The sequence below is a fragment of the Enterobacter sp. kpr-6 genome, assembly GCF_900116015.1.
In the GTDB taxonomy this organism is placed as follows: domain Bacteria; phylum Pseudomonadota; class Gammaproteobacteria; order Enterobacterales; family Enterobacteriaceae; genus Enterobacter_D.
In genome coordinates, this window is record NZ_FOYH01000002.1 from 166,622 (window position 1) to 351,561 (window position 184,940).

Sequence of the window (184,940 nt, forward strand, 5' to 3'; positions counted from 1 at the left end):
TCAATACCCAGTTCGTCTCTGATTGATTGAGTAAAGCCGACCGGCACGGTTGATTTGATAATCATTACCGCCTGTGGGTTAATTGCTAACACGTCGCGGATCACGGCTTCTACACTTGAGGTATTGAAGTAGTTAGTTTTCGGATCATAGTCTGTTGGCGTGGCAATAATTACAAAATCCGCATCACGATAAGCATCCTGCTTATCGGTGGTTGCACGAAAGTTAAGCGGCTTGGTTTGCAGATATTCCTGAATCTCTTTATCAATAATCGGGGAGATTTTCTGATTAAGCATATCGACTTTAGCCTGGATGATATCCAATGCTACTACTTCGTGATGTTGGGCAATCAAAATACCGTTTGAAAGACCAACGTAACCTGTACCGGAGATCGTTATTTTCATTCGCTAAGCAACTTCTTCAAGTTTAAGTGTCTGGTGATGGCAATACCACCACCACTGGAATTTGTTAACTGAGGGGGTTTTACCTCTTACCTTTATCGTCTGTCAAGGCGACCACCGGAACCCGTTTTCGTCCGGAAAAAATCTTTTTAAGAAATTACTCACCCGTTCATAAGGTGCTATGCCCGTAAATGGTGCTTTCATAATAAAAAACGCCCGGTTTTTGTGACCGGGCGTTCGCTAGTATTTATACTAAATCAGATTAATCCAGCCATTCCGTATGGAATACGCCGTCTTTATCTGTGCGCTTATAAGTGTGCGCACCGAAGTAGTCGCGCTGCGCCTGAATCAGGTTGGCAGGCAGGACGGCAGCACGGTAGCTGTCATAGTAAGCGACGGCTGCGCTGAACGTCGGTACCGGAATACCGTTTTGAACGGCGTAAGCAACCACGTCACGCAGTGCTTGCTGATAGTCATCTGCAATCTGCTTGAAGTACGGTGCCAGCAGCAGGTTAGCAATGGCAGGCGTTTCTGCGTAGGCATCAGTGATTTTTTGCAGGAACTGCGCGCGAATGATGCAACCGGCACGGAAAATCTTGGCGATTTCACCGTAGTTAAGATCCCAGTTGTACTCTTCTGATGCCGCACGTAGCTGAGAGAAGCCCTGCGCATAGGAAACGATTTTACCCAGATACAGCGCGCGGCGAACTTTCTCAACGAATTCCGCTTTATCACCAGCAGGTTGAGCCTGCGGACCAGTCAGCACTTTAGACGCGGCAACGCGCTGCTCTTTAAGGGAGGAGATATAACGCGCAAACACAGATTCGGTAATCAACGACAGCGGCTCACCCAGATCCAGAGAGCTCTGGCTGGTCCATTTACCGGTGCCTTTGTTTGCGGCTTCATCCAGAATCACATCAACCAGGTATTTCCCTTCATCGTCTTTCTTGGTGAAGATATCTTTGGTGATGTCGATCAGATAGCTGCTCAGCTCGCCTTCATTCCACTGGGTGAAAGTCTGGGCCAGCTCTTCGTTAGACAGATTCAGACCACCTTTCAGCAGAGAGTACGCTTCTGCAATCAGCTGCATGTCGCCATATTCGATGCCGTTGTGAACCATCTTCACATAATGGCCCGCCCCGTCTGCACCGATATAGGTTACGCACGGCTCCCCATCTTCAGCAACTGCAGCGATTTTAGTCAGAATCGGCGCAACCAGCTCGTAGGCTTCTTTCTGGCCGCCAGGCATGATAGAAGGCCCTTTCAGCGCACCTTCTTCACCACCGGAAACACCCGTTCCGATAAAGTTAAACCCTTCAGCAGAGAGTTCACGGTTACGACGAATAGTGTCGTGGAAGTAGGTGTTACCGCCATCAATGATGATGTCGCCTTTATCCAGATACGGCTTCAGGGAATTGATAGCGGCGTCAGTTCCTGCGCCCGCTTGCACCATTAACAGGATACGACGAGGTGTTTCGAGGGATTCAACGAACTCCTGAACACTGTAATAAGGAACCAGTTTCTTGCCTGGGTTCTCAGCAATTACTTCCTCAGTCTTTTCACGAGAGCGGTTGAAAACGGAAACGGTATAGCCACGGCTTTCGATGTTCAGCGCAAGGTTGCGCCCCATCACGGCCATACCAACAACGCCGATCTGCTGTTTGGACATTACATACTCCTGTCAGGTGTGGTCACCGCGTCATTGGCGCGGCTTGAAATGTGTCTTAGATGTTAACTCAAAAATATTAAAAACAATAGTTCGTGAATTGTCAGGTTGATACGCTCGAAATAAGCATTTTGTGGTGAAATTGCGCCAACCTGAAAAAGAAACTGCTAATTTTTAGAAGCGAATAATTACCAGCAACAGTATTATCGAAGCCGAAAAAAAGCCAATTAAAAGAAATTAAGTGCCAATGCCATTGCTAAAAGAACTCTGTCCCTGGAGCGTCTCCTTAGCCTGCATACATGAAACATAAGTTTCAGATTCCCCATATATCCAGAGCGAATATTTTTGTACAAAAATCTATCATTATGTAGAGGGAACAAGTTGATTATTTTTTCAATTTCAGACCGATACCATTTGTTCTTCACAAGGCTAAGGCGCTTGAATATTGAGCGTAAACTGTTATTGGCACCAACCTGATTACTTGCATGCTGGCGATAAAGCATCCCAGAATTGTTATCTATATACCATTTGTAATTTCTGGAGCGTGCGAAAGCATAAATAAACCAATCATGCAAAGCAATATCACAAACCGAACCTTGATTATTGATAATAAATTTTTGAAGTTCAAGATAGACTGCTTTTTTAATAACATATGTACATCCGGGACCGGCAGCCTCGAAATAATAATCGTACTCAACAAATGGCTGGGATTTAACAATTTCACATTGCATGCCATTTTCCCAGAATGCAGTCACATTGCTGGAATAAAAGTCATTTTTATCCAAATGTGCAACGGCTCGACATAATTTATCATTTTTCCAGATATCATCCTGATCCGACAATGCAATGTATTCATCATCTTTTATATCGGAGTCCATAATGAGACGGTAAAAATTTTTAGCCGCGCCACCGAACTTCTTACCCATTGGCAAAAATTCTATATTGGAGTGCTTTGTCGCCATGGATTGAACGAGCTCTTCAGTGCCATCCGTAGAAGCATCGACACTAATGATAATTCTTACATCGACTTCAGATTGCTTTAATATAGAGTCAACCTGCTCTTCAATCCATTGTTTCCCATTGTAAGCGGCCAATAAGACGAGAACTTTATTTTTCATTGCGATCACCATTCTTCATGCGTAATTTGTATATTCTTGAAATAAATAAACGCCTAAAGAACTTTAATAGCGAAAAAGCCACCAAAAAAAAATACTTTGGCACTGTTATAAGCTTTTTATCCATTAATTCAGTATAGTTACTTAATTCACCAGTTTCCATTTTCCACAACTTTGCCCCAAGTCCTGCGCCAGAGGCATATGGATGTTTATCATCTGCATAACTTATAATATTATCACGTAGTACAGCGCTTTTGAATTGATGAGTGACGTAATAAAAAAAGAGAGCATCCTCACTATATCGCCTACCTTCAGCAAAACCATCAATTACGTTAAAAACTTCTTTACGCATAATCACTGTAGAAGGTTGAAAATATTGCTTCATTAACTGCATTTGATACGTGACATGGATATGGTCGCCACGATCGTCAGCGCTAATAAATCTGTTCTGATACCCACCACCAACAACAAAATAGTCGCTATTTGTCAGAAAAGTCATTTGCTTTTGGGTTTTTTCGTTTCGCCACTCGTCATCAGCATCCAGAAAAGCTATATATTGCCCACAACTGCGTCTAATGCCGTTATTTCTAGCGGTCGCTACGCCTGTATTTGCCTGCCTGATTAGATCAATATTAATATTGTGCTCTTGAGCAAATTTCGTTACTTTCTCGGCGGTGCTATCAGATGAGCCATCATCAATTACAATTATTTGAAAATCAAATGCACCCTCTTGCCGGATAACAGACAGTAAGGCTCGTTCAATAGTATCCTGCGCATTATAAGCCGGAATGATGACGCTGATTTTACTCATAATAATATATTCTTATAATAACTAGGTCATATATAATAGAACTCAGATTTTATAAGTGCATAGAGAACACTTTTTTCCATGAGTTTACTACTGCATCTGGGTAAAACTTTTTACTGCTAGCGACAGCATTTTTTGATATATAATCGCAAAGCTGATGATCATCTAATAACGTCAGACATTTTTCTTTAAGCGCCTGTAAATCTCCGTTTTCAATCAAAAATCCATTTACACCATTATCAATAAGTTCTGCAGGGCCGGTAGGACAATCATAACTCACTACTACACAACCGGCTGCCATGGCCTCGATAATGACCATTGAAAAACTTTCACGTTCAGAGGTTACAATCAAAAATTTTGACTTTTGAAAATCTCTAAAAATATCGCTGGATTTACCGCTTAATACCTCAGCAGCCGATGGAGAAGATGATAATAAGTGCTCATACTCTTCGCCATGGCCAAATAATTTTGACGTAACGCCCCGGTAATTCTTGATATAATCGTGTAACTTTAAGAAATGGGTAAATCTTTTGATTTGATGTAATCTTCCAGCTGCAACGAAGTCAACAGGACGTATAGCAATAGGTTCATTGACCGCATCTGTTGCAAAGTTAACATCTAAAATATTGGGGATTGTATATACCTTACTGAACCATTTACTGTAATATTCATTATCTTTTTTGGTCAGACAGACTATAGCATCACATCCCAAACGGTAAGAATATTTACGTAAAAATCTTACCCGTGGTTTATGCGCATAATAATCAGCATGCTGATGAGCAATTAGCATGAATCTCTTTTTAGTGAATTTCCTTAGTAGCGAAAGGTAAAACGAAATTCGATCATAAGCTGATATTAGTACAGTGTCAGGAGGAAGTGTCTTTAAAAAATCCCATAACTTATGAACTTCATTTTTACCTGGCAATAATCGATATTGTTCATTTGCATCAATATGGATCTCAGCATTTTCATGTAATGAAACAATTTCAGCATCATAGCCAGAATGTTTGAGAGTATTCACTAAGGTAAAAGAACTTCTTTCTATTCCACCTAAATCACAAGCATTAAGTACCAATACATATATTTTCATAGAACGTAGAATCTCTTGGCATACTAAATATTTTAGTGATCATTTTTATGACTAGAACTATAGGATGTTATGGTAGATATAACCTTCCATTGTTGTATAGCCATTAATCTTGTAAGCTGTTACCAGGAGTAACACGCCAAAGAGCACTAATTTCTGCATTAAATTTTTGCAATTATAAAGAATTAACCCATAAAGGATGGCATCGTAAACTAAGAAATACAGGCTCAAACGAACAGCGATATCGGGAAAAGAAGGATAAAGTGCGAGGTAGCAAAACATACCTACCAAATAAAGTTTTAAGAAAATATTATCACGTACTTGTCGCAAAGGGACGACCATTAGCAAAAGTAAAACTGGTAATACCCTTTTTATACATCCCAGGAGATAGTCCATAGTGGAGTATGTTGAGTTATATGCACTATCAGTATAAAGCTCAACATTACGGAAATATCCTAAACTACTTAGATATTCTGATAATGTCAAAAATGAGCCAGCTATGACAAACGAACACAGAGAAGCAATTAATATATTTCTGTATCCAACTTTAAAATAATTAACTATATATGCCAGAGAAAAAACAATCGCAGTTTTATGAAACAAGCAGGCAACAAATATCGTAATAGCAAATAAAAAAAACTGCCTTCTAACCACAAAAAATATTGAAATTAGCGAAATTGACAAAGCTATACTTTGACGCATTCCACTCAAATTTAAATAAAAAAACAAATCTGAAAAGAAAACGAGTAAAGCGACATTTTTATAATGTGAAAACTTATCAAGAAAGAAAATCAATAGAGCAAAGTTGAGAGTGTTAATTATCATTAACACCCAAGGATAACTTAACCCATCTAATAAGCGATAAATACTCGCAAACCCAATTTCAATATTCTGGCTAACAAGTTCATACTGATTGATATACATATTTTCATAAGCATACCAATCAAGACCTACGTTACTGCGTGTTGCTGCAAAAATCACAAGCACCACTACAATAAAGAAGGTCATAAGATCTTGATAGGCTTTTCGGTGATAAAAAGCATCAGAGAAAGCTATTATCGCCAGCAAAAGATATAGTAAAAAATACATTTAACACCTTAATCAGGTTATTCCGCAATATACCAATTGCCGTAGCATTTGTAAAAATTATTTAGAGTTAAAATACTTAGAAATAATTTTCAAATATGAATCACCGTTAACGTTGCAAGGCTCAATATAATTTCCTTCAGCCCATTCATTCCAAGATTTAATCATCAACATCTTTCTTTTCATTTTACAGACTAAGTTTGCGGTATTTTTTACATGCTCTTCAAATAATACAGGGGAATTATTTTTTAAAATCACCCCTTTTTTACCATGTCTAATGCTCGAATCCCATCCCGGGAAAATAACAGGTATTTGCAACGAGCCAGGATCAATGTCCATGTTCATTTTTCTGGCGCATCGTTCATATTGATAGATGCGAGGAATAAAGATATTGAAGCGCTGAAGTTTAACAATGAGTAAATCGAAACATTTTCTTATAAAAGTTCTATGTTTCATAAAATCACAACTATTCAAATACTGGTCTACTAATTTAGTTTCTGGATCACCAGGCAGCATGTTTTCGCCAATAAAATAGATACCATCAAAACCTTCAGCCTGCGCTCTGGCAGTAAAATACTTAATAAGTTCCTTGCCATTTAATGCATTCTTAAGATCGTAGATAAAGAATACAGGCTTATTATCGATCTTAGTGTATCGTTCGTCTTTAAAAAATGGCAGCAAGTAATTAAAATATGATTCCAAAGAAAAATCGTAATGTTGTTTTTTTAAGAGTTTGTTTTCTGTTTTATTCCACCAGGTATGGTTTGCCCACGCAAAACAGAATTTGACATCAATATCACTTTTTAATAACAACTCTGCTGGTTTTTCAAGCAACATATCATGATCGTTAAACCAGTAATGCCAGAAACAAAAAGATGTAATACCATTGTCTTTAGCAATTTTATATTGTTTCTCAATAACCGAAACATCATTTAAATCATAGTAACCCAGAGGCTCAATTGGTTGTGGTATTACATGATCCTTAAAAATTTTCTTAGCACTTTTGAGCTTGACCCATTCCGTAAAACCTTTGCCCCACCACTGATCGTTTTCGGGAATAGCATGGAATTGCGGTAAATAATAAGTAAAAATTTCTTCAACTTCAGTTTTCATAAAAATCCAGGAATAAAATGAATGACTTAGGTGTTTGCCAAAATTATTTTAATTTTTGTATACACGCTGATTAATCGCGGAAAGAATTTCTTCGTCGGGAGATTTATAGAATAAACCTACATCATCATCAGCTATGTTACTTAAATCTAGAGTAGAAAAATCAATTTGGTTAGCATATTCGATTTGTTGAGGCGTTAATCTCATGCTGATTGTCTTTGCGGGATTTCCTCCAACTATCGCATAAGGAGGAACGTCTTTCGTTACTACAGAACCAGCAGCTATTACAGCCCCACGGCCAATCTCGACTCCTGAAAGAATAGTCACATTACATCCTATCCATACGTCATCATTGATTATGATTGGCCCCTTTGTACTTGCATCAATTATTTTATTTAAGTTCTTTTTTGCTGATACAGGAAATGAGGTCATACCCAGCGTAGAATGGTTACCGCCCAGAACAAAAGTTACATTACCCGCAATCGAAACATAATGTCCAATTTCAAGCCGTTCAAGAGGATTCCCCCATTCCAATACATAAAGGGAACCATAGGTCATTTTACCAACCTGAACTTTTTCAAAATCAAAATTGTTTATAATTGCAGTGTCATTGTGTTTATTTCTTTTTCGCCATGCATGCTTACGCATTAATAATTTCAGATTTCTTTTTATAAATGACACTAACATTGGTTTTTCCTGACGTTTAAAATCTTCTCATTAATATTAAGCAGAGTGAGATTTATTGGATACAAGTGACTCAATAGCATTGACCTGGCATTGTGAAGTGCACCTCTGTAAAGCCAATTGACGACTACTTTCTTTAAGAGCCGCTAAACAAGCATCATCCAACTTTAAGAATTCCATGATGGAATTAGCTAAAGCTTGAGTGGTGATATCGTCAGCCAAAAAGCCACTAGTTCTATCGACAATGAGATCTTCAGCGACCCCCACCTTAAAAGCCATAACGGGAATCCCTGACATCAAAGCTTCGTTTATCATCATAGGACCAGCATCTTCAATTGATGGACAAATAAAGCCATCTGCCAGATTATAAAGATAAGGGTACTTATCTTTGTCATGAATAAAGCCTATATTAACAAAAGAAATACCTTCAGGTAGATTGGCCTGTGCTTGATCGCCTACAGTTAAAATAGAGACACCTTTAAGAAGATCTGGAAAATTATCTCTAATAAAATTCAGGGCGTCTAAGACATATTTCACACCTTTTCTTGGGTCGCTTAATGATTGCGCCCCTAAGAAAATAACCCTATTATCAGAAGGAATTTCTACGTTAATAATACTACTTGCTAATAGTTTTGTACGTGGTTTGAAAACCTGTTCATCAATGCCAATTATAGCTTTTTTAATCCCAAGTTTTGCTTTGATACCACTTGCCTCGCAACGATCATCTAACCATTTACTTGCAGACAGAAAAAAACAATCCATCTGCATGTAATATTTCTTCCGTTTATGAAAAATATTTTTCGGAAGTTTAATGAGGTCAGGGTATTTCATAGCTGGGCAATTGTCACAATCTACTTTGTATCCTTCGCAATGCCATGGATAGTGACATCCGCCTGTAAACATAGCGGCATCCATCAAATAGAATGCAACGGGGCATCCGTAATGTTTTTGAATTTTAAAGAGATCATGATCAGAAAGATAATCAGCGACGAAATAGACAATAATAAGATCCGGTTTTTGCGTATACTTTTTGAATATTTCTTTTACGCTGAACGTAGTATTATATATTAAATAAATTTTATCTTCGGGTCCGCCCCGCCGTACGAAAAATCTTCGTATCAATCGTCCTAACAAGCTGAATATCTTACGCTTGCCTTGTGATATCTCAAAAACATCTTTATCTTGTGATGTTTTTTCCAGTACACACATGCTTGATTCGTGTCCGTACTTTTTTAGATTTGTATGTGTACGATATGCCCCAAAGAATGCACCCTTACTATCGCCAGTGGATAAATGTAAAATTTTCATGCTATTTTCACCATTTTTTTATTTTAAAATTATGGATGGCTGTTAGGAATTGATTTTTAAATATGTAGATAAAAGCACTAATAATTGCCAGGTTAATTACTGGAGGGCATAAAATATAAAGAAATTTATATCCTGAGAATAACCCATAGCTTTGCGTTATTTTGAAAGTTGCATAAGAAATCATGAGAATTACAAGCGTCAATAATGGGATGGTTTGGACATATCCAGTCATCTCCTTATATACACAATAACCGCCCCATAACAACATAAACAGCAGTGTTTGAACAAAATAGAATATGCAAGACCAGTGTGGTCCAAAATACTTAGCAATGAGTACTGTCAATGGGATTGTTAAAGCTGAATATAATGCATAGGCGTAAAAGTGGAACTTCAACTGTCCAGTAGAATACAAAAGTATGAAGACAAAATTCATCATCCCTGCAAAAAAGGCAGCGGAAACCAGCCATTTAGCATATTCATTAACTGTAAAGCCTAGCTCTCTGTTTTTGAGCCATAATGAAATTAAATCTCCGCCATATAGATACATATAAGGAACCAATGGAGCGAGAAATACTATATAACCTATCGAGCTCAGGCTAAATAGTTCAACAAATTTGATAGGATTTTTTTCTTTAACAAGCGCGCTCATTCTTGGCAATAGCAATTGTGAAAGAGGCGCAGCTAACGTAAGTACTACTGTACTCAGCTGTGCACCAATCTGATATTGTGTATAGCTTGTAAGATCTGTATAGGTTGACAAGGATATTTTATCTACTTGACTTGCTACAACCCATATCATTGACAGACCCGATAACTGCATTGAAAACTTAATTACACTTCTAAAAGAAATGATCTCATGGACCGTTTTATCATGGGTTTCATGATATTCATTTAAATTTTTTCGCTGCATAATGATAACGTATGCAACACCTCCTGCCGTGGCAACAATATCAACAATTGCTAAACCGAGGAGAGAAGTAAAGAAAGCAATTAATGTGTTAGAGTAATAAACCAGAACGAGATACGAGCCACCATAAAAAAACGTAGTATAAAACATACTCCATATGGCGATTAAATCCTGGCGTTCCATTCCGTTAACAAAACTTTGGAGGTACGAACGGAGATATAATAATGCCAGAATTATGCCAGTGAGTTTTATACATATTATCGTTTCATCATTTGATAAATTGGTTTTTAACCAATCATTAACTATATAGTCTGCATAATAGTTAAAGACGAAAACAAGAATACTTGCTACGACAACAAAACCACAAAAAACCTTAAGAAATAAATTAACGACTCTTGTGAAATTTACAAGCTGATTTTTATTGGTTGCAATTAATTTAATGAATGTACCGCTAATACCTGCATCTAACAGCCCCATTAGCATGATAAGCATAGTAAAGAATGATACTATTCCATAACGTTCCGTTCCCAACATGCCGATAATTAATGGCACTAATAGCAGTGGAAATGCGGCTCTATACAACTGCGAGGCATATAATACTATTACTTTCTTAAACATAACAGCTCACAATAAAAACCAGCCAATTCTGACATTACTTCATATTGAAGAATTCAGATATTTTGGAGCAAATTGAGTCTACTTGTTCCAGACTGAGTTCATAATACATCGGTAGTCTGAGTAAGCAATCTGTGTATCGGTCACTGTATTCAAGATCCACAGCCTCGTTTCTCTCCAGAAAATAATCGCTTTTATTAAGTGATAAATAATGAAATACAGAGTGGATACCATTATCTTTGAGGAAAGCAATAAGCGATGAACGCGTTTCTATATCATTACAAACAATATAAAACATATGAGCATTGTTTGTAGCGTAAGCCGGAACATCTGGTAATTCTATTAGGTTCTCAGCAGCTAATTTAGCAAGATTTGCATTATAACGATTCCACAGCGCCTTACGTTTACTCTGGATATCATCAAGGCTTTCAAGCTGTGCATACAAATAAGCGGCAATTATGTCTGAAGGCAAGAAAGAAGAACCGATATCAACCCAACCGTATTTATTTACTTCACCTCTAAAGAATGAAGCACGGTTAGTACCTTTTTCGCGAATGATTTCCGCACGTTGAATATATTGCTCATCATTTATGACAAGCATTCCGCCTTCACCAGAAATGATGTTTTTTGTTTCGTGAAATGAAAACGTACCAAAAGTGCCAATGCTTCCTAACGGCCGTTCTTTATAGTATGAGTCTATTGCCTGAGCAGCATCTTCCACAACCGGGATATTATGCTCTCTGGATATAGACATAATCTCATCCATATCACAGGCAATACCTGCATAATGCACCACTACGATTGCTCTGGTTTTATCTGTAATGCTGTTACGGATAGCAACTGGATCAATATTTGGATTGTCGCTACAGCTATCAACAAATACTAATTTAGCACCACGTAAAGAAAACGCATTTACAGTAGAGACAAAAGTATAGGACGGCGCAATTACTTCATCTCCTGGCTGGATATCCAATAAAATGGCAGCCATTTCGAGAGCATCGGTACACGATGTTGTCAGCAGAACTTTTTTGAAACCGTATTTTTTCTCAAAGAACTCATGACATTTTTTTGTGAATGCACCATCACCTGAAATCTTACCGTTACTCACTGCCTGAGCAATATAATTTAACTCATTTCCTTGCAGATACGGTTTATTGAACGGAATCATTTTGCTGCCTTATTTAAGATCTTTAAAATAGTTAGCATCTGCATCTTTCGCGGAAAGAATCGCTTTTTCTGCCGATATTGGCCATGAAATGTTCAGCGTGGGATCATTCCAGACGATACTACGCTCAGCTGACGGATTATAATAATTTGTTGTTTTATATAAAAATTCCGCTGTTTCGCTTAATACTACGAAACCGTGAGCAAAACCTTCTGGGATCCATAACTGACGTTTATTTTCAGCGGAAAGCGTGACGCCTACCCATTTACCGAAAGTTGAAGAATCACGTCGTATATCCACTGCAACATCAAATACTTCTCCTACAGCGCAGCGTACTAATTTTCCTTGCGCATAGGGGGCTGCCTGGTAATGTAATCCACGCAATACTCCCTGCGTCGATTTCGAATGATTATCCTGAACAAATGAGAGCGTTGATCCAACGTGTTCTTCAAGCGCTTTTTGGTTAAAGCTCTCGAAGAAAAAACCACGCTCATCGCTGAAAACCTTAGGCTCAATAATTAAGACATCAGGAATTTCAGTTTTAATTATATTCATTATTAATAACCTTTAATCATTTTTAACAAATATTGACCATAAGCATTTTTCGATAGCGGCGCAGCTAATTTTTTTACTTGTTCAGCGTCAATAAAACCTTTACGGAAAGCAATTTCTTCAGGGCAAGATACCTTTAGGCCCTGTCGTTCTTCTATTGTTTCAATAAAATTACTGGCTTCAATTAGGCTCTGATGCGTTCCTGTATCCAGCCATGCATATCCCCGCCCCATCATGGCAACAGAAAGTTTGCCTTTTTCCAGATAAAGTCGGTTTATATCTGTAATCTCAAGCTCACCACGTGCTGATGGCTCAAGATTTTTAGCCATTTCTATAACATCGTTGTCATAGAAATATAATCCGGTGACCGCATAATTACTTTTAGGTTCAGCAGGTTTTTCTTCAAGGCTAATTGCGGTGCCTTGTGAGTCAAATTCTACAACGCCATAACGTTCCGGATCGTTTACGTGATAAGCGAAAACAGTTGCACCGTTTTCTTTGGAAATTGCGCCATCAAGCAGTTTCGGTAAATCATGACCATAGAAAATGTTATCGCCAAGAACCAGCGCGCAGTTATCATCACCAATGAAATCTTCGCCAATAATGAAAGCCTGAGCTAATCCATCAGGGCTTGGCTGCACTTTATATTGCAGATTCAATCCCCATTGGCTACCATCGCCGAGTAACTGCTCGAAGCGCGGGGTATCCTGTGGAGTACTAATAATCAGAATATCTCGGATACCCGCCAGCATTAATGTTGACAATGGATAATAAATCATCGGCTTGTCATAGATTGGTAACAGCTGTTTACTCACAACCATTGTTACGGGATAAAGACGAGTCCCGGAACCGCCAGCTAAAATAATTCCTTTCCGTGTTTTCATTTTACTATCTCAGACAATGAGTTAATGTGCAGTTGTGATAAACAACTCTGCGAGCATGCGCTTAACGCCCTCTTCCCAACTCGGAAGCACCAGACTAAAAGTCAGCTGAAATTTTTCTGTATTTAATCGCGAATTCAAAGGACGTTTTGCAGGTGTAGAGAAACTCTCGGTAGATACTGCCGTCAGTTCATTAAGAGAGAGTTTAATGCCCGCTTTATGCGCCTCTTCAAACACCAGCGCTGCATAGTCATACCAGGTTGTCGTACCGGATGCGACTAAATGATATAGCCCGGCGACTTCCGGCTTCTGTAGCGCCACGCGGATGGCATGCGCGGTGCAATCAGCCAGTAATTCAGCTCCGGTTGGCGCACCAAACTGGTCGTTGATTACCGAGAGCGTTTCACGCTCTTTAGCAAGTCGCAGCATAGTTTTTGCGAAGTTGTTGCCTTTACCGGCATACACCCAACTGGTTCGGAAAATAAGGTGCTTTTCGCAATTATCTGCAACTGCCTTTTCCCCTGCCAGCTTGGTTTCGCCGTAAACATTCAACGGAGCCGTTTCGTCCGTTTCTTTCCACGGCATATCGCCGGTACCAGGGAAAACATAATCAGTTGAGTAATGTACCAACCATGCGCCCAGCGCCTGCGCTTCTTTAGCAATAGCGGCGACGCTGGTAGCATTCAGTAATTCTGCAAAATCGCGCTCGGATTCTGCCTTATCGACGGCAGTATGTGCTGCCGCGTTAACGATGACATCGGGACGCACGCGACGTACGGTTTCAGCCACGCCTTCAGGATTACTAAAATCACCGCAATATTCTTTTGAATGCACATCAACTGCGATGAGTTTGCCCAGCGGTGCCAGCGCGCGCTGCAATTCCCAGCCAACCTGGCCTGTTTTACCGAACAGAAGGATATTCATTGTTAGCGGCTCTCGTAGTTCTGTTCAATCCAGGTTTGATAAGCGCCGCTTTTTACATTCGCCACCCACTGCTGATTATCCAGGTACCATTCAACGGTTTTACGAATCCCGGATTCAAAGGTTTCTTCTGGTTGCCACCCCAGCTCACGGCTGATTTTATCCGCGTCAATAGCATAGCGACGATCGTGACCTGGACGGTCGGCTACATAGGTGATTTGCTCACGGTAGGAATTGGCTTTCGGCACAATTACATCCAGCAAATCGCAAATGTTATGCACCACATCGAGATTTTTCTTCTCGTTATGGCCGCCAATATTATAGGTCTCGCCCGGTTTGCCTTGAGTAACAACCGTATAAAGTGCGCGAGCATGGTCTTCAACGTACAGCCAGTCGCGGATCTGGTCGCCTTTGCCATAAATTGGCAGGGCTTTACCTTCCAGAGCATTGAGAATCACCAGCGGGATCAGTTTTTCCGGGAAGTGATATGGGCCGTAGTTGTTAGAGCAGTTGGTCACGATCGTTGGGAAACCGTAGGTACGAAGCCAGGCGCGGACGAGGTGATCACTGGAGGCTTTCGAAGCAGAGTATGGGCTGCTCGGCGCATAGGCGGTTTTTTCGGTAAACAGCGGCAGTTCAGCGCCGGCAACCACTTCATCCGGGTGTGGCAGGTCGCCATATACTTCGTCGGTAGAAATATGGTGGAAGCGGAACGCTGCTTTCTTGTCCGCCGCTAATTCTGACCAGTATTTACGCGCGGCTTCCAGCAGGACGTAGGTGCCAACGATATTGGTTTCGATAAACGCCGCCGGGCCGGTAATAGAGCGGTCAACATGACTTTCCGCCGCCAGGTGCATCACTGCGTCAGGCTTATGCTCAGCAAAAATGCGCTCCATTGCCTGAGCATCGCAGATATCTGCATGCTCAAAGCAGTAGCGTGGATCATTATCCACATCGATTAAGGATTCCAGGTTTCCGGCATAGGTCAATTTATCAACATTGATGACGGAATCCTGCGTATTTTTAATAATGTGCCTAACAACGGCAGAACCAATAAAGCCTGCACCACCAGTAACCAGAATTTTCACGTGTATTTTCGCTCTTAACTATATTCGGAAAATTAAAGATATAAATTATTGAGATATTGAAACGTAATTCGCTGTGCGCGACACGCTACCGCCCCTGGCTCTACAGCTACCAGTGGACTGAGTACAGGCGAATTGTATGAAACCGGAGGCTTGTAGCTGGCACCGAGTCCGTTTACAAACCTTATATCAAATGCTAATTGTCATCCTTATTCCCACAGGAAACAAGGAAAATTCTGATTGTTTCCCGCGGTTGCGTGTTTTTCAAACCTTTGATCTACAAGAATTTGTAGCTTGAAAATAAAAAAGCAGCAGAATATTCATTGCCGCACATCACTGTGCTGCATGAATCTTCTACTGCTCTGATGCTCAAACTAGCCGAACACGTTCCTGAACATTCATTCAACCATTAGCTTAACAGCTTCCTGATGCTCTCGCGGAACTTCTGCCCTTCTTTATGGTTACGCAAACCATAGTTCACAAATGCCTGCATGTAACCCATTTTTTTACCGCAATCGTAGCTATCGCCTGTCATCAGCATCGCATCAACGGCCTGCTTCTCGGCGAGATTGGCGATTGCATCGGTAAGCTGGATACGGCCCCATGCACCCGGCTCGGTTTTCTCAAGCTCAGCCCAGATGTCACCGGACAGGACATAGCGGCCCACCGCCATCAGATCGGAATTAAGCGTCTGCGGCTGATCCGGTTTTTCGATAAAGTTAACGATACGGCTCACTTTACCTTCGTTATCCAGCGGCTCTTTGGTGGCAATGACGGAGTACTCAGACAGATCGCCCTTCATCCGTTTTGCCAGCACCTGGCTGCGGCCCGTCTCGTTAAAGCGCGCCACCATAGCAGCGAGGTTATAACGCAGCGGATCGGCGCTGGCGTTATCGAGAATAATATCCGGCAGCACAACCACAAAAGGATTATCGCCAACAATTGGGCGGGCACAGAGAATAGAGTGACCCAGACCTAACGGCTGCGCCTGACGCACGTTCATGATGGTCACGCCCGGCGGACAGATGGACTGGACTTCCGCCAGCAACTGGCGCTTCACGCGCTGTTCCAGCAGGGCTTCCAGCTCATAGGAGGTGTCGAAGTGGTTTTCAACCGCGTTTTTTGAAGAATGAGTAACCAGAACGATTTCTTTGATACCAGCAGCTACCACTTCGTCGACAATGTACTGAATCATCGGCTTATCAACGATCGGCAGCATCTCTTTAGGAATGGCCTTCGTGGCGGGGAGCATGTGCATCCCAAGTCCTGCTACCGGAATAACTGCTTTCAAATTAATCATTATCTATTCCACCTGTAAATGGTTGATGAATTATAGCTATTTAGCCTGCTTTAGCCAGCAGGTTTTCGCTGACTCATTGCTGCTAATGATGGTACGCCGGTGGCTGTGGATTTGCAGTAGATGTAATCTGAACTGAGGGCTGTTTACACCAGGAATGTTCGCAAAAGCGCGATTATCCGCGCTTCTCAGGCAGCCTGAAGTTCAATTTTTCTGCGTTTACCACCTGGTGATCCAGCCGGTCGATATCCACTGAACTCTGCCCTTTTTCATTCACCGCTTTTATATTCGCCAGCGACAGCAGCGTGTCCTGTTTTGCCATAAAGCGTCCGCGCACATCCTTACGTAAATCGAAATGCATCTTCAGCGCAGGCCCGCGATCGGCGCGTTGCATAATGTTGATATCACGCAAAAACAGGTGCTGCGGTTTGTTATGCAGCTCCAGTGAAGCATGGGAAAGACGAACACGGGTGATCGCCACAAACGAAGTCGCATTACCGGAGGAAATCTGGATCCCGCGCAGCTTGAGGGTGCTGTCGCTGTTATCGAGCTGAATATCATTGAGCTTAAAGTTTTGCGGAATAGAAAGGTAATTGCCCTTAATGACCCCGTAACCGATCAGCATCCCCGCGCTGTTATGCATTTTCACATTATCAATTACGAAATTATCGCAGCCGTAAATCGCCACCGTTGCGTTATCGATCCCGGCCTTTTTACTGTATTCCGGGGTGATATCCGTGGCCGTGATATTACGAATAATAAAGTGTTTGCCGTTCTCGACGTGCACCAGCTGGCGGCAGTGGCTGCCGGTGATGTTCGCCACCACGAAGTTTTTTACCGCCTGATCTTCCGGGTACGCATTGTCATAGGTACTGCCCGCCAGCCCGATGCCGATGCCCCAGTTGATTTTGCCGTTGGTGCAGTCGATGTGGTCGATGACGTGATCGGAAATAAGAATATCGCGGTCATTGATCGCCACATTCCACTCAATCGCGTCCCCCTGCAAGTAGCTGAAACGGCTGTTGGTAATGCGCGCGCCGACGATCTGGTTATGAAATCCCTGCCGCAAAATCGCGTAGTTGGACTTCGTCACTGTGATGTCATCGATGGTGAGATTGCGCATCACGCGTTTGTTTTTGCCGCCGATATAGATCTGCGTCACCGGCCCAAAACCGCTCATGGCGAGGCCTTTGATCACGCAGTCTGAACCGCGCACATCAAGGGTGATGTTATACAGGCTGCCGCCCTCCTCCCCGATAACCCGGCTGCCATCCTGCAATACAAAACGTCCGCGCCCGTTGCCTTTAAGCCCGCCGCGCACCAGCAGCGTTTTGCCTTCAGGGATAAAAATCCCGGTATTAATGTTTTCGCAGACCAGCCCGGCGGGAACGATCACCGTATTGCCGTCGATAAACGCCTGTTTGAACGCAGCAATCCAGTCATGGTTGGGGTAATCGCGGATATTCACGGTGTCGCTCTTCCCCAGCGCAAAGGCCGGGGATGAGAGCAGAGGAAGGGAAGCAAGCGCGGAACCGGCTTTAATGAAGTGACGGCGAGTAAAACGTTCGATCATAAAACCTCAGCTCAAAGCGTTTGTAAAAGAGTGGCGAGGCGCTGATTGATGATTTGCTGATTAAAATCGGCCTCCACTTTCTGGCGGGCGCGACTGACCACCGGCACCAGTTCCTCACTTTGCATCTGGCTGAACCTGGCAAGCCGGTCAGCCAGCGCCTGCGGATCGTTCTCCGGCACCAGCCAGCCGGACTGGTCAGCCTCGATCAGTTCAGGAATGCCGCTGTGCACGGTGGAAACGACCGGAATGCCCACCGCCATCGCCTCCATCAGCGCCACCGGAATACCCTCCATGTCGCCATCCGCGCCGGTCACCGATGGCAGCAGGAACACATCCGCCTCATCGAGCAGCGCCTTGACCTCATGGCTGGGCTTAAAGCCCGGCATCTCGATCACATCTTCCAGTTCGAACTGTTCAATCAGCGTACGCAGACGGCGCTCCCAGGGGCCAATACCGAGGATGCGGTAATGAAAATTCACCCCGCGCGCTTTAAGCAGACGGCAGGCTTCAATCGCCACGTGGAGCCCTTTTTTCTCGGTGAGTCGCGCCACCGAGATAATTTGCAAAGAGCGGCCCGGTGCTTTTACCGGGCGCTGCGAGAAGCGCGACATATCCACGCCCATGCGGGACACCGCGATTTTTTCCGGCGGGCAGCCCATGGTTTTCAGCCGTCCGGCCCACAGATCGCTAATCGGCAGCATCAAATCGCCGCGGCGGAACAGTGCCTGATACTCCGGCGTATAGTGGTTGAGCACTTCCCGGTGCGAAACGTCAATGCCGTGAAACACGGTCGCAATCTTGCCGTTGATGATCCCCAGTTCCCGCAGTTTGGCCGCGGTAACGCCCGCCGGACCGAAGTGCGCGATAAACACATCGGCGCTGAAGGTGCGCGGCGTCAAACCGCAGATAGCGGCCAGGATCAGGTTGCGCGCCTCGTCCCCGTAGCGCCGGACGTTGAGCGCCTTCCAGGTAGAGATGCGCCCCATTCCTGCGAGGATCGCCTTCGCGCGATAGCGCAGTTTTGCCGCCTTCCCCTCCGGCTCATCCAGCAGCCAGTGGGTTTTCTCCGCCAGCCCATACTCTTTATACGCCGCATGGGTATTGCTCAAATCGCCCTTATGCAGGGCGACGATTTCCACTTCATAGCCCATGTTGATAAAGGCCACGATCTGATTCAGCACAAACGTCTCAGACGAGAGGGGAAACTTCAGCAGAAAGAAACTGACCTTCATTTCACCTCCACGCGATCGAGCACCGATTTCACCATCTGCAAACCGTGCTCGCGCTCGGCGGCAACGGCGGTAGCGAGACGGGTGTTGATCGCCGGAAGCTGTCCGAGCGTATCTGCCACCATTGATGCCAGCGAACCGTCAAGCAGATGGCGAATATCAATGGCCATCTCCGGCATCCCAAGCTGCTGCATAATGCCCGCTGACTTGTGTTCGTAGTTGATGGCGATAGCCGGGGTGCCGAAGTTCATAGAGATAATGGCGGAATGCAGACGGGTACCGACGGTCAGATCGCAGGCGGCAAAAATCTTGCCCATCTCCAGATCGTTCAGTTCGTCCATCACCACATGGAAGCGCGACGGATCGTTCACCAGTCCACGCAGATTGAGGGCGACCATGCGGTCATCCTTGTTGTAACTGTCGATCCCGGTACAGGTTGAGAGCGCCAGCACCTGATAACCCGCATCCAGCACCCGGTTAACGACCTCAGCAAACGCTTTTTCATACGCCTGCTGAGTCGTGCCGAGGCGCTTATCGAACGGGGCCAGTTCGCGCAGGGTAATGGCGACGGTTTTCTGCTTCGCCGCCACGTCCAGCCAGTGCTGCACGGCGTAGCTCGCCTGGAAATCGTCATGGTGATGATCCACCAGCCAGGCGGTATCCACGCCCTGCTCCACTTTGTCGGTGTTGATCTGGCTGTGCTTCATCAGATCGAGGCTGACGCGCTCGCGCAGGATCAGCGCGTCGCAGTGACCAAACACATAGTTCGCCAGTTGGTTAAACTGGGCGTCCTGGAACGGCCCCACGCTGTGACCGATCATATACAGCGGCTTTTTCGCCATGAAGGTGCAGAGCGCATGTTCAAACTGCGGCACGCCATAGAGATCGACAAAGAACGAACCGCCGACCTGAATAATGGCGTCGTAGCCTGCGAGCAGGCGCACGAAATCGGTAAAGCCCTGGGCAATGGCAATATTGCGCAGCCTGCCGCTGTCGGTCACACGCGAAAGCAGCACCTGATGCTGATAGCGACGGCGCAGGACCTTTTTCACCCGCCCGACCAGACCGGCGGCGGTATTGTGCTGTTTCATCTGGCTGAACAGCGGATCGCCCATCACCGGACGGTTCAGCAACCAGGAGGAGCTGACCGGGTAGCGGCTCATGACATCCACTTCGGCATCCGGGCTAAGCGTGGTAATGGCATCCAGTAATCCGCGCAGAATGGCGCTGTCACCCCGGTTCCCGCAGGTGTGGTTGCCCAGAATTAATAATTTCATAGTGACCTCTTAAAGGTTTCTTCATTTGTCAGGTGAGGCAACCCTCACCCCGGCCCTCTCCCTAAGGGAGAGGGAGAAAATCGTGCACCATATTGTCCCCTCTGCCTTAGGGTGAGGGAGAAAATCGTGCACCGTACTGTCCCCTCTCCCTCAGGGAGAGGGTTAGGGTGAGGGTGAGAGGTGATTTACCCCGCCCGCAGCAGCACTCTGACTCTTTCATTACGGCAAAACTGCCGCTTCAGCTCGACCACCAGCGCATTCCGCGACAGCACGATCATCACCGCGAACGCCAGCGCCCCGGCGAGCACTTGCGTAGCCAGCAGTGGCGCAAGCGTCAGATGCCCGGCCAGCGCCACGCCGAGGCCATAACTCACTACCAGCGTCGGCAGCGACAGATAAAACGGCAGCCACAGGCTCAGGATGTACTGCCGGTAGCTGGCCCCCAGCACCGGTTTAATCATCACGAAATAAGTCAGCACGGTGTTGATAATCTGCACCAGCAAAAAGCCGAGCGTCACGCCGAGCGCACCGCCCAGATGACCGCCCGCGATAATGGCCGGTACAAACAAAAACGTTTTAAAAACATTGAATTTAAAGCTGATATCCACGCGGGCTTTCGCCATCAGCAGCGACCCGACCGGGTTCCCCACCGCACGCAGCAGGCCCACAATGCACAGCAGTTGCAGGATCGGAATGATGCTGTTCCACTTCTCGCCAAACACCAGCGGCACAAAGTGATTCGCCACCACCATCAGGCCAAGCAAGATCGGGAAGTTAATAATCCCCACCACCGACAGCAGCTTGTAGAAATTAAGCCGCAGCTTCTCCATGTCGTCCTGAATTTTGGCGAACGCCGGGAACAGCACGCGGGTGATGATCGGGTTGAGCTTCATCGGCGGCACCACGGCGACGTTGTACGCCAGGTTATAGCCGCCCGCGACGCTGGCCCCGAGAATGCGCGCCAGTACAAGCGTAGAGAGGTTGGTATTGACGTAGTTGATGACGCTGTCGGCGGTGAGCCACGCGCCAAACCGCAGGTTAGAACTGACCGACGCCAGCGAAAAATGCAGTCCGGGACGGTAGATTTTGCGGCCAAAAAAGCCGAACAGCAGCGTGCGCACGGTGGTGTTGACCAGATAACCGAGGATCGCAGTTAACGCCAGCGGCCAGTACCAGGCGCTGATCACTGTAAAGCTAAATCCGGCCATCACTGACACCGTTTCAATCATGCCGATCTTGCGAAACTCCAGCTCCTTTTGCATCAGCGCGCGGAACTGCTGCCCGTGCGGGATCAGCACGAACGCCACCGACAGGGTTTTGATCAGCGATTCCAGATCCGGGTTATTCAGCGCATCGGCAATCAGGCCGCTTAACAGGAACATCGCCACGCAGACCACCAGCCCCAGCCCGACGTTCAGCCAGTACAGGGTGGTGAGTTCGAGGTGGCTGATCTCTTTACGCTGGATAATCGAGTTGGCGATACCGAAATCCGACAGCGTATCGGCCAGCGCGATGATCACCAGCGATACGGTCAGCAGGCCAAACTGGTGGTTGTCGATAATGCGGGCAAGCCAGGTCATCTGCACCAGCCCAAGGCCGATGATGATGAGCGTGGCCATGGCTGACCACTTTGCTCCGCTGATGGTTTTCTCTCTCAGGCTCATGATCTGCTCACTCAGTACGCTGCTTTATTCACAAAGCCTTTGAAGATGGTCAGAAAAACGATTTTGATATCAAACCAGAGGCTCCACTCGCGGATGTACTCCAGGTCGAACTCGATGCGTTTTTCCATTTTTTCCAGCGTATCCGTCTCGCCGCGCCAGCCGTTGATTTGTGCCCAGCCGGTAATGCCCGGCTTCACTTTGTGACGCAGCATGTAGCCCTGAATCAGCGTACGGTACTGCTCGTTATGCGCCACGGCATGCGGACGCGGCCCGACAATCGACATCCCGCCGGTTAGCACATTGATAAACTGCGGAAGTTCATCAAGCGATGTGCGGCGCAGGAAGTTGCCGACGCGGGTAACGCGCGGATCGTTTTGCGTCGCCTGTGTCACCACGGCGGCATTTTCCATCACTTTCATAGAACGGAATTTCCACACCATGATCGGCTTGCCGTCCATGCCGTAGCGCGTCTGGCGGAAAATCACCGGGCCTGGCGAGCTGATTTTGACCGCGGCGGCGATGCACAGCAGCACGGGCGAAATCAGCAGCAAAATCATCGACGACAGCACGATATCTTCCACCCGCTTCAGTACGCGGTTCATGCCGGAGAGCGGCGTGTCGTACAGCGGCACCACCGGCACCCCGTTCATCTCCTCAATGCGCGAATGCAGAATATTGAAGGTGAACACGTCCGGGATGAGGATCACCGAACAGGTGGTGTCTGCCAGTTCGCGCACCAGGCGTTTGATGCCCGACTCTTCGCTCATCGGCATGGCAATGTAGACGTTATGAATTTTGGCGGCTTTGGCGTCTTCCAGCAGTTGCTCGTAATTACCCGCCCAGTCAGCGGTCACACCGCCCGCTTTCGGATCGTGATAGACACCGACCACTTCAAACCCCAGCCACGGCTCATTGCGAAAGCTGTCCAGCAGCAGTTGCCCGACCGCCAGATCGCCCGCCACCGCCACCCGCCGGGTGTTGTACCCATGGTTGCGCAGCCAGCCCGCCATAAAACGGATTAACGTGCGGCTGACCACCAGCCCGACGCTGCTCAACACATACCAGGCGAAAAACACGGAAAAGGTGTTATCGAAATCGGCGTTAAAGGCCATCAGTCCGGCGCTGAAAATCAGGCTCAGCGTCCAGTTTTGCAGCAGCAGCACCAGTTCGGTGGAGATTTTCACCCCGCGCCAGGAGCGGTAAAAATCAGTCATCCCGCCGATCATCTGGAACACCACCAGCGTGATCAGGGCCATGAGGAGATGCAGATAGAAAAAAGGGAGCGCGTGGAGCTTACAGACAATCCATAGCCCACCGAACATGATGGTGATGTCTGAGAATCGCTGCACCATTGAGATTAACGATGCATTGGTCTTCGCCCGTTCGCGCTTTTTTAGATTTGTCATCGCTGTTCCTGTTTATTTTTTCCCCTCACCCTAACCCTCTCCCACAGGGAGAGGGCCGGGGTGAGGGGTCACCGCCCTCAATTACTGATTCAACAGCGCCAGAATGGCCTCGGTTCGCGCTTCCATCAGCGCCACATCGCGGCGCGATTCCACATTCAGCCGCACAACCGGCTCGGTATTGGATGAACGCAAATTAAAGCGCCAGTCCGTAAACGCCATGCTGATTCCATCCGTGCGGTCGATCTCCAGTGCGTCCGGCGCAAAGTGCTGCTCGACGCGGGCAATAGCCGTTACCGGATCGGCCAGTTTGCGGTTAATCTCGCCGCTCGCCGGAAATGCCGACATGCGATCGCGGACCAGTTCACTGAGCGACTGTTTTTTCAGGCACAGCAGTTCCGTCACCAGCAGCCAGGGGATCATCCCGCTGTCGCAGTAGGCAAAATCACGGAAATAGTGGTGCGCGCTCATCTCGCCACCGTAGATGGCGTCTTCCTCGCGCATCCGTTCTTTAATGAACGCGTGACCGGTTTTCGACATCACCGGCTCGCCACCGGCTGCCGTGACCACATCAACGGTGTTCCAGGAGAGGCGCGGATCGTGAATGATTTTCGCGCCGGGGTGTTTCTCCAGGAACGCTTCTGCCAGCAGGCCGACGATGTAATAGCCTTCAATAAACTGACCGTCGCCATCAAACAGGAAGCAGCGGTCGAAATCACCGTCAAACGCGATGCCCATATCCGCGCCGTGCTCAATCACCGCGTTGCGGGTATCGGCGCGGCACTCAGGCAGCAGCGGGTTAGGAATGCCGTTCGGGAAGTTGCCGTCCGGGGTGTTGTGCACTTTGATAAAAGTCACCGGCACGCCGCGGGCTTTAAAGCGCGCTTCGATGGCATCCACCACCGGACCAGCCGCGCCGTTACCGGAGTTAATCACCAGTTTCAGCGGCGTGAGGTTATTAAGATCGATGTAGCCAAGCAGGTGATCGATATAGGCGTCACGCAGATCGATTTTTTTGTACGTGCCGCGCGCAGCCTCATTGACCGGCGGGAAGTCGTTGGCTTCGGCAAGGCGCTGCACATCGCGCAGGCCGGTGTCGCCGCTGATTGGCCGTGCGCCTTTGCGCACCAGCTTCATGCCGTTGTAGTCCATCGGGTTATGGCTGGCGGTGACTTCGATGCCGCCATCAACGCCCAAATGGAAAGTGGCAAAATAAATCTCTTCAGTGCCGGACAGCCCAATGTCCAGCACGTCCACGCCCGCGTCCTGCAACCCTTTTGCCAGCGCCAGTTTAAGCTGCTCACTGGTCAGGCGCACATCACCGCCGAGCACAATGGTCTGCGGCTTCAGGTATTCGCCATACGCACGACCGATGCGCCAGGCGATGTCTTCATTAAGCTCTTCGCCGAGTTTGCCGCGAATATCGTAGGCTTTAAAACAGGTTAATTTTTCCATAATGACCTCGTTTTCAGGCAATGCTCAACCTGGGCCTGATAACAGGCCAATTCAGTTTTCATTTTTATTGCCCGGTAATGCTGCGCTTACCGGCAAAAATCAGACTCGCCCGTAGCGATCCTCAAAACGCACAATGTCGTCTTCTTCGAGATAGGAGCCGGAGCGCACTTCAATTAAATCGAGCGGAATTTTCCCTGGGTTTTCCAGGCAGTGGGTCGCACCGAGCGGAATATAAATCGACTCGTTTTCGCCCAGCAGTTTGACTTCATCGTTGATGGTGACTTTCGCGGTGCCCGCCACGATCACCCAGTGCTCGGCGCGGTGATGATGCATCTGCACCGACAGCCCCTCGCCCGGCTTCACGGTGATGCGCTTCACCTGGTAGCGTTCGCCGGTATCGATAGAGTCATATTTCCCCCACGGACGGTAAACTTCCCGGTGGATATGGTGCTCATGGCGGCCATCGGATTTGATCTGCTCAACCACTTTTTTGACGTCCTGCACCGAATTGCGATCGGCGATCAGCACCGCGTCTTTGGTTTGCACCACCACCAGATCCTTTACCCCCACGGTGGTCACCAGCCCCGATTCCGCATAGACATAGCTGTTTTCGGTTTTATGGCTGATAACGTCGCCGTGATGGACGTTTCCCTCCGGCGTATGGGCGCTGATTTCCCACAGTGATGACCAGGAGCCGACATCGCTCCAGCCCGCGTCCATCGGCACCACCACCGCATCGGCGGTTTTTTCCATCACTGCGTAATCCACGGACTCTTCCGGGCATTCGAGGAACGCTTCTTCATCGACGCGGATAAAATCGAGATCCGGATCGACGGTCGCCATCGCCTTCTCGCAGGCCGCGAGGATATCCGGGCGGAACTTCGCCAGCTCCTCCAGATAGCGTCCGGCGCGGAACAGGAACATGCCGCTGTTCCAGTAATATTCCCCGCTGGCGACATAGGCCTGCGCGGTTTCCAGATCCGGTTTTTCAACGAACTGCGCCACGTCAAAGGCCACCGCATCCACTTCACCCGGGCTGACGTCGCCCCGGCGAATATAGCCGTAGCCGGTTTCCGGCAGATCCGGCACGATGCCAAAGGTCACCAGCTTGCCGCTTTCGGCAAACGGCATCGCCGCACGCACCGCGTCGCGGAAAGCTTCTTCATTTTGAATCACATGATCCGCCGCCAGCACCAGCATCAGCGGATCGGCATCCGGGCTGTTGCGTTTTGCCGCCAGCGCCGCCAGCGCAATGGCAGGCGCGGTATTGCGTCCGGCAGGTTCCAGAATGATGTTTTCCGTCAGCTTGTTGAGCTGACGCAGTTGTTCGGCAACGATAAAGCGGTGCTGTTCGTTGCAAATCACCACCGGGCTTTCGCACTCGACACCACTCAGACGGCACACCGTCGTTTGCAGCATCGTCAGTTCGCCCTTCAGGCATAAAAACTGTTTGGGATAGAGCACGCGGGACAGCGGCCACAGACGACTACCGGTACCCCCGGCCATCACCACCGGATAAAGTATGGATTTAGGCATTTTTTTTAATCCCGGATATCTGCAATAAACTGGCTTAACACGCTCTCTTTTTCGAGCGTGCGTTCGGCATATTCACGTGCCACCGTGTTGGTTTTGGGCATCACCATCGCCTGCTCGATGCCGGCGATCAGCGCATCGACCGATTCCGGTTCGACGCACACCGCGATCCCCGTATGGGCGTCGCAAAGCTGGCCAAGTTCGGTCGCGGCTTCTGCGGTGATCACCGCATTGCCGCCGACGGCCAGAATATTGGTAAGTTTTGACGGCAGCACCGCATCGGCGGCACCCCGTTTCTGGATCACCAGATGGCAATCGGCCATTTTCAGCAGCGCAGGCAGCGCGTCATAGGACTGCAACGGGTGGAAAACCACGTTGGTCAGGCCGCGCTCGCGGGCCAGATTTTCCAGCCGCGCCTTGCCACCGCCCTGACCGACAATCACAAACAGCCACGGCTTGTCGTGCAGTCTGGCAGCGGCGTCGATCACCGTTTCCAGGCCCTGCTTCTCACCGATGTTGCCGGAGTAAAGAATGATGTTTTTATCCTGCGGCAGCGCCAGTTGCTGACGAAGTGCCAGCGCATCTTCATCAGTAACGTCGCGAAAACGCGCCACTTCCGACCAGTTCGGGAAGAAAATGATCTTTTCCGCCGCCACGCCCTTTTCTTGTGCTTTGTTCATCATCGAGCGGGAGATGGTCGATACGTTATCGACGTTGTGCAGGCCGTTGCGCTCAAAGGCGCTGGCCAGGCGAGCGATTTTGCCGCCCTTGCCTTTGCCCGCCATTCCCAGACCGAGCATGGCGTCCACTTCATAATCCTGAATATGCAGCAGGGTGCGCGCGCCGGAGAGTCTGGCCAGCAGGCGCATCCCCGGTGTACAAAACAGCGTCGGCACCACGCCGATAATGCGATCCGGCTTCCAGCGGCGCTGCGCCATCAGCGGGAAAAAGCTGCTCAGCGCAAAGCTGCTCAGGTGGATCAGGCGCTTTAACGTTGAGGGTTGTTTCGGCACATAGAGCGGGCAGCGCCAGACGGTCGCCGCGCCCTCTTCCCGGCGGTAGCGCCAGGCAGAATAACGTTCACCCACTTTCCATTCCGGGTAGTAAGGCGGCGCGGTGATCACCCGCACGTCATGGCCCTCGCGGGCCATCCATTCCACCATTTCGCCGGTGTATTTGCCGATCCCGGTCAGCTCCGGCGAGTAGTTAATTCCGTATACCAGGATCTTCATAAGCCCGGTACCCCGGACTTATCCGCCGCAAAATAGGCACGGCTGTTGGCATGCACGTTGTCGCTGGCCAAAATCGCCTCAGGCGACTGCCAGCGCCACGCGCCGTGCTGTTCGGCGGGCAGCGTAAGCGTCGTTTCATCAATCTTCAGGCGAAAGCCGAGCACGATGTAGTGCGTGGAAAAATCCCGGCCTGAAAAGTTGTCGTCATAGAAGTGCTGCCAGACGCCGTAGAACTCCCCTGCCTCAATCGGTAAGGAAACACCCAGTTCGGCTTCGGTCAGACGCTCAAACGCGGCTGCCAGTGGCTCATCCTTTTGCACGCGCCCGCCGGGCACGAACCAGTAGCCCTGCGCCGGGCGGTTGGTGCGCTCACCGAGTAAAAACTCACCGCGCGAGTTCTCCACGATCAAATCGATGGAGATCAGCGGCGTGGCGCGTACCACCGTGGCGAAATCTTCCTGACTTAAAAACATGCTTACCCCCGGAACCGCTGCTGGTTTTCAAGGAACCACTGATAGGTGCTTGCCAGCCCAGCCTCAAGCGAGACCTCGTGATACCAGCCCAGTTGATGCAGACGCGTCACATCTAGCAGCTTGCGCGGCGTGCCGTCGGGTTTGCTGGCGTCAAACACCACGCGCCCTTTAAAGCCCGTCACCTGTGCCAGCGTCTGCGCCAGTTCGCGGATGGTGCAGTCCACCCCGGTGCCGACGTTAATGTGCGACAGCATCGGTTCGGTGTTTTCCGCCCACACCTCGCGATCCAGTTCCATCACATGAATGCTGGCCGCGGCCATATCATCCACGTGCAGGAACTCACGCATCGGCGTGCCGCTGCCCCACACCACCACGTCGGTGGCGTTTTGCTGTGCGGCTTCATGGAAGCGACGCAGCAGCGCCGGGATCACATGGGAATTGCTCGGGTGGAAGTTGTCGTTCGGCCCGTACAGATTGGTCGGCATCACCGAGCGATAATCGCGCCCGTACTGGCGGTTATAGGACTCGCACAGTTTGATCCCGGCAATTTTGGCAATGGCATACGGCTCGTTGGTGGCTTCGAGCGTGCCCTGTAACAGTTCGCTCTCCGCCATCGGTTGCTGGGCCATTTTCGGGTAGATGCAGGACGAGCCGAGAAACAGTAGCTTGTTCACGTTGTGCGTATGCGCGGCGTGAATGATGTTGCTCTCAATCATCAGGTTTTCGAAAATGAACTCCGCCGGATAGGTGTTGTTGGCGACAATGCCGCCCACCTTCGCTGCCGCCAGATAAACCTGATCGATCGACTGAGTGGCAAAAAACTCATCCACCGCGCGTGCATCCAGCAGATTAAGTTCATCGCGGGTGCGCAGAATCAGTTCAACGTCACCGCGCTGCTCAAGCTGGCGTACGATGGCCGATCCCACCATTCCGCGATGACCGGCGACAAAGATACGTTGTTTACTCATTCTCAGGACTCCAGCGCGATAGCCACATCGTACCCGTGCGCTTTCAGCAGGGAGTGTTTCTTCGCGGATTCCAGATCCTTGGCAACCATTTCAGACACCATTTCCTGGAGGGTGATTTCCGGTTTCCAGCCCAGTTTTTCGTGCGCTTTGCTCGGATCGCCAAGCAGGGTTTCCACTTCCGCCGGACGGAAGTAACGCGGGTCAACGGAGATGATCACATCGCCTGGTTTCACACCCGGTGCATCATGACCGGTCACGGATACCACGATGCCTTTTTCGTCAACGCCGGTGCCTTCAAAGCGCAGTTTGATGCCCAGTTGCGCCGCCGCCATTTCCACGAACTGACGCACGGAGTACTGCACGCCGGTGGCGATCACGAAGTCTTCCGGTTGTTCCTGTTGCAGCATCATCCACTGCATTTTCACGTAGTCTTTGGCATGGCCCCAGTCACGCAGGGAATCCATGTTGCCGAGGTACAGGCAGGATTCGAGGCCCTGAGCGATGTTGGCAATCGCACGGGTGATTTTACGGGTCACGAAGGTTTCACCGCGACGCGCGGATTCGTGGTTGAACAGGATGCCGTTGCAGGCATACATGCCGTAGGATTCGCGGTAGTTAACGGTGATCCAGTAGGCATACAGTTTGGCGACCGCATACGGCGAGCGCGGGTAGAACGGGGTGGTTTCTTTCTGCGGGATTTCCTGCACCAGACCGTACAGCTCAGAGGTGGAGGCCTGGTAGAAACGGGTTTTCTTCTCAAGACCGAGGAAGCGAATGGCTTCCAGCAGACGCAGGGTACCGATAGCATCCACGTCAGCGGTGTATTCCGGCGCTTCGAACGATACAGCAACGTGGCTCATCGCACCCAGGTTGTAGACTTCATCCGGCTGCACTTCCTGGAGGATGCGCGTCAGGTTGGAGGTATCGGTCAGATCGCCGTAGTGCAGGTGGAATTTCGGGTTGGTGGTGTGCGGATCCTGATAGATGTGATCCACGCGCTCGGTGTTAAACGAAGAGGCACGACGTTTGATGCCGTGAACTTCATAGCCTTTTTCCAGAAGGAGCTCAGCCAGATAAGAGCCATCCTGCCCTGTTACGCCGGTAATGAGTGCTACTTTAGTCATGTTGGTTTTCCTTTGTTCAGTAGGACGTTGTATTCGTTATTTCCCCTCACCCGGCCCTCTCCCCATGGGAGAGGGAGGATCGATCCCCTCTCCCTCAGGGAGAGGGTTAGGGTGAGGGTGAAAATTCTTCACTACGCTCCCGCACCACTTCTGCCGGATTCCCCCGGCAAATCACATTGCCCGGAAGCGATTTAAATACGCTGCTGCGCGCACCGACCACGGTGCCATCGCCAATCTGCACACCGGGGGCGACAAACACATCGGTCGCCAGCCAGCATTTCTCACCAATCACGATGGGCGTTGCGTTAATATCAAAATACGCGCTCTGATAATCGTGACTACCGGTGCATAAATAACAGTTTTGTGACACCACGGAATTTGCGCCGATAGCGATCTCACCGAGGGTATATAACACTGCGTCATCACCGACCCAGCTATAATCACCGAGGGTTAATTTCCACGGATAGGTAATTTTTACCGAGGGGCGGATAACCACGCCCTTTCCGACTTTCGCGCCAAACAGACGCAATAAAAAAGCCCGCCAGCGATACAATACCTGTGGTGACCAGGCAAATAAGGTTGCCTGTACCGCCCACCAGAGTTGAACTTTAATTGCGCTGGCACCCCGAAACCCCGCAGGCACGGAGAATCCTTGTAAATCTTGCATTGTTTTTCCTTATATTCAGGCTTTGTTATATAAGGCTTTTGTTTTACCGGTGGTGCGCTTACGCAGTAAATAAGATATTTCTGCCCAGAAGCCCGGCACGCGCAATATTTTGCGCTGGACGTTTTTGGCGTCGCGGCATAATTCCAGATTATTCGAGGTAGAGACACCACCCATGGAAAATTCCGAAACTAATCCTTTCAGACGTTTAAAGGAATATCCGGCCTTAAACATACGGGCGGTTAACGCATAATCAGATGAAACTTTATATTGCAAATCGTAAGGCCAGGATTTTAAACCGCTGACCGGGAAAAATATCGCCTGATGGCTGGCCGGTAAACTGTGGTAGATATACCAGCCGGGTTTCGCGCTGCGACGGCGTTTGGTACCGTCGCCAAAATCGAGTAATGCATCGCCAATATACATGGCGTCTTCATTGACATCTTTTAACTGGCGAACCACATCGGCGACGTCCGGGTGGAAAATATCACCGGAATTAAGGAACAAGGCGAAGCGGCCTTCAGCCATCGCAATCCCTTTGTTCATCGCGTCATAAATGCCTTTATCTTTCTCGCTAACAAAACGTAAGTTGTACTGCCCGTTGAGATTTTCGAGAAATTCTGCGGTGCCGTCATTTGAACCGCCGTCCACCACGATCCATTCAAAAGTGATGTCGTGGGCCTCCGCCAGATGCGCCAGGGACGCCTGCGTTTTCACCACGCCGTCATAATTGCGAAACGCGACGGTAATAACACTGAGAAGCATGGAAGCCACCTTTTCATGAATTCGTAATATTTAGCGCTTTGCGCAAAATAAAAGGACAGACGATTAAAAACGCATATTCCGGGCTAAAAATTGAACCGGTAAAAAACAGCGACACCGGGGTAAAAAGATAAAGTTGAACACGATAATTCCGATTATTGCCAAACGCGTTCATTGTCATTTTTACCACTTTAGCCATGTACCAAATCGTCAGTAACACTGCGAACCAGGAAAAATAAATGATTAGCAGATACAAGCCATTGTCTATTGTTTTCCCGACGTCCGCACCGTTAAAGATTCCGAATGATGCAACATATTCGTAAAGAGATCCAAAACGTACCAGGCCATCAACGTTGGTTAATGAATACCCCACCATCGCCAGCGGTCCGATAATGCGATAATAGGATGAAGATCCTTCCGTACCTAAATCACCGAGGCGTTCAGAAATATAGGGGAAAGCAAATACCACACCCACGATAAACGCCGCTAAAGAAATGATTGCCAGAGGCAGCTTTTTCTTAATCGCCTCTTTATTCAGATACTGAAATGCCCACTCCAGTAGATAGAACAGGATAAACGTCATTACACCGGAGAAGGACCCAGAAAGTATTATCCCTGCGAGAATCATAGCATCGGTCTTTGGGGTTTTGATACCAAACTGTTTGATGCTGAGCCAAATTGAGATTAATGCCAGAGCGAAGAAAGCCGGTTCGAAATACATCGCCGTGGTTCGCTTACCGCCAAACTTAATGAAATTCAGAACATAGCTGTTACTGTAAATCAGATATTTCGAAATATTCTCCATCAGGCTACTGCCGCCGGTGAGAATAATCTGCGCCATTTCCATTGCCGCCAGCGTGACGATAAAACCGACGACCAGATAAAAGAAGCGCAAAATCTTGCGGTAGTTATGCGGTGACACCCGCTTAAAGCGGATGCTCCACACCATGCCGATGATGATCACCAGGTAAATGAACAGCAGCGTCGAGGTGACATATTTCCCGGGGTTCAGCGACTGACCGAAAATGTAGTTAAAGAGGGTGAGCCCCGCACCGATGCCCAGTGCAATCATCAGCTTTTTGACGCTGATTTTTTCCACATACAGCAGCAGCAAGACCGGCAAAAAGGTCACGATAGTGATCGGAAAACTTTCGCCAAGCTGGGCAATTTTCACGTTAACCAGCAGGTAGATCAGCGGCAGCAGCAGATAGCTACAGATTCTGATAGAACGAGACATACTCCTCCAGCATCTGTTGTCCACTGTAGGCCTCGCGGCTGCGCGCGCGGAACGCGTCAAGCGTGGTGCCAAATACCGCCTGGGCGATCTCCGCTTTCGGGCGCTGCACCAGCGGGATCACCTCTTCTTCAGCAAAGGTTTTGCCGCCCGATTTTTGCAGCACTTCACGCGCCGCATCGCTGTGGGTGGCGATCACCGGCACGCCAATGGAGAGCGCTTCGCAGAGGATCAGCGGGTAGTTATCCACTCTGGAGCTGAACACCAGCGCATCCATTTCATTAAGCGCGCTCATCAGTTTGCGCTTGTCGGTTTCAAACCCGTGATTAATGACATTTGCCCCTTCGAACGGGGAAAACTTGCCGAACGTGTGCAGTTCGATCTTATCGCCGAGCGCCATCATCTCGCGCACCAGCCGCTGATTGGTTTTGCCGTCGTAGCGCAGATCGTGGGCGACAACGGCAATTTTCGGCGCGCCCTGGGTTTCACGTACCGGGGTGAGATCCGCCAGAATCGCCTCAGTCGCCACGTCGATGCCGTTATTAATAATCCGGCAGCGCCCTGCCCCGTACAGACTGTTGAAGGCGTCCGCCACGTGCTGGCTGGGGGAGATAAACTGGCAGCCGAGCGCCATCATGTCTCTGAACAGACGGCGTTTACCGCTGACGAGTTGATGGGCACGGTCGATTTTTACCGGCGGATAGTTGTTGAGCGTCGGGCATTTCTGACACTCAGTTTTCCAGCCTTCGCAGCCGTCGGTAAAGGCGCAGCGCCCGGTCACGCTCCAGTGATCGTGCAGGGTCCAGATAAAGGTCACGTCCGGCTTGTGGGCTTTGACTTTCTGGCAGAAGGCGACCACCTCCTCCAGATTCAGCCAGTAGCTGTGCAGCACGTGAAAATGCAGTACCACCGGGCCCGGCGTGCGGGTCACGGTGCGGTAAAGCGGGTTAAGATTGCCAAATACATCGCGGTTAAACAGGCGGAACAGCGCCAGGTTAGCGATTGAAGTCAGGCGCGGCGTCTGCTTGATCACCTGCGGAACGCGGTCGTGGCTGACGCTTTTTTTGCCGCCTTTGCCATAGCCATAGACAAAGCGCGAGGCCATGCCTTTTTGCAGCGCGCGCTGGTGTAAATCGAGGGCCACGCCTGCGGCTCCGCCTTCTGCCAGCCGCACGTTAAATTGTAAAATGTTCATTTAATCACCTTCACGCGCGCTTTCTCACCCACCACCAGCGCGTTGTCCGGCACGCTGTCGAGCACCACGCTGCCCGCGCCAACGGTGACGTTGTTGCCAATGGTGATATCACCGATGATCACCACGTTGGCACCCAGCTCCACGTTGTTGCCAATCACCGGACAGGCCAGGCTGTCAGCCCCGCGGTTGCCGATGGTCACGCCATGGCGAATAGTGAAATCGTCCCCGGCCACCACGTTTTTATTGATCACCACCGCGTAGCCGTGATGAATGGTGAACCGGCGTCCGATGGTCGCCGCCGCCTGAATTTCATAGCCAAACAGACATTCCGTCACGAAGCGGTAGAGCAGCAGAACGGGAGCGGCCCAGAGATTGTTAAGCACGTTTTTTTTGCGCCACACCGAGCAAAAATGGGCGATGCGGTAAGCCATCACCATGCAGCACGGACGCAGGCTCCAGTGATTAGCGCGAAAGTCGTCCAGTCGCATCATTTACCCCGTAACCCGTCTGCCAGACGCTTGCCGTTACGCACGGAAAGCAGGGTTAACAGCGTGCGCCAGGTCATGCGCTTATTGCGGATCTGGTAGAGCGTAAACAGCTGGTACTTCTTGCTTGCACGGTCGAATTTGTCTTTGTGCTTGCGATAAAAGTGGAAGTAGCCGGAGAATTTTTTCGGCGAAGCGGTGATCTGCATCTCGCCGTGATTGACGTGCAGGATCTGCGTGGCGTCGTCCACTTTCCACGGCTCGCCGTACTCCACGACCATGCGCAGGAAAATGTCGTAATCCTGAGCCGCCTTCAGCTCGGTATCAAACAGACTCTCTTTAAAGCGCCAGGCCCAGGTAAATACCTGATTGCCAATGATGTTGCGCTTATAAAAGAGTCGGCGGGAATACGGGGACTTCGGGTACAGCGGCAGACTGGCGGGCTGGGCGTAAACCTCCCCCTCGCAGACATAATCATTGGCGTATAAAAACGCGTGCGTCACCAACTGGTGCTTGTGCGCCAGAAATACCGACAGGCGGTTCGGCGTCCATTCGTCGTCATCGTCGATGCCGGTAATGTAGTGCCCCTTCGCCTGCAAAATCGCCTGATTGCGCACCGCACAAGCCCCGGAGTTGAAGGCGTTACGCGTATAGGTGACGCGCGGATCGCCCAGCGATTCGACAAACTGCGCAAGCTGTTCATAAGAGGAGGAACAGTCGTCGACGATGATCATCTCCCAGTGGGGATAATCCTGACGTAAGACGGATTTAATCGCCCGGATCGCTAACTGCTGACGATTCCAGGTCGGCATGTAAATTGAGATCAATGGGTTAGCTGTAGTTGTCATATCCATTCCCCGAATAAGTCTGTTTTAACCCTCACCCCGGCCCTCTCCCTGAGGGAGAGGGAGGTTTCGTCCCCTCTCCCTCAGGGAGAGGGTTAGGGTGAGGGTGAACATAAAAGCGCCCTACTTCGAATCCGACTTATATTCGTACTCGTAGTAGCCATAATCCTGATACCCGGTCGCGCGGCGGAAGATGGAGTTCAGGATCACCCCTTTCACCGTAATGCCGTTCTGCGCGAAGCGGTTGAGGCTGGTTTCGACCTCTTTCAGCGTGTTCACCGCGTAACGGGTCACCATCAGGGTGGTGCCCGCGTGGCGACCGACGACAGCCGCGTCGGTGACGGCGAGGATTGGCGGGGTATCGATCAGCACCAGGTCATACTGGCTGCTGGCCCACTCAATCAGTTGCGTGAAGCGTTCGCTCATTAACAGCTCTGACGGGTTCGGCGGCACCTGGCCGCGCGGTACAAGATCAAAGTGGGTAATGGAGGTCGGTTTGGCGCAGGCGGAAATGTCGCCGTTGCCCGCCAGCACGTCCGACAGACCGTTGATGTTGTCAGTGCCAAGCAGTTCATGGGTGTAGCCTTTACGCATATCGCAGTCGATCAGCAGCACGCGTTTGTTGGTCTGACTGACCACCGCCGCCAGGTTGGCGCAGACAAAGGTTTTACCGATGGACGGGCTTACCCCGGTCATCATCAGCACGTTATTGCTGGCCTGCATCATGGCGAAGTGCAGACTGGTGCGCAGACTACGGATGGCTTCAATCGCCAGATCGGTTGGGTTGCCGACCGCCAGCAACTGGCTCTGTTTATAACGCTTCGAACCTTTAACGGTTTTGGCGTTGTCGCGGGATTTTTGCCACTCGGAAAGCGGGATGCTGGCGTAGACGCTGATCCCCTGCTCTTCCAGAACCTGCGGGCTTTCGATGCCACGGTTAAACAGCGAGCGCAGCAGCACGCCGACAATCGACAGCATCAGGCCGAGAATAATGCTGCCCAGTACGATCAGCGCTTTCTTCGGCTTCAGCACGCCCGGCTGGGTGATGGCCGGATCGACAATCCGCACATCGCCAACGGTGCTGGCTTCGGTGATTTTCAGTTCCTGCTGTTTGTTCAGCAGCGCCATATAAACCTGCTGCCCGGACTCCACATCACGCGTCAGACGCACAATTTCCTGCTGCGTTTTCGGCATGGCGGTGACGCGCCCGTTCAGTTTCTCTTTCTCATCTTCCAGCGCTTTACGTTTTTCCAGCAACGTGCGGTAGGCCGGGTGCGCTTTGGTGTAGAGCTTGGAGATTTCCGCTTCTTTAAAGGTCAGCTCGTTAAGCTGGGCGTCGATGTTGACCATCGAATCGAGCACCGCTTTGGCTTCCAGCGGCAGATCCACCGAGTCTTTATCCTGACGGAACGCGTTGAGTTTGTTCTCAGCGATATCCAGATGGGAACGCACTTCCGGCAGTTGTTTCGCGAGGAACGCCAGGCTCTTGGCCGCTTCTTCCGATTTGCGCGCCACGTTCTGCTCAAGGTAGTTGCGCATAATGCTGTTCAGAATGACGCGGATCTGATCTTTGTCTTCGCCGGTAAAGGTCAGGCTTAATACGCCAGTGTCTTTGCCGTTTTCCGTCACCGTCAGATTGTTTTGCAATGAGTTAATCATGCCCAGCGACGAATATTTGGTGACGGTAAATTCCTGACCGGCGGAGGAAGCAATCGCATCGACCTGTAAGGTCACGCCGTCTTTATCCAGCAGCTTGCCGACTTCGCCTTTGGCGCTGAATCCGGCGTCGCTGGTCAGTTGATACTCTTTAGGCCCGAGCACGCGCAGGGTAAAGATCTGGTCGCCTGCGCCTTTCGGGATGGTAAAGGTGCTGACTTTTACCGTCTCATTCTGGCGGCCCATCAGCCGCTCCCAGCCCGCGCCAAACACCGGGAAGGTGTTCTTGCTGACCGCGATATCCAGGTCCAGCTCGTCCACGGTTTTGCCGAGCACCAGGCGCGATTTAAGCAACTGGATTTCTGCTTCCGAGGCAGGCGGTTTGTTCGAGAGCGCGCTGTTGAGGTTTTGCACCAGCGAGTTGCCGGTATCCTGCTCAATCTGTACCAGCGCGTCGGCGCTATAAATCGGCGTGGCAAACAGGGTGTAAATCACCGCCGCCACCGCGAAGACCGCCGTGATGCCGATGACCCACCAGCGCGCTTCGATCACCGTCCCGACAAGGCGGCCCAGATCAATTTCATCGCTACCCGTCTGAGGGGTCGAAGAATGGTGTATTTTGTCTGTCATTGTTATCCCTGCTGAACGTTCAAGGCCTGCGCCCACTGGCGGGCAGATCTGTCGAGTAAGCTGTAAACTGCCTCAAAGGCTTCAAGGCTTTTACGGTACGGATCGGGAATTTCGCGCTCCGCGTCCCAGTGACCGAACAGCATCACCTTGCCGCGCATCTCCGGTGCGATATCGCACAGAGAATCGATGTGGCGTTTTTCCATCACCAGAATCAGATCGTATTCACGGCACATCCGCGCCGAGATCTGCCGGGCGCTGTGGCCTTCCAGGGAAACATCATGTTTTGCTGCAACAGAAAGGGCATTCGCATCGGCCCCTTTTCCGACCAGCGCCCCCAGCCCTGCCGAGTCGACGGTCAGGTTGGGGTTATACGTCTTCAGTAACCGTTCAGCGGTGGGCGACCGGCAAATGTTGCCCACACAGACCACCAGGATTTTATTAAACATCGCTTATTCCCAGTTCCGTAAGTCGCTGGCCGTGTCGGTCATGTAGCGAACGCCACTGATGGTCGGCAACAACTGATTGATGAGACGGTTCCAGCGGGCAACCGGCGCGGTCGTGACGTACACCACGTCGTAAGGCTGGAGGCGGAATTCGGTCGCCATAACCAGCGAGGTCGCATCGGACATATCGAGCTGGTAGATGTTGGCAATTTTGCCGCCGCGTCCACCCTCGCCTTTCAGCGGACGGATCACGAAGATGCCGCTGGCGTTGGAGGTGTTCATATCCAGACCTTCTGCCTGGCCGAGCGCTTCGGTCAGCGTCATGCCGCTGAAGTCCATTTTGAGGGTGCTCTGTTTTTTCACTTCACCCATCACGAAGACTTTCAGGTCATCGTTACGCGGAACAAAGAGGATGTCGCCCGGATAAAGCAGGCGGTTCTGGCTCAGGTCGCCGTTTTGCATCAGCGCCTGCAAAGAAATGCGTTGTTCGCGGCCTTCGTGGGTTAAGACCACGTTGCGCCAGTCGGCGTTATCGGTTAACCCGCCCGCGGCGTTGATGGCGTCCAGCACCGTCAGCGGGACGTTGGTGATCGCCTGCTGGCCGGATTTATTCACCTGACCTGATACATAGGCTTTTTGCGAGCGGAACCCAGCGATATTAACGTCCACCTGCGGGTCAGCGATGTACTGCGCTAAGCGGCTGGTAATATCACTGCGGATCTCTCCCAGAGTTTTACCGACCACGTGGACTTTGCCGATATAGGGATAAAACATGCTGCCATCCGGCTGCACCCAGTTACCGGCTTCGCTGGAGCTGCGATACTGCCCGGCGGGGGTGGTCAGTTCCGGGTGATCCCAGACGGTGACGTTCAGAACATCACCGGGACCGACGCGGTACTGATAAGCGGCGATCTCCTGATCCAGTGACATATTCGGCTGTGCGACATTAGGACGGGGACGTAACTGTTCCACCAGTCGGGGAGTCAAAGGATAAACATTCACCATGCGGTCGAGATCAAAATCAGCATCTTGCTGCTTAATCACATCCTTTCCCATGGTTGACATATTGCTGCCGGGAAAAACCGTGCAACCACTCATCAAGGTCACAGACACCAATAATGGCATCAATTTCATTTTGGATTTCATCATTGATTATTTATCACTTTGGCAGAGTAATTATCCTGTGCGGCTTTAATAAGCATTAACTTTATTCCTGATTAGCATGCAGATAACTGCCGCCGAATATAACTGGCATCAGTCCTAAAAATGCTTATTTCAACGCAATTTTTTAACAGAATAACCGGGGCTCATTGACGCGTCTCCAGGCACGCTACCGCCCCTGGCTTCCAGATACCAATCCTCTGATAAAACAGATAGTTATAGATATTCTCTACAGATACAAATGTACTGATATAATAACGAACTATTCAGGCCGAACTGGCAGGAAAGACTATCATGACGTGGCAAAGCATAATTAATATTACACCCAGCAAATGCTTTGTTACGCCCGAGGAATTGTTGCAGCTAACCCTATACCAGGCAAGGTAACATCCTCCTGGTCTGCTATTTTTAAGATTAATATTAAGCGCAAATTTTCGGACTTTTAGGAATTACTTTAGGTTGACAAAGTATATATATAGCTTTACGAATGCGAAATATCCTAATTTGCGGGAGTATTCCAGATCGTTAATTAATCACAGTAATATTAAGGATAAGTCATTTTTATGTCATTTTCCGCGAAATAGATTATTCGGATAAATCGCAGGGGAATATTGCAATTGTGGTTTTTATTATCCATGATCTTCAGGTCATTTAACGAAAGGTACAACCCCCTAATGGAATGTAACGAAAGGTATAAACACTAATGGAATGGATTGCCGATCCGTCAATCTGGGCCGGATTGTTCACACTGATCGTGATCGAACTGGTGCTCGGCATTGATAACCTGGTCTTTATTGCCATCCTTGCAGAAAAACTTCCTCCTTCACAGCGTGACCGCGCGCGCGTGACGGGCCTGATTCTGGCAATGCTCATGCGCCTGCTGCTGCTGGCGTCAATCTCCTGGCTTGTGACGCTGACGAACCCACTGTTTACCGTGCGCGGTCTCAGTTTCAGCGCCCGCGATTTAATAATGCTGTTTGGCGGCCTCTTTTTACTGTTCAAAGCGACGGTTGAGTTAAACGAGCGGCTGGAGGGCAAAGACAGCGACAACCCCACGCAGCGCCGGGGGGCAAAATTTTGGGCTGTGGTGACACAAATTGTTATTCTGGACGCGGTTTTCTCTCTCGACTCGGTGATCACCGCCGTCGGGATGGTCGATCACCTCCCGGTGATGATGGCCGCGGTGATTATCGCCATTTCATTAATGCTGCTCGCCAGCAAAGCGTTAACCCGTTTCGTCAATAACCATCCCACTATCGTCATTCTCTGTCTCAGCTTCCTGCTGATGATTGGTTTTAGCCTGATCGCCGATGGCTTTGGATTCCATATACCGAAAGGCTACCTGTACGCCGCGATTGGTTTCTCGGTAATGATTGAAGCGCTCAATCAACTGGCGATCTTCAACCGCCGCCGCTTCCTGTTTGCCGATAACACTTTGCGTCAGCGCACTACGGAAGCGGTGATGCGCCTGCTTAGCGGGCGTAAAGAAGACGCCGAGCTGGATGTAGAAACTGCGTCAATGCTGGCGGATCACGACGACACGCAGATTTTTAATACTCAGGAAAGGCTGATGATTGAGCGGGTGCTGAACCTCAATCAGCGCACCGTAAGCAGCATCATGACCTCCCGCCACGATATCGAATACATCGACCTCACCGCCCCCGAGGAGGAGATCCGCGAGCTGCTGGATAAAAATCAGCATACGCGGGTGGTGGTCACCGGTGGTGACGGCGCGGAAGATCTGCTCGGCGTGGTGCATATTCTGGATCTGCTCCAGCAGGCGATGCGCGGCGAACCGCTGAATTTAGAGGTGCTGATCCGTCAGCCGCTGGTGTTCCCGGAAGGGCTGCCGCTGTTGCAGGCGCTGGAACAGTTCCGCAACGCCCGCACGCACTTTGCCTTTGTGGTGGATGAATTTGGTTCGGTTGAAGGGGTGGTGACGCTCAGCGACGTGATGGAAACTATCGCCGGGAATTTGCCGAATGAAGTGGAAGAGATCGATGCCCGTCATGATATCCAGAAAAACGCAGACGGAAGCTGGACGGCGAACGGTCATATGCCGCTGGAAGACCTGGTGCAGTACGTTCCATTGCCGCTTGATGATAAGCGCGAATACCACACCATTGCCGGGCTGCTGATGGAGCATTTGCAGCGCATCCCGCAGGTGGGTGAGGAAGTGCAGGTCGGGGATTTCCGGCTTAAAACGCTGCAGGTGGAAAGCCACCGGGTGCAGAAGGTGCAGATTGTGCCGCTGAGGGTTGAGGAAGAGATGAATTACGAGGTGTGATGGGGTGTGGGGGGAATACACCCTCACCCCGGCCCTCTCCCTGAGGGAGAGGGAGAAAAGCAAGTCCGTGCTCAGTCTGGACCCTCACCCCGGCCCTCTCCCTTAGGGAGAGGGGGAAAAGCAAGTCCGTGCTCAGTCTGGCCCCCTAAAGGCGAGTCAGCGCTCGATCTGTCCCCTCTCCCATGGGGAGAGGGTTAGGGTGAGGGGTCTTGCCCCCCGCCCCACTCAAAGCTTATCCAGCAGCTTCTTCACATCTTTATTGTACTTACTCTCTTTATTGCGGTCCGCCCAGTCGTTCAGGCGGCGTTTCGCTTCACTTTGCAGATGCTCGCGCAGCACCTGGTCCACTTGCAGATTGTAATTAAGCGTCTGCCATTTGCCGTAAACGTGCAGTGGAATCGGTGTATTTTTCAGGAACTCAATGAGCTTGCTGTCGCCCTCGCCCCAGCCGCTGACAACGCGGACGTTAAAGTGGGTGTCGCACAGTTCGTCGATCAGATCCAGCGTGCCTTTACCGTCGACGGCGAGCAGCGGCGACTGGCCTTCCATATCCTCAAGGGTGATTTTCCCGCGGTCGAGCGCCAGTTCGGTGTTAAACGCGTCGAGACGGGTGGCGTTGTCATAATTCTGCTGCACTTTCACGTCGTTGCTGCTGCGGGCAATCGCCTGCTGGATAAGCTGCTGGAAATTCAGCCCTTCCATGCGGGTGTCGGTCATTTCAACGTGCGCCTGACCCTGCCAGCTACGGCGGAAGGCGTCGGCGTCGATCTGATCGCCTGAGAAATCACCCGCCATCGACAGGTTGCCGGTAAGCGCAATAGGATAATCAAACGCCTTCAGAATGGTGCCGATTTCAACGTTGTCCAGCTTCGGCTGGAACTGGCTTTTGGGCTGATTGCCACGCACATCTAACTCACCGGGCAGCGAGATCTGCCCTTTGCCGAGCGTCCCCTGAAGGGTGGAGAGCGTAAGCAGCCCGGCCTGATTGGTTATCTGACTGCTGACGTTAGTAAAGTCCATGCCACGCCAGCGCACGCTTTTGGCGTTAAGCGCCACCTGAGCGGAAAAACCGCGCAGGCTGTCGTAGGCGGGATCGTCGCTGTCGCGGGCGATCACCGGACGCGGCAATGAAGGCTGGGCTTGCCCCTTTTGTACCGTCGTTCCGCTCGCCGCCAGGCTTTCAGGCGCGCTCAACAGATTTTCCAGATTGAGCTTGTCAAAATTCAGATCCAGCGCCCATTCGGGCTTATCGGCAAGCACAACGCTCCCCTGCCCGCTCATCACGCTGTCATTGGCGGTAATGTGCATGTCGCTGAAAGAGAGACGCTTTTGCGGCTCCTGCCAGCTGGCCTGCAACGTCGCCTGGCCGCTAATCCCCTGCGGCAACAAATCGCCGCCCTTAAGCTGCCAGTCAAACTGTTCGATTGCCGCGCTCAGATTGTGCGGATAATCGCTGGCATCCACGCGGGCTTTCATTGCGAGCGCCAGATCGCGCTGATTACGGTTGATACGCCCGGAAAACTCCACGGCCGCCTGGTAGGTGGGGTTTTGCTCCATATTCAGGCGAATATCCCGCACCGTCACCTGCTCTTCATCTTCATGCTGGAAGACCAGCACGCTGTCGGCGACCTGCAAATGGGAAATGGCAAACGACCAGCCCTTGTCCGTTTCGACATCCGGCAGCGGATTCTCGCCAGGGGCGACGGGGGCATCGGGACGGGAAGCGGCTTCCGATTGCGGGGTAAGCTGGATCACCGCGCCTTTTAACATCACCTGCTTCACATGCAGCTGATGGGAGAGCAACGGCCACAATTCGACGTCAAGGCGCATATTCGCGGCAGTGACCAGCGGGGTGGACGCGCCCGGCGCAGTCAACGACATCCGCCCGGAGAGAATGCTTAACTGCGGCCAGACGTGCCAGCGCAGCGGCTCGTCGAGTTTTAACTGATAACCACTGCGCGCCTCGACCTGCTGCACCATGTAGGCGCGAAAATCGTTAGGGTTGACCAGCAGTACCAACGCAGAAATGCCCGCGACAAGCACGACAAGCAGAATCATCAGCGTGGTTAACACTCTTCTCATGGCATCCTCAGCGAGCGGTTAAGACTCAATCTTTATCAATACGGCTGGCGACAGCGCCCTGCTGGTCGCGGTACTTCGCGTCCTGGCGGCTGTTATACGGACGGTCTGCCGGGCCGGAAAGCGGCTCAAAACTCAGCGCGCCGATAAGCATACCGGGGCGTAATGCCAGCGGCAGTTTGCCGGAGTTGTAGAATTCCAGCACGATGGCCCCTGACCAGCCCGGATCGATACGGTGCGCGGTTACGTGCACCATCAGTCCGAGGCGCGCCAGCGATGAGCGGCCATCCAGCCAGCCCACCAGATCGGCAGGCAGCGTGACAGATTCAAACGTGACCGCCAGCGCCAGTTCGCCCGGATGCAGGAAAAAGGCATCGCCTTCCGGCAGGACGATTTCATCACTCATGACGCGATCAAGGGCGGCGCTGACTTCGGCTTTTGGGCCGCTTAAATCAATAAAGGGTGCGGTGTGGCCGCTAAAAGTACGGAATTTATTGCCCAGACGGACATCCACTGTGGCACCGTTAATGCGTTCAACGGGAGGACGCGGGGTAATCGACAGGCGGCCTTCATCCAGCCAGGCTTCAATATCTCGGTCACACAGACGCATAGGTTTTCTCCTCAGTACAGCCTGACCCGGCGAACCCTCGCCGGGTGGCAGCAGATTATCTTTGAACGGTACACAATTCGGGGGATGAATACAAAACCCGGTTATTCAAAGAACTGGCTGATTTTTGCTTTCAGAATGTCGATCGCAATGCGGTTCTTACCGCCGCGAGGGACGATAATATCCGCGTACTGCTTGGAAGGTTCAATAAATTGCAGGAACATCGGACGAACGGTTTTCTGATACTGCGCCATAACGGAATCCATCGAGCGACCGCGCTCATTGACGTCGCGCTTAATACGGCGCATCAGGCAGATATCGAGCGGGGTATCCACAAAGATGGAGAAATTCATCGCATCGCGCAAGCGCGCATCGGTCAGCAGCAAGATCCCTTCAAGAATAATCACCTTCTTGGGTTCAATCAGAATCGTTTCCTGCGTGCGGGTGTGTTCAACGTAGCTATAGACCGGCAAATCAATGGGGGTGCCGCTTTTCAGCGTCTGGAGATGCTGAAAAAGCAGACTGTGATCCATCGCGCTCGGATGGTCATAGTTGGTTTTCACACGTTCTTCCATGGACAAGTGACTTTGATCTTTGTAATAACTGTCTTCCGGAATAACGCCGATGTGCTCATCACCGACCTGTTCGCGCAGTTCGCGGTAAAGCGTACTTGCGATAAGACTTTTACCTGAAGCCGATGCACCGGCAATGCCGATAATGACGCACTGATGGGACTTATCAGTCATAAATTTTGCGACCTGATTTAACCTGGATGTAAGGAAGGACGACGCCTGCGCGTCAAACGCGGCAATTATAGGGATTTCGCGGACGTGATACCAGTCGAATACGTCAAGGTTGCTTTTCCATGGCGAAATAGCGGTTTATGAACTTTACGCAAATTAAAATGCTTACTTTTAATCCGGCTTTCAGGGAAATAACGTTAAGTAAGTAATTAATATCTCTATGATGTCAAATTATGAGCAGTCACCATAGGAATTGTAAATTGTTTGTACTAGCATAATCCAAATTCCAATTTTAACTCACCAGGTATATACCCTATGGATGTGTTCCTGGCGGCACAGGGCCTGCGGATAAAGCGGTAATGAATAAACAATACCAGCGCGTTTTGGTTTCCACCCCCCAGCCTCTACTGCGCTTGCTCAGTTTGGGACTGGTAACGTTTATCTTTACCCTGTTTTCGCTGGAGTTAACCCGTTTTGGTACCATCCTCTCACCCCTGTGGTTCTCGACCTCGATCATGATGGTCGCGCTTTACCGCCATGCGGGGCGGATGTGGCCGGGGATTGTTGCCACCTGTTCCGCAGGCAGCCTCGTCGCGTCGTTTATGCTGTTCCCCTCCCCGGAACTCAATCTCTGGTACACCGGAATCAACGCGATAGAAGCCCTGACCGGGGCGATACTGCTGCGTAAAATGCTCCCCTGGTACAACCCGCTGCAAAATCTCAGCGACTGGGTCAAACTCACGCTGGGCAGCGCGGTCGTTCCTCCCCTTCTGGGCGGGATACTGGTTTGTCTGTTTACCGAAAACGAAAACCCGGTGCGCCTGTTTATTCTGTGGGTGCTGTCCGAATCCATTGGCGCGTTAGCGCTGGTGCCGCTGGGATTGCTGTTCAAACTGCACTATTTGCTGCGTCACCGTAAACCGCAACTGCTGCTGGAAACCCTGCTGACGCTGGCCGTGACGCTGCTGTTAAGCTGGCTCTCCATGGTCTATCTGCCCTGGCCTTTTACCGCGGTGATCGTGCTTCTGATGTGGAGCGCCATCCGCCTGCCGCGTCTTGAAGCCTTCCTGGTCTTCCTCATCACCGTGATGATGGTGTCGCTGATGATGGCGGCGAATCCCGTTAAACCGAATATTGACCACACGGTTGCCATGCTGAATGCGCCGTGGCTGCCGTTCCTGATGATGCTGCTCCCCGCCAACGTCATGACCATGGTGATGTACGCCTTTCGCGCGGAGCGCAAGCACATCACCGAGAGCGAAGCGCGTTTTCGTAATGCGATGGAATATTCCGCCATTGGTATGGCGCTGGTGGGCACCGACGGGCAGTGGTTACAGGCCAATAAAGCGCTGTGCCGTTTTCTTGGTTACACCCAGGAGGAGCTCCGCTCGCTCACCTTCCAGCAACTGACGTGGCCGGAAGATCTCAACGCCGATATTGAGCAACTGGAAATGCTGGTGCGCGGCGACATCAACAGTTACTCGATGGAAAAACGCTATTACACCCGTCAGGGCGACGTGGTCTGGGCTTTGCTGGCAGTGTCGCTGGTGCGGCACGCCGACGGCACGCCGCTCTATTTCATCTCCCAGGTAGAAGACATCAACGATCTGAAGCAAACCGAATGGGTCAATAAACGGTTGATGGAGCGAATCACGCTGGCTAACGAGGCGGGAGGGATCGGCATCTGGGAGTGGGAAGTGGAGCCGGACATCATCAGCTGGGACAAACGTATGTTCGAGCTGTATGAAGTCCCTCCTCACGTCAAACCGACCTGGCAGTTGTGGTATGACTGCGTGATCCCTGAAGATCGCGAAGCCACCGAGCGCACCGTCCGCGACTCGCTGGTCGCCCGCGTTCCCTTTAAGCTGGAGTTTCGTATTCAGGTTAAAGAGGGGGTACGCCATATCCGCACCCTCGCTAACCGGGTGCTGAACAAAAGCGGCGAAGTGGAACGGCTGCTCGGCGTCAACATGGACATGACCGAAGTTAAAACGCTGAACGAAGCGCTGTTCCAGGAAAAAGAGCGTCTGCACATCACCCTCGATTCCATCGGTGAAGCCGTGCTCTGTACTGACGTCAACATGAACGTCACCTTTATGAACCCGGTGGCCGAGAAAATGAGCGGCTGGTCGCAGGAACATGCGATGGGCCAGGCGCTGCTGAACGTACTGCGCATCACCTTTGGCGATAACGGCCCGGCGCTTGAAAACATTCACAGCGGCGATATGTCCCGCTCGGCCATTGAGCAGGATGTAGTGCTGCATTGTCGCAACGGCGGCACCTACGATATTCACTACAGCATCACCCCGCTCAGCACCCTTGAGGGGCAGAATATCGGCTTCGTGCTGGTGATCCAGGACGTGACAGAATCGCGCAAAATGCTGCGCCAGTTGAGCTACAGCGCCTCGCATGACGCCCTGACGCATCTTGCCAACCGCGTGAGCTTTGAAAATCACCTCAAACGCCTGCTGCAAACCGTGCAGGAAAGCCACCAGCGTCACGCGCTGGTGTATATCGATCTCGACCGTTTTAAAGCAGTAAACGACTCCGCCGGACACGCCGCGGGCGATGCGCTGCTGCGCGAACTCTCTTCCCTGATGCTCAGTATGCTGCGCTCGACCGACATTCTCGCACGTCTCGGCGGCGATGAGTTTGGCCTGCTGCTGCCGGACTGCAATATCGAAAGCGCCCGTTATATTTCCGGTCGCTTAATTCAGACCATTAATGACTACCACTTTATGTGGGAAGGCCGCCTGCATCGCATCGGTGCCAGCGCCGGGATCACACTCATTGACCGCACCAATTATCAGGCGTCGGAAGTGATGTCGCAGGCTGATATCGCCTGCTACGCCTCGAAAAATAATGGCCGTGGCGTGGTCACCGTGTATGAACCTGAGCAGGACGGCATTCACCATGACCGCAACCTGATGTCCAGTGACGAACAGGCGCGGATGATCAACGACAACCACCTGCTGATTATCGCCCGCGGCGTCGCGTCACCACGGATACCGGAAACCAGTAGTTTCTGGCTGCTGTCGCTGCGTCTGTGGACCAGCGATGGCGAGGTGATGGAAGAGCACGCGTTCCGCGCCGGGCTGACCGAGCCGGATCTGATCCGGGCGCTGGATTTACGTGTACTTCACGAGTTCTTCCGCAACAGCGCGGCGGCGGTGGCGCGTAAAGGCTTAAGCGTTGCCCTGCCCCTCTCAGGCCCTGGTCTTTCCAGCGCCAGTCTGATTAACGAACTGCTGGGAATGCTCGACGAAAGCCAGATCCCTGGCCGTCTGATGCATTTTGTGATCCACGCCGACACGCTGCTGCGTGAAGACGCCAGCATCAGCAACGGACTGCAAAAGCTGCGTCATGCCGGGTGCCGGATCATTCTCAGCCACATCGGGCGCGATCTGGAGGTCTTTAATCACCTCCGGCCGCACACGGCGGACTACATCCTGCTGGAGCCGGAACTGGTCAGTAACGTGCACGGTAATCTGATGGATGAAATGATGGTGACCATCATCCAGGGCCACGCCCAGCGCCTCGGCATGAAGACCATTGCCGGGCCGACGCACCAGCCGATGATGATGGACACCCTCTCCGGCATCGGCATCGATTACATCTATGGCGACACCATTTCGCCGCCGCAGCCGTTAGATCTGCTGCTGAATACCAGTTACTTCGCCATCAACTGACGGCTGCCAGTCTGCGGTGTACCAGATGTGCAGCAATGCATAAGAGCGCCAGGGCTGCCAGCGCCCGGCATAGCGGCGGATCTGCGCGGGGGTCATGCCGCGAAAACGCTGTTTGATGGCGTAATCATCCGGCAGAAAAACATCCTTCGCCTGCCAGCCGCGCAGCGCCAGATAGTTCGCCGTCCAGCGCCCGATGCCGGGAAATGTCTGCAAATTCCTCACTCCCTGCTCAATGTCTGCTGGCGGGGAGAGCGGAAACTGCCCTTCAATCGTCGCTTTCGCAAAATGAATTATCGCTTCGGCGCGTTTCAGCGGCATACCGAGGGCTTTCAGCGCCTGCGGATCGGCCTCACGCAGCCGCACGGCGGTGGGGAAGCAGACAAACCCCGGCGCATCTGCCAGCGGCTCGCCAAACGCCTGCGCCACTTTCGCGGTCAGTTTTGCCGCCATCGCCACGCTCACCAGTTGCCCGAGGATCGCCCGGATGCCCTGCTCGAACGCATCCACCGATCCCGGCAGCCGCAGCCCCGGACGCGCTGCGCCCAGACTGCCTAAGGTGCGGGCAATCTCATCAGGATCGCAGGTGAGATCGAACAGGCGGCCCACGCGCTCAAGACAGGTATTCGCCACCGGCACCAGCCCGTCACTGAGCGTCACCTGCAGCGTGTGGCTCTCTTCATCCGGTTCCACGGTGATCAGCCCGCGATGCTCGCCGAGCGCAAGGCTGCGCACGTATTGCCGCTCGCTGACCGTCTCAATGCCCGCCACCGCACGCGCGCCCAGAAAACCCAGCATCCACGCCCAGTCGTAAGGCGGCTGCCAGTGAAGTGTGTACATAGTGTCTCCTGAAAAATTAACCCTCAAATAAGACTAACCGCCCCGCACACTTTTTGCTTTGCTTTCAAATCCCATTCCGCTAAAGTCGCCCCCCTTCTTCACCGGCATGGGGGATTATCATGTTTATTGGTTTTGACTACGGCACCGCCAACTGCTCCGTAGCGGTCATGCGCGACGGCACGCCGCAGCTTCTGAAAATGGAAAACAACAGCTCGCTGCTCCCTTCAATGCTCTGTGCGCCCACGCGCGAGGCGGTCAGTGAATGGCTCTATCGCCACCACAGCGTCGCGGCAACCGATACGGAAACCCAGGCCCTGCTGCGCCGGGCGATGAACTACAACCGCGATGAAGACATCGACGTGCTGCCGGAAAGCGTCAGGTTCGGCCTGAATTCCCTGCATCAGTACGTGCAGGACCCCGAAGAGGTCTACTTCGTCAAATCCCCTAAATCGTTCCTCGGGGCCAGCGGCCTGAAGCCGCAGCAGATTGCGCTGTTTGAAGATCTGGTGTGCGCCATGATGCTGCACATTCGCAAGCAGGCGGAAACCCAGTTGCCGGAAGCTATCGATCAGGCGGTGATTGGTCGCCCGATTAACTTCCAGGGTCTGGGCGGCGATGAGGCCAACGCGCAGGCGCAGGGCATTCTTGAACGTGCCGCCCGACGCGCCGGGTTTAACGACGTGGTATTCCAGTACGAGCCGGTGGCGGCGGGGCTGGATTTTGAAGCGACATTACGCGAAGAAAAACGCGTGCTGGTGGTGGATATCGGCGGGGGTACCACCGACTGCTCGCTGCTGCTGATGGGCCCGCAGTGGCATCAGCGCCGCGATCGCGATGGCAGCCTGCTCGGGCACAGCGGCTGTCGCATCGGCGGGAACGATTTGGATATTGCGCTGGCGTTTAAACACCTGATGCCGCTGCTCGGCATGGGCGGGCAAACGGAAAAAGGCATCGCGCTGCCGGTTCTGCCGTGGTGGAACGCGGTGGCGATCAACGACGTGCCCGCGCAGAGTGATTTTTACAGCAGCGCCAACGGGCGGCTGTTAAACGATCTGGTACGCGACGCCCGCGACGGCGACAAAGTGGCGATGCTGGTGAAAGTGTGGAAGCAACGCCTGAGCTACCGTCTGGTGCGCAGCGCGGAAGAGAGCAAAATCGCGCTTTCCGATTCCTCAGAAGTCCAGGCCAGCCTGCCGTTTATCAGCGACGCGCTTTCCACCGCCATCACCCAGGACGGGCTGGAAGCCGCGCTGAATCAGCCGCTGGCACGTATTCTTGAGCAGGTACAACTGGCGCTGGAAAGCAGCAACGAGACGCCGGATGTGATCTACCTGACCGGCGGCAGCGCCCGCTCCCCGCTGATCAAACGCGCGCTGGCAGAGAAACTGCCGGGCATCCCGATTGCAGGCGGCGATGATTTTGGATCGGTGACCGCGGGCCTTGCGCGCTGGGCGCAGGTGGTGTTCGGGTAGTTTTAGTTCAGTTTACCCCTCACCCTAACCCTCTCCCCAGGGGAGAGGGGACAGATCGAGCGCGAACCCGCCCTTCTCCCTCTCCCCACGAGCACAGGCCCGCCCTTCTCCCTCTCCCTCAGGGAGAGGGTCGGGGTGAGGGTGAAAGCCCCGCTCCGTCATTCAGACAAATCCAGACAGTCTTTCATATTTCCTCCATTTTTCCGCCGGTTCCCGTTACTAAACTAGTATCATTCTGCGAAATGTTTCAGGAAGAGATACGAATAACGATGAAAGGCCGTAACAACACCCGTTGGATCCTCCTTGCCGGTCTGGTGATAGCCGGACTTGCCACCGCCTGGTACTGGCACAGCCAGAGCACCTCAACCGCTGCCCCCGGCGGGCAGCAGCGTCAGGCCGGCGGTGGGCATCCCGGGATGCGCGGCCCTTCCCTTGCGCCGGTTCAGGCTGCCACCGCTACCCATGAAGCCGTTCCCCGCTACCTCAGTGGCCTCGGTACCATCACCGCCGCCAATACCGTGACCGTGCGCAGCCGCGTGGACGGGCAACTGATGGCGATCCACTTCCAGGAAGGCCAGCAGGTTAAAGCCGGTGATTTACTGGCGGAAATCGATCCGAGCCAGTTCAAAGTCGCCCTCGCTCAGGCGCAGGGACAAGTGGCGAAAGACAAAGCCACGCTTGCCAACGCCCGCCGCGATCTGGCGCGCTATCAGCAACTGAGCAAAACCAACCTCGTTTCCCGGCAGGAACTGGACGCCCAGCAGGCGCTGGTGAGTGAAAGCGAAGGCACGCTGAAAGCTGATGAAGCTGCGGTCGCCAGCGCGCAACTGCAACTGGACTGGAGCCGCATCACCGCCCCTGTTGACGGGCGCGTCGGCTTAAAACAGGTTGACGTGGGCAACCAGATTTCCAGCGGTGACACCGCAGGGATTGTGGTACTGACCCAGACGCACCCGATCGATCTGATTTTCACCCTGCCGGAAAGCGATATCGCCACGGTGGTAAAAGCGCAAAAAGCCGGTCAGACGCTGAGCGTGGAAGCCTGGGACCGCACCAACAAACAGAAACTCAGCAGCGGATCGCTGTTAAGCCTGGATAACCAGATCGATGCCACCACCGGCACCATCAAACTGAAAGCCCGCTTTACCAACGATGACGATGCGCTGTTCCCGAATCAGTTCGTTAACGCCCGAATGCTGGTCGATACCCAGCAGGATGCGGTGGTGATACCGGCGGCGGCTCTGCAAATGGGCAATGACGGCCACTTCGTCTGGGTGCTGAACGATAAAAACACCGTCAGCAAACACACCGTGACGCCGGGCCTTCAGGACAGCCAGAAAGTGGTGATCGCCGCCGGGCTTTCCGCAGGCGACCGCGTGGTGACCGATGGCATCGACCGCCTGACCGAAGGGGCGAAAGTGGAAGTGGTGGAAGCGCAGGACGGCAGCACCCCGGCGAAATCCACCCAGACCAGCGAGCGCAAGGCCGCCCGCACGGGGGCGCAATCCTGATGCAGGTTTTACCGCCCCGCGCCACCGGCGGCCCGTCCCGCCTGTTTATTCTCCGCCCGGTTGCCACCACGCTGTTGATGGTGGCGATCCTGATTGCCGGGATCATTGGCTACCGTTTTTTACCCGTCTCCGCGCTGCCGGAAGTCGATTACCCGACCATTCAGGTGGTGACGCTCTACCCCGGTGCCAGCCCGGACGTGATGACCTCGGCGGTCACCGCGCCCCTTGAGCGCCAGTTCGGGCAGATGTCCGGCTTAAAACAGATGTCGTCGCAAAGCTCCGGCGGCGCGTCGGTGGTGACGCTGCAATTCCAGCTTACCCTGCCGCTGGACGTCGCCGAGCAGGAAGTGCAGGCGGCGATCAACGCCGCAACCAATCTGCTGCCGTCGGACCTGCCTAATCCGCCGGTCTATAACAAAGTGAACCCTGCCGATCCACCGATCATGACCCTGGCGGTGACCTCGACCGCGCTGCCGATGACCCAGGTGGAAGACATGGTGGAAACGCGGGTGGCGCAGAAAATCTCCCAGGTTTCCGGCGTCGGGCTGGTGACGCTCTCCGGCGGGCAGCGCCCTGCCGTGCGGGTGAAACTTAACGCCCAGGCAATTGCCGCGCTGGGGCTGACCAGCGAAACCGTCCGCACCGCCATCACCAGCGCCAACGTTAACTCCGCCAAAGGCAGTCTTGATGGCCCTGAACGCGCGGTGACGCTCTCCGCCAACGACCAGATGCAGTCTGCCGAAGAGTATCGCCAGTTGATCATCGCGTACCAGAACGGCGCGCCGATCCGTTTAGGTGATGTCGCCACCATTGAGCAGGGCGCGGAAAACCGCTGGCTCGGCGCGTGGGCCAACAAGCAGCAGGCGATTGTGATGAACGTCCAGCGCCAGCCGGGAGCCAACATTCTTGATACTGCCGACAGCATCCGCGCCATGCTGCCGCAGCTTACCGAAAGCCTGCCGAAATCGGTGGACGTTAAGGTTCTTTCCGACCGCACCACCAACATTCGCGCTTCAGTCACTGACACCCAGTTTGAGCTGATGCTGGCGATTGCGCTGGTGGTGATGATCATTTACGTGTTTCTGCGCAACGTTCCGGCGACCATTATCCCCGGCGTGGCGGTGCCGCTGTCGCTGATCGGCACCTTCGCGGTGATGGTGTTCCTCGATTTCTCGATCAATAACCTCACACTAATGGCCCTGACCATCGCCACTGGCTTCGTGGTGGATGATGCGATTGTGGTGATCGAGAACATCTCGCGCTATATCGAAAAAGGCGAAAAACCGCTGGCGGCGGCACTGCGCGGCGCGGGCGAAATCGGCTTTACCATTATCTCGCTGACCCTGTCGTTGATTGCGGTGCTGATCCCGCTGCTGTTTATGGGCGATATCGTCGGACGCCTGTTCCGCGAATTTGCCGTGACGCTGGCGGTCGCCATATTAATCTCCGCCGTGGTGTCGCTGACGCTGACGCCGATGATGTGCGCGCGAATGTTAAGCGCCGAATCGCTGCGCAAACAGAATCGTTTTTCCCGCGCTGCCGAACGCTTTTTCGAGCGGGTGATCGCCGCTTACGGGCGCGGTCTGGGCCGTGTGCTCAACCATCCGTGGCTGACGCTTGGCGTTACGCTCGGCACTCTGCTGCTGTCGGTGCTGCTGTGGGTGTTGATCCCGAAAGGCTTTTTCCCGGTGCAGGATAACGGCATTATTCAGGGCACCCTCCAGGCTCCCCAGTCGGCCTCGTTCGCCAGCATGGCGCAGCGCCAGCGGCAGGTGAGCGATATCGTGTTAAGCGATCCGGCGGTGGAAAGTCTGACCGCGTTTGTCGGCGTGGACGGCACCAACCCGTCGCTGAACAGCGCCCGTTTGCAGATCAACCTGAAACCGCTGGATGACCGCAATGACCGCGTGCAGCCGGTAATCGAGCGTCTGCAAAATGCGGTGGCGAAGGTGCCGGGCGTGGCGCTCTATCTGCAACCGACCCAGGATCTGACTATCGACACCACCGTCAGCCGCACTCAGTACCAGTTCACGTTGCAGGCCACTTCGCTTGAGGCGCTGAGCACCTGGGTACCTGCGCTGATGAGTAAACTCCAGGCGCAGCCGCAGCTTGCTGATGTCAGTAGCGACTGGCAGGACAAGGGGCTGGCGGCGTACGTCAATGTCGATCGCGACAGCGCCAGCCGTCTGGGGATCAGCATGTCCGATGTCGATAACGCCCTCTATAACGCTTTCGGTCAGCGGCTGATTTCCACGATTTACACCCAGGCGAACCAGTACCGCGTGGTGCTGGAGCACAATACCGATAACGCCGAAGGGCTGGCGGCGCTGGATACCGTGCGCCTGACCAGCAGCGACGGCGGCGTGGTGCCGTTAAGTGCGATTGCCAGGGTGGAGCAGCGCTACACGCCGCTATCGATTAACCACCTCGATCAGTTCCCGGCGACCACCATCTCCTTCAACGTGCAGGACGGTTACTCGCTCGGTCAAGCGGTGCAGGCGATTCTGGATACCGAAAAAACCATCAGCTTCCCGACGGACATTACCACTCAGTTCCAGGGCAGTTCGCTGGCCTTCCAGGATGCGCTCGGCAGCACGGTGTGGCTGATTGTCGCTGCGGTGGTGGCGATGTATATCGTGCTCGGCGTGCTCTATGAGAGCTTTATCCACCCCATCACCATTCTCTCCACCCTGCCGACGGCGGGCGTCGGGGCGTTGCTGGCGTTAATGCTGGCGGGCGCGGAACTGGATGTGATCGCCATCATCGGCATTATTCTGCTCATCGGCATCGTCAAGAAAAACGCCATCATGATGATCGACTTTGCGCTGGCCGCTGAACGCGAACAGGGAATGGCCCCGCGCGAGGCGATTTACCAGGCCTGTTTGCTGCGTTTCCGTCCGATTCTGATGACCACGCTGGCGGCACTGCTCGGCGCGCTGCCGCTGATGTTAAGTACCGGCGTCGGCGCGGAACTGCGTCGCCCGCTGGGGATTGGCATGGTCGGCGGCCTGCTGGTCAGCCAGGTGCTGACGCTGTTTACCACGCCGGTGATTTACCTGCTGTTTGACCGCCTGGGGCTGTCGCTGCGTAAGCGTTTCCCGACGCGGGAAGAGGAAGCGTAAATGAAGTTTTTCGCCCTCTTCATTTATCGCCCGGTGGCCACGATTTTGATTTCGCTGGCGATCACCCTGTGCGGCGTGCTCGGCTTCCGCATGCTGCCCGTCGCCCCGCTGCCGCAGGTGGATTATCCGGTGATCATGGTCAGCGCCTCGCTGCCGGGTGCCTCGCCGGAAACCATGGCCTCGTCGGTGGCTACGCCGCTTGAGCGCGCGCTCGGGCGCATCGCGGGCGTCAATGAGATGACCTCCTCAAGTTCGCTGGGCAGCACGCGGATCATCCTGGAATTTAAATTCGACCGCGACATTAACGGCGCGGCGCGTGACGTGCAGGCGGCGATCAATGCCGCGCAAAGCCTGCTGCCAAGCGGGATGCCGAGCCGCCCGACTTACCGCAAAGCTAACCCATCCGATGCGCCGATCATGATTTTAACGCTCACGTCGGACACCTACTCCCAGGGCCAGCTTTACGATTTCGCCTCCACCAATCTGGCGCAAACCATCGCCCAGATCGACGGCGTGGGCGACGTGGATGTTGGCGGCAGTTCCCTGCCCGCGGTGCGCGTGGGGTTAAACCCGCAGGCGCTGTTTAATCAGGGCGTGTCGCTGGACGACGTGCGCAACGCCATCAGCAGTGCCAACGTGCGCCGCCCGCAGGGGGCGGTGGAAGATGGCACGCACCGCTGGCAGGTGCAGACCAACGACGAGCTAAAAACCGCCGCCGAATACCCGCCGCTGATCGTCCATTACAACAACGGAGCCGCCGTGCGGCTGGGCGATGTCGCCAGTGTTACCGACTCGGTGGAGAACGTGCGTAACGCCGGGATGACCAACGCGAAACCGGCTATTTTGCTGATGATCAGAAAACTGCCGGAAGCCAACATTATTCAGACCGTGGACAGCATCCGCGCCCGGCTACCGGAGTTGCAGAAAAACATCCCGGCGGCGATTGATTTGCAGATTGCTCAGGATCGCTCGCCGACCATTCGCGCTTCGCTGGAAGAGGTGGAAACCACGCTTGTGATCTCCGTGGCGCTGGTGATCCTGGTGGTGTTTTTATTCCTGCGCTCCGGGCGGGCGACGCTGATCCCGGCGGTGGCGGTGCCGGTTTCGCTGATTGGTACTTTTGCCGCCATGTACCTGTGCGGCTTCAGTCTCAATAACCTGTCGCTGATGGCGCTGACCATCGCCACCGGCTTTGTGGTCGATGACGCTATCGTGGTGCTGGAAAATATTTCGCGCCATCTGGAAGCGGGAATGAAACCGCTCCAGGCGGCGCTACAGGGAACGCGTGAAGTCGGCTTTACCGTGCTGTCGATGAGCCTGTCGCTGGTGGCGGTGTTCCTGCCGTTACTGCTGATGGACGGCCTGCCCGGTCGCCTGCTGCGCGAGTTTGCCGTCACCCTGTCGGTGGCGATTGGCATTTCGCTGGCCGTTTCGCTGACGCTGACGCCGATGATGTGCGGCTGGCTGCTGAAAAGCAGTAAACCGCGCGCCCAGACGCGAACGCGCGGCGTGGGCCGCCTGCTTAACGGGCTGCAACAGGGCTACGGGCGCTCGCTGAAATGGGTGCTCAGACACACCCGGCTGGTGGGCGTGGTGCTGCTCGGCACCATCGTGCTGAACGTCTGGCTGTACATCTCCATTCCGAAAACCTTCTTCCCGGAGCAGGACACCGGGGCGCTGATGGGCGGTATTCAGGCGGACCAGAGCATTTCTTTCCAGGCGATGCGCGGCAAGTTGCAGGATTTTATGAAGATTATCCGCGACGATCCGGCGGTGGATAATGTCACCGGGTTTACCGGCGGATCGCGGGTTAACAGCGGGATGATGTTTATCACCCTGAAACCGCGCGACGAACGTAACGAGAGCGCCCAGCAAATCATCGACCGCCTGCGGGTAAAACTGGCGAAAGAGCCAGGCGCGAATCTGTTTTTGATGGCGGTGCAGGATATCCGCGTCGGCGGTCGCCAGTCCAACGCCAGCTATCAGTACGCCCTGCTTTCCGATGATTTAGGCGATCTGCGCGAGTGGGAGCCGAAGATCCGTAAAGCGCTGGCGGCGCTGCCGCAACTCGCCGACGTTAACTCGGATCAGCAGGACAACGGCGCGGAGATGAACCTGATTTATGACCGCGAAACCATGTCGCGCCTGGGCATCAGCGTCTCCGACGCCAACAGCCTGCTGAATAACGCCTTCGGTCAGCGCCAGATTTCCACCATTTACGAGCCACTGAATCAGTACAAAGTGGTGATGGAAGTGGACCCGCGCTACACCCAGGACATCAGCGCGCTGGACAAGATGTTTGTGATAAACAACGACGGCAAGGCGATCCCGCTGTCCTATTTCGCCAAATGGCAACCGGCGAACGCGCCGCTGTCGGTGAACCATCAGGGGTTGTCGGCGGCCTCAACCATCGCCTTTAACCTGCCGACCGGGGTATCGCTGTCGGAAGCCAGCGACGCCATTAACCGCGCCATGACGCAGCTTGGGGTGCCTTCCAGCGTCCGCGGCAGCTTCGCCGGGACCGCGCAGGTGTTCCAGGAAACCATGAGTTCGCAGGTGATCCTGATCCTCGCGGCGATCGCCACGGTCTACATCGTGCTGGGCGTGCTGTATGAGAGCTACGTGCACCCGCTGACCATTCTCTCAACGCTGCCGTCGGCGGGCGTCGGGGCGCTGCTGGCGCTGGAGCTGTTCGGCGCACCGTTCAGCCTGATTGCGCTGATCGGCATTATGCTGCTGATTGGTATCGTGAAGAAAAACGCCATCATGATGGTGGATTTTGCCCTCGACGCCCAGCGCAACGGCAACCTGACGCCGGATGACGCCATTTTCCAGGCCTGTCTGCTGCGTTTCCGGCCCATCATGATGACCACTCTGGCGGCGCTGTTTGGCGCGCTGCCGTTGATCCTCTCCGCCGGGGATGGCTCTGAACTGCGCCAGCCGCTCGGTATTACCATCGTCGGCGGGCTGGTGATGAGCCAGTTGCTGACGCTCTACACTACGCCTGTGGTGTATCTGTTCTTTGACCGTTTGCGCCAGCGCTTTACCCGCCAGCGCCCCGAACCGGTAAGGGAATAAATGACCGATCTGCCCAATCATGTTCGCTGGCAGTTGTGGATCGTCGCCTTCGGCTTTTTTATGCAGGCGCTCGATACCACGATTGTGAACACCGCCCTGCCCTCGATGGCGAAAAGCCTCGGGGAAAGCCCGCTGCATATGCACATGGTGATCGTCAGCTATGTGCTGACGGTGGCGGTGATGCTGCCCGCCAGCGGCTGGCTGGCGGATAAAGTGGGCGTGCGGAATATTTTTTGTACCGCCATTATCCTCTTTACGCTCGGTTCGCTGTTCTGCGCGCTCTCCGGCACGCTCAACGAACTGGTGATGGCGCGTGTTTTGCAGGGCGTCGGCGGCGCAATGATGGTGCCGGTCGGACGGCTGACGGTGATGAAAATCGTCCCGCGCGAGCAGTACATGGCGGCGATGACGTTCGTTACTCTGCCGGGCCAGGTCGGGCCGCTGCTTGGTCCGGCGCTCGGCGGCGTGCTGGTGGAATACGCTTCCTGGCACTGGATTTTTTTGATTAACCTGCCGGTCGGGATCGTCGGCGCGATAGCCACCCTCTGGCTGATGCCCAATTACACCCTGCAAACCCGGCGTTTTGATCTGTGGGGCTTTGTGCTGCTGGCATTCGGCATGGCGGCGCTGACCCTGGCCCTCGACGGGCAAAAAGGCCTCGGCATCTCCACACTGACGCTGGCATTACTGGTGCTGGCGGGCGTGCTTACCCTCGGCCTCTACCTGCTGCACGCCCGCAAAAACGACGCCGCGCTGTTTCGCCTGTCGCTCTTTTCCACGCGCACTTTTTCGTTAGGGCTGCTCGGCAGTTTTGCCGGACGCATCGGCAGCGGCATGTTGCCGTTTATGACGCCGGTGTTTTTGCAGATCGGCATGGGCTTTTCGCCGTTTCATGCCGGGCTGATGATGATCCCGATGGTGCTCGGCAGCATGGGCATGAAACGCATCGTGGTGCAGGTGGTTAACCGCTTCGGCTATCGCCGGGTGCTGGTCATCAGCACGCTGGGGCTGGCGCTGATCAGCCTGGTGTTTATGGCTACCGCCCTTTACGGGGCCTGGTATCTGCTGCCGCTGGTGCTGTTTTTGCAGGGGATGATCAACTCGACGCGTTTTTCTTCCATGAACACCCTGACGCTGAAAGATCTGCCCGACGATCAGGCAGGCAGCGGTAACAGTCTGCTGTCGATGGTGATGCAGCTTTCGATGAGCGTGGGCATCACCGTTGCCGGGCTGCTGCTCGGCGCATTCGGTCAACAACATCTGGCGGCAGACAGCGGCAATGCCCACCAGGTGTTTCTTTATACTTATTTGAGTATGGCGGTGATTATTGCCCTGCCTGCGCTGATCTTCGCGCGCGTACCCAATGACACCCGCCAGAACGTCGTGATATCCCGGCGCAAAAGGAGACAACCATGAAGATGTGGCGGCCCGGCATCACCGGCAAACTGTTCCTGGCGATTTTCGCCACCTGCATCGTGCTGCTCATTACGATGCACTGGGCGGTGCGCATCAGTTTTGAGCGCGGCTTTATTGATTACATCAAGCACGGTAACGAGCAGCGGCTGAAAATGCTCGGCGACGCGCTGGGCGAGCAGTATCAACTGCACGGCAACTGGCGGTTTTTGCGCAATAACGACCGCTTTGTTTTCCAGATCCTGCGTTCGTTTGAGCATGACAACGACGACGACCGCCCCGGCCCCGGTATGCCGCCGCACGGCTGGCGCACCCAGTTCTGGGTGATTGATCAGGATAAACAGGTGCTGGTCGGCCCGCGCTCGCCAGTACCGAAAGAAGGCTCGCGCCGGGCGATCACCGTGAACGGCGAGAACGTCGGCTGGGTGGTGGCCTCCCCGGTTGAGCGGCTGACGCGCAATACCGATATTAATTTTGACCGTCAGCAGCGGCGTACCAGCTGGCTGATTGTGGCGCTCTCGACATTACTGGCGGCGCTGGCGACCTTCCCGCTGGCACGCGGGCTGCTCGCGCCGATGAAACGGCTGGTGGACGGCACCCACAAACTGGCCGCCGGGGATTTCTCCACCCGCGTGACGCCGACCAGCGCCGATGAACTGGGCAAGCTGGCGCAGGACTTCAATCAGCTCGCCAGCACGCTGGAAAAAAACCAGCAGATGCGGCGTGATTTTATGGCCGATATCTCCCACGAACTGCGCACGCCGCTGGCGGTGCTGCGGGGTGAACTGGAGGCGATTCAGGACGGCGTTCGCCAGTTCACGCCGGAGTCGGTGGCCTCGCTGCAGGCGGAGGTCGGCACCCTCACCAAGCTGGTGGACGATTTGCATCAGTTGTCGATGTCCGACGAGGGGGCGCTGGCGTATCAGAAAGCGCCAGTCGATATCATCACCCTGCTGGAGATGGCGGCGGGCATCTTCCGCGAACGCTTCGCCAGCCGCAATCTGGCGATTAACGTCTCGCTGCCGGAATCGGCGGTGGTGTTTGGCGACCGCGACAGGCTGATGCAGCTCTTCAACAATTTGCTGGAAAACAGCCTGCGCTATACCGACGCGGGCGGGCAGCTTTTGATCAGCGCGCAGGCGACGTCAACGAAGATCAGCCTGACCTTTGCCGACAGCGGGCCGGGCGTCAGCGATGAGCAGTTAACGCGCCTGTTCGAGCGTTTTTACCGCACCGAAGGCTCACGTAACCGCGCCAGCGGCGGTTCCGGGCTGGGGCTGTCGATTTGCGTCAATATTGTGGAAGCCCACGGCGGCACGATCCGCGCAACTCATTCGCCATTTGGCGGGGTAAGCATTACAGTTGAACTACCGCTGGAACGCGATTTATCGAGAGATGTATGACTGAGTTACCGATTGACGAGAACACCCCGCGCATTCTGATTGTGGAAGATGAGCCGAAACTTGGGCAGTTACTGATTGATTACCTGCGGGCGGCGGGCTACGCCCCGACGCTGATTAGCCACGGTGATAAAGTGATCCCTTACGTGCGCCAGACGCCGCCGGACCTGATGCTGCTCGATTTGATGCTGCCCGGCACCGATGGCCTGACGCTGTGCCGCGAAATCCGCCGCTTTTCCGATCTGCCGATTGTGATGGTGACCGCCAAAATCGAAGAGATCGACCGCCTGCTGGGGCTTGAGATCGGCGCGGACGATTACATCTGCAAACCCTACAGCCCGCGCGAAGTGGTGGCGCGGGTGAAAACCATTCTGCGCCGCTGCAAACCGCAACGTGAGTTGCAGGTGCTGGACGCGGTCAGCCCACTGATTATCGATGAGGGGCGCTTTCAGGCAAGCTGGCACAATAAAGTGCTGGACCTGACGCCCGCGGAGTTCCGCCTGCTGAAAACCCTCTCCAGCGAGCCGGGGAAAGTCTTCTCCCGCGAACAACTGCTGAACCATCTTTACGATGATTACCGCGTGGTGACCGACCGCACGATTGACAGCCACATTAAAAACCTGCGCCGCAAGCTGGAGGCACTGGATGAGGAGCAGTCGTTTATTCGCGCGGTGTACGGCGTGGGGTACCGCTGGGAAGCGGATAGCTGCCGGGTGGCGTGAACCTTAATTTCACACCCTCACCCCTGCCCTCTCCCTGAGGGAGAGGGAGAAAGGCGGGTCGGTGCTCGCGCTTAGGGAGAGGGAGAAAGGCCAGTCCGTGCTCGATCTGTCCCCTCTCCCTGAGGGAGAGGGTTAGGGTGAGGGTCAAACACACTCCCCGGTTTACTCCCCCGCCCGACAGCGCTACAATTCCCGCCCTAAAATTAAGGGATCTCCCCACCGCTCACCCGGCGTAAGCGGATCTGACCTGTCATCAGAACGAGTAAATCATGTTTAAACCCGAACTCCTTTCCCCGGCGGGAACGCTGAAAAATATGCGTTACGCTTTTGCCTATGGTGCCGATGCAGTGTATGCGGGCCAGCCGCGCTACTCACTGCGCGTGCGCAATAACGAATTCAATCACGAGAACCTCCAGCAGGGCATTAATGAAGCCCATGCGCTTGGGAAAAAATTCTACGTGGTGGTAAACATTGCGCCGCACAACGCCAAGCTGAAAACCTTCATCCGTGATTTACAACCGGTGGTGGAAATGGGGCCGGACGCGCTGATTATGTCCGATCCGGGTTTGATCATGCTGGTGCGCGAGCACTTCCCGCAGATGGATATTCATCTTTCGGTGCAGGCGAATGCGGTGAACTGGGCGACGGTGAAGTTCTGGCAGCAAATGGGCCTGACCCGCGTGATTTTGTCCCGCGAACTGTCGCTTGATGAGATCGCTGAAATCCGCGCCCAGGTGCCGGAGATGGAAATTGAAATCTTCGTACACGGCGCGCTGTGCATGGCCTACTCCGGCCGCTGCCTGCTCTCCGGCTACATCAACAAACGCGACCCGAACCAGGGCACCTGTACCAACGCCTGCCGCTGGGAATACAACGTTCAGGAAGGCAAAGAAGACGCCGTGGGTAACATCGTGCACGTGCATGAGCCGATCCCGGTGAAAAACGTCGAGCCGACCCTCGGCGTCGGCGCGCCGACCGACAAAGTTTTCATGATTGAAGAAGCCAAACGTCCGGGCGAGTACATGACCGCGTTTGAAGATGAGCACGGCACCTACATCATGAACTCGAAAGATCTGCGTGCCATCGCGCACGTGCCGCGTCTGACCGAAATGGGCGTACACTCGCTGAAAATCGAAGGCCGCACCAAGTCTTACTACTACTGCGCGCGCACCGCTCAGGTGTACCGCAAAGCGATTGACGATGCCGCCGCCGGTCGCCCGTTTGATGAAAGCCTGATGGACACCCTCGAAGGGCTGGCGCATCGCGGCTATACCGAAGGCTTCCTGCGCCGCCATACCCATGATGATTACCAGAACTACGAGTACGGTTTTTCCGTCTCTGAGCGCCAGCAGTTTGTCGGGGAATTTACCGGCGAGCGTAACGGTACGCTGGCCGCGGTATTAGTGAAAAACAAATTCACCGTCGGCGACAGCCTGGAATTGATGACGCCGAATGGCAATGTGAATTTCACGCTGGAGCACATGGAAAACGCCAAAGGCGAGGCGATGCCGGTGGCACCGGGTGACGGCTACACCGTCTGGTTGCCGGTGCCGGAAGATATGGCGCTGGAGTATGCGCTGTTGATGCGTAACTTCAACGGGGAGAACACCCGCAACCCGCACTAACTCATTCAATTGGGTTATTTTTCAGAGGATATGAATCTTTAGAAACGGATCACATACCGTTTCGTTCAATATGGGTATTATCCCGCCTGCTGAAAAACATAATCCATAAATGCTAGCTGTACCAGGAACCACCTCCTTAGCCTGCGTAATCTCCCTTACGCAGGCTGATTTTTTTTCCGGCCTTAGATCTTCATTTTTCCGCTCAGCGCCAGATGCTGGATCAGCATGATGGTTTTCGCATCTTCGATTTCACCGCTTCTGACCGCCGCCAGCGCGCGCTCAAATGGCCATTCCAGCACTTCGATATCTTCACCCTCTTCCGCCAGTCCGCCACCCTCGCTTGTACGCTGATGATCTTCATAATGGGCGATGAACAGATAGAGTTTTTCGGTCACGGAACCGGGGCTCATATAAGTTTCGAACACCTTTTCGGCGTCGGTGATGTGGTAGCCGGTTTCTTCCTGGGCTTCCGCCACAATGCGCTCTTCCGGGGAACTGTCATCCAGCAGGCCCGCTGCCGCCTCAATTAAGAAACCGTTGTGACCGTTGATATAAACCGGAAAGCGGAACTGGCGGGTTAACACGACGCTGTTTTTCGTCTGGTTATAGAGTAAAACCGCCGCGCCATTGCCACGGTCATAGGCTTCACGGCTCTGTGGCTGCCAGACGCCATCCCGACGGCGCAGCTCGAAATCAAATTTTTTCAGCACGTACCAGTTATCGGAGAGCAATTTTTCTTTGATGTTGCGAACGACCGGCTCATCTTTGTTCACGCTTCTTTCTCCTTGGATTTTTTAAGAGCAAAAATTATAGCGGCACAACCCGCCGCAAAACAGGCCGCTGTGCTTTAATCAATGAAGCTTTAAGGCTGTTCTTACATTTCTGACCGATGAGTAAGATACACTGGGCTTATCCCCTTAGAAGAGAAAAAAGGATGACAACAATCCCTGCCAGCTTACTGATCCTGAACGGCAAAAGTGCCGATAACGCCCTGCTGCGCGAAGCGGTTTCCCTGCTGCGCACGGAAGGCGTCGAACTTCATGTGCGCGTGACCTGGGAAAAAGGTGATGCAGAGCGCTATGTCAAAGAAGCGGTAAGCCTTGGCGTGGCCACGGTGATCGCCGGTGGCGGCGACGGCACCATTAATGAAGTGGCGACCGCGCTGCATAAGACCGCGGGCGAAAATGCCCCGGCGCTCGGCATTCTGCCGCTCGGTACGGCGAATGATTTTGCCACCAGCACTGCGATCCCGGAGGCGCTGGATAAGGCGCTGCAACTGGCGATTATCGGCAAAGCGGTGCCGGTAGATATCGTCCAGGTGAACGATGAAACCTGTTTTATCAATATGGCGACCGGCGGGTTCGGTACGCGGATCACCACCGAAACGCCGGAAAAACTGAAGGCTGCACTCGGCGGGGTTTCTTACCTTGTTCACGGGTTAATGCGCATGGACACGCTCAAGCCTGACCGCTGTGAAATCCACAGCGATGACTTTCAGTGGGAAGGCGACGCGCTGGTGATTGGCATCGGTAACGGCCGTCAGGCGGGTGGCGGCCAGCAACTGTGCCCGGATGCGCTGATTGATGATGGCCTGCTGGATCTGCGCATTTTTACCGGCGACGAGCTGCTACCCGCGCTGTTCACCACCCTGACAAAACCGGAAGACAGCCCGAATATTGTGGATTCCAGAGCGGCGTGGTTTAAAATCACCGCCCCGCATGAAATTACCTTTAACCTCGACGGCGAGCCGCTGAGCGGCCAGGAATTTCATATCCGCGTGCTGCCCGGCGCGCTGACATGCCGCCTGCCGCCGGACTGCCCGCTGCTGAGTTGATGTGGATTGCCGGGCGGCGCGCATTTGCCCCACCCGGCAACTCCCTTAATACGCCGCCACCTCCCGCGCCATTTCCCGGCTGTACTGCTGGCTGGCATTGACCAGCATCTGCGTGTACTCCGTTTGTGCCGCGCCGCTGACCAGCGCATCCACGGTCAGCGTCTCTAAAATTTTCCCGTACTGCATCACCGCGACTTTCTGGCACAGATGGGCGATCACCCCCAGATCGTGGGTCACCATCAGGTAGGTCAGCTTCGACTCCTGGTGCAGCTCCGCCAGCAGGTTGAGGATCTCCGCCTGCACCGAGACATCCAGCGCCGAAGTCGGTTCATCGAGCAACAGCACCTGCGGTTCAAGGATCAGCGCGCGGGCAATCGCCACGCGCTGACGCTGGCCGCCGGACAACTGGTGCGGGAAGCGGTCACGGAAGGCGCGATTTAACCCCACCCTGTCGAGCAGAGTATTAATCCGCCGATCGCGTTCAGTAATGCCATGAATGTGCAGCGGTTCTTCGAGAATATCGCCGATCGTGTGACGCGGATGCAGCGAGCCATAGGGGTCCTGAAACACCATCTGTACCTGGCGGCAGCGCGCCTGGCTGATGCGGTGTTCAAGCTGCTGGCCGTTGATCGCAAGCTCCCCCTGCCAGTGGGTGAATAACCCCGCCAGGCATTTCAGTACCGTGGTTTTGCCGGAACCGGACTCCCCCACCAGGCCGTAAATCTCGCCCGGTTTAACGTGAAAACTAACGTCATTGAGCACCTGATTGCGCTTTTCGCCTTCGCCGAACTCCAGATTTAACTGTTTAACTTCAATCATGTTGCGCTCCTTAATCCGTCAGCCAGCGGGTATCGCGTTGCAGCACTGGCAGCACGGGACGGCGATGATGAATTTCCGGCAGCGCGTTAATCAGCCCCTGGGTGTAGGGGTGCTGCGCCTTATCCAGATCTTTTGCGGCGATGGATTCCACCACCCGCCCGGCGTACATCACCAGCACCCGGTCGCAAAAACTGCGCACCAGGTTGATGTCGTGACTGATAAAAATCAGCCCGAGGCCACGCGAGGCCACCAGATCGTCGAGCAGGCCGAGCACCTGCAAACGCACCGACACATCCAGCGCCGAGGTGGGTTCATCGGCGATCACCAGTTCTGGATCGGTGATTAACATCATCGCGATCATGATGCGCTGCCCCTGACCGCCGGAAATCTCATGCGGGTAGAGGCTGTAGACGCGCTCCGGCTGGCGGATGCGCACCACGTCGAGCATCTCCAGTACTTTGGCTTTCGCCTCGGCCTTGCGCCCCGGATGGTGCGTCAGCCAGGCTTCGGCAATCTGATCGCCCACGCACACTACCGGGTTCAGGGAGTATTTCGGGTCCTGCATAATCATTGAAATGCGCTTGCCGCGCACGGTGCGCATCTGCGCTTCGCTGACATTACGCAAATCAATGTCGCCAAAGTGCATCCGTTCGGCGGTGATGCGCGCTTTGGCCGGATGCAGACGCATTAACGCCCGGCCAACGGTGGATTTACCGGAACCGGATTCGCCGACAATCGCCAGCTTTTCCCGGCCCAACTGGAAGGAGACGCCGCGCACCGCGTTCGTCACCGTACGCCCGTTAACAAAATCGACGTGGAGATCGCGCACGTCGAGCAGGGGCGCGTTATTCGCTGCGAGGATCGAGGATGTCACGTAGGCCATCTCCTAAGAAGTTGAACGCCAGGCTGTTGATCAGGATCGCCAGCCCCGGAATAGTCACCACCCACCAGCACTCCATCATGTAGGTGCGACCGCTGGAGATCATCGCGCCCCACTCCGGCTCCGGCGGCTGTGCACCGAGGCCGAGGAAGCCGAGTCCGGCGGCGGTCAGGATGATCCCCGCCATGTTCATGGTGATACGGATAATCACCGACGGCAGGCACAGCGGCACAATGTGACGCCACAGTACGCGTACCGGGGACGCCCCCTGCAACCGCACCGCCGAGATAAAATCGGCCTGCCGCAGCGAGAGGGTTTCGGCGCGCGCCAGACGCGCAATGGGCGGCCAGGCGGTGAGGGTAATTGCGATCACCACATGCTCAAGTCCGGGGCCGAGGGCCGCGACAAACGCCAGCGCCAGCACCAGGCTTGGGAAGGAGATGAAAATATCGGTGACGCGCATCAGCACCATATCGACCTTGCCGCCAAAATAGCCTGCGGTAACGCCGAGCAGCAGCCCGAGCGGGCCGACGGTGACCGACACCAGCAGCACGATGTAGAGCGTAATGCGCGAGCCATACACCAGGCGGCTGAAGATATCGCGCCCGAATTCGTCGGTGCCGAACCAGTGCTGCGCGTTGGGAGCCACCAGCGCGCTGTTCAGATCCTGCACCAGCGGATTGTAAGGGGCGATCCACGGCGCAAAGGTCGCCACGATCAGCAGCAGGAAGATAATCCCGCCGCCAATGGCGGTCAGCGGGTTGCGCGACATTTTGCCGAGAAAATGCCCGCTGCGCGTGAGCAGCCGCTTCATGCGCTGGCTTTTTTCGTTCACCGGGCCATTCACCGGCGTATCCAGAGAAACCGTCATGATTTTGTCCTCGGATCAAAGAGTTGATAGAGCATGTCGGAGAGCAGGTTGAGCATCACGAAGATCACCCCCACCAGCAGCACGCAGCCCATCACCGCATTCATGTCGCCCAGCAGCAGGCTACTGGTGAGATAGGAGCCGAAGCCGGGCCAGGAGAAGACGGTTTCGATCAGCACCGCGCCTTCCAGCAGCGAGCCGTAGGCCAGCGCCACCACGGTCAGCAGTTGCACCAGGATGTTGCGAAACGCGTGATTCCAGATCACCTGCCGCTCGGTTAAGCCTTTGACGCGGGCGGTGATGATGAACTCCTGCGACAATTGCGCCAGCATAAAGCTGCGGGTCATACGGCTGATGTAAGCCAGCGAGTGAAAACCAAGCAGCGAGGCGGGCAGCACCAGGTGATTCAGCGCGTTCCAGAACACCTGTGAATTTCCGGCCAGCAGCGCATCGATGGTCATCAGCCCGGTGCGACGCGGCACAAGGCCGTCGAGCCCCAGATCGATGCGCCCTGCGCCACCCACCCAGCCAAGCCAGGCGTAAAACAGCAGCAGGCCCATCATCCCCACCCAGAAAATCGGCGTGGAGTAGCCGGCAAGACTGATAATGCGCACCACGTAATCGGAGAGGCTGTTGCGCCGCGCCGCCGCCAGCACGCCCAGCGGAATGCCGAGGCCCGCGCCGACGATGATCGCCATCGTCGCCAGTTCCAGCGTCGCCGGGAAGACGCGCACGATGTCGTCCATCACCGGTTTCCCGGTCAGCAGCGCGTTGCCTAAATCGCCGTGCAGCAGGTTGGAGAAATAAATGCCGAACTGGGTCAGCAACGATTTATCAAAGCCGAGTTGCTGATAAACCTGGTTATAGGTGCTCTGGTCGGCGTCCGGGCCGACAATCGCCAGCACCGGATCGATGGGCATCACGCGGCCAATAAAAAAGGTCAGCAGCAGCAGGCCGAACAGCGTCACCAGTACCTGCGTCAGCCGCTTCGAGAAGCGCCGGGCGCGGGAGCCTGGGGCTAAAATTGCCATACTCATCATGAACCTCCGGAGTTAAGCGGCGCTTTGTACACCTCGCGCAGGAACGTGGTGGCGGACGGATGCGACTGGAAGTTTTTCACTTCGTTGCGTACCACCACCGAATCCACCATCTGCGAGAGCGGCATCAGCGCGGGGATAAGCGCGTCGTAACGGGTCTGGATCTCCTGATATTCCGCCTTCTGTTTCGCCGGATCGCGCTCCAGCAGCGCCCGGTCGATCATCTCGTTCAGCGGTTTATCGTAGAAGCCGGTGCGCCAGCCCTGGAAGTTGGTCAGCCGCGCCTCGTCGCTGTTGTCCGGGTTGTAGACCAGCGCGCGCAGGCTGGAGTGTGGATGCGGTTCCACCCCGCTGCCGCCGCGCCCGACCAGCATGTCGAATTTACGCTCGCGCATTGCGCCGTAAATCTGGTTGCCGGTTCCGGTGATGATTTTGGCGTTAATCCCCGCCTGCATCAGGGTGGACTGCACCGCGATGGCGATATTCAGGAACGGCTGATCCGCCAGTACCCGCAGCGTGGTGTCAAACCCGTCCGGGTAGCCCGCTTCCGCCAGCAGTTTTTTGGCTTTCGGGATATCAAGCGCATAGCCAGGGTCCGGCAGCGTGGAGGGCATACCGGCTTTGATCGGACGCTGGTGCAGCACGCCGTAGCCCGGCATCAGCGCTTTGTTGATGCCCTGATAATCCACCAGATAGCGCACCGCTTCGCGTACTTTCGGATTGGCAAAATGCGGCTCTTTCATGCTCATCGCCACGTAATAGACCGTGCCCTTTTGCACCGCTTCAACAGTGACATCCGGATCTTTACGCAGCGCGTTGATGTCAGAAACCGCCATGTTGTTGGCGATATCCAGATCGCCTTTGGCAATCATCAGACGCAGGGTTTGCGACTCCTGGAAATGGCGCAGCACCACGCGGTTCATCTTCGGTGGCTCGCGCCAGTAATCGGCGTTGCGCTTCATGCGCAGCACATCTTTCGCCTGCCAGGTTTCCAGCGTGAACGGGCCGGAACCCGCTTCGTTGGTGGTCAGCCAGCGGTTGCCCCAGTCGTTGTTCACTTCGTGCGTCTGCACGGTTTTGCTGTCCAGCACGCCGAGATTGCCGAGCGCGCCGAGGGAGTAAATCACCAGTTGCGGATCGTTGGCCTTCGGCAGGCGGATCTGCACGGTGTAGTCATCGGGGGCGCTGACCTGCTCATCGATGTTTTTCTTGCTAAAGCCATAGGACTTCCACACCGACGCCTGCGCGAGGTTCAGGTGCAGCAGGCGGCGCATCGACCACACCACATCCTGCGCGGTGAGCGGGTTGCCGGAGTGGAACTTCACATTTTTCCGCAGGTGGAACGTGAGCATTTTACCGTCGGGGCTGATATCCCAGGATTCAGCCAGCGCCGGTTTGACGTTGGTGAGCTCGTTAGCATCCAGTTCCACCAATGAATCGTAGAGATTGACCACAATGCCGACCACTTCGTTACCGGTCATCGCCGCCGGATCGAGGGTCAGCAGGTTATTCATATTCATGCCGATGATAAGCTGATCAGGGGGCGTTTTTGCCAGCGCCGCCCCGCTGCCCGTCATCAGCGAGAGCGCCAGCAGGCACGCTCCCGCAAGAGAGGTTATTTTCATGTATACCGCCGTAGGGTAAGAAGTTGTTATGCGTCAGTCGTGGCTGACAGTATTGGCTTCGATATACGCAAAATTAATGTCTTCACCCAGTCCCGGGCCCTGTGGCAGATGAACAAATCCGTCGTCATCCATAGGATCAACAATGCTGTTGAGGTAAGCCGCAGGCTCGTCGTAATCAAGGAACGGGTGCAGCAGGCCACGCTCGTACCAGCGGCAGTTTTTGATCGCGCCGACCACCGCCAGACTTGCCGCGCCGTTGCCGTGCACTTCGCAATCCATGCCAAAGGCTTCTGCGAGGCTGGCGACTTTCATCGTTGGCGAGATGCCGCCGACGCCATTTGAACCGGCACGCAGGATGTCGCACGCGCCCGCTTTCACCCAGTCGGCGCGGCTGTGGTGCTTCCCGCCGAGGCTTTCCGGCCCGATGATCGGAATAGAGAGGTTTTCTGCCAGCCACGCGTAGGAGGACATGCTCTCTTCTTCCATCGGCTCTTCAAACCAGGCGAAGTCGAGTTTTTCCAGCTCTTTGCCGATATACAGCGCTTCGGTGCGGCTGTACCAGTGGTAGCCGTCGATCATCAAATCGATGTCCGGGCCGACCGCTTCACGCACGGCGGCGCAGGCTTTGACGTCCATTTTCGGGTTTGGCGCAAAGGAGACGGGCGGCATCCAGGTGTGCAGTTTGATCGCTTTATAGCCGCGCGCGACCAGTTTTTCGGCAAAGCTGGCATATTCTTCCGGCGTCGACAGGCCGCCTTCCAGATCGTCACCGCACATGGTGCTGCCGTAGGCAGGCACTTTGTCGCGGAATCCGCCGAGCAGTTTATAGACCGGCATGTTGAGTTTGCGGCCAATCAGATCCCACAGCGCTTGTTCAACAAACGACAGCGCGCGCTCGGTAAGCTGGTGTGCGCTCCCGCGCTGCCAGTGCGCCAGATCCTGCCAGATGCGCTCGCGGTTGAACGGGTCCTGACCAATCATCACCTTGCGGAAAAAAGTGTTAACGACAAAGGGGCGCACCACTTCCGGTGGCGCAAAAGAATATCCCTGAGTGCCATCGTCTGCGGTAATGGTCAGCATAGCCATTTTCGCAAGGCTCTCAGGCCCCGGATGCGAATGCCCGGCCGTGTCCGAAACACGCCGCGTGGGATACTGAAAGACGGTGACATTAACTGATTCAATTTTCATGACTAATCCTTGAGGCAGACGTGAATAAACCTTTTGAAAAGCTGTTTCAGTTATCAATGTATGCAGAAATTTCGCACACTGCCTCAGACAAAGTGCGCTAAGAAGCGATGAATTATTGTGCATACGCACGAAGGGGTGTGACATTTTCCACAAAAGCAGGGGGAAGTGTGAGGTGGATCGGAGGGGGTAAAGCACCCTCACCCTGGCCCTCTCCCTCAGGGAGAGGGAAGTAAAGCACCCTCACCCCGGCCCTCTCCCTTAGGGAGAGGGAGAAAGGCGGGTCCGTGCTCGGGCTGTCCCCTCTCCCACGGGGAGAGGGTTAGGGTGAGGGGGAAGCGATGCCGAATCAGGCGATCGTCACCTTCGCATCCATGTACACATCCTGCACCGCATTAATCAACTTCACCCCGTCGGCCATCGATTTCTTAAAGGCTTTGCGCCCCAGAATCAGGCCCATGCCGCCGGCGCGTTTGTTGATCACCGCCGTGCGGACCGCATCGCTCAGGTCGGTGTCACCGCCAGCGGCACCGCCGGAGTTAATCAATCCGGCACGGCCCATGTAGCAGTTCGCCAGTTGGTAGCGCACGAGGTCAATCGGGTTGTCGCTGGTCAGCTTGCTGTACACCCGCTCGTCGGTATAACCGTATTTCACCGCGTTATAGCCGCCGTTATTCTCCGCCATCTTCTGCTTCACAATATCCGCGCCGATGGTCGCTGCGAGATGGTTGGCCTGACCGGTCAGATCCGCCGAAACGTGATAATCCGTGCCGTCTTTTTTAAACGCGGAATTGCGCAGGTAGGCCCACAGCACCGTTACCATTCCCAGTTCATGTGCGCGTTCAAAAGCGGCAGAAATTTCCTCGATCTGACGGCGTGACTCCTCGGAGCCAAAATAGATGGTCGCCCCCACCGCTACCGCGCCCATATTGAACGCCTGCTCGACGCTGGCGTACAGCGTCTGGTCAAAGGTATTCGGGTAGCTCAGGGTTTCGTTGTGATTAAGTTTGACCAGGAACGGAATACGGTGCGCGTAGCGGCGCGATACCGATGCCAGCACGCCGTAGGTCGATGCCACGCAGTTGCAGCCCGCTTCAATCGCCAGCTCAACAATATTCTTCGGGTCGAAATAGAGCGGATTGGCGGCAAAGGATGCGCCCGCCGAGTGCTCAACACCCTGGTCCACCGGCAAAATAGATAAATAGCCCGTGCCGGCCAGTCGTCCGGTGTTATAGAGTGTTTGCATATTGCGCAGCACGGCTGGCGGACGGTTGTTATCCACCATCACGCGGTCTACAAAGTCATGTCCGGGAAGATAAAGCTGGTCGGCTGGAATGGTCATACAACGATGCTGTAAAAGGCTGTCGGCGTCTTTGCCAAGCAACTGCGTAATATCAGTCATAGCGATGCTCCCGTAAGTTAATAAGCAAAATAAGCCTGGTCCCGACCGGAGGTTATTTCAACCAACTGACATTTTTTCCGCACACAAGGCGGGCGAAATAAAAACAGGCTATAACTGTTAGCCCGTTCAAAGAATCGCCTTAATGGTATTGCAAAGGTATTATCCCATGGTAGGGTCAATTTATACCCTGCCTGTCATGAAGGAAGACCGATGAAAACAACTGCTAAGCTGTCGTTCATGATGTTCGTTGAGTGGTTTATCTGGGGAGCCTGGTTTGTTCCGCTATGGCTTTGGTTAAGCAAAAGCGGGTTCACCGCAGGCGAGATCGGCTGGTCTTATGCCTGTACCGCCATTGCTGCCATCCTCTCGCCGATCCTTGTCGGATCGCTGACTGACCGCTTTTTCCCCGCGCAGAAAGTGCTGGCGGTGCTAATGTTCGCCGGCGCAGTGCTGATCTGGTTTGCCGCGCAGCAAACGGAATTCGCCTACTTCTTCCCGCTGCTGCTCGCCTACTCCCTGACCTATATGCCGACCATTGCGCTGACCAACAGCATTGCGTTTGCACATGTGAAAGACGTGGAAGCGGATTTCCCGCGCATCCGCGTGATGGGGACGATTGGCTGGATCGCCTCGGGCCTCGTCTGCGGCTTCCTGCCCCAGATGCTCGGCTATGCGGATATTTCGCCCACCAATATTCCGCTGATTATTACCGCCGCCAGTTCTGCCGTGCTGGGTGTGTTCGCTTTCTTCCTGCCGGATACGCCGCCGAAGAGTACCGGCAAGATGGATCTGAAAGTGATGCTCGGGCTGGACGCGCTGGTGCTGCTGCGCGATCGCAACTTCCTGGTCTTTTTCTGCTGCTCGTTCCTGTTTGCGATGCCGCTGGCGTTTTACTACATCTTCGCCAACGGCTATCTGACCGAAGTGGGTATGAGCAACGCGACCGGCTGGATGACGCTCGGCCAGTTCTCTGAAATCTTCTTTATGCTCGCCCTGCCCTTCTTTACCAAACGCTTTGGTATCAAAAAGGTGCTGCTTCTGGGCCTGCTGACCGCCGCGCTACGCTACGGCTTCTTTGTTTACGGCGGGGCCGATCATTACTTCACGTACGCCCTGCTGTTCCTCGGCATTTTGCTGCACGGCGTCAGCTACGATTTTTACTACGTGACCGCCTATATCTACGTCGATAAAAAAGCGCCGGTACATATGCGCACGGCGGCGCAGGGGCTTATCACCCTCTGCTGCCAGGGCTTCGGCAGCCTGCTCGGTTACCGCCTCGGCGGCGTGATGATGGAAAAAATGTTTGCTTATAAAGAGCCGGTCAACGGCCTGACATTCAACTGGGCAGGCATGTGGGCGTTTGGCGGCATTATGATCGCCGTTATCGCCGTGCTGTTTATGATTTTCTTTCGCGAATCAGACCGGGAAATCACCGCGATTGCGGTGCCGGATCGCGATATTGCGCCCTCACCAGGGGATGTTCCACAAGGAGAAGTTAAATGAAAGCAGATCGAATTCTCGGGGCGCTTTACGGCCAGACGTTAGGGGATGCGATGGGGATGCCGTCAGAGCTGTGGCCGCGTTCGCGGGTGAAGGCGCACTTCGGCTGGATCGACCATTTTCTGCCGGGACCTGCTGAAAATAATGCCGCCTGCTATTTTGACCGGGCGCAGTTTACCGACGATACCTCAATGGCACTGTGCCTCGCGGATGCGATTTTCGAATGTCACGGCGAGATTAACGCCGACGTGATCGGAGCGCATATTTTGCGCTGGGCGGAAGGGTTCGATGCGTTTAACAAAAACGTGCTTGGGCCCACGTCGAAAATTGCGCTGAATGCCATTCGCGACGGCAAACCGGTGAGCGAACTGGAAAACAACGGCGTGACGAACGGGGCGGCAATGCGCGCCTCCCCGCTGGGCTGCCTGCTCCCGGCGCATTCACTGGATGAGTTTATCGACCAGGTGGCGCTGGCTTCCAGCCCGACACACAAATCGGATCTGGCGATTGCCGGGGCGGTGGTGATTGCCTGGTCTATTTCCCGCGCCATCGACGGCGCAGGCTGGCAGGAGATCACCGATGCCCTGCCCGCCGTCGCCCGTCACGCGCAGGAAAAACGCATTACGACGTTCAGCGCCTCACTCGCCGCGCGCATTGAGCTGGCGCTGCACGTGGTGCGTCACGCCACCGGCGTGGAGTCTGCCTGCGAGCAGGTTTATCAGCTAGTCGGCACCGGAACCAGCACGATCGAATCGGTTCCGGCGGCGATTGCAATGGTCGAACTGGCGCAGACCGACCCGAACCGCTGCGCGATTTTATGCGCCAACCTTGGCGGCGACACCGACACCATCGGTGCGATGGCCACCGCCATTTGCGGCGCGCTGCACGGCGTGTCAGCGATTGACACGTCGTTCAAACAACAGCTCGATGCGGTGAATCAGCTCGATTTCACCCGCTACAGCGAGCAGCTTTACACTTACCGGTGCGAGCGGGAGGAAGCATGAAATCAGGCGATATGTCCGTTCTTCTTAATGGCCTCACCGCCACGCGCCCGGTAACGGTGCTGGGGGCGGCGGTCATTGATGTGATTACCGAAGCCAGCACGCTGCCTTTCCGTGGCTGCGATCTGGAGCTTAAACAGCGCAGCGTGAATATCGGCGGCTGTGCGCTGAATATCGCCGTCACCCTGCACCGCCTGGGCATCAAAGCGCAAAATGCGCTGCCGGTGGGCGTGGGGGTGTGGGCCGATATGATTACGACGGCGCTTGCGCAGCGCGGAATTAAAAGCGTGATCAAAACCGACACGGGCGATAACGGCTGGTGTATTGCGCTGGTTGAGCCAGACGGCGAACGGACGTTTATGTCATTTTCCGGCGTGGAACGCGGCTGGTGCGACGCGTGGTTAAACCAGTTGCACGTGCCGCCGGGCAGTCTGATTTCGCTCTCTGGCTACCAGCTTGCCGCCCCCTGCGGCGAACTGCTGGTCACCTGGCTGGAAACGCTGCCAGACGTGACGCCGTTTATCGATTTTGGCCCGCGCATCGAAGACATTCCTGCCCCGCTGATGACGCGCATTCTGCGTCTTAAGCCGATTATTACCCTTAATCGTGCTGAGGCGGAGATCGCCGCGCAGTTGCTGGACGTGGATGTCGATAACCTCGGCCCGGCCTGGCAAGCGCAGATCGGCGCGCCGCTCATTGTGCGTCACGATATCGACGGGGCCTGGTTTTATGACGGCGATGAACAGGGCTATGTGGCGGCGTTTCCGGCAACGGTGGTGGATACCATCGGTGCCGGAGACAGTCATGCAGGCGGCGTGCTGGCAGGGTTAGCGTCAGGCTTTAGTCTGGCTGACGCGATCAAACTCGGCAACGCGGTGGCGGCGATGGTGGTCAGTCAGCGCGGCGGCGACTGCGCCCCAACGCTTGACGCGCTACGCCTCGCATACAAAGACGTATAGATCGCTGCGACAGACGCTAACGCTGTATTCAATGGGCCGGTTCTGCTGATCGAGCGCCACCTGGCTTACCACCAGCACCGGCACGCTGGCGTCGAGCGTGATATGCGCCTGGAAATCAGCGTCCGGCATCCGGGCGCTGACGCGGGACTGGGTGCGTTGCGGGTAGATGTGCTGGCTGCGAAAGTAGTCATACAGCGAGACGCCAATCGCATCCACATCGTGAATGAGTTCCACCGGCACCCAGGATTCTTCAATGGAGACCGCATCCTCATCTACATAGCGGATGCGCTTGAGCAGGAAGACATCCGCCCCCTCCTCAAGCCCCAGGTGTTGCGCCACTTCTGACGGGCAGGCAATCACCCGCTTATTCACCCACAGCGTATTAGGCGTCTTCCCGCGCAGCATCACCTGCTGAGAAAACCCCCGCGCCTCTTTGAGCGAATATTCCAGGGTGTTATTGATTTGCGTGCCGTAACCGCGCGAACGCGTCACCACACCTTCATCTTCCAGCCGTTGCATCGCCTTGCGCACCGTGATGCGCGAAATCCCGGTCAGGCCACTAAAATCGCGCTCGCCGGGCAAAATATTGCCGTGCGCCAGTTGCCCGCTGCGCACCGCATCTTTCACCGTTTCGGCAAACTTCAGATACAGCGGCGTGTTGTCCGCAGCGGCAATGCGCTCTTTGAGCTGGTCAATTAACCGGATATGCGCTTGTTCCATTGATCCTTGTCCTGGCAGGGGATGACGCCAGGTATCTTACCACCATGCGTGGAAATGATGCACCGGGCCAATGCCCTCCCCGACCTCCAGCGTATCCGCCTGTGCCAGCGCCGCGCTAAGCCAGGATTTGGCTTCCTGCACCGTTCCCGCCCAGTCCTGATGGCGTGGACGCAGCGCCGCCAGCGCCGCCGACAGCGTGCAGCCGGTGCCGTGGGTGTTTTTGGTGAGAATACGCGGGGCGGTAAAGCGCTGTTCGCCTTCGCGGGTAAACAGCCAGTCGGGACTTTCGGCATCACTCAGATGACCGCCTTTCATCAGCACCGCCTCGCAGCCCAGTTGCAGCAGGGCGCGGCCCTGCTCCAGCATCTCCTGCTCGTTGCGGGCATGGGGCGTATCCAGCAAAACGGCGGCTTCCGGCAGGTTCGGCGTGATAATCGACACCTGCGGCAAAAGCCGGGTGCGGATCGTCCCGACCGCCGATGGCGACAACAGTGGATCGCCGCTTTTCGCCAGCATCACGGTATCGAGCACCACGTTTTTTACCTGGTAACGTTGCAGCCGTTCCGCCACCGCCTCGACGATATCGGCCTCAGCCAGCATACCGATTTTGGTGGTGTCGATGCGCACATCGCTGAGGACCGAATCCAGTTGCGCGGTGACAAATTCCGGCGTGATGCGGTAAACCGACTGCACGCCACGGGTATTTTGCGCCACCAGCGCGGTGATCACCGAACAGCCGTAGGCCCCGAGCGCGGAGAAAGTTTTCAGATCGGCCTGAATGCCCGCGCCGCCAGAGGGATCGGTGCCGGCAATGGTTAATGCATTGATACGTTTCATGCGAAGTCCTCCCCGTTAAGCGCATACAGCGCATCGAGGAACGCCGGGATAAAGGAGCCCGGCCCCGTGCTCGCCGCCACCGCGCGACTGCCCGCCTGCGCCATGACAGAACAGGCCGCAGCCACGCTGGTCAGCCGATCGCCGGGGAGCGCACAACTGGCGGCCACCACTGCCGAGAGCGCACAGCCGGTGCCGACTACCCGCGTCATCAACGGATCGCCGCCCGTCACCGCCAGCGTGCGCACACCGTCGGTGACGTAATCGACCTCGCCGGTGACGGCCACCACCGCCTGAGTCTGCCGCGCCAGCGCCTGGGCTGCGGGTAACGCTGCCTGCGCATGATCGGTGGTATCCACGCCCCGCCCGCCTGCGCTCATACCCGCCAGCGCGAGGATTTCAGAGGCATTGCCACGGATCGCCGCCGGGCGCAACGCCAGCAGCTCTTTGCAAAAATCGCTACGAAAAGTGAGCGCACCGACGGCAACGGGATCCAGCGTCCACGGCTTGCCCGCAGTATTCGCGCTGTGAATGGCGGCGCGCATGGCACGAGCGCGATCGGCGGTGAGCGTGCCGACGTTAATCAACAGCGCATCGGCGATGGCACTAAACTGCGCGGCTTCCTGCTCGTCAATCACCATCGCCGGGGATGCGCCAAGCGCCAGCAACACATTGGCGGTAAAAGTTTGCACCACATCATTGGTCATGCAGTGAACAAGGGGAGAAAGGGTGCGGAAGTGCTGTAAAGCGTGCGCGGCATCCGCGCGATGTAGCAGGTCAGGTTGCATTTTATGCTCCTGCCAGGCTCGAGAGAAAAGACGCCGGCAGGCATCTGACTTCCCTACGCTGGCATTATCCAGATCAGGTGGTACGGGTATTTCTCAGCCTTCACAAAGAAGGGCACCCCGAGTCATTAAAATCAACGCGTTACGTTTAGTGCCACGTTAATTCTCAACCAGAATAATGCCAGCAATAGCCTGTGTAAATGTAAAAAATTCATACTACCTGTTCATCAAAAAAAGAAGCGTGGTTTGAGCGTACTTTTTTTAGGCTAAATAATTTCACATAACTATTTGTAATTAAATAAAATATAAGGAAACCTATCACCCTTCGAATAATCCCCCACCTTAAGCAATGCGTGCTTTTTGTGATCTGAATCAACATTTATTCTGCCATTCACTGGGATAGTAACGCCGCCAAACCAAAATTGTCTCTATTATAGCTACACATAGTGACTGGTATGAGCAACTAATTTTACAGAGAAAAAAATGAAAATTTCACTTATTGCGATGATGATAGCGAGTGTTGCCGTTAGCGCGATGGCTAACGAAAACATCAACATAATGAATGGTCGACTGACTTCCGCGTTGCAGGATCAGTCGAACAATCATAATGAAGGCACGGCTAAACGTGTGCATGATGCATACAACGGCGTCAAAGAAGCGGCTGGCGGCTCTATGGATACGTCCCGCGCGGGGCCGATTTCCCGGACGCCTCACATACCCGATGCAATACTTAATGCTCCTCAGGCTATTCCGTCTGTCAAAACAAATGGCGTACCGCAGGCTGTACCTCAGCGCTCACCTGTTTTGCAAATGACGCCTAAAGCTGTAGTGCAAAGAACGCCTTCTTTGCAACTGACACCGCAGCCCGTTCCACAAAGAACACCGACGCTGCAACTCACGCCAAAAGCCGTCGTGCAAAGAACGCCTTATTTGCAACTGACACCGCAGCCCGTTCCACAAAGAACACCGACGCTGCAACTCACGCCAAAAGCCGTCGTGCAAAGAACGCCCTATTTGCAACTGACACCGCAGCCCGTTCCACAAAGAACACCGACGCTGCAACTCACGCCAAAAGCCGTCGTGCAAAGAACGCCCTCTTTACAACTGACGCCGCAGGCCATTCCGCAGAAAACGCCGTCGTTGCAAATGCCTACGCAACCTGTGCCAGAAACGATTCCTGCCGCAATAGTGCAGAATGTGCCTGATGTCACTTTACAGGCGCCTGGCACACTGAAACCTACCGCGACATATTCTGAACCCGCGAAGGAAATTCGTTATAGCGGCACGTCCATCCGTCCGGGCACTTATCAGCCTTTTGTCGCGCCGACTGCGGTAAATAAAGTTACGGTGCAATCGCCGGATATTGCGACGGTAAACCGTTACAGTGCCATGCACGTCATCACTCCCGCTAAATATCATCAGGTCGACACTATTAATGTGAGTGCGAATAGCCTGAATCCAAATACCCAGGTCAGTGCCACTCTCAATGGTAAAACCGTCACAACAACAGCGGGAACGATTGCGAAGATAAATCCAGAAGCCCAAATTAGCATTCCGCATCAGCCCGCGCTTATTGCTTCTCGTGCAGGGGGTAATAACGATCGTTCGCAAACCCGATCAGGACATGAAGGAACGGGCAATGGATCGAATAATGCGGCTAACTCTCATTCTGCGCATGGTTTAGGTGGTGGTTCGCATATTGGCGGCGGCTCGGCGCAAAATGGTGGTTTCCACGGCGGCTGGTAATTTTTATTTTAATAAATAACACCCCTGTCTTTTTAAAAATAAATTGAGTTAATGGCAATGAAAAAAGTAATGATGTTAGCTGCTCTGGCGACTGCGGTTTCCTCTTCTGCTTTCGCGGGTTCTGATATATCTGTGGGTTATGCTCACAGTCGCGCTGATGATATTCATCTTAACGGCGTAAACCTGAAATACGCTTATACGCCGGAAGGTGAAAACCTGGGTTTTATTTCCTCTCTGACTATCACCGGTAAAGAAGAAACCGAAAAACAAAACGGTGTTAAAGGCGAAGCTGATTACGCCTATGGCAGTGCGCTGATCGGTGCGCAGTATCGCCTTAATGATTATGTCACCCCATATGCGATGGCGGGTATCGGGCGCGGCGCGGTGAAAGTTAAAGTGAGCGGCTATGGCTATCATTATGAAGATACAGAGCGCAAAAACGGCTTTGCTTATAGCGCGGGTGTAAAAGTGCACGTCACCCCAACGATTTTTCTCGATGCATCTTATGAAGGCACTAAGGTGTTTGATACGCAGGTTAATAGCTTTGTAGTGGGCGGCGGCGTTTCATTTTAAACGCCGGATCAGGTCACTACCTGCTATTTAAAAAATACTATCCAATGATTAAATATATGCTCTGTTATGCATTCCTCTACCTGACCTTCTTAGGCATAGGCTTTATTGGCGGTATGGAATACTCACAGTTAAAATCAAATATCTGCACCATCTTAAAGGTGAATGATGATGAAAAAAGTAATAATGGCAGTCATGCTTTCTGGCCTGATGATCTCCAACGCTTTCGCAATCAGTGAAAGCTACAGAGCGAAATTAGAAAAATCGGGATGTACACAGGTTACAGAAGCGAACGGTACCTGTGATATTAATAAATCCAAAGCCGCGAACAGCCAACATAAAGATACCGTTTATAAACTTGACGATGTGAGCGTGGTGATTAAAAGCGATCAAAGCGTCACGGTGAATGGTAAATATGCGGCAGTGTCTGAAAAAAACGCGAATGCGGCGGTTTATGAGCAGGGAATTTACACCGTCATTGTTTACGCTAAAAAAGTGTCATTAATGAAAAACGGCGTTTACGTCGCAGACATGAAAAAAGTTAAATAATATCGATTTTTGGCCTTTGGCCACCCTCTATTGGTTTCCCCATGATGGATCAATAGAGGGGTTTTTTATTCCCTTCAATGTTGATTTTCACTCCTGGAAGATAAGTCCTGCTGCTTTCAGACGGTTTCTCCTGCCCCGCGCAATGGCTACGCTTAATGGACTCGCAAAAACACTATGGAGCCATGATGAAAGCAATCGCCATTACCCGCGCCGCACAGGGCGGCAGCAACATTGAATTCCTGCAAGAAATTGAAACCGAAAAGCCGCAGGCGCAGGGGCACGATCTGCTGGTGCAGGTCAACGCCATTTCGGTAAACCCGGTGGACACCAAAGTACGCGCGGGCTTTAGCGCCGATGCGCAGCGCATTCTCGGCTGGGACGCGGTGGGCGTGGTCGCGGAAGTGGGTGAGAAAGTGACGCTGTTTAAGCCCGGCGACACCGTGTGGTACGCCGGGGCGCTGACGCGTCCGGGGAGCAACAGCGAGTTTCAACGGGTGGATGAACGCATTGCCGCGCTGAAACCGACGACGCTGGATAATGCCTCTGCCGCGGCGCTGCCGCTCACCGCCATCACCGCCTGGGAAATGCTGTTTGACCGGCTGGGCGTTCAGGAAGGCGGTAACGAGGGCGATGTGCTGTTAATTGTCGGTGCGGCAGGCGGCGTGGGATCGATCATGACGCAGCTTGCCCGCAAGCTCACCAAAATGACGGTAATTGGCACCGCATCACGCCCGGAAAGTCAGCAGTGGGTCAGCGATCGCGGCGCGCATCATGTGATCGATCACAGTAAGCCTTTTACTGACGAACTGGCGCGCATCGGCATTAAGCATGTCACCCATGTCGCCAGTCTTAACAGCACGGAACAGCATTATCAGCAGCTTATTGATGTGTTGATCCCGCAGGGGAAACTGGCGCTGATCGACGATCCTGAAACGCTGGATGCCCGTCCGCTGAAGGCGAAAAGTATTTCGCTGCACTGGGAATTTATGTTCACCCGCTCAATGTTTGAAACCGACGATATGATCGCCCAGCATCATCTGTTGAGCCGGGTCGCACAACTGATTGACAGCGGCGTGATCCAGACCACCCTTGGCGAAAATCTGGGTGCCATCACCGCCGAAAATCTGCGTAAAGCGCATGAACGTCTCGAAACCGGCCGTGCGGTAGGCAAGATTGTGCTGGAAGGCTTTTAAGCCAGGAATCTTCTCAAAAGCCCGGTAAACCCGGCGAGCGGAGCGCTGTTTAGGCGATCCGCTCCTACTGCCCTGCCCCGTTATTGCTTACACTTTTTACCAAAGCGCTGGCTTAATAACATCTTTGCTATTGATTTCAGTCGGAAATCGCAGCAATGATAACGCGCACAAATCTTTGCGGACGCAAAAACCTGTCCGGTAAAAAATGGAGAGACCATGGGTAAAACTAAAATGATGCTTCTCGGCGCGCTGCTGGCGACCTCCAGCGTGGCGTTTGCAGCACCGCAGGGCGGCATTGAGAAATACGAGATTCAGGAATTTGTTGCTGACTTCACCAAATTCAAACCGGGCGATACCGTTCCGCCGATGTACCTCACTGAGGAATACAACATCAAGCAGTGGCAGGCGCGTAATTTGCCCGCACCGGATGCCGGCAGCCACTGGACCTATATGGGCGGCAACTATGTGCTGATCACCGATACCGAAGGCAAAATCCTCAAAATTTACGACGGTGAAATTTTCTACCACCGCTGATGACACGCCAATCCATCACCCTACGCCCCTGGCAGGAAAGCGATCGCCCGTTTTTGCGTACGCTCTATCTTCACGCCCGCAAACAGGGCTGGACCTGGCTGAGCGGGCAGGAGTGGCGGCTGGAAGATTTTGACGCCGCCACGCTCAATGAGCAGATCTGGGTCGCGGAGCAGGACGGCCACCGCGTGGGATTTGCCTCGGTGCAGGGGAACAACAATTTCCTGCACAATTTATTTGTCGATCCGGCCTTTCAGGGTAAAGGCGTTGGCAGCGCCCTGCTGGAAAAGGTGCAGTCGGGATTTACCAGCACAGGTGCGCTGAAATGCCTGGTAGAGAATGAAGCGGCGCTGGGGTTTTATCAGCGCCACGGCTGGCAGATAGAGGCGAAAGGCGCGTCGGCGGAGGGGGAGCACTGGTTGTTGCATTATAAGTTGCGGTGATGATTTTACCCCTCACCCCTGCCCTCTCCCCAGGGGAGAGGGAGAAAGGCAACCCACGCTCGATCTGTCCCCTTCCCCAGAGAGAGAGAAAGGCAAGCCGCGCTCGAACTGTCCCCTCTCCCTCAGGGAGAGGGCCAGGGTGAGGGTGAGAATCTCTTTCATTCGAAATAAATTGTGCATTCGCTCACATTGTTATTAAAATGTTTCTGGTCGCAGTTACATTCAGGAGCGCAATGTATGTCCGTTAAAGTTATCGTCACCGACATGGACGGAACTTTCCTTGATGATGCCAAGAAATACGATCGCGATCGTTTCATGGCGCAATTTGAACACCTTAAAGCCCGCAATATCGAGTTCGTGGTCGCCAGTGGTAACCAGTATTACCAGCTCATCTCCTTCTTCCCGGAAATCAAAGATCAGATCTCATTCGTGTCGGAAAACGGCGCGCTGGTGTATGAGCACGGCAAAGAGCTTTTCCACGGCGAACTGACCCGCCATGAATACCAGATCGTGTTGGGTGAGCTGCTGAAAGACCGCGGACTGAATTTCGTTGCCTGCGGGCTGGAGAGCGCCTATCTGAGCGAAAATGCGCCGCCTGCCTTCGTTGAACTGATGTCGCACCACTACCACCGCTTAAAACCGGTGCGCGATTATCACGATATCGACGACAAAATGTTTAAGTTCTCGCTGAACCTGCCGGACAGCGATATCCCGCAATTGATTGACGCGCTCCATGTTTCCCTCGACGGCATCATGAAGCCGGTGACCAGCGGTTTTGGCTTTGTCGATTTAATTATTCCCGGTCTGCATAAAGCCAACGGGATCACCCGCCTTCTGAAGCGCTGGAATATTTCACCGAGTGAATGTGTCACCATCGGAGACAGCGGCAACGACGCTGAAATGCTGCGCATGACCGATTACTCGTTTGCCATGGGTAACGCTGGCGACGCGATCAAATCCATTGCCCGCCACCAGACAGATAACAATAACCGCCAGGGCGCGCTGAACGTGATTCAGGCCGTGCTCGACGGCACCGCCCCCTTCACTGCCTGACCTTTTTCGCCAGTGCGTCCTGCGCTGGCGTCACATCCTCTCCATTCTGTGTACCGCATCAAGTTTTTAAACTTGCATTAACTTTTTTTTAACTTAAATTAGCATGTGTAAGTTAAATTACTTTCGAATGAAAGAAAAGCGAGGTCTTTATGGCTGTTACCTATGCAAGCGAGACGCTGCCTGCCGATCACAAAGCGGCGATCCGCCAGCTCAAGCAGGAATTGCGTGCCCAAATCGGCGATGTACGCACGGTGTTCGATCAGTTGAGCGAGCGTATTGCCGCGCAGGTGGCGGAGATTAACGCGCTCAAAGCCAGCGGCGATCCGGTCTGGCCGGTTATCCCGTTTGAAGATGTGAAAAATGGTCGCATCACAGAGGATCAGCGCGCGGCGGTGAAGCGTCGCGGCTGTGCGGTGATCAAAGGCCATTTCCCGCGCGAGCAGGCGCTGGGCTGGGATCGTTCGATGCTGGCGTATCTCGATCAGAACAACTTTGACGAGGTGTACAAAGGCCCCGGCGACAGTTTCTTCGGCACGCTTGAAGCGTCACGCCCGGAAATTTACCCGATCTACTGGTCGCAGGCGCAAATGCAGGCCCGTCAGAGCAGCGAAATGGCGCAGGTACAGTCTTTCTTAAACCGCTTATGGACGTTCGAGGCCGACGGTAAACAGTGGTTTAACCCGGATGTGAGCGTGATTTATCCGGACCGCATTCGCCGTCGTCCGCCGGGAACCACCTCGAAAGGGCTGGGGGCGCATACCGATTCCGGCGCGCTGGAGCGCTGGCTGCTGCCCGCTTACCAGCGCGTGTTTGCCTCTATTTTTAGCGGCGACACCACCCGCTACGATCCGTGGAATGCCGCCCACCGCACCGACGTGGAGGAGTACACCGTCGATAACACCACCAAATGCTCGGTGTTCCGCACTTTCCAGGGCTGGACCGCGCTGTCGGATATGCTGCCGGGCCAGGGGTTGCTGCACGTGGTGCCGATCCCGGAAGCAATGGCGTACATTCTGCTGCGTCCGCTGCTGGACGATGTGCCGGACGACGAACTCTGTGGCGTCGCACCAGGCCGCGTGCTGCCGGTTTCCGCTCAGTGGCACCCGCTGCTGATTGAGGCGCTGACCAGTATTCCGGCGCTGGAGGCCGGGGATTCGGTGTGGTGGCACTGCGATGTCATTCACTCGGTCGCGCCTGTGACCGATCAGCAGGGCTGGGGCAATGTGATGTACATTCCCGCCGCGCCAATGTGCGAGAAAAATCTGGCCTACGCGAAACGGGTGAAAGAGGCGCTGGAAAAAGGCGCATCGCCGGGCGACTTCCCGCGCGAGGATTACGAAGCGAGCTGGGAGAATCGCTTTACGCTGGCGGATTTAAACGAGCACGGCAAACGCGCGCTCGGCATGATGCCTTAATCGTCATACAGCCCTTCCCGCTCTACGGCGGTGCGCCTTTTGTCCGGGCGTATCCGCCGCACCGATTCCCGTACCGCCAGCCTGCCGTTCAGTAAAATCGTTCCCGTCGGTGCGCCGGGGCGGATCAGCCGTTGCTGCAATAAATGCACCGCCTCTTCGCCCAGTTCATCGCGCGGAACATGCACAGCGGTGAGCGGAATATCCTGAATCGCCGCCAGGTTAAATGCGTCAATGCTCATCACCGATACATCCTGCGGCACCCGCAGACCGCGCTTTTGCAGGGCGTTAACCGCGCCCGCCGCCAGAAAATCACCGCCCACCAGAAACGCCGTCGGCAGCGCTTTTTCCGGCTGGGCGTCGAGCCACTCCCCCACCCGATCTTCCGCTTCGCGGGCGCTGAAACTCTGCACCAGGATCACATCGCGGCTGTCGCTAAAGCGCACGTTGTGCGTACGCCAGGCTTCGCGGATCCCGGCGAGGCGCAGTTCCATGGTATAGCGACGCAGGCACAGCACGTTCACCACGTTGCGGTGGCCCATTTCGAATAAATAGTTGGCGGCAAACTCGCCAATTAACCGGTGATCGGGGGCGATGGCGGGCAGACGCATACGCGCGTCGCGGCAGTTAATCAGCACGCAGGGTTTGGCGAGATCGGCGGCCAGGTCGTGAATATGGCGATCGTCGATACCCAGCAGGATCGCCGCCTGGGTGTCGGGATCGTTCATTTTGGCAATAAAGAGATTGGCGTCGCTGTCGTTTTCCTCCAGCGCGCAGTAGCGCAGGCGCACTTCATGGGGGGCGAGCGCTTTGCTGATGCTCTGGATCACACGGTAATAGAAGATGTCAGACCGCTCATCAAAGGCGCGCTGCGGCGCGAATACCACCAGGCTGTTGAGCAACATGCGCCCCGCCGCCAGGCCGTCCATGACGCCAAGCTCTTTTGCACAGGCCAGCACTTTTGCGCGCGACTGTTCGCTGGTGTTGGCCTTCCCCGCCAGCACGCGGGAAACGGTGCTGGCTGACAGGTTAGTGCGCGCCGCAATTTCGGCGATTTTGAGCTTTTTATCCATTTTGTGATCCATGCCCATTCGTGAAATGAAAGAAATTTCATGACGCAGAAATCATGTTATCTCTGCACTGGAAGCCATTTTTACAAAACAAAGCGTCGATTAATGAGAAAACTTGCACAAATTCAACTTTTTCCTGCCGATTATTTTTCCTACTCTCGTTTGGTCAGACAACTTCCATACTAGTTATCTGACACCTCGGTACATAAAAGCAATAACTTTCAAAAAGATAGCTAAGTTGTGTGACAGATTCAGGATGAACTGTTCACACCCCTACAATCGTTTGGCGGAGAGTGTTATGAGCCAGGACATTAATGATCAAATCGCGATCGGCAGACCGCGCCGCACTATTAAAAATCTGCGCTGGTGGGTGCTGATCCTGTTTTTACTCGGCGTGACGGTGAACTACATCACCCGTAACTCGCTCGGTATTCTGGCCCCGGAATTAAAAGAGAGTCTGGGGATCACCACGGAACAATATTCCTACATCGTTGGCGCGTTCCAGCTCGCCTACACCATTTTCCAGCCGCTGTGTGGCTGGCTGATTGACGTCATTGGCCTGAAGCTCGGCTTTATGATTTGCGCCGGTCTGTGGGCGCTGGCCTGTATTTTACATGCCGGTGCGGGAAGCTGGCTGCAACTGGCGATCCTGCGCTTCTTTATGGGTGGCGCGGAAGCCGCCGCAACACCGGCTAACGCCAAAACGCTGGGCGAATGGTTCCCGAAATCTGAGCGTCCTGTCGCCGCAGGCTGGGCGGGCGTGGGCTTCTCCATCGGTGCGATGCTGGCCCCGCCGATTATCTATTTTGCCCATGCGTCATTTGGCTGGCAGGGCGCGTTTATGTTTACCGGCGCGCTGGCGCTGCTGTGGGTCATTCTGTGGTGGGCGTTTTATCACAACCCTGAAAAACACCCGAACCTGAGCAAAGAAGAACTGGCGCACATTAAACAGGATAACGAGCCGGTCACAGAGAAACTGCCCTTCTTCACCGCGCTGAAAACCGTCTCCAAAAACAAGCGCTTTTACGGCATCGCGATTCCGGCGTTTATGGCGGAACCAGCGTGGGCGGTGATGAGCTTCTGGGTGCCGCTGTATCTGGCGAAAGAGCACGGCATGGATCTCAAGCAAATCGCCATGTTTGCCTGGCTGCCCTTCCTGGCCGCCGATCTGGGCAGTATCGCCAGCGGCTATCTGACCAAAATCTATACCCGCTGGTTTGGCTGCGCGCGCATCAACTCAATCGTCGCCAGTTCAGTGACCGGCGCGTTCCTGATGATTTCGCTGGCGGTCGTCACCGTGACCCGCGATCCCTACATCATCATCGCGCTGATTTCTATCGGCGGCTTCGGGCACCAGATCATCTCCTGCATGCTGAGCGCCCTGGTGGTGGAATCCTTCGAGAAAGGCCAGATGGCCACCGTCAACGGGATGCGCGGCTCCAGCGCGTGGATCGCCAGCTTCCTGTTCTCACTGCTCATCGGCGTTACCGCCGACAAAATCGGCTTCAACCCGCTGTTCCTCGCCATGGGTTTCTTCGACCTGATTGGCGCTTTTTTCCTCGTGATGTTTATTGCTGAACGTCGCGGCAAACGTGCTTAAGAGTGGATGTATAAGCTATGAAAACGTTAAAGAACTGGACGTTACACACGCAGTCTGCCCACCACCTGGAACTGCTGGTCGACGGGCAGCACACCCTGTGTCTGTATGTGCTGGAAGATGCTTTGTTCCGCGTGCTGCTCAAGCGTAAAGGCGAGCTGGCGCTGGACAGAACCTGGAGCATCGCGCCTGCCGAAGATGTACCGTGGGAAGGCCGCGCGCGTGACGATCTGAGCGGCTTTCGCTGCCCGGCCTGGTCGCTCACCCAAACGGATGACGCGCTCAGTGTGGAAACCGACTCCCTGCGCGTGACCGTTCACCAGCCGCTGTGGCTGGAGTGGCACTACCGCGACGAGGCGGGCGAATGGCAGTGGCTGGCAGGCGATCGTCCCACCAGCGCCTACCTGCTCAACGCCCACGGTGACGGCGTGGCGCACTATCTGCGTCGGCAGAAAAACGAGCGTTACTATGGCCTTGGCGAGAAAGCCGGGGATTTACAGCGCAACGGCAAACGCTATGAGATGCGCAATCTGGACGCGATGGGCTATAACGCGGTCAGCACCGATCCGCTGTACAAACATATTCCGTTCACCATTACCCGCCGCGAAGACGTCAGCTACGGGCTGTTTTACGACAACCTGAGCAGTTGCTGGCTGGATCTGGGCAATGAAATCGACAACTACCACACCGCCTATCGCCGCTGGCAGGCCGAAGCGGGCGACATCGATTACTACATGTTCACCGGCAAGCGGGTGCTGGATGTAACCAAAGCCTTTGTGCGCCTGACCGGGAAAACCCTGTTCGGGCCGAAATGGAGCCTCGGCTACAGCGGTTCGACCATGCATTACACCGACGCACCGGACGCGCAGAATCAGCTGATGAACTTTATCCGCCTGTGCGCGGAGCACGCCATTCCGTGCGATTCGTTCCAGCTCTCCTCCGGCTATACCTCGATCAATAACAAGCGCTACGTTTTCAACTGGAATCACGAAAAGGTGCCGCAGCCGAAGGTGATGTCAAAAGCTTTTGCCGACGCGGGCATTAAACTTGCCGCCAACATCAAGCCGTGCCTGTTGCAGGATCATCCGCGCTATCAGGAAGTGGCGCAAAAGGCGCTGTTTATCCGCGATTCAGAAAGCGACGCGCCAGAACGTTCCAGCTTCTGGGATGATGAAGGTTCGCATCTCGATTTCACCAATCCGCAGACCGTGGCCTGGTGGCAGGAGGGGGTAACCACGCAACTGCTGGAGATGGGCATCGGCTCGACCTGGAACGATAACAACGAGTATGAAGTGTGGGACGGCGAAGCGCGCTGCCACGGCTTTGGGCGTGAGATTGCCATCAAACATATTCGCCCGGTGATGCCGCTGTTGATGATGCGCGCATCCGCAGAAGCACAGCAACGTTTTGCGCCGGATAAACGTCCGTATCTGATCTCCCGCTCCGGCTGCGCCGGGATGCAGCGCTACGTGCAGACCTGGAGCGGCGATAACCGCACCAACTGGGACACGCTGCGCTACAACACCCGCATGGGCGTGGGCATGAGCCTGTCCGGGCTGTTTAACGTCGGGCATGATGTCGGCGGTTTTTCCGGCGATAAACCGGATGCCGAGCTGTTTATCCGCTGGGTGCAGAACGGGGTGATGCACCCGCGCTTTACGATCCACTCGTGGAATGACGATCACACTGTTAACGAGCCATGGATGTATCCGGCAGTGACGCCTGCGATCCGCAGCGCTATTGAACTGCGCTATCGCCTGCTGCCCTATTTCTACACCCTCCTGTGGCAGGCCCATGCCGACGATGAGCCGATGCTGCGCCCGACGTTCCTCGATCACGAGCACGACGAGCAGACGTTTGCCGAATGCGACGATTTCATGCTGGGCCGCGATTTGCTGGTGGCCAGCGTGGTCGAACCCGGCCAGCGCGAGCGCCGCGTGTGGCTGCCGGATAACGAAACCGGCTGGTATGATTTTTACACCAGCGTCTGGCACAGCGGCGGTCAGTGGATCACTCTCGACGCGCCGCTGGAAACCCTGCCGCTGCTGGTGCGCGCCGGTGCAGCCCTGCCGTTAAGCGAGCGCATCACGCATGTGCTGGCAAGCGAAGATACGAGCCGCGAACTGAAATTGTTCCCGGTGAAAGGCGTGGGTAAAAGCCAGGGGATGCTGTTTGAAGATGACGGCGAATCCTGGGGATATAAAGAAGGTAATGCGCTGTGGCTGAACTGGGAGATGGTGTGCGATGCGACGAGCGTGTCGGTGAACATTACCACGACGGGTGATTATCGTCCGGCATGGCAGGCGCTGAAGGTGTCGTTACCGGCGGGGGAACGGCGTGAGCTGCGGGTAAATGGTAAGGCGGTGGATCAGTGGGTGGTGGGGGAGTAATCCCCTCACCACTCGCCCCTCACCCCGACCCTCTCCCACGGGGAGAGGGAGAAAGGCGGGTCCGTGCTCGGGCTGTCCCCTCTCCCTCAAAGAGAGGGAGAAAGGCGGGTTCGCACTCGGGCTGTCCCCTCTCCCTCAGGGAGAGGGTTAGGGTGAGGGTGCCCCCTGACACTAAACCTTAATCAATCCCTTTACTGCGCAGGTAATCTTCGTAGTTACCGCTGAAGTCCACCACGCGTTCCGGCGTGATTTCAATCACGCGGGTTGCCAGCGAACTCACAAACTCACGGTCGTGAGAAACGAAAATCAGGGTGCCCTGATACATTTCCAGCGCCATGTTCAGCGACTCGATCGATTCCATATCCAGGTGGTTGGTTGGTTCGTCCATCACCAGAATATTCGGGCGTTCCATCATCAGCTTGCCGAACAGCATGCGGCCTTTTTCACCACCGGAGAGCACTTTGGCGGGCTTTTTGATGTCGTCCTGGCTAAACAGCAGACGGCCCAGAATGCTGCGCACCGCCTGCTCGTCGTCGCCTTCGCGCTTCCACTGGCTCATCCAGTTGAAGACGGTTAAATCATTTTCGAACTCGTACTCATGATCCTGCGCGTAATAGCCAATCTGTGCGTTTTCAGACCATTTCACCGTACCGTTGTCCGGTTGCAGATCGCCTACCAGCGTTTTTAACAGGGTGGATTTACCCACGCCGTTGGTGCCGAGGATGGCGATTTTCTCACCCACTTCCAGCAGCAGGTTAACGCCTTTAAACAGCGGACCGTTATCGAAGCCTTTGGTGAGTTGCTCCACTTCCAGCGCGTTACGGAACAGTTTCTTATCCTGCTCGAAGCGGATAAACGGGTTCTGACGGCTGGAGGCTTTGACTTCATCCAGTTTGATTTTATCAATCTGACGGGCGCGCGAGGTCGCCTGACGGGATTTGGAGGCGTTGGCGCTAAAGCGGCTGACGAAGGATTGCAGGTCGGCAATCTGCGCTTTTTTCTTGGCGTTGTCGGCCAGCAGACGTTCACGCGCCTGGGTCGCCGCCGTCATGTACTCGTCGTAGTTGCCCGCGTAAACGCGCAGTTCGCCGTAGTCCAGATCAGCCATGTGGGTGCAGACCATGTTCAGGAAGTGACGGTCGTGCGAGATGATGATCATGGTGCTGTTGCGCTCGTTGAGCACGGTTTCCAGCCAGCGAATGGTGTCGATGTCGAGGTTGTTCGTCGGTTCATCGAGCAGCAGGATGTCAGGATTCGCGAACAGCGCCTGCGCCAGCAGCACACGCAGCTTCCAGCCGGGGGCCACTTCGCTCATCGGGCCGTAATGCTGCTCCAGCGGAATACCCACGCCCAGCAGCAGTTCACCGGCGCGGGACTCCGCGGAATAGCCATCCATCTCGCCGTACAGGACTTCCAGATCGGCCACTTTATAGCCGTCTTCTTCGCTCATTTCCGCGAGGGAATAGATGCGGTCGCGCTCCTGTTTCACTTCCCACAGTTCTGCGTGGCCCATAATCACGGTGTCGAGGACGCTGAACTCTTCGAAGGCGAACTGATCCTGACGCAGCTTACCGATGCGCTCGTTGGGATCGAGGGAGACGTTGCCCAGCGTCGGGTCTAAATCGCCGCCGAGGATTTTCATAAAGGTGGATTTGCCGCTACCGTTCGCGCCAATCAGGCCGTAACGGTTGCCGCCGCCAAATTTGACGGAAATGTTTTCAAACAGCGGCTTACTGCCAAACTGCATGGTGACGTTACTGGTAACTAACACGGGGTTATCCTAAAAGTGTGTGACAAACCGTGCATTATGCCACAATTCCGAAATGAAATCGCGTCGGGTAATGAAAGACTACACTTGGCGGGAAGTGAAAAAAATGTGATTTCGTACACATCTGAATTCCATGCGGGGGGGATTGCACCTATAATGCGCACCCATCCTTATTAAGATTTCTTAACTAACCGGCCTGTGGCAAAGACACTTCGCACAACATGACTATGAAATTAAAAACACTTTTAGCGGCGGCTTTCGCTGTAGTTGGATTTTGCAATACCGCCTTCGCTGTGACTTATCCTCTGCCTACCGATGGCAGCCGTCTGATCGGCCAGAACCAGGTCATCACGATCCCTGAAGGCAACACCCAGCCGCTGGAGTACTTTGCCGCTGAGTATCAGATGGGTCTTTCTAACCTGCTGGAAGCTAACCCGGGTGTGGATACCTACCTGCCTAAAGGCGGTAGCGTTCTGAACATTCCTCAACAGCTGATCCTGCCGGACACAGTGCATGAAGGCATCGTGATCAACAGCGCAGAAATGCGTCTGTATTACTACCCGAAAGGCACTAACACTGTGATCGTGCTGCCAATCGGTATTGGCCAGCTGGGTAAAGATACGCCGATCAACTGGACGACCAAAGTTGAACGTAAAAAAGCGGGCCCGACCTGGACCCCGACGGCGAAAATGCACGCGGAATACATCGCGGCAGGCAATCCGCTGCCAGCCGTTGTTCCGGCAGGCCCGGATAACCCGATGGGTCTGTACGCGCTGTACATTGGCCGTCTGTACGCTATCCACGGCACCAACGCTAACTTCGGTATCGGCCTGCGCGTGAGCCACGGCTGTGTGCGTCTGCGTAACGACGACATCAAATTCCTGTTCCAGAATGTGCCGGTTGGCACCCGCGTGCAGTTTATTGATGAGCCGGTAAAAGCCACCACCGAGCCAGATGGCAGCCGTTATGTGGAAGTTCACAACCCGCTGTCTACCACCGAAGCGCAGTTTACTGGCGGCGAAATCGTGCCGATTAAACTGACCCAGGCTGTGCAGACCGTGACGAACGAAGCCGATGTGGAACAGGTGATTGTCGAGCAGGCGATCCAGAACCGCTCCGGGATGCCGGTACGTCTGAACTAAGATCAGCGTGCGGGAGACAGAAAAGCGATGGGAGACCATCGCTTTTTTTTCGTCTTTGTTTTGGGGACACCCTCACCCCGGCCCTCTCCCTGAGGGAGAGGGAGAAAGGCGAGTACGGGCGCGATCTGTCCCCTCTCCCATGGGGAGAGGGTCAGGGTGAGGGGAAATTAAAACTCGTAGCGCGCGCCGAGGTTATAACGCCGTCCTTCCAGCACCGACGCCTGATTGTACGACGTCACATGACGCGGGTTCGCATCGAACAGGTTATAGACCCCGCCCATCAGAGTAATGCTTTTGTTCAGATGGTAGCGTGCGCCCAGATCGACCAGCGTATAGGCTTCCGTTGAAGTGGCATTGCCCAGATTCGGCGTGTTGCTGCGCCAGCTTGCTTTCGTCCACAGTTCCAGATCGTTGGCCGCATTCCAGGTCAGCGAAAGGTTAGCCATGCTGGTCGGGTACTCATTCAGCGCATAGCCTTTGTTCAACCCGCTTTTCTGCTCGCTGTGGGTATAGGTGTAGTTAGCGTTGGCTTTGAGCGCATCGCTCACCTGCCAGTCACCGTTCAGCTCCAGACCGTAAATTTCAGCGTCGCTGACGTTGAAATACTGGAAGACGGTATCGGCGAGATAACCGTTGTACTGGCACTGTTGCGTCGCCGTAGAGGTACAAATGGTGTAGTCGCTGATTTTGTCTTTAAATTTGGTATAGAAAAGCGTGGCATCCGCCACCAGCGCGTCCTGCTGCCAGTAAACGCCCAGCTCGGTGTTGACGCTCTGTTCCGGTTTCAGATCATCGTTACCGATGCCAATCTCAGAATAGGGATAGGCACCGTACACGCTGGTGAAGCCTGAATTATTCTCACGCAGATCCGGCTTTTTATACCCGGCGGAGACGCCGCCTTTCAGCGCCCAGCTTTCGTCAATGGTCCAGTTACCGTAGAGTTTTGGCGTCACGTGATAGCCAAAGTAGCTGTCGTGATCCAGACGGGCTGAGGTGGTGAGCGTGAAGTCCGGCACGATCATCCACGCATCTTCCGCAAACAGCGCCCAGCCATCGCGATCAATTTTGCTGACAGGCGTTACGCCCGGCGCAATTTTGTCTTCAATACCAAAGGTGTCATCCAGCTCATTACGGGTGAAGTTCGCCCCCAGCGTCAGTTTGTGATCGCCAAGGGTAAAGGTGTTCGCGCTGTTGGCTTCAAAATTACGCTGTTCAATAAACTGCGACGACCTGCCGGGTACCCGATATTCGGTCTTCGCTTTTTCATAACTGACGAAATTCTTCACTTCCACCAGATCGTCGCCGTACCAGGCGTGCTGTGAAAGGGATGCCGCATCACGGTCAAAACCCCAGTACCACTGTTTGTCGTTATGGGTTTTCTCCTGGTGCCCTCGTGACGCATTCAGTTCCCAAAGCTGAGTATCGATGGGGGACATCGAAACGGTGGCATCAAAGTTTCCAGCCTGATGTTTAACAAAACGCTCGTCATTCACGCTGTCGTCATCACGGCGATCAAGGTAATCCGCCCCCACGCTAACCCCGAGTTTGCCGGGGATAATCGGCCCCATCAAAAAAGCGTTGGTCTGGTTGGTGTTTCCGTACTCGCTCTTTTCCTGAAGGAAGTAATTGTCCTCCAGCACGCCCGTCCACTCATCGAGATTAAAGGCTTTTTTGGTGATGACGTTGACCACGCCACCGATGGAGTCAGACCCGTAAAGCGAGGACATCGGCCCACGAATGACTTCGACTCTCTCGATAGCAGCTAGCGGCGGCATAAAGTTCGCTTCCGCACCGATGTGGTGACCGTAAGGGCGGGATTCGCGCGTACCCTGTTTGATGCCGTTTACCATGTAGGCGGTGTAGGTTGACCCCATGCCGCGCATCTGCACATCGCCCGAGGCCAGGCTGCCGTTACCGCTGCCGGTCAGTACGCCGGGCATTTCACGCAGTGCTTCGGTGACGTTCTGGTTGGAACGGGTATTCAACCCCTTTTCGTCGACCACAGAGATGGTCGCCGGGGCTTCGCGTCGTTCCTGACTAAAACCGGTGGCGGTCACCACCATCTCATCTTCATTTTTGAGTTCGTTGTCTGCGGCGTAAACGGCGGCAGTAAGCGGGCTGAGGGCAAGCGCAATGGCCACGGCGATGCGTGTTTGGGTAATCACAGAGTTGTCCTTAAAGTTTGGTTAAATCAATTTTGAGCACGTAGTCAGCGCCGCCGCTTTTTTCGTCCTGCTTGACGCTGGCATAAAGCGTGCTGGCATCGGGTGAGAGCACCAGACTGTTGGGCATCGCCGTGGTTTTGATGGTGTGTTTGAGCGCGTAGCTTTTCGCGTCGATCACGCTGATCAACTGGTCATTGCGATGGGTAACGTAGATTTCATCGCGTGCGGCGTTATAGAGCACCGCGACGGAGTTTGGCGTCGGGATGCGGTGGATGAGTTTGCCGGAATCCAGTTCGACCACCAGCACATCGCGGGTGTTGGTATCGGCGATGTAGCCTGTTCCGGCGGCGGCGTTCAGCGCGATATTCAGGAAATAATGTTCAGGATCAGCGGGATCGACTTTTACGCGGGAGAGCAGTTTTGAGGTTTTGCCATCCAGCGTAATCAACTCGCCCAGTCCGCTGACGACATAAACCTTATCGCCCGATGTATCCACCGCGAAGCCAACCGGCTCCAGTTTGGTTAGGGTATCCGCCAGTTGTTGCTTCTGCGTATCAACGACCCACAGCAAGCCCTTGCCCTTGCCTGCCATCCCGGAAACGTAGAGACGGTGATGTTTTTTATCCAGCACCACTTCACGAACGTGCACGGTCTTCTTCGGATCGGCGTCGTGACTGAGTTGAATAGTTTTAATGACGCTGTTGGTGCGGGTATCGAGCAGCGTAATGGAGCCTTCCATTGCATTGCCCAGATACAAAATATGATTTTCCTGATCCAGAGAAACCGCGAAAGTGCGGCGTTCCGTTTTGATGCGTTTGTTAATCTGCAAAGAGTCAGCGGCCAACTGAAAGACCAGGCCGTCTGTTTTGTCCTGATCAAAAGAGGGAGCCGATGCCGCATACAGCGCTTTCTGGCTGCCATCGTAAGCCAGTTCGTAAACGCCGTGACCCAACGGCTGCGACAGAAAATCCTTTTCCGTAAATTCTTTTGCCGACAGAGAGAATGAATGAAGTGCAAATGCCATTGCCAGCGCGCGCAGCGCTGCTTTCGTTGTTGTTGATGTAAGCATGTCATTTTTCTTTACAGTATTTTACGTGAAGAAAAATGATAATCATAATTAATCTCATTTGCAACAAAACGTAAACAACACCGCGCCGGGTGTCCGGTTGGTCTGCAAATATAAGGGAATAAAAAGAAAAAGCCGGACAGAGATCCGGCTATTGTGTTACCCGTTATTGACCATAATGACGCCGCCGTGATCGTAGCGGTAATGGCAATGGGCGTATTCCAGTGGCGTGCCGTCTTCCAGATAAATCACCTGCTCCACTTCCAGCACCGGATCGGTGTCGTCGCAGCTCAGATATTGTTTATCTTCGGCATTCGGTTTTAACGCCCGCACCACGCGGTAAGAGCCCATCAATTTGAGCGCCAGCGTCTCCTGCACGTAGCGAAATACCGAACTTTGCAGATGGCTTTTGTTCAGCCCCGGCACCAGGCTCACCGGCATCAGGGTAAATTCCAGCGACACCGGTTCACCGTTAAGTTTGCGCAGCCGCACGATGTCATACACCGGCGCATCTGCGTCGATCAGCAGCGACGCCTGCTCTTTTTCGCCGGGAAAGCGCAGTTCGAAACGAATAATATCGCTGGTCACCGTGCCGACGTTTTCCCAGGTTTTGGTCGCGCCAAAATAGTCGCTGCCGGGCAAATCCCACTGTGAAAGCTGTAAAAAGTTTTTGCGGATAAAAGTGCCCTGCCCCTGGCGGGTGTACACCAGCCCTTCGACAATCAACTGGCGCATCGCCTGCTGAATAGTCATCCGGCTGGTGTTAAATTCCGCCGCCAGAGCAAACTGATCGGGCAATGGATCGCTGGCTGAATAGTGCTGGCTCATGATCCGCTGTTTAATTTCGCGCGCGATAGATATGTACTTCGCCGACATTGCCCTTCCTTTTTATTATCAGGCTATCTCACTGTTTTTTAAGGCCACTCTCTCGGCTATCTTGAGGAAAGGCAGGTAGAAGAATACACCAAAGACGATGATTATCAACTGAACCACGACTGCCCGCCAGTCGCCCGCCGTGGCCAGCCAGGCGCTTAAAACCGGCGGTGTGGTCCAGGGGATCATCACTACGCAGCGCGACATCAAACCCAGCGTGGTACACGCCCAGGCAAAGAAAATACCGATGGCGGGCAGCAGCACGAAGGGGATCATCAACGGCAGGTTAAACACAATCGGCAGACCGAAAATCACCGGCTCATTGATGTTAAACAGCCCCGGCGAAATCGACAGCCGCGCTACTTGTTTCGCTGACTGCTGGCGTGAGAACAGGAAAATGGCAATCAACAGCGAAATGGTGCTGCCGGTACCGCCGATCATGCCGAAGGTCGGCACAAAAATGTTGTTAATGATATGCGGGATCGGCTGCCCGTTGGCAAAGGCGATCATGTTCTCGTTAGTGTTAATAAGCAGGAACGGCTCCAGCACCACGCTGTTCACCACCGACTGATGGATCCCCAGCGTAAACAGGAAGTTGCCAAAGCTGTAGATAAAAATCGTCCCTGGCAGACTGGTGTTGATGAGTCGCAGCGGCTGCTGGATAAGCGTAGTGATTAAATGGATCAGATCGGTATTGAGCACGTTTGCCAGCAGCGCGGCGATAACCGCAAAGGTGGAAAGCGTCAAAATAGTCGGCAGCAGCGCCGAGAACGATTTACTGACCGCAGGCGGCACGTTTTCGCCGAGTGAAATGTCGAGCTTTTTAATACCTGCGATGCGGATAAACAGCTCGGTGGAAAGCAGGCCGATAATCACCCCGGCAAAAATTCCGGTCGATCCAATATTGGCAAAAGAGAGCACCTGCCCCACGGTCACGCTGGTCTGGCCCCCGACGGGGACCAGATCGAGACGCATCGGCATCATGATAATGAAGCTGGAAAGTGCGATGATCACTGCCGACACCGGATTATCGAAATTTTTGTTGCGCGCCAGCGACCAGCCGATCATCGGCGCAATCAGCAGCGCCGCGATGTTCAGCGTGCCGTTGATGATCACATCGCCCCAGACCTTAAAGCGCACCAGCGTGTCGCCGTCGAGTACCCACGGGAAAACCACGTTGTTCACCAGCACCGCCAGCCCCGCAAGAATAAAAATGGGCATCACGGCGGCAAAGGCGTCACGTAGCGAGCGCAGGTGCACCTGGTTGGCAATACGCGCGGAAATTTCAACAAACCGATCGACAAACGACTGCATCGTCGGTGTTATTTTTGTCTCACTCATCGCAGAAACCTTCCTTCAGTCAGTCAGCAGAACGGTCCGGCAGGGGATCACATCTCGTTGCCGTTGCTTTTTATGGTGCGTCTGAACCAGGCGTAGCTCTTTTTCGGCACCCGTTTAAGGTCTTTCAAATCGTGGTTTTCGCGGTTCACATACACCACGCCGTAGCGTTTACGCATATCGCCCTGCGAACTGAGAATGTCGATAAGCCCCCAGCCGAGGTAACCGATCACCTCCGCGCCATCTTCAAAGATGGCGTCTTTCATCGCCTGTAAATGCTCGCGGTGATAGACAATGCGGTATTCGTCGTCGATGGGGTTAACGCCATCCCAGGACTCGATCACCCCGATGCCGTTTTCAATCGGGAAAACCGGTAGCCGCCAGTCGTTGTAGTAGCGGGTGATGATGGTGCGAAAACCGAGCGGATCGATCTGCCAGTTCCATTCGGTTGCTTCAAGGAACGGGTTATCTTTCTCGCCGTGCAGCAGGTAATAGTTGACCGGCGCATCGGCGGGAATGGCGTCGCTGTCGAGGGTTTTACTGGCATAGTAGCTAAACGCCATAAAATCGTTTTTCATGCGGGCAATGGCCGCCAGATCGTCATCAAGGAAGATATCCTGGAAGCCTTCGCGCGCGACCACCGCCATCACCGCCGGGCTGTAGCCCTGCCCGGCATAAACGCGCAGCAGATTTTGGTTGAGGAATTCGTCGTACTGCTGGGCGTAGAAGATATCGCGCGGTTTGCAGGTCGCCGGGTAAATCAACTGGTGCGCCAGCATACCGCCCATTTGCTGGCCCGGTTTGGTTTCGTGCAGGTAATGGGTGAGCAGGACGTGGCACATCATGACGTGGTGGGAAATCTGGTACAGCTCACGCAGCGTTTTATCGCCTTTCAGATACCCCGCCACTTTGAACGCTTCCGGCATGTGGTAGATATTTTGTTCGTTGAAGGTCAGCCAGTACTTCACCCGGTCGCCAAAGCAGTCGATCATTTTTTTGCCGTAGCGGACAAACGCCTCCATAACGTGGCGATCGGTAAAGCCGTTGTATTTTTCGGCCAGCGCCAGCGGCATATCGAAGTGGTACAGGCAGATCATCGGCTCGATGCCGCGCTCAATCAGGCCATTGATAAAGCGGTCGTAAAAAGCGATGCCTTCTTCGTTGAACTCACCGTCACCCTGCGGGCAGACGCGGCTCCATGCGATCTGGAAGCGGTAGCAGTTCATGCCCAAATCCTGCATGTAATCAAAATCTTCTTCATAACGGTGGTAGGAGTCAGTCGCCACTTTCCAGTCAGAGGCAAATTCGCTGGCTTCCCGAATGTCATACACCGACGGGCCTTTACCCCCTTCGTTCCACGCCCCTTCGGTCTGCATGCTGGATACCGAATTACCCCATAAGAAATTGTCAGGCAGTTTGTTGGTCATCGCGCTTTCTCCGTTTCCATCAATATGACTAGTCATTAAATATTTCATGACTAGTCATATAGTCGATGCGGATAAGGCAGGCAAAATAAAGGCGGTGATTTTGTGAGCGTTCTCGAAAAGATTGGGGGAAGGAAATAAAAAAAGCGACGGGGATCCCATCGCTTTTGGGGGGATCTTTTGGACCCTCACCCCGGCCCTCTCCCTCAGGGAGAGGGAGGTTTTGTCCCCTCTCCCTAAGGGAGAGGGCCGGGGTGAGGGTGAAGGTCAAACATTACAGCCCCTGCAACTTCACCTGGTTCGCCCGGTACTCGCCCTGGCGCTCCAGCATCCAGCCGGGGTATTCGCGGGGCAAGGCGCTCACGGCATTGAGCTGTTTCAGCTCCTCGTCGCTCAGGCGGATCTCCGTCGCGGCGATGTTATCCGCAAGCTGTTCCGCCCGCTTCGCCCCGACGATCACGCTGCTCACGACCGGCTGATGCAGCAGCCACGCCAGCGCGATCTGCGCCACCGACACGCCTTTGCTGTCGGCGATATTGCGCATCACATCCACGCAGTCGAACGCGCGCTCTTTTTCCACCGGCGGGAAGTCGAATTCCAGCCGGCGACCGCCCGCTTCGCCCTGCCCGTCACGGCTATATTTCCCGCTCAGCAGGCCGCCCGCCAGCGGACTCCAGACCATCAGGCCCACGCCTTCGCTTTGCAGCATCGGCACCAGCTCGCGCTCCAGATCGCGCCCGGCGATGGTGTAATACGCCTGTAGCGAGGCAAATCGCGCCAGCCCCAGGCGCTCGGAGATCCCCAGCGCTTTCATGATCTGCCACGCCGCCCAGTTGGAGACGCCGATATAGCGCACATGCCCATGCTGCACCAGATTGTCCAGCGCGTACAACGTCTCTTCAATCGGCGTCGCCGGATCGAAACCGTGCAACTGATAGAGGTCGATATGATCCAGTTGCAGGCGCGTTAAGCTCTCTTTCACGCTGTTGATAATGTGATAGCGCGAACTGCCGCGCGAGTTCACCCCCGCGGTACCGGTTTCGCCAAATACTTTGGTGGCAACCACCACATTCTCGCGAGGAATTTTCAGGTTCTTCAGCGCCTGGCCGGTGATCTCCTCCGAACGCCCTTCCGAATACACGTTCGCGGTATCAATAAAATTGATACCCGCATCCAGCGCGTTACCGACCAGTTGCTCCGCGTCTGACTGGCGGAGCTGACCGATTTTCCCCCACATCCCGCCTTCGCCGCCAAAAGTCATGGTGCCGAGGCATAATTCAGAAACAAACAGTCCGGTATTGCCGAGTTTTTTGTATCGCATGGAACGCTCCTTAAAAGGATGATGCCGTGAATGTTCTGTAGTTATACCCGCCCGGACGGTTTGGCGAATGTGGCGATCCTGCGCGTTTTTTGCCTGATCCTCTGAATATCACCCGCGCGGCGCGTCACCGAACACCGCGTAATCCGGTAATTTCACGTTCTGATACGGCTCCCAGCCGCCGCCGAGGGCTTTATACAGCGCCACCAGATCGAGGCTGCTCTGCACCCGCGCCTGCGCCCGCTGCTGCTCGGCCTGCGCTAACTGGCGCTGGGCGTCCAGCACATCAATAAACGTCGCTATCCCCTGGCGGTAGCTGTCGCTGGCCAGATCGAAGGCGTTTTGCAGCGCCTCAATGGTTTTGCTCAACCCGGCTTCACGCTGCTGATCGGTGCGATAGCTGACCAGCGCATTCTCCACATCGCCCAGCGCCGTCAGCACCGTCTGGCGGTAGTTAAGCACCGCCGCGCCCTGCTGCGCCCGCGCCACTTTCACGCTCGACACCAGCCGTCCGCCCTGGAAGATGGGAATGGAAATCTGCGGCCCAAAGCTGTAGAAATGACTGCTCCAGTCGGTCAGCCAGTCCACTTCGCTGTTGCGCACCCCAAGCTGGCCGCTTAGCGTCAGACTGGGGAAAAGCTGTGCCACCGAAACGCCAATCTGCGCGGTCGCCGCATGGAGATTCGCTTCCGCCTCGCGCACGTCCGGGCGGCGGCGGGCCAGAGTCGAAGGAATACCGGTGGCAATGATGTCCGGCAGTTTCGGTAGCGGCTGCGCGGATCGCAGTTCCGCATCCAGCGCGCCGGGCGGTTTGCCGATCAGGATCGCCAGCGCATTCATCGCCTGACGCTCCTGGGCCTGGTACTGCGGCAGTTGCGCCTCCAGATTGCCTAACTGCGCGCGGGCATTTTCCACATCAAGCTGGGGCGAAAGCCCCCCGCGCTGGCGGTTTTCAGTGAGATCAAAGGTTTCCTGCGCGGTGGCGATCTGGGTGTTAAGGGTGGCGATCACGCTCTGCGCGCCGCGCAGTTGCAGCCAGGCGCGGGCCACTTCCGCTTCCAGCGACACCAGCGCGTCGTTGCGCTGTTCAATTGCTGCCTGCTGCTGCGCGGTGGCGGCTTCCACCTGACGGCGCACTTTGCCCCACAGATCCAGCTCCCACTGGGCGTCAAAACTGCCCTGATAAAGATTGACCGGCTGGGTCAGGGTGCCGAGCGCGCCCTGAAGTTCCGGGTCGAGATCATCAAGCTGGCCGTAAACATCATGGGATTTCAGTTCGCCTTCAATCCCCAGTTGCTGTCGGGTGGCCTGCACATTGCCGTTCACCGCCGGGAGAAACGCCCCGCCTGCCTGATTGATTTGCTCACGCGCGCCGGCAATGCGCAGCACGGTTTGCTGAAGCGAGAGGTTCCCGGCAATCGCCCGCTCAATCAGGCTGTTAAGCTGCGGCGAGTTAAACGTCGTCCACCAGCGCGGATTGACCGCCTGCGAAGTGGTTTGCGACGCCACGCTGCGGTCGCCCGGATCGTTAAAGTGCGACGTCGCAGGCGGTGCGGGCTGCTGATAGTCCGGTCCAACGGCACAGCCCGCCAGCAACAGCGCCAGTAAGGTTAAGGACGGGTAAGATTTCCTGTACATGTTAATGTGCTCCTGCGCTGCCTTCGCTTTTCACCGGCGAAAGCAGTAAACAAAACGGGATCAGCAGCAGGGCCACTGCGCTTAAAAGGGTGAAAACGTCCACATAGGCGAGAAAACGCGACTGTTCGATCATCGTCTGGTACATCTGCCCGGTGGCGATGCTGGTGGGGTCGCCCACCAGCGAGGTAAAGTTGCGCACCGCCTGCGCCGACTCGCGCACCGCAAGCTGAAACTGCTCGTTAAACGGCGTCATATGCTCGCTGAGATAAGCGCTGTGCGCCTGGGATCGCTCAGTAATCGCCGCGGTGGAGAGGGAAATCCCCACCGAGCCCGCCACGTTACGGAACATGGTAAACAGCGCGGCGGCATCGGCATTAAGCTGCCGGGGAATGGTGATAAAGGCGATGGTGGTGAGCGGCACAAACAGGAAGCCAAGCCCGATGGACTGCGCGCTGCGGAACAGCACCAGGGTTTCGAAATCGATATCCGGCGTCAGATTGCGCGACCAGAAAAATGAGGCTGCAAGACAGGTAAAGCCGAACGCGATGATCCAGCGCGTCTGCACGATCGGCATCAGTTTGAGCACCAGCGGAATGGTCAGCACGATCAGCACCGCCCCTGGCGACAGCACCAGCCCCGACCAGGTCGCGGTGTAGCCCAGATCCTGCTGCGCCAGTTGCGGGATCACCACCGAACTGCCGTATAAAATCATCGCCATCCCCGCCATCAGCAGGCTGGAAACGGCAAAGTTTTTGTCTTTCATGACGTGGAGATCGACCACCGGCTTTTTGGCATACATCAGCCAGTAAATCGCGCCAATAATGCCGATAAGTGTCAGTACGGCGAAAGTGCGGATAAACCCGGAGGCGAACCAGTCGTCATCTTCCCCGCGATCGAGCATCACCTGCAAACAGCCGAGGCCGAGCGCGATAAGCCCGATCCCGCTCCAGTCGATAGAGAGTTTTTCTTCTGACTTTTTCTCCCACGGCGGATCTTCCAGCAGCTGATAAATCGCCAGCACCGTGACGATACCGACCGGAATGTTGATGAAAAACACCCAGCGCCAGGAGTAGTTATCGGTGATCCAGCCGCCAAGCGTCGGCCCAAGCACCGGGGCGACGATAATAGCAATCGACGACAACCCAAAAGCCTTACCGCGATCTTCCGGCTTAAAATAATCGAGCAGCACCGACTGCTGCGTCGGTTGCAGGCCGCCGCCGAAAAAGCCCTGCAGGATGCGGAACAGGATGATTTCCCACAGCTCCGTCGCGATGCCGCACAAAAACGAGCATACGGTGAACATCACAATGCAGATCAGGAAGAACTGTTTGCGACCAAACACCCGGCTGAGAAACGCGGAAATCGGCAGTACGATGCCGTTCGCCACCAGATAGCTGGTCAGCACCCAGGTGGATTCGCTGTAGCTTGAGGAGAGCGATCCGGCGACGTGCGGCAGCGCCACGTTAACGATGGTGGTGTCGAGGATCTCCATAAATACCGCCAGCGTGACGACAATCGCCACCGCCCACGGATTGCTGGCCGGACGCCAGCTTTCATGGCTGTGATCGGTCATTCCAGCGTAACCTTCGGCTCAACGGAGAGTCCCAGCGGCAAAGGCTTGCTGCTGTCCAGACCTTTATCAATAACGATTTTCACCGGCACGCGCTGAACGATTTTGACAAAGTTACCGGTGGCGTTTTCCGACGGGAAGGCCGAGAAGCGCGAACCGCTGCCCTGCTGGATACTGTCGATATGCCCTTCCAGTTCCATGTCCGGGTACGCGTCAATTTTCACGCTGACTTTATTGCCCGGGCGCATCCGCTCCAGTTGCGACTCTTTAAAGTTGGCGACCACCCAGATATTGGGCGATACCAGCGAAAACAGCGCGGTTCCCGCCTGTACCAGCGTGCCGGGCTGGACGTTACGCTTGGTCACGTAGCCGTCAAACGGGGCGCGGACTTCGGTATAGGAAAGATTAAGCTCAGCGTTTTCCAGTTGCGCCTTCGCCTGATCGACCTGACGCTCGCGCGCCTCGACGTTGGTTTCCTGCTGGCGGATCTGTAACTGCACCTGATCCGCGACCTCAAGCTGGGCTTTCGCGCTGGCAAGCTGGGCCTGGGCGCTGCGCAACTGGGCGTTAGCGGTATCGATATTTTGCTGGGTGGTGGCGCGGGGATCGACACCGCGCTGACGACGATATCCGGCCTGCGCATTCGCCAGATCCGCCTCGGCCTTCAGCACCTGGGCGCGGGCTTCATCGCGCTGCGCCGGGTACTGCACTTTTGAGATCGCCAGTTGCGCCTGTGCCTGGTGCAGTTGCGCGGTGGCAAGCCCCAGTTGCGCCTGCGCCTGATCGCGCTGGGCGGTGGCATCACGCGCATCAATGGTTACCAGCAAATCGCCCTTCTTCACCCGCTGGTTGTCTTTAACGCGCAGTTCGGTGACGTAACCTGCGGCTTTCGGCGCAATGGTGACCACATCGCCGTCGGTAAACGCGTCGTCGGTAGTTTCTTCGTTACGGGTTAAAAACCACCACACTGACGCCACGATCACCATGATGATGACCACGATGCCGAGAATGATTAAAGGTTTTTTACCGGGGCGTTTGCGCGCGTTTTTGTTGTCGTTATCCTGAGAATTTTCTGTGGTTGGGGTATTTTCAGCCATAGCGTTGCAACAGTCCTGTCAGTAAATAGCGCGATAATTGCGCCGTTTACTAAAGTTAGGACGTAGCTATACATTTGCCAGGAAAAACTGACAAATTCGCACTAACTGAAAAGAATCAGACAATACCCAACCAGCGCCGCCCACAGCAGCAGCGGAACTGACCAGAGATGGAAGCGCCACCAGATGCGGCGGTTATGGGCCATGCGCAGGGCAATGATATTCGCCAGCGAGCCCGGCAGCAGACCGAAGCCGCCGACGTTGACCGCGAAAGCCAGCAGGACGCCGGGCGGCACGTAATTAAGCAGCAGAATGGTCGCCGGAACGTTGCTGATAAACTGCGACAGACCAATGGCGGTAAGCCAGAGTCCCGGTTCTGACAGGCTGCCGACCCCGTTAAGTGCCCCCTGTAACAGCGGCAACTGGATCAGCAAGTGGACGTCAATAAACATCGCCATAAACACCAGCAGCAGCGTCCAGTCCACGCTGATTACTACCCGGCGGGCGAGCAGCAGGAAGCCGATGGCGAGGGCGATAAGTCCCCACAGTTCCTGCTTAAGCTCAAGAGAGGTCAGAAAAATGACGTAGAACCCGAGGCAGATCCACACCAGCCGCGGCTGCCATGTGGGAGTCTGCGTGCCGCTGTGGTAGCTCAACGCTTTTTTCGGAAACGCAAACCAGCACATCACCATAAGCGTCGCCATCATTGCCAGCGCCAGTGGGGCCATCTGCGCACAGAAGGCGGCAAAAGAGAGACCGGAGCGCCCCCATAACAGGATGTTTTGCGGATTACCGATGGGGGTTAACAGTGATCCGGCGTTGACCGCCAGCGCTTCAAAGATGATCAACCGGTTGACCGGGATCTCGCACAGTTTTTTGAGCGTAATGGTCAGCGGCACCACGATAAACAGCGCCACGTCGTTGGTCAGGAAAGTGGAGAGCAGCGCCGCCGCCAGCACCATGAACATCGCCAGCCGACGCTGAGTCGCAAAGCGCCGGACCATACGTCGCCCCAGCACATCAAAATAGCCGGAAAGTTCGACGCCTTTGGTAAGTAGCATCAGGCCGCTGAGGGTAATAATGGTGTGCCAGTCAATGGCGTTAATCCATTTTGCCGGAGCAAAGGGGACGAAAATGCTGAGCGCCGCGCCGACAAGCAGTAACAGATGGAAGAAACGATCGCGCGCCAGGGCGCGCACGAACGGGAGGTTCATTCAGCGGGCTGCCCTTGCTGGAGGGTAAACAGACGAAAGCGTTCCAGCGTCTCCTGACTGACATGGTGCTCCATGCCTTCGGCGTCGCGGCGGGCGATTTCCGGGCTTACGCCCAGCACCAGCAGGAAACTTTCAACAATCTGGTGACGTTCGCGGCTTTCCTGGGCCAGCTTCTCCCCTTCTGCGGTGAGAAATACCCCACGCCAGGGGATTTGTTCAATAAGCCCGACGCTGGCCAGTCGCTTTAACATCTTGGCAACGGTCGGCTGGGAAACGCCCAGTCTTGCAGCCATATCCACCTGTCGCGCTTCGCCCACTTCGCGGATCAGATCGGAAATTAACTCAACATAATCATCAATTAACTCGCGTCGGTGCGCTTCACGTACCTGACGAAATCCCTCGACATGTTCTTCAACATTCACCAGTTGCGTCACTTTTTTTATTGTTGGCTTGCCTTCGCGACGACTCATTGTGCTTCCTCGTTGGCGTGACGCGAAAAACGCATCATAGATAAGTGCGCTCATTGTAAACCATCGTCACACAAGAACAAAAAATTAACGTATTAGCCATAGCTATAGAATATAGCCTGTGCTATATCTGTATGTAATACAGACACCGTCAGGAGGTCTACGATGAACGAATTCAAGAGGTGCATGAGCGTGTTCAGCCACTCCCCGTTTAAAGTCCGTTTGCTGCTGTTGAATATGCTGTGCGATATGTTCAGCACCAAACCGCAGCAGGATGACAAACCTTCCCGTTAATGCGGCGTCGCGGTACGCCGCTTCATTTTTCTGTCACATATCCCTGCCACACTGAGCCTCATATATAAAAAAAACGTATTATTTGTCTGTTTTGCAATCATTCTCGCAAAACATCGTTGTCACGCCTGTTGACCTTCCCCACGCCTCGCTCTATCTTCTCGCAGCCCTGCACAAATGTGGTTCGCGGATAGGATCCCTCCTCATCTTCACACACTATCCCGCAGGTTTTGACCCTTGACGCCAGGGTGAGCACATGGCGTTTTCGCGATAGTGTCCTATGAATGTACTGATAAAAGAAACGCTCGCTGCCCGTGGGTTTAACATTAGCCCGTGGGTTGGTTTTTATTTTTTGCAATCCTTATTAATCAACTTCGCCCTTGGATACCCTTTAAACCCGTTTTATGCGGTGGCTTTTACCTGCGTGCTGCAACTGCTCTGGCGTCATGCCCCGCGCCTGCAAAAAGCACTGATTATTCTCTGCTCGCTGGTCGCCGCCTCCTATTACCCGTTCGGTCAGGCCTACGGCGCGCCGAACTTTAATACGCTGCTGGCGCTGCACTCCACCAACATGGAAGAGTCCACGGAAATCCTGACGATTTTCCCGTGGTACAACTACGTCATCGGCCTGTTCATTTTTGGGCTGGGCGTTATCGCTCTGCGCCGCAAACATCACACTGCCGTCGTCTGGAGCAAATGGGATCATCTGGGCATTGCGTTCTGTTTAGCCGCATTGCTTTCCTCTCCGGCCTACAACTACTATTGTGGCTGGGGATTTCATCTTAAAGACATCGGTTATCCGGTGGTGCGTTTTGTTAAAGATGTGGTGGTGAATAACCGGGAAGTGGTTGAAGAGCAGCAGCGCATGGCGCAACTCTCCGGCATGAAGGACACCTGGACTATTACCGCCGTGAAGCCGAAATATCACACTTACGTGGTGGTAATCGGTGAAAGCGTGCGCCGCGATGCGATGGGCGCATTTGGCGGTTACTGGGATAACACGCCGTTTGCCAGCCAGGTGAAAGGTACCTTCTTTACTGACTATGTAGCGGCCAGCGGTTCGACGCAAAAATCGCTGGGCCTGACGCTCAACCGCGTGGTGGATGACAAGCCCCAGTATCAGGATAACTTCGTCACGCTGGCGAACCGCGCCGGATTTCAGACCTGGTGGTTTTCCAACCAGGGACAGCTCGGCGAATACGACACTGCCATCGCCAGCATTGCAAAGCGTGCCGATGAGGTGCAGTTCCTGAAAGATGGCGATTATCTAGCCAATAAAAACGCCAAAGATGACGCGCTACTGAAAATGACCGCGCAGGTGTTAGCCACGCCGCGCTCGCAGCCGCAGCTTATCGTCCTGCATTTAATGGGTTCACACCCGCAGGCCTGCGACCGTACCGGCGGTAAATACACGGTGTTTGTTCAGTCGAAAGAGACTTCCTGTTATCTCTATTCCATCACCCAGACCGATGAATTACTGGGTAAGCTGTATGCGCAGTTGCAGGATGCGGGGAGCAGTTTCTCAATGGTCTATTTTTCCGATCACGGGCTGGCGTTTAAAGAGCGCGGGAAAGAGGTGCAGTATCTGGCGCACAGCGATACCTTTCAGCAGAACTTCCAGGTGCCGTTTATGGTGCTGTCGAGTGATGATAAAACGCATCGCGTGATTAAAGCCCGCCGCTCGGCGAATGACTTTTTGGACTTTTTCTCGCAGTGGACGGGCATTACTGCCAAAGAGATCGTCAGCCAGTACCGGTTTGTCTCCTCGCAAAAAGCGGGTCCGACCTACGTGACAAACTTTAAATTGCAGAAAGTGGATTATAACCACCTGGGAACGGATATTTTCGAGACCAAAACGCGCTAAATCTGGACAAAAAAAATCCGCCCGGAGGCGGATTTTTTATATCACTTGCGTGATTAGAAACGGTAGCCGACGCCTGCGATCCAGGTACCAACATCAACGTTACGGATGCGGCTCTGCTCGTAGGAAACGTCAAGAGCAACGTTTTCCATCGGGTTGAACTGCATACCTGCGCCGTAGGAGAAACCGTAGTCGCTGGTGTCAGCAGTTTTGAAGCCGTCTTCACGCTGCTGGAATTTACCGTAGCCTACACCCACAACACCGTAGATGCTCGCCCAGTCATTGATACGGAAAGCCGGACCACCGGTGATGCCGTAGTATTGTGCTTTGTTATAAGCGCCGTCTTCGGTACGATCTTTTTCGGTGTAAGTGAAGGAACCGATGTAGCCCAGCGGGGTATCATTTTCGTAGCGGTATTTCAGGTTGAAACCGTTAGCTTTGTTCGCCACGCCCTGTGCATCGCTCTGTGCGTAACCGCCAGAAACGGTAGAAGCTGCTACAGCGGAACCTGCGGAAACGGCCATAACAACAGCCAGTGCTGAAAGACATGCAATTTTTTTCATAACCACCTCAAATGTGCTTCAAGTAAGTCCTAAGTTTTAAATATATCAAAAATAGTGAGGAAACTCTTTGCGCATTACGATGTCTAACGCGCCATTTCCTGTAACAGAACATTTCTGCTACCCACTATCTCTTTCAAAAAAAAGCGCTTTTTTCGCATAAGTCGCTATTTCTACGCGATCGTCACGACATATTCATCCAGATTAATCCTAAAGGATTGCTTAATAATACGTCAGCCTTTTCGGATGGAATGAATTTTATACCCTAAATAATTCGAGTTGCATGAAGGCGGCAACTGAGCAAATCCTCAGGAGCTTACATAAGTAAGCGACTGGGGTGAGCGAAGGCAGCCAACGCACATGCAGCTTGAATTATGACGGGTATAGTCGGCTTTTTTTTCAATGAATAGTAAACCGCTGAACACTATTTCCATTACACTGCGTCTTTTACTTCATTTGACATAAGTTGACAGGAGAAAGGATGCCTGGTTTGTCTCGTAAAACCCCGGTATGGCTACCGGTTTTAGTCATTCTCGTGGCGATGCTCTCTATCCAGAGCGGCGCATCACTCGCCAAAACCCTCTTTCCACTGATTGGCGCGCCCGGCGTGACGGCGCTACGTCTTGCATTGGGTACGCTGATTCTGGTGCTGGTGTTTAAACCCTGGCGGCTGCGCTTTACCCCGGCGCAACGTAAGCCCCTGCTTTTTTATGGGCTGTCACTCGGCGCGATGAACTACCTGTTTTATCTCTCGATCCAGACTGTACCGTTAGGGATTGCCGTCGCTCTGGAATTTACCGGCCCGCTGGCAGTGGCGCTTTTTGCTTCCCGCCGGGCGGTGGATTTTGTCTGGGTAGCCCTGGCGGTGCTGGGGCTGTGGTTCCTGCTGCCGCTCGGGCAGAACGTTTCCCATGTCGATTTAACCGGCGCGGCGCTGGCGCTCGGCGCGGGGGCCTGCTGGGCGATTTATATCGTCACCGGTCAACGCGCCGGGGAAGAACACGGCCCGGCAACGGTCGCGCTCGGTTCATTAATTGCCGCCGTGATCTTTGTACCGATTGGCGCATTGCAGGCAGGTGAAGCCCTGTGGCACTGGTCTATTCTTCCTCTCGGACTTGGCGTGGCGGTGCTCTCCACCGCACTGCCTTATTCGCTGGAGATGATTGCCCTCACCCGCCTGCCCACGCGTACCTTCGGAACGCTGATGAGCATGGAGCCCGGCCTTGCTGCCCTCTCTGGGATGGTATTTCTCGGTGAAACCCTGACGATGACCCAGTGGCTGGCACTGTCAGCGATTATTGCCGCGTCAATGGGTTCCACGCTGACCCTGCGCCGGGAAGCAAAAATCAAAGAAGTTGATATCGGATAAATTATTCAGTCCTGCATGGTAAATATGCCATGCAGACTTTACTTATGCATGAAAAATAAACTTTCGCGCATAAATAACCTGCCCTGTTAATATTTATTCACATTCTCATTCCGCTTATTATAATTAAGAATCATCTCCCTCTCGCCTTTTAACCATTTGAATATAAAGATATTTTATTTCAACACAGATATTACTATTAAATTGATAGGTATCTTCAGAAAAGCAAACTCTTTAGCCGGTGCTATACTTATTTCCAGTAAATTTCTGGAACACTCAACATCAAGAGGATATGAGATTATGAGTACCGCTAAACTGGTTAAAACGAAAGCGTCTAATCTGCTTTATACCCGCAACGATGTCTCTGACAGCGATAAGAAAGCGACCATTGAGTTGCTGAATCGTCAGGTGATCCAGTTCATTGACCTGTCACTGATCACCAAACAAGCCCACTGGAACATGCGCGGCGCTAACTTTATTGGCGTCCATGAGATGCTGGACGGCTTCCGTACTGCGCTGACCGATCACCTGGATACCATGGCTGAACGTGCCGTGCAGCTGGGTGGCGTGGCGTTGGGTACCACTCAGGTAGTGAACAGCAAAACGGCGCTGAAGAGCTATCCGCTGGATATCCATACCGTGCAGGATCACTTAAAAGAGCTGGCTGACCGTTACGCTGTTGTTGCTAACGATGTACGTAAAGCGGTAGCAGAAGCCACTGACGAAGACACCGCGGATATCTTCACCGCTGCGTCCCGTGACCTGGACAAATTCCTGTGGTTTATCGAGTCTAACATCGAGTAAAGCATAACAATTTTTTATGACCCCTCGCCGCCCGGTGAGGGGTTTTGCACTTTTTTAGTGCACTCCTTTTCCGCCTTTCCCCGCCAGACGTAAACCAGATGTAATAATCACATCACACAACCGTTAAGAAAAGATTGTTTCCTGACCGCGTTTTGCGTTAGAAATAAGCACATTGCAACGCGTGTTCGCAATGCACCAAAACAACGCCCCATATTGGTGCAAACAATCTCTTTTGATCGCGTTATTGTGCCATTTCCTTATGGGTCGTCTTTACAAAACAACAGGTTGTAAACCTGGCACGATTTTTTCATACTGCGTACGTTCTCTCAGGGGATCGCCCCGTGGATATAAAAGGAAATACTATGAAGTCTGTATTGAAAGTTTCCCTGGCTGCACTGACCCTGGCATTTGCCGTTTCCTCTCACGCTGCCGACAAATTGGTTGTCGCAACGGATACCGCATTCGTGCCGTTTGAATTCAAACAAGATGGCAAATACGTTGGCTTCGATGTGGATCTGTGGGCGGCTGTCGCAAAAGAACTGAAGCTGGATTATGAACTGAAACCGATGGATTTCAGCGGCATCATCCCGGCCCTGCAAACCAAAAATGTCGATGTGGCGCTGGCAGGCATTACCATTACTGACGAACGTAAAAAAGCGATCGATTTCTCCGATGGCTACTACAAAAGCGGTCTGCTGGTGATGGTGAAAGCCAACAACAACGACGTTAAAAGCGTGAAAGATCTGGACGGTAAAGTGGTCGCGGTAAAAGGCGGTACCGGTTCCGTTGATTACGCGAAAGCCAACATCAAAACCAAAGATCTGCGTCAGTTCCCGAACATCGATAACGCGTACATGGAACTGGGCACCAACCGCGCTGACGCGGTGATTCACGATACCCCTAACATTCTGTACTTCATCAAAACCGCCGGTAACGGTCAGTTCAAAGCGGTGGGCGACTCTTTAGAAGCTCAGCAGTACGGTATCGCCTTCCCGAAAGGCAGCGACGATCTGCGCAACAAAGTTAACGGCGCACTGAAAACGCTGAAAGACAACGGTACTTACAACGAAATCTACAAAAAATGGTTCGGTACCGAGCCTAAATAATAATTATAAATTTTAATCATTTGTAACAGGGGCGTCCTTTCGCCCCTGCTGTTTTTAAACCACGGTATACAGGAATTCATCATGCAGTTTGACTGGAGTGCCATCTGGCCTGCCATTCCGCTTTTGATCGAAGGTGCAAAAATGACCTTGCTGATCTCAGTCCTCGGCCTGGCGGGCGGCCTCATCATCGGCCTCGCTGCCGGTTTCGCCCGCAGTTTCGGCGGCTGGATCTCAAACCACATTGCACTGGTTTTCATCGAAGTGATCCGCGGCACGCCTATCGTTGTGCAGGTCATGTTCATTTACTTCGCGCTGCCAATGGCGTTTAACGATCTGCGCATCGACCCGTTCAGCGCCGCTGTCGTTACCATCATGATTAACTCAGGCGCGTACATCGCTGAAATCACCCGTGGTGCCGTGCTCTCTATCCACAAAGGATTCCGCGAAGCGGGCCTGGCGCTGGGCTTATCGAAGCGTGAGGCGATTCGCCACGTGATCCTGCCGCTGGCGCTGCGCCGTATGCTGCCGCCGCTCGGCAACCAGTGGATCATCAGCATCAAAGATACCTCTCTGTTTATTGTTATCGGCGTCGCCGAGCTGACACGTCAGGGCCAGGAAATCATCGCCGGTAACTTCCGCGCGCTGGAAATCTGGAGCGCCGTTGCGGTGTTCTATCTCATCATTACTCTGGTTCTGAGTTTTATTCTGCGTCGTCTTGAAAGAAGGATGAAAATCCTGTGATTGAATTTAAAAACGTTTCCAAGCACTTTGGCCCAACCCAGGTGCTGCACAATATCGATCTGAACATCACCCAGGGTGAAGTAGTGGTCATTATCGGCCCGTCGGGTTCCGGTAAATCCACCCTGCTGCGCTGCATCAACAAGCTGGAAGAGATCACCAGCGGCGATCTGATCGTCGATGGGCTGAAGGTCAACGACCCGAAAGTGGACGAGCGCCTGATCCGCCAGGAAGCGGGCATGGTGTTCCAGCAGTTTTATCTGTTCCCGCACCTGACGGCGCTGGAGAACGTGATGTTTGGTCCGCTGCGCGTGCGCGGTGCCAGCAAGCAAGAAGCTGAGAAACTGGCGCAGGAGTTGCTGGCGAAAGTGGGCCTGGCCGAGCGCTCGCACCACTATCCGTCTGAGCTTTCCGGCGGTCAGCAGCAGCGCGTCGCCATCGCCCGCGCGCTGGCAGTGAAGCCAAAAATGATGCTGTTTGATGAGCCAACCTCCGCGCTCGATCCGGAACTGCGCCACGAAGTCCTGAAAGTAATGCAGGATCTGGCGGAAGAAGGCATGACCATGGTGATCGTGACCCACGAAATCGGCTTCGCCGAAAAAGTGGCCTCACGCCTGATTTTCATTGATAAAGGCCGTATTGCTGAAGATGGCAATCCGCAGACGTTGATTGAGAATCCGCCAAGCCCGCGTTTGCAGGAATTTTTGCAGCACGTGTCGTAAGAGCACCCTCACCCCGGCCCTCTCCCTCAGGGAGAGGGAGGTTTTAGTCCCCTCTCCCTGAGGGAGAGGGTTAGGGTGAGGGGTAACTATCACCCTCCCCCAGATTTCTCCCATTTCCAGTCGCCTCCCCAGCTTCCTCTATACTTATCTTTTTGCTGAATTTTCTCAGGAGGAGTCTGTGAAGTGGATCTTGCTGCTTTGCCTGTTCATGATGCCGCTTCATGCGGCGACCATTCCTGGCGTCACATCCGGGGCGACCACCACGCAACCAGAACAACCCGTCGCTGAGCCGGACGTAGAACAAAAAAAAGCGGCCTATGCTGCGCTCGCTGACGTGCTGGAGAACAACGCCTCACGCGAAGAGTTAATCGGTCAGTTGCGCAAAGTCGCCGCCACCCCGCCGCCGGAACCGGTGCCGACCATCACTCCGCCGGAATTAGTCGAAGAAAAAACCGTGCTGGAAAGCGTCACCGCCTTTACCCGCCACTTCGGTGATGAACTGGCCACGCGCTTTGCCCAGCTCTACCGCAACATCACCGGATCGCCGCATAAAGCTTTTAATCCCGACACCTTCTACAACGCCGCGACGCACTTTTTAATGCTGGCGGCAGTGGTGTTTATCTTCTTCTGGCTGGTGCGTTTAAGCGTCACGCCGCTGTACCGCAAAATGGGCACCTGGGCGCGGAAAAAGCACGGTGAACGGGCAAGCTGGGTCCAGCTTCCGGCAATGATCATCGGCGCATTCATTATCGATTTAATGCTGCTGGCCTTGACCTTGTTTGTCGGCCAGGTCGTGAGCGACAACTTCAACGGCAACAACCGTACCATCGCCTTCCAGCAGGGGCTGTTCCTGAACGCCTTTGCGTTAATTGAGTTTTTCAAAGCTATCCTGCGCCTGATTTTCTGCCCGCGCTTTCCCGATTTGCGCCCGTTTGCCGTGAGCGATGCGGCAGCAAAATACTGGCATTTGCGCCTGAGCGCACTCAGCAGCCTGATCGGTTACGGCCTGCTGGTAGCGGTGCCGATTATCTCCAACCAGGTCAACATTCAGGTAGGTGCGGTGGCGAACGTGATCATCATGCTCTGCATCACCGCCTGGGCGCTCTATCTCATCTTCAAAAATAAAATCAGCGTTCAGCAAAGCCTGATCCACCTGGCGGATCGCTCGCTGGCCTTTTTCAGCCTGTTTATTCGCGCTTTTGCGCTGGTCTGGCACTGGCTGGCGAGCGCCTACTTTGTGGTGCTGTTTTTCTTCTCGCTGTTCGATCCGGGCAACAGCCTGAAGTTTATGATGAGCGCGTCGCTGCGCAGTCTGGCGATTATCAGCGTTGCGGCCTTTGTTTCCGGCATCCTCTCGCGCTGGCTGGCGAAAAGCATCACCCTGTCGCCGCACGTGCAGCGTAACTATCCCGAACTGCAAAAACGGATCAACGGCTGGTTTTCCACCGCGCTGAAAGTGGCGCGCATCCTGATTGTCTGTGTGGCGATCATGCTGCTGCTCAACGCCTGGAGCCTGTTTGATTTCTGGAACTGGCTTAATAACGGCGCGGGGGAGAAGACGTTGGATATTCTGATCCGCATCGCGCTGATCCTGTTCTTCTCTGCCGTCGGCTGGACGGTGCTGGCGAGTCTGATTGAGAACCGCCTCTCTTCAGACATTCACGGTCGCCCGCTGCCGAGCGCCCGTACGCGCACGTTGTTAACCCTGTTCCGCAATGCGCTGGCGGTGGTCATCAGCACCATTACGGTGATGATTGTGCTGTCGGAAATCGGCGTCAACATCGCCCCGCTGCTGGCAGGTGCCGGGGCGCTTGGGCTGGCCATCTCCTTTGGTTCGCAAACGCTGGTGAAGGACATCATCACCGGGGTGTTTATTCAGTTTGAGAACGGGATGAACACCGGCGATCTGGTGACCATAGGGCCGCTGACCGGCACGGTGGAGCGGATGTCGATTCGCTCGGTTGGCGTGCGCCAGGATACCGGGGCGTATCACATCATTCCGTGGTCATCGATCACCACCTTCGCTAACTTTGTGCGCGGAATTGGATCGGTGGTGGCTAACTACGATGTGGATCGCCATGAAAACGCCGACAAAGCGAACCAGGCGCTGAAAGATGCGGTGGGTGAACTGATGGCGCGGGATGACATTCGCGGGTTAATCATTGGCGAGCCGAACTTTGTGGGCATTGTCGGGCTGACTAATACCGCCTTCACCCTGCGCGTGACCTTCACCACGCAGCCGCTGAAACAGTGGACGGTGCGGTTTGCCCTCGACAGCATGGTGAAAAAGCACTTCGATCTTGCGGATGTGCGCGCCCCGGTGCAGACCTACCAGGTGCTGGCCCAGCCTGCGACGCCGGGATCGTCCGCGCCGCAGGGGTTACAGCCGCCTGCCGAACCTACGCTTTAAAACGCGTTTGCGCCCAGCGGCGACGCTGGGCTTCATCGAGGAAGGTCCAGGCGATAAAGCGACTCTGCTTTTGCCCCTGGGCCATCTCTTTTTTCACCACTTTTACTGCGCCCGCCTCGGTTAGCGCCCGGTAGAGCGGCGGCAGGTTTTCCCCGCGCGATACCAGCGAGCTGAACCACAGTACCTGGCGACCAAAAGCCTTGCTCTCGGCGATCATCTGGCTGATAAACGCCACTTCCCCGCCCTCGCACCACAGCTCCTGCTGCTGACCGCCAAAATTAAGCGCCCCGTCGCGGCTCTGGCCCAGATTACGGCGCTTGCGCTCGTTACCGGCGCGCGCGCTGGCGGCGGAATCATGGAACGGCGGGTTGCACAGCGTGGCGTCATACTGTTCATTTTTATGAATCATGCCCGGCAGAATGGCCGCCGGATCTTTCTGCCGGCGCAGGCGCACCGCGCGCGTCAGGCCGGGATTGCCGTTAATAATCGCCTGGGCGCTGGCAAAGGCTTCGTCATGCACTTCGGTGCCGGTAAAACGCCAGCCGTATTCATGGTTGCCAATCAGCGGATAGATGCAGTTTGCACCCGTACCAATATCCAGCACACTCGCCTGGCGCGGCACGGTGCCGTCGGCACTTTCGGCCAGCAGATCGGCAAGATGGTGGATGTAATCTGCGCGCCCCGGCACTGGCGGGCAGAGAAAGCCTTCCGGGATATCCCAGTGGGCAACGCCATAAAAATGCGCCAGCAGCGCCTTATTCAGCGCCTTCACCGCGTGCGGATCGGCAAAATTCACCGTCGCTTCGCCGGTCGGGGTGGCAATAATAAAGCCACGCAGTTCCGGGCAGTCCTGGCAAAGGGCGTCAAGATCGTAGCGGCTGTGATGGCGGTTTCGCGGGTGTAAACCCGGCTTCTGGGCAGTCATGGCATTCTCCTTTCAACAGCGGCGTAAGATACCCGTTGCGGGCGGCGGGGTAAATAAATGACGCAGGCTTATCGTATTTAAACAGTAAAAATTACCCCGTCAAAAATCACATACTCTTTTGCGGCACGCTCTTTCGCCGATGACATAACCTGTCACGCCCCTCTTTTATTCTTCCCCTTCCCCCCTAATTCCAGGTGTAAGTCGCTGTCAGATCATTTTTTGGCGAATTTTTAGTGCAGTTTTCCTTAAAGCTGCCGTTGTAATTAATGATGAAAAACAGCAACAAGCAGATTTGACGCTAACGACCCGGATGTTTTTAAGGCAAGGACTAATGGACGAACTGAAAGATTTGTTGACCCTGAGCGAACTCAGCATCGCAGGCTGGAACCGTCAATTGCGGCTGCAACCGCCGTTACAGCCCGTACAGTCGCCGGCGATGGCGTGGCGTTTTTACCGCATTGACGAAATGACTGCCGGAAAAGCTGCGGTGCACCGGCTGGCGATGAGCAATGTGATTGCCAACATGAACGATCCCACCGCCGCCCTGATTTACCTGTTAAAGAGCGACGGGGACGGTATCCATTTTTACCTTGGCGTAGGCGGCGATGCCACCAGCAATATCCATGACACCGGGACGCAGGTTGAGCGGGCATTCAGCAGTAATTTCCTCGGGGCCAAAGTCGCACCGCTCACGCGGGATGAGATCGGTCAGCTAACCGACCTCAATGCAATGAAGCGTTTTGGCGTGGTAACGGGCGTGCCGTCCCTCAATGAAGAAGAGTCCCGCCTCGGTGATGAAGAATTTCAGGGCGTTGAGCGACTGGTAAACGCCCTCTCCGGCGAAAGCTGGCGGCTGATTATTGCCTGTCAGCCCGGTCGTCCCGAGGAGGTTGAACAGATTCTGGAGCAGATTTACAGCCTCTCCACGCAAATCTCCTCGCACATCAAATACTCAGTACAGGTCTCGCAAAACCAGAGCGAACAGCACTCGCAAAGCCACACCCTGAGCATCAATAAAACCACCGGGACCAGCGATTCTACTACCGACGGTGAAGCTAACAGCCGGGGCAAAAGTCAGGGTGCCAGCAAAAATCACGGGACCAGCCATCAGGGAACGGGCACCAGCGACGGCACCAGCGTGACCGACTCCACTAACCATTCAAAGACAACGGGCACCAGTAGCTCGGAAAGCGTGGGCAAAAACGACACCTCAGGCGACAGCACCACGCGCGGCGACGGCAAAGCGGTCACGCGGGAAGAGATAAATAAAGGCTATGAGGAACTGCTCAAACATTTAAGCGACACGCAAATCCCGCGTCTGCGCCAGGGCAACAGCAAAGGGATGTTCCGCACGTCGGTGTATCTGGCGGCGCAAAACCGGGCAGTTTATACCCGTTTAAGCGCCAGCCTGCGATCGATTTTCCAGGGTAACCACGCCAGCCTGACGCCGCTGCGCGATCATGAAATCAACCGCTCTTTTGCGACGCTGGATGGGCTTCTCGCCCTCTCCCGGCAAGGTATGGCGGAGGTCTGGCCGTGCGCTGAGGCCATACTCTCGCAGGCCACCAACGCACAGGGCGAGGTGCAGTGTGCGACCTGGCTTAATGGTCAGGAAATCGCGCTGCTGATGGGCCTGCCGGATAAAGAGCTCGCCGGGATTAAGATCCGCAAATGCGTGGATTTTGCCCTCAATCCGCCCACGCCGGATCACGCGCAACGGCTGGCGCTGGGTCATGTCATTCAGCACGGCAAAACCCTTGATTTCAAACCGCTGCTGCTCGATCGGCAGGAGCTGAATAAACATATCTTTATTACCGGCGTGACGGGCGCGGGCAAGACCACCACCTGCATGAAGCTGCTGCTGGAATCGGGCCTGCCGTTTATGGTGATTGAGCCTGCTAAAACCGAATACCGCGAGCTGTACCAGAAAAACCCTGACGTGGAGTATTACTGCCCTGGCCGGGAAGATTTAACCCCATTCCGCCTTAATCCGTTTGAGCTGGTCTCCCCGAAAGAGCACCTCGCCGGGCATATCGACATTCTCAAAAATGCGCTGACGGCGGTGTTTCCGATGGAAGCGGCGATGCCGATGATCGTCGGCGAAGCCATTATCCGCGCCTATGAGCATAAAGGCTGGGACGTTCACGGCAGCCAGAACCTGCTGATTGACGATCCTTTTGCGCTCAACAGCGGCGCATGGCCGAATTTCAGCGACATGATCCGCGAACTGGACGCGGTGATTTTATCCAAAGGCATGGGCCGGGAATTTGAAGAAAAATACCGGGGCTCGCTGGTCGCCAGGCTCACCGATCTGACCATCGGCACTAAAAGCCGGATGCTGAACGCCCGTCATTCGATCAATTTTGATGCGCTGCTGGATAAAAAAGTGGTCATCGAACTGGATGAAATTAAAGACGAAAGCGATAAGTCGCTGCTGATGGCGCTGATCGTCACCCGTCTGGCGGAAACCATCAAGCAGCGCTATCTGCGCCAGCCTGATTATCGTCACCTGACGCTGATTGAAGAGGCGCATCGCCTGCTGGCGAAACCCGAACCCGGCGATGGCGGCAGTAAAAAACTGGGCGTTGAGATGTTCAGTAATTTACTGGCCGAGGTGCGCAAATATGGCGAGGGGCTGATCATTGCCGACCAGATCCCCAACAAGCTGGTGGCGGATGTCATTAAAAACACCAACATCAAAATCGTGCACCGGCTGTTTTCCGCCGACGACCGCGAAGTCATCGGCGACACCATGTCGCTTAACGATGAGCAAAAAGCATTTTTGCCTTCCCTCCAGGCAGGCCAGGCGGTGATTTATGGCGGCGGCTGGCACGGCGCGGTACTGGCACAAATTAAGCCCAATGCCGACACAACCGGCAAACCGATTGACGAAGCGCTGATCGCCGGGCGTGGCGTCAGGCAATGGTGGCCGGAGCGCTATCGCCTGTTCCCGCGTCTTGCAGCCAGCATCCACTTCACCACTGCCGCCGACTTTGTTGCCTTCAGTCAGCAGGTTAATCGTCTGTTCCGGTTGATTGCCTTAAGCGAGCGCATCTCTGGCATGGCGCACCTGACGCGCATTGTGCAGACGCTGCACCCGCTGGCAGAGCTTAACGGTAGCGAGGCGGTGCCGTCGTTAACAGAAGCGATCGTGGCCTGGGCGCACGATAACCTCGATAGCCATCCTGAGATGCTGGAAAACAGAATGCCGCGTCGTCTGGATGGGCTACTGGCGTTCACCGGCGTGCCGGAATCTGACATCGATGAAGCAGCGTTAGCCCGCTGCGTAAAAGACATTTTCAAAAAATAAACGTCGTTAACAGTGATAACTAAGGAGTAGCACATGGGATTCTGGAGTAGCGTGGGATCGATTGTTTCCAGTACCTTTTCCGCCATTGGCGGGCTGGCCGCCAGCGTTGCCAGCACCGTGATCAAAGTTGCCACCTCAGCGGAAGTCTGGCAAAGCCTTGGCAGCGTGGTTAAAGCGGTTGGCAGCGTGCTGGGCGTGATCCCGTCCAACCAGACGGCAGAGAAATATGGCGAGCGCGTACTCTCCGCAGGGGCTGAGGGCATCACATCAGACAGTTTTGATTCTTACCACGAGTACATTGCCGCCATTCGCGATTTCGAACTGAAGCCAGAACTGGCGGATCGCTGGAGCAAAGAAGAAAAAATCGCGGCCAGCGCAGGCGTGGTGGCCGAGGGGCTGACGGAGCTGAAGGGCTTTAGTCTGAATTCCGCTCTCAGCCTGATGATACTGGCGGCGCAGCACCCGACCTTTTTCAACGCCGAACGCGTGCTGACGCTTTTAGGCAAAACCAACGACTTTTCGCTGATTGCCGACTACTTCCGGGACGACCTGGATCTGCACGACGAGAGGAAAGTTGAAGCCCTGCTGGTCGACAGCGAACAGGGTCAGGTGGAGGCCCGCGCCCCGGATGACGTCACAGCGACCCTGCGCCAGTTGCGCGCTGAAGCGGAATAAGGCTGCATCCATGACCCGTGATTACGCCATTATTTTAGACGCGCAGCGCTTCACCTGCTTCTACCGCCAGCATGACGACTGGTTAAACGAACCCTTAAAAGGTGAAGCCTTCCTTGAGTGCGCCACATCACAGCAACTGACCCAGGCCTGCACGGAGCTGGCGGATCGCCTGGCCTATGCCTCGGTCGGGCAGTTATTCATTCTCTATCACTCTGACGTGCAGGCCTGGTTACCCGATGTCATCACGACATTTTCCCGCCAGCCGTTCAGCGTCATGCCGCTGCAACCCTGGCTTACGCGCGCCCGCGCCATGGCCCCAGGCAACGCAGACAGCGCGCTGTACGAACGTCATTTGCTGCCGCTGCTCTGCCGCCAGTTAAATAGCGTGGAGAGCGCCGTTAAAACCCTGCAGCGCGAAGAAGCCAGCGACGATCGGCTATTGCTTGCCCGCCAGCTTGAGCAGGAACAAAAAGAGAATCTGGCGCTGTTGGCCGAGCTTGAGGCCAGCCGGCAGGCACACAACGAGGCGGCGACGGCCTGGAAGCAGGAGCGCGCCCAGTTAGAAGGCCATCTCAGCAGCGTGAGCGATCTGGATCAGGCCGCCATCGCGCAGTTTATGCCGCTCTTTTTCGCCCACTTCTGGCAGAAAGTCAGCCCGGCGGATATGGCAATGCTGCTCGGAAGCCTGACGCTGCCTGATGTGCGCAGCCCCTGGCCTGAGCCGGATAAGAGTGCACTTGCCATTAAGCGCCGCGATTTTAACCAGCTCAGGCACCGCCACCAGCAGCAGATTAAGAGCCTGGCACGCAAATTTATTGACGTTGGCTACCTGTCGGTACGCCCGGACGCGGAACATTTACTGGATTAACCCATGCCTGAACACGAAAACGAACACCATTCCCTGCCTGCATCAGAACAGGCCGGGGATTTACGCGACTGGATTGCGCAGGAAGTGGACCGCCAGTTGACGCTGGCATGGCAAAAACTGGTGACGCCGCACGCCCACGCCATGCCAAAGGAAAATGTACGGGAAGTCATCAAAGAGGTGACTGTGGAAGTGGTGCGCCCCGATCCGCTTCGCGCTGCCCTCACCCCGCTGCTGAGTGCCGTTGCCACCCTCCGTGACGATCGCCCACTTCAGGAAGCCTGGCTGCGCGGCCCGCTCTCCGACGATGAAGCAGAGCAAATCCAGCAGGTACTGGCTATTGCCAGCCACTGGGATCGCATTGAACGGTTGTGGGACGTACTGGCAGTCCGCGCCAAAGAAGGCAGCCTGACGCCTGATGTATTCGCACTGCTGACATTTGCTATCTCGCTGCACAACCGACTGTGGGTTGATCGCTTTGCCCTGCTTGAGAACGTCGAGGCGGGCTGCGCATATAACTTCGAAATGCATAATGGCACCGGTACTGGCGAGCGCATCGCCCGGCAACTGTTGCCCGGCCTAATTAACAATGCCGGAAAACGCTGCCGGAAACCGCTGGTGCTGTTACAGCCTTAATATCAGGAAATTTTTATGATTGATCGGACAAATAATACCGCCGTGGATGTTGCGGATTACTGGTATCAGCAGACGTGGATCACACTGGTTGAACAATTTGGCAGCGAGCTAAAGCAGTATAAAACGTTCGGCCAGTTGAATGACATCAGCAACAGGTCATGGCTTGTTGAATTTCATAATCAAACCTTTTATCTCTGGGCGCATTCGACAAACCTGCATGTACAAGGGTCCACCGAGCACAACAAGCTCTACTGTGACAATATTAACTGGCTGAATTTGAACGAGTGGCGTTTGCCCACGAAAAAGGAGTTGCTTCGTTTCGCGCGTAATGAAAAAAATCCGATGCGCAAAGCGAATAGTCAGCGACTCAATGACAATTGTTTCTTTATCGTCAAAGAAGGCTGCATTGATATTGATTATTCCGATCCGGCTGTGATTCCTTACAAATCGGCAACGTCGATTCCCTTTATTGCCCTGTCTCAAGAGCGCTTTATAGACCTTATTACCGGTCATCAGGTAAAAAAATTGACCACTCTCAGTACGCCTGACAATAACCTGCTGGCGCGACTACAGCAGATAAAAGAAGAGTTGCTTGGCGGGCTGGATTACCGCATTAACCGCCTGCCAAAAATTGATACGCTGACGCTTACCGATATCAACAAAGGCCTGTGGGAATTATGGGGCTCCACGCCTGAAACCTGTGAAAAGCTCGGCATTCGCCCGCGCGATCCGGCGCGCGATATTCGCCCCGGCTGCGTCGCCATCGATTTTGGTACCAGTAGCACCGTCGTGGCCTATGAAAGCGAAAATGGCCGCAAACAGTTAATGCGCGTTGGCGCACGTAATTTTTACGATCGCGTTGAGCCTCACCACCTGGAAAACCCCACGGTGCTTGAAATCCGTGACTTTGAGGCGCTGCAAAACGAATGGAATCACACGGCCTATCGCCCACAGTTGAACTGGGAATGGGTACGCTGCTCGCACGAAGCGCAGGCACAGTTACGCGATAACCGTAACGACATTGACACCATCAGCAGCATCCTCACCCGCCTGAAGCAATGGGCGCTGCGCCAGTCGCAGGATCATCAGGTAGTCTTTACCGACAGATTTGGCGTCGAGCATACGCTGGCCGCCCTTACGCAAAATAATCCAACCCGTGGCGCACCGCTGGTGGTGGATGAAAACACTCCGTTCGATCCCATTGAGCTGTACGCCTGGTTCCTGGGTATGACCATTAACTGGCGCGGGCGCGGTATTTATCTTGAGTATTTTATGACCTTCCCGGTGGAGTATCCGCGCGAGGTCAAAGAGAAAATCCTCGCCAGTTTCAAGCGGGGTTTGCAACGCAGCCTGCCGCCGACGCTGGTGTCGCAGCATGAGTATTTAAATGCGTTTAGCGTCGAGGAGTTAGCCAGCGAACCTGCCGCCTACGCCGTGTCGGCGCTCAGCACCATGGATGTGCAGCCCGGCACAACAGGGACAGCCTACGCGGTGTTTGATTTTGGCGGCGGCACTACCGATTTTGACTTTGGCTACTACCGCCTGCCTTCAGAGGACGAAGAAGACGAAGGGTTCGAGCAGGTGTTTGAGCATTTCTCACCCTCTGGCGACAAATTCCTCGGTGGCGAAAACCTGCTGGAAAACATGGCGTACCGGGTATTCCGGCATAATCTGGATATTTGCCAGAAGTATGAAATCGCCTTTACACGCCCGCTCGACGCCGATGACTTCGCCGGTTCCGAAAGCTATCTGGAAAAAACGCAGGCGGCCTACAGCAATACGCTGTTGCTGATCAGTGAGTTGCGCCCGTTCTGGGAAAGTCAGGAAGAGTCAGGAAGTCGCAGCGATGAAACCCGCACGGTGGATCTCTTCGATCGCGCAGGCAAGAAAGTCAGCGCCGATTTTGTCATCCCGTTTGAGATCCTGAGCGAGTATCTGGATCAGCGCATCTCACTCGGCATCGATAAATTTATCACCGCTCTGGGGCTGGCTTTTACACCGCTTCCGCCCGAAATCCACGTGCTGTTGGCCGGTAACGCCAGCCGTTCGCAGTGGATCGCCCGCCTGTGGGGGCTGGATCGGAAGACGCTTACGGAGGCGGAAAATAACCCGAGCTGGCTGCCGGACTTCAGGGACATCGAGTCTCCGTTGATCGAGCAAAAAATGAGGCAGCGCTTTGGTGACAATGCCCCGGTGCTGCACGTGCATCCTCCCCTCCCCAGCGATCCCGCAAATCCCTGGCAGCCAACGGCGAAAACCGGGGTGGCACTGGGACTTCTGGACCTGCGCCCTGGCGGAGTGATTAAAGTCGTTAACCATACCCGCCAGCAAAGCAAGGGAGAAGCGGGCTTTGCGTGGAACGTGGGACGGGTAAAACAAGGGCTGTTCCATGCGGGACTGACGATTAATGCTGCCTATGAACAGTGGTTTGAGCTGGGGCCCCAGCGCGAAGGCATTTTTGAACTGCTCTATACCCAGTCCCCGATGGCTCAGGGCGGCGAACTGAGCGCGACCGACAGCGAGGTCAAACGACTGCGGCTGCGTCTGGCGGTCAATCAGCGCGGGCATCGTGTGTTCGCAATGGCACTGGCACCGGATCAGATTCGCCTTGTGACAGCGGAAAGCGCGGAGTCGCTGGCGAAGGGGGAGATGGATAATCTTCAGCAGGTGACGTTGAAGTAGCGCATTTCCCCCTCACCCCAACCCTCTCCCCATGGGAGAGGGAGCGACGATGGTTTTCCCCTCACCCCAGCCCTCTCCCTATGGGAGAGGGAGTGACGATGCTTTACTCAGGCTCGGACCGCTTTTCCCCCTCTCCCTCAGGGAGAGGGCCGGGGTGAGGGTATCCCGGCACAACCTCCCACATACGCTAAACTTATAACAGGCACTAACGGAGGTAACGACAATGGCATCAGGTTGGGCAAATGATGGCGCGGTGCAGGATCAAATCGACAGCACGGTTGACGATGCTGTAGCGCGGGCGCGGCGTGAGCTGCCGAAAGGTGAAAGCCTGAAGGAATGCGAAGAGTGCGGCGAGACGATCCCTGAAGCGCGGCGTAAAGCCATTCCGGGCGTGCGGCTTTGCGTTAACTGCCAGCAGAAGAAAGATTCGGCAAACTCTGCTTTTGCAGGATATAATCGCAGAGGATCAAAAGACAGCCAGTTACGTTGACGTTAATTAACATCCATTAGCAGCGCAAGCGGTTGCGGTTTAGCGCACAAATCCTTAACAAAGAAGTAGCAATTAGTGCCGCTTCGCTGCTTTTTCCCCCGCCATTTCAGTAAACCCGAAATATTCACCAGAAAAATCATTACAATTCAATTTATTAACGATCGTTCAATTTTTTAGAACAAGGTCGTCAATTCTCTTCGATTTATTCTTTCGCAGAAAAACGTGATACTCATCACATCGACGGAACAACGTCCCCTTAACAGAATAACCTGCGAGAGATTACCCATGAAAACCATTAAATATGCTGTTGCTGCTATCGCGCTTTCTACCCTTTCCTTTGGTGCCTTTGCTGCGCAGTCTGTGACCGCTGCTCAGGCGCAAAACATGAATAAAATCGGTGTGGTGACCGCTGAAGGCGCGACTACGCTGGATGGTCTGGAAGCACAGCTGGCAGAGAAAGCGTCTGCGGCAGGCGCGAAGGGCTACAGCATCACCTCTGCGAACACCAGCAACAAAATGAGCGGCACCGCAGTTATCTATAACTGATTGCCCGGATGTTTTACCCGCTGCGTTCGCGCGGCGGGCCGCACTACTCTCATTAACCCTTAATTATTGTAAGACTCTGTGTTGTTACCCTTGTTGCCCGTCCGGCCCTGGACGGGCTTTTTTTTGCCTTTAATACCGCTCTGCAATCCGTTGAAGCCCTGCCTCAATGGACTCCACACTCCCCGTCGCATACAAACAGCAGGCCATCTGAATTTTGAGTGATTGCGGCACCGGCTCGCTGCCAGTAATGCAGCGCTCGATCCAGCGGGCGGTGGTGTGCGGATCTTTGGCTTCCGGCAGCGCGACCGTCTGTTCATTAAGCTGGCGTTCGACGATAACCCGCTCGCCCGCGCCGTCAATCAGCGTGATTTGCGGGCAGCGCTGCGGATTGGCATAGACTTCGCCTTCGGTGCCGTGCATCAGCAAGCCGCGTCCGCCGATATCGCTAAAGAACTTCGCCACGCGGGGAACGTACTCGGGGTGCGATACGCTCGACAGGCGCAGCGCGGCATCCTCGGCAAACGGCGTCGCCAGTTTCGCCAGCGTGTGTGCGCTGTTTCGCACGCCCATCCGCCAGCGCATATCGAGTTGCGTCTCAAGCGGCGGGCAAAGGGCGCTCACCGGAATATAGACCGGCTGATGGCCGTCGAGCTTCGCCTGTGCCTGGCCCGCATGACGGGTCGGCTCAATGCCGAGAAGCGTAAAAATGGTTTCAGTCACCACGCGGGTGGGATCTTCACTCACGCCATGTACGACGACCGGGAAACCGAGTTTGTGCAGTAATATCGCGAGTAGCGGTGTGAGGTTGGCCTGTTTGCGCGCGCCGTTATAGCTTGGGATGACAATCGGCATCGGTTTTGCCACAGGCGGCGTCAGGCGCATCGTCTGCAGTTGCATCGCTTCATAGAAGCCCTGCATTTCCGCTTCGCCTTCGCCTTTGATACGCAGCGCAATGAGGATGCCGCCCATCTCCAGATCCGGCACCTCGCCCTTCAGCATGCAGGTGTAAAGCTCGCGCGCGGTGTCAATATCCAGATCGCGGGCGTGATTCTTACCGCGCCCGACCTCTTTAATAATTTTGCGGAAATCCATTGAAGCTCCTTACGTCACATTGCAGTTTGCTAGCGTCGGCGGCGACGGCTCTGTTTTGGTTTACTTTTAACTATAACGTCAGGCACGGCGGGTTGTGAAATAGGAAACACAGGTAGCGCGTTCAGCAGGCGTTTGCCGTAGCTTTTGGTCAGCAGCCGTTTATCGTAAATCACCACTTCGCCCCGGCAGCTATGGCTGCGGATCAGGCGTCCGACCTGCTGGATCAGGTTAAACGAGGCGGCGGGCAAACTCTGTACTTCAAAAGGATAGCGGTTAAGGCTTTTCAGCCACTCGCCTTCGGTGATCACCACCGGGCTGTCGATGGGCGGAAAAGCGATTTTATGGATATGCACCTGGGTGAGGTAATCGCCTTTTAAATCGAGCCCTTCGGCAAAAGATTGCAGTCCGACCAGCACGCTGCGTTCGCCGCCGTCGATGCGCTTGCGGTGCAGTTCCACCAGCCGGTAGCGCGGCTGATCGCCCTGCACCAGCAGCAGTAATCGCAGGTCGGTCACACAGGTCAAAAATTGCTGCATCGCGCGATTGCTGGCGAACAGCACCAGCATTCCGCTGTGGGTTTTGCTTTCGACCTGCTCGCGAAAATAGGCCGCCATCTCCGCGATGTGCTTCTCTTCGTTCTCCATCAGCGGCTCGTACTGCATTTGCGGGATGACGATTTTGCCCTGTGCGACATGATTAAACGGCGAATCCAGCGTGACAAAACGATCGCCTGCTTTCTCTTTCAGCCCGCTCATCTCTTGCAGGCGCGAAAAACTATTGAGCGATCGCAGCGTGGCCGAGGTGACAACGATATGCGGCACGCTGCGCCAGAGCAGTTTTTCCAGCTGATCGCTGACGCGGATACCGACACAATGAAAGAAGAGATGCAACTGGCCGTCGCGTAATTCCCGCGAGGCCCATTTGGTGACCGGGGCACCGGACGCCTGCGCCATCGACGCCAGCCGCCAGAGTTTGCTTTGATTCTCAAACATGCCGAGCGCGCGGTTCATTTGCAGGATCGTGCGGTGCAGTCGCACCACATCATGCTTGCCGGTTTTCTCACTGAGATCGTTAAGAAACAGCTCTGCCAGTCCGCGCAGGGCGTCGGTGAGTTTGGCGAGGCGCTGGCAAATTTCCATAATTTCATCGGGCAGTTCACCCATCGCAAACCGGTGTTCAGCCGCCTGACCTGCGGGCATATACAAATTCAGGATCGTATTCAGCGAGGCGATAAGCTCATACAGCTCTTCGCAATGCGGGTTAAGGCGCTCGGGCGTCGCCAGCGGCGGCGTGGTCTTCGGGCGAAACTGATCCATACAGGTGGCGATCAGTTTGCAGAACAGATCCAGTTGCAGGCGATACCAGGAGGCGCTGATCTCGGCACTCATCTCCAGCGCGTCGCGCGCCACCTCCGGCAGGTGATGGCCTTCATCCAGTACCAGCAGGAGATTTTTTGGCTCCGGCAGCACCGCTTCGGACTCCATCGCCGCCATCACCAGCGCGTGATTCGCCACCACCACTTCCGCCTCCTGCACTTCCCGGCGGGCGACGAAAAACGGGCATTCACGGTAATAATGGCAGTTGCGGTTCAGACAACTGGCCTTGTCGGTGGAGAGACGCGACCAGAGCGCATCATCAATATTCTGATCGGTGTGATCGCGCAGGCCGTCCCATTTGTAGCTGTCGAGATCGGCTTTAAGCGTCGCACAGCGCTCACGCTCTTCTTTACTGTTGGGCGTCAGTTCGTCATCAAGAAAGGCCAGCAAATCCTGCTGGGTGGCTTCGCTGCTGGCGAGCGCCGTCAGGTTGCGCGGACAGACGTAGCGCCCGCGACCAAAGGCGGCGGTAAAGCGCAGATCGGGGATGATTTTTTTAAGCAGCGGCAGATCTTTGCTGAAGATTTGATCCTGCAACGCGACGTTGGCGGTGCTCACCACCAGCGTTTTTTGCTCTTCGCGGGCAATGGCGATGCCCGGGATCAGATAAGAGAGGGTTTTACCCACGCCGGTCGGCGCTTCGATAGCCAGATGCCGCCCTTCTTCCCCGGCCAGCGTTTTTGCCACATCAGCAATCATCTGCCGTTGCGGAGCGCGGGGAATAAAGTCCGGGATCTGTTGTTGTAGCGCCTTATACCAGGCGGCTATTTGCGCTTTGAGCGCGGCAGATAAGGCCATCGGGAAACCTGAAACACTGTATAAACAGCCACTATTGTGGCATTTTTAGCGCCAGCGCCCTACCTTTTTTTGCCGCTTCCTGAAGACGGCTCGTAAAACGGGAGAGGTCGCCCTCCCCCGCCTGCGGTTTAACGCAGTTCCGGCCAGTACTCTTTGTTGGCTTCGATCAATGCATCCAGCACCTTACGCGCTTTCTTGGCATCAATAATAGTGCGGTTGAGCGTCAGCGCCTGCAACGCTTTGGTGTAGGAACCCTCAAACCAGGCTTCCACCGTCAGGCGTTCATAAGCAAACTGCTGCTCAATAAGCCCTTTATAGAAGGTCGGGATTTTGCCCACGCCGTAAGGACGCGGCCCGTTAATGCCCACTTCCGCAGTCACTTCTACCATCACGTCATCGTCGAGGTTTTCCACCAGGCCGTTGTTCTCCAGCATGACGATGAATTTTTTCTTCAGGTTAAAGGCGATCGCTTCCGCCAGTTCGACAATCATGTCGCCGTGCGCATCGTTATGCACCACTTTGACATTCTTCGTCGTCCCTTCTGCCACCGCCGTGCGGCACTCCTCAAACACCCGTTTTTCACGGCCGTTGATCACCTCGTTGGCGCGGGTGAAATTGGGGTCGAGCTTCGAAAATTTGTATTCCGGGTAGAGGTAATACTGCAAATAGGTGTTAGGCAGATAGTCCGGGAAGTCGTTGAGCATATCGGCAACGGCGGCGTAGGTGTCAAGCCAGGACTGGTCGCGCTGCTCGGCATCCGCCGGTTTAAAGCCATTATTGGAAATGATCGCCTTCAGTTCCGGCACCAGATCGACGCCGTTTTCATCGTACAGATGCGTGAACCAGCCGAAGTGATTCAGGCCAAAATAGACCGGCTCAAAGTTCTCCGGGTTGCGTCCGAGCAGGCGACCGTAGGAGCGCAGCAGGTTGACCGGCTGATCGCAGATGTTGAGAATGCGGTCGTCATCCGGGAAGCGCTGGTTGAGCGCATCGGCGACAATCGCCGCCGGGTTGGTGTAGTTCAGGATCCACGCCTGCGGTGAGCGGGCGCGCACATCTTCCACCAGCTGGATCATGTCGCGAATCGAGCGCATTCCGTAGGCGAAGCCGCCCGCGCCGCAGGTTTCCTGGCCGATGACGCCGAGGCTCAGCGGGATTTTTTCGTCTTTTTCGCGCATCGCATAACCGCCGGTGCGCATCTGGCAGAAAATGAAATCCATGTCGGTAAAGGCGATCTCTTTATCCGCCGTATAGGTAAAATCTAATTCCGGATATTCTTCTTTGAACAGCACTTTGGCGTATTCACCGATCACCGCCTGGCGCTCTTCATTGACATCAAACATCACCAACTTCTTAAGCGGCAGACGCGCCTTGAGTTTGCATAATGCTTTTAATAAACCCGGCGTCCAGGTGGAACCACCGCCAACTAATACGATATTAAAAGTGTTTTTCATCATCAGTTCTCTTATTGCGTCTGTTGAATTAAATTTTGTTTTACGGCGCTGGCGATACTTTCCACCTGCGGGCCGTAAATAACCTGAATGTCGTTCTCCGTTGCCCGAATAAATCCGCTGGCACCACTACGTTTCAGTGCCGATTCATCCACTTTATCCATGTCGTTTATTTTCACCCGCAGGCGGGTAAAGCAGCAGTCTACGTGTTGAATATTCCCGCGCCCGCCTAAGCCTTCAATAATGAGCGCGGTTTCGCCGGTCGGTTCGTTATTACCGGATAATGCACCCTGTACGCTGTCTTCTTCTTCACGACCTGGCGTGCGGGCGTTGGTGCGTAAAATTACCCATTTGAAAACGAAGTAATACACCGGTGCCCAAATAGCGCCCTGAAGCAGACTGAACCACCAGTGAGTTTTCGCCCCGCCAAGGACGCCGAATACCATGAAGTCGATAAACCCGCCCTGAATATTGCCGATCATCAGACTCAGTAATTGCGCGCCGGCAAAAGAGAGCCCGGTCATGACCGCGTGGAATAAGAACAGAATGGGTGAGACAAAGATGAAGCTGAATTCCAGCGGCTCGGTGATGCCGGTGGTAAAGGAGGCCAGCGCCCCCGCCATCATTAAGGCTTTGACGCGCTGTTTATGCTCAGGTTTCGCACAGCGGTAAATCGCCAGCGCCGCGGCGGGCAGGCCAAACATCATCACCGGAATTTTGCCCTGTGCCAGAAAACGCGTGGCCTCGCGGGTGATATCATCGGCCAGCGCACCTGGATGGGCCAGCGCATAGTTGAAGATGGAGAGCGCGCCAATCACGCTTTCGTTATCGACATGCACCATGCCGCCGACCGGGGTAAAGCGCACGGTTTCGTTGAGAATATGGTGTAAACCGGTCGGGATCAGAATGCGTTCGGTAAAGGCGTAAATAAAGGTGCCGAACGGCCCGGACTCGCCAATGAATTCGCCAATTTTAATAATGCCGCTGGCAATGACCGGCCAGATTAATGACATTAATACGCCCACCAGCGGCAGGACGATCACCGTAATAATCGGAACAAAGCGGCGGCCACCAAAGTAGGCGATGGCCGCCGGGAGTTTAATCGTATAAAAACGGTTGTGCAGTAATACGGTGACGAACCCGGCAATGACCCCACCGAGCACACTCATCTGGTAGGAAAATATGCCCAACGTGTTCGCAAATTCAGCGGAATACATCACCGCTTCGGTCGGGCTGTAGCCTTTTTCCACAAAGGCTGCGACGGAAGTGGTGGCAGGCGTTAAGCCCTGAACCGTGAGGCTGAAATTCACCCCGACGTGAAACGTAATAAAACCGATAACCGCCGCCAGCGCCGCAGTGGGTTTTTCATCCCGCGCAAGACCAATAGCGGCAGCGATAGCAAACAATAAGGGTAAATTCGCAAACAGCGATCCGGCCACTTTACGAATAAAGCCGATGATGTGCTGCATTAGCTGTGCGTTGAGTATTTCTTCACTGACAATCGCGGGATTCTGCAATGCCGCCGCAAGGCCGAGGAAAATACCGGCGGCGGCAATCACCGAAATCGGCATCATTAATGCCTTTCCCAAATCTTGTAAAAATTCACCTGCGCGACTCATAGCGTGATCCTTAGGGTGTGAGGTTTTTTATGGATCGAGAACGTGAGATGAGTATAGCCAGAGTGGATGTATAGTTGTCTAGCCCACTAGGGTTGGAATAAGAGATTGATCACAGAATGGGCGGGGGAGAGGAAGTTTTACCCCTCACCCCGGCCCTCTCCCTTAGGGAGAGGGAGAAAGGCAAGTCCGCGCCCGGGCTGTACTCCCTACCCAAGCTCGGGCTGTCCCCTCTCCCTCAGGGAGAGGGTTAGGGTGAGGGTGAAAATGAGAGGCCAGCTCTAAGGCCGTTCAGCCGTCAGCGTAAACCGGTAATGCTGCTGGTTATAAAAAATCTCCGACACCTCAAACGGCACGCCGTCGCGTAGCCAGGCGACAGACGTGGCGTGCAGCACCGGTTCGTCGCGGTTGATGCCGAGCATATCGCGCACTTCCTGCGACGGGAGTTCAGCGCGGATCTCTTTGTCCGAACGCCCGACCGCATAGCCTTTGCGGCTGATATAGCCATATTTGGACGCGTTCAAATCAGCTTCGCTTAAATCCTCAAACGGCGCGGTAATCATCCATGACTGCTCAAACACAAACGGCACGTCGGCAAGCAGGCGCAGGCGTTTCATAAACCACACCGCGCTGCCTGCCGGGAGTTGCAGCTTTTCAGCGATGTCGTCGGGGGCACTCTCACGTGACAGGCAGATCAGGCGATTGATCACAGGCTCATCCAGACCCAGCGTGGCTTCGCTTGAGGAGAGATGGCGGTCCAGCGGCAGCGGAATGCGCAGCGTTTTTTTGGTATGGGCGACAAAGGTACCCTGCCCGCGCCGACGCTCGACTTTGCCCTGTCGCACCAGGTAATCCACCGCTTTACGGGCGGTCATGCGCGAAATAGAAAACTGCTGGCACAACTCATTTTCGGAAGGAATGGCATCGCCCGGACGCAAAACCCCGGCGCTGATTTTCCCGGTCAGATACTGCTCAAGTTGCAGATAAACCGGGACGGTTGAATGTTTATCGATCATAAGAGTACTCCGCGCAGACTGCGGCGTATGTTAGCGACCCCACCGCAAAGAGACAAGTCGGGGAGAAGGAGCAAGGAAGGGGGTGGAGGGCGGAGCCCCCTCACCCCGGCCCTCTCCCCAGGGGAGAGGGAGAAAGGCCAGTCCGCGCGCGGCTGTTCCCAGGGAAGATGGGAAAGGTCAGTACGCGCTCGGACGGTTCCCTCTCCCTGAGGGAGAGGGTTAGGGTGAGGGTAATATGTGTTACTGCGCCGCAGGCTTACGTGGGCGCGGGCGGCGCGGTTTTTCACCGGCCGGTTTTGCTTCGCTAGTGCGGCGTGGTTTTGGTGCGCCGCCGTCAGTACGACGTGGCTGTTGACCGCGGCCACCCGCGCCCTGCCCGCGTCCACCGCCGCCGCCACGCTGCTGGCGACCGTTCTGGATCGGCTCGGCTTTGATCGACGGGTCCGGCTCATAGCCTTCAACGGCGATGCGCGGGATCTCTTTCTTCAGCAGGCGCTCAATATCGCGCAGCAGTTTGTGTTCATCCACGCACACCAGCGACAGCGCTTCGCCGGTTGCGGCGGCACGTCCGGTACGGCCAATACGGTGCACGTAATCTTCCGGCACGTTCGGCAGCTCGTAGTTCACCACGTGCGGCAGCTCTTCAATGTCGAGGCCACGGGCGGCGATATCGGTCGCCACCAGCACGCGCAGATCGCCGGATTTAAAATCAGCCAGCGCACGGGTACGCGCGCCCTGACTCTTGTTACCGTGGATCGCCGCGCTGCGAATGCCGTCTTTGTTCAGCTGCTCTGCCAGATGGTTCGCGCCGTGTTTGGTACGGGTGAAGACCAGCACCTGTTGCCAGTTGCCCTGCCCAATCATCTGCGACAGCAGTTCCCGCTTGCGTTTTTTATCAACAAAATGCACGTGCTGGGTGATCTGCTCAGAGGCGGTATTGCGACGCGCCACTTCGATTTCCAGCGGGTTGCGCAGCAGTTTTTCCGCAAGCGCTTTAATCTCATCAGAGAAGGTCGCGGAGAACAGCAGGTTCTGACGCTTCGCCGGCAGCTTGGCCAGCACGCGGCGGATGTCATGGATAAAGCCCATGTCCAGCATACGGTCCGCTTCGTCGAGAACGAGGATTTCCACGCTGTCGAGTTTCACGGCGTTCTGGTGTTCCAGATCGAGTAAACGGCCCGGCGTTGCCACCAGTACGTCCACACCGCTGCGCAGTTTCATCATCTGCGGGTTAATGCTCACGCCGCCGAAAACCACCAGCGAGCGGATATTCAAATATTTGCTGTATTCACGCACGTTCTCACCAACCTGTGCGGCCAGTTCGCGCGTCGGGGTGAGGATCAGCGCGCGTACCGGGCGACGGCCCTTAGCGTGCGCTTCGTTGTCCACTAAGTGCTGGAGCAGCGGCAGCGTAAATCCGGCGGTTTTACCGGTACCGGTCTGGGCGCTGGCCATCAGGTCGCGTCCCTGCATCACAGCCGGAATGGCCTGCTGCTGGATAGGGGTAGGCTCGAGGTAGCCCTGCTCGGCAACGGCGCGCAGGATCTCAGGGTTTAAACCCAGGGCTTCAAAAGACATAACAACTCCGAACCACCCTGACCGTTTACGGTGTAGTTTTCAGGGAGATCAATAACGTGACAGATGACAAAAACCACAATGTCATGAAGGGGCGGAGTGTAGCAGCTTTTGTGACGTGCCGCATAAATTATCCCTGGAGCGGTTGCCAGCAAAATAATTCACTGGGCTTTACAAGTTCAAAAAACAAGCATATTTTTAATCAATCGATTGATTAATTCTGATAGCCGCTATGAATGCATCCCTGAAAACAACGAAAGGTGAACAGGCGAAAAGCTTGCTGATCCGCGCCGCCCTCGCCCAGTTCGGCGAGTATGGCCTGAATGCCACCACCAGGGACATTGCTGCCCAGGCCGGGCAAAATATCGCCGCCATCCCCTACTATTTCGGCTCAAAAGAGGATTTGTACCTCGCCTGCGCCCAGTCGATTGCCGATTTTATTGGCGAGAACTTCCGCCCGCACGCCGAAGCCGCCGAGCGCCTGTTTAACGAGACGCCGCCGGACAAAGCCGCGATGCGCGCGCTGATCCTGCGCGCCTGCCACAACATGATCCAGTTGCTCACCGAGGACGAAACCCTGCCGCTGAGCAAATTTATTTCCCGCGAACAGCTCTCGCCCACCCGCGCCTACCACCTGATCCATGAGCAGGTGATTGAGCCGCTACATAGCCATTTAACGCGTCTGATCGCGGCCTACACCGGGCGCGACGCGCAAGATACCCGCACCGTTTTGCACACTCATGCCCTGCTTGGGGAGATCCTCGCCTTCCGTCTGGGGCGCGAAACGCTCCTGTTGCGGGCGGGCTGGACCTCGTTTGATGAGGACAAAACGGCGCAAATTTATGACGTTATTTGCTGTCATCTCGATCTCATTCTGGAAGGATTAACGTTGAGGAATCCGGAGTTATGAAAAAACCCGTTGTCATTGCCTTAGTGGTTGCCGGACTGGTCGCGGCCATCGGCCTGGGCACGCTGTGGTATCAAAGTCGCCAGCCGGAACCGCTGACCCTGTACGGGAATGTGGATATTCGCACGGTGAATCTGAGTTTCCGCGTCGGCGGGCGCTTGCAGGCGCTCAAAGTCGATGAGGGCGACGCCCTGAAAGCGGGCCAGACGCTGGGTACGCTCGATCCCGCGCCTTATCAGAACGCGCTGCTTCAGGCGAAGGCCAACGTCTCGACCGCACAGGCGAAATACGATCTCATCACCGAGGGTTACCGCGCGGAGGAGATCGCCCAGGCGCTGGCGGCAGTCAACCAGGCGAAAGCGGCGTATGACTACGCGCAGAACTTCTACCAGCGCCAGCAGGGGCTGTGGAAAACGCGGGTAATTTCCGCCAACGATCTGGAAAACGCCCGCTCCTCCCGTGACCAGGCACAGGCAAGTTTAAAATCGGCGCAGGATAAACTCAGCCAGTTCCGCGCCGGGAATCGCCCGCAGGAGATCGCTCAGGCAAAAGCCAGCCTTGAACAGGCCCAGGCGCAGCTTGCCCAGGCCGAACTGGATCTGCACGACACCACCCTCGTAGCCCCGACTGACGGCACGGTGCTGACCCGCGCCGTGGAGCCGGGCAGTATGCTGAACGCGGGCAGCACGGTACTCACCGTCTCGCTGACCCACCCGGTCTGGGTGCGCGCCTATGTCAGCGAACGCAATCTGGGTGACGCTAAACCGGGACGCGAGATTTTGCTCTATACCGACGGTCGCCCGGATAAGCCGTATCACGGCAAAATTGGTTTCGTCTCGCCGACGGCGGAGTTCACGCCGAAAAGCGTAGAGACGCCGGATCTGCGCACCGATCTGGTCTACCGTCTGCGCATTATCGTTACCGATGCCGACGACGCCCTGCGCCAGGGGATGCCGGTGACCGCCACCTTCGATGCGGGACAGCCGCATGAGTGATTCCGCCATTGTGTTGCGCGGCCTGGTAAAACGCTTCGCCGGGATGGATAAACCCGCCGTGGCGCGGCTGGACTGTGAAATTCAGTCCGGCTATGTCACAGGCCTGGTCGGGCCGGACGGTGCGGGCAAAACCACGCTGATGCGAATGCTGGCGGGGCTGATGAAGCCCGATGAAGGCGAGGCGCAGGTGCTCGGTTTTGATCCCATCCAGGACGACCGCGCCCTGCACGCGGTGCTCGGCTATATGCCGCAAAAATTCGGCCTGTATGAAGATCTGACGGTGATGGAAAACCTCAATCTGTATGCCGATTTGCGCTCGGTGACCGGCGAGGTTCGCCAGCAAACCTTCGCCCGGCTGCTGGAATTTACCGCCCTCGGTCCCTTTACCGGACGGCTGGCGGGCAAGCTCTCCGGCGGCATGAAGCAGAAACTGGGCCTCGCCTGCACGCTGGTGGGCGAGCCGAAAGTGCTGCTGCTTGATGAGCCCGGCGTTGGCGTCGATCCCATTTCCCGCCGCGAACTCTGGCAGATGGTGCACGAACTGGCAGGTGAAGGGATGCTGATTTTGTGGAGCACCTCCTATCTGGACGAAGCCGAACAGTGCCGCGAGGTGCTGCTGATGAACGAGGGCGAGCTGCTTTATCAGGGTGAGCCGAAAGCGCTGACCCAAACCCTCACCGGACGCAGCTTTCTGCTTAAAAGCCGGCAGGAGAACAACCGCCGCCTGTTGCAGCGCACGCTGAAACTCCCCCAGGTGAGCGACGGGATGATTCAGGGCAAATCGGTGCGTCTGATTATCAAAAAAGAGGCCAGCATCGACGATATTCGCGCCGCCTCCGGGATGCCGGAACTTGAGATCGCGGAAACCGCCCCGCGCTTTGAAGATGCGTTTATCGATCTGCTCGGCGGCGCGGGCGCGTCGGAATCACCGCTTGGGGCTATTCTGCACACCGTCAGCGGCAGCAGTGATGAAACCGTGATTGAAGCCCAGGCGTTAACCAAAAAATTCGGTGATTTCGCCGCCACCGACGACGTCAATTTCAGCGTGAAGCGCGGGGAAATTTTCGGCCTGCTGGGGCCCAACGGCGCGGGCAAGTCCACCACCTTTAAAATGATGTGCGGCCTGCTGGTACCGACCTCCGGCAAAGCGCTGGTGCTCGACATGGATCTGAAAGTTAGTTCCGGCAAAGCGCGGCAGCGGCTGGGCTATATGGCGCAAAAATTCTCGCTGTACGGCAATTTGACCGTCGAGCAAAACCTGCGCTTTTTCTCCGGCGTCTATGGCCTGCGCGGGCGGGCGCAAAATGAAAAAATCAGCCGCATGAGTGAGGCGTTCGGCCTGAAAAGCATCAGTTCGCACGCCACGGATTCGCTGCCGCTCGGCTTTAAACAGCGTCTCGCGCTGGCCTGCTCACTGATGCACGAGCCGGACATTCTGTTTCTTGATGAGCCGACCTCCGGCGTCGATCCCCTCACCCGCCGCGAGTTCTGGCTGCACATCAACAGCATGGTGGAAAAAGGCGTAACGGTGATGGTGACCACGCACTTTATGGACGAGGCGGAATATTGCGACCGGATCGGGCTGGTGTATCGCGGCAAGCTGATTGCCAGCGGCACGCCGGACGCGCTCAAAGAGCAGGCCGCCGATGAAGCGTGCGCCGACCCGACCATGGAGCAGGCGTTTATCCGGCTTATCAACGACTGGGATAAGGAGCACACCGATGGCAAATAAACGTCTGAGCGGGCGGCGGGTGCGCGCCCTGTGCGTAAAAGAGACGCGCCAGATTGTGCGCGATCCCAGTAGCTGGCTGATTGCTTTTGTGATCCCCCTGCTGCTGCTGTTTATCTTTGGCTACGGCATCAATCTTGATTCCAGCAAACTGCGGGTCGGCGTACTGGTGGAGCAGCGCAGCGAAGAAGCGCTCGATTTCACCCACGCGCTGACCGGTTCGCCTTATATCGACGCCACGATCAGCGACAGCCGCCCGCAGCTTGTCGAAATGATGCAGGCCGGACGCATTCGCGGGCTGATTGTCATCCCGCCTGATTTTGCCCAGAAGATGACCCGTACCGGCGACGATGCGCCGATCCAGGTGATCACCGACGGCAGCGAACCGAACACCGCCAACTTTGTGCAGGGCTACGCGCAGGGGATCTGGCAGCTATGGCAGGCACAGCGCGCCTCCGATCGCGGCGAGACGTTCGAGCCGCTGATCGACGTGCAGATGCGCTACTGGTTTAACCCCGCCGCCGTCAGCCAGCACTTTATTATTCCCGGTGCGGTAACCATTGTGATGACTGTGATCGGCGCGATCCTGACGTCGCTGGTGGTGGCGCGCGAGTGGGAACGCGGCACTATGGAGGCGCTGCTGTCGACCGAAGTGACCCGGGTGGAATTGCTGCTGTGCAAGCTCATCCCCTATTACTTTCTCGGCATGCTGGCGATGCTGCTCTGTATGCTGGTGTCGGTGTTTGTGCTCGGCGTGCCGTATCGCGGTTCGTTGCTGCTGCTGTTTATTATCACCAGCCTGTTTTTGCTCAGTACGCTGGGGATGGGGCTGCTGATTTCCACGCTGACCCGCAATCAGTTTAACGCCGCGCAGGTGGCACTGAACGCCGCGTTTTTACCGTCGGTGATGCTCTCCGGGTTTATTTTTCAGATCGACAGTATGCCCGCCGCCATTCGTGCGGTGACCTACATTATTCCGGCGCGTTATTTCGTCGGCACCCTGCAAAGCCTGTTTCTGGCCGGGAATATTCCGGCAGTGCTGGTGGTGAATACGCTGTTTCTGGTGGCCTCGGCGGTGATGTTTATCGGCCTGACGTGGATGAAAACCAAGCGGCGACTGGATTAAGGAGCAACCATGTTGTATCGACTCTGGACACTGATTCGTAAAGAGCTGCAATCACTTTTGCGCGAGCCGCAAACACGGGCGATCCTCGTCGTGCCGGTGCTGATTCAGGTGCTGCTGTTTCCGTTTGCCGCCACCCTTGAGGTCACCAATGCCACCATCGCTATTTATAACGAAGATAACGGCAAGCACGCCATTGAACTGACTCAGCGCTTCGCCCGCGCCAAAGCCTTTACCCATGTGCTGATGCTCCACAGCCCGCAGGAGATCCAGCCCACTATCGACACGCAAAAAGCGCTGCTGCTGGTGCGCTTCCCGGCGGACTTTTCGCGCAATCTGGATACTTTTAACCCGGCCCCTATGCAGTTGATCCTCGACGGGCGTAACTCCAACAGCGCGCAAATCGCCGCCAATTACCTGCAGGAGATCGTCAAGGATTACCAGCTTGAACTGCTCACCGACAAGCCCAAACCCAACAACAGCGAACTGGTGGTGCGCAACTGGTATAACCCGAATCTGGATTACAAATGGTTTATTGTGCCGTCGCTGATCGCCATGATCACCACCATCGGGGTGATGATTGTTACTTCACTGTCGGTGGCGCGCGAGCGCGAACAAGGTACGCTCGATCAGCTTTTGGTTTCGCCGCTCGCCACCTGGCAAATTTTTGTCGGTAAAGCGGTGCCCGCGCTGATTGTGGCGACTTTTCAGGCCAGCATCGTGCTGGCGGTGGGGATTTTTGCCTACCAGATCCCGTTTGCCGGATCGCTTACGCTGTTTTATTTCACGATGCTGATTTACGGCCTGTCGCTGGTGGGATTTGGGCTTTTGATCTCCGCCCTGTGCAATACGCAACAGCAGGCGTTTATCGGCGTGTTTGTGTTTATGATGCCGGCGATCCTGCTCTCCGGTTATGTCTCGCCGGTGGAGAACATGCCGGTGTGGTTGCAGAACCTGACGTGGGTAAATCCGATCCGGCATTTCACCGACATTACCAAGCAGATTTATTTGAAGGATGCGAGTCTGGGGATTGTCTGGCACAGCCTGTGGCCGCTACTGGTGATAGCGGCCACCACGGGATCAGCGGCGTATGCGATGTTTCGCCGGAAAATTGCCTGAGGTTTTGTCTTTCATCAGCAGGGAAATAATGGCGGGTCCGGCGAGGATCACTGCGCCCGCCAGCGCCAGCAGCAGGTTATTGTGCAGCACGCGGGAGAGCAGCCAGACCGCAATCATTGCCGCACCGAAATACCAGGTGGTGGTCAGCTCTTCCAGCACATCGCCCGTTTCACGAAAGCGCACGTCATGATGACGCTGTAACGCCAGCATCAGCAGTACCGTGACGCCATAAAGCACGCATAACCCCAGGCCAACGCGTACCAGCGAGCCGTTCATCCAGCTCATCACCAGCACCGCCACGATCAGTAAATGCAGCATTATCTGCCAGCAACTCAGGCCTGTCGCGACACGAATACGTTGTTGCCACTTCATGACTTGTCTCCGGATAGACGATTGTAGGTATTGAGAGTACCGGACTTTACGGAAAAATCCGTAACCCCGCATCTTTTTGTGACAAGGACTACACTTTATTTTCATCAGGATAGTGATGCGGGAAGGAAAAAATGACGCAAAAAACCCGGCAATTCTCGTTAAAAGTGCTCACCATTAACACACACAAGGGCTTCACAGCGTTTAATAAACGCTTCATTTTACCGGAACTTCGCGACGCGGTGCGTACCGTGGGCGCGGATATTGTCTGTTTGCAGGAAGTGCTCGGCGCACACGAAGTGCACCCGCTGCATGTGGAAAACTGGCCCGACACGACACATTACGAATTCCTGGCTGATACCATGTGGAGCGATTTTGCCTACGGGCGCAACGCGGTCTACCCGGAAGGGCACCACGGAAATGCCGTGCTCTCCCGGTATCCCATTGAACATTATGAAAACCGCGATGTGTCGGTTGAAGGCAGTGAAAACCGTGGCCTGCTCTACTGCCGCATTGCGCCGCCCGACCTGGATCATCCGATCCATGTCATCTGCGTGCATCTGGGGCTGCGCGAGGCGCACCGGCAGGCACAGCTCGACATGCTGGCACAGTGGGTGAATGCCCTCCCGGAAGGCGAACCGGTGCTGGTGGCGGGCGATTTTAATGACTGGCGGCAAAAGGCGAATCATCCGCTGAAAACCAAAGCGGGCCTCGATGAGATTTTTACCCGTGCGCATGGCCGTCCGGCGCGCACCTTCCCGGTCAGCATGCCGGTGCTGCGCCTCGACCGTATCTATGTCAAGAATGCCAGTGCCAGCGCGCCCACGGCGCTGCCGCTGCGTAACTGGCGTCATTTGTCCGATCATGCGCCACTCAGTGCGGAGATCCACTTATGAAATGTAGCTGGCGAGAAGGAAACCGAATCCAGCTTCTGGAGAACGGCGACGAATATTACCCGGCGGTCTTTGAGGCCATTGAAAACGCACAGCGCAAGGTCATTCTTGAGACATTTATCTGGTTTGAAGACGAGGTGGGCTGCAAGCTGCATGGGGTGATCCTGCGCGCAGCCCAGCGCGGCGTGGATATTGAAGTGTTGCTCGACGGCTACGGTTCGCCGGATTTAAGCGATGAATTTGTCCACGAACTGACTTCCGCAGGCGTGGTGTTCCGCTATTACGATCCGCGTCCGCTGCTGCTCGGGATGCGCACTAACGTGTTCCGCCGGATGCACCGCAAAATCGTGGTGATCGACAATACCGTGGCGTTTGTCGGCGGCATTAACTATTCCGCCGAGCATATGTCGGACTACGGCCCGGAGGCCAAACAGGATTACGCCGTGCGCGTTGAAGGCCCGGTGGTGGAAGACATTTTGCAGTTTGAGCTGGAAAACCTGCCGCAGAACGCGCAGACCCGCCGCTGGTGGCGTCAGCGCCGCCGTCATCAGGCGGAGGAAAACCGCAAGCCGGGCGAGGCGCAGGCGCTGTTTGTCTGGCGCGATAACGACGATCACCGCGACGACATTGAGCGTCATTATCTGAAGATGCTGGCGAACGCCAAACGTGAAGTGATCATCGCCAACGCCTATTTCTTCCCCGGTTACCGCCTGCTGCATGCGATGCGCAATGCCGCGCGGCGCGGGGTGCGGGTCAAACTGATTGTGCAGGGTGAGCCGGACATGCCGATTGTGAAAGTCGGGGCCGAACTGCTCTACAACTATCTGCTGAAAGGCGGCGTGCAGGTGTATGAATATCGCCGCCGTCCACTGCACGGCAAAGTGGCGCTGATGGACGATCACTGGGCGACCGTCGGTTCCAGTAACCTCGATCCGCTCAGTCTGTCGCTGAATCTGGAAGCTAACCTGATCATCCATGACCGCACCTTTAACCAGACGCTGCGGGAGAATTTGCAGGGAATTATTGCCCAGGACTGTAAACGGGTGGATGAAACCATGGCCCCGAAACGCACCTGGTGGAATCTGGCGAAAAGCGTGGTGGTGTTCCACTTCCTGCGTAAATTCCCGGCGCTGGTGGGCTGGCTGCCTGCTCATACGCCGCGACTGGCACAGGTCGAACCCCCGGTACAGCCGGAGATTGAAACCCAGGATCGGGTTGATCCGCAAAACTCAGGGGCAAAATTCTGATGTCAAAATCTCATCCGCGCTGGCGGCTTGCTAAAAAAATTCTCACCTGGGTGTTTTTCATCGCCATGGCGGTACTGCTGGTAGTCTACGCCCGCACCGTCAACTGGGAAGATGTCTGGAAGGTGATCCGCAACTACAACCGCACGCCGCTGCTGATTGCGCTGGCGCTGGTGGTGGTGAGTTATCTGCTGTATGGCTGTTACGATCTGCTGGCCCGCGCTTACTGCGGGCACAAGCTGGCGGCGCGACAGGTCATGCTGGTGTCGTTTGTCTGTTACGCCTTTAACCTGACGCTCAGTACCTGGGTCGGCGGGATCGGGATGCGCTATCGCCTTTACTCCCGCCTCGGTCTGCCGGGCAGCACCATCACGCGCATTTTCTCACTGAGCATTACCACCAACTGGCTGGGCTATATCTTGCTTGGCGGGATTATTTTCACCTTCGGCGTGGTGCAACTGCCGTCACACTGGTATATCGACGAAGGCACCCTGCGCATCGTCGGCGTGGTACTGCTGGTGATCATCGCCGCCTATATGTGGTTTTGCGCCTTCGCCAAACGCCGTCATATGACGGTGAAAGGGCAAAAGCTGGTGCTGCCGTCGTGGAAGTTTGCGCTGGCGCAGATGGCGATTTCCAGCGCCAACTGGATGGCGATGGGCGCGATTATCTGGCTGCTACTGGGACAGGAAGTAAATTACTTCTTCGTGCTCGGTGTGCTGCTGGTGAGTAGTATCGCGGGGGTGATCGTGCATATCCCGGCGGGGATCGGCGTGCTGGAAGCGGTGTTTATCGCCCTGCTGGCAGGTGAGCATACCACTCAGGGTGCGATTATCGCGGCGCTGCTGGCGTACAGGATGCTGTATTACTTCCTGCCGCTGCTGCTGGCGCTGATTTGCTATCTGTTGCTTGAGGGTCGTGCGAAGAAGTTAAGAGCAAAGAACGAGAAGGCGATGGCGAAGTAGGTACACCCTCACCCTAACCCTCTCCCTTAGGGAGAGGGAACAGATCGAGCGCGGATTTGCCTTTCACCCTCTCCCTCAGATCGAGCGCGGACTCGCTTTTCACCCTCTCCCTCAGGGAGAGGGTTAGGGTGAGGGTAAATAACTACCTCAACGGCGGCTGCCGAAAATCCGCAGCAGCATCAGGAACAGGTTGATAAAGTCCAGATACAGCGTCAGCGCGCCGAGGATGGCGTATTTACGCAGGTTGCCGCTGTCGCGTACGTCAATCTGCTCACCGATGTTTTTCAGCTTCTGCGTGTCATAGGCTGTAAGGCCGACAAACACAATCACCCCGATATAGGTCACGGCCCACATCAGCGCTTCGCTTTGCAGCCAGAAGTTGACCAGCGACGCCAGAACAATACCAATCAGCCCCATAAACAGCATATTGCCGAAGCCGCTCAGATCGCGTTTGGTGGTGTAACCGTACAGGCTCATCGCGCCAAACATGCCGCCGGTAACGACAAACGTGCTGGCGATAGACGAGTAGGTGTAGACCACAAAAATACTGGCGAGCGTAAGCCCGGTCAGCGCTGAATAGAGCATAAACAGCGTGGTCGCCATGCCCGCGCTCAGGCGCTGTACCATGCCGGAGAGCACGAACACCAGCGCCAGTTGCGCGATGATAAGCCCGAAGAAGGTGATTTTGCTGGAGAAGACGAACATCATGACCGCCGGGGTATTCGCCGCGTACCAGGCGATAAACGCCGTCAGCAATAACCCGCAGGTCATCCAGCCATACACCTGCGCCATGTAGGTTTGCAGCCCGCTGCGCGCCTGAACAATTGAATCGGATCGTGGGAATCGGTCCATGATTAACTCCTGATTAAGTGAACACAGTTAAAAGGTTAACACATCCACAGCAAACAGCTTACCAGCGCTTTGCCGCCTGCTGGTCGCTGTCCCGTGCTTCCACCCAACGCTCGCCGTCCGGCGTGGCTTCACGCTTCCAGAACGGCGCGCGGGTTTTCAGATAATCCATAATAAACTGCCCGGCTTCAAACGCACTGCTGCGATGGGCGCTGGTGACGCCAACGAACACGATCTCATCGCCAGGCCAGAGTTCACCCGTGCGGTGGATCACCGTCACACGTCCGAGCGGCCAGCGGGCACGGGCATCCACCACGATATCCGCCAGCGATTTTTCGGTCATCCCCGGATAGTGTTCCAGCGTCAGCGCTTTCACGCTGTCGCCTAAATTATGATTACGGACTTTTCCGGTGAAGGTCACCACCGCGCCGTCTTCGTCGCGCTCTGCCAGCCAGGGGTATTCGTCGCCAACGGAGAATGGCGCGGGGCCGACGCAGATTTTCGTTTCACTCATTTCAGCCTCCGGTCACCGGCGGGAAAAAGGCCACTTCGTCACCGTCGTTGAGGGCGGTGTCAAAAGGCACCAGCGTCTGATTGACCGCTGCCAGCAGTTTGCCGTCTTCCAGCGCCAGCGCCCAGCGCTCGCCCCGCGCAGCCAGCGCCTGGCGCAGTGCCGCGACCGTGGCAAAATCATCGTCAAGCGTCAGGCTGTCGCAGTTCACCAGCTCGCGTACCTGAGCAAAAAACAGCACCTTAATCATCGCTATCCACCCTGAAATCGCCGGATTTGCCGCCGCTTTTCGCCAGCAGGCGAACCGGGCCAATTATCATGTCTTTTTGTACCGCTTTGCACATGTCATAGATGGTCAGCGCCGCCACGGACGCCGCCGTCAGCGCTTCCATCTCCACCCCGGTTTTACCGGTTAAGCGACAGACAGACTCAATGCGCACGCGGTGTGCTTCAGGCTCGGCCTGCAGGTGCACTTCGACTTTGCTCAGCATCAGCGGGTGGCACAGCGGGATCAAATCCCAGGTCCGTTTGGCCGCCTGAATACCGGCGATGCGCGCGGTGGCGAAGACGTCGCCTTTATGGTGGCTGCCGTCGATGATCATTTGCAGGGTTTCCGGGCGCATGGTGACGAAGGCTTCAGCGCGGGCTTCGCGCACGGTTTCGGCTTTGGCGGAGACGTCCACCATATGCGCTTCGCCCGCGGCGTTAATGTGGGTCAACTGGGACATAACTTATTTCTTTAAATGAGGGTGAAAATTACACGGGCGGGTGCGCGCGTCGAGCTGCGGGGCAATAATGTTTTCCCACGCGGTGCGGCAGGCTTTGGTCGAGCCGGGCATGGCGAAAATCAGGGTATTGTTGGCGATGCCCGCCACCGCGCGGGACTGCAACGTGGCGGTGCCGATCTCTTCAAATGAGAGCATCCGGAACACTTCGCCAAACCCTTCCACTTCACGGTCAAACAGCGGCAGCAGCGCTTCGGGAGCCTGATCGCCCTCGGTCAGCCCGGTACCGCCGGTGATCAGCACCACCTGCACGTCATCGCTGGCGATCCACGCCGACACCTGCGCGCGAATGGCGTAGCGGTTCTCTTTGACGATCGCTTTATCAATGATTTGATGGCCGGCGTCATGGGCGGCCTCGCGCAGATAATGCCCGGAGGTGTCGTCTTCTTCGGTGCGGCGGCTGGTGACGGTCAAAATGGCGATGCGCGTCGGGATAAAATCGCTGTTTACCTGGCTCATGAGAAATCTCCTTATTCGGATTAACCGCCGATGTACGACAGGTTTTGCGTGATACCGGTGTGGCCCTGATGCAAAAAGTGGGTCTGCTTTTTGTGGGTCAGCGCTTCCATCAGCCGCGCTTCCAGTTCGCTCTGCTGGGCGTCGTCCGCCAGCAAATCGCGCAGATCGACTCCGCCATCGCCAAACAGACACAGATGCAGTTTGCCGACCGACGACACGCGCAGGCGGTTACAGGTGGCGCAGAAATCTTTTTCATACGGCATGATGAGGCCGATTTCACCCGCGTAATCGGGGTGGCAGAAAACCTGGGCCGGGCCGTCGCTGCGGTGACGTATTTTTGAGATCCAGCCCCGACGCAGCAGTTCATCACGCAGCACCATCCCGGACAGGTGATGTTTGCGGAACAGGTCGCTGCCCTCGCCCGTCTCCATCAGCTCAATAAAGCGTAGCTGGATCGGACGCGGCTGGATCCACGCGAGGAAGGTATCGAGCTGGTTATGATTAACGTCGCGCATCAGCACGGTGTTGACTTTGACTTTTTCAAAGCCCGCCGCAAACGCCGCATCGATGCCGTCCATCACCTGGCGGAATTTATCCTGCCCGGTAATGGCGTGAAACTGGCGGGCGTCGAGGCTGTCGACGCTGACGTTGATGGCGGTCAGCCCGGCGTCGCGCCAGCGTTCCACATCGCGCGCCAGCCGGTAGCCATTGGTGGTGACGGCGATCTGGCGGATGGCAGGATTTTCGCGCACGCTCGCGATGATCTCAGTGAAATCGCGGCGCAACGAGGGTTCGCCCCCGGTCAGACGCACTTTTTCGGTGCCCATTGCGGCAAAGGCGCGGGTGACGCGACGAATTTCATCGACGCCTAGAAAACTTTTGTTGGTGACGCCGCCCGGCTTGTAGCCATCGGGCAGGCAGTAGGTGCAACGGAAATTGCACACATCGGTAATCGACAGACGCAAGTAGTAAAACTTACGCGCGAATGCATCGGTAAGTTGTGAGGCCATGTACACCTTTCCAAATACGGGAGGTGCAGTCATTTCTTCCTGCACCCTGGTGGCGGTTTGCCACGGCCAAAGCACCATATCATCAGACTTAGGGGCAGAGGCTAGAGTGTGTTTAAAGCGAGTCCACGCGATAGTAGCGCGATAAAGTCAGTTTCGCCAGGCTTGGATATCGCTATATAATTAGATACATAGCGACATGTTCGTGCATTTTCATTACAGACTACGCGATAATCACGATCTTGCATTGATATACGTCATTTTCATCCCTGGGCGGCATCGTCATTAAGGGGTAGACAGGCTAACGTTGTGGGATTTTCCCGATATAAGGATAGGCTATGCGCAATCGCACTTTTGCGGATCTCGACAGGGTTGTTGCCCTTGGCGGCGGGCACGGGCTTGGGCGCGTGATGTCCTCACTCTCTTCGCTCGGCTCGCGTCTGACCGGCATTGTGACCACCACCGATAATGGCGGCTCCACCGGGCGCATTCGTCGCTCCGAAGGGGGCATCGCCTGGGGTGATATGCGCAATTGTTTAAACCAGCTTATTACCGAGCCGAGCGTCGCCTCGGCCATGTTCGAATACCGCTTTAGCGGGAACGGTGAACTGGCCGGGCATAATCTCGGCAATTTGATGTTAAAAGCGCTGGATCATCTGAGCGTGCGCCCGCTGGAGGCGACCAATCTGATCCGCAATCTGCTGAAGGTTGACGCCTTTCTGATCCCGATGTCCGAGCAGCCGCTGGATTTAATGGCGACGGACAGCGAAGGCCATGCGGTGTATGGCGAAGTGAATATCGATCAGCTCACCGCCCCGGTGCAGGAGCTGATGCTGTTTCCGAAAGCCCACGCCACCCGCGAGGCGATCGAGGCGATTGGCGAAGCTGATTTGATTCTGATTGGACCGGGGAGTTTTTACACCAGCCTGATGCCGCTGCTGCTGCTGGAGGATCTGGCTCAGGCGCTGCGCCGCACCCCCGCGCCGGTGGTGTACATCGATAATCTGGGTAAAGAGTTGAGCGCTGCCGCAGCCAGCATGCACCTCAACGATAAATTTGCCCTGATGGAGCAGTACGTCGGCAAGCGCATTATTGACGCCGTGGTGGTTGGCCCTAACGCGGATGTGGCGGCTGTGACCGACCGGGTGGTGATTCAGGATGTGCTGGAGGCGAGCGATGTTCCCTACCGCCACGACCGCCGCCTGCTGCGCGCGGCACTTGAGCGCGCGATTCAGAGTCTGGGGTAGGTTTTTCACTCTTATTTTCACCCTCACCCCGGCCCTCTCCCTGAGGGAGAGGGGGAAAGGCAAGTCCGCACTCGATCTGCCCCTCTCCCTCAGGACGAAGGGGGAAGGCAAGCCCGTGCTCGATCTGTCCCCTCTCCCTCAGGGAGAGGGTTAGGGTGAGGGTGAGAGTAAAATTATTAACATCTTAAGGTTGTCTTAACCCTCCTCTGTGAACATACCCGCATATTCTCACCAGGATCTCCGCTATGCGTATGTTCACGTTTCGTCGGCCAGTCATGAGCCGCGTGCCGTACCTGATTGCCTTTTCACTCTATATTGCGCTCTTTCTTAACCTCATATTTTACCGGCAGGCTTATGCCCTGCTGCCGGTAAATTCACTGTGGACGCTGGCGGTGTTTCTCTCGATGCCGGTGGTGGCATTTTGCGTAATGAATATTCTCATCACCCTCGCCTCTTTCGTGTGGCTTGAGCGGGTGCTGATTAGCCTGTTTATTTTACTCGGTGCCACCACGCAATATTTTATCTGGACCTATGGCGTCATTATTGATCGCTCAATGATTGCGAATACGCTGGACACGACGCCTGCGGAAAGTTTTGCGCTGATGACGCCGCAGTTATTACTGGTTATTGGCCTTAGCGGGCTGTTCATGGTTGCCGCTGCCTGGGGAATTAAATTTAAAAAAAGCCCGTCGCGCTGGCGCACGCTGGCAATGAAAGGCATCAGCCTGTTTGTCTCGGTCGCGCTGTTACTGTTAATCGCTCTCTGTTTTTATAAAGATTACGCCGCGCTGTTTCGTAATAATAAAGAGCTGGTGAAATCGCTCAGCCCGTCGAACAGCATTAGTGCGGTCTGGTCTTATTATGTGCATCACAAGATGGATAACCTGCCGCTGGTGCGCTTTGGCGAGGACGCAAAACGCGATCCCGCGATGCACCCGGCTGGCAGCAAGCACCTGACAATCCTGGTGGTGGGTGAAACCTCGCGGGGGGAAAACTTCTCCTTATCCGGCTATTCCCGTAAAACCAATCCCCGGCTGGAAAAAGATAACGTGGTCTATTTCCCGCACACCACTTCCTGCGGCACCGCCACGGCGATTTCTGTGCCCTGTATGTTTTCCGGGATGCCACGAAAAAATTACGATGAGCAACTGGCTCATCACCGTGAAGGGCTACTGGATATTGTGCAGCGTGCCGGTATTCAGGTGTTATGGAATGAGAATGACGGCGGCTGCAAAGGTGCCTGCGACCGTGTTCCCCATCAGGATATGACTAAGCTGAATCTTAAGGACTATTGCATTGAAGGCGAATGCCACGACGAAATATTGTTCCACGATATTCAGAAATATATTGATACGCTGCACGGCGACGGGCTGATCGTATTACATACCATCGGCAGTCATGGCCCGACCTATTATCATCGCTATCCGCCACAGTTTCGCCAGTTTGTTCCCACTTGCGATACAAACGCTATTCAGACCTGCTCGCAGGAGCAACTGATCAATACCTATGATAATACGTTGCTGTATGTCGATTATATTGTGGATAAGGCCATCAAGTTATTAGCGTCGCAGCCCGATAATGTGACAACCAGTTTGCTGTATCTCTCCGATCATGGAGAATCATTAGGGGAAAATGGGGTTTATTTGCATGGCCTGCCGTATGCCATCGCCCCGGATGCGCAAAAACATGTGCCGCTGCTGATCTGGCTCTCCCCGCAGTACCAGAAGCAGCACGCGGTGAATTACACCTGTCTGCAAAAACGCGCGCAAACTGAGGCGTTTTCGCAGGATAATCTGTTCCCGACGATGCTGGGTATACTGGGCGTACAAACTCAGGAGTACCACCGCGCCGACGATATCCTCGCCCCCTGTAAGGAGTGACTGCATGAAAATCTTAGTCGTTGAAGACGATACGCTGTTGTTACAGGGCTTGCTGCTGGCCTTACAGTCGGAAGGTTACGCCTGCGATGGTGTCTCTACCGCGCGCGATGCAGAACTGAGTCTCACCAGCGGGCATTACAGCCTGGTGGTGCTGGATCTGGGGCTGCCGGACGAAGATGGGGTGCGTTTTTTACAGCGGTTGCGCCGCGATAAGTTTACCCAGCCGGTGTTAATTCTCACCGCCCGCGATACGCTCGAAGATCGCATCGGCGGGCTTGACGCAGGCGCGGATGACTATCTGATCAAGCCTTTCGCGCTGGAAGAGTTGAATGCCCGCATCCGCGCCCTGCTTCGCCGCCATCATAATCAGGGTGACAGTCAACTGGCGGTGGGCGATCTGCTGCTTAACGTCAATAACCGCCAGGTCTGGCGGGCAGGCCAGCCGCTTGAGCTGACGCCAAAAGAGTACGCGTTGCTGTCACGTCTGATGCTGAAAGCGGGCAGCCCGGTGCACCGCGAGATTTTGTACAACGATATTTATAGCTGGGACAACGAACCGGCCACCAATACCCTGGAAGTGCACATCCACAATCTGCGCGACAAAATTGGCAAAGATCGCATCCGCACCGTGCGTGGTTTTGGCTATCAACTGGTAACGGCAACGGATAACGCCCAATGAACTTCAGCCTGTTTTCCCGCCGCTGGACGCTACGCCGCCGCCTGCTGCTGACCATCGGGGCGATCCTGGTGGTGTGCCAGTTAATCAGCGTGTTCTGGCTATGGCATGAGAGCAAAGAGCAAATTCAGTTGCTGGTGGAAAGCGCCATCCACAAGCACAACAACCACAAGCACATTGAGCATGAAGTCCACGAAGCGGTCGCCAGCCTGCTGGTGCCGAGTCTTGTGATCGTGGGTTTCGCACTGCTGCTCTGTTTGCAGGCGGTAAAGCTGATCACCCGCCCGCTTGAGGATTTACAGCACGAGCTGGACATGCGCACGCCGGATAACCTCCAGCCTATTACGCTGAACAACCCTGTGGCTGAAGTGGAAGCGGTGACCTCGGCCATCAATCAACTGGTGGCGCGACTGACGCTGACGCTCGATCGGGAGAGGCTGTTTACCGCGGATGTCGCCCATGAACTGCGCACCCCGCTGGCGGGTCTGCGTCTGCATCTTGAATTGCTGGAGAAGAGTCACGGCATCAACGTCAGCCATCTGATTTTGCGCATCGATCAGATGACGGAAAACGTCTCGCAACTGCTGCAACTGGCGCGGGTGGCCCAGTCCTTTTCGGCTGGCAGCTACCAGCAGGTGATGCTGATCCGCGATGTGATTTTGCCGTTGCAGGATGAACTTCAGACGATGCTCGACGCGCGCCAGCAGGTGCTGGAAATTTGCATGCAGGGAGAAGATGTTGCCGTGCGTGGTGATGCTCCGCAGTTGCGCGTGCTATTGCGTAATCTTACCGAAAACGCCCATCGCTACAGCCCGGAAGGCTCCACCATTCGCCTGTGTATCGAGAACACGCCCGCGCCCGTGCTGGCGGTGGAAGATGAGGGGCCTGGGGTGGATGAAGCCAAAAGTCATGAGCTAAGTAAAGCCTTTGTGCGGATGGACAGCCGCTACGGGGGCATGGGACTGGGGCTGAGCATTGTCAGCCGTATCACGCAGTTGCACGACGGCGAGCTGTATTTGCATAACCGCAGCCCGCAGCCGGGGCTGAAAGCCTGGGTGCGCTTTCCGCAACAGGATGATGTTACTAAGCGTTAAACCAGACCTGCAAAAAGCTGGCGATGATCAGTACGCTGACGCTAACCGCCAGCCACTGGGCCGATGTCATTCTTTGCATAACACTCTCCTCGGTTGATGAGGAGAGTGTGCACGATGAAGATTAAGGAAAGATTAAGTGTGCAATTATCTGGCTTCGCGTGAATTCAGTGGCGAGCGACATATTCACACGGCGCATCTTTTTGGCGGGGTATTTCTGGTCCTGAATCCCCTCACCCTACCCCTCTCCCCAGGGGAGAAGGAACCCATCGGGCGCGGAATTGAATAGTGTGCACGGCCACGCCTTTCCACCTCTTCCCTGAGGAGAGGGTACCTCAGGCACCATGCCACCTTTCACCCTCACCCTAACCCTCTCCCTGAGGGAGAGGGGACAGCCCAGGCGCGGACCCGTCTTTCCCCCTCTCCCCTGGGGAGAGGGTCGGGGTGAGGGGTAATCTACGATGCGGCAATAAACAGCTCGCGCAACTGGTGAAGCTGGTCGCGCACGGCGGCTGCTTCTTCGAACTCCAGGTTTTGCGCATGCTGCATCATTTGCGCTTCCAGTTCGTGAATTTTCTGCTGCATCGCTTTCGGCGTCATCAAGCGTTCCAGGCTCTCTTCCACCACCGGCGACCGTGATTTACCGCGTCCTTTGGCTTTGGTTTTGGCGATGTTTTCACCCAGCGCCAGAATATCGACCACTTTCTTGTTCAGGCCCTGCGGCGTGATGCCGTGTTCTTCGTTGTACCGCTGCTGCTTCTCACGACGACGCTCGGTTTCGCTGATCGCTTTCGCCATCGACGCGGTGATTTTGTCGCCGTAAAGAATCGCCTTACCGTTCACGTTACGCGCCGCACGACCAATGGTCTGGATCAGCGAGCGTTCGGAACGCAGGAAGCCCTCTTTGTCGGCATCAAGAATGGCGACCAGCGAGACTTCCGGCATATCCAGCCCTTCTCGCAGCAAGTTGATCCCCACCAGCACGTCGAACTCACCGAGGCGCAGGTCGCGGATGATCTCCATACGCTCGACAGTATCAATGTCTGAGTGCAGGTAGCGCACCTTCTCGCCGTGCTCTTCCAGATACTCGGTCAAATCCTCCGCCATGCGTTTGGTCAGCGTAGTGACCAGCACACGCTCGTTAATGAGCACGCGCTTGCGGATCTCAGAGAGTAAATCGTCCACCTGCGTCCCCACCGGGCGCACTTCGATAATGGGGTCCAGCAGGCCGGTCGGACGCACTAATTGATCGACAATCTCGTCGCCGGATTTTTCCAGTTCGTAGTTACCTGGCGTGGCGGAAACATAAATAGTTTGCGGCGCGAGCGCTTCAAATTCTTCAAACTTCATCGGGCGGTTATCGAGCGCGGAAGGCAGGCGGAAGCCATATTCCACCAGCGTCTCTTTACGCGCGCGGTCGCCACGGTACATGCCGCCGATTTGCGGAATGGTGACGTGGGATTCATCCACCACCAGCAGACCGTCAGCGGGCAAATAGTCGAACAGCGTCGGTGGCGCTTCGCCTGGGCCGCGCCCGGAGAGGTAGCGCGAATAGTTTTCCACGCCTGAGCAGTAGCCCAGCTCGTTCATCATTTCGAGATCGAACTGAGTGCGCTGGGTCAGACGCTGCTCTTCCAGTAGCTTATTGTTCTCCAGCAGCGTTTTGCGGCGGTCAGCGAGATCCACTTTGATCTCTTCCATCGCCTGCAAAATGCGCTCGCGCGGGGTCACGTAGTGGGTTTTCGGGTAGACCGTAAAACGCTGAATGACCGTCTCGACCTGCCCGGTCAGCGGATCAAACAGCGACAGCCGCTCCACTTCTTCATCAAAGAGTTCCACGCGCAGCGCGATGTCGTCCGATTCGGCCGGGAAGATGTCGATCACCTCGCCGCGCACGCGGAACGTCCCGCGCTGGAAGACCTGATCGTTACGCGCATATTGCAGCTCTGCCAGGCGACGCACGATGGCGCGTTGATCGATGATCATCCCCACGGTCAGGTGGAGCATCATTTTCAGGTAGAGGTCAGGATCGCCCAGACCATAAATCGCCGACACAGAAGCCACCACGATCACATCGCGGCGCTCCAGCAGCGCTTTGGTAGCCGACAGACGCATCTGTTCGATGTGCTCATTCACCGAGGAATCTTTTTCGATAAAGGTGTCTGAGCTGGGCACGTAGGCTTCCGGCTGATAATAGTCGTAGTAGGACACAAAATATTCGACGGCGTTATCCGGGAAGAACTCTTTCATCTCGCCGTAAAGCTGCGCCGCCAGCGTTTTGTTGGGAGCCAGCACCATCGTCGGGCGCTGAAGATCGGCAATCACGTTCGCCACGGTAAACGTCTTACCTGAACCGGTAACGCCCAGCAGGGTTTGATGCGCCAGCCCGTCCTCCAGCCCTTCTTTCAGGCGGCGGATGGCCTCAGGCTGATCGCCAGAGGGACGAAATGCGGAATTCAGTTTGAACGGTTTACTCATGAACGGCTACCTGATGAAGGAATGAGCGGGCAGGTGAGTAATTTTACTCCCTGCTGCCATTTTTGCCAGTAAAAAATACTGGATGAAAAAACAGTAATGCGCCATTGTATTTATGATACGACCCGATCTTTCACTATCAGGTCGCGGTTCGTTTGCGCGCTGGCAGAATTATTTACGCTGAGAAAGGGGTTATCCCCAGAAATTTTTCTTATTTAACATTTGTCAAGTCGGGGTATGAAAGTTTTATGGCAGCCGGTGACACTTTTTTGACAAGCATTGATTTTATGTAACTGTTTGAATTTTAATAAATATAAGAAAAAGCCGGGTTTCGCATCAATTCATGCCGAAGCCGCGTATTCTCTCGCTTCTCACGCGTTTTCTAACTCTAATGCACAAGGTTATCCACAGGAATAGTGGATAACTCCCGCCAGCCTACAGCCCCTGCCGCTCAGCAGTTTTCGTGTTTTGCCCTCATCCGTGCCCACAAAAAATTTTTATCACTAAAAATGAGTGATTTTCTCCTGGTGATGCCGGGTTTAACGGTGCGATTACGTGCCCTTTTAGCGCTTTCACTGCACCATATAGCGTCTGGCAGGCACTGACAAAGTGCAGCCGCATTTTTGCGCTGCGCGCCTGTGAGGAAAACTGGCACATTTTTTTCATCCTGCTCCTAAAAAGCGTGCGTTTACCGCATATGGCAAGCCTTTTGCAGCATCCCTTTTACAGAATTGTTCTGTATCGGGGCACAAAAAAGGAGGCATCCGATGTTGAGTTTACGTGCGGTAAATCAGTATTACGGCGACCAGCATACGTTGTGGAATGTCGATTTAGATTTAGTACCCGGAACCTGTACCTGCGTGATGGGCCTGCAGGGCATGGGGAAAACCACGCTGGTGAACTGTATTACCGGCAACCTGCCCATTGCGAGCGGCAGTATCGTCTGGCAGGACGCCGACGCGCCGCCGCTGGATCTGCTGAAGGTCAATCCCGTGCAGCGGGCGTCGATGGGGATTGGCTATGTGCCGCAGGACCGGCGGATCTTTTCCCAGTTGTCGGTCGAGGAAAATCTGCATATCGCGATGCTGGCAGGCGGCGCGCCGGGCTGCGCGGTGACCCCGGCGATTTACGATCTGTTTCCGGAGCTTTATATGCTGCGCACGAAGAAAGGCGCGGCGTTATCGGAAGACCATCAGTATCAACTGGCGATGGCCCGCGCGCTGGTGACGCAGCCGCGTTTGTTGATCCTTGACGAGCCGACGCGGGGACAGAGCCTGGCTTTTATTCAAAAACTGGGGAGTTTACTGGTGCGGCTGAATCAGGATCTCGGCCTGACCCTGCTGCTGGCTGAACAGCATTTGTCGTTGATCCGCCGTGTCGCCCACCGGTTTTGCCTGCTGCACCGGGGGCGAAACGTGGCCCAGGGCGATGTTAATCAGCTGGACACGCAACTGCTGTCCCACTGGATGTCGCCGGATTTAGCAGGCTGAGATCGAGATAATGACCGTTTTGCTGCGTAAGCGGCGCGTGCTCAAGCCAGGGGATTTCCCCAAGACACGGGGCTGGCAACACGCGTCGCAACGTCGCCAGATATTCGTGGTGACGCAACCCCGGCGGCACAACATCATTGGCGATCCAGCCCGCCAGCCGCAGCCCCGCCGACTCTACTGCCTGTGCGGTAAGCAGCGCGTGGTTGATACAGCCGAGCTTCACGCCAACCACTAAAATCACCGGTAATTTTTCTGCCGTCACCCAGTCGGCAAACGACAGCGTTTCCGAAAGGGGCGTAAACCAGCCCCCTGCCCCTTCAACCAGTACCCAGTCGGCAGCCTCTTCAAGCTGGCGTAGCCCGGACGAAAGCACCGTTGCGTCAATCGGCTGGTTAAGCGCGGCGCTGACGATGTGCGGCGAGGTCGGCTCCTCAAAAGTGTAGGGATTGACCGCCGCGTAATCGAGCGCCACCGCAGCGTTGTGCTGTAGCGCTAACGCATCGCTGTTGCGCAGCCCCTGCGCTGTCCATTCGCTGCCGGAGGCCACCGGCTTGTAGCCAGCGGTGCGAAAACCGCGCGCATTCGCCGCCTGCAAAAGGGCACAACTGGCGAGGGTTTTTCCCACTTCGGTATCCGTTCCGGTTACAAAATAGCGTTCAGTCACGTTCAATAATTCCCCAAAAAAGATGATAGGTCAGCGGGCATTTTCCCTCACGCTGCGGCCAGGCCAGCTGCACGCGCTGCAACTGGCTGCGGGTGAGCGGCGCGCGCTGGCGACCCGCATGCAGATGCGTGGCCCCGATGCCCTTGAGCGAGCGCATAGCGCTTTGCGCATCGGTAAAATCAAGGGTGATCGGCACAATTCCGCCGCGTCCACCCAACATCTGTACGGTATCGGCTAAGTGTTGCGCGGGTAAAAAACGATTGGCATGTGGGTGAGCGTCCACCGCCTGCCAGGCCTGATTCAGTTCCGGCAACGATCCCGCTGCAAGCGTGGTAAAGGCCACCGCGCCACCGGGACGGACGACGCGGGAAAGCTCGTTCAGCGCCTGGTGCAGATCATCGCACCACTGCACCGCCAGGTTGCTCCACGCCAGGTCGAACTGCGCGTTTTCAAACGGCAGCGCTTCGATATCCGCCAGCACGTACTGGTGCGCGGCCTGCTGGCGCTGCGCCTCGGCGAGCATCGGCGCGCTGAGATCAAGCGCGGTCACGTGACTCCCCTGCTCGCGCCAGTAGTGGCTGAGCGTACCCGGCCCGCACCCGGCGTCGAGCACGTTTGCCGCATGCCGTTCGCCAAGCCTTGCCAGCAGCAGCCCGGCGCTTTGCATCTGTAACTCCGCATGGTTACTGTAGCTCCGGGCAGCGCGGCCAAAGGCGGCGGCGATGGCCCCTTTATTCACCGGCGTCATCAAGGACCTCCAGCAGACGATCGACGTCCTGCTCCTCGTGCGCCGCCGTAAGCGTAATACGCAGACGCGCGGTGCCGGGCGGGACGGTCGGCGGGCGGATTGCGGTGACCCAGCACCCCGCCTGGCGTAACCATTCAGCGAGACGCAGCGCCCGGTCGTTATCCCCGACAATCAGCGGCTGAATGGCACTTTGCGAGGCGGTCACACGCGTGCCCGCGCCCCGGCGGAATCGCCCGATAAGCGCGGCCAGTTTTTCCCGCCGCTGCTCGCCCTCGCCGCTGTTGATGACCTTCAGTGACGCACTGAGCGCCATCGCCTGGGCGGGCGGCATCAAGGTGCTGTAGATCAGATGGCGGGCAAACTGCAACAGATAGTCAGCGACGGCTTCACTGCACAGCACCGCCGCGCCGCTGACGCCCACGCCTTTGCCAAAAGTGACGATCAGTAATTCCGGCGCGATGCCCTGCGCGTGGCAGCTTCCGCGCCCGCCCGGTCCGGTGACGCCGATCCCGTGCGCGTCATCCACCAGCAGCCAGCCGCTGGCCTCACGCGTGGCGCGGGCGATCTCCACCAGCGGTGCGCTGTCGCCGTCCATGCTGAACACGCCTTCGGTGACCACCAGTTGTTGCCCGTTGAGCGGAGACGCAAGCAGCGTGCGCAGATGCGCGGCGTCGTTATGCGCAAAACGCCGCAGTTGCGCCGGGCTGTGGCTGGCGGCTTCAAGCAGCGACGCGTGGCTGAGTTTGTCGGCCACAATGCGGTCGTATTTGCCCGTCAGGGCGGCGATCACCGCCTGATTCGCGGCAAAGCCGGAGATAAACAGCAGCGCGCGCGGATAACCCAGCCAGTCGGCCAGTTCCGCCTCCAGCGCGTGATGCGCGGTGGTGTAGCCGCTGACGTGCCCGGAACCGCCGCTGCCAACGCCAAAGCGATCCGCCCCCGTTTGCCAGGCGCGAATCACCTCAGGATGATGGCTCAGACCGAGATAATCGTTCGACGAGAAGTTGCAAAAGCGCTTCCCGTCCTGGAACAAATAACGCCCGGCACCCTGCTCCACCACCCGCCGCGAACGCAGAGCGCTGGCGGCGCGCCGTTCGTCGAGCGCGCGATCGATGCGTGCCTGCCAGCTCATACCGCCGCCGCGTTGTAATACTGGTCGGTATCGGCGTTCGCAATCTGCCGCGCCAGATGCTGTTGCTGTTCGTTATCGCCGTTTTCAACTGCCGTTTGCTCCGGGTTCAGGCCGAGTTTGCGGAACAGCTGGACGTCTTTGTCCTCTTCCGGGTTTGGCGTGGTGAGCAGTTTGCAGCCGTAGAAAATGGAGTTGGCCCCGGCCATAAAGCACATCGCCTGCGTCTGCTCGTTCATCTGCTCGCGCCCGGCGGAGAGGCGCACGAACGAGGTTGGCATCATGATGCGCGCCACGGCGATGGTGCGGATAAAATCAAACGCGTCCACGTCGTCGTTGTCGGCCAGCGGTGTGCCTTTCACTTTCACCAGCATGTTGATCGGCACGCTCTCCGGCGGAGTCGGCAGATTCGCCAGTTGCAGCAGCAGGCCCGCACGGTCGGTGACCGTTTCGCCCAGCCCGACGATGCCGCCGGAGCAGACTTTGATGCCCGCCTCGCGCACTTTGCCCAACGTATCGAGACGTTCCTGATAGGTGCGGGTGGTGATGATGTTGCCGTAAAATTCCGGCGAGGTATCGAGGTTGTGGTTGTAGTAATCCAGCCCCGCCGAGGCCAGGCGCTGCGCCTGAGACTCATCGAGCGTGCCGAGGGTCATGCAGGCTTCCAGTCCCATCTCCTTCACGCCCTGCACCATCTGCTCAAGGTACGGCATATCGCGCTCGTGCGGGTTCTTCCACGCGGCACCCATGCAAAAACGGGTCGATCCGGCGTTCTTCGCTTTGCGCGCCGATTCCAGCACCTGCTCCACTTCCATCAGGCGCTCCGTTTCCAGCCCGGTTTTGTAGCGCGAGCTTTGCGGACAGTATTTGCAGTCTTCCGGGCAGGCCCCGGTTTTGATCGATAACAGCGTGCTGACCTGCACATGGCGCGGATCGAAATGCTGGCGGTGCACGGTCTGCGCCTCGAACAGCAGATCCAGCAGCGGTTTATTGAAAAGTTCGGTGACTTGCGACAGTGTCCAGCGTGCGTGGTGAGCCATGGGGGCATCTCCAAAAGGTTTTGTTAATTTTTGGTTCGGTGTAGACTCGTAAACCTAAATGTTTTCAAAATGGTTTACAAGTCGATTATGACCCAGGACGATCTCGCCTTTGACAAGCGCCATATCTGGCATCCCTATACGTCTATGACTTCACCGCTGCCGGTCTATCCGGTGCAATCCGCTCACGGCTGCGAACTGCAACTGGCGACGGGCGAGCGGCTGGTGGACGGCATGTCGTCCTGGTGGGCGGCGATCCACGGCTACAATCACCCGCATCTCAACGCAGCGATGAAAGCGCAAATTGATGAGATGGCGCACGTGATGTTTGGCGGCATTACCCATCAGCCCGCCGTGGATCTCTGCCGTCGTCTGGTGGCGATGACCCCGGCGGCGTTGGAGTGCGTGTTCCTGGCGGATTCCGGCTCGGTGGCCGTGGAAGTGGCGATGAAAATGGCGTTGCAGTACTGGCAGGCGAAAGGTGAACCCCGCCAGCGTTTTCTCACCTTCCGCAACGGCTACCACGGCGACACCTTCGGCGCGATGTCGGTGTGCGATCCCGACAACTCCATGCACAGCCTGTGGAAGGGCTATCTGCCGGAAAACCTGTTTGCGCCTGCGCCACAAAGCCGTTTTGACGGCGAATGGGACGAGCACGATATGGTCGCCTTTGCCCGCCTGATGGCGGCGCATCGCCATGAGATTGCCGCCGTGATCCTCGAACCGATTGTTCAGGGTGCGGGCGGAATGCGCATGTACCACCCGGAGTGGCTTAAACGCATCCGTAAAATGTGCGATCGGGAAGGGATTTTGCTGATAGCCGATGAAATTGCCACCGGCTTCGGGCGCACCGGGAAGCTGTTTGCCTGCGAACATGCGGGCATCACGCCGGATATTCTCTGTCTGGGCAAAGCGCTGACCGGCGGCACCATGACGCTCTCCGCGACCCTGACCACGCGCGAGGTGGCCGATACCATCAGTAACGGCGAAGCGGGCTGCTTTATGCACGGGCCGACGTTTATGGGGAATCCGCTGGCCTGCGCGGTGGCGAGCGCCAGTCTGGAACTGTTGGAGCGCGGTGACTGGCAGACGCAGGTGCCAGCAATTGAAACCCAGTTACGTTCTGAATTGTTGCCGTTAAACGCGCTGGAGAGCGTGGCGGATGTGCGAGTCCTGGGCGCAATTGGGGTGATCGAAACCCGGCAGCCGGTCAATATGGCGGCGCTGCAACGCTTCTTTGTTGAACAGGGCGTGTGGGTCCGCCCATTTGGACGGTTGATCTACCTGATGCCGCCGTTTGTCATTACGCCTGAAGAGCTCTCCCGTCTCACCCGCGCGGTGTCGGCGGCAGTGCGCATTCCCGCACATTTTGCCGACTGACAGGCGGCCAACTGAGGCTATGCTGATAACGTTTTACCTATCCATATCAAGACAGGAGCGAGGATGAAAATTATCAGTCAGGATTTGCGCGAGGGTGAAAAACTCCCGCACCGCCATGTGTTTAACGGCATGGGCTACGATGGCGACAATATTTCACCGCATCTGGCCTGGGATGACGTGCCTGCCGGAACGAAAAGTTTTGTCGTCACCTGCTACGATCCCGATGCGCCGACCGGCTCCGGCTGGTGGCACTGGATTGTGGCAAATTTACCCGCCGATACCCGCGTGCTGCCGCAAGGCTCCGGTTCGTCGCTGGTCGCCCTGCCCGAAGGAGCCATTGAGACGCGCACCGATTTCGGTAAAGCGGGCTACGGCGGCGCGGCACCGCCGAAAGGGGAAACTCACCGCTACATCTTCACTGTGCATGCGCTGGATGTGGAACGGATTGAGGTCGATGAAAACGCCAGCGGCGCGATGGTCGGCTTTAACGTCCATTTTCACTCCCTTGACCGCGCATCCATCACTGCGATGTTCAGCTAAATATTCATAATATTGAAGCCGATTTAAACAATCGGCTTCCCGTTTCGCTCAACTTAGTATAAAAAAGCAGGCTTCTAAGGAATTCACTTTAACCTGTTAAGCCTGGAGCACCTCTTGAACACATTTTCGGTTTCCCGTCTGACGCTGGCACTGGCTTTTGGCGTGACACTGACTGCATGCAGCTCAACGCCACCGGACCAGCTTCCTTCCACACAAACTGCGCCTGGCACCGCCGCGCGCCCGGTTCTGTCTGGTAATGAAGCGCAGAATTTTGTGCAGACGCACTACTTTGCGTCGAAAGATGCCAATGCCGCCCCATGGAATCCGTCCGCGATTCGCCTGCCTGCGCAGCCGAATTTCGTTGTCGGCCCGGCGGGTGGTCAGGGTGTGACGCACACCACCATTCAGGCTGCGGTTGATGCCGCCATCAATAAACACACCAGCGAGCGTCAGTACATCGCCATCCAGCCGGGTGAATATGAAGGCACGGTATATGTTCCGGCCGCACCGGGCAGCGTGACTATTTATGGTCTGGGCGAGAAAGCCATTGATGTGAAAATTGGTCTGGCCATCGATTCTGAAATTGACGGCACCACCTGGCGTCGCCTGGTCAACCCGGCCGGGAAATATATGCCTGGCAAACCCGCCTGGTACATGTTCGACTCCTGCCAGAGCAAGCGTAGCGCGACAGTGGGCGTGATGTGCTCAGCGGTATTCTGGTCGCAAAACAACGGTCTGCAATTGCAGAACCTGACCATCCAGAACAGCCTCGGCGACAGCGTCGATGCGGGGAATCACCAGGCGGTGGCGCTGCGCAGCGATGGTGATAAAGTGCAGCTTAACAAGGTTAACCTGCTTGGCCGTCAGAACACCTTCTTCGTGACCAACAGCAGCGTGGATAACACCCTGCGTAACGATCGCCAGACCCGCACGCTGGTAACTGACAGCTATGTTGAAGGCGACGTGGATCTGGTCGCTGGTCGCGGCGCGGTGGTCTTTGATAAGACCGATTTCCGCGTAGTGAACTCGCGCACTCAGCAGGAAGGCTACGTGTTTGCCCCGGCAACGCTGGCGAACGTCTACTATGGCTTCCTCGCAGTGAACAGCACCTTTACCGCTGCCGGTGACGGTGTGGCGCAACTGGGTCGTTCACTGGATGTGGATTCAGCGACTAACGGTCAGGTTGTGATCCGCGACAGCATGATCAACGAAGGCTTTAACATGGCGAAACCATGGGGTGCAGCAGCAGGTAGCCAGCGCGCGTTTGCCGGGAATACCGGTTCGGTGGACGATAAAGGAAACGTGACGCGTGACCTGAACGACGCCAGCTTTAACCGTATGTGGGAGTTCAACAACCGCGGCGTAGGCAGCCAGGTTGTGGCAGAGCCGAAGAAGTAATTTTTTAGGTTCACCCTCACCCCGGCCCTCTCCCTCAGGGAGAGGGAGAAAAGCATCACCCTCACTCCGACTCTCTGACTGAGTGAGAGGGGGAAAGCAACACCCTCACTCCGACTCTCTCGTTGAGGGATAGGGGGAAAAGCAAGCCCTCACCCCGAGCTCGATCTGTTCCCTCTCCCTCAGGGAAAGGGTTAGGGTGAGGGTGACCTTTTTAGTACGCGTTCACCACCACCCACATCGGGCCTTCGCCTACCGCATAACGTCCCTTCTCTTCTAACAGCCCCTGCACGCCCTGAATTTCATACAGCGCGATATGGTGCGATTTCTGTCCGGCTGCAATCAGGAACTTACCGCTGTGATCAACGTTAAAGCCGCGCGGCTGCGTTTCGGTCGGCTGATGGCCTTCCACTGCCAGCACGCTGCCATCTTCGGAGACGCTGAAGACGGTGATTACGCTCGCCGTGCGGTCGCAGGCGTAGAGATGGCGTCCGTCCGGGGTGATGTGGATATCGGCCGCCCAGCGGGTGTCCATGAATCCGGCAGGCATCATATCCAGCGTCTGCACGCATTCGATCTGCCCGTGCGGGTTGCTCAGTTGCCAGACGTCCACGCTGCTGTTCAGTTCGTTCACGCAGTAGGCGTACTGTTCATTCGGATGGAAAGCAATGTGACGCGGACCGGCACCTTCCACGGTGGTCACTTCGCCCGGCTCCTGCGCGGTCAGCTTGCCGTCATTGCCCAGGGTAAACAGGCAGATACGGTCCTGCTTCAGGGCGGGGACCCACAGTGTGCGGTTGTCCGGGGAGATATTCGCCGAGTGGCAGCCTTCCAGCCCTTCAACCACTTCTACCGTTTCACCCGGTAAACCGTCATCCAGACGCGTCACGCTCACACAGCCTGCGTTATAGGAACCGCTGAACAGGAAACGCCCGCTGTGGTCGGTGGAAATGTGCGTCGGGCTGCCCGGCAGTGGCGCTTCGGCGGTGAAGGTCAGCGCGCCATCTTCCGGAGAGATACGGTAGGCCAGCACGCGAAACTCCGGGCGCACGCCAACGTAGAGAAAGCGCTTGTCCGGGCTTACGACCATCGGCTGCACCTGGCCTGGCACATCAACGACCTGAACCAGCGTCAGCGTGCCTTCCGGGTTCAGACGCCAGACGTGGATTTGCTGGCTTTCCGGGCTGGCGGTATAAACGGTTTGTTTCATGAATACTCCTTTCATCACAAAGCGGTGAAGTAAAATACCAGGATAGTCTTTTTTAACGGTGAATGCTGAGTTTCTGCGCGCGGATTTTGCCCGACGCCCCGACGGGTGTACCATTCCGCCAGTAAAATTCTCACTTACTATGGAATACGACATGACCCCGCGAGTTATTGCTCTGGATTTAGACGGCACCCTGCTGACCCCCGCCAAAACCCTGTTACCCGCTTCACTTAACGCACTGGCTCGCGCAAAAGAGGCCGGGTTTTTGCCGGTCATTGTTACTGGTCGGCATCATGTTGCTATTCATCCTTTTTATCAGGCACTGGCTCTCGATACACCTGCAATTTGTTGTAATGGCACTTATTCGTATGATTATCATGCAAAAAAGGTCATTGAATCCGATCCGCTGCCGGTTGATCAGGCGCTGCAACTCATTGAGCTGCTCAATGAGCATAACGTTCACGCGCTGATGTATGTGGACGAAGCGATGGTTTACGAACAGCCGACCGGTCATGTGTTGCGCACCCGCGACTGGTCGCTGCGACTGCCGGTTGCCCAGCGTCCGACCTTTACTCAGGTGGATTCGCTGGCGCAGACGGCGACAGAAGTAAACGCCATCTGGAAATTTGCGCTGACCGATGAAAACAGCGATAAACTCAACGCTTTTGCCCTGCACGTGGAGCAGACGCTGGGGCTGGAGTGCGAGCGTTCCTGGCACGATCAGGTGGATATCGCCCGTCGCGGCAACAGCAAAGGGATGCGGCTGGCGCAGTGGGTCGCCTCACAGGGAATGACCATGCAGGACGTGGTGGCCTTTGGTGATAACTTTAATGATATCAGTATGCTGGAAGCGGCCGGCACCGGCGTGGCGATGGGCAATGCCGAAGAAGCGGTAAAAGCCCGCGCGGATGTGGTGATCGGCGACAACACCACCGATGCCATCGCCGACTATCTGTACAGCCATTTGTTGTGATCAGGCGGTAATCGATACGCTTTTGATTTGCGCGTACAGCCACAGGCCGGGTTTGATGCCGAGTTCATCCCTGGCCCAGGGGCTGATGCGCGCCCACAGCGTGCGCCCACCGACATCCAGTTGCACTTCCACCTGCCCGTTATCATCCAGACACTGCACCACTTTCGCCCGCAGCACGTTACGGATGCTGCTGTTCACCGGCGGCTGGAGCACCAGCGACACATCCGTGGCCTGAATGCGAATGCGCAGCGCGGTGTGCTGCGGCAGGTCCTGCCTGTTCACCCACAGATGCTGATCGCCGAGCGCCAGCGCAGTCATCGCATAATGAGGGTGATGTTCCAGAATGCTCACCGTGAGCACGCTGCTTTGCTGATCGGCGGGCAGCCACGGGTTCATCACCCGGCTTCCCCAGACCGCTTCCAGCGTACCAAAAGCTTTGACCTCGCCCGCTTCCAGCACCATCACTTTGTCTGCCAGATGGAGAATTTCATCCAGCGAATGACTGACATAGAGCATCGGAATGTTGATTTCACGCGCCAGCCGTTGCAGGTAAGGCAGCAGTTCACGCTTGCGGGGGATATCCAGCGAGGCCAGCGGCTCGTCGAGTAGTAACAGTTCCGGGGCGGTGAGCAGCGCCCGGCCAATTGCCACGCGCTGTTTTTCGCCGCCGGAGAGACTTCCCGGCAGACGTTCAAGCAGGTGTTCAATGCCGAGCAGCGCCACCAGCTTGTCAAACTGCCCGGCCATGCTTTTCGCCATTCCGTAGCGCAGATTGCCGCGCACTTTGTAGTGCGGGAACAGGCGCGCATCCTGAAAGACGTAGCCGATGCGCCGCTTTTCCGGCGGCAGGCAGATGCCCTTTTCCGCGTCGTTCAGCACCCGGTCATTGAGTACGATGCGCCCCTGCTGCGGGCGCGTCAGGCCGCTGATGGCGTTGATAAGCGAGGTTTTACCCGCCCCGGAGACGCCAAATATCGCGGTAATGCCGCGCGCGGGCAGCGTTTCATCAACGCGTAAACAGTGATCGCCCAGCGTCTGGCTGAAATGAAGTTCCAGCATGGTTATCTCCCCGTCCGTTCGCGGCTAAGGCGCGCCAGCCACTCGGAGACCAGCAGTGAAATCAGCGCCAGCACAATGGAAATGATGCACAGCCGTGCCGCCGCGCTTTCGCCGCCGGGGGTCTGGATCAGGGTATACATGGCGGAGGGAATGGTGCGGGTTTCGCCGGGAATATTGGAAACGAAGGTAATGGTCGCGCCGAATTCGCCCAGCGAGCGGGCAAAGGCCAGCACGGTGCCGACGATAATGCCCGGCAGCGTCAACGGCAGCGTAATGGTGCAAAACACCCGCCAGCGCCCTGCCCCGAGCGTACGCGCTGCCTGTTCGAGCCTGAGATCGACGCCCTCAAGACCGAGGCGGATCGCCCGCACCATCAGCGGGAATGACATCACCGCCGCCGCCAGAACCGCGCCGCGCCAGCTAAAGGCAAAGGTGATGCCGAACGTGTCATACAGCCAGCCGCCAATCACCCCGCGTCGCCCCATGGCGATCAGCAGCAGGTAGCCCACCACCACCGGCGGTAACACCAGCGGGAGATGCAGCAGGCTGTCGAGCAGCGCTTTGCCCGGAAAGGTGCAGCGCACCAGCAGCCAGGCGAAGAAGATCCCAAAGGGCAAACTGAACAGCACTGCCAGGGATGAGACTTTCAGGCTGAGAAAAACAGCCTGCCATTCAGGATCGGTCAATATCATTCGTGCGTCGTAAATCCATAACGTTTAAAGATTTCGGAAGCCTGCGGGCCTTTCAAGTATTCATAAAACGCGCTTACCGTTGCGTTTTTATGCCCCTCAACTATCGCCAGCGGGTATTCCACTTTTTTGTGTGAATCTTCCGGGAAGGTGCCAACCACTTTTACGCCTTTGCTGGCGACCGCATCGGAACCGTAAACGATGCCGAGCGGGGCTTCGCTGCGCTCAACTAACGCCAGTGCGCCGCGCACATCTTCCGCCGGAGCCAGGGCAGGCGACAGCGTATCCCAGGCACCCAGTTTTTGTAACGCTTCTTTGGCATAAATCCCCGCCGGAACGTGTTCCGGGTCGCCCACCGCCAGACGTCCACCGTTTAACAGGCGGGTCCAGTTGGTTTTCTCGTTAATGGTGATATCGCCCTGCGCGCTGCTTTTGGGAGCGACCACCACCAGACTGTTGCCGAGCAGCGTCTCACGACTAGCGGTATCGATACTTTTTTTCTCCACCGCGTAATCCATCCACTTCTGGTCGGCTGAGATAAAAAGATCCGCAGGCGCACCCGCTTCGATCTGACGCGCGAGGGTGGAAGAAGACGCAAACGAGGAGACGACCTCAACGTTTTTCTCTTTTTTATACTGAGTGGCAATGTCCTGCATCGCGTTGGTCAGCGAGGCGGCGGCGAATACGGTGATTTTCGCGTTGTCGGCCAGCGCGTATCCGCTGAGGGAAAGGGAGAGTACTGCGCCTGCCAGCAGGCGTAATGAATGACGTGCCATGATGTTCTCCGAAGTTGCGTTATATACTTTTTAATATAACGACAAGTCGAAGCGTTTCACAGGGTTAATTGCTACCGCTTAAGAGTTAACGACCGGTGGGAAAGAAAATGAGGAGGCAAAAAGCAAAACGCCCGCATAAGGCGGGCGCTGTAAAAATCAGTGTGACTGTCTGGATTTGTCTTTGTGGCCAATGCCAGAAAAAACGTTAAAGACTTCACCGAGGCCATAGATCAGACCGAGGATGACAGCCATGACCACAGGTACCATGATGACCGCGAATGCCAGGCTTTTGAGTAATTCGAACATGGTGGACTCCAGATAAAGTGAAGCGGGTATTCTAACCGGATCACACAAAAACACACGCCCCTTTTGTGCGATGCAGATTGCGTGGCGGGCAGATTCCTTCACAATAGCCTTTTTGCCAGGAGCTTGATATGCAGGCCGAAATCCTTCTTACCCTTAAGCTTTCCGGGCGGCTGTTTGCCGATCCACGCCGTATTTCTCTGCTTAAACAAATAGCCGAAACCGGCTCAATAAGCCAGGGCGCGAAGAATGCCGGGATCAGCTATAAAAGCGCCTGGGATGCGATCAACGAAATGAATCAACTGAGCGAGCAGACGCTGGTGGAGCGCGCCACGGGCGGCAAAGGCGGCGGCGGCGCGATCCTGACCCGTTACGGTCAGCGCCTGATCGAACTCCATGATCTGCTGGCGCAAATTCAGCAAAAAGCCTTCGATGTGTTAAGCCATGACGACACCCTGCCCTTAGACAGCCTGCTGGCGGCGATTTCCCGCTTTTCCCTGCAAACCAGCGCGCGTAATCAGTGGTTCGGCACCATTACCCGCCGCGACCACCAGCAGGTTCAGCAGCACGTGGATGTGTTACTCAACGACGGCACTACCCGCCTGACGGTGGCGATCACAGCGCAAAGCGGCGAACGGCTCGGCCTTGATGAAGGCAAAGAAGTGCTGGTGTTGCTGAAAGCACCGTGGGTAAACGTGACGCAGGACCCCACTGTGGCTGCGCACGCCGATAACCAGCTTGCCGCCACCGTCACCCATATTGAACGCGGCGAAGCGCAGTGCGAAGTGCTGATGCGGCTCGCCGACGGGCAAACGCTGTGCGCCACCCTGCCGGTTGATGAGGCGAACGATTTAGAAGAAAACAGTGAAGTGATCGCCTATTTTGACGCCGATAAGCTGATTATCGCGACCTTATGCTAAGAGATTGACATTCGCCCGGTCAGCACGTATTTCTGTGGATCACTGCTGCAAAAAACGGGATACAACATGTCAGTATTGCATATTTCGCAAGGCACGTTTCGTCTTAGCGATACCCGCACCTTACAGGTGGCTGAACTTCGCTTAAATGCGGGCGAGAGCTGGGCCTTTGTGGGGACGAACGGAAGTGGAAAATCGGCGCTGGCCCGCGCCCTCGCAGGCGAGTTAACGCTGCTCAAGGGCGAACGCCACTGCCCGCTCACCCGCGTCACGCGTCTGTCTTTCGAACAGCTACAAAAGCTGGTGAGCGATGAGTGGCAGCGCAACAACACCGATTTACAGGGCCCAGGCGAGGACGATACCGGGCGCACGACCGCTGAAATCATCCAGGATGAGATTAACGATCCCGCCCGCTGCGCTGAACTTGCCGCGCAGTTCGGCATCAGCGGCCTGCTTGATCGCCGCTTTAAATACCTTTCAACGGGCGAAACCCGCAAAACCCTGCTCTGCCAGGCGCTGATGTCGCAGCCTGAACTGCTGATCCTCGATGAGCCTTTCGACGGGCTGGACGTCGCCTCGCGCCGTCAGCTTGCGGAGATGCTGGAAAGCCTCAACGCGCAGGGGATCACACTTGCGCTGGTGCTTAACCGCTTCGATGAGATCCCGGATTTTGTGCAGTACGCGGGCGTGCTGGTGGATTGCACGCTGACAGAAACCGGCGAAAAATCAGCCCTGCTGCAACAGGCGTTAATTGCGCAACTGGCACACAGTGAGCGCCTCGCGGGGATTGCGCTGCCGGAACCGGATGCACCGTCGGCCCGCCACTCTCTGCCCGCCGACGCGCCGCGCATTGTGCTCAACGATGGCGTGGTGTCCTATAACGATCGGGCGATCATCGATCACCTGAGCTGGACGGTAAATCCCGGTGAACACTGGCAGATTGTCGGCCCTAACGGGGCGGGAAAATCGACGCTGCTGAATCTGATTACCGGCGATCATCCGCAGGGCTACAGCAACGATTTAACGCTGTTTGGCGTGCGGCGCGGCAGCGGAGAAACCATCTGGGATATTAAAAAACACATCGGCTATGTCAGCAGCAGTCTGCATCTCGATTACCGGGTCAGCACCAATGTGCGCAACGTGATCCTGTCCGGCTATTTTGACTCCATCGGTATCTATCAGGCGGTGTCGGACAAGCAGCACAAACTTGCGCAGGCGTGGCTGGATATTCTGGGCTTTGATGCCCGCACTGCCGACGCGCCGTTTCACAGCCTCTCCTGGGGACAGCAGCGGCTGGCGCTGATCGTACGTGCGCTGGTGAAGCACCCGACGCTGTTAATTCTCGATGAGCCTTTGCAGGGGCTGGACCCGCTGAACCGCCAGCTTGTGCGCCGCTTTGTCGATGTGCTGATTAGCGAAGGCGAAACCCAGCTACTGTTTGTCTCGCATCACGCCGAAGATGCGCCCGCCTGCATTACGCACCGGCTGGAGTTTGTCCCCAATGGCGAGACGTATCGCTACCAGCTTGATCGCCTCAGTTAACCGCCCCATGTAACAGGCCCGGCATCCTGGCCGGGCACTTTCAGACTTTTAGCAACAGCGCTCACTTATCTTATTGATTTATCATGCTCTCTTCCCGCTATGCTGGCGGGAAAACGCGGAGTGTAAACGATTCCACTCTTTTAGCGCATGTCACAGTTTTGCCTTCTTTGATATGCTATCTTTATTTCATAACATACGCCTAATGGAGTGCATCATGCGAGTTCTGGTAACAGGTGGTAGCGGTTACATTGGCAGTCATACCTGTGTTCAACTGCTGCAAAGCGGTCACGACGTCATTATTCTCGACAACTTGTGTAACAGTAAGCGCAGCGTGCTGCCGGTGCTGGAACGCCTCGGCGGGAAATCTGCCACCTTTATCGAAGGCGACATTCGTAACGAAGCATTGATGACGGAAATCCTGCACGATCACGCCATTGATACCGTGATCCACTTTGCCGGTCTGAAAGCCGTCGGCGAATCAGTCGCCAGGCCGCTCGAATACTATGACAACAACGTCAACGGCACCCTGCGGTTAATCAGCGCCATGCGTGCGGCCAACGTCAAAAATTTCATCTTTAGCTCGTCGGCTACCGTCTACGGCGATCAGCCAAAAATCCCTTACGCCGAAAGTTTCCCGACCGGGACGCCGCAAAGTCCCTACGGCAAAAGCAAGCTGATGGTTGAGCAAATTCTTACCGACCTGCAAATAGCGCAGCCGGACTGGAGCATCGCCCTGCTGCGCTACTTCAATCCGGTAGGTGCCCATCCGTCAGGCGACATGGGCGAAGATCCGCAGGGCATCCCGAACAATTTGATGCCGTACATCGCACAGGTCGCGGTGGGCCGCCGGGAATCGCTGGCGATTTTCGGTAACGACTACCCTACGGAAGATGGCACTGGCGTGCGCGATTATATTCACGTCATGGATCTGGCCGACGGTCACGTCGCTGCGATGCAACAGTTAGCAGGCAAAGCCGGGGTGCACATTTATAACCTCGGCGCGGGCGTAGGCCACAGCGTACTCGACGTGGTTAACGCGTTCAGCAAAGCCTGCGGCAAACCGGTGAGCTACCATTTTGCCCCGCGCCGCGAGGGGGATTTACCGGCTTACTGGGCCGACGCCAGCCGCGCTGACAAAGAACTGAACTGGCGGGTTACCCGCACGCTTGAAGAGATGGCAGAAGATACCTGGCGCTGGCAGTCCCGCCACCCGCAGGGTTATGCAGATTAAGGACTTGTGATGACGCAATTTAATCCGGTCGATCACCCGCATCGCCGTTACAACCCCCTCACCGGGCAATGGATTTTAGTTTCACCGCACCGCGCCAAACGTCCGTGGCAGGGCGCACAGGAAACCGCGTCGCAGGAAAAACTGCCTGCGCACGATCCTGACTGCTTCCTGTGTCCCGGTAATACCCGCGTGACGGGCGACAAAAACCCGCAGTACACCGGCACGTTCGTCTTTACTAACGACTTTGCCGCACTGATGAGCGACACCCCGGACGCGCCGGAAAGCGACGATCCGCTGATGCGTTCCCAGAGCGCGCGCGGCGTCAGCCGGGTGATCTGCTTCTCGCCGGATCACAGCAAAACGCTGCCGGAATTAAGCCTCGACGCCCTGACCGACGTGGTTAAAACCTGGCAGGCGCAAACCGCCGATCTGGGCCAGACTTACCCCTGGGTGCAGGTGTTTGAAAACAAAGGCGCGGCGATGGGCTGCTCCAACCCGCATCCGCACGGCCAGGTCTGGGCGAACAGTTTTCTGCCCAATGAAGTCGAGCGCGAAGATCGTCTGCAAAAAGCGTATTTCGCCGAGCAGGGTTCACCAATGCTGCTTGATTACGTGAAGCGCGAGCAGGCCGACGGCAGCCGCACGGTGGTGGAAACCGAGCACTGGCTCGCCGTGGTGCCTTACTGGGCGGCGTGGCCGTTTGAAACACTGCTGCTGCCGAAAGCCCACGTTCTGCGCATCACCGATCTCAGCGATGAGCAGCAAAGCGATCTGGCCCTGTGCCTGAAGAAATTAACCAGCCGTTACGACAACCTGTTCCAGTGCTCATTCCCCTACTCAATGGGCTGGCACGGCGCGCCGTTTAACGGTGAAGAGAATTCACACTGGCAGTTGCACGCGCATTTCTATCCGCCGCTGCTGCGCTCCGCCACCGTGCGTAAGTTTATGGTCGGCTATGAAATGCTGGCAGAAACGCAGCGCGATCTGACGGCGGAACAAGCCGCTGAGCGTCTGCGCGCGGTCAGTGATATTCATTTTCGCGAATCTGGAGTCTGATAATGAGTCTGAAAGAAAAAACACAATCTCTGTTTGCTGAAAAGTTCGGTTACCCTGCAACGCACACGATTCAGGCTCCGGGCCGCGTGAATCTCATTGGTGAACACACCGATTACAACGACGGTTTTGTGCTGCCCTGCGCCATTGATTACCAGACGGTCATTAGCGCAGCAACGCGCCCTGACCGTACAGTGCGCGTCATTGCCGCCGATTACGATAATCAGATCGACGAATTTTCTCTTGATGCGCCGATTCTCGCTCACGACAGCCAGCAGTGGTCAAACTATGTGCGTGGCGTGGTGAAACACCTGCAACAGCGCGACAACAGCTTTGGTGGCGCGGATCTGGTGATTAGCGGCAACGTGCCGCAGGGTGCGGGACTGAGTTCTTCCGCCTCGCTGGAAGTGGCGGTCGGTACCCTGTTCCAGCAGCTTTATCATCTGCCCCTCGATGGCGCGCAGATTGCGCTTAACGGGCAGGAAGCGGAAAACCAGTTCGTCGGCTGCAACTGCGGCATTATGGATCAACTGATTTCCGCGCTTGGCAAAGAGGGTCATGCCCTGCTGCTTGACTGCCGCACCCTCGGCACCAAAGCGGTGTCCATGCCGGAAGGTGTGGCAGTGATCATCATCAACAGTAATTTCAAGCGCACGCTGGTCGGCAGCGAATACAACACCCGCCGCGAGCAGTGCGAAATCGGCGCGCGTTTCTTCCAGCAGCCTGCCCTGCGTGACGTGACCCTTGAGCAGTTCAACGCCGTGGCGCATGAACTCGATCCGGTGGTGGTGAAACGCGTGCGTCACGTGCTGACTGAAAATGCCCGTACCGTGGAAGCCGCCAGCGCGCTGGAAAAAGGCGATCTCAAACGCATGGGCGAACTGATGGCTGAATCACACGCGTCAATGCGCGATGATTTCGAAATCACCGTGCCGCAAATCGATACCCTGGTTGAGATTGTGAAAGCGACGATTGGCGATAAAGGCGGCGTGCGCATGACCGGCGGCGGCTTCGGTGGCTGCATCGTGGCGCTGGTACCGGAAGCGCTGGTGCCAGACGTGAAAGCGGCGGTGGAAGCGCAGTACGAAGCGAAAACCGGCATCAAAGAAACGTTCTACGTGTGCAAAGCATCTCAGGGGGCCGGACAGTGCTAAACGAAACACCTGCGCTGGCCCCGGACGGGCTGGCATACCGACTGATTACCCTGCGTAACGGCGCGGGGATGGTGGTCACACTGATGGACTGGGGCGCAACGCTGCTCTCTGCGCGTGTGCCCCTGCCCGACGGCTCCGTGCGTGAAACCCTGCTCGGCTGCCGCACGCCGCAGACATACCAGGAGCAAACGGCCTATTTCGGCGCGTCGATAGGACGCTATGCGAACCGCATCGCCGCCAGTCGTTTTACCCTCGACGGCACCGAATACACCCTGCTGCCAAGCCAGGGCGAAAACCAGCTGCACGGCGGCCCGCAAGGGTTTGATAAGCGCCGCTGGCGTATCGCCCGTCAGAATGACCGCGAAGTGCTGTTTACTATCGACTCGCTGGACGGCGATCAGGGCTTCCCGGGTAATGTTAACGCCAGCGCCCTATTCCGTCTGACCGATGATAATCGCATCAGCATTGAGTATCGTGCGACCACAGATAAACCCTGTCCGGTGAATCTGACCAATCACGCCTACTTTAATCTCGACGGTGAACAGGGTGATGTGCGTCAACATACGCTGCAACTGCTGGCGGATGAGTATCTGCCGGTTGGTGAAGATGGCATTCCGACGGCCGGACTGAAAAGCGTGGCGCAGACCAGCTTTGATTTCCGCACGCCGAAAACGCTGGCGCAGGATTTCCTTGCGGACGACGATCAGAAGAAGGTCAATGGCTACGATCACGCGTTTTTGTTGCAGACCAAAGGCGATGTGTCGCAACCGGCAGCGCAGCTGTGGGCCAGCGATAAAAAGCTCAAAATGACCGTTTACACTACCGCGCCGGCGTTGCAGTTCTATTCGGGGAATTTCCTTGAAGGCACACCGTCACGCGAGCTACAGCCTTATTCCGCCTGGCAGGGTCTGGCGCTGGAAAGCGAATTTTTACCGGACAGCCCGAATCACCCGGAATGGCCACAGCCGGACTGCATTCTGCGCCCCGGCGATGAATACGTGAGCGTGACCGAATACCAGTTTATTCCCGCGTAAATTCTCGCCTCTCAAAGCCTCCTGACGGAGGCTTTTTTATTCATCCTGCTGAAATAACCGCCGTTTGCCGACAAAATCATAACCCCTGGTTCACATACACCTTACACTGGGCGACTATTTTCGCTATGGTTAAGGTTAAGCGTTGCCGCTGGCCTCGTCACGGCAATATAATGAGAATTGTTATCATTCAATCAGTTTTTGGAGGAGTAAGAGTATGGCTGTTACTAAGCTGGTTCTGGTTCGTCATGGCGAAAGCCAGTGGAACAACGAAAACCGCTTTACCGGTTGGTACGATGTTGACCTGTCCGAAAAAGGCGTCAGCGAAGCAAAAGCGGCAGGTAAACTGCTTAAAGCCGAAGGCTTCAGCTTTGATTTTGCTTACACTTCAGTTCTGAAACGTGCCATCCACACCCTGTGGAACGTGCTTGACGAGCTTGACCAGGCCTGGCTGCCGGTTGAGAAATCCTGGAAACTGAACGAACGCCATTACGGTGCGTTGCAGGGTCTGAACAAAGCGGAAACCGCTGAGAAATACGGTGACGAGCAGGTTAAACAATGGCGTCGCGGCTTTGCAGTGACTCCGCCGGAGCTGACCAAAGACGACGAGCGCTTCCCGGGCCACGATCCGCGTTACGCGAAACTGACTGATAAAGAGCTGCCGACCACCGAAAGCCTGGCGCTGACCATCGAACGTGTGATCCCGTTCTGGAACGAATCCATTCTGCCGCGCATGAAGTCTGGCGAGCGTGTGATCGTTGCCGCTCACGGTAACTCCCTGCGTGCGCTGGTGAAATTCCTTGATGACATGAGCGAAGATGAAATTCTTGAGCTGAACATTCCGACCGGCGTGCCGCTGGTGTATGAATTTGACGAGAACTTCAAGCCGCTGAAACGCTACTACCTGGGCAACGCCGACGAAATCGCCGCGAAAGCCGCAGCGGTCGCAAACCAGGGTAAAGCGAAGTAATTTTTCGCTGCCATAAAAAAAGCGCGGACACTTCCGCGCTTTTTTATTGCATCAAATTGGGTTAACCGCGGCGTGCTTTCACGGCATCCGCTAACTGGCGCAACAGGGCGTCTGTGTCATCCCAGCCGATACAAGCATCGGTAACGCTCTTGCCGTATACCAGCGGCTCACAGCTTTCCAGATTCTGATTGCCTTCGACCAGATGGCTTTCAATCATCACGCCGATAATCGCCTTCTCGCCGCCTGCCACCTGCTGGCAAACATCTGCACCTACGTCCATCTGCTTTTTAAACTGCTTGCTGGAGTTGGCATGGCTGAAGTCGATCATCACCTGCGGTGCCAGGCCCGCTTTTTCCAGACCGGTTTTCACGTCTGCCACATGTTTCGCGCTGTAGTTTGGCTCTTTGCCGCCGCGCAAAATGATATGGCAGTCGCCGTTGCCGCTGGTGTTTACAATGGCAGAGTGGCCCCACTTGGTGACCGACAGGAAGCAGTGCGGCGCACCGGCAGCGTTAATGGCGTCGATAGCCACTTTAATGGTGCCGTCTGTACCATTTTTAAAACCAACCGGGCATGACAAACCGGACGCGAGTTCACGGTGCACCTGCGACTCAGTAGTACGCGCGCCGATGGCACCCCAGCTCATTAAGTCTGCCAGATACTGCGGGGTGATCATGTCGAGGAACTCGCCCGCTGCAGGCAATCCGCTGTCGTTGATGTCCAGCAGCAGTTTGCGCGCGATGCGCAGGCCATCGTTGATCTGGAAACTGTTATCCATGTGCGGATCGTTAATCAGCCCTTTCCAGCCCACAGTAGTACGCGGTTTCTCAAAATAAACCCGCATAACGATTTCCAGTTCACCTTTTAACGCTTCGCGAAGCGCGAGCAGGCGGGACGCATACTCTTTAGCGGCCAGCGGATCGTGAATCGAGCACGGGCCAATCACCACCAGCAGGCGGTCATCGTTGCCATTGAGGATTTTATGGATTGCCTTACGGGCATGGGAAACAGTGTTTGCCGCCGTTTCGGTGGCCGGGAATTTTTCAAGAAGCGCTACCGGAGGGAGCAACTCGTTAATTTCTTTAATACGCAAATCGTCGTTCTGATAATTCATGGGGATTCCAGCTTTGCCATACTGATATAAAGGATTGCAATCCCCCCAATCTATCTTGTCAGTCAGAAAGTGTAAACGGGCTTTTACAGTTGATACGGATAATTCCTGAAAACCCGCAAAAGAGCGTCGTCAGGTAGCGAACGTCGAGATACTGGCTAGACTTTTTAAATGTAAACACTTTGTTTTTGAATTTTAGCCAGATACCACTCTGCCTTACCGGTTGGATTTGGCATCTTTAACCACTGAGCGAAGAATCTGATTCGCATCTGCACTGTTGGATGACTAATTCAACGTAATGACGAGAACAGGAGCAACATGATGAAAATGAATAAATTAGCCACTCTTTTTCTGACGACCACATTAACGCTGGCGAGCGGCGCGGCGCTTGCAGCCGATTCTACATCACAGACCAATAATGGCGGCGCGAATGCAGCGGCGGACGCGGGCCAGATGGCACCGGACGCGCATCAGAATGTTATGCCGAAAAACACTGACGGTTCTGATGTCAACAGCGGCAGCACCAATGCGGCAGGCGGCACAATGCTGCATCCGAGCAACCCTGACTCTGCTACCAGCGCGAACACCAGTGCATCTGGTGACACGATGAGCAAAGATGACATCCACAAAAATTCCCAGTGTAAAGACGGGAAATGTCCGGATATCAATGAGAAAGTGCAGACCGGTGACGGCATCAACAACGATACCAACACCAAAACTGATGGTACTTCTCAGTAATAGCACGTCATCCTGATCGCTAAGGGGAGCTTCGGCTCCCCTTACTTTTTCCTGCCGAAAACCAAAAAATCTGCAATGATGTAAAGCGCTGATAACGCATAAAAACGGACTAGTCATGGCGCACACGCACTCACATTCTCACTCAACTCCTCCCGCCTCCGGTGATAACAACGCCCGCCGCCTGCTTTTCGCTTTTGGCGTAACGGCGATTTTTATGCTGGTGGAAATTATTGGTGGCCTCGTCTCCGGTTCGCTGGCCTTACTGGCCGATGCGGGTCATATGTTTACTGATGCCGCCGCGCTGCTTTTCGCCCTGCTGGCGGTCAATTTTTCCCGTAGACCCCCCAGCGGCAGACATACATTTGGCTGGATGCGCCTGACCACACTTGCGGCTTTCGTCAATGCTCTCGCGCTGGTGGTGATCACGATATTCATCGTCTGGGAAGCGATTATTCGCTTCCGGCATCCGCAGCCGGTGGGCGGGATCACCATGATGATCATCGCTATTGCCGGGCTGATTGCCAACCTTCTGGCTTTCTGGATTTTGCATCGGGGTAGTGAAGAGAACAACCTAAATGTCCGCGCCGCTGCGCTGCACGTGCTGGGCGATCTTCTTGGTTCAGTCGGAGCGATTATTGCGGCGGTAGTGATTCTGGTGACCGGCTGGACGCCCGTAGATCCGATTCTTTCGGTACTGGTCTCCTGCCTGGTGCTGCGTAGCGCATGGCAGTTGCTGCGTGAAAGCGTTAATGAATTGCTGGAGGGTGCGCCGATGGCGCTGGATATTACGGCGTTAAAACGGCACCTGCGCCGTGAAGTCCCGGAAGTGCGTGATGCGCATCATATCCACGTCTGGCTGGTGGGTGAGAAGACCGTCATGACGCTGCATGTGCAGGTGATCCCGCCCCACGATCATGATGCCCTGCTGGGGCGCATTCAGCATTTCCTCGCCCATCATTATGATATTGAACATGCGACCGTGCAGATGGAGTATCAGCCCTGCAATGGCCCGGACTGCCTGTTAAACGCGCAGCCGTCCGGGCATGTACATCATCACCATTAATTCGACAGCGCGCGTGAGCCTCGATCGCGGGCGCTGCTCATCCACATCCTGCTGCCGTTAAGGGCGATAAATGTCAGGATCAGATATTCCAGTGCCATGGCATAGACGCCCTGCAAGGTAAAGATCGCCACGCTAATTACGTTAATCACCACCCACAACAGCCAGTTTTCGACGTATTTGCGCGTCATCAGGATCATTGCCACAATCGACAGCACCATCATGCAGGAATCCCAGAAAGGATAAGCGTCAGGCTGGAGATCCGGCATCGTCACGTTAAGGCCGATGCTTTGCATTACCGAAACGGCAATACGGGTTAAGAAGGCAAAGACCGGATTGATCCACACCGTCATCAGGCCGATGGCGATAACACAGACCGCAAGCCAGGCAAGCGCTTTAGGGAGCGGTAGCCAGCGGATCTGTAACGCCGCTTCGTTTTGCGACGTTTGTCGTGACCAGGCGTACCAGCCGTATATGTTTGCGGCGAAGAAAAAAAGCTGCAAAAGCAGGCTGGCATAAAGCTGGATCTGGAAGAAAATGATCGCAAAGAGCGTGACGTTGACTAAACCGAACGCGTAGTTAACGATTTTTTCCAGACTGGCGAGCCAGATACAGAGTAATCCGGCGATCGTTCCGATTGCTTCAATCCATGATAAATCATAGCCACCCGTGCCAATCGGAATATGCACCAGGATGTTTTGCGTGCTAAAAAAATCCATCTTATCCTCAACTCATTGTTTACTTAGAAAACGTCCGTTAAGGATGTAGTGTAGCCGCAAAATCCAGCATCCGGTTTAACGGCTTTAACGCACCCTCTCGCAGCGCCTTATCAACATGAACCTCATGAGCTGCCCCGCCGCTCTCAAGGCTCTGTGCAATCGCCTGCAGGCCGTTCATTGCCATCCACGGACAGTGCGCACAGCTACGGCAGGTTGCCCCTTCGCCTGCGGTGGGTGCTTCCAGTAATTCTTTCTCCGGCACCGCCTGCTGCATCTTGTAGAAAATGCCGCGATCGGTCGCGACAATCAGTTGCTTATGCGGCAGGGTTTTCGCCGCATTGATCAACTGGCTGGTGGAACCGACGGCATCTGCCATATTAACCACCGCCTGCGGCGATTCAGGATGCACAAGAATAGCGGCATCCGGGTACAGACCTTTCATGCGGGCCAGTGCCTGCGTTTTAAACTCATCGTGAACGATACAGGCCCCCTGCCAGCACAACACATCGGCTCCGGTCTGTTTCTGCACATAATTGCCAAGATGACGATCGGGTGCCCAGATAATTTTCTCACCGAGACTGTCAAGATGCTCGATCAGCTCCACCGCGATGCTGGATGTCACCACCCAGTCGGCGCGCGCTTTGACGGCTGCTGAGGTATTGGCGTAAACCACCACCGTTCTGTCGGGGTGGGCATCACAAAAAGCATTGAACTCATCAATGGGGCAGCCGAGATCGAGCGAACATTCGGCGTTCAGCGTGGGCATCAGAATAGTTTTTTCGGGGCTGAGAATTTTGGCGGTTTCGCCCATAAAACGCACACCCGCCACCAGAAGCGTAGAGGCTGGGTGTTTCGCACCAAAGCGCGCCATCTCCAGTGAGTCCGAAATACAGCCACCCGTTTCTTCTGCAAGCTGCTGAATTTCAGGATCGGTGTAATAGTGCGCCACCATCACCGCATCACGCTCTTTTAGCAGACGCTTGATTTTTTCACGGTAAAACTGTTTTTCATCGGAGCTTAACGGCACCGGCTTCGGTGGAAAAGGATAAATGGCTGCTTCAGGATCAAACATTATGCTCATTTTGCAATCTCGTTTGGCTAGCTGAACGAATTACCCATTTTCAGGCTATTTTAAAGATAACGCCGGGATAATTGTTTTATATGCTAAACAAGATAGCGGAAAGCGTGAGAAATGTCGTGAGGAATTTAAAACTACAGATAGCAAAAAAGCGCCTTTAGGGCGCTTTTTCACATTGAGTGGTGGGTCGTGCAGGATGACTCGGCTTCGCCTCGCCCTACGGGCCGTTGCTGTTGCAACGTTATCCTTCACGTTTAACATCCTTAGCGGATATTAAATTGGTGGGTCGTGCAGGATTCGAACCTGCGACCAATTGATTAAAAGTCAACTGCTCTACCAACTGAGCTAACGACCC

The 184,940-nt window shown here is 55.2% G+C and carries 157 protein-coding genes, 1 tRNA gene, 1 pseudogene and 2 riboswitches (1 of these 161 cut by a window edge); of the genes and pseudogenes, 66 read left to right on the forward strand and 93 right to left on the reverse strand.

Annotated elements, in window-relative coordinates; all coding sequences use genetic code 11:
• The 36 genes and pseudogenes from ugd to BM373_RS05750 form a co-directional block, all read right to left on the reverse strand.
• Nucleotides 1–401: the 5' portion of a UDP-glucose 6-dehydrogenase gene (gene ugd / locus BM373_RS05575; RefSeq protein WP_090460333.1), read on the reverse strand. It extends 766 nt beyond the left edge of the window; only the first 401 of its 1,167 coding nucleotides appear in the window; its start codon is at nucleotides 399–401; its stop codon lies off the left edge, out of view.
• Between the two features lie 259 nt (nucleotides 402–660).
• Nucleotides 661–2,067: an NADP-dependent phosphogluconate dehydrogenase gene (gndA, locus tag BM373_RS05580; RefSeq protein ID WP_090460335.1), complete on the reverse strand. Its 1,407-nt coding sequence runs from the start codon at nucleotides 2,065–2,067 to the stop codon at nucleotides 661–663.
• 224 nt (nucleotides 2,068–2,291) lie between these two features.
• The gene (locus BM373_RS05585) at nucleotides 2,292–3,182 is read right to left on the reverse strand and encodes a glycosyltransferase (RefSeq protein WP_090460337.1); all 891 of its coding nucleotides are present in this window, start codon (nucleotides 3,180–3,182) and stop codon (nucleotides 2,292–2,294) included.
• Entirely contained in the window at nucleotides 3,172–3,990 is an 819-nt protein-coding gene (locus BM373_RS05590; protein ID WP_090460340.1) for a glycosyltransferase family 2 protein, read from the reverse strand. The genes BM373_RS05585 and BM373_RS05590 overlap by 11 nt, the downstream gene beginning before the upstream one ends.
• A 49-nt stretch (nucleotides 3,991–4,039) precedes the next feature.
• Entirely contained in the window at nucleotides 4,040–5,077 is a 1,038-nt protein-coding gene (locus BM373_RS05595; RefSeq protein WP_090460342.1) for a glycosyltransferase, read from the reverse strand.
• A 57-nt stretch (nucleotides 5,078–5,134) separates the two neighbouring features.
• On the reverse strand, nucleotides 5,135–6,163 hold the full coding sequence (locus tag BM373_RS05600) for an EpsG family protein (protein ID WP_090460343.1): 1,029 nt from the start codon (nucleotides 6,161–6,163) through the stop codon (nucleotides 5,135–5,137).
• 57 nt (nucleotides 6,164–6,220) lie between these two features.
• Nucleotides 6,221–7,273 (reverse strand): glycosyltransferase WbsX family protein, encoded by a 1,053-nt coding sequence (locus tag BM373_RS05605; protein WP_090460345.1) that lies wholly within the window; start codon nucleotides 7,271–7,273, stop codon nucleotides 6,221–6,223.
• Nucleotides 7,274–7,485: 212 nt separating this feature from the next.
• Nucleotides 7,486–7,627, reverse strand: a pseudogene (locus BM373_RS21935) (DapH/DapD/GlmU-related protein); the annotation flags it as partial.
• A gap of 366 nt (nucleotides 7,628–7,993) precedes the next feature.
• Complete coding sequence (locus BM373_RS05615; RefSeq protein ID WP_090460349.1) at nucleotides 7,994–9,262, reverse strand: glycosyltransferase; 1,269 nt, start codon at nucleotides 9,260–9,262, stop codon at nucleotides 7,994–7,996.
• 7 nt (nucleotides 9,263–9,269) lie between these two features.
• A complete protein-coding gene (locus BM373_RS05620) occupies nucleotides 9,270–10,787 on the reverse strand; it encodes a lipopolysaccharide biosynthesis protein (protein WP_090460350.1) in 1,518 nt (505 codons plus the stop codon).
• A gap of 34 nt (nucleotides 10,788–10,821) precedes the next feature.
• Nucleotides 10,822–11,952, reverse strand: a complete 1,131-nt coding sequence (gene rffA, locus BM373_RS05625) for a dTDP-4-amino-4,6-dideoxygalactose transaminase (RefSeq protein ID WP_090460352.1) — start codon at nucleotides 11,950–11,952, stop codon at nucleotides 10,822–10,824.
• Between the two features lie 9 nt (nucleotides 11,953–11,961).
• Nucleotides 11,962–12,504: a dTDP-4-dehydrorhamnose 3,5-epimerase gene (gene rfbC / locus BM373_RS05630; protein ID WP_090460354.1), complete on the reverse strand. Its 543-nt coding sequence runs from the start codon at nucleotides 12,502–12,504 to the stop codon at nucleotides 11,962–11,964.
• Between the two features lie 2 nt (nucleotides 12,505–12,506).
• Nucleotides 12,507–13,385, reverse strand: a complete 879-nt coding sequence (gene rfbA, locus BM373_RS05635; protein WP_090460356.1) for a glucose-1-phosphate thymidylyltransferase RfbA — start codon at nucleotides 13,383–13,385, stop codon at nucleotides 12,507–12,509.
• Nucleotides 13,386–13,406: 21 nt separating this feature from the next.
• Nucleotides 13,407–14,306: a dTDP-4-dehydrorhamnose reductase gene (gene rfbD, locus BM373_RS05640; protein ID WP_090460358.1), complete on the reverse strand. Its 900-nt coding sequence runs from the start codon at nucleotides 14,304–14,306 to the stop codon at nucleotides 13,407–13,409.
• 2 nt (nucleotides 14,307–14,308) lie between these two features.
• Nucleotides 14,309–15,391: a dTDP-glucose 4,6-dehydratase gene (gene rfbB, locus BM373_RS05645; RefSeq protein WP_090460360.1), complete on the reverse strand. Its 1,083-nt coding sequence runs from the start codon at nucleotides 15,389–15,391 to the stop codon at nucleotides 14,309–14,311.
• 406 nt (nucleotides 15,392–15,797) lie between these two features.
• Entirely contained in the window at nucleotides 15,798–16,688 is an 891-nt protein-coding gene (gene galF, locus BM373_RS05650) for a UTP--glucose-1-phosphate uridylyltransferase GalF (protein ID WP_090460362.1), read from the reverse strand.
• Nucleotides 16,689–16,860: 172 nt separating this feature from the next.
• Complete coding sequence (wcaM, locus tag BM373_RS05655) at nucleotides 16,861–18,258, reverse strand: colanic acid biosynthesis protein WcaM (RefSeq protein ID WP_090460364.1); 1,398 nt, start codon at nucleotides 18,256–18,258, stop codon at nucleotides 16,861–16,863.
• A gap of 11 nt (nucleotides 18,259–18,269) precedes the next feature.
• A complete protein-coding gene (wcaL, locus tag BM373_RS05660) occupies nucleotides 18,270–19,490 on the reverse strand; it encodes a colanic acid biosynthesis glycosyltransferase WcaL (RefSeq protein WP_090460366.1) in 1,221 nt (406 codons plus the stop codon).
• On the reverse strand, nucleotides 19,487–20,764 hold the full coding sequence (wcaK, locus tag BM373_RS05665) for a colanic acid biosynthesis pyruvyl transferase WcaK (RefSeq protein ID WP_090460368.1): 1,278 nt from the start codon (nucleotides 20,762–20,764) through the stop codon (nucleotides 19,487–19,489). Before wcaK ends, wcaL begins: the two co-directional genes overlap by 4 nt.
• Nucleotides 20,765–20,949: 185 nt before the next feature.
• Entirely contained in the window at nucleotides 20,950–22,428 is a 1,479-nt protein-coding gene (locus BM373_RS05670; RefSeq protein ID WP_090460370.1) for an MOP flippase family protein, read from the reverse strand.
• An 11-nt stretch (nucleotides 22,429–22,439) separates the two neighbouring features.
• The gene (gene wcaJ / locus BM373_RS05675; RefSeq protein WP_090460372.1) at nucleotides 22,440–23,834 is read right to left on the reverse strand and encodes an undecaprenyl-phosphate glucose phosphotransferase; all 1,395 of its coding nucleotides are present in this window, start codon (nucleotides 23,832–23,834) and stop codon (nucleotides 22,440–22,442) included.
• 81 nt (nucleotides 23,835–23,915) lie between these two features.
• On the reverse strand, nucleotides 23,916–25,286 hold the full coding sequence (gene cpsG / locus BM373_RS05680; protein ID WP_090460374.1) for a colanic acid biosynthesis phosphomannomutase CpsG: 1,371 nt from the start codon (nucleotides 25,284–25,286) through the stop codon (nucleotides 23,916–23,918).
• A gap of 99 nt (nucleotides 25,287–25,385) precedes the next feature.
• Nucleotides 25,386–26,822: a mannose-1-phosphate guanyltransferase gene (cpsB, locus tag BM373_RS05685; RefSeq protein ID WP_090460376.1), complete on the reverse strand. Its 1,437-nt coding sequence runs from the start codon at nucleotides 26,820–26,822 to the stop codon at nucleotides 25,386–25,388.
• Between the two features lie 5 nt (nucleotides 26,823–26,827).
• The gene (wcaI, locus tag BM373_RS05690; protein WP_090460379.1) at nucleotides 26,828–28,051 is read right to left on the reverse strand and encodes a colanic acid biosynthesis fucosyltransferase WcaI; all 1,224 of its coding nucleotides are present in this window, start codon (nucleotides 28,049–28,051) and stop codon (nucleotides 26,828–26,830) included.
• On the reverse strand, nucleotides 28,048–28,524 hold the full coding sequence (locus tag BM373_RS05695; protein WP_090460381.1) for a GDP-mannose mannosyl hydrolase: 477 nt from the start codon (nucleotides 28,522–28,524) through the stop codon (nucleotides 28,048–28,050). The genes wcaI and BM373_RS05695 overlap by 4 nt, the downstream gene beginning before the upstream one ends.
• A 2-nt stretch (nucleotides 28,525–28,526) precedes the next feature.
• A complete protein-coding gene (locus BM373_RS05700; protein ID WP_090460383.1) occupies nucleotides 28,527–29,492 on the reverse strand; it encodes a GDP-L-fucose synthase in 966 nt (321 codons plus the stop codon).
• A 2-nt stretch (nucleotides 29,493–29,494) separates the two neighbouring features.
• Nucleotides 29,495–30,616 carry a GDP-mannose 4,6-dehydratase gene (gene gmd / locus BM373_RS05705; protein WP_090460384.1) on the reverse strand — a complete coding sequence of 374 codons (1,122 nt, stop codon included), beginning with the start codon at nucleotides 30,614–30,616 and terminating at the stop codon, nucleotides 29,495–29,497.
• Nucleotides 30,617–30,722: 106 nt separating this feature from the next.
• On the reverse strand, nucleotides 30,723–31,283 hold the full coding sequence (gene wcaF, locus BM373_RS05710) for a colanic acid biosynthesis acetyltransferase WcaF (protein WP_090460386.1): 561 nt from the start codon (nucleotides 31,281–31,283) through the stop codon (nucleotides 30,723–30,725).
• 15 nt (nucleotides 31,284–31,298) lie between these two features.
• Nucleotides 31,299–32,045, reverse strand: a complete 747-nt coding sequence (wcaE, locus tag BM373_RS05715; RefSeq protein ID WP_090460388.1) for a colanic acid biosynthesis glycosyltransferase WcaE — start codon at nucleotides 32,043–32,045, stop codon at nucleotides 31,299–31,301.
• A 13-nt stretch (nucleotides 32,046–32,058) separates the two neighbouring features.
• Nucleotides 32,059–33,279 (reverse strand): colanic acid polymerase WcaD, encoded by a 1,221-nt coding sequence (gene wcaD / locus BM373_RS05720; protein WP_090460390.1) that lies wholly within the window; start codon nucleotides 33,277–33,279, stop codon nucleotides 32,059–32,061.
• Nucleotides 33,254–34,471 (reverse strand): colanic acid biosynthesis glycosyltransferase WcaC, encoded by a 1,218-nt coding sequence (gene wcaC, locus BM373_RS05725; RefSeq protein ID WP_090460392.1) that lies wholly within the window; start codon nucleotides 34,469–34,471, stop codon nucleotides 33,254–33,256. The genes wcaD and wcaC overlap by 26 nt, the downstream gene beginning before the upstream one ends.
• On the reverse strand, nucleotides 34,468–34,959 hold the full coding sequence (gene wcaB / locus BM373_RS05730; RefSeq protein ID WP_090460395.1) for a colanic acid biosynthesis acetyltransferase WcaB: 492 nt from the start codon (nucleotides 34,957–34,959) through the stop codon (nucleotides 34,468–34,470). The genes wcaC and wcaB overlap by 4 nt, the downstream gene beginning before the upstream one ends.
• Nucleotides 34,959–35,804, reverse strand: a complete 846-nt coding sequence (wcaA, locus tag BM373_RS05735; protein WP_090461071.1) for a colanic acid biosynthesis glycosyltransferase WcaA — start codon at nucleotides 35,802–35,804, stop codon at nucleotides 34,959–34,961. Before wcaA ends, wcaB begins: the two co-directional genes overlap by 1 nt.
• Nucleotides 35,805–35,924: 120 nt before the next feature.
• Nucleotides 35,925–38,087, reverse strand: a complete 2,163-nt coding sequence (gene wzc, locus BM373_RS05740) for a tyrosine-protein kinase Wzc (RefSeq protein WP_090460397.1) — start codon at nucleotides 38,085–38,087, stop codon at nucleotides 35,925–35,927.
• Nucleotides 38,088–38,089: 2 nt separating this feature from the next.
• The gene (wzb, locus tag BM373_RS05745; protein WP_090460399.1) at nucleotides 38,090–38,533 is read right to left on the reverse strand and encodes a low molecular weight protein-tyrosine-phosphatase Wzb; all 444 of its coding nucleotides are present in this window, start codon (nucleotides 38,531–38,533) and stop codon (nucleotides 38,090–38,092) included.
• 3 nt (nucleotides 38,534–38,536) lie between these two features.
• Nucleotides 38,537–39,679 (reverse strand): polysaccharide export protein, encoded by a 1,143-nt coding sequence (locus BM373_RS05750; RefSeq protein WP_090460401.1) that lies wholly within the window; start codon nucleotides 39,677–39,679, stop codon nucleotides 38,537–38,539.
• A gap of 715 nt (nucleotides 39,680–40,394) precedes the next feature.
• Here BM373_RS05750 and BM373_RS05755 point away from each other — a divergent pair.
• The gene (locus tag BM373_RS05755; protein WP_090460403.1) at nucleotides 40,395–41,978 is read left to right on the forward strand and encodes a TerC family protein; all 1,584 of its coding nucleotides are present in this window, start codon (nucleotides 40,395–40,397) and stop codon (nucleotides 41,976–41,978) included.
• Between the two features lie 225 nt (nucleotides 41,979–42,203).
• Here BM373_RS05755 and asmA read toward each other — a convergent pair whose 3' ends face one another.
• From asmA to udk, 3 genes are all read right to left on the reverse strand, one after another.
• On the reverse strand, nucleotides 42,204–44,060 hold the full coding sequence (asmA, locus tag BM373_RS05760; RefSeq protein ID WP_090460406.1) for an outer membrane assembly protein AsmA: 1,857 nt from the start codon (nucleotides 44,058–44,060) through the stop codon (nucleotides 42,204–42,206).
• Between the two features lie 25 nt (nucleotides 44,061–44,085).
• Entirely contained in the window at nucleotides 44,086–44,667 is a 582-nt protein-coding gene (dcd, locus tag BM373_RS05765) for a dCTP deaminase (protein ID WP_090460408.1), read from the reverse strand.
• 101 nt (nucleotides 44,668–44,768) lie between these two features.
• Complete coding sequence (gene udk, locus BM373_RS05770) at nucleotides 44,769–45,410, reverse strand: uridine kinase (protein WP_090460410.1); 642 nt, start codon at nucleotides 45,408–45,410, stop codon at nucleotides 44,769–44,771.
• A gap of 356 nt (nucleotides 45,411–45,766) precedes the next feature.
• Here udk and BM373_RS05775 point away from each other — a divergent pair, with 356 nt between their 5' ends.
• Nucleotides 45,767–49,096 (forward strand): diguanylate cyclase, encoded by a 3,330-nt coding sequence (locus BM373_RS05775; RefSeq protein ID WP_090460412.1) that lies wholly within the window; start codon nucleotides 45,767–45,769, stop codon nucleotides 49,094–49,096.
• On the opposite strand, the gene alkA is transcribed toward BM373_RS05775, so the two are convergent.
• Entirely contained in the window at nucleotides 49,055–49,933 is an 879-nt protein-coding gene (gene alkA / locus BM373_RS05780; RefSeq protein ID WP_090460414.1) for a DNA-3-methyladenine glycosylase 2, read from the reverse strand. The genes BM373_RS05775 and alkA overlap by 42 nt on opposite strands.
• Nucleotides 49,934–50,052: 119 nt before the next feature.
• Between alkA and yegD the strand changes: the two genes are divergently transcribed.
• The 8 genes from yegD to yegQ all read left to right on the forward strand — a co-directional run bounded on the left by yegD (nucleotide 50,053) and on the right by yegQ (nucleotide 64,276).
• On the forward strand, nucleotides 50,053–51,405 hold the full coding sequence (gene yegD / locus BM373_RS05785; RefSeq protein ID WP_090460416.1) for a molecular chaperone: 1,353 nt from the start codon (nucleotides 50,053–50,055) through the stop codon (nucleotides 51,403–51,405).
• A 269-nt stretch (nucleotides 51,406–51,674) separates the two neighbouring features.
• Nucleotides 51,675–52,916, forward strand: coding sequence for an MdtA/MuxA family multidrug efflux RND transporter periplasmic adaptor subunit (locus BM373_RS05790; protein ID WP_143102630.1), 1,242 nt, complete (start codon nucleotides 51,675–51,677; stop codon nucleotides 52,914–52,916).
• Nucleotides 52,916–56,038: an MdtB/MuxB family multidrug efflux RND transporter permease subunit gene (locus BM373_RS05795; protein ID WP_090460420.1), complete on the forward strand. Its 3,123-nt coding sequence runs from the start codon at nucleotides 52,916–52,918 to the stop codon at nucleotides 56,036–56,038. The genes BM373_RS05790 and BM373_RS05795 overlap by 1 nt, the downstream gene beginning before the upstream one ends.
• A complete protein-coding gene (gene mdtC / locus BM373_RS05800; RefSeq protein ID WP_090460422.1) occupies nucleotides 56,039–59,116 on the forward strand; it encodes a multidrug efflux RND transporter permease subunit MdtC in 3,078 nt (1,025 codons plus the stop codon).
• Nucleotides 59,117–60,532 carry an MFS transporter gene (locus BM373_RS05805; RefSeq protein ID WP_090460424.1) on the forward strand — a complete coding sequence of 472 codons (1,416 nt, stop codon included), beginning with the start codon at nucleotides 59,117–59,119 and terminating at the stop codon, nucleotides 60,530–60,532. It abuts the gene before it with no gap.
• On the forward strand, nucleotides 60,529–61,932 hold the full coding sequence (baeS, locus tag BM373_RS05810) for an envelope stress sensor histidine kinase BaeS (protein ID WP_090460426.1): 1,404 nt from the start codon (nucleotides 60,529–60,531) through the stop codon (nucleotides 61,930–61,932). The genes BM373_RS05805 and baeS overlap by 4 nt, the downstream gene beginning before the upstream one ends.
• Nucleotides 61,929–62,651 (forward strand): envelope stress response regulator BaeR, encoded by a 723-nt coding sequence (baeR, locus tag BM373_RS05815; protein WP_090460427.1) that lies wholly within the window; start codon nucleotides 61,929–61,931, stop codon nucleotides 62,649–62,651. Before baeS ends, baeR begins: the two co-directional genes overlap by 4 nt.
• A 269-nt stretch (nucleotides 62,652–62,920) precedes the next feature.
• Nucleotides 62,921–64,276, forward strand: a complete 1,356-nt coding sequence (yegQ, locus tag BM373_RS05820; RefSeq protein WP_090460429.1) for a prephenate-dependent tRNA uridine(34) hydroxylase TrhP — start codon at nucleotides 62,921–62,923, stop codon at nucleotides 64,274–64,276.
• A 182-nt stretch (nucleotides 64,277–64,458) separates the two neighbouring features.
• On the opposite strand, the gene BM373_RS05825 is transcribed toward yegQ, so the two are convergent.
• A complete protein-coding gene (locus BM373_RS05825) occupies nucleotides 64,459–65,049 on the reverse strand; it encodes an NUDIX hydrolase (protein WP_090460431.1) in 591 nt (196 codons plus the stop codon).
• A 161-nt stretch (nucleotides 65,050–65,210) separates the two neighbouring features.
• Here BM373_RS05825 and yegS point away from each other — a divergent pair, with 161 nt between their 5' ends.
• Nucleotides 65,211–66,110, forward strand: coding sequence for a lipid kinase YegS (yegS, locus tag BM373_RS05830; RefSeq protein ID WP_090460433.1), 900 nt, complete (start codon nucleotides 65,211–65,213; stop codon nucleotides 66,108–66,110).
• A 45-nt stretch (nucleotides 66,111–66,155) separates the two neighbouring features.
• Here yegS and BM373_RS05835 read toward each other — a convergent pair whose 3' ends face one another.
• The 7 genes from BM373_RS05835 to fbaB all read right to left on the reverse strand — a co-directional run bounded on the left by BM373_RS05835 (nucleotide 66,156) and on the right by fbaB (nucleotide 73,926).
• Nucleotides 66,156–66,929: an ABC transporter ATP-binding protein gene (locus tag BM373_RS05835; RefSeq protein ID WP_090460435.1), complete on the reverse strand. Its 774-nt coding sequence runs from the start codon at nucleotides 66,927–66,929 to the stop codon at nucleotides 66,156–66,158.
• A 10-nt stretch (nucleotides 66,930–66,939) separates the two neighbouring features.
• Nucleotides 66,940–67,803: an ABC transporter ATP-binding protein gene (locus tag BM373_RS05840; RefSeq protein WP_090461072.1), complete on the reverse strand. Its 864-nt coding sequence runs from the start codon at nucleotides 67,801–67,803 to the stop codon at nucleotides 66,940–66,942.
• On the reverse strand, nucleotides 67,775–68,680 hold the full coding sequence (locus BM373_RS05845; RefSeq protein ID WP_090460437.1) for an ABC transporter permease: 906 nt from the start codon (nucleotides 68,678–68,680) through the stop codon (nucleotides 67,775–67,777). The genes BM373_RS05840 and BM373_RS05845 overlap by 29 nt, the downstream gene beginning before the upstream one ends.
• Nucleotides 68,677–69,714 (reverse strand): ABC transporter permease, encoded by a 1,038-nt coding sequence (locus BM373_RS05850; protein WP_090460439.1) that lies wholly within the window; start codon nucleotides 69,712–69,714, stop codon nucleotides 68,677–68,679. Before BM373_RS05850 ends, BM373_RS05845 begins: the two co-directional genes overlap by 4 nt.
• A complete protein-coding gene (locus tag BM373_RS05855) occupies nucleotides 69,714–71,339 on the reverse strand; it encodes an ABC transporter substrate-binding protein (RefSeq protein WP_090460441.1) in 1,626 nt (541 codons plus the stop codon). Before BM373_RS05855 ends, BM373_RS05850 begins: the two co-directional genes overlap by 1 nt.
• A 33-nt stretch (nucleotides 71,340–71,372) precedes the next feature.
• Nucleotides 71,373–72,527: a mandelate racemase family protein gene (locus BM373_RS05860; protein ID WP_090460443.1), complete on the reverse strand. Its 1,155-nt coding sequence runs from the start codon at nucleotides 72,525–72,527 to the stop codon at nucleotides 71,373–71,375.
• Between the two features lie 346 nt (nucleotides 72,528–72,873).
• Nucleotides 72,874–73,926, reverse strand: coding sequence for a class I fructose-bisphosphate aldolase (fbaB, locus tag BM373_RS05865; protein ID WP_090460444.1), 1,053 nt, complete (start codon nucleotides 73,924–73,926; stop codon nucleotides 72,874–72,876).
• 210 nt (nucleotides 73,927–74,136) lie between these two features.
• On the opposite strand from fbaB, the gene BM373_RS05870 reads away from it, so the two are divergent.
• The 3 genes from BM373_RS05870 to BM373_RS05880 are packed head-to-tail and all read left to right on the forward strand — an operon-like array spanning nucleotide 74,137 to nucleotide 77,386.
• The gene (locus tag BM373_RS05870; protein ID WP_090460445.1) at nucleotides 74,137–75,429 is read left to right on the forward strand and encodes a nucleoside permease; all 1,293 of its coding nucleotides are present in this window, start codon (nucleotides 74,137–74,139) and stop codon (nucleotides 75,427–75,429) included.
• Nucleotides 75,426–76,430 carry an ADP-ribosylglycohydrolase family protein gene (locus tag BM373_RS05875; protein ID WP_090460447.1) on the forward strand — a complete coding sequence of 335 codons (1,005 nt, stop codon included), beginning with the start codon at nucleotides 75,426–75,428 and terminating at the stop codon, nucleotides 76,428–76,430. The genes BM373_RS05870 and BM373_RS05875 overlap by 4 nt, the downstream gene beginning before the upstream one ends.
• Nucleotides 76,427–77,386 carry a PfkB family carbohydrate kinase gene (locus BM373_RS05880; protein ID WP_090460449.1) on the forward strand — a complete coding sequence of 320 codons (960 nt, stop codon included), beginning with the start codon at nucleotides 76,427–76,429 and terminating at the stop codon, nucleotides 77,384–77,386. The genes BM373_RS05875 and BM373_RS05880 overlap by 4 nt, the downstream gene beginning before the upstream one ends.
• On the opposite strand, the gene BM373_RS05885 is transcribed toward BM373_RS05880, so the two are convergent.
• The 3 genes from BM373_RS05885 to thiM are packed head-to-tail and all read right to left on the reverse strand — an operon-like array spanning nucleotide 77,360 to nucleotide 79,728.
• Nucleotides 77,360–78,106, reverse strand: coding sequence for a GntR family transcriptional regulator (locus BM373_RS05885; RefSeq protein WP_090460451.1), 747 nt, complete (start codon nucleotides 78,104–78,106; stop codon nucleotides 77,360–77,362). The genes BM373_RS05880 and BM373_RS05885 overlap by 27 nt on opposite strands.
• 36 nt (nucleotides 78,107–78,142) lie before the next feature.
• Complete coding sequence (thiD, locus tag BM373_RS05890; RefSeq protein ID WP_090460452.1) at nucleotides 78,143–78,943, reverse strand: bifunctional hydroxymethylpyrimidine kinase/phosphomethylpyrimidine kinase; 801 nt, start codon at nucleotides 78,941–78,943, stop codon at nucleotides 78,143–78,145.
• The gene (gene thiM / locus BM373_RS05895) at nucleotides 78,940–79,728 is read right to left on the reverse strand and encodes a hydroxyethylthiazole kinase (protein WP_090460454.1); all 789 of its coding nucleotides are present in this window, start codon (nucleotides 79,726–79,728) and stop codon (nucleotides 78,940–78,942) included. The genes thiD and thiM overlap by 4 nt, the downstream gene beginning before the upstream one ends.
• Before the next feature lie 33 nt (nucleotides 79,729–79,761).
• A riboswitch (TPP riboswitch) is annotated at nucleotides 79,762–79,858 on the reverse strand.
• 350 nt (nucleotides 79,859–80,208) lie between these two features.
• On the opposite strand from thiM, the gene BM373_RS05900 reads away from it, so the two are divergent.
• From BM373_RS05900 to BM373_RS05935, 8 genes are all read left to right on the forward strand, one after another.
• Nucleotides 80,209–81,471, forward strand: coding sequence for a hypothetical protein (locus tag BM373_RS05900; protein ID WP_090460456.1), 1,263 nt, complete (start codon nucleotides 80,209–80,211; stop codon nucleotides 81,469–81,471).
• 51 nt (nucleotides 81,472–81,522) lie between these two features.
• Nucleotides 81,523–82,044 (forward strand): Ail/Lom family outer membrane beta-barrel protein, encoded by a 522-nt coding sequence (locus tag BM373_RS05905; RefSeq protein WP_090460458.1) that lies wholly within the window; start codon nucleotides 81,523–81,525, stop codon nucleotides 82,042–82,044.
• Between the two features lie 168 nt (nucleotides 82,045–82,212).
• On the forward strand, nucleotides 82,213–82,590 hold the full coding sequence (locus BM373_RS05910) for a hypothetical protein (RefSeq protein WP_090460460.1): 378 nt from the start codon (nucleotides 82,213–82,215) through the stop codon (nucleotides 82,588–82,590).
• Nucleotides 82,591–82,775: 185 nt separating this feature from the next.
• Nucleotides 82,776–83,783 carry a zinc-binding alcohol dehydrogenase family protein gene (locus tag BM373_RS05915; protein ID WP_090460462.1) on the forward strand — a complete coding sequence of 336 codons (1,008 nt, stop codon included), beginning with the start codon at nucleotides 82,776–82,778 and terminating at the stop codon, nucleotides 83,781–83,783.
• Between the two features lie 216 nt (nucleotides 83,784–83,999).
• Nucleotides 84,000–84,317 carry an RcnB family protein gene (locus tag BM373_RS05920; protein ID WP_090460464.1) on the forward strand — a complete coding sequence of 106 codons (318 nt, stop codon included), beginning with the start codon at nucleotides 84,000–84,002 and terminating at the stop codon, nucleotides 84,315–84,317.
• Complete coding sequence (locus BM373_RS05925) at nucleotides 84,317–84,757, forward strand: GNAT family N-acetyltransferase (protein WP_256214577.1); 441 nt, start codon at nucleotides 84,317–84,319, stop codon at nucleotides 84,755–84,757. Before BM373_RS05920 ends, BM373_RS05925 begins: the two co-directional genes overlap by 1 nt.
• 237 nt (nucleotides 84,758–84,994) lie before the next feature.
• On the forward strand, nucleotides 84,995–85,810 hold the full coding sequence (locus BM373_RS05930; protein WP_090460466.1) for a Cof-type HAD-IIB family hydrolase: 816 nt from the start codon (nucleotides 84,995–84,997) through the stop codon (nucleotides 85,808–85,810).
• Between the two features lie 149 nt (nucleotides 85,811–85,959).
• Entirely contained in the window at nucleotides 85,960–87,225 is a 1,266-nt protein-coding gene (locus BM373_RS05935) for a DUF1479 domain-containing protein (protein ID WP_090460468.1), read from the forward strand.
• Here the strand turns inward: BM373_RS05935 and BM373_RS05940 are convergent.
• Nucleotides 87,222–88,295, reverse strand: coding sequence for a LacI family DNA-binding transcriptional regulator (locus BM373_RS05940; protein ID WP_256214578.1), 1,074 nt, complete (start codon nucleotides 88,293–88,295; stop codon nucleotides 87,222–87,224). The genes BM373_RS05935 and BM373_RS05940 overlap by 4 nt on opposite strands.
• A gap of 295 nt (nucleotides 88,296–88,590) precedes the next feature.
• On the opposite strand from BM373_RS05940, the gene BM373_RS05945 reads away from it, so the two are divergent.
• Nucleotides 88,591–89,892: an MFS transporter gene (locus tag BM373_RS05945; RefSeq protein ID WP_090460472.1), complete on the forward strand. Its 1,302-nt coding sequence runs from the start codon at nucleotides 88,591–88,593 to the stop codon at nucleotides 89,890–89,892.
• A 17-nt stretch (nucleotides 89,893–89,909) separates the two neighbouring features.
• Nucleotides 89,910–92,279, forward strand: a complete 2,370-nt coding sequence (locus tag BM373_RS05950; protein WP_090460474.1) for a glycoside hydrolase family 31 protein — start codon at nucleotides 89,910–89,912, stop codon at nucleotides 92,277–92,279.
• A gap of 178 nt (nucleotides 92,280–92,457) precedes the next feature.
• Here the strand turns inward: BM373_RS05950 and BM373_RS05955 are convergent, their stop codons facing one another.
• A complete protein-coding gene (locus BM373_RS05955) occupies nucleotides 92,458–94,050 on the reverse strand; it encodes an ABC-F family ATPase (RefSeq protein WP_090460476.1) in 1,593 nt (530 codons plus the stop codon).
• A 218-nt stretch (nucleotides 94,051–94,268) separates the two neighbouring features.
• On the opposite strand from BM373_RS05955, the gene ldtB reads away from it, so the two are divergent.
• Nucleotides 94,269–95,189, forward strand: coding sequence for a L,D-transpeptidase (ldtB, locus tag BM373_RS05960; protein ID WP_090460478.1), 921 nt, complete (start codon nucleotides 94,269–94,271; stop codon nucleotides 95,187–95,189).
• A gap of 167 nt (nucleotides 95,190–95,356) precedes the next feature.
• On the opposite strand, the gene BM373_RS05965 is transcribed toward ldtB, so the two are convergent.
• The 11 genes from BM373_RS05965 to mntR all read right to left on the reverse strand — a co-directional run bounded on the left by BM373_RS05965 (nucleotide 95,357) and on the right by mntR (nucleotide 109,359).
• Nucleotides 95,357–97,354, reverse strand: a complete 1,998-nt coding sequence (locus BM373_RS05965; protein WP_090460480.1) for a TonB-dependent receptor domain-containing protein — start codon at nucleotides 97,352–97,354, stop codon at nucleotides 95,357–95,359.
• A 10-nt stretch (nucleotides 97,355–97,364) separates the two neighbouring features.
• The gene (locus tag BM373_RS05970) at nucleotides 97,365–98,423 is read right to left on the reverse strand and encodes a 7-bladed beta-propeller protein YncE (protein ID WP_090460481.1); all 1,059 of its coding nucleotides are present in this window, start codon (nucleotides 98,421–98,423) and stop codon (nucleotides 97,365–97,367) included.
• Between the two features lie 156 nt (nucleotides 98,424–98,579).
• Nucleotides 98,580–99,296 (reverse strand): GntR family transcriptional regulator, encoded by a 717-nt coding sequence (locus BM373_RS05975; protein ID WP_090460483.1) that lies wholly within the window; start codon nucleotides 99,294–99,296, stop codon nucleotides 98,580–98,582.
• Between the two features lie 18 nt (nucleotides 99,297–99,314).
• Nucleotides 99,315–100,634 (reverse strand): PTS sugar transporter subunit IIC, encoded by a 1,320-nt coding sequence (locus BM373_RS05980; RefSeq protein WP_090460485.1) that lies wholly within the window; start codon nucleotides 100,632–100,634, stop codon nucleotides 99,315–99,317.
• A gap of 47 nt (nucleotides 100,635–100,681) precedes the next feature.
• The gene (locus BM373_RS05985) at nucleotides 100,682–102,058 is read right to left on the reverse strand and encodes a glycoside hydrolase family 1 protein (RefSeq protein WP_090460487.1); all 1,377 of its coding nucleotides are present in this window, start codon (nucleotides 102,056–102,058) and stop codon (nucleotides 100,682–100,684) included.
• 271 nt (nucleotides 102,059–102,329) lie between these two features.
• Nucleotides 102,330–103,376, reverse strand: a complete 1,047-nt coding sequence (locus BM373_RS05990) for an aldo/keto reductase (protein ID WP_090460489.1) — start codon at nucleotides 103,374–103,376, stop codon at nucleotides 102,330–102,332.
• A 108-nt stretch (nucleotides 103,377–103,484) separates the two neighbouring features.
• Complete coding sequence (locus tag BM373_RS05995) at nucleotides 103,485–105,011, reverse strand: efflux transporter outer membrane subunit (RefSeq protein ID WP_090460491.1); 1,527 nt, start codon at nucleotides 105,009–105,011, stop codon at nucleotides 103,485–103,487.
• Nucleotide 105,012: 1 nt separating this feature from the next.
• Nucleotides 105,013–106,584 carry a DHA2 family efflux MFS transporter permease subunit gene (locus tag BM373_RS06000; RefSeq protein ID WP_090460493.1) on the reverse strand — a complete coding sequence of 524 codons (1,572 nt, stop codon included), beginning with the start codon at nucleotides 106,582–106,584 and terminating at the stop codon, nucleotides 105,013–105,015.
• Complete coding sequence (locus BM373_RS06005; RefSeq protein ID WP_090460494.1) at nucleotides 106,581–107,678, reverse strand: HlyD family secretion protein; 1,098 nt, start codon at nucleotides 107,676–107,678, stop codon at nucleotides 106,581–106,583. Before BM373_RS06005 ends, BM373_RS06000 begins: the two co-directional genes overlap by 4 nt.
• Nucleotides 107,679–107,779: 101 nt before the next feature.
• Nucleotides 107,780–108,889 (reverse strand): anion transporter, encoded by a 1,110-nt coding sequence (locus BM373_RS06010; RefSeq protein ID WP_090460496.1) that lies wholly within the window; start codon nucleotides 108,887–108,889, stop codon nucleotides 107,780–107,782.
• A complete protein-coding gene (gene mntR, locus BM373_RS06015) occupies nucleotides 108,886–109,359 on the reverse strand; it encodes a manganese-binding transcriptional regulator MntR (protein ID WP_090460498.1) in 474 nt (157 codons plus the stop codon). Before mntR ends, BM373_RS06010 begins: the two co-directional genes overlap by 4 nt.
• A gap of 162 nt (nucleotides 109,360–109,521) precedes the next feature.
• Between mntR and mntS the strand changes: the two genes are divergently transcribed.
• Both mntS and BM373_RS06025 read left to right on the forward strand, forming a co-directional pair.
• Entirely contained in the window at nucleotides 109,522–109,650 is a 129-nt protein-coding gene (mntS, locus tag BM373_RS06020; protein ID WP_090460500.1) for a manganase accumulation protein MntS, read from the forward strand.
• 277 nt (nucleotides 109,651–109,927) lie between these two features.
• On the forward strand, nucleotides 109,928–111,511 hold the full coding sequence (locus BM373_RS06025; protein WP_090460502.1) for a phosphoethanolamine transferase: 1,584 nt from the start codon (nucleotides 109,928–109,930) through the stop codon (nucleotides 111,509–111,511).
• Between the two features lie 53 nt (nucleotides 111,512–111,564).
• Here the strand turns inward: BM373_RS06025 and ompX are convergent, their stop codons facing one another.
• On the reverse strand, nucleotides 111,565–112,071 hold the full coding sequence (ompX, locus tag BM373_RS06030; protein ID WP_090460503.1) for an outer membrane protein OmpX: 507 nt from the start codon (nucleotides 112,069–112,071) through the stop codon (nucleotides 111,565–111,567).
• A 478-nt stretch (nucleotides 112,072–112,549) separates the two neighbouring features.
• Between ompX and rhtA the strand changes: the two genes are divergently transcribed.
• The 6 genes from rhtA to ybiO all read left to right on the forward strand — a co-directional run bounded on the left by rhtA (nucleotide 112,550) and on the right by ybiO (nucleotide 119,214).
• Complete coding sequence (rhtA, locus tag BM373_RS06035; protein ID WP_090460505.1) at nucleotides 112,550–113,437, forward strand: threonine/homoserine exporter RhtA; 888 nt, start codon at nucleotides 112,550–112,552, stop codon at nucleotides 113,435–113,437.
• A 297-nt stretch (nucleotides 113,438–113,734) separates the two neighbouring features.
• Nucleotides 113,735–114,238 (forward strand): DNA starvation/stationary phase protection protein Dps, encoded by a 504-nt coding sequence (gene dps / locus BM373_RS06040; RefSeq protein WP_090460507.1) that lies wholly within the window; start codon nucleotides 113,735–113,737, stop codon nucleotides 114,236–114,238.
• A gap of 362 nt (nucleotides 114,239–114,600) precedes the next feature.
• Nucleotides 114,601–115,344 (forward strand): glutamine ABC transporter substrate-binding protein GlnH, encoded by a 744-nt coding sequence (gene glnH, locus BM373_RS06050; protein ID WP_090460509.1) that lies wholly within the window; start codon nucleotides 114,601–114,603, stop codon nucleotides 115,342–115,344.
• A gap of 81 nt (nucleotides 115,345–115,425) precedes the next feature.
• Nucleotides 115,426–116,085 carry a glutamine ABC transporter permease GlnP gene (gene glnP, locus BM373_RS06055; protein WP_090460511.1) on the forward strand — a complete coding sequence of 220 codons (660 nt, stop codon included), beginning with the start codon at nucleotides 115,426–115,428 and terminating at the stop codon, nucleotides 116,083–116,085.
• Nucleotides 116,082–116,804, forward strand: coding sequence for a glutamine ABC transporter ATP-binding protein GlnQ (glnQ, locus tag BM373_RS06060; RefSeq protein WP_090460512.1), 723 nt, complete (start codon nucleotides 116,082–116,084; stop codon nucleotides 116,802–116,804). Before glnP ends, glnQ begins: the two co-directional genes overlap by 4 nt.
• 178 nt (nucleotides 116,805–116,982) lie before the next feature.
• Nucleotides 116,983–119,214: a mechanosensitive channel protein gene (ybiO, locus tag BM373_RS06065; RefSeq protein ID WP_090460514.1), complete on the forward strand. Its 2,232-nt coding sequence runs from the start codon at nucleotides 116,983–116,985 to the stop codon at nucleotides 119,212–119,214.
• On the opposite strand, the gene rlmF is transcribed toward ybiO, so the two are convergent.
• Nucleotides 119,204–120,139: a 23S rRNA (adenine(1618)-N(6))-methyltransferase RlmF gene (gene rlmF / locus BM373_RS06070; protein ID WP_090460516.1), complete on the reverse strand. Its 936-nt coding sequence runs from the start codon at nucleotides 120,137–120,139 to the stop codon at nucleotides 119,204–119,206. The genes ybiO and rlmF overlap by 11 nt on opposite strands.
• A 331-nt stretch (nucleotides 120,140–120,470) precedes the next feature.
• Between rlmF and BM373_RS06075 the strand changes: the two genes are divergently transcribed.
• The 7 genes from BM373_RS06075 to ybiJ all read left to right on the forward strand — a co-directional run bounded on the left by BM373_RS06075 (nucleotide 120,471) and on the right by ybiJ (nucleotide 129,343).
• Nucleotides 120,471–123,449 carry a serine-rich family protein gene (locus tag BM373_RS06075; RefSeq protein ID WP_090460519.1) on the forward strand — a complete coding sequence of 993 codons (2,979 nt, stop codon included), beginning with the start codon at nucleotides 120,471–120,473 and terminating at the stop codon, nucleotides 123,447–123,449.
• Between the two features lie 33 nt (nucleotides 123,450–123,482).
• Nucleotides 123,483–124,124, forward strand: coding sequence for a hypothetical protein (locus BM373_RS06080; protein ID WP_090460521.1), 642 nt, complete (start codon nucleotides 123,483–123,485; stop codon nucleotides 124,122–124,124).
• A 10-nt stretch (nucleotides 124,125–124,134) separates the two neighbouring features.
• Nucleotides 124,135–124,992, forward strand: coding sequence for a hypothetical protein (locus BM373_RS06085; RefSeq protein ID WP_090460522.1), 858 nt, complete (start codon nucleotides 124,135–124,137; stop codon nucleotides 124,990–124,992).
• A 3-nt stretch (nucleotides 124,993–124,995) separates the two neighbouring features.
• Nucleotides 124,996–125,625, forward strand: a complete 630-nt coding sequence (locus tag BM373_RS06090) for a hypothetical protein (protein ID WP_090460524.1) — start codon at nucleotides 124,996–124,998, stop codon at nucleotides 125,623–125,625.
• 15 nt (nucleotides 125,626–125,640) lie between these two features.
• Nucleotides 125,641–128,307, forward strand: a complete 2,667-nt coding sequence (locus BM373_RS06095) for an acetate and sugar kinases/Hsc70/actin family protein (RefSeq protein WP_090460526.1) — start codon at nucleotides 125,641–125,643, stop codon at nucleotides 128,305–128,307.
• 223 nt (nucleotides 128,308–128,530) lie between these two features.
• Complete coding sequence (locus tag BM373_RS06100) at nucleotides 128,531–128,797, forward strand: DksA/TraR family C4-type zinc finger protein (protein WP_090460528.1); 267 nt, start codon at nucleotides 128,531–128,533, stop codon at nucleotides 128,795–128,797.
• 285 nt (nucleotides 128,798–129,082) lie between these two features.
• Nucleotides 129,083–129,343, forward strand: coding sequence for a DUF1471 family protein YbiJ (gene ybiJ / locus BM373_RS06105; RefSeq protein WP_090460530.1), 261 nt, complete (start codon nucleotides 129,083–129,085; stop codon nucleotides 129,341–129,343).
• A 129-nt stretch (nucleotides 129,344–129,472) separates the two neighbouring features.
• Here ybiJ and ybiB read toward each other — a convergent pair whose 3' ends face one another.
• From ybiB to rhlE, 6 genes are all read right to left on the reverse strand, one after another.
• Nucleotides 129,473–130,435 (reverse strand): DNA-binding protein YbiB, encoded by a 963-nt coding sequence (gene ybiB, locus BM373_RS06110; protein ID WP_090460532.1) that lies wholly within the window; start codon nucleotides 130,433–130,435, stop codon nucleotides 129,473–129,475.
• Between the two features lie 29 nt (nucleotides 130,436–130,464).
• Nucleotides 130,465–132,609 carry an ATP-dependent DNA helicase DinG gene (dinG, locus tag BM373_RS06115; RefSeq protein WP_090460534.1) on the reverse strand — a complete coding sequence of 715 codons (2,145 nt, stop codon included), beginning with the start codon at nucleotides 132,607–132,609 and terminating at the stop codon, nucleotides 130,465–130,467.
• A gap of 128 nt (nucleotides 132,610–132,737) precedes the next feature.
• A complete protein-coding gene (locus BM373_RS06120; RefSeq protein ID WP_256214579.1) occupies nucleotides 132,738–134,066 on the reverse strand; it encodes a 6-phospho-alpha-glucosidase in 1,329 nt (442 codons plus the stop codon).
• Nucleotides 134,067–134,074: 8 nt separating this feature from the next.
• Nucleotides 134,075–135,679: a PTS transporter subunit EIIC gene (locus tag BM373_RS06125; protein WP_090460535.1), complete on the reverse strand. Its 1,605-nt coding sequence runs from the start codon at nucleotides 135,677–135,679 to the stop codon at nucleotides 134,075–134,077.
• A gap of 278 nt (nucleotides 135,680–135,957) precedes the next feature.
• Nucleotides 135,958–136,692: a GntR family transcriptional regulator gene (locus BM373_RS06130; protein ID WP_090460537.1), complete on the reverse strand. Its 735-nt coding sequence runs from the start codon at nucleotides 136,690–136,692 to the stop codon at nucleotides 135,958–135,960.
• Between the two features lie 240 nt (nucleotides 136,693–136,932).
• Nucleotides 136,933–138,270, reverse strand: coding sequence for an ATP-dependent RNA helicase RhlE (rhlE, locus tag BM373_RS06135; protein ID WP_090460539.1), 1,338 nt, complete (start codon nucleotides 138,268–138,270; stop codon nucleotides 136,933–136,935).
• Between the two features lie 229 nt (nucleotides 138,271–138,499).
• Between rhlE and cecR the strand changes: the two genes are divergently transcribed.
• From cecR to BM373_RS06160, 5 genes are read left to right on the forward strand one after another with little or no spacing between them, the layout of a single operon-like run.
• Nucleotides 138,500–139,177 carry a transcriptional regulator CecR gene (gene cecR / locus BM373_RS06140; protein WP_090460540.1) on the forward strand — a complete coding sequence of 226 codons (678 nt, stop codon included), beginning with the start codon at nucleotides 138,500–138,502 and terminating at the stop codon, nucleotides 139,175–139,177.
• Entirely contained in the window at nucleotides 139,174–140,169 is a 996-nt protein-coding gene (gene hlyD / locus BM373_RS06145; RefSeq protein WP_090460542.1) for a secretion protein HlyD, read from the forward strand. The genes cecR and hlyD overlap by 4 nt, the downstream gene beginning before the upstream one ends.
• The gene (locus tag BM373_RS06150) at nucleotides 140,162–141,901 is read left to right on the forward strand and encodes an ATP-binding cassette domain-containing protein (protein ID WP_090460544.1); all 1,740 of its coding nucleotides are present in this window, start codon (nucleotides 140,162–140,164) and stop codon (nucleotides 141,899–141,901) included. Before hlyD ends, BM373_RS06150 begins: the two co-directional genes overlap by 8 nt.
• Nucleotides 141,891–143,024, forward strand: a complete 1,134-nt coding sequence (locus BM373_RS06155; RefSeq protein ID WP_090460546.1) for an ABC transporter permease — start codon at nucleotides 141,891–141,893, stop codon at nucleotides 143,022–143,024. The genes BM373_RS06150 and BM373_RS06155 overlap by 11 nt, the downstream gene beginning before the upstream one ends.
• 9 nt (nucleotides 143,025–143,033) lie before the next feature.
• Nucleotides 143,034–144,140 carry an ABC transporter permease gene (locus tag BM373_RS06160; protein WP_090460548.1) on the forward strand — a complete coding sequence of 369 codons (1,107 nt, stop codon included), beginning with the start codon at nucleotides 143,034–143,036 and terminating at the stop codon, nucleotides 144,138–144,140.
• Here BM373_RS06160 and BM373_RS06165 read toward each other — a convergent pair.
• Nucleotides 144,102–144,512, reverse strand: a complete 411-nt coding sequence (locus tag BM373_RS06165; RefSeq protein WP_090460550.1) for a YbhQ family protein — start codon at nucleotides 144,510–144,512, stop codon at nucleotides 144,102–144,104. The genes BM373_RS06160 and BM373_RS06165 overlap by 39 nt on opposite strands.
• Nucleotides 144,513–144,643: 131 nt before the next feature.
• On the opposite strand from BM373_RS06165, the gene BM373_RS06170 reads away from it, so the two are divergent.
• From BM373_RS06170 to BM373_RS06180, 3 genes are read left to right on the forward strand one after another with little or no spacing between them, the layout of a single operon-like run.
• Entirely contained in the window at nucleotides 144,644–145,405 is a 762-nt protein-coding gene (locus BM373_RS06170) for an endonuclease/exonuclease/phosphatase family protein (RefSeq protein WP_090460553.1), read from the forward strand.
• On the forward strand, nucleotides 145,402–146,649 hold the full coding sequence (gene clsB, locus BM373_RS06175) for a cardiolipin synthase ClsB (RefSeq protein ID WP_090460555.1): 1,248 nt from the start codon (nucleotides 145,402–145,404) through the stop codon (nucleotides 146,647–146,649). The genes BM373_RS06170 and clsB overlap by 4 nt, the downstream gene beginning before the upstream one ends.
• Nucleotides 146,649–147,611 carry a lysylphosphatidylglycerol synthase domain-containing protein gene (locus BM373_RS06180; protein WP_090460557.1) on the forward strand — a complete coding sequence of 321 codons (963 nt, stop codon included), beginning with the start codon at nucleotides 146,649–146,651 and terminating at the stop codon, nucleotides 147,609–147,611. Before clsB ends, BM373_RS06180 begins: the two co-directional genes overlap by 1 nt.
• A gap of 147 nt (nucleotides 147,612–147,758) precedes the next feature.
• On the opposite strand, the gene BM373_RS06185 is transcribed toward BM373_RS06180, so the two are convergent.
• From BM373_RS06185 to moaA, 6 genes are all read right to left on the reverse strand, one after another.
• On the reverse strand, nucleotides 147,759–148,463 hold the full coding sequence (locus tag BM373_RS06185; RefSeq protein ID WP_090460559.1) for a Bax inhibitor-1/YccA family protein: 705 nt from the start codon (nucleotides 148,461–148,463) through the stop codon (nucleotides 147,759–147,761).
• Nucleotides 148,464–148,521: 58 nt separating this feature from the next.
• Entirely contained in the window at nucleotides 148,522–148,974 is a 453-nt protein-coding gene (moaE, locus tag BM373_RS06190) for a molybdopterin synthase catalytic subunit MoaE (protein WP_090460561.1), read from the reverse strand.
• Between the two features lies 1 nt (nucleotide 148,975).
• Nucleotides 148,976–149,221 carry a molybdopterin synthase sulfur carrier subunit gene (moaD, locus tag BM373_RS06195; RefSeq protein ID WP_090460563.1) on the reverse strand — a complete coding sequence of 82 codons (246 nt, stop codon included), beginning with the start codon at nucleotides 149,219–149,221 and terminating at the stop codon, nucleotides 148,976–148,978.
• Nucleotides 149,214–149,699 (reverse strand): cyclic pyranopterin monophosphate synthase MoaC, encoded by a 486-nt coding sequence (moaC, locus tag BM373_RS06200; RefSeq protein ID WP_090460564.1) that lies wholly within the window; start codon nucleotides 149,697–149,699, stop codon nucleotides 149,214–149,216. The genes moaD and moaC overlap by 8 nt, the downstream gene beginning before the upstream one ends.
• A 3-nt stretch (nucleotides 149,700–149,702) precedes the next feature.
• Nucleotides 149,703–150,215 (reverse strand): molybdenum cofactor biosynthesis protein B, encoded by a 513-nt coding sequence (moaB, locus tag BM373_RS06205; RefSeq protein ID WP_090460565.1) that lies wholly within the window; start codon nucleotides 150,213–150,215, stop codon nucleotides 149,703–149,705.
• A gap of 20 nt (nucleotides 150,216–150,235) precedes the next feature.
• Entirely contained in the window at nucleotides 150,236–151,225 is a 990-nt protein-coding gene (gene moaA / locus BM373_RS06210) for a GTP 3',8-cyclase MoaA (protein WP_090460566.1), read from the reverse strand.
• Nucleotides 151,213–151,346: riboswitch (molybdenum cofactor riboswitch) on the reverse strand. Its footprint overlaps the gene before it by 13 nt.
• A gap of 214 nt (nucleotides 151,347–151,560) precedes the next feature.
• Here moaA and yvcK point away from each other — a divergent pair.
• The 4 genes from yvcK to pmrB all read left to right on the forward strand — a co-directional run bounded on the left by yvcK (nucleotide 151,561) and on the right by pmrB (nucleotide 156,119).
• Entirely contained in the window at nucleotides 151,561–152,469 is a 909-nt protein-coding gene (gene yvcK, locus BM373_RS06215) for a uridine diphosphate-N-acetylglucosamine-binding protein YvcK (protein WP_090460567.1), read from the forward strand.
• Nucleotides 152,470–152,714: 245 nt separating this feature from the next.
• A complete protein-coding gene (gene eptA / locus BM373_RS06220) occupies nucleotides 152,715–154,349 on the forward strand; it encodes a phosphoethanolamine transferase EptA (RefSeq protein ID WP_090460568.1) in 1,635 nt (544 codons plus the stop codon).
• Nucleotides 154,350–154,353: 4 nt separating this feature from the next.
• Nucleotides 154,354–155,028: a two-component system response regulator PmrA gene (pmrA, locus tag BM373_RS06225; protein ID WP_090460569.1), complete on the forward strand. Its 675-nt coding sequence runs from the start codon at nucleotides 154,354–154,356 to the stop codon at nucleotides 155,026–155,028.
• The gene (pmrB, locus tag BM373_RS06230; protein ID WP_090460570.1) at nucleotides 155,025–156,119 is read left to right on the forward strand and encodes a two-component system sensor histidine kinase PmrB; all 1,095 of its coding nucleotides are present in this window, start codon (nucleotides 155,025–155,027) and stop codon (nucleotides 156,117–156,119) included. Before pmrA ends, pmrB begins: the two co-directional genes overlap by 4 nt.
• 453 nt (nucleotides 156,120–156,572) lie before the next feature.
• Here pmrB and uvrB read toward each other — a convergent pair whose 3' ends face one another.
• Nucleotides 156,573–158,594: an excinuclease ABC subunit UvrB gene (gene uvrB, locus BM373_RS06235; protein ID WP_090460571.1), complete on the reverse strand. Its 2,022-nt coding sequence runs from the start codon at nucleotides 158,592–158,594 to the stop codon at nucleotides 156,573–156,575.
• Nucleotides 158,595–159,358: 764 nt separating this feature from the next.
• Here uvrB and BM373_RS06240 point away from each other — a divergent pair.
• Nucleotides 159,359–160,081 (forward strand): ABC transporter ATP-binding protein, encoded by a 723-nt coding sequence (locus tag BM373_RS06240; protein ID WP_090460572.1) that lies wholly within the window; start codon nucleotides 159,359–159,361, stop codon nucleotides 160,079–160,081.
• Here the strand turns inward: BM373_RS06240 and bioD are convergent.
• The 4 genes from bioD to bioB are packed head-to-tail and all read right to left on the reverse strand — an operon-like array spanning nucleotide 160,023 to nucleotide 163,662.
• Complete coding sequence (bioD, locus tag BM373_RS06245; protein WP_090460573.1) at nucleotides 160,023–160,745, reverse strand: dethiobiotin synthase; 723 nt, start codon at nucleotides 160,743–160,745, stop codon at nucleotides 160,023–160,025. The genes BM373_RS06240 and bioD overlap by 59 nt on opposite strands.
• The gene (gene bioC, locus BM373_RS06250) at nucleotides 160,738–161,493 is read right to left on the reverse strand and encodes a malonyl-ACP O-methyltransferase BioC (RefSeq protein ID WP_090460574.1); all 756 of its coding nucleotides are present in this window, start codon (nucleotides 161,491–161,493) and stop codon (nucleotides 160,738–160,740) included. The genes bioD and bioC overlap by 8 nt, the downstream gene beginning before the upstream one ends.
• Nucleotides 161,477–162,625 carry an 8-amino-7-oxononanoate synthase gene (gene bioF / locus BM373_RS06255; protein WP_090460575.1) on the reverse strand — a complete coding sequence of 383 codons (1,149 nt, stop codon included), beginning with the start codon at nucleotides 162,623–162,625 and terminating at the stop codon, nucleotides 161,477–161,479. Before bioF ends, bioC begins: the two co-directional genes overlap by 17 nt.
• Nucleotides 162,622–163,662: a biotin synthase BioB gene (bioB, locus tag BM373_RS06260; protein WP_090460576.1), complete on the reverse strand. Its 1,041-nt coding sequence runs from the start codon at nucleotides 163,660–163,662 to the stop codon at nucleotides 162,622–162,624. Before bioB ends, bioF begins: the two co-directional genes overlap by 4 nt.
• Before the next feature lie 69 nt (nucleotides 163,663–163,731).
• Between bioB and bioA the strand changes: the two genes are divergently transcribed.
• The 3 genes from bioA to BM373_RS06275 all read left to right on the forward strand — a co-directional run bounded on the left by bioA (nucleotide 163,732) and on the right by BM373_RS06275 (nucleotide 166,977).
• Nucleotides 163,732–165,039: an adenosylmethionine--8-amino-7-oxononanoate transaminase gene (bioA, locus tag BM373_RS06265; protein ID WP_090460577.1), complete on the forward strand. Its 1,308-nt coding sequence runs from the start codon at nucleotides 163,732–163,734 to the stop codon at nucleotides 165,037–165,039.
• 63 nt (nucleotides 165,040–165,102) lie between these two features.
• Complete coding sequence (locus tag BM373_RS06270; protein WP_090460578.1) at nucleotides 165,103–165,579, forward strand: kinase inhibitor; 477 nt, start codon at nucleotides 165,103–165,105, stop codon at nucleotides 165,577–165,579.
• A 114-nt stretch (nucleotides 165,580–165,693) separates the two neighbouring features.
• Nucleotides 165,694–166,977: a putative acyl-CoA thioester hydrolase gene (locus BM373_RS06275; protein WP_090460579.1), complete on the forward strand. Its 1,284-nt coding sequence runs from the start codon at nucleotides 165,694–165,696 to the stop codon at nucleotides 166,975–166,977.
• Between the two features lie 211 nt (nucleotides 166,978–167,188).
• Here the strand turns inward: BM373_RS06275 and pgl are convergent, their stop codons facing one another.
• On the reverse strand, nucleotides 167,189–168,184 hold the full coding sequence (gene pgl / locus BM373_RS06280) for a 6-phosphogluconolactonase (RefSeq protein ID WP_090460580.1): 996 nt from the start codon (nucleotides 168,182–168,184) through the stop codon (nucleotides 167,189–167,191).
• Between the two features lie 151 nt (nucleotides 168,185–168,335).
• Between pgl and BM373_RS06285 the strand changes: the two genes are divergently transcribed.
• Nucleotides 168,336–169,154 carry a pyridoxal phosphatase gene (locus BM373_RS06285; RefSeq protein ID WP_090460581.1) on the forward strand — a complete coding sequence of 273 codons (819 nt, stop codon included), beginning with the start codon at nucleotides 168,336–168,338 and terminating at the stop codon, nucleotides 169,152–169,154.
• Here BM373_RS06285 and modC read toward each other — a convergent pair whose 3' ends face one another.
• The 4 genes from modC to BM373_RS06305 all read right to left on the reverse strand — a co-directional run bounded on the left by modC (nucleotide 169,155) and on the right by BM373_RS06305 (nucleotide 171,984).
• On the reverse strand, nucleotides 169,155–170,213 hold the full coding sequence (modC, locus tag BM373_RS06290) for a molybdenum ABC transporter ATP-binding protein ModC (protein ID WP_090460582.1): 1,059 nt from the start codon (nucleotides 170,211–170,213) through the stop codon (nucleotides 169,155–169,157). It abuts the gene before it with no gap.
• Between the two features lie 2 nt (nucleotides 170,214–170,215).
• The gene (modB, locus tag BM373_RS06295) at nucleotides 170,216–170,905 is read right to left on the reverse strand and encodes a molybdate ABC transporter permease subunit (protein ID WP_090460583.1); all 690 of its coding nucleotides are present in this window, start codon (nucleotides 170,903–170,905) and stop codon (nucleotides 170,216–170,218) included.
• Nucleotides 170,902–171,678: a molybdate ABC transporter substrate-binding protein gene (gene modA / locus BM373_RS06300; protein WP_090460584.1), complete on the reverse strand. Its 777-nt coding sequence runs from the start codon at nucleotides 171,676–171,678 to the stop codon at nucleotides 170,902–170,904. Before modA ends, modB begins: the two co-directional genes overlap by 4 nt.
• Before the next feature lie 156 nt (nucleotides 171,679–171,834).
• Complete coding sequence (locus tag BM373_RS06305; RefSeq protein ID WP_090460585.1) at nucleotides 171,835–171,984, reverse strand: AcrZ family multidrug efflux pump-associated protein; 150 nt, start codon at nucleotides 171,982–171,984, stop codon at nucleotides 171,835–171,837.
• A gap of 128 nt (nucleotides 171,985–172,112) precedes the next feature.
• On the opposite strand from BM373_RS06305, the gene modE reads away from it, so the two are divergent.
• The 7 genes from modE to gpmA all read left to right on the forward strand — a co-directional run bounded on the left by modE (nucleotide 172,113) and on the right by gpmA (nucleotide 179,879).
• Nucleotides 172,113–172,901, forward strand: coding sequence for a molybdenum-dependent transcriptional regulator (gene modE / locus BM373_RS06310; RefSeq protein ID WP_090460586.1), 789 nt, complete (start codon nucleotides 172,113–172,115; stop codon nucleotides 172,899–172,901).
• A gap of 66 nt (nucleotides 172,902–172,967) precedes the next feature.
• A complete protein-coding gene (gene modF, locus BM373_RS06315) occupies nucleotides 172,968–174,440 on the forward strand; it encodes a molybdate ABC transporter ATP-binding protein ModF (RefSeq protein WP_090460587.1) in 1,473 nt (490 codons plus the stop codon).
• A 214-nt stretch (nucleotides 174,441–174,654) separates the two neighbouring features.
• Nucleotides 174,655–175,671: a UDP-glucose 4-epimerase GalE gene (gene galE, locus BM373_RS06320; protein WP_090460588.1), complete on the forward strand. Its 1,017-nt coding sequence runs from the start codon at nucleotides 174,655–174,657 to the stop codon at nucleotides 175,669–175,671.
• 9 nt (nucleotides 175,672–175,680) lie between these two features.
• Nucleotides 175,681–176,727 (forward strand): galactose-1-phosphate uridylyltransferase, encoded by a 1,047-nt coding sequence (gene galT / locus BM373_RS06325; protein WP_090460589.1) that lies wholly within the window; start codon nucleotides 175,681–175,683, stop codon nucleotides 176,725–176,727.
• 2 nt (nucleotides 176,728–176,729) lie between these two features.
• On the forward strand, nucleotides 176,730–177,878 hold the full coding sequence (gene galK / locus BM373_RS06330; protein WP_090460590.1) for a galactokinase: 1,149 nt from the start codon (nucleotides 176,730–176,732) through the stop codon (nucleotides 177,876–177,878).
• The gene (gene galM / locus BM373_RS06335; RefSeq protein WP_090460591.1) at nucleotides 177,872–178,912 is read left to right on the forward strand and encodes a galactose-1-epimerase; all 1,041 of its coding nucleotides are present in this window, start codon (nucleotides 177,872–177,874) and stop codon (nucleotides 178,910–178,912) included. Before galK ends, galM begins: the two co-directional genes overlap by 7 nt.
• Before the next feature lie 214 nt (nucleotides 178,913–179,126).
• A complete protein-coding gene (gene gpmA, locus BM373_RS06340) occupies nucleotides 179,127–179,879 on the forward strand; it encodes a 2,3-diphosphoglycerate-dependent phosphoglycerate mutase (protein WP_090460592.1) in 753 nt (250 codons plus the stop codon).
• Nucleotides 179,880–179,940: 61 nt separating this feature from the next.
• On the opposite strand, the gene aroG is transcribed toward gpmA, so the two are convergent.
• On the reverse strand, nucleotides 179,941–180,993 hold the full coding sequence (aroG, locus tag BM373_RS06345) for a 3-deoxy-7-phosphoheptulonate synthase AroG (RefSeq protein WP_090460593.1): 1,053 nt from the start codon (nucleotides 180,991–180,993) through the stop codon (nucleotides 179,941–179,943).
• A gap of 318 nt (nucleotides 180,994–181,311) precedes the next feature.
• On the opposite strand from aroG, the gene BM373_RS06350 reads away from it, so the two are divergent.
• Nucleotides 181,312–181,728 (forward strand): protein YbgS, encoded by a 417-nt coding sequence (locus BM373_RS06350; protein WP_090460594.1) that lies wholly within the window; start codon nucleotides 181,312–181,314, stop codon nucleotides 181,726–181,728.
• 115 nt (nucleotides 181,729–181,843) lie between these two features.
• Entirely contained in the window at nucleotides 181,844–182,791 is a 948-nt protein-coding gene (gene zitB, locus BM373_RS06355; RefSeq protein ID WP_090460595.1) for a CDF family zinc transporter ZitB, read from the forward strand.
• On the opposite strand, the gene pnuC is transcribed toward zitB, so the two are convergent.
• From pnuC to BM373_RS06370, 3 genes are all read right to left on the reverse strand, one after another.
• A complete protein-coding gene (gene pnuC / locus BM373_RS06360) occupies nucleotides 182,788–183,507 on the reverse strand; it encodes a nicotinamide riboside transporter PnuC (protein WP_090460596.1) in 720 nt (239 codons plus the stop codon). The two genes, zitB and pnuC, sit on opposite strands and share 4 nt — an antisense overlap.
• 37 nt (nucleotides 183,508–183,544) lie before the next feature.
• Complete coding sequence (nadA, locus tag BM373_RS06365; protein WP_090460597.1) at nucleotides 183,545–184,588, reverse strand: quinolinate synthase NadA; 1,044 nt, start codon at nucleotides 184,586–184,588, stop codon at nucleotides 183,545–183,547.
• A 276-nt stretch (nucleotides 184,589–184,864) separates the two neighbouring features.
• Nucleotides 184,865–184,940 (reverse strand) — tRNA-Lys (locus BM373_RS06370).

Excerpts from the sequence above, each read along its gene's own strand:
- gndA (WP_090460335.1), bottom strand. The coding sequence starts at position 2,067 with ATGTCCAAACAGCAGATCGGCGTTGTTGGTATGGCCGTGATGGGGCGC.
- BM373_RS05585 (WP_090460337.1), bottom strand. The coding sequence starts at position 3,182 with ATGAAAAATAAAGTTCTCGTCTTATTGGCCGCTTACAATGGGAAACAA.
- BM373_RS05590 (WP_090460340.1), bottom strand. The coding sequence starts at position 3,990 with ATGAGTAAAATCAGCGTCATCATTCCGGCTTATAATGCGCAGGATACT.
- BM373_RS05595 (WP_090460342.1), bottom strand. The coding sequence starts at position 5,077 with ATGAAAATATATGTATTGGTACTTAATGCTTGTGATTTAGGTGGAATA.
- BM373_RS05600 (WP_090460343.1), bottom strand. The coding sequence starts at position 6,163 with ATGTATTTTTTACTATATCTTTTGCTGGCGATAATAGCTTTCTCTGAT.
- BM373_RS05605 (WP_090460345.1), bottom strand. The coding sequence starts at position 7,273 with ATGAAAACTGAAGTTGAAGAAATTTTTACTTATTATTTACCGCAATTC.
- BM373_RS05615 (WP_090460349.1), bottom strand. The coding sequence starts at position 9,262 with ATGAAAATTTTACATTTATCCACTGGCGATAGTAAGGGTGCATTCTTT.
- BM373_RS05620 (WP_090460350.1), bottom strand. The coding sequence starts at position 10,787 with ATGTTTAAGAAAGTAATAGTATTATATGCCTCGCAGTTGTATAGAGCC.
- rffA (WP_090460352.1), bottom strand. The coding sequence starts at position 11,952 with ATGATTCCGTTCAATAAACCGTATCTGCAAGGAAATGAGTTAAATTAT.
- rfbC (WP_090460354.1), bottom strand. The coding sequence starts at position 12,504 with ATGAATATAATTAAAACTGAAATTCCTGATGTCTTAATTATTGAGCCT.
- rfbA (WP_090460356.1), bottom strand. The coding sequence starts at position 13,385 with ATGAAAACACGGAAAGGAATTATTTTAGCTGGCGGTTCCGGGACTCGT.
- rfbD (WP_090460358.1), bottom strand. The coding sequence starts at position 14,306 with ATGAATATCCTTCTGTTCGGTAAAACAGGCCAGGTTGGCTGGGAATTG.
- galF (WP_090460362.1), bottom strand. The coding sequence starts at position 16,688 with ATGATTAATTTGAAAGCAGTTATTCCGGTAGCAGGACTTGGGATGCAC.
- wcaM (WP_090460364.1), bottom strand. The coding sequence starts at position 18,258 with ATGATCGAACGTTTTACTCGCCGTCACTTCATTAAAGCCGGTTCCGCG.
- wcaL (WP_090460366.1), bottom strand. The coding sequence starts at position 19,490 with ATGAAGGTCAGTTTCTTTCTGCTGAAGTTTCCCCTCTCGTCTGAGACG.
- wcaK (WP_090460368.1), bottom strand. The coding sequence starts at position 20,764 with ATGAAATTATTAATTCTGGGCAACCACACCTGCGGGAACCGGGGTGAC.
- BM373_RS05670 (WP_090460370.1), bottom strand. The coding sequence starts at position 22,428 with ATGAGCCTGAGAGAGAAAACCATCAGCGGAGCAAAGTGGTCAGCCATG.
- wcaJ (WP_090460372.1), bottom strand. The coding sequence starts at position 23,834 with ATGACAAATCTAAAAAAGCGCGAACGGGCGAAGACCAATGCATCGTTA.
- cpsG (WP_090460374.1), bottom strand. The coding sequence starts at position 25,286 with ATGGAAAAATTAACCTGTTTTAAAGCCTACGATATTCGCGGCAAACTC.
- cpsB (WP_090460376.1), bottom strand. The coding sequence starts at position 26,822 with ATGCCTAAATCCATACTTTATCCGGTGGTGATGGCCGGGGGTACCGGT.
- wcaI (WP_090460379.1), bottom strand. The coding sequence starts at position 28,051 with ATGAAGATCCTGGTATACGGAATTAACTACTCGCCGGAGCTGACCGGG.
- BM373_RS05695 (WP_090460381.1), bottom strand. The coding sequence starts at position 28,524 with ATGTTTTTAAGTCAGGAAGATTTCGCCACGGTGGTACGCGCCACGCCG.
- BM373_RS05700 (WP_090460383.1), bottom strand. The coding sequence starts at position 29,492 with ATGAGTAAACAACGTATCTTTGTCGCCGGTCATCGCGGAATGGTGGGA.
- gmd (WP_090460384.1), bottom strand. The coding sequence starts at position 30,616 with ATGACTAAAGTAGCACTCATTACCGGCGTAACAGGGCAGGATGGCTCT.
- wcaF (WP_090460386.1), bottom strand. The coding sequence starts at position 31,283 with ATGCAAGATTTACAAGGATTCTCCGTGCCTGCGGGGTTTCGGGGTGCC.
- wcaE (WP_090460388.1), bottom strand. The coding sequence starts at position 32,045 with ATGCTTCTCAGTGTTATTACCGTCGCGTTTCGCAATTATGACGGCGTG.
- wcaD (WP_090460390.1), bottom strand. The coding sequence starts at position 33,279 with ATGTCTCGTTCTATCAGAATCTGTAGCTATCTGCTGCTGCCGCTGATC.
- wcaC (WP_090460392.1), bottom strand. The coding sequence starts at position 34,471 with ATGAACATTTTACAATTTAACGTGCGGCTGGCAGAAGGCGGAGCCGCA.
- wcaB (WP_090460395.1), bottom strand. The coding sequence starts at position 34,959 with ATGCGACTGGACGACTTTCGCGCTAATCACTGGAGCCTGCGTCCGTGC.
- wcaA (WP_090461071.1), bottom strand. The coding sequence starts at position 35,804 with ATGACAACTACAGCTAACCCATTGATCTCAATTTACATGCCGACCTGG.
- wzc (WP_090460397.1), bottom strand. The coding sequence starts at position 38,087 with ATGACAGACAAAATACACCATTCTTCGACCCCTCAGACGGGTAGCGAT.
- wzb (WP_090460399.1), bottom strand. The coding sequence starts at position 38,533 with ATGTTTAATAAAATCCTGGTGGTCTGTGTGGGCAACATTTGCCGGTCG.
- BM373_RS05750 (WP_090460401.1), bottom strand. The coding sequence starts at position 39,679 with ATGATGAAATCCAAAATGAAATTGATGCCATTATTGGTGTCTGTGACC.
- BM373_RS05755 (WP_090460403.1), top strand. The coding sequence starts at position 40,395 with ATGGAATGGATTGCCGATCCGTCAATCTGGGCCGGATTGTTCACACTG.
- asmA (WP_090460406.1), bottom strand. The coding sequence starts at position 44,060 with ATGAGAAGAGTGTTAACCACGCTGATGATTCTGCTTGTCGTGCTTGTC.
- dcd (WP_090460408.1), bottom strand. The coding sequence starts at position 44,667 with ATGCGTCTGTGTGACCGAGATATTGAAGCCTGGCTGGATGAAGGCCGC.
- udk (WP_090460410.1), bottom strand. The coding sequence starts at position 45,410 with ATGACTGATAAGTCCCATCAGTGCGTCATTATCGGCATTGCCGGTGCA.
- BM373_RS05775 (WP_090460412.1), top strand. The coding sequence starts at position 45,767 with ATGAATAAACAATACCAGCGCGTTTTGGTTTCCACCCCCCAGCCTCTA.
- alkA (WP_090460414.1), bottom strand. The coding sequence starts at position 49,933 with ATGTACACACTTCACTGGCAGCCGCCTTACGACTGGGCGTGGATGCTG.
- yegD (WP_090460416.1), top strand. The coding sequence starts at position 50,053 with ATGTTTATTGGTTTTGACTACGGCACCGCCAACTGCTCCGTAGCGGTC.
- BM373_RS05790 (WP_143102630.1), top strand. The coding sequence starts at position 51,675 with ATGAAAGGCCGTAACAACACCCGTTGGATCCTCCTTGCCGGTCTGGTG.
- BM373_RS05795 (WP_090460420.1), top strand. The coding sequence starts at position 52,916 with ATGCAGGTTTTACCGCCCCGCGCCACCGGCGGCCCGTCCCGCCTGTTT.
- mdtC (WP_090460422.1), top strand. The coding sequence starts at position 56,039 with ATGAAGTTTTTCGCCCTCTTCATTTATCGCCCGGTGGCCACGATTTTG.
- BM373_RS05805 (WP_090460424.1), top strand. The coding sequence starts at position 59,117 with ATGACCGATCTGCCCAATCATGTTCGCTGGCAGTTGTGGATCGTCGCC.
- baeS (WP_090460426.1), top strand. The coding sequence starts at position 60,529 with ATGAAGATGTGGCGGCCCGGCATCACCGGCAAACTGTTCCTGGCGATT.
- baeR (WP_090460427.1), top strand. The coding sequence starts at position 61,929 with ATGACTGAGTTACCGATTGACGAGAACACCCCGCGCATTCTGATTGTG.
- yegQ (WP_090460429.1), top strand. The coding sequence starts at position 62,921 with ATGTTTAAACCCGAACTCCTTTCCCCGGCGGGAACGCTGAAAAATATG.
- yegS (WP_090460433.1), top strand. The coding sequence starts at position 65,211 with ATGACAACAATCCCTGCCAGCTTACTGATCCTGAACGGCAAAAGTGCC.
- BM373_RS05835 (WP_090460435.1), bottom strand. The coding sequence starts at position 66,929 with ATGATTGAAGTTAAACAGTTAAATCTGGAGTTCGGCGAAGGCGAAAAG.
- BM373_RS05845 (WP_090460437.1), bottom strand. The coding sequence starts at position 68,680 with ATGACGGTTTCTCTGGATACGCCGGTGAATGGCCCGGTGAACGAAAAA.
- BM373_RS05850 (WP_090460439.1), bottom strand. The coding sequence starts at position 69,714 with ATGAGTATGGCAATTTTAGCCCCAGGCTCCCGCGCCCGGCGCTTCTCG.
- BM373_RS05855 (WP_090460441.1), bottom strand. The coding sequence starts at position 71,339 with ATGAAAATAACCTCTCTTGCGGGAGCGTGCCTGCTGGCGCTCTCGCTG.
- BM373_RS05860 (WP_090460443.1), bottom strand. The coding sequence starts at position 72,527 with ATGAAAATTGAATCAGTTAATGTCACCGTCTTTCAGTATCCCACGCGG.
- fbaB (WP_090460444.1), bottom strand. The coding sequence starts at position 73,926 with ATGACTGATATTACGCAGTTGCTTGGCAAAGACGCCGACAGCCTTTTA.
- BM373_RS05870 (WP_090460445.1), top strand. The coding sequence starts at position 74,137 with ATGAAAACAACTGCTAAGCTGTCGTTCATGATGTTCGTTGAGTGGTTT.
- BM373_RS05875 (WP_090460447.1), top strand. The coding sequence starts at position 75,426 with ATGAAAGCAGATCGAATTCTCGGGGCGCTTTACGGCCAGACGTTAGGG.
- BM373_RS05880 (WP_090460449.1), top strand. The coding sequence starts at position 76,427 with ATGAAATCAGGCGATATGTCCGTTCTTCTTAATGGCCTCACCGCCACG.
- BM373_RS05885 (WP_090460451.1), bottom strand. The coding sequence starts at position 78,106 with ATGGAACAAGCGCATATCCGGTTAATTGACCAGCTCAAAGAGCGCATT.
- thiD (WP_090460452.1), bottom strand. The coding sequence starts at position 78,943 with ATGAAACGTATCAATGCATTAACCATTGCCGGCACCGATCCCTCTGGC.
- thiM (WP_090460454.1), bottom strand. The coding sequence starts at position 79,728 with ATGCAACCTGACCTGCTACATCGCGCGGATGCCGCGCACGCTTTACAG.
- BM373_RS05900 (WP_090460456.1), top strand. The coding sequence starts at position 80,209 with ATGAAAATTTCACTTATTGCGATGATGATAGCGAGTGTTGCCGTTAGC.
- BM373_RS05905 (WP_090460458.1), top strand. The coding sequence starts at position 81,523 with ATGGCAATGAAAAAAGTAATGATGTTAGCTGCTCTGGCGACTGCGGTT.
- BM373_RS05910 (WP_090460460.1), top strand. The coding sequence starts at position 82,213 with ATGAAAAAAGTAATAATGGCAGTCATGCTTTCTGGCCTGATGATCTCC.
- BM373_RS05915 (WP_090460462.1), top strand. The coding sequence starts at position 82,776 with ATGAAAGCAATCGCCATTACCCGCGCCGCACAGGGCGGCAGCAACATT.
- BM373_RS05920 (WP_090460464.1), top strand. The coding sequence starts at position 84,000 with ATGGGTAAAACTAAAATGATGCTTCTCGGCGCGCTGCTGGCGACCTCC.
- BM373_RS05925 (WP_256214577.1), top strand. The coding sequence starts at position 84,317 with ATGACACGCCAATCCATCACCCTACGCCCCTGGCAGGAAAGCGATCGC.
- BM373_RS05930 (WP_090460466.1), top strand. The coding sequence starts at position 84,995 with ATGTCCGTTAAAGTTATCGTCACCGACATGGACGGAACTTTCCTTGAT.
- BM373_RS05935 (WP_090460468.1), top strand. The coding sequence starts at position 85,960 with ATGGCTGTTACCTATGCAAGCGAGACGCTGCCTGCCGATCACAAAGCG.
- BM373_RS05940 (WP_256214578.1), bottom strand. The coding sequence starts at position 88,295 with ATGGATAAAAAGCTCAAAATCGCCGAAATTGCGGCGCGCACTAACCTG.
- BM373_RS05945 (WP_090460472.1), top strand. The coding sequence starts at position 88,591 with ATGAGCCAGGACATTAATGATCAAATCGCGATCGGCAGACCGCGCCGC.
- BM373_RS05950 (WP_090460474.1), top strand. The coding sequence starts at position 89,910 with ATGAAAACGTTAAAGAACTGGACGTTACACACGCAGTCTGCCCACCAC.
- ldtB (WP_090460478.1), top strand. The coding sequence starts at position 94,269 with ATGACTATGAAATTAAAAACACTTTTAGCGGCGGCTTTCGCTGTAGTT.
- BM373_RS05970 (WP_090460481.1), bottom strand. The coding sequence starts at position 98,423 with ATGCTTACATCAACAACAACGAAAGCAGCGCTGCGCGCGCTGGCAATG.
- BM373_RS05975 (WP_090460483.1), bottom strand. The coding sequence starts at position 99,296 with ATGTCGGCGAAGTACATATCTATCGCGCGCGAAATTAAACAGCGGATC.
- BM373_RS05980 (WP_090460485.1), bottom strand. The coding sequence starts at position 100,634 with ATGAGTGAGACAAAAATAACACCGACGATGCAGTCGTTTGTCGATCGG.
- BM373_RS05985 (WP_090460487.1), bottom strand. The coding sequence starts at position 102,058 with ATGACCAACAAACTGCCTGACAATTTCTTATGGGGTAATTCGGTATCC.
- BM373_RS05990 (WP_090460489.1), bottom strand. The coding sequence starts at position 103,376 with ATGCGATACAAAAAACTCGGCAATACCGGACTGTTTGTTTCTGAATTA.
- BM373_RS05995 (WP_090460491.1), bottom strand. The coding sequence starts at position 105,011 with ATGTACAGGAAATCTTACCCGTCCTTAACCTTACTGGCGCTGTTGCTG.
- BM373_RS06000 (WP_090460493.1), bottom strand. The coding sequence starts at position 106,584 with ATGACCGATCACAGCCATGAAAGCTGGCGTCCGGCCAGCAATCCGTGG.
- BM373_RS06005 (WP_090460494.1), bottom strand. The coding sequence starts at position 107,678 with ATGGCTGAAAATACCCCAACCACAGAAAATTCTCAGGATAACGACAAC.
- BM373_RS06010 (WP_090460496.1), bottom strand. The coding sequence starts at position 108,889 with ATGAACCTCCCGTTCGTGCGCGCCCTGGCGCGCGATCGTTTCTTCCAT.
- mntR (WP_090460498.1), bottom strand. The coding sequence starts at position 109,359 with ATGAGTCGTCGCGAAGGCAAGCCAACAATAAAAAAAGTGACGCAACTG.
- mntS (WP_090460500.1), top strand. The coding sequence starts at position 109,522 with ATGAACGAATTCAAGAGGTGCATGAGCGTGTTCAGCCACTCCCCGTTT.
- BM373_RS06025 (WP_090460502.1), top strand. The coding sequence starts at position 109,928 with ATGAATGTACTGATAAAAGAAACGCTCGCTGCCCGTGGGTTTAACATT.
- ompX (WP_090460503.1), bottom strand. The coding sequence starts at position 112,071 with ATGAAAAAAATTGCATGTCTTTCAGCACTGGCTGTTGTTATGGCCGTT.
- rhtA (WP_090460505.1), top strand. The coding sequence starts at position 112,550 with ATGCCTGGTTTGTCTCGTAAAACCCCGGTATGGCTACCGGTTTTAGTC.
- dps (WP_090460507.1), top strand. The coding sequence starts at position 113,735 with ATGAGTACCGCTAAACTGGTTAAAACGAAAGCGTCTAATCTGCTTTAT.
- glnH (WP_090460509.1), top strand. The coding sequence starts at position 114,601 with ATGAAGTCTGTATTGAAAGTTTCCCTGGCTGCACTGACCCTGGCATTT.
- glnP (WP_090460511.1), top strand. The coding sequence starts at position 115,426 with ATGCAGTTTGACTGGAGTGCCATCTGGCCTGCCATTCCGCTTTTGATC.
- rlmF (WP_090460516.1), bottom strand. The coding sequence starts at position 120,139 with ATGACTGCCCAGAAGCCGGGTTTACACCCGCGAAACCGCCATCACAGC.
- BM373_RS06075 (WP_090460519.1), top strand. The coding sequence starts at position 120,471 with ATGGACGAACTGAAAGATTTGTTGACCCTGAGCGAACTCAGCATCGCA.
- BM373_RS06080 (WP_090460521.1), top strand. The coding sequence starts at position 123,483 with ATGGGATTCTGGAGTAGCGTGGGATCGATTGTTTCCAGTACCTTTTCC.
- BM373_RS06085 (WP_090460522.1), top strand. The coding sequence starts at position 124,135 with ATGACCCGTGATTACGCCATTATTTTAGACGCGCAGCGCTTCACCTGC.
- BM373_RS06090 (WP_090460524.1), top strand. The coding sequence starts at position 124,996 with ATGCCTGAACACGAAAACGAACACCATTCCCTGCCTGCATCAGAACAG.
- BM373_RS06095 (WP_090460526.1), top strand. The coding sequence starts at position 125,641 with ATGATTGATCGGACAAATAATACCGCCGTGGATGTTGCGGATTACTGG.
- BM373_RS06100 (WP_090460528.1), top strand. The coding sequence starts at position 128,531 with ATGGCATCAGGTTGGGCAAATGATGGCGCGGTGCAGGATCAAATCGAC.
- ybiJ (WP_090460530.1), top strand. The coding sequence starts at position 129,083 with ATGAAAACCATTAAATATGCTGTTGCTGCTATCGCGCTTTCTACCCTT.
- ybiB (WP_090460532.1), bottom strand. The coding sequence starts at position 130,435 with ATGGATTTCCGCAAAATTATTAAAGAGGTCGGGCGCGGTAAGAATCAC.
- dinG (WP_090460534.1), bottom strand. The coding sequence starts at position 132,609 with ATGGCCTTATCTGCCGCGCTCAAAGCGCAAATAGCCGCCTGGTATAAG.
- BM373_RS06120 (WP_256214579.1), bottom strand. The coding sequence starts at position 134,066 with ATGATGAAAAACACTTTTAATATCGTATTAGTTGGCGGTGGTTCCACC.
- BM373_RS06125 (WP_090460535.1), bottom strand. The coding sequence starts at position 135,679 with ATGAGTCGCGCAGGTGAATTTTTACAAGATTTGGGAAAGGCATTAATG.
- BM373_RS06130 (WP_090460537.1), bottom strand. The coding sequence starts at position 136,692 with ATGATCGATAAACATTCAACCGTCCCGGTTTATCTGCAACTTGAGCAG.
- rhlE (WP_090460539.1), bottom strand. The coding sequence starts at position 138,270 with ATGTCTTTTGAAGCCCTGGGTTTAAACCCTGAGATCCTGCGCGCCGTT.
- cecR (WP_090460540.1), top strand. The coding sequence starts at position 138,500 with ATGAATGCATCCCTGAAAACAACGAAAGGTGAACAGGCGAAAAGCTTG.
- hlyD (WP_090460542.1), top strand. The coding sequence starts at position 139,174 with ATGAAAAAACCCGTTGTCATTGCCTTAGTGGTTGCCGGACTGGTCGCG.
- BM373_RS06150 (WP_090460544.1), top strand. The coding sequence starts at position 140,162 with ATGAGTGATTCCGCCATTGTGTTGCGCGGCCTGGTAAAACGCTTCGCC.
- BM373_RS06155 (WP_090460546.1), top strand. The coding sequence starts at position 141,891 with ATGGCAAATAAACGTCTGAGCGGGCGGCGGGTGCGCGCCCTGTGCGTA.
- BM373_RS06160 (WP_090460548.1), top strand. The coding sequence starts at position 143,034 with ATGTTGTATCGACTCTGGACACTGATTCGTAAAGAGCTGCAATCACTT.
- BM373_RS06165 (WP_090460550.1), bottom strand. The coding sequence starts at position 144,512 with ATGAAGTGGCAACAACGTATTCGTGTCGCGACAGGCCTGAGTTGCTGG.
- BM373_RS06170 (WP_090460553.1), top strand. The coding sequence starts at position 144,644 with ATGACGCAAAAAACCCGGCAATTCTCGTTAAAAGTGCTCACCATTAAC.
- clsB (WP_090460555.1), top strand. The coding sequence starts at position 145,402 with ATGAAATGTAGCTGGCGAGAAGGAAACCGAATCCAGCTTCTGGAGAAC.
- BM373_RS06180 (WP_090460557.1), top strand. The coding sequence starts at position 146,649 with ATGTCAAAATCTCATCCGCGCTGGCGGCTTGCTAAAAAAATTCTCACC.
- BM373_RS06185 (WP_090460559.1), bottom strand. The coding sequence starts at position 148,463 with ATGGACCGATTCCCACGATCCGATTCAATTGTTCAGGCGCGCAGCGGG.
- moaE (WP_090460561.1), bottom strand. The coding sequence starts at position 148,974 with ATGAGTGAAACGAAAATCTGCGTCGGCCCCGCGCCATTCTCCGTTGGC.
- moaD (WP_090460563.1), bottom strand. The coding sequence starts at position 149,221 with ATGATTAAGGTGCTGTTTTTTGCTCAGGTACGCGAGCTGGTGAACTGC.
- moaC (WP_090460564.1), bottom strand. The coding sequence starts at position 149,699 with ATGTCCCAGTTGACCCACATTAACGCCGCGGGCGAAGCGCATATGGTG.
- moaB (WP_090460565.1), bottom strand. The coding sequence starts at position 150,215 with ATGAGCCAGGTAAACAGCGATTTTATCCCGACGCGCATCGCCATTTTG.
- moaA (WP_090460566.1), bottom strand. The coding sequence starts at position 151,225 with ATGGCCTCACAACTTACCGATGCATTCGCGCGTAAGTTTTACTACTTG.
- yvcK (WP_090460567.1), top strand. The coding sequence starts at position 151,561 with ATGCGCAATCGCACTTTTGCGGATCTCGACAGGGTTGTTGCCCTTGGC.
- eptA (WP_090460568.1), top strand. The coding sequence starts at position 152,715 with ATGCGTATGTTCACGTTTCGTCGGCCAGTCATGAGCCGCGTGCCGTAC.
- pmrA (WP_090460569.1), top strand. The coding sequence starts at position 154,354 with ATGAAAATCTTAGTCGTTGAAGACGATACGCTGTTGTTACAGGGCTTG.
- pmrB (WP_090460570.1), top strand. The coding sequence starts at position 155,025 with ATGAACTTCAGCCTGTTTTCCCGCCGCTGGACGCTACGCCGCCGCCTG.
- uvrB (WP_090460571.1), bottom strand. The coding sequence starts at position 158,594 with ATGAGTAAACCGTTCAAACTGAATTCCGCATTTCGTCCCTCTGGCGAT.
- BM373_RS06240 (WP_090460572.1), top strand. The coding sequence starts at position 159,359 with ATGTTGAGTTTACGTGCGGTAAATCAGTATTACGGCGACCAGCATACG.
- bioC (WP_090460574.1), bottom strand. The coding sequence starts at position 161,493 with ATGACGCCGGTGAATAAAGGGGCCATCGCCGCCGCCTTTGGCCGCGCT.
- bioF (WP_090460575.1), bottom strand. The coding sequence starts at position 162,625 with ATGAGCTGGCAGGCACGCATCGATCGCGCGCTCGACGAACGGCGCGCC.
- bioB (WP_090460576.1), bottom strand. The coding sequence starts at position 163,662 with ATGGCTCACCACGCACGCTGGACACTGTCGCAAGTCACCGAACTTTTC.
- bioA (WP_090460577.1), top strand. The coding sequence starts at position 163,732 with ATGGTTTACAAGTCGATTATGACCCAGGACGATCTCGCCTTTGACAAG.
- BM373_RS06270 (WP_090460578.1), top strand. The coding sequence starts at position 165,103 with ATGAAAATTATCAGTCAGGATTTGCGCGAGGGTGAAAAACTCCCGCAC.
- pgl (WP_090460580.1), bottom strand. The coding sequence starts at position 168,184 with ATGAAACAAACCGTTTATACCGCCAGCCCGGAAAGCCAGCAAATCCAC.
- BM373_RS06285 (WP_090460581.1), top strand. The coding sequence starts at position 168,336 with ATGACCCCGCGAGTTATTGCTCTGGATTTAGACGGCACCCTGCTGACC.
- modC (WP_090460582.1), bottom strand. The coding sequence starts at position 170,213 with ATGCTGGAACTTCATTTCAGCCAGACGCTGGGCGATCACTGTTTACGC.
- modB (WP_090460583.1), bottom strand. The coding sequence starts at position 170,905 with ATGATATTGACCGATCCTGAATGGCAGGCTGTTTTTCTCAGCCTGAAA.
- modA (WP_090460584.1), bottom strand. The coding sequence starts at position 171,678 with ATGGCACGTCATTCATTACGCCTGCTGGCAGGCGCAGTACTCTCCCTT.
- BM373_RS06305 (WP_090460585.1), bottom strand. The coding sequence starts at position 171,984 with ATGTTCGAATTACTCAAAAGCCTGGCATTCGCGGTCATCATGGTACCT.
- modE (WP_090460586.1), top strand. The coding sequence starts at position 172,113 with ATGCAGGCCGAAATCCTTCTTACCCTTAAGCTTTCCGGGCGGCTGTTT.
- modF (WP_090460587.1), top strand. The coding sequence starts at position 172,968 with ATGTCAGTATTGCATATTTCGCAAGGCACGTTTCGTCTTAGCGATACC.
- galE (WP_090460588.1), top strand. The coding sequence starts at position 174,655 with ATGCGAGTTCTGGTAACAGGTGGTAGCGGTTACATTGGCAGTCATACC.
- galT (WP_090460589.1), top strand. The coding sequence starts at position 175,681 with ATGACGCAATTTAATCCGGTCGATCACCCGCATCGCCGTTACAACCCC.
- galK (WP_090460590.1), top strand. The coding sequence starts at position 176,730 with ATGAGTCTGAAAGAAAAAACACAATCTCTGTTTGCTGAAAAGTTCGGT.
- gpmA (WP_090460592.1), top strand. The coding sequence starts at position 179,127 with ATGGCTGTTACTAAGCTGGTTCTGGTTCGTCATGGCGAAAGCCAGTGG.
- aroG (WP_090460593.1), bottom strand. The coding sequence starts at position 180,993 with ATGAATTATCAGAACGACGATTTGCGTATTAAAGAAATTAACGAGTTG.
- BM373_RS06350 (WP_090460594.1), top strand. The coding sequence starts at position 181,312 with ATGAAAATGAATAAATTAGCCACTCTTTTTCTGACGACCACATTAACG.
- zitB (WP_090460595.1), top strand. The coding sequence starts at position 181,844 with ATGGCGCACACGCACTCACATTCTCACTCAACTCCTCCCGCCTCCGGT.
- pnuC (WP_090460596.1), bottom strand. The coding sequence starts at position 183,507 with ATGGATTTTTTTAGCACGCAAAACATCCTGGTGCATATTCCGATTGGC.
- nadA (WP_090460597.1), bottom strand. The coding sequence starts at position 184,588 with ATGAGCATAATGTTTGATCCTGAAGCAGCCATTTATCCTTTTCCACCG.